Origin of the sequence: Polaribacter sp. Hel1_85, assembly GCF_000766795.1 — a bacterium.
Classification (GTDB): Bacteria; Bacteroidota; Bacteroidia; order Flavobacteriales; family Flavobacteriaceae; genus Polaribacter.
The window spans coordinates 639,386-870,071 of record NZ_JPDS01000001.1 but is presented as its reverse complement, the minus strand read 5'-3'; the positions used below and the strand labels follow the sequence as shown (position 1 = coordinate 870,071).

Genomic DNA, 230,686 nt, shown 5'->3' with positions numbered 1-230,686 from the left:
TAAAGCAATTACAGCATTACCGTTTTCCATTTTAGTGGCAACGTATGCTGGTTTTCTTTTTGCAATACCAGTTCCTCTTACTTGAGCAGCGTCTTCAATAGTTTTGCAAATAATATCTGCGTAAACTGTATGTGATTTGTTAGCAATTACAATTTCCATTGCATTGTGTTTTTTATTTTGTATAAGTTGTTGTTTGTTTTTTGAATGTAGAATCGGACTCACCTAAATTCCATAATATTTTAAACACCCAAAGGGCGAAATGGAAAACTGCGTCGTACATTGTTATTGTTTAAAATAACTAAAGGTTGTAAGTAAGTTTTGTAAGAAAGATTCACGATAAAAAAATAAATGGATAAATACTATAATAAGTTGACTTGTTGCTAAAGTAGAATATTAGCGACGGCGGTTGCGCAAGCGCAAGCTGGGACTTATTGTAGTACATAATTTATTTCTTCTTGAAGTAATCATACGGCTAAAGTATATATTTTTTTAAAGGTATTATCATAAGTGTAGCGCTTTTTTATAAGTTTTATGAAATTTAAACAAATTTGGAATTTGCGTTAAAAATAAATCAATAAATGGGTTAAATAATCGTTTTTTGATAATTTATAAATTGATAAATATGTTATTTTTTTACTATTTATAACCTCTATTTTTTATAAATATTAAAAACACGTCATAAAAAGCAACTAATTATTATTTAAATTCTGTTGCGTATCTGTATCATAATAAATTTTTTAAACAAAATTATTCAGTTTCAATTTTTAAATAATTGATAATATCTGAAGCAATTAATGAATTTTCTCCATTTTGTTTGGTGGCATTATCTCCTGCTTTTCCATGAAAATATACACCAATTAAAGCCGCCTTAATCGGAGTGTAACCTTGCGCTAATAATCCTGTAATTATTCCTGTAAGAACATCACCACTTCCACCAGTTGCCATTCCAGGATTTCCAGTAGTATTAAAAAAAAGTATTTCTTCTGGATTACAAATACATGTATTTGCACCTTTTAAAACAACAATACACTTATGTTCTTTTGCAAACTGTTTTTGTTTTTCAAAACATTCTATAGTGGTTTTCCATTTACCAACTAATCTTTCAAATTCTTTTGGATGTGGAGTTAAAATTGAGTTTTTTGGAAGTTTGTTTATTAATTCTCTATTCTCAGAAATAATATTTAAAGCATCAGCATCTATAACTAATGGAACTTTTGTTGATTCAAAAAGTTGTTTTAAAACTATTTTTGTTAAAGCTTTTTTTCCTATTCCTGGTCCAATTCCAATAGAATTATAAGAAGAAATATCAGGTAATTTAGAAATATAGGTTTTCTTTTTATCTGTTAAACACATTGCTTCTGGTGTAGAAATTTGCAAAATATCGTATCCACAATTTGGAATATATGTTGTTAAAAGCCCAGCACCAGATTTTAAACAAGCTCGAGAAGCCAAAACAGCAGCTCCAATTTTACCATAAGAGCCTGCAATAATTAAAGAATGACCAAATGTTCCTTTATGTGCATGTTTCTCTCTTATTTTTAAGCTTTCAGAAATTGTTCTATCTAAAATAAAATTATTGGTAGGTAGTTTTTGAATAAAATCTTCATCCAAACCTATGTTAATTACTTTCCAATCTTTTATATATTGATTACTTTCTAGATAGAAAAAAGATAGTTTTGGTCTTTGAAAACTAATTGTAATATCAGATTTTACAATAAAATCAGAATCAGGCAATTTATCACAATATAAACCAGAAGGTATATCAACAGATAAAACATGTTTTTTTGCTGCATTCATGTTTTTGATAACCTTAGCAGCTAAACCTTCAATTTTTCTAGTTAGGCCAGAACCAAATAGAGCATCAATTATAATGTCAAATTTTTTAAAATCTAACAAATCATCTTTGGTTTCAATAATTGTTACTTCTGCTAGTTTGTTAAAATTTGTTTTACAATTATTAGAAAGATTTTTAGCTGTTTTTATTAAAATTGCTTTTGCAAGATATCCTTTAGATTGCAATATTCTTGTAATTGCAAAACCATCTCCACCATTATTTCCAATTCCACAAACAACTGCAATTTTCTGATAATTGTAAATATTTTTTTCAATAGCATTCACAAAAGAAAGCGAAGCTCTCTCCATTAATTCTAAAGAAGAAATGCATTCTTTTTTAATAGTATGATTATCGGTTTTTCTTGTTTGATTTGCCGATATTATTTTTTTGAGATCGAACAAAATTTAAGATTTTAAAGAGAACTTAAAGTTACATTTTTTTTATCAAGATATTTGCTTTTTTGATTAATAATAGTATCATATTATACTCGAAACTACAATTCATCCTAAAAAAAATACAGTTCGGTATTCTTTAATTTAAAAAAGAAAACTTCAGTTGCATATTTGTACCATAATTAACCATTAAAACAAAATATTATGAAACTTATAGTAGGACTTTTAGCAATGACAATGCTATTTATTACAAATTCAATAAAAGCACAAAACCAAACAATTACAGCAACAGTGGTAAATGTATCTTCAGATTTTGGAAAAGTAGGATTTGCATTATACAATAAAGAAAATTTTAGAATGAAACCTATACAAGCCTCTGCATCTAAAATTATAGAAGGAAAAAGTGTAGTAGTTTTTGAAAACGTTGAAGCAGGTGAATATGCAATTATCTGCTATCATGATAAAAACAATAACGATAAAATGGATTTTCAATCAAATAGAATGCCTTTAGAAGATTATGGAGCTTCTAATAATAATATGTCTTTTGGACCACCTAGATTCGATGACGCAAAATTTAAGCTTGATGATAAAAATGTTACTTTAGAAATCAGATTTTAGTAAATTAGTCAAATAAATACATTTTACAAGTAGATAATAATGAAAGACCAAGAAGTATATACAATTAGAAGTATTAAAAAAGGAGTCATACTTTGTTTAAAACTAACCGTTATTTTTGGATTGATCTTTGGATTAATTTTCGGTCAGACAACTTTAGAAGGCTTTATGTGGACTTTCATTATTTCTGGAATGTATTCTTTTGGAATTGGATTTGGTAATGGTTTCATTAATAATTATTTATCTCAAAAATGGAATTGGATTACACAAACTAATGAGCGTGTTTGGGCAGGAATAATTGGTACCGTTTTATACACAGTTCCTATTGTGTTATTAATAGATTATGTTGTTTTTGTAGTAATTAATAACAATAGTGGAGATAACTTTTTTAAAGGAGATTTTTTATGGGTTCACTTATTTTATATTGTACTTTCTTTAGGGATTTCTACCTTTTTACATGCTAGAGGTTTTATGATCAATTGGAAATCTGCAATGACACAAGAAACTACCAAACAAGAAATAGTAGCAAAAACAGAAACAGCAAAGTTTGAATCTTTAAAAAATCAATTAGATCCGCATTTTTTGTTTAATAGTTTAAATGTTTTAACGAGTTTGATTGGCGAAAACCCTAACCAAGCAGAAAAATTTACTACTAAATTATCTAAAGTTTATAGATACGTTTTAGAACAAAGAAATAAAGATTTAGTGCCCGTTGCAGAAGAATTAAAGTTTGCAAAAACCTACATGCAATTGTTAGAAATGCGTTTTGAAGATGCTGTAAAATTTAATATTCCAGATGCAATTAGTAATGTAGAGTTAAAAATAGTGCCTTTGTCTTTGCAACTTTTATTAGAAAATGCTGTAAAACACAATGTGGTTTCTTCTTCTAAACCTTTAACAATTAGTATTTATGAAGAAGACACTTATTTAATTATAGAAAATAACATCAATCCTAAAGAAGCAATAGGAAAAAGCACCAAAGTAGGTTTGCAAAATATTGCTGATAGATATGGATTAATCACTCAAAAAGGAGTGAAAATAGAAAATAACAACAAAACTTTTAAGGTGAGTTTACCTCTCTTATATAAAATGAACAATATTATGTACTCAGAAGATTTAGAAAATAGCAATTACGTAAAAGCAGTAGAAAGAGTAGAAAAGTTAAAAGAATTTTATCAAAATTTAGCTTCTTACTGTTTAGTCATACCTTTTTTAATATTTATCAATTTAAGATTCTCTCCAGGATTTCATTGGTTTTGGTTTCCAATATTTGGATGGGGAATGGGATTAGTATTTCACTTTTTAGAAGTAAATAACTACAATATTTTCTTAGGTAAAAATTGGGAAAACAGAAAGATTAAAGAAATGATGGAAAAAGATCAACATAAAAGAACAAGGTAATGGAGAAAGAATTCACTAAAGAACAAAAATATGTTCTGGCTCGAAAAAGAGTAGAAAAGATTAGTAAATTTTACAAACATTTGGCAACTTATATTGTAGTAAATATCTTTTTAAGTGCCATTTTTATTGTAGGCGATATAAATGATGGGGATACTTTTAAAGAAGCTTTTACAGATTATCATAACTATAAAATTTGGTTATTTTGGGGAATAGGAATCTTTTTTCAGGCATTAAATACTTTTGGAATTCGTATATTTTTTAACAAAGACTGGGAAGAAAAAAAGATTAAAAAATATATGAATGAGCAAAGTAAATATAGATAATAATGAAAACAAATTTTACACAACAACAACGTTATTATAAAGCTCAAAAAAGAGTAAAGGATATAAAAGGGTTTTATATACATTTAACCATTTACTGTATAGTTATTCCAATAATTATTTTTGTAAACCTAACATACGAGCCTCATTTTCATTGGTTTTGGTTTTCTACATTAGGTTGGGGATCTGGTCTTTTTATTCACTGGTTAACAGTTTTTGGATTCAAGCTTTTAGGCTTAGGAAATAACTGGGAAGAAAAAAAGATTAAAGAATTTATGGAGGAAAAAAATCAATAAAATGGAACAAGATTTTATACAAGAACAAGCTTATATTAAGGCAAAAAAGAAGGTAAACGAAATTAAAGGCTTTTATGTTCACTTTGCAGTTTATGTTTTGTCTTTGCCAATTATCATCATAACAAACTTAATGTTTGTACCAGGTTTTCATTATTTTTGGTTTGCAGTTTTTGGTTGGTTATTAGCAATTTTCTTTCACTGGTTAGGCGTTTTCGGGTTTAGTAAATTAGGATTAGGAAAAGAATGGGAAGAAAATAAGATTAAAGAAATCATGGAAGAACAAATTAAAAAAGATAACAATCGTGGATAATAAATTTATACAAGAAGACAGTTTTTTAAGAGCTAAAAAGAGAGTAAAAGCCATAAAAGGGTTTTACGTTCATTTAATAGTGTACGTGTTAGTTAATATTTTTATTAGTGGAGTTGTTATTTGGGGATTGACAAAAAGTGGATATCAATTAGTAGATACTTTTTCTAATTTTGGAGTGTATTCTACATGGGTTTTCTGGGGAATAGGAATGTTTTTTCATTGGTTAGGAGTTTTTGGTTTTAAATCTTTAGGTCTTGGGAGTGATTGGGAAGAAAAGAAAATTAAAGAATTAATGGAAAAAGAAGATGAACGTAGTAAATACATTTAAAGAGATGGAATACTTAGATGAGAAAAAATTAATAAGAGCAAAATTAAGAGTTGATGAAATCAAAAACTTCTACAAACACATAGTTACTTACATATTGGTTAATTTGTTTTTAACTTTTGTTTGGAAATTTTCATTTAAAATATTTGGAGATTTTGTTGTAAGTAATCATTTTGATGATGATGGCTTTACTCATATTCCTATCTGGTTTATTTGGGGAGTTTTCTTAGCTGCTGATGTAATAAATACTTTTGGATTTACAAGTAAATATGGAAGAGATTGGGAAGAAAGAAAAATTAATGAATTTATGAAAGAATAACTTTTTTTAACTAAGAACTCAACATTAAAAACTAACAACTAATAAAAATGAACATATTAATAATTGAAGATGAAAAGCCAGCAGCAAGAAGGCTTAGTAGAATGTTAGCAACTCTAGAAATAGAAGTTCAGCAAATGTTACATTCTGTAGAAGAATCTTTAAATTGGTTACAAAATAATGAGCATCCAGATTTAATATTTTTAGATATTCAACTTTCAGACGGATTATCTTTCGAGATTTTTGAAGAAATTGAAGTAAAATCTGCCATTATTTTCACAACTGCTTATGATGAATATGCATTAAAAGCTTTTAAATTAAATAGTGTAGACTATTTGCTAAAACCTTTAGATGAAGATGAATTAAAAGTAGCAGTAGATAAGTTTAAAGAAAATCAACCAAAGCAAACAGATGTTCAAGTAAACTTGGATGACATCAGAAAATTATTAGTAAATCCGGTTGATAGAAAGTTTAAAAAAAGACTAACAATTAAAGTTGGCCAACATATAAAAATTATTCATATAGATGAAGTTGAGTGTTATTATAGCGAGAATAAATCTACCTATATTCATACAAAAGAAAACAGAAATTATTTATTAGATTATTCTTTAGAGCATTGGCAAGAACAATTAAATCCAGAGCATTTTTTTAGAGTAAATCGTACCTTCATTATTCATATTAATTCAATTAAGGATATAATAGCTTATTCTAATTCACGTTTAAAATTGATTTTACATTCTTATAACGAAACCGAAATTATTGTAAGTAGAGAGCGTGTAAAAGGCTTTAAAAATTGGATTGATTAATAATTAGTTTTTAAGTTTCAAAGTGAGAGTAGGTAGAGTTTGTCATTTCGAGTGTTTTCTGAAGAATGAAGAAAATGTATCGAGAAGTATTTTTAACTATTCACTTGCACAAAATAACAATTCACTATATTTCTTGTTTTATTAAAGGTGATAAATTTCATTTTTGAACAATGAAGAAAGTATTTAAAGCATTTTATATCTCTTTTTGCAATTTTTGATTTTATAACATATTGTAAATGTTTATTTGATGAAAAAAAGAGCTAACTACTTCATTGTTAGTTCTTTTTTTATGCGTAAAATTTACGTCTCAAAATAAATCTAAATTTATTCAATTTTTATTTAAACTTTTTACAATAAAAAGGGTCAAACCAATAAATAAAAAAAAGATAAACGAAATGAAAAAATATGTATTATTTATTGCCTTTTTAGGAATTCTAATTGGTTGTAGTAAAGATTCAGAAGACATTGAAGATTCTCAAAGTTCAGAAGACACGATACTTAATTTAGAATATCCTTATTCAATTGTAGATACAGAGGTAACAAACTTTTATTCTGATGTGAGTCCTGTTTCATTGGTAAGTGAAAATGAAGATTTTTATGGACAGGATGCAAACTATTCAGGAAACCAACCATCTTATCAAAATAATGAAGATGGAACTATTACAGACAATATAACAGGTTTAATGTGGGAAGAAGATATGGGAGCAAAAATTAGTTATGATGAAGCTTTTACCAAAGCAGAAAACTCTAATTTAGGAGGATATAATGATTGGAGAGTTCCAACAATAAAAGAACTTTATTCTTTAATTTTATTTACGGGTCAGGTTGAAGGTCAGAAAGCAGTTGATTTCTTTATAGATACTAATTTTTTTAAACAATCAATAGGAGATGTAAGTATAGGAGAAAGAGAAATTGATGCTCAAACTTGGTCTTCTACACAATATGTTGGTGTAACTATGAGTAGTGATGAAACGGTTTTTGGTGTTAATTTTGTAGACGGACGTATAAAAGGGTATCCTAAATACAAAGTTGGTACAGGAAACGTAAATACAATGTATTTTAGAATGGTTAGAGGAAATACCTCTTATGGTAAAAACGATTTTGTAGATAATGGAGATGGAACTGTAAGTGATAATGCTACTGGTTTAATGTGGCAAAAAGCTGATAATGGTACAGGATTGGATTGGAAATCTTCTTTAGCGTATTCAGAAAACTTAGAATTAGCTGATTATTCTGATTGGAGATTACCAAATGCTAAAGAATTACAAAGTATTGTAGATTACTCAAAATCGCCACAAACTACTAATTCACCAGCAATTGATTCCGTTTTTGATACAACAGAAATTAAAGATCCAGAAGGAAGTAGTGGACAATATCCATATTTTTGGACAGGAACAACTCATTTAGATGGGGTAAATCCTTATTCTGGTGCAGTATACATTGCTTTTGGTGAGGGACAAGGTCAAATGAATGGTGTTTTAATGGATGTTCATGGAGCTGGTTGTCAAAGAAGTGATCCTAAAAGTGGTAGTTCGTCTGCTTATCCAGATTATTTTGGTCCTCAAGGAGATGTAAGATATGTTTATAATTATGTAAGAAGTGTAAGAAATATCAAAAATTAAACGACTTTAAATATTTGTTACAAAGGTCTTGCTTATTTAGTAAGACCTTTATTTATTTGAATTAGTTTCAGTATTAATTATAAAAATCAAATTTTAGAAAACTATTTTTTTTTTGAAGAAACATTTAGAACGAAGTAGGGTTTTCAAATTAAAAACTATAAATTCTTCCTTTTTCACTTCAATAATAAAACTAACTTCGCATCTTTTTTTTAAAATACAATTGTAATACAAATAGCAATTGCACAAAATAAAATTCATGAATATTTACAAACAAATAGAAGCAGAAATTCTAGCTGCATCAAATATTGTTATTACAGCACATAAATCTGCAGATGGAGATTCAATTAGTTCTTCTTTAGGTTTACTTTATTTTATAGAAAAATTAGGTAAAAAAGTAGTTGTTTGTCATCCAGATAAAGCACCCGATTTTTTATATTGGTTAGATACTTCAGCAATTCTTTTAATGGAAGAAAATCCAGAAGAAGTAACTGCACAAATGCAAAAAGCAGATTTAATTTTCTGTTTAGATTATAACGCAACTAATAGAGTAGGACCAGAAATGCAAGCTTTGTTAGAAGAAGCAACTTGCAAGAAAATTATGATAGATCATCATTTAAATCCTGAAGAGTTTCCTACAATAACGGTTTCTGAAACAACAGCATCATCAACATCACAATTAATTGTAGATTTAATAGAACAATCTGGACATATAGATTTGTTAGATGAAAAAATAGGAACACCATTATATTTAGGTATTTTAACAGATACAGGTAGTTTTAGATTCAATTCTGTAAAACCAAGAACGCATGAAGTTTTAGCAAAAATTTTAGCTGCAGGTGTAGAACATCATTTAATTCATGAAAAATTAAGCGATAATAATACAGAAAGTCGTTTGCGTTTGCAAGGATATGCAATGAGCGAAAAGTTAGAGATTTTATATGAACACAATGTTGCAATTATTTCTTTATCTAAAGAAGAATTGGCAAAATACAATTACAAAAAAGGAGACACAGATAGTTTAGCAAATACCGTTTTATCTATTAAAGGAATGAAAGCTGCCATTGTATTTACAGAAAGAGATGGAATTATGAAAATTTCTTTTAGATCTAAAGGAGTAGAAAACCCAGTAAATATTTTAGCAAAAGAACATTTTAATGGTGGAGGACATGCAAATGCTTCTGGTGGAATGTGTGAGTTAACTGTAGCAGAAACATTAGAAAAATTAAAAGGATTAATTCCACAGTATTTCCCTAAACAAGAATAATTTTCTTTTTACAATATATTAAAATAGTATAAAGAGGTTTAACTAAATATTAAACCTCTTTTTTTTATAAATGGTTTTTATTAAAAACTATTTTCAACAAAATCTTCAAAAAATTTCCTAACAATTAAACTTTGATTATTTTTATCAAAATTTAAGTAGATGAGTCAGCAGGAAGAATTTTTTGAATACATTAATAACGGTTATAAAACCAAAGGAGATTTTATAGAACTTGGTGCAGCAATGTTAGGAGAAGAAACCATAACAAATGCAATTGTAAAAGTTCCTTTAAAAACTTTAAATAGACATGGTTTAATAGCTGGTGCAACAGGTACAGGTAAAACTAAAACGTTACAAGTTTTAGCAGAAAACCTTTCAGATAAAGGAATTCCTGTGTTGTTAATGGATATTAAAGGAGATTTATCTGGTTTGGCACAACCAAGTCCTGGACATGCAAAAATTGATGAGCGTCATGCAAAAATTGGTTTTCCTTTTACTGCTAAAAAATTTCCTATTGAAGTCTTAACAATTTCTGAACAAGATGGAACAAGGTTGCGTGCAACAATCTCAGAATTTGGTCCTGTTTTATTATCTAGGATTTTAGATTTAACAGAAACACAAAGCGGCATTGTTGCTATCATTTTTAAATATTGTGATGATAATAAATTACCACTTTTAGATATAAAAGATTTTAAAAAAGTTTTACAGTTTGTAACACAAGAAGGGAAGGAAGAAATCCAAAATGAATATGGACGAATTTCTTCTTCTTCTACAGGTGCAATTTTGCGTAAAATTGTAGAAATAGAACAACAAGGAGGAGATTTATTCTTCGGTGAAAAATCTTTTGATGTAGAAGATTTAACAAGAGTAGACGAAGATGGAAAAGGAATTATTTCTGTGTTGCGTTTAACAGACATTCAAGACAAACCAAAGTTGTTTTCAACATTTATGTTGCAATTATTGGCAGAAGTATATGAAACTTTTCCAGAACAAGGAGATTCTGGAAGACCAGAATTAATCATCTTTATAGATGAAGCACATTTGGTGTTTGAAGAAGCTTCAAAAGCTTTATTAAATCAAATAGAAAGCATCGTAAAACTAATTCGCTCTAAAGGAATTGGGTTGTATTTTGTAACCCAAAACCCTAAAGATGTGCCAGAAGATATTTTAGCACAATTAGGTTTAAAAATACAGCACGCTTTAAGAGCTTTTACTGCAAAAGATAGAAAAGCAATTAAGTTGGCTGCAGAAAATTATCCAGATTCAGAATATTATGATACCAAAGAAGTGTTAACACAATTAGGTATTGGAGAAGCATTTGTATCAGTTTTAAACGAAAAAGGAATTCCAACTCCATTGGCAAGAACTATGTTGCGTGCTCCAATGAGTAGAATGGATATTCTTACAGATAAAGAGCTTAAAAATGTAATTAATAATTCACGTCTTTTTTATAAATACAATGAAAATTTAGATAGAGATAGTGCTTATGAATTGCTAAACTCTAAAATTAATAAGATAAATATAGCAGAAGAAAAAGCAATTAAAGCAGCAATAGACAAAAAGGAAAAAGAAAAATTAGCTAAAGAAAAAGAGAAAGAAAGACAAAGGGAAGAAAGAGCCTCTAGAAGTGTTTCTAGAAGAAGAAGTACAAGGCAGAACCCAATTGTAAAAGTATTAACAAGTGCCACTTTTATTAGAGCAGCATTTGGAATATTAAAAAAAGTATTGAAGTAACAAAATCAAAAAAAGAACGTTTAAATAAGAACAAAACTAACAAAATGATTAAAAAGAACCTCTTACCAATAATAGTATTCGCTTTTTCACTACTTATAATTAGTTGTAGTAACAGTAGTAAATTTAAAATTGAAAAAGGAAGAGTTGGAGAAATTACTACAAAAACTACGATTCAAGAGTTGAATAAAATTTTTAAAAACGATTCTATTGTTAAAAATTTAAGTGAAGGAGCACAAGGAGATAATTATTTTCAAGAAGATGACGAGTATTTTATTTTCGAAAAAGGTGGGAAGCTTTTGTTAACAATTATGCCAAAAGAGCAATTAGATTCAACTTCTACGATTAAGAGTATCGAAATTCATGACGAGCGTTTTAAAACGGAATCTGGAATCACTGTAAATTCTAGTTTTTCAGAAATTAATGCTAACAATAGCATCAATAAAATAGAACGTACATTCTCTTCAGCAACCTTGTTTTTAGACAATTTAAATTGTACAATTGCTATAGATAACGAAGAATTAGGTTTAAAAGAATTTAACACTCAAAAAGTTACCAAAGAACAGATTCCAGATTTAGCAAAAATGAAATCGTTTATAGTTTGGTTTAATTAGGGCGTATTTTGTTCGTTTTATTTTAAAACAAAACCGCGCTTGGAATTTATCTTGAGCGAAGTCGAAAGGTTATATCTTTTTATGCTGAAATAATTCAGCAATCTAAAAAACACTCTTCTAATAAATAATATTTTACTATTTTTATTAAATGAGTGTTTTTTGCATAAAAAGGATGCCATTTCAATCGCTTACGCAAAACCAATCTTTATGAAAAAAAAATATACAATTCAAAAATCACCCTTTATAGTTCCAACAACAGACGGAAAGTTAATTGAAGAACATTTTGGTAATGCTACAGATAAAAATTCTCAAATAAGTATTGCACATATGATAGCACCTTCTGGTTGGAGCGAACCTTTTCAAACCCCAGAATTTGATGAATATACTTACATCATAAAAGGAAAAAAGCAATTTATTATAGAAGGAGAAACTGTTGTTTTAGAAACAGGACAATCTATCAAAATAGAGAAAAACACTAGAGTTCAATACTCAAACCCTTTTGAGAAACAATGTGAATATATTGCTATTTGTTTGCCTGCTTTTTCAATAGATCTGGTAAATAGGGAAGAAGAATAGAAAATAAATTTCATAAAAAAAAACGAGCTAATATAATTAGTTCGTTTTTTTATAAATTTTAAAAAGTAATTTTAGTTATTTCTTTGGCAAGCTAATAATGTGTTTTTCAATAACATTGCAATTGTCATTGGCCCAACTCCACCAGGTACCGGTGTTATAAATTCAGATTTTTTAGAAACTTCATCAAAAGAAACATCACCAACCAATCTAAATCCGTTCTTTTTACTAGAATCTGCTAAACGAGTAATTCCTACATCAATAACAGTAACATTATCTTTAACCATATCTGCTTTTAAAAAACTCAGGAATTCCAATAGCAGCAATAATAATATCTGCTTGTAAAGTAAATTCTTTTAAGTTTTTTGTTCTACTATGACACATGGTTACTGTAGCATTACCAACCTTCCTTTTTTGTGATAACAAAATACTCATTGGGCTACCTACAATATGACTTCTACCTAAAACAACAACGTGTTTTCCAGAAGTTTCAACATTGTATCTGTCTAATAATTCTAAAATTCCAAAAGGAGTTGCAGAAATAAAAGTAGGTAAGTTTAACGCCATTTTACCAACATTTGTTGGATGAAATCCGTCAACATCTTTATCAGGATCTATAGCCATTAATATTTTTTGCTCATCAATATGTTTTGGCAATGGAAGTTGAACAATAAAACCATCAATATCTTTGTCAATATTTAAGATAGCAATTTCATTTAATAATTCTTCTTCAGTAGTTTCTTCTGGCAATCTAATTAAAGTAGATTCAAAGCCAACACGTTCACAAGCTTTTACTTTTGCGTTTACGTAAGTAATACTTGCTCCATCATTTCCAACAATTACAGCAGCTAGATGAGGTGTTTCATGACCTCTGTCTTTTAAATCTCTTACTTCTAAAGCAATTTCTTCTTTAATTTCTGCAGCTGTTTTTTTTCCGTCTAATAAAATCATTTTGTATCTAATATATATATGGTAATAGTTGTGTTAAAATTATTGAATTCTTTTAATATAGTATAATTATTATTTAAAATATTGAGATCTTCTTCCGTTAAATTATATACAGTAGCATAAAAAACATATTTATTTTTTCCTGTAAATTTAGCAAAAGATCTTTTATCTCCACTAAAATCGATAAGATCTAAAGTAGTATAATTGGGGAAAAAACTTCCAACTTCTGAAACATCTATATGTTCATTATTTAAATAATCAATAGCTTTTATTCTTAATGAATGGTATGGTAAATGACCTAATGTAGCTCTCCAACCTTGAGAAAGTTCTTTTGGATATATCCATAGATTTCCTGTAATTAAACCAATTAAAAGAGTGAAATACAAAACCTTTTTTAGCTTTAAGTACTTGCTAATAATTATAAAAGAAAATAAGTTAAAACAGATATAAGAAACGATGAAGTATCTAATGCCAACAGAGTTTGTGACGCTTATGATTGTTATAATAATTAGTATTACAGAAGATATTGCTAAAAGTAGAATTTGTTTATTCTTTATTGATTTTATTATTTTTTTTCCATAGATAAAAAAACTGATGACGATTAATAGCATTATAAAAATTCTTCCAAAGTCTAAATATCGCCAAACTAATACAACTAAATTTCTTATGAAATATTTAAAATCTGCAAAATGCCACATTCCAGACCAAGGAGAATTTGGATGTGTTTGCAGCCATCCTTTAGTTAGAAGTCTCCAACCAACAAATATAAATGCAGGTAGACTTGATAAAAAATATAAAAGAATAAATTTAATTGTAATAATTTTTTTTATTACTTCTTTTTGAATAAACAATTTATTGAGAACATCGAATAAAAAAATACCAGCAAAGAGCATCATACTTCTATAAGAGACAATACTTAAAAAAAGTAAACCAATAAATTTAAATAAAATTTTGTTTTTTAGTATTGAATTTACAGCTAAAAAAAAGAAAAATAGCATAATAATTTCCATATTAACTAAAACAAAACAAGTTGAAAGAGAAGGATCTACTATTATTAATATAAATGCACAAAATTGTAAGCTTCTTTCCTTTACAAAATAAGATATAAATTTATGAAGTTGGTAAAAGAAACCAAAAGTAAATGGAAGCATTGCTAAATGACTTACCCATAAATGATGTCCAAATATATTCCAAAAAACTGTTAAAATAAATCCCAAAAAAGGAGGATGACCAGGATCAAAACTATCTGGCATATTCCAATTGAAGATAGAATTGTAATATAATTGATTCCCCATTTTTGACCCAAAGAGGATATCATCATCAAACATTCCGTAATTTATAGAAATTAGAAATATTAGAATGCTTAGAAAAATAAAAAAGTAAAATTCACTTTTTTTATAATTCAATAATGATTTTATCATTTTTTTTAAAATAAGTTCATAAAAAAGGCTGCTAAAAAGCAGCCTAAATATTTTTATTTCATTCCTTTCATCATTTGCATCATCTTTTTGCCACCACCACCTTGCATCATCTTCATCATTTTGCTCATTTGGTTAAATTGCTTCATTAGTTGATTTACTTCTTGAATACTTGTTCCAGAACCTTTTGCAATTCTCTTTTTTCTACTTGCATTTATAGTTGTTGGTGTACTTCTTTCTTCTTTTGTCATAGAATGAATAATAGCTTCAATTCCTTTAAAAGCATCATCATCAATATCAACATCTTTCATTGCTTTTCCAGCTCCAGGAATCATTCCCACTAAATCTTTCATGCTACCCATCTTTTTAATTTGTTGAATCTGACTTAAAAAGTCATCAAAACCAAATTGATTTTTAGCAATCTTTTTCTGTAATTTTCTAGCTTCTTCTTCATCGTATTGATCTTGTGCTCTTTCAACTAAAGAAACAACATCTCCCATTCCTAAAATACGATCTGCCATTCTATCTGGATGGAATACATCAATTGCATCCATTTTTTCTCCAGTACCAATAAATTTAATTGGTTTATCAACTACAGATTTAATAGACAAAGCAGCTCCACCACGTGTATCTCCATCTAATTTTGTTAGAACAACTCCATCAAAATTTAAGATATCGTTAAACGCTTTAGCTGTATTTACAGCATCTTGACCTGTCATAGAATCTACAACAAATAAAGTTTCTTGTGGGTTTACTGTTTTATGAATGTTAGAAATTTCAGTCATCATTTCTTCATCAACAGCTAAACGACCAGCAGTATCAATAATAACTACATTTTTACCATTTGCTTTTGCATGTTTTATAGCATTCTGAGAAATTTCAACAGGATTATTATTACCAACTTCAGCATAAACTTCAATACCAATTTGTTCTCCAACAACTTGCAATTGGTTAATTGCTGCAGGTCTATAAACGTCACAACCAACTAATAAAACTTGTTTTGATTTTTTATCTTTAAGATAGTTTGCTAATTTTCCTGAAAAAGTAGTTTTACCAGAACCTTGTAAACCAGACATTAAAATTACGGTTGGTGAACCACCAAGATTAACTCCAACAGTTTCTCCACCCATTAAGTCAGTTAGTTCATCTTTAACTAACTTCACCATTAATTGTCCAGGATTTAACGTTGTTAATACGTCTTGACCTAAAGCTTTGGTTTGAACTCTTTTTGTAAATTCTTTGGCAATTTTAAAGTTTACATCGGCATCCAATAATGCTCTTCTAACTTCTTTTAGCGTCTCTGCAACATTAACCTCAGTAATTCTACCATGACCTTTTAAGGTGTGTAGGGCTTTATCTAATTTATCGCTTAAATTATTAAACATAATTTGTCTTCTTTTTTAGGAAGCACAAATATATGAATTAGAGACGATTTGTATAGTGAATAGCATAGTTTTTTACTTATTAAGTCTTTAAAAATATGCTTATAAAAAAGTTTATTAAATGAATAAATACTGAGATAAGGGAAATATGAAGTGAAAATGCTATTATAATTCAAACCAAACTCTAAAAAATAGATGAGGTTTAGCAATCAATTTCCTCACCATAAGTCATTATTAAAGTTTCTGTATGATGTTCTGTATGATGAGCAGTCCACATAATAATTTCTCTAATAGTCATTTTACCCATTAATGGATGTGGAATTACTAGAGTATCTAAATTAACATCACTAATTTTTTTAATTTTATATTGTAGTTTTTTACTCTGTATTTGAAGCTTTGTAAGTAATCTTTTTCTATTTTTTTGCAAAGGTTTTTTTAAATTTTGATTAAAAACTCTTGCTCGATCACTATTTTCAAGTAACTTCTGTTGATATTTATTTACAATAGTTTTATAATCTCTAGATTCTCTATTACACAATCCGAATTTATATTTTAAAAAAAATCTAGGATAACTTAATGCATTATTTAAAGCTTGTAAACTATTAACTAAATGAAGAACTTGTTGGCCAACAGTCCATTTATTATCAGGTCCTTTTTCCCAATTATCTTCTGGTTGATTTTCTAACCAATTAAATAAATCTCGATGTTTTTCCTCTAATAAATCTGCAATTGCTAATTTTTCCATTAAAAAATATTTATCCGTGAGAAAGGTACAAAAAAAGAGTTGAAAATATCAACTCTTAATTTTATTGGAAATATAACTTTATTTTTTTTCTGGAATAAACTCTAGAGCTACACCATTTATACAATCACGTTTTCCGGTAGTTTCTTCAGGGCCATCATCAAAAGAATGACCTAAGTGACTACCACAAGTATTGCATTTTAATTCTGTTCTCTTATAACCAATCTTATAATCTACATCTAACTCTACATTTTCTTTAATAGCTCTATCAAAAGAAGGCCAACCAGAACCAGAATCGTATTTATGTTCAGATTTATAAAGAGGTGTTTTACAAGCTGCACAAACATAAGTTCCTTTGGCTTTATTTTTATTTAAATCACTTGAAAAAGCTCTTTCTGTTCCTGCTTCACGTAAAACATAATATTGTAAAGGTGTTAATTGTTTTCTCCAATCAGAATCGGTCTTTACAATTTTATATATTTTTTTTTCTTTGGATGAATTTTGTGCTTTGCATGAGTAAACCATCAAAAGAATAACAGTAGATAAAGTGAGAATCTTTTTCATAAATATAAAATTGAATTCGTTTTTATTTCTGACGAACATTTAATGTAATAATTACATAATAATACTCATTTAATAAATATATTTTTTTGATAAAGATAGAATATGTAGTTTTAGAGTCTTGTAAAAACTCAATTAAAAGTGACAATTTGTATATTATTGTGTCTTAATAATAGTGATTATAAAAATTAGAAATAGATGAAAAAAGTAGTTGTATTAGTTTTAACAGTTTTCCTTTTTGTAGAATGTAGTACAGTGCCTATTACAGGTAGAAAACGAGTTAATTTTGTAAGTGATTCTCAAGTTTTACCAGCAAGTTTTGCTCAATATAAAGGTTTTTTAGAAGAGAATAAATTGTCTAGTAATAGAGAAATGAGTAATCAGGTTAAAGAAGTAGGTAAAAATATTTCTGCGGCTGTTGATCGTTTTATGCGTGCAAATAATATGACATCAGAAGCAGATTCATATAAATGGGAATTTAATTTAATTGATGATGAAACAGTAAATGCTTGGTGTATGCCAGGAGGTAAAGTTGTTTTTTATACAGGTATCATGCCAATTTGTGATAATGAAAATGGAGTTGCAGCAGTTATGGGGCATGAAGTTGCTCATGCTTTTGCAAAACATGGACAAGAAAGAATGTCTCAAGGGCAATTACAACAATTAGGTGGTTTAGCTGTTGCTTTAGGTACTTCTAATAAAGATCCAAAAACACAACAATTGTGGAATACTGCATTTGGAATTGGTTCTGGTTTAGGAATGTTAAAATTTAGTAGAGTTCATGAACAAGAAGCAGACAGACTAGGTTTAGTTTTTATGTTAATGGCAGGTTATGAAGGTACAGAAGCTGCAGAAGTTTGGGTAAGAATGAGTAAAAGAGCAAATGGAAGTTCTCAACCAGAAATTTTAAGTACACATCCATCTAATGCATCAAGAATCCAAGACTTAAGAACATATTTACCAACTGCTAAAAAGTATGCTATACAATATAATGCTAAAGGAAACATTGCATTAAAAAAATAAGGAAACAAATAGTTTTCATATATTGTAACCGTTCAAAAATTATTTTTTGAACGGTTTTTTTATAAAATATATTCTATGTTAAAAATTGGAGATAAAAAATTAATTAATGCCTGGGCTTTTTATGATTGGGCAAATTCAGTTTATTCTTTAGTAATTAGTACTGCAGTATTTCCTATTTATTATGCTGGTTTAACAGCTTCTGAAGGTTTTGCAAACGCAAATGGAAAGATTACTTTTTTAGGAACATTATGGACTCCAACTACTTTATATAATTATGCTTTGGCATTATCCTTTTTGATAGTTGCATTTATATCTCCAATGTTATCTGGTATTGCAGATTATGCTGGAAATAAAAAGAAATTCCTAAAAGGTTTTTGCTTGTTAGGTTCTATTTCTGTAATGTGTTTGTTCTTTTTTACAGGAAAAGAAACACTTTGGGTTGGTATTTTATTTACAATGTTAGCAAGTATTGGTTTTTGGGGGAGTATTGTTTTTTACAATGCATATTTACCAGAAGTTGCTCATCCAGAACAACAAGACAATGTAAGTGCAAAAGGTTTTATATTAGGTTATTTAGGTTCTATTTTGTTATTACTATTGTGTTTAGTTATAATTGAAACAGAAGTATTTGGAATGTATGACAAACAATTTGGTTCTCAATTGTCATTTGTTTTAGTTGGTTTATGGTGGCTTGGATTTGCTCAAATTACATATGCTAGATTGCCAGATGAAGAAAAAAATGCATTACCTAAAGACAATTATTTTACAAAAGGAATAAGAGAAATTCGAAAAGTAGCAAAAGAGTTATTTGAATATAGAGAGCTTAAGATATTTTTAATTTCGTTCTTTTTATTGAGTATTGGTGTACAAACCATAATTTTAATGGCTGGTATTTTTGGAACTATTTTAGGTTTAGAAACTTTAAATTTGATAATGACTATATTATTAGTACAGTTTGTTGGAATTTTAGGAGCTTTTGTGTTCTCTAGATTATCCAATAAAATTGGAAATATTAAAACTTTAAAAATTACAATTGCAATATGGGGAGTAGTGTGTTTTATCGGTTTTAACCTCACAAAAGACACACCTAATATAGAAATGTATTTTTATATTTTAGGAGGTTTAATTGGTTTAGTAATGGGTGCAATACAATCTTTAGCAAGGTCTACTTATTCAAAACTTTTACCAGAAACAGAAGATCACGCATCTTATTTTAGTTTCTTTGATGTTACAGAAAAAATTGCGTTAGTAGTTGGTATGATTACTTTTGGAGTATTAAATTCTATAATCTCTATCCAATCTAGTGTGCTGGCCTTGGCTATTTTCTTTTTAGCCGCTTTTATATCTATTAGTAGAATTAAGAAAACAAAATATGTTCATTAACTTTTAGTAAAATAATTTTCTAATTCCAATAAAAACAAAAATCATTATCGAATAAAAAATAAAAAAAGGAATTATAAATTGTGGGTAATCTAGCATTAAAAATATACTTATAATTAATAATTGAAAACCTAAACCAAAAGTTGATACACAAGTCATAAACCAATTAGGGAAACTTTTTCCTTTAGAAGCATTTTTATCTAAAACATAAATAATTTTATCAAAAACCCCATAAAGAAGTTTATAAAGCATAAATAAAACATTTACTTTTTTTTGACTTTCTCCAGCTAATGCAATGGGAGTTTTATCTTCAAAAATCCGGCTTGTTGTATCTCCATTAAACTTATTTCTCAAAATTACATAGTAGTAATTATATAAAGTTCCCTGTAATTGAATACAAAAAAATGATAAAAGGGTACTATAAATATTTTGATTTGTAATTTGCCAAACGGCTAATAAAATAAATAGATTTAAAATAATATCTGAAATTGAATCAAAATATCTTCCTGTATATGAAGGTGTTCTTTTTATTCGTGCCAATTCTCCATCAGCAGCGTCTAAAATAGATTTAAAAATCAAGAAAAATACTGCGGTTTTAAAATAATGATTTAAAATACAAATAATTGCAATAAGCCCAGATATGATAAATAATAATGTTACATGAATAGGGGTAAAAGACGTCTTTTTAAGAGAGTTAGCAATAATTTTTGCTACTGGTCTTCCGTAATCCGATAAATCTAAAAATTTATTTTCTTCAGGTAACTTTGACATTAGTTGCTTTTTATATTGAGCATTTTTAACGATTTAGAATTCTACACTTTAAAATAGCACTAAAAAATTTGTACACTTTAAAGGTAAACTATTTGTAAATAAATCGTTGAAAATGCTCAATAATTTTGCTTTTTCTAGATATTAAATCTTACACCAATAACAATATTTCTTCCTTGATTAAGAGTTCCATCTGCTTTTAATCTAGATAAATGATGAATGTATTCTTTATCTAAAAGATTATTTATAGATAAACTTGCAGAAAAGTTTAATTTAGATAAAACAACATCTCCTCCCAAACCTAAATTTAATAAATTATAAGCATCAGATTTTGTTTCATAAGTACCCACATTGTTTTGAGAAAACGTACTTTCTAGAGTTAAAGAAGCATATCCTTTTTGAAACCATTTATTAATATTAAATTCCGTTCTAAATGTATTTCTCCAAGTGTTTGCAGGTATTAATGGTAAATAGTTACCATTATCTTGTTTACCAATTACCGTTTCAAATGTACTTTTTAAATGCAACCAATCTAAAGGATGAGGATGTAAATGAAATCCAAATTCACTACCATATAATTTTGCATTTTCTTGCGTATAAGAAAAAACAGCTTCTCCATCTTCAACTTCTCCAGTAGGGTTTATATAAATATAATCGTTTATATGGTTGTAAAATCCGTTAGCAAAAAACTCAAAATGTTCTGTTTTATATTCTAAAGAAAGATCTATTTGAGTATTTTTTTCATTTACTAAATCACTATTTCCTTTTTCAAACCTATTAGTTCCATGATGAACTCCATTTGAAGCTAATTCTGCAAAATTAGGTGCTCTAAAACCAGAAGAAAGATTAATTCTAGAAGTAAAGTTATCGGTAATTGAAGTTTTTAATCCTAATGAAGTTGTAAAACTATTGTAAGATTTATCTAAAGCTTCAAAAACATGTACTTCATCTTCATGCGCAATTTCGTGCCTTTCAGTTATAATTTTTCTATTATCATAACGAATTCCTGCTTGTAATGTATTTTTGTTCCAAGTATAATTTGCAGTTGTAAAAACTCCGAAATCATTTATTTTGGCATCAGGAATTAAAATTTCTTCCCCAAAATTGGTGTTTGTTTGATGCAAACCTTGTACTCCAGAAAGTATTTCTAGATTTCCAATTTTTGGAAAATGATATTTTGCATTATAAGTAAATGTTTTTAATTTCATTCTTAAGGCAGCACCTTCTTCTTCATGTTCATCTTCATCATGATCTTCCTCTTCGTCTTCACCATGTTCATCATGATGTTCTTCAAACTCTTGTCTATCATTAAAAGTATAACCTAAATCGATATCTAGTTTAGAATCTCCAAAGAAAAAATGATTGTGAGAACTTAAAATATGATTATCAATTTCTTGATAAGGTTCTAATATGCTTTTACTTTTAGATTGTTCTGCAACGCCTTCTTCTGGTAAACCTAATTTAGATTTGTTATAATTATATCTTATTTCTGATGAAAAATTATCTTTAGAGTATCCAATTCCTGTTTTAAAATCTTTCTCATTAAAACGTGTATTTGTTACTCTTTTATCCGTTGGAATTTTATAATCTGAATGAGAAGCATAGGTTCCTCTAATTAAAAATTTCCAATTATCAGAAGACGTTTTATATCCTAAAGAAGAATTTGTTCCTAAAGTATTCGTATAAAAACGTTGATTAAAATTGATGTTATTACTATTCTCTAATGCAAATTTTTCTGGATTGATGTATAATACTCCACCCAAAGCATCAGAACCATAGAGTAAAGAAGCAGGTCCTTTTATGACTTCTATACTACTTATTCCTGCGTCATTAATTCCTAAACCATGTTCGCCACCAAATTGTTGGTTTTCTAAACGGATACCTTGTGTATACACCAAAACTCTATTTCCGCTTAAACCTCTAATTACAGGTTTTCCAATAGATGCTCCTGTAGCAATTTGATTTACACCAGCAATGTTTGTAATTGCTTCAGAAAGTGTTGTTGCACCTAGTTTTTGAATGGATTTAGCAGATAATCTTTCTACTTTCATTACATTTTCTGACTGTAATTTATTAAAAGGAGCAGAAACAATAATTTCATCCATTTCAAAAGGTGATTCTTTTAATTGAATGTCTAAAATACTATCGTTATTTACATCTATGTATTTTACAATTGTTTTAAATCCTAAATAAGAAAAAGTTATTTTTATTTTTCCTGTAGGAATATTATTTAAGATGTAAGTTCCATCTTGGTTTGAGGTTGTTCCTTTATGTATTTCTGAAGCATATATTTGAACTTCTGACAAAGGGTTATTATTTATATCTGTTATTTTTCCTGAAATGCTATTTTGTGCATTCATAGAAAAACTTGCTACTAAAAGTAGTAATTTTATGAATATTTTCATTAATTATAATTTTACTGATTACTAAAAAATACTTGTCATTGTCAATAAGATGAAGCAACCTTAGTATCAATTATAAGATTACTTCGTCATAATTTCTTGTAATGACGCAAAGTTTAAACAGTAAAATTTGGTGGACCTCTAGAGTATTTTTTAGAATGATAAACTTCTTTAAGTATTTGAGGTTTATCAATAAAAAGAGTCGTGTAAAAATGTGTTGGAATTACATCAAAATTAGATGTAAAATCCATAGAAAATATAGTGAGATGTTTGTGAAATTCATCACAATCTAAATGTTGTTTGTGTATATGATGCTCAGTTATAGAAGTACAAACAGCATGTTCATGATTTTCTAAATCATGAAGAATTTCTATTGATACAGGTATCATCAATAGGAAAAGAAAAAAAACGCTAAGTAGTTTTTTATACAAGTAATTATTTTTTTCTAATTCTTAAATTCAGCATTTCAACTCCTAAAGAAAATGCGATGGCAAAATACAAATATCCTTTTGGAATTGCTCCCACAGTTTTGTTAAATATTTCTGTATGTGATAAATGTGCGCCTTCTGTAATTAGCATAAAACCGATTAATATTAAAAACGATAATGCTAACATTTGTATCGTAGGATTATTATTTACAAAACTACTAATCGGTTTAGAAAAAATCATCATAATGATAATAGAAATAACTACAGCAATTACCATAATAATTAAAGCGCCATTAATACCATTTGTCATACCAACAGCAGTAAGAATACTATCAAAAGAAAAAACAATATCAATTAATATAATTTGAAAAATTACGTTGGTAAATGAAATTATTTTTGGAGATTTTATAACTTCATCTTCGTTGGTATGTTCAACTTTTTCACGAATTTCTTTGGTACTTTTATATAGTAAAAAAAGTCCTCCTAGAAACAGAATTATACTTTGGCCTGTTAAAGCTGTTTTAAACCAACTATTACTAATCACTAAAAAAGGTTCTTTTAGAGAAATTAAATAAGAAACACTAAATAATAGCAAAATTCTAGTAATCATTGCTAAAGCTAAACCTAAAAGAGTGGCTTTTCTTACTTGATTTTCTGGAAGTTTATTTGCTGATATTGATATAAATATGATGTTATCAATTCCAAGAATAATTTCTAAGAAAGTAAGTGTTAATAAGGCAACCCAAGTATCTGCGTGTGCAAAAATTTCCATCTTATTTTACTTTATAAATAGTACCATCTGTTTTAAACTTACTAAATCCAATTTTAGCAGAAAAGCTATAAGAACTGTCTGTAACTTTAGTAATCTGTACATAAATTGGATCTTTATCTAAATCTTTTTTAGGTGATTTCATTTTTAAACTATAAAAGAAATTATTTTTCCATTTGATATATAATGTATCAATATGTTTTATTCTTTTTACACCAGAAATACTATCATTAGAAATACTTACAATTTTTTCATATTCTTCTATTTGAATACTATCTTTTCTTGTGATAGTGGTTTTACTATAACCTTCACCAGCAGGAATTTCAAAAACACCTACTTTAAAACGATCAGCATTGTCTTTAATTTCTGAATTACAAGAAGCTAAAGCGATAATAATTGTAAGTATACCTAATAATTTTTTCATTAAATTCCTGTATAATTTGCAGGCGTAATTGCCTTTAATTCTTCTTTAATTTCAGCGGAAACTTCTAAAGTATCAATAAAATTCGCAATTAAATTTTGATTGATTTTTTCATTCGTTCTAGTCAATCCCTTTAAAGCTTCATAAGGATTTGGATAGGCTTCACGTCTTAAAATTGTTTGTATTGCTTCTGCAACAACAGCCCAATTGTTTTCTAAATCTTGCTCAAACTTTTCTTTGTTTAACAATAATTTATTCAATCCTTTTAAGGTTGATGTAAAAGCAATAATTGTATGTCCAAAAGGAACACCTACATTACGTAAAACTGTACTATCAGTTAAATCACGTTGTAAACGAGAAACTGGTAATTTAGCAGAAAGGTGTTCAAAAATTGCATTTGCCAAACCTAAATTTCCTTCAGAATTTTCAAAATCAATAGGGTTTACTTTATGTGGCATTGCAGAAGAACCAACTTCACCAGCTTTAATTTTTTGTTTAAAATAATCCATAGAAACATAGGTCCAGAAATCTCTGTCTAAATCTAAGATAATTGTGTTGATACGCTTTAAAGTATCAAACAAAGCAGCCATATGATCGTAATGCTCTATTTGGGTTGTTGGAAAAGAATGTTGTAAACCTAATTTTTCTTGTACAAAAGAACTACCAAATTCTTTCCAATCAATGTTTGGATATGCAACTTTATGTGCATTATAATTACCTGTTGCTCCACCAAATTTAGCAGCACTTGGTATATCATTTAATAAATTAAATTGTTCTTTTAATCGAACAACAAAAACCTCAATTTCTTTACCTAATCTTGTTGGAGACGCTGGTTGCCCATGAGTTCTTGCCAACATAGAAACATCTTTCCATTCAATTACAAGTTCTTGTAATTTTTCTAAAACCTCAAAATAATGAGGCACATAAACTTCGTTCATTGCTTCTTTTATTGAAAGCGGAACGGCAGTATTATTGATGTCTTGAGAAGTCAATCCAAAATGGATAAATTCCTTATACTTAGTCAAGCTTAGCTTGTCAAATTTTTCTTTGATGAAGTATTCAACCGCTTTTACATCATGATTTGTAATACTTTCTATATCTTTTATTTTCTGAGCGTCATCTGCAGTAAAATCTGTATAAATTTTACGTAAATCATCAAATAAATCGTTGTTAAAATCTGCTAATTGAGGCAAAGGAATTTCGCACAAAGCAATAAAATATTCAATTTCTACACGAACTCTATACTTTATTAAAGCTTCTTCAGAAAAATAGTCTGCTAATTTTGTTATTTTACCTCTATAACGACCATCAATAGGAGAGATGGCATTTAATTTTGTTAAGTTCATTTTTTAGTTATGTTGTGAAATGCAAAAATAGTCTTTTTAACAGATTTATAAAGTCGATTTTCGATGTTTTTCTATCAATGCTAAAATGTGTTTTCCTCGAGCTTTACAACCTTTACTTTCAAAGATGATTTTAGTTTCTATTAAATGCTTTAATTCTGGGTGAATCCAATCTTTTTCTAATCCAAAAAAGTATAAAGCATTCATTGTATAAGCTCTAACGGCAATCTTTTGAGGTGTTATTAACCAATCAAAACCAGCTTCAACAATATTATCTATATGTTTAATAGTTAGTGCTTTTTGAACATCATTTTCTTTTTTAGAATAATATGCAGTTGCTAAATGTTCGCAGATTTTTGCACAAGGTCTAATTGCGCTATCAAATTTTACATTGTAAATTTCAGTTGTAAAAGTATCTAAATGAGGTAATATCCAATTTAAATGATGATGTGTGCAAATCCATTCTAAAATCCAAGAAGCTTTAATAGAAATTTTATCATCAACATAAAAAGTAATGGTAACTAAATCTTTAAATAAATGGGGATTATCTAATACAATATTAGCAACTCTTTGACGGTTATCTCTTTTAGCTGTTCCTAATTGATTGAGTTGTTCCGTTAAGTAAATTAGATTTGTTTCTGGCACTATTAATGTATATTTGTTTAAAAATTCTATATAAATGATAAATATAAAAAGACTGTTTTTTGTTTTGGCATTTTTAGCTTGTTTTTTTTCAAGTGAAATTGTTAATGCCCAGAAAATTAATCAGTTTGATAAAAATAATAAAAGAACTGGTTTATGGAAAAAATATCATTCTAATAAAAGAATAAGATATGTTGGTCAGTTTAAAAATGGAAAAGAAGTTGGAACTTTTAAGTTTTATGATATTACTACTTCTAAACATCCAATAATTATAAAAACTTTTTTTGAAAATTCAGACTCTTTGTTTGTTCAATTTTACACTTTAAGTGGAAAAATTGAAACAGAAGGAGTTTTAAACGGAAGAAAGAGAGTGGGAAACTGGAAATATTTTTACACTGATGGAACTTTAATGTCTGAAGAAAATTATAAAGATGGTAAATTAGATGGAGAACAGTTAATTTATTATCCAGATGGTTTGGTTACAGAATTTGCTATTTACAAAGATGGTTTAAAACATGGAGTTGTTAGCAAGTATTCTAGTAAAGGAATTCTTATTGAAGAAATAACTTATGCAAGTGGTAAACCAAATGGTGTAGCTAAGTATTTTGAATTGAATGGAAATTTAAAAGAAACGGGAGTTTATAAAGACGGAAAAAGAGTAGGAAAATGGGAGTTTTATTTAGATGGAGAAATAGCTACAGAAGATCAAAAAAAGAAAAATAAATCTCGTTTTAAAAAGGAAACTGGGAATTAGTTTTTTTAATAGAATCATCAATTCTTTCAATCAAAAAATCATAATCAAAGTTGTAACTTTGCATCTTCAAAATTAAAAAATGAAAAGAGTAGTTGTTGGTCTTTCTGGTGGAGTAGACTCTAGTGTTACAGCACATTTGTTAAAAGAACAAGGGTATGAAGTAATTGGGCTTTTTATGAAAAATTGGCACGATGATTCTGTAACCATTTCTAATGAATGTCCGTGGTTAGAAGATTCTAATGATGCAATGATTGTTGCAGAAAAATTAGGAATTCCTTTTCAAGTAGTAGATTTAAGTGAACAATATAAAGAACGTATTGTAGATTATATGTTCGATGAATATTCTAAAGGAAGAACTCCAAATCCAGATGTACTTTGTAACAGAGAAATTAAGTTTGATGTTTTTATGGACATTGCTTTACAATTAGGAGCAGATTACGTTGCAACAGGTCATTATTGTAGAAAAGGAGAAGAAATTATAGACGGTAAACCTGTTTATAAATTGTTAGGAGGTAAGGATAATAATAAAGATCAATCTTACTTTTTATGTCAATTATCTCAAGAACAATTAACAAAAGCATTGTTTCCTATTGGAGAATTAACAAAACCAGAAGTAAGAGAAATTGCAAAAGAAGCAGATTTAATTACTGCAGAAAAGAAAGATTCTCAAGGTTTATGTTTTATTGGTAAAGTTCGTTTACCAGAATTTTTACAACAAAAATTACAACCTAAAAAAGGAGATATTGTAACCATTCCTTCAGATTTTGAGCAGTACACAAAATCAACTTCAAAATTTGAAAACAAAGAAGCAGAATTAAAATATTTTTCAACGAAGTTTTCTTATAATAAAGAAGATGGAAAAGTTGTAGGTAAACATCAAGGAGCGCATTATTTTACAAAAGGACAGCGTAAAGGTTTAAATGTTGGAGGAACAAAAGAAGGCTTGTATGTAATAGAAACTGATGTTGAAGAAAATGTGATTTATACTGGAGAAGGAAAAAACCATGCAGGTTTATATAGAAATGTATTATTTGTTTCTAATGAAGAAATACACTGGATTCGTGAAGATTTAACTTTAAAAGTAGGAGAATCTATGAAAGTTGATGCAAGAATTAGATATAGACAACCCTTAGAAAATGCAACTTTATATAAAGTAGAAACTGGCTTATATGTTGAGTTTACAAACAAGCAATCTGCAATTCAAGAAGGACAATTTGTGGCTTGGTATCAAAATGAAGAATTATTAGGCTCTGGTGTAATTTCTTAATTAAAATATATAAAATCGTAAAAAAGTAGTAATTTCGAAATATGAAGAAATTACTACTTTTTTTATTTATAATAATTTTCTTTAAAGTTTCTGCTCAAGAAGATGCTTGGGTTTTCTTAAAAGATAAACCCAATGCAATTACTTTTTTAAATAATCCTCTAACAATGCTTTCTCAAAGAGCATTAGATAGAAGATCTAAATTAGTTATTTCTTTAGATTCTATAGATGTACCTGTTGATGAAACGTATTACAATCAATTAAAAAATGAAACTTCAATTACTGTTCTAGCAAAATCTAAATGGTTAAATGCAGTTCATATTCAGGGAGAGGTTGAAGATATAAATGATTTGTTATCCACTTATAATTTTATAAAAAGTATTGAGTTTGCTAACAAATCTTTAAATACTTCGGGTAAATCAAATTCCAAGTCAAAAAGAATAGTTTCAAACCATCATCATAAATTCTCTGAAATAGAAACTGATTTTAATTATGGTTCAGCAGATAATCAAATTAAAATGTTAAAAGGAGAATATTTACATGAGCAAGGTTTAACTGGAGATAATCAAATAATAGCAATTATTGATGCAGGTTTTCCAAATGTGAATACATTAGATGCTTTTCAAAGAATTAGAGATAATAATCAAATTTTAGGAGGATATAATTTTGCTGATAGAAATACAGACTTTTATACAAGAAGTAGCCATGGAACACATGTTTTATCTTCTATTGCAGGTTATATTGAAAATGAATTTGTTGGTACAGCTCCAGATGCAAAATTTTATTTATTTATTACTGAAATAGCAGAAACAGAAACAGTTTTAGAGGAATCACTTTGGGTGGAAGCAGCAGAAAGAGCAGATAGTTTAGGGGTCGATGTAATTAATACATCTTTAGGATATACAACTTATGACAACCCAGATCATAGTCACACATATGCAGATATGGATGGTAAAACAACTTTTATTTCTAGAGGAGCAGAAATTGGAGTTTCTCGTGGTTTACTTTTGGTAAACGCAGCAGGAAATAGCGGAAATAGTTCTTGGAAATATATTGGTGCACCAGCAGATGCTCCTTCTGTAATTACAGTTGGTGCTGTGAATGCTTCTGAAGAAATTGCTGCTTTTAGTTCTTTTGGACCAACTTCAGATGGAAGAATTAAACCAGAAATTTTAGGGCAAGGTCAAAATCCTGCATTAATAGACTATCAAACTGATGAAATAAAAACATCTTCTAGTGGGACTTCATTTTCTTCGCCAATTATGACAGGTTTAATTGCTTGTTTAAATGGAAATGAAGGATTTATATTAAAGTCTTCAGGAAAATCAAATTCATCAACAGATAATTTTAATACTTTTTTAAAACAAGCTGTTTACGAATCTGCAGATAAATATAACAACCCTTTAGATCAGTATGGGTATGGAATTCCAAATTTTGAAGTTGCTTTTAATAATTATAATTCTTTTTTTAATTTTGGTGGGAGTGAGTTAAAATCGTTAATAATTTATCCAAACCCTATAAAAGATGAATTTATAATTTCTGTTGAAGATGCTATTTTAAATGAATTTACAATTCAAATATTTAGTGTTTTAGGAAAAAAAGTGTTAGAAAAAATAAATTCAAATTCACAAACAGTTAATATTTCATTTTTAGAGAGTGGTATTTATATTCTGAAAATTTCAAAAGATAATCAACATAAATCTTTAAAGTTGATAAAAAACTAATGACAAATAAAATAACACAGCTTTTTAATATTGAATATCCAATAATACAAGGAGGAATGGTTTGGGTTTCTGGTTGGAAATTAGCTTCAGCAGTTTCTAATGCTGGAGGTTTAGGCTTAATTGGTGCAGGATCTATGTATCCTGATGTTTTAAGAGAACATCTTCAAAAGTGTAAAAAAGCAACAGATAAACCTTTTGGCGTAAATGTACCAATGTTATATCCAGACATTGAAAAACTCATGGATATAATTATTGAAGAGGGAGTGAAGATTGTTTTTACTTCTGCAGGAAATCCTAAAACCTGGACACACTTTTTAAAGGAAAAAGGAATTACTGTAGTACATGTTGTGAGTTCTGTTAAGTTTGCTTTAAAAGCTGAAGCTGCAGGTGTAGATGCTGTTGTTTGTGAAGGCTTTGAAGCTGGTGGACATAACGGGAGGGAAGAAACTACAACTTTTACATTAATTCCCATGGTTAAAAAACAGGTTAAAATTCCTGTTATTGCAGCAGGAGGAATTGGAACAGGAAGAGGAATGTTAGCAGCTATGGTTTTAGGCGCAGATGGAGTTCAAATAGGAAGTAGATTTGCTGCTACTGTAGAATCTTCTGCTCATCAGAATTTTAAAAATAGAATTATTGAAGTAAATGATGGTGATACTCATTTAACTTTAAAAGAATTAGCGCCTGTAAGATTGATAAAAAATAAATTTTTTAATGAAGTAGAAGAATTATATCAGAAAAATCCATCAAAAGAAGAGATTAAAAAATTATTAGGAAGAGCAAGAGCTAAAAAAGGGATGTTTGAAGGTGATTTAGAGAATGGAGAGTTAGAAATTGGTCAAATAGCAGGATTAATTCATGAAATAAAACCTGTAAAGGAGGTTTTTAATGAAATAATTGAAGAGTTTTATTTAGTTAAGTCCTTAGTTAATAGGTTGTAACAGGGTTAATTAAAAGAAAATCAATATTTTATGCTTTTCTAAAATTATTGGCATTATCTTTGCAATTCAATAAACGTTGTTAGTAATTAAATTAGCAACACATTAATTTTTTATTATGAATAAAGGTACCGTAAAATTTTTCAACGAGTCTAAAGGATTTGGATTTATCACTGAAGAAGGAAACAACAAAGAACATTTTGTACATGTGTCAGGATTAGTTGACGAAATTCGTGAAAACGATGAAGTTGAATTTGACTTACAAGATGGAAGAAAAGGATTAAACGCAGTAAACGTAAGAGTTATATAATTATATATATTACTAGTTAATTTTTTATCTAAAAGCCTATCAAATTTTGATAGGCTTTTTTTATTTTCGTATTTAAAATTTTTTATTTATGATTGACGGTAGACAAAGAAAAAATATTAAAATTGGTTTATTTGTGGAGATTGTACAAAAGCCACATCAAAGAACAGGGGAATTAACAGAAGGAAAGATTAAAAAAATTCTAACTAAATCTCCAAACCATCCTCATGGAATAAAAGTTCAGTTAGAATCTGGTATTGTAGGTAGAGTTAAAAATATTATAGAATAGAATTATTCTTATTTAACAGGAATTTTAATTTCGTATAATTTTCTACTTTTATTATTAAGTTTATTTTCTCTTAACCAAGCATTATGAATTTTTAATTCTTTATATGTAATTCCGAATTTTTTAGCAAAATTAGCAATGTTAGAAATTGCAGTATCAACTTTTACTGTTCTTGTTTCAGGAATTGTATATAAATCTTCTTGATCAAAAACAAAACCATATTTTTCAGGATTAGAAATAACTTCTTTTAAAGCAATAATTCTAAAAACATATCTTTCTGTTTCATCTGGCAGTAAAGCATCATAATAATTATTTACTTGCTGAATTTTTAGTCTCTTACTAATTCCATAATTCCCTGCATTGTAAGCTGCAGCAGCTAGTGTCCAAGAGTAAAAACGTTCTTTAGATTTTTTTAAATATTCTGCAGCAACTTTTGTAGCTTTTTCAATATTGTAACGTTCATCTACGTTACTATTTATTTCTAAACCATATTCTTTTCCTGTAGTTTTCATAAAATGCCACATTCCTGCTGCACCAGCAGAAGATGTTTCATCAATAAAAGCACTTTCTGCAAGCGCTAAAAATTTAAAATCGTCTGGCAAACCATATTTCTTTAATAAAGGTTCTAAAATTGGAAAATATTTATTGGCTCTTTTAATAAGTAATAAACCATTAGATTGCCAATAAGTATTTACTAAAAGCTCTCTATCCATTCTTTCTCTGATATCAAGTTTTTCTAAAGGAACTCTTTCTCCTGCAAGATTTAAATCTGTAGGGAGTTTTAACGATTTGATTTTGTATGTTTTGTGAGTGCTTGTTTTTGGATCTATTTCTGTTTTATTTATAGCGTTATAAAATAATAGCGTAACAATTAAAACACTAAGAAGCGAAAGAAAACGTATTGGTTTATTCATAATATAGCAATTTTTGTAATTTTAAAAATATGAAAACTGATTGGCATTATCAAGATAAAACTTCATCAATAATTTTTGAGATTTTTCTTGCCTTAGTTATAATCATAACGTGGTTACCATCTTCAATTTTTATACAATTTTTAATGTTTTTAAATGGAAACACATGGTCTTCTGTACCATGTATATGTGTAATATTTTGATTTTTATCTGTTTGTTGCCATTTAATAACATTTCTAATAGACCAGTTTAAATATAACTGATTTCTTACTGATAGATACTTTTTATAAATATCAGCTCTTTTTTTTAATGATTTTCCTAAAAAGAATTGAGCATAATTTTCAAAGTTTGAAACAACTTTTGTCGGAAAAACTTTGTAAGCTTTTGTAAATTTAACCATTTGAAACCTTTTAGGAAGTTCTTCATGATGCTTAACACTAGAAATAATAATAATTTTTTTTGTATCTACATATTTACTCATTTCTTGCACCATAATTCCACCAAAAGATACACCTACTAAAACTGGGTTTTTCTCTTTAATGTCTTCAACCATTCTCATTGCATAATTGGCAATAGATTCTTCTATAGCTAAAGGTGTTTTCCACTCTAAATAATGAGCTTCATATTTGTCTTCTGGTAAATTTAAATTTTCAAAAATTTCTGGGCCAGCAGCCAAACCAGGTACAAAGTATATAGGGGTTTTATTCATAAATTATTCGATTAGTTTTTTTTCATATAAAATATCTTCAAAAGCTTCGTAAGCTAAGGCTAGTTCTAAAGGAACATTTCTCCAAAGTTTTATTTCTATTTGTTTGTTGTTATGTGTGATAAAAGTACTTGGAAAATCCATTATAGACCTATCTACATAACTATCAAGATATGTACCAAAAGAAGTTTTTTCAAACATTCCTTTAATCTTTTTCATTTTAGCTTCAGAGATGTTAAACTCTTGTGTTCCTTTAACTAAAACATTTTCAATACCATTAAAAGCTACTTTTCCATCTTTAAATAAAATTACATCATAAACAGCACAATCACCAGAACAATGTGTTTTTCTAACTTTTACAAAAGTATTTTCTGAAATGTATTTTATTGACGCAACACTTTCTTTGGTATGAAACTCGACAGAAGAAAAAGTGTTTGATTCTTTTAATCGTTTTAACCAAAAGTCTTTTTTATCGATAGGAACTTTAATTATTGCTGCTTTTAAAGAGTTTTCATCAATTACTAATTCTTGCCATATTAAACTACTATTTTCTATTAAAGCCTTAGCATCAGTAACATTTTTAGAGTTTTTTAAAACAACAATTAAATCTTCTTTTGTTTTTACAATTGATTTTTCTGTTATCTCTTCTTTAATATTTTCTTTTTTCTCAGTAATAATCTTTTTAGTTTTAGTTGTTTCTGTATTTTTCTTTTCTTTTGATTGTTGATTGCAGCTTAAAGCAATTACAAAAAACGTTAATAGTAAATATTTCATAGTATTTATTTTAGTTGTTCTTTTACTTATATAAAATCAAACCTTACCAAACCATCTTCATCAATTTTTGTAAGTGTAATATTGTGTAAGGTGTTTATCAATTCTGGATTCCAAGGTGTTTTTACTTTTACATAATTTTCTGTAAATCCGTTTATAAAACCTTCTTTATTTTCATTTTCAAACAAAACAGTTAAAGAATTTCCTAATTGAGTTTCATAAAAAGCACGTCTTTTCTTAGCAGATAAACCACGTAACATTTTACTTCTTTTTGCTCTAACTTTTTTTGGAACAACACCTTCTAAATGTACGGCTTCTGTATTTGGTCTTTCAGAATATGTAAAAACATGTAAATACGAAATGTCCATCTCGTTTAAATAATTATATGTTTTTAAGAATAACTCATCAGTTTCACCAGGAAAACCAACAATAACATCTACACCAATACAGGCATTTGGCATTACTTCTTTAATTTTTGATACTCTATTTGTGTAGGTATTTGTTAAATATCTACGTTTCATTTTTTTTAAAAGCTCGTCACTTCCAGATTGTAAAGGAATATGAAAATGAGGAACAAATGAATCTGATTTCGAAACAAAATCAATTGTTTCATCTTTTAATAAATTAGGCTCTATAGATGAAATTCTTAAACGATGTATTCCATCAACTTTATCTAATTCTTTTACCAATTCTAGAAAAGTGTGTTCGTGTTTTTTATTACCAAATTCACCTTTTCCATAATCACCAATATTTACACCAGTTAACACAATTTCTTTTATTCCTTTTGATGAAATTTCTTTGGCATTATTAATTACGTTGTCTAAAGTATCACTTCTAGAAATTCCACGGGCTAAAGGGATTGTGCAATATGTACATTTATAATCACAACCATCTTGCACTTTTAAAAAAGCACGAGTTCTATCGCCAATAGAATAAGATCCAACATAAAAATCGGCATCAGAAATTTCACAAGAATGCACTTCACCAATATTGTTTTTAGTTAGATCGTTGATATAACTAGTAACATTAAATTTTTCTGTAGCTCCTAAAACCAAATCTACACCATCAATAGCAGCTAATTCTTCTGGTTTTAATTGCGCATAACATCCAACAGCAATTAAAAAAGCATCTTCGTTTTTCTTTAAAGCATTTTTTACAATGGTTTTAAAGCGCTTATCCGCATTATCTGTTACAGAGCACGTATTTATTACATACACATCTGCTTTTTCTTCATAATCAACACGTTCAAAACCTTCACTCACAAAATTACGAGCAATGGTAGATGTTTCCGAAAAGTTTAATTTGCATCCTAAAGTATAAAAAGCAACTTTTTTTTCTGCATTCATTCTTGTACATTTAAGGATTGCAAATTTACAATAATATTCATGATTTTTATAACAGAAAATTTATTAGTTAGAAGACTCGTTTTAGAGGATTTAAAAGGATTTCATGAGCTTGAAAGTAATCCGAAAGTTTTAAAATATGCAACTGGAAACCCAAAAGTATTCAGTGAAAATGAAAAAGAACTAAAAGAACTAATTTTTAAATATAGTTTAGCTAAAAACGATTTTTGGATTTATGCAGTTGAAAGAAAAATAGATTTAGAATTTATAGGAACTGTTGCTTTAGTAAAAGACAATTTAGATGATGAAATAGGATATCGTTTCTTAGAAAAATATTGGAAATTAGGTTATGGATCTGAAATTTGTAAAGGTTTGATTTCTTATTGCAAGAAAATAGGATTGAAAAAAATAGTAGCCCATGTTGTTGATGAAAATAAAGCATCAGCAAAAATATTGGAAAACAATAAATTTAAAATTGTCAAGAAATTTATTAGTGATGATATAAAATTACCAGAAACAAAATATGAATTAAAATTTTGATTATATAATCAAATGTTTAAGTAATTTTAATAGTTACTTTAAACTTACCAATTAATTCTTGCAAGAATAGGATAGTGGTCAGAATATTTTACTGAAAAAGTATTGAATTGATTTATAGTAGCATTTTCATCAGAAAAAATAAAATCTATTCTCATAGGAAATGGATATTTAAAAGTTTTACCAAAACCTTTTCCTGCTTCTATAAAAGCATCTTTTTTATTTTGTGAAATTTGATGGTAAACCCAAGAATAGGCAGTATTATTAAAATCTCCACAAACTATTTTTTTACCTTTCCATTTTTTTTCGTGAGCTAAAAACAATTCTGTTTGTTCTGCTTGTTGTTTGAATCTATTTTTTAGAGTTTTAATCAGTTTTTCAGAATTTTCTTGTCCAAAATTTTCTTTATCTGGAGAAATGCTAAGAGATTGCAGATGTAAATTATAAATTCTTATTGTATCTTTTTTTCTAATAATATCAGCAAAAATTATATTGTTTCCAGTATTTTTTAATTTAAAAGAACCTTGATTTATTATTGGTAATTTAGAATAAATCGCCATTCCAAACCTTCCATTTTTGTATCTTTTTTCAATAAATTTATAGGGGAAATCTAGCACATATTTATCTAAAGACATATTTTCTTGTACCGTTAAAATATCTGGATCATTATCTTTTACAAATGCAGAAATTTTCTTTTCAATATCTTCTTCCTCTATCCATTTCCAATGGTTAAACATTCTTACATTATAACTCATTACTTTCAAATCGGTATTTAAAGATGTGTTTTTCTTTGATAACTTGTAGAAAGGAGTTCCTGTAAACCAACCTATTAAAAGGACAAATGCAGATAATAAAAGTTGTTTTTTTAACTTTATTAACCAATAAATAAAAAAGGCAATATTAATAATTAGAAAGATGGGAACAAAAAGACTTAAAATTGCAAAAACAGGAATTGTTTTTGGTGATAATAAAGGTAATAAGTAAGATAATAGCAAGAGTGTTGCTATCAATGAGTTTATTAAGTATAATATTTTATCTATTAGTGATAATTTTTTCATACTATTTTCTTCCTTGTTTAAACAAAAACTCTTTTTCTGCTTTGGTTAAAGTATCATAACCAGATTTACTTATTTTATCTAAAATTCCATCTATTTGTTGTTGGGTTAAAGATGTATTCTGAGTTGTTTTTTTAGCTTTTTTAGATGATTTGTGCACCGTTTTTAAAGGTTTCTTTTTTGATGTAAAAAGTGAAGAAATTGTGTCCCAAATTTTTATTTCTTTATTAGCTGCTTGCCTTACATATAAAAAACCAAATAAAGCACCACCTAAGTGCGCAAAATGCCCACCTGCATTTCCTCCAGATAATGCTAAAACATCAAGGCCTACCCAAATTGCAGCAAGATGCCATAATTTTACAAAACCAATAAAACGTAACTTTAATTGATAATTAGGAATGTAAGTTGTGATACCAATAAAAATTGCTGAAATTCCTGCAGAAGCTCCAACTAAAATAGAGGTTTGTCCTTCAAATAAAGGAAAATAACTTTGACTTAGTATAAATAATATTCCTCCAAAAAGAGTCCCTAAAACATAAAAAGTTAGTAGTTGTTTTTGAGTAAAATATTCTATAAATAGATTACCTATAAAATACAAAGTGATTAAGTTAAGAAGAATATGTAAAAAATCTGCGTGCAAAAAACCATAGGTAATAATGGTCCAAGGTTTTGTGAGTAAAGAAGAAAAGTTATCGTCTAAAGAAAACCATTCTACAATAAAATTCATTTCACCTTTATATAAGTCTTGAAATACAGATATAAATAAGGTGAAAATAAATATTGCTAGATTTATGTAGATTAGTTTTTCTACAATATTACCGCTTTTATAACGTGATTTTATGTTGTCTATAAAACTCATTAATGTGTTTTAAATTGATTTTTTTTCCAATACCAAGCAATTAAGAAACCTATTAAAGCTCCACCAACATGTGCAAAATGTGCAATGTTTCCAATAGAGTATTTTGTCATACCGAAAAATAAATCTCCTAAAATAATTACTGGAATAAAATATTTTGCGGCTATTGGAACGGGAAAAAATATCAATGCTAATTTGGCATCTTTAAAATACATTCCAAATGCTACTAAAACTCCATAAACTGCTCCTGAAGCTCCAACTGCAGGTGTATGATATAAATTATAAAATTCAATCATTTTTTCATTCGACAAAGCAATTCTTGCATCATTATAACTACCTGCATCTAGAATATTTTGAATATCATTAGCTGATAAACCAAAGTTTATTAATTGCTCATAAATACCGTTAAACTGATAATAATTGGCCAAAGTATAAATTAAACCTGCTCCAATTCCTGCAGAAAAATAGAAGAATATAAACCTCTTTTTTCCCCACATTTGCTCTAAAGGTGTTCCAAAAGCCCATAAACCATACATATTAAACAAAATATGACCAAAACTACCATGCATAAACATGTGCGTTACATATTGCCAAATTCCAAAATGTTCATTTTTTGGATAATGCAAAGCCAGAATATTTGTAAAATCTAATTTTAAAAGTTGTGGCGCAACAAATAAAATTACATTTATAATAATTAAATGTTTTATAGCATCTGTAAGTTTATTCATCTTTAGCTGTTAAATAGATTATCTATTTCGTTTAAAGTTAATGTTTTAAAAGTTGGTTTTCCAAAAGGAGAAATACTAGGTTCTTTGCATGAGAATAAATCATTTACCAAGCCTTCTTGTTCTCTTTCAGAGAGTTGTGTTCCTGTTTTTATTGATAATGTTTTTGCAAACGATTTTGCCATTACATCAAAATGGCTAAAACTAGCATCTGGCACTTCTAAATCTATATCACTTAATAACTCTTCTAATATAATAGTTATTTTACTTTCTGTAACAGAAACCGGAATTCCTTTTATAGTAACACTGTCTTTTGTAAATTCATCAAAAGAAAAACCTGCATTTTCTAATTCAGTTTTAATCGTATAAATCATTTCTATTTCTGCGGATGAAAAAGAAATTTTTACAGGAAATAATAATTGCTGACTGTTTGCTTCTTTTACTGTAATACTTTCTAAAAAATCTTCATATAAAATACGCTGATGTGCTAAAGATTGATTGATTAAAACTACGCCAGATTTTATAGAACTCAATAAATATTTACGTTGAATTTGAAACGTTTTTTGAGTTTTTATTTCTTGTTGATTGTTAAATAATTCAGATTGTTTTTCTTCATCTGTTACTGCAACAGAAGTATATAAAGATTCCCAACTTTCAGTTTGTGGTTCTCTTCTATAAGAAGTTGGCGTGTGAATTTCTTTTTGTTCTAACTCTTTAAAAGGATTAAAATCTGGGTCAACAGAAATTTTTGGTGTTGATGTTGATTTCGTTTTTGTATTAAAATGATAAGGAGTATCTAAGTTTGCATCTCTATTAAAATCTAAAAGTGGTGCTACGTTATATTGCCCTAAACTATGCTTTACAGTTGCTCTTAGCATTGCATATAATGCTTTTTCATTATCAAACTTTATCTCAGTTTTTGTTGGATGAATGTTAATGTCAATTGTATTTGCAGGTACTGTTAAATATAAAAAATAGGAGGGATGTGAACCTTGTTCTAGCAAGCCATCAAACGCGTTTACAACTGCATGATTTAGATAAGAACTTTTTATAAAACGGTCATTTACAAAAAAGAATTGTTCGCCTCTTTTTCTTTTAGAAAACTCAGGTTTTGCAACAAAACCTTCTATTGAAACGATATCTGTTTGTTCGTTAATAGGAACCAACTTTTCGTTCATTTTAGAACCAAAAACACTTACAATTCGTTTTCTTAAATTACTGCTTTTTAAATGATACACTTCATTATTGTTGTGATGCATTAAAAAAGCAATTGTTGGATGTGCTAATGCAACTCTTTGAAATTCGTCTATAATATGACGCGTTTCTACAGTGTCAGATTTTAGAAAATTTCTTCTTGCTGGTATGTTATAAAACAAATTTTTAACAGCAATACTTGTTCCTTCACTAGTAGATATAAAGTCTTGCGAAATAATTTTACTTCCTTCAATTTTTATGGAAGTACCCAATTCTTCGTTTTCTTGTTTTGTTTTTAATTCAACATGAGCAATTGCAGCAATAGAAGCCAAAGCTTCACCTCTAAATCCTTTGGTACAAAGGTTAAATAAATCTTCTGCTTTTTGTATTTTAGAAGTTGCATGACGCTCAAAACACATTCTAGCATCTGTAGCGCTCATTCCTTTACCGTTATCAATTACTTGAATTAACGTTTTACCAGCGTCTTTTAATAATAATTTTATGTTGGTTGCTCCAGCATCAATTGCGTTTTCTAATAACTCTTTTACAACAGAAGCTGGACGTTGAACGACTTCTCCTGCAGCAATTTGGTTTGCAACATGATCTGGTAAAAGTTGAATAATATCAGACATTAATTTCTTTTAAAAATAGATAAATCGAAATCTATAATGTACAAAAAGATAAGTACTAAAATTGCGATGATGATTAAAAGTGTTTTGTTTACGCTTTTATCTGAGTTTTTTAAGTCTTCAATTGCATCACCAAATTTACCTTTTATCCCTTTGTTTTTACCGGCTGTTTTTCTAAACTGATCTAACTTGTGCTCAATTTTATAAGGGTTTCCATCCCCTTTATAATATCGAGGTTGGTAGTCAAATTTCTTGTTTTTACGTTTTAAAAATCCCATAGTTTTAGAAATATTGGTTTATAATAATATTGAAGAAATCAACTATTGTACCAATTAAATAAGCATTCCAAATTTACAGAATTTAAAGGAATTCTTCAAAAAATGATGTTAAAAGTATTCTTAATTTTCTAAGTTAGAAATAGTGTGTTAAAAACCAATACTTTCAGTAGTAGTATCAATATTTTTAAGAGCAGCCATTTTTACAGCAGCAACAGCACATTCTGTTCCTTTGTTACCTAATTTACCTCCAGATCTGTCTAAAGATTGTTGTTTTGTATTGTCTGTTAAAACACAAAATATTACAGGTACATCGTATTTTATATTTAAATCTACAATACCTTGTGTAACACCTTCACAAACAAAATCGAAATGTTTTGTTTCTCCTTGAATTACATTTCCAATAGCAATAATTGCATCAACTTGTTGAGATTCAATCATTTTTTTACAACCATAAACCAATTCAAAACTTCCTGGAACATCCCAAGAAATAATATTTTCTTTAAGTGCTCCACAATCTAGAAAAGTTTCAATTGCACCTTTTTGTAGGTTTTTTGTTATTTCAGGATTCCATTCTGAAACAACAATCCCAAATCGAAAAGACTTCGCATTTGGGATTGTTGTTTTATCGTAATGTGATAAATTAGTAGTTGCCATTTTGTTCAGTTTACAGTATTCAGTATCCAGTATTTAGTCAGCTATTTACTGCCAACTGCAACTGTTTTACTGCTTACTATTTTGCAGCAAATTTAGCAGCTGCTATATATTTTTCTATATCTCTACCTTGGTCAGATTTAGAATAGTTTTCTTTTATTTTTGTAAATAAAGTTTCAGCTTTACTATAGTTCTTTAACTCCATTGCAGTTTGTCCTGCTTTAAATAAAAATAAAGGCGTTGTAAACTCATTTGCTTTTTTATTTGCTGCTTTTTCATAATAATCTAAAGCATCTTCTGGCTGATTAATGTCTGCAAATGCATCTCCAATTGCTCCAATAGCAACAGGACCTAACATTTCATCATCAGAATTAAATTTACTTAAATAGTCTATAGCTTTTTGGTAGTCTTTCATTTTTAAATAAGAAACACCAGCATAATAGTTTGCTAAATTTCCAGCCGCTGTTCCACTAAAAGAATCTGCGATATCTAAAAAACCATATTTTCCATCTGCACCTTCTAAACCTAAAGTTAATAAAGAATCTATACCAACACTAGCAGTTGAAGCTTCATTAAAATATTTTCTAGGAAAAGCAAGCTCGTTAGAAGCTTCAGTTTCATTTGGCTCAACAATGTATTTTGTATATCCTAAATATCCTAAAAAGATAACAACAATAGCAATTAAAGCCATAAATAAAGCTTTGCTATTTTTTTCAATCCATTGTTCAGATTTTGAAGCAGTTTCGTCTAAAGTATTTAAAACTCCAGCTGTTTCAAATTCAGATTCGTCAATTTGATTTTCTTGCTTTTTACCTTCTGGTTTATATTTTTTCTTGTATGTTGCCATTATTTCCCTTAAAAATTAGTGGCGACAAAAATAGTTTTTTTAATTGGATTTTAAAAGCGGATAATTCGCTAAATTTTCAATAATTTGCAAAACGTTTTCAATATCAAATTCTATTCATGTATTTACAGAAAATTTCTTTACTTAATTTTAAGAACATTGAGTCGCAATCTTTTGATTTTCAACAGAAAATAAATTGCTTTGTTGGAGACAATGGTATTGGTAAAACCAATGTCTTAGATGCAATTTACTATTTATCTTTTACAAAAAGTTACTTTAATTCTGTGGCAGTTCAGAATATTAGACATGGAGAAGGTTATTTTATGATAGAAGGAGATTACCTTTTAAATGATAGAAATGAGAAAATAGTTTGCAGCCTTAAAAAAGGACAAAAGAAGGTTTTAAAAAGGAATGGAAAAAGTTATGAGAAGTTTTCTGAACATATTGGGCAGTTGCCTTTAGTGATTATTTCTCCTGCAGATAGAGATTTAGTAACAGAAGGAAGTGATACAAGAAGAAAGTTTATAGATGGTGTTATTTCTCAACAAGACAAAAATTATTTAAAAGATTTATTGTCATATAATAAGGTTTTGAGTCAAAGAAATGCTTTGTTAAAATATTTTGCAGCAAATAGAACTTTCGATGCTTTAAATTTAAGTGTTTATGATGAGCAACTTTCTGAATATGGAAGTCGAATTTATGAAGTTAGAAAAAGCTTTTTAGAGGAATTTATTCCTATCTTTAATGAAAAATATCAAATAATTTCTGGCGATAGAGAGCGTGTTAATTTATTGTATAAAAGTCAGCTACATGATTTTTCTATACAACATTTATTAAAGAATTCTTTACAAAAAGATAAGATTATACAATATACAACATCAGGCATCCATAAAGATGATTTAAGTTTTGAAATAGGATCATATTCTATAAAGAAATTTGGTTCTCAAGGACAACAAAAATCATACTTGATTGCTTTAAAATTGGCGCAATTTGAGTTTATTAAACAACAATCTAATTTAGTTCCAATTTTATTGTTAGATGATATTTTTGATAAGTTAGATGAAAATCGTGTTTCTCAAATTATAGATTTGGTAAATAATGATGATTTTGGGCAAATTTTTATCACAGACACACATTCTGAAAGAACAGAGAATATATTAAAACAAGGAAGTAAAGAGTATCAGATTTTTAAGTTGTAGAGCTTTGGAGTTGGTAGAGTTGCAAAGTAGCAAAGGTTCTGATAAGCAAAGACACAAAGTAACAAAGTGACAGACTGTATAGTAACAAAAATCTAAAATTCTAACAATCCAAAAATCCATCAATCTAAAAGTCTAAAAACCTCAAATAATGTCAAAAAGAGAGAACGATTCATTTTCGGTAAAAGATTTAATGCAGAGTTTTATCAAGGAAAATAACTTGAGTAAAGGAATGCAAAAAATAAAAGTTGAAGAAACTTGGGCTAAAATGATGGGGCCAGGTGTTGCTACTCATACTACTTCTGTTAAGTTGCAAAATAAAACGTTGGTTATTCAATTAACATCTTCTGTTTTACGTGAAGAATTAAGTTATGGTAAAGATAAAATTATTAAAATGATGAATGAAGAGATAGGAGAGGACGTAATTTCTAAATTGATGTTGGTTTAAATATTTTGAGTTTCGTTAACGGTTAGTATAAGAAACGTAGGGCAGTAAGTAAGCGCTTTAGTTTCGGTTTATTACTTAGTCAAATATAAATATTTTGCTTTTATTTTTTTTAGTTTAAATGCCAAATTTTATATTTTGCGGACTTCATTAATAAGCACAGACCTTTCAATTTAGCACAAATTCCCTATGTTTTTTATACATTGTTGGCAGTAGTTTTATTTATCTTTTAAGTAATTTTTTTCTTAGAAATTTTACCCAAAAATTCCAACTACTAGATTTTTTTTCTTTATAAAAATTATTCTCCACCTTATCAAATGCATCTTCAATAAGTGCATTATGAAGAGGACGTATTAATAAAAGCCATATCAATGTTGCTTTTCCTTTTGTATTCATATCAATTGTATGCTTAATTTCAGTTTTTGTGATACTTAATTCATTAATTTCAAATTTATGAACTCCATTAAAACCAATAGGTTTTAAGAACTTAAACTGAATTATTTTATTGGGATTATATTTTTCTACGGAATATCTTATTGCTCCGTGACCTCCTTTTTCTCCAATCTTAATCCCATTTTTGAACTTCATTTCTGGCCATTTTTCTTTTGGCCAAATTTGTTCGTTTTCGGTTGATAATGTGTAAAACATTTCGGATACTTTACTTTTAGTTTGATTTATTGTTCGCTTATGGATATTTATGACTTTCATACTTTTACAGTATTAACATTTACTATTTCATTCTTTATTATTTCGTTGAGTTCGTTTGACCATAAAATTGCATAATGTCCTAAATTATTTAACTCTATTAATTTACTTTCTCTGAAAGATTTAGCAACTTTTCTAGCTCCTTCTATTGGTAAAATTTTATCAGTCTTTGAATGAACTATAATTGCTTTTTCAACATTTTTTAATTCATCACAATAAATAGCCATATCAAGTTGGTTTATACTTTCTTGGGTATCTTTTTGAATACGATTAATTAATTTATTTTTGACTTTAGAATTTAATCCAAAATATTCAGACAAATCATTTATTTTTTCAATAAACTTATAAGGTGTTGTAACCATAAGCCACAAATTTATTTTTAAATTTGGATTTTTTCTAAGAACAGTTGCTGTATTTACACTGCCAAATGAATGACTAATTATTAGATCAGGTATAAACTTATTAAGTTCGGATTCTAAAAGTTCAGAAAATTCAAACATATTTGTATCTCCTTTAGAACTTTTACCGTGAGATGGAGCATCATAAGCAATAACTTTGTATCCATTATTGGTTAAGTTTTTAATTATTGATGCAAAATTACTTGCACGTCCTTCCCAACCGTGAACAAGTAGAGCGGTTTTATTATTTTCAATTCCCCATTGATATTTACATATTGTAAAACTATTATAAACCACTTTTTGTACAATCGATTCATCTAAAACTTCCTCTTCTGATTTTCTCAATTTTCTAACTCTTGGTTTGTTCATATATTTGTATGCAACCCTTGAGACTAAACTACAAGATAAAATTTGTAGCAACTTTATTATTAATTTCATAATGCCCTTTTATAATATTATTGAAGAAAAATTTAATAGTCTGCGAATTTCTCAATAATATGGGACAAATCTTTTGACCTAAATCAAATTCGTTTCTTTTTTGCTCTTACTCTACTTAAAGTTTCTTGAGTTATTCCAATATATGAAGCAATATCCCCTAATGAAATATGTAATTCTATTTGAGGGTATTGTTCTAAAAGAAAATCATAACGTTCTTTAGCAGTCGAAAATTGAAGATATAAAACTCGATATTGAAGTTCAAGCATTATTTTTGTTATAATTATTCTTGAAAATCGTTCAAAATCGTGATATTTAGAAGATAGTTCAGTTAATTTTTCTCTTTCAAACTCCAATAAAATACTATTTTCAGTTAGTTCAATATAGTGTTCACTTGGTTTTTTTAAGAAGTACCCTGTAATAGCACAAATAAATTCATTGTTGAAAGCAAACCAATCTGTAATTAATTTACCATTTTTTAAGTGATGTGCTTTTACACTACCTTCACAAATAAAATATAGTTTGTTTGTTAAATTTCCTTCTTTAACTAATTGAGTTCCTTTTTTAAGTTCTAAAACACGTATGTTTTTTTTCCATTCATTAATTGTTTCGTTTGACAGATTTGAATATTCTTTGGTTATTTTATTAATAACTTCATTTAACATTGAGTTCTGTTTTTAATTACTGCCAACTTAAGACGATTATGCTGTCCATTTTAATGACTTATAATCGCCGTTAGCGAATTTATAAGAAATAGAGTTTAGATTCAAACTAAATTAAACAAAAAAACTCGCAACAATTAAGTTACGAGTTTTTTTTAAATATTTTTAAAATAAGAATTTTAAAAACTCTTATTAAAATTGCTCTCTTCCAGAAAAGTGAAAGTTTCCTTCAATTTCTGCATTTTCATCAGAATCAGAACCATGTACAGCATTTTCTCCCATAGAAGTTGCATATAATTTTCTAATTGTTCCTTCTGCAGCATCAGCAGGATTTGTAGCACCAATTAAAGTTCTAAAATCTTCTACGGCATTTTCTTTTTCTAAAATTGCAGCTACAATTGGTCCTCTTGTCATGAACTCAACTAATTCTCCAAAAAACGGACGCTCATTATGCACTGCATAAAAAGTTTCAGCATCAGCTTTTGTCATTTGAGTTTTCTTTAAAGCTACAATTCTAAATCCTGCAGCATTCATTTTTTCTAAAATAGCCCCAGTATGTCCGTTTTCTACAGCATCTGGTTTAAGCATTGTAAATGTTCTATTTGTTGCCATGTTATTGACTTTTAAATTTCTAAATGGTTAATTAAATCTGTTACACAAATTCGGCGCGAAATTACATAATTTTTTTAATTAAATTGTATATTCGCGACTTATGATTTTAAAAGGATTCGAAGCTTTAAAAAGCTTTCTTGAAAAACCAAGAAATATTGTAGTAATAGGACATAGAAATCCTGATGGTGATGCTATGGGGTCTACATTGGCTTTAAAACATTATTTTGATAAAAAAGGGCACCATACAACTGTTGTTGTTCCTAACGAGTATCCAGAGTTTTTACATTGGTTACCAGGTTCTGATACAACTTATCGTTTCGATTGGCAAAATACACAGTCTCAAAGAGCAATAAATGGTTCTGATATTATTTTTCTTTTAGATTTTAATGCTTTGCATAGGGTAGGTCATGATATGCAAAAAACATTAGAAAAATATCCAAACGATTTTGCAATGATAGATCATCATCAACAACCAGATGATGTAAAATACATGTATTCTGATGTTACTATTTGTTCTACTTGCCAAATGGTGTATCAATTTATAGAAATGAATAACGATTTAGATTTAATTGATGCAGATATTGCTACTTGTTTGTATACAGGTATTATGACAGATACAGGTTCTTTTCGTTTTCGTTCTACAACAAGTACAACACATAGAATTATTGCAGATTTAATAGATAAAGGTGCAGAGAATGATAAAATTCATAATAATGTTTATGATGCAAATTCTTATAATAGGTTGTTACTTTTAGGTCAAGCATTAAGTAATTTACAAATTCTACCAACGTATAAAACAGCTTATATAACTTTAACTACTGAAGAGAAAAAACGTTTTGATTTTCAAAAAGGAGATACTGAAGGAATTGTAAATTACGCACTTTCTTTAAAAGGAATTATTTTTGCAGCTATTTTTATTGAAGATGCAGAACAGGGTATTGTAAAAATGTCTTTTAGATCAAAAGGAAGTTTCTCTGTAAATCAATTTTCTAGAAATCACTTTAACGGTGGAGGACATGATAATGCTGCTGGAGGGAAGTCTGATTTATCAATAGAAAAAACAGTGACAAAATTTGTTACATTATTACCTCAATATCAAAAAGAATTAGAAGCGTCTTATGAAGATTAGAATTTTAATTTTTATTTGTTTTTTATGTCTTGGTTGTTCTAAAGTTGAACCAAGAAAACCTATTAATCCTAAGAAATCTACAACAATTTTAAAAGAAACAATAAAAGAATCTATTCGATTAAATACTATTGAAGATGATAAGATTTTAAATATTATTAAGTTAGATTCTACAAAAATATACCAAGTATCTCCTAATGGTTTTTGGTACACATATATCAATAAAAAAGAAGAAAATACACCAACTCCAATAACCGGAGATGAAGTTTCAATTGAGTATAATATAACAGATTTACAAGGAGGAATTATTTATACTAAAGAAGAATTAGGATTAAAAAATTATAAAGTAGATAAAGAAGATTTTATTTCTGCACTTCAAACGGGAATAAAGTTGATGAAAGTTGGAGAAACCATTACATTTGTGATTCCATCATATAATGCATTTGGTATTTCTGGCGATGGAAATAAAATAGGAATTAATCAATCAATAAAAAGTACAGTAACATTAATAAATATTAAATAATAAAAAAATGAAAGTAATAAAAAGTATTTTAACAATTGCAGTTGTTGCATCTATGTTTTCTTGTGGAAACCAATTAAAGGAAGTGAAATCTTTAGAAACAGAAATAGATTCTGCAAGTTATGCTTTAGGTTTAGATATGGCTTTAAAAGTAAAAGCAAATTTTAAAGAAGCAGATAGAGACTTATTTATACAAGGTTATAAAAACGGAATCGATTCTACTAATTTATTGATTAATGCTAAAGATTTAAATGGGTTTTTAAGAGTTTTCTTTCAAAAGCAACAAACCGCTAAAATGAAAGAAAAACAAGAAAAAGCTGCTAAAGTTGCTGAAGCTAAATTTGGAGAAAATAAAAAAGCAGGTGAAGACTTTTTAGCTGAAAACAAATCTAAAAAAGGAGTTGTAACTACTGCAAGTGGTTTACAATATATAGTTATAAAAGAAGGTAAAGGAGCAAAACCTGCAGGCCCAACAACTAGAGTTAAAGTTCATTATCATGGAACTAATTTAGAAGGTAAAGTTTTTGATAGTTCTGTAGACAAAGGAACTCCTGCAGAATTTGGTTTAAATCAAGTAATTAAAGGTTGGACAGAAGGTGTGCAATTAATGAATGTTGGTTCTAAATACAAGTTCTTTATTCCTCAAGAAATTGCTTATGGTGCACAACAAAAAGGAGCAAATATCAAGCCATTTTCTACATTAGTTTTTGAAATAGAATTATTAGATATTATAAAATAATACAATAGATGAAGAGTCTAAAATACTTACTAGTTTTTGCTGTTATTCTTGCAGCTTGTACTCCAGAAAAGTACAGTGAATTAAATGAAGGTATATACGCTGAAATTTCAACAAAAAAAGGAGATATCCTTTTAGAGTTATATGCTGATGATGCACCTATGACAGTTGCAAATTTTGTTTCTCTTGTAGAAGGAACTAATAGTAAGTTGTTAGATTCTTTTAAAGGTAAAAACTTCTATGAAGGTATTATTTTTCATAGAGTGGTAAATAATTTTGTAATTCAAGGTGGTGGTTTTACAGCTAAAGGAAGAAAAAATCCTGGTTATGTTTTTGGTGATGAATTTCCAAAGAGTGAAGATGGAAACTTATTATATAGACATGATGATAAAGGTATTCTTTCAATGGCAAATGGTGGCCCAACAACTAATAATAGTCAGTTTTTTATTACACATAGACCAATACCACATTTAGATGGTAAACATTCTGTTTTTGGTAAAACGATAATTAACTCACTTCAATTAAAAGACTTAAAAAGTAAATTTAAAGATTCTTTGCAGTTAGAAAAAGCTGTGGATTCTTTAAGAATGGGAGTTGTAAATAGTATTGTTCAAAAAGATACTATTTTATCTATTAAAATTATAAAATTAGGATCTAAAGCAAATAGTTTTAATGCAGCAGAAGTTTTTGATACACAATTAGAAAAATTGGCAAATTCAGAAAAAGATCTTAAAAAAGCTGAAGCTGAAGTTGAGAAGGCAAGATATGCTACTTATTTAGCTGATAAAGAAACTTTTTTAGCTAAGATGGATGAAGGAAAAGCAGAAAAAACATCTTCTGGACTTAGAATCTTAAAGTTAAAGAAAACTTCTGGTAAAAAAGTAGTTGATAATAAACCATTATCTATTAATTATACATTGTATACAGCAGATGGTAAAAAGATTCAATCTACTTCAGACTCTAATGGAAAGCCTTTTGTTTGTCAATTAAATGATGAACAAAGACCAATGATTGCTGGTTTTAAAGAAGGAGTTTCAAAAATGAGAGAAGGTGAGAAGGTAAGATTATTTATACCTTACTATTTAGGATATGGTGAAGCAAAATATGGACCATTTCCTGCAAAATCAGACTTAGTTTTTGAAATTGAAGTTTTAAAAATAGGAAAATAATTTGTTAGAAGATATCATACAAATTGATAAAAACCTTTTAATTTTCCTAAATAATTTAGGAAGTGAACAATGGGATCCGTTATGGTTGGTAATTACAAACCAATTATATTGGAGTCCATTGTTTATTTTTATTTTCTATTTAACAATTAAAGCATTTGGATGGAAACGCGGTGGAGTTATGATTATTTCAATGATTTTACTGGTTGCATTTTCTGATCAGTTTACAAACTTTATAAAGGATTCTGTTCAACGTTTACGTCCTAATAATGATCCAGAAATAAAGCATTTATTAAGAACTTTAATTAACCCTCAGAGTTATAGTTTTATGTCTGGTCATGCAACAACATCAACATTTTTCTCCGTTTTTGTTGTGTTACTTTTAAAAGATAAATACAAGTACATTTACTTTATACTATTTTGGCCATTAATATTTGCTTATAGTAGATTGTATTTAGGTGTACATTTTCCTATTGATATTTCTGTAGGAATTATAATCGGAATTACTTTAGCAAATATCTACTACTTCTTTTTCAAGAAAATTGACAAGAAATTATTTACTTAATTTTTTTATTATTTAAGTATAAATACTTTGTTGAATGATAATAGGCATTCAATAAACTATCCATTTTTTTAGTTTCAAAGGGATTCTTATTTTTAATATCTTTTAAATCTTTCGTTTTTAAATTATATAATGCACTTTTTTTACTAACAATCGTTTTTGAATAGTACAAACTATCTTGAATAACTCCTACAGCTGGTTCTCCATTAATTTTAAGATATACAAAAGAAGCTGAATTAATAGCATTAGAATCAAGTAAATCACTTCCAAGTGTATAATTTGTGTGATTAAGTTTAGCTAAACTAGCAACAGTAGGAAACAAATCTATCAATTTTCCGTTTTTAGAAATTGTTTTAGATTTAACATATTCAGGACCATGAATAAAGAAAGGAACATGTTGTAATTGAATATTTAAATCATATTCTTTAGTATAGTTTTCAGTTCTTTTCATGGCTGTATTATGATCACCAAAAAATGCAAAAATGGTATTTTCATAATAACCTGACTTTTTAGCTCTTTCTAAAAATTTTCCGATATTAAAATCTAAATACCTTAAAGCATTTAATTGTGCTACAGATTTAAAACCAGATTTTTCTAATAAAGAAGCATCAACTTCATTTTCATTTAAAGGTTTAAAACTTTCTTTTTCACTAGGTACTGTAAATGGCATATGATTAGATGCAGTTTGAATATAAGCTACAAAAGGTTTGTTTTCTTTGGATAATTTCTCTAATTCCTTATTAGATTCTTTGAATAACTCATAATCATCAATACCCCAAACATCAGCTCTGTTTTCTGTTTTATAGCTTCCTTCTTCAAAGATTTTTAAACCATTTATGTTCGATTGAAAAACGCTTCTAATGTTAGCCCAATTTGCACTTCCTCCTAAAAAGTATAATTTTTCATATCCTTCAAATTGATCAAAAATAATTCGTTGATCTTGAATTAAGGGGTTTCTAGAGGCTGTTCTTACAGTTTCAATATCTGGTAAGCCAGAAACACTAGCAAAAACACTTGCTGCAGTCCCAGATTTATGAACATAAAAGTTAGAAAAACTTAAACTATTTTTGATAATAGAATCCATTTTGGGAGTACTATTAATTGGATTTCCATAATAACTCATTGGCTTTACACCAACAGATTCCATCATAACAATAACCACATTTGGTTTTTTTGTAAAAGTTGAGTCGAAAGTTACTTTTCTCTCAAATGAAACAATATCTTTAGGTAAATTTAAATGGTTTGCAATAACAGGATAATATTTATTGAATTCATCCATATTTACGCCTTCACTTCTATATGCAAAACTATCAAAAAAGTATAAAACAGGATTTAAAGCAAACTGATTTACTGAATTTTTTTTTGAAAAAAAAGCTTGACTCCAACGTAAAGGGTAATGTGTAATGCTGTTGTAAATTCCATAAGACAAAAGTAAAACTGTACCAATAAAATAAACAGCTTTTATTTTTTTTGAAATGATTTTCTTCTGACCTATAAAAGAATTATAAATGTATTTTGATAATTTATAAACAAGAAAACATAATATTAATAAACCAAAAAGTCCTTTATAAATTGGGTAGCTTTCAACTAAAACTTGACTAGATATTTGTAAGTTACTTAAAAAACGTAGAGAAGAAGCATCTAAACGAATATTTAAATAATCATAATAACCAAAATCAAAAAGATAGAATAAAGTTAGCGTTAAATAAGCCAAAACTAAATATAGGTTTGCAAATTTTTTATAGAATTTATTTCTTAAAAAACGATAATTAACAATCAAAACTAATATAGCTAATGGAAAGAAAGTAATTATAGCTAATTTAATATCAAAACGAATCCCTAACCAAAAAGCAGTTTTAATTTCTGATGAAGAAACTTCATCAAGTTGTGCAAAAAACTGATAAAAAAGAACTCTTAAAAGGAAAATATAAACAAATAGAAAAAAAATATTTGTAAAAATGTATTTGATATAATTAGGAATTCTCTTTAACATTATAAATATTTAAGTATGCAAAGATATTTATTTTAGTAGAATTAAAAATAAACTTCTGTTTTTTAAAATGAAAAACTATAATAAAAAGTAGATTTTAAGTAAATTTGCAGCTTACAAACCCGAAAATTAGAATATGAAAATATCATACAATTGGTTACAGCAGTTTTTACAGGTAGATTGGGAACCTGTTAAAACAGGAGAATTGTTAACCGATTTAGGATTAGAGGTAGAAGGAATTGAAACCAAAGAATCTATAAAAGGAAGTTTAAAAGGAATTGTTGTTGGTAAAGTTTTAACTTGTATACAACATCCTAATGCAGATAGATTAAAAGTTACTACAGTAGATTTAGGTGCTGGAGAACCTGTACAAATTGTTTGTGGGGCTCCAAATGTAGATGCAGGACAAAAAGTACCCGTTGCAACTATTGGAACTACTTTATATGATGATAAAGGTGAAGGTTTTAAAATTAAAAAAGGAAAAATTAGAGGTGAAGAAAGCCATGGAATGATTTGTGCCGAAGACGAATTAGGTTTAGGTAAAGGTCATGATGGAATTCTTGTTTTAGATGAAGATTTAGAAGTTGGAACTCCAGGAGCAGAGGTTTTTAACATAGAAACAGATTACGTTTTCGAAATTGGTTTAACGCCAAATAGATCTGATGCAATGAGCCATTTTGGTGTTGCAAGAGATTTACGTGCAGGTTTAATTCAACAAGACTCAAAATTAGAATTAATATCTCCTTCTGTAAGTAATTTTCATGTAGATGAAAGAACGCTTCGTTTAGATGTAGAAGTTGATAATAAAGAATTAGTACCTCGTTATTGTGGAATTACTATTACAGATATAGAAGTAAAAGATTCGCCAGAATGGATACAAAATAGATTAAAAGCAATTGGTTTAACACCTAAAAATAATATTGTAGATATTACAAATTATGTGTTACATGAATTAGGGCAACCTTTGCATGCTTTTGATGCTCAAAAAATAAAAGGAAATAAAATTCTTGTAAAAACATTAAAAGAAGGTACTAAGTTTACTACTTTAGATGAAGTTGAAAGAGAATTATCATCAGAAGATATTATGATTTGTGATGCAGATTCTAATCCGCTTTGTATTGGTGGAGTTTTTGGCGGTTTAGATTCTGGAGTAACTAATAATACAACTTCAATCTTTTTAGAAAGTGCTTATTTTAATCCTGTTAGCATTCGTAAAACAGCTAAAAGACATGCTTTAAATACAGATGCATCTTTTCGTTTTGAACGTGGAATAGATATTAACATGACAGAATATGCTTTAAAAAGAGCAGCTTTATTAATAGAGGAATATGCAGGAGGTAAACTAGCTTCTGATATTTCTGATTTTTATCCTGAGAAAATTGAAGATTTTCAAGTGTTTTTATCTTATGATAATGCTTATAGGTTAATAGGGCAGGAGATTCCTAAAGAAACTATTAAAAATATTTTAGCTTCATTAGAAATTAAAATAAACAGTGAAACGAATGGTGGTTTAGGTTTAACAATACCTTCTTATAGATCTGATGTACAGCGTGAAGCTGATATTATCGAAGAAATTTTAAGAGTTTACGGTTATAATAATATTGAATTTTCTCACAAATTAAATACATCAATTTCTTTTGATTCTAGCAAAGAAACAAAGGTTGAAAATATTATTGCAGACCAATTAAGTGCTTTAGGTTTTAACGAAACTATGGCAAATTCATTAACAAAACCTGAATATACATCATTATCAGAAAATATAAATGAAGAGGCTAATGTAGAAATGTTAAACCCTTTAAGTAATGATTTAAAGGTTTTACGTCAGTCTTTATTATTTAGTTGTTTAGAATCTGTTGCATACAATATCAACAGAAAAAATAATGCATTACAGTTTTATGAGTTTGGAAAAACATATCATAAATACAATGAGAAATACGAAGAGAATAAGCATTTAACTTTATTTGTTACTGGAAACAGAACTAAAGACAGTTGGAGTGTTGCCAATAAAACATCTGATTTCTTTTATTTAAAAGGAATCATTACTGCTCTATTAAGTAGATTAGGTATTGATAAAGTAAAAGCATCACCAACAAAACAAGATGTTTTTTCTGAAGGAATTTCTCTTGGATTAGGAAAAATAAAATTAGTAGATTTTGGGGTTGTTAAACGTTCAGTTTTAAAAGAATTCGGAATTAAACAAGAAGTTTTATTCGCAGATTTTAATTGGGATACTATTTTAAAATTAGTTGGTAATAAAAATATTAAAGTAAGTGAATTACCTAAATTTCCTGCTGTTAAACGTGATTTAGCATTGTTATTAGATTCTAAAGTAGCGTTTAATGAAGTTTATAATTTAGCTTTTCAATCTGAAAGAAAATTATTGAAAGAGGTAGATTTATTTGATGTTTATGAAGGTGATAAATTACCTCAAGGCAAAAAATCTTATGCAGTTAGTTTCTTATTACAAGATGAAACAAAAACTTTAGCTGATAAACAGATTGATAAAATAATGCAGAAGCTTCAGCAGACTTTCGAAAAGAATTTAGAAGCTGTATTAAGATAATAAATAAAAAAACCATCTCTATTGAGATGGTTTTTTAAATCAACTAATTTAAATTTACACATGAAAACAATTAACTACTTTGTTTTCATTTATATTTTTACAAGTTCTATGCCAAAGTGAATTTTGGAAATTAAATTTTAAGTTAAACCAGATTTTTAAATTTAGTGTATAAAAAAACGATTCTCTATTGAGAATCGTTAATAATTATTGATTTTTAATATCAATAAATAACCCTTTTAGCTATTTTTTTATCAATTAAAAATATTTTATACAGCGTGTTTATGTGCCTTGTAAGAAGAACGAACTAAAGCACCACTTTCTACGTACATAAAGCCCATTTCTAAGCCTAAAGTTTCATATTTTTTAAATTGCTCAGGTGTAATAAATTCTTTTACAGGTAAATGTTTTTTTGTGGGTTGTAAATATTGTCCAATTGTAATAATATCACAATTTGCTTCACGTAAGTCTTTCATGGTTTGAATAACTTCTTCTTCTTTTTCTCCCAAACCAAGCATTAAGCCAGTTTTAGTACGCATGCCTTTTTCTTTTAAGTACTTTAAAACACCTAAACTTCTATCGTATTTAGCCTGAATTCTAACTTCTCTAGATAATCTTCTAACAGTTTCCATATTATGAGAAACTACTTCAGGATGTACTTCAATTACTCTATCTAATTGTTTTGTATTTCCTTGAAAATCAGGAATTAAAGTCTCTAAAGTTGTGTTAGGATTTGCTCTACGAATTGCATCTACAGTTTCTGCCCAAATAATAGAACCACCATCTTTTAAATCGTCTCTATCTACCGATGTAATAACAGCATGTTTAATTTTCATTAACTTAATAGAACGTGCTACTTTTTCTGGTTCATCCCATTCTACAGTTTCTGGTCTTCCAGTTTTTACACCACAAAAACCACAAGATCGTGTACAGATATTTCCTAATATCATAAAGGTTGCAGTTCCTTCTCCCCAACATTCTCCCATGTTAGGACAGCTTCCACTTGTACAAATTGTGTTTAATTTATATTTATCTACTAAACTCCTTAATTCAGTGTATTTTTTACCAACAGGTAATTTTACACGCAACCATTTTGGTTTTTTTTGTTTTTCAGGAAGTATTACAGAATCTATTGCCATTTTATTTCTAAATTGAAATGCGAATTTACAAAGAAAAGTTTGAAATACTAGTTAAAAACCAAATGCTAAAGCCAATTAAAAAAATAATTCCTACAATACTTAAGATTCTTAAATAAATTCCTGGTTGATGTTTTTTTGGAGTGTACCTTCCTGTTATTAATTTAAAATTTAAAATAGCATAAAAAGGAGCTGTTAAAAAGGATAGAATTGTTGCTATTTTAACTAACAATCCCATATTATCCATAAAATATTTTAAGATTAAAAAAGTACCTGTAAATAAGAAGATAATCCAGAACCAGTATCCAAATTTTAAATCTTTATTAATTAATAATTTGGTAGTTCTGTTCATTGCTCTAGGAGAAGCATCCATTGTTGTAATTGTTGTACTAAACATTGTTGTAAAAGAAGCAATAGCAATAAATATATGTGAAAAATTACCTAAATTTTCTGTATATAAATTTATTAATTGTGATGCAAAAACATCTCCTTTATTAGAGAATGATTCTCCTGATTTATACATAACAAAAGCGCCAAGTAATAAAAAGCAAATCCCTAAACAAAGTGTTCCAATATAACCTACATTAAAATCGAAAATTGCATCTTTTCTTTTTGTTTTAATAACGGTAGTTTTGTCTTTTTCAACAGACCAAATAGAATGCCAAATAGAAACATCTAAAGGAGCAGGCATCCATCCTAAAAAAGCAATTAGAAAAGTAAGTTCTACTGCACCAGAAGGAATAATCTGTGTAACATCAAAAGTATCTTTAGTACTAAATAAAGCAACACATACAGCTATTATGGTACTAATTGTTAAGATAATAATGATGTATTTCATTAAATTATCTAACAATTTATATTTACCTACAACTAAAAATATAACACTAATAAACATTAGAATTGTAGACCATAAAACCAAATCGTTTGTAAAACCAAAAAGTTGCGATGCTAAACCTGCTGTTACAATAGTTACTGCAGCTTGTATGGTAAACATTGTTCCAAAATTAAGTATGTAATATGCTATTAAAACTCCTTTCCCTAATTTTCGATATCCATCTAATAAAGTTTCTCCTGTTGCTGCTGCATAACGAGGACCAAATTGAAAAAAAGGATATTTAAATAAATGGACTAATAACAATGCCCAAATTAAACCAAAACCAAATTCTGCACCCGCTCTAGTAGATTGTACCAAATGCGAAACACCAATTGCTGCTCCTGCAAATAATAAACCAGGACCTAAAGATTGTAAAAAAGATTTTTTCATCTTTTAAGATTTCTTAATAATCTCTGCTAACAATTTTTTTGCACGTAATAATTTTACTTTTACGTTGTTCATTGGTTCGTTAATTTGTTCAGAAATTTCTTTATAACTTAATTCTTGAAAATAACGTAACTGAATGACTTCTTGGTATTTAGGTTTTAGTTGTTTGATGTCTCTTAACAATTTTGCTAAATTTTGTTCAGTTATAATTTTGTCTTCTGGAGTAGGGTTTTCATCAGCTACTAAATAGGCTTGTTCTTCTTGCTCTTTAGATGTGTCTGTTGCAATAGAAATATTTTTTTTACGAAGTAAATCTATATGAACATTTTTAGAAATAGTAATTAACCAAGTCTTAAAAACGTATTTTTCATCATAAGTATCAATCTTATCAAAAGCTTTAGAAAATGTTTGGATAGCAATGTCTTCTGCTTCATTTTCGCTTTGAGTACGTTTTAATTGAAAATTATAAACATCTGCCCAAAAAGTATCTAATAAGAATCTAAAAGCAGATTGATTTCCGTTTTTAGCTTTTAAGATATTTAATTCAAGTTTTGTTTTACTTATTTCCAATGATTTGGTTTTGATGCCAAATTAGTAATAAATATCGAAAAGTGAAATATAAGAAGACCTATTTCTAAAAAAGGCAACAAATAGGTGATTGTAGGTTCTTCTAATTTTTTTGATGATAAACCTATTACAATAAACTGTATTAGATAATAAGTCAAAAATATTGGTAAGACAATTTTCCATGGATAAAAGAAAAATAGAGTTATTGCTAAAATATATAAAAACACTTTAGATATAAAGAACAACCCTAAAAAGAACTTGTGTTTAAACTTGTAATGATTTGCAGTAGAAATATGTCTTCTTTTTTGACGAAACCATTGAGCAAAACTTTTAGGAGGCAAAGATTCTGTAAAACTATCTTTTGATGTAGCTATTGTTGTGTTTTCTTTATTTGCTGCATCTTGTATAAATAAATCATCATCACCAGATTTTATATGCATATGATTTATAAAACCTTTTACATTAAAAAACGCTTGTCTGTTGTATGCTAAATTACGTCCAACAGCCATATATGGGGATCCCATTTTTGCATAACTAAAATATTGAATTGCGGTTAACAAGGTTTCAAAACGGACAAATAAATTTACTAATGATTTTTCTTTTTTATACTTTCCATAACCTAAAACAATGGTTTTATCTTTATTGAAATTTTGAGTCATTTCATAAATCCAATGTTTAGAAACTGGTTTACAATCTGCATCAGTAAATAATAAGTGATCGTTTTTGGCTGCTTTGATTCCTAAAGTTAAAGCGTATTTTTTATTTCCCCAAAAAGCTTCAATATTTTCAACATTAATAATTTTAATGTTGTTGTATTTTTTTTCAAATGATTTCATCACTTCTAAAGTTTCATCTGAGGAAGCGTCATTAATTAAAACAACTTCAAAATCATTATATTTTTGATTTAAAATTGATGGCAAAAATTCTTGAAGATTTTTAGCCTCATTTTTAGCACAAATTATAACAGAAATAGGAGTTTCTAAAGACTTTTTTTTATCCTTATTAGTATCAAACAAAAAAGAAGTAAAAACGAAATAATATATAATCTGTATTGCAGTAAAAACTACAAAAGAGTAGAAGAGTACAGATAAAATCATTTAAAAATAAAGAAGATTATTTATGTTCAGGTTCTGAGCAAGAATCAAATTGATCTGCAGGCTTACCACAGAAACCACAAGGTTCACCAGTTTCATTTAACATTGGGTTTTGACTTGCACAAGTACCAGCAAATTTACCATCTTTTTTTGCCCAAATTTTAATAGCGATTCCAGCAACACCAAGTCCTAATAATACTAAAGTAATCAGTAATAATTTCATAAAAAATAATTGTATTACAAAGATACATATTCTTATTTTCTCTTTAAAAAAACTAACAGAAATATTTGCTCCGTGACTTTTATTATCTTTAGGTGTCATATTTATGTTATTAACTTATATTAATTATCTAAACATTTTATATTATGAAAAAATATTTTGCAGAATTATTTGGAACTTTCTGGTTAGTTTTTGGAGGTTGTGGTAGTGCTATTTTTGCTGCTGGTTTTCCTGAATTAGGAATTGGATTTGTGGGAGTTTCTCTTGCTTTTGGTTTAACAGTTTTAACAATGGCTTATGCTGTAGGACATATTTCTGGAGGACATTTTAATCCAGCCGTTTCTTTTGGTTTGTGGGCTGGAGGTAAATTTTCTGCAAAAGAGTTAATACCTTATATTATTTCTCAATTAGTTGGTGCAATTTTAGCAGCATCAGCCTTATATATAATTGTATCTGGTAAAGCTGGTTTTGAATCAATTGATGGTTTTGCAGCAAATGGTTATGCAGAATTGTCTCCAGATAACTATTCTATGTCATCTGCATTTATAGCAGAATTTTTACTAACAATGTTCTTTTTATTAATTATTTTAGGAAGTACAAATGATAGAGCGCCTAAAGGTTTTGCACCAATAGCAATAGGTTTAGGATTGACCTTAATACATTTAATTAGTATTCCTATTACAAATACATCAGTAAATCCTGCACGTTCTATGAGTCAAGCAATTTTTGCTGGAGGAGAATATTTAACGCAATCTTGGTTGTTTTGGGTTGCACCAATTGCTGGTGCAGTAGTTGCAGGTTTAATACATAAAGCATTATTTGATAAAGAATAATATTATTTCTGAGTTAAAGTGAAACCAGATAAATGTAATGTTTATCTGGTTTTTTTGTAAGTTTACTTTTTTTAATACACTTTGAGCGAAGAGAATTTTATTGTACAATTACAAGCTGGAAAACAGTCTGCCTTTAGTCAACTTTTAGATGATTATCAGCAGAAAGTTTTTGGCACTTGTATTTCTTTTATACCCAATAAAGAAGATGCAGAAGACGTTGCACAAGAGGTTTTTTTAGAAGTATTTAAGTCGATAGATAAATTTAAAGGTAATTCTAAATTATCTACTTGGATTTATAAAATAGCAACTAATAAATGCTTAGAGTTTATTAGAAAAAAGAACACGAAAAAGCGATTTGCCTTTATGCAAACAATCATGGGAAATGAAACTCCTTTAGATAAGACAAGTTATTTTACTGAAGTTAATCACCCAGGAGTTTTATTAGAAAATAAAGAAAAATCAGCAATTATTTTTAAGGCGATAAATACGTTGCCAGAAAGTCAAAGAGTAATTTTTACTTTAGCTAAGATTGATGATAAAAGCTATCAGGAAATTGTAGATATTACTGGTAAAAGTTTATCATCTGTAGAATCTTTAATGTTTAGAGCTAAGAAAAGTTTGCAACAAATATTAGAAAATTATTATAAAACAGAAAATTAGCGCAAGTTTTTATAATTTATGGCATCTAAATAGATAGTAATTGTTTTTAGAACAAATAGAAAATGAAAAATAAAGAACATATTAATCAGCAAATAAAAGATACTTTTAATGTATTAGATTCTATTGAAAGGGTAGAAGTGAATCATTTTTTTAAGCACAAAGTTTTACAAAAACTAAATGCTGAAAAAGAAGAGAAGAAATCTATTTTTTCTTGGTTTACACCTCAATTACAATTGGCAACATTGAGTGTTTTATTGTTGTTTAATTTTGGAACAATATTTTATGTCTTTAATAATTCGATAGAGAGCGCTAGTGCAACTTCAGGTATTGAAGCATTTGCACAAGAGTATTCTTTACAATCTGAAAGTGATTCTATATTAAATTAAAACTTATGAAATCAAAATTACTTCCTATTTTATTATTTTTATTGATACTTTTAAATGGGGTATTAATATTTATGTTGGTAAAAAAAACACATGAGAAAAGAGTTCCTAGACCTGAAAGAAATTTTTTAATAGAACAATTACAATTTTCAGAATCTCAAACAAAACAATTTAAAGAATTAGATAAGATTCATAGAGGTTTTATGTTAAAAATTGATAATGAGGTTAGAGATCTAAAAGATGTTTTATTTAATTCATTACAAAAAGAGAATTTTAATGTAGATTCTTTAACAAGTAAAATTGGGCTTTTAGAGGCAAAAAAGGATTCAGAAGTTTTTAATTTTTTTAAAAAAGTAAGATCATTATGTAATTCAGAACAACTTCAAAATTTTGATAAAATTATTGAAAAAGCATTAAGAGGTGGAGATAGAAGACTTCCAATTGATGGCAGGAACCCTCCTCCAGGAAATGATGGCATGCCACCACCACCAAGATAGTTTTTGTTTTGTTAACTTTCTTAAATTATGATCAAAAAAAACCTCACAATTTTGTGAGGTTTTTTTAAAGATAAATAAAATTTATTTCTTAGGTTCTGGCATTTTAATTCCTAAATTTTTAAGAACTAATTCTGTAATATCAAATTTGTTATCTATATAAGCAAATTCGTTTCCAGTTATTGTTAAAACCTGTGCATATCCTTCTTGTTTTGCAACAACAGCAATAGCATCACTTAATTTTTTATATAAAGGACGCATTAACTCGTTGCTTTTTAATTGCATTAACTTGGTTCCATTTTGCTGATATTTTTTAATATCTGCTTCCATTTCTGTAAGTTCTTTATAATCTGCCTGTTTTGCTAAAGCTCCAAGAGTTTTTTCATTTTTCTTGAAAGCTTCAACTTTTGTTTGATATTCTTTTACTTTTATAGAAAAAGAAGAATCTAACCTTGCACCGTAAGATTGAGAATTTTTTGTAACAATTAATGTTTCTGGCATTAAATTTATAATAAATTCACTGTCAACAGTACCTACTTTAGATTGAGCAATAGAAATTGAGCTTAATAAAGCAATACAAATGAATATAATTTTTGATTTCATGTTTTTGTTTTTTTGTGCGACAAAGATATAAAAGTGAATGAATTACGAAAATATGTTACTGATTTAAAACGTTAATTTTATCAGAAACTTTAGCAATAATAGTATTAATGTCTTCTAAATAATTGAACCATAAAATACTTTCATCTTTTCTAAACCAAGTTCCTTGTCTTTTTGCAAATCTTCTGGTATTCTTTTTTATCTCTGAAATAGCAAATTCTTTGGTGAATTCACCATTAAAATAAGAGAAAAGCTCTCTATATCCAACAGTTTTTAGAGCATTTAAATCTTTATATTGGTGTAGTTTTTTTGCTTCTTCTAATAAACCATTTTCTATCATAATATCTACACGTTTATTAATTCTTGTGTAAATAATTTCTCTATCAGTATTTAGTCCTATCTTAATTGAAGTAAAATTTCTAGGTGCTTTTGGTTTATTTTTAAAAGTTGAGTAAGGTATTCCAGAACTAATACAAACTTCTAAAGCTCTCATTAAACGATGAGGATTTTCTAAAGTAATAGAATTATATGTTTCTATATCTAATTCTTTTAATTGCCTTTGAAGTACTTCAATTCCCTCTCTTTCTAATTTTTCTGTTAATTCTTGTCTAATGCTTGGTGCTACTTCAGGGAAATAATCTAAACCTTTTAAAACAGCATCAACATACAAACCAGAGCCACCAACCATAATCTGAATAGGGTTTTCTTTGAATAGTTCGTCTAATTTTTTGAGTGTGTCTCTTTCAAATGAACCAACACTATAATCATCAAAAATACTTCTGTTTTGTATAAAATGATGCTTTGCAGCAGCTAACTCATCAGCATCAGGAACAGCAGTTCCAATAGTCATTTCTTTATAAAACTGACGCGAATCGCAAGAAATAATATCACTTTTAAAATGATTTGCAAGTTTAATACTTAGAGCAGTTTTACCAATTGCAGTAGGACCAACAATTGTAATTAAAAAATTATTAGGAGCCATTTAATTTAGTTTACTACCACAATTATAACAAAATTGAGCTCCATCTTTATGATTTTCTGCAGCACAATTTTTACACGCTTGTGTATTGGTATGTATCTTGTTATCAGTGTTTTTTGTTATTTCAGAACTTACTATTCCTGTAGGAATCGCTATTATAGCATAACCTAAAATCATAATGATACTTGCTATAAATTGACCTAAAGGTGTGTGTGGTGCAATATCTCCATAACCAACAGTAGTAAGTGTAACTATTGCCCAATATACACTTCTAGGTATACTTGTAAAGCCATTTTCTGCACCTTCTACCATATACATTACAGTACCTAGAATTACGCATAAAATCATAACAAAAAATAAGAAAACTGAAATTTTGGCTTTACTTGCTCTTAAAGCTAGTAGTAATCTATTAGAAGCCCCAATATATCTTGCAAGTTTTAATATTCTAAAAATTCTTAATAAACGTAAAGCTCTTAAAGCTGCTAGATGGTGAGAACCAATAAAAAATAATGATAAATATTTAGGTATTGTCGATAACAAATCAATAATTCCGTAAAAGCTAAATATATATTTTAAAGGTTTTTTTATCGAAATAATTCTTAGAATATATTCAATAGAAAAAAGAATAGTAATTATCCATTCAGAAATATTTAAAAAGTTATGATATTTAGCGTCAAAACTTTCAACACTTTCTAGCATAACTAATAATATACTAGCAAGAATTGCAATTAATAAAACTACATCAAATAATTTACCTGCTCTAGTATCTGCTTCATAAATAATTTCATGAAGTCTGTGTTTCCAAGAAGTGTTTTTTTGTGTATTATTCAATGTAAGCTTCTTTTTTATTACTAATACTACAAATATATATTATTTTTTTTCTAAAATTATATATTCATTTTCTGAAGAAATGATTTGCTTGTAAAATTCTTGTAAAGCATAATATTCTTCTACAGAATATAAGCTTTTAGAAATATTAAACCTTAAGTATATAGTAATAAAGTTTCCTTTTTTTATTAAATTATAAGTGAATTTCCCTCCTTTATTAGGTAAAGACAAAGCCCTATTTTTTGGTAAATTTATAATTGTATAGTTTTCTGGAATTTGTAAACTCAATGAGTAATTATTACTTCTTGGATAAGCATAATCTACAGGATAATTTCGTTCTTTTAATTTAAAAGGATTACTTTTTATTCTGTCAAAAAGAAAAGGATTAATTCTAATTTTATTACCTAAACTTTCATCCATTTCAATGTTAACTTTAAAAAATTCTTCAATTGGTAGTTCTAAATCGTTTAAGTTTTTTACATCATATTCTTCAACTTCTAAATCTGTATATTTATTTTCGAAATCTTCTAGATAATTTTCTTCACTTTTTAAAGAAATTATTTTTCTATTTTTAGATGCATAATAACCACTTCTTCTTATTCTTAATTTTCCTGTAAAAACTCCTTCTTCATCTAAACTTAATTGAGCAGATAAATTTTTAGAGCTTCTATATTTTGGTTTTAAAGTTACCCAAGAACTTTTTTCTTTAAAATCTATTAACCTAGCTTCACCATTTAAAGTTCTAACAGGTACTTGTCCAAAAGGTAAATATTTATTAGTAGCATCTAAGAAATAAGTTTCTCCATCTATTTCTATTTTTACAATTACATAATTGTAATCGTAAATTACAGGAAAAATTTTTGTAGGTATCCCATTATTTCTAGTAGACAGAACTGCTAGCTTAGTTTCAATTTCTGCTGCTTTTAAGCTGTTATAAAGAGATAAATTTATTTCTCCAACATCTCCAGTTTTATCATGAAAAGCTTGTTTTACTTTTGCATCTTTATTTGACCAATATTTTTCGTTCCAAGTAAAATGATTTTGAATAAAACTATATACTTTTTTAGCTCTTTCTAAATCGTTTGTAAGAGATAAAATAGATTCAGGTATGTTTTTTTTAAAAAAACTTGTTTTGGAAGTTTGATTGTTAAAGAAACGTTTTTTTAAGCTTTTGTCTGCTTGTTTCCAGGTTGTTGTTAAATTTTCTACAACACCTCTGTAACTTGTAATTGATTTTATATCAAAAGAAATTTTTGAGATATAATTTTTTTTACTTAACATGAAATCTTCTTCTTCAAACGCTGGTATATTATACATTCCATAAGAATAAGTAGCACAGGCACCTTCACCAATACCATCTACATAAACACACTTTTTATCTACTGAAGGTTCGTTTTTATCTAATTTTAAATGGCCAGTTTTTTTTATATTGTATTGGTAGTTTCCTAGAATAGAAGCATCGAATTCACTTTTTATTTTTGGTATATCTGATTGAAAATTCCAATCGTCAATACTCAGATAAGGAGATAAAATACTGTATTTATATTCTATAACTGTACCCACTTTTAAATTAGGAAGTGTAAACTTTTTTACAGTCCAATCTTCACCTTCTTTTATTGTAAAGATATCTTTATCCAATAGGTTGGTTTTGTTTGATGTGCCAATATCTGTAAGATTATAACTGATAGCACTTATATCTTCAATTCTTTGTTTTTTATATAAGTTGATAGAAATATCAGCTAAATCAAAAGCAGATTTATCTAAAATTTTAATTCTATAATAGTAATCGGTTCTAGGTATTTCATCATTTGATCTATCTGGATAACGATTTGCGTGTTCATACAAAACAACTGCTGTTGCAGTAGAATCTTTATCATAAACAATCATTTTAAGTTCATCTAAAGTGGTTAACCCCATTTTAGTTGATTTTTTTTTCTGTGCAATTATAAAACTAGTTGAAAGTAGGAGGAGGAGCGCAATTTTTTTCATTTACAATCTTATAAGTTTATGTACTTTATTTTTATTTAAGTAATTTTTGATAATATTTTTAATTTGTATTTTATTTTCTACAGAAGTTAATACAGATTTAAGAATGTCTAACCTTTTTTCTTGAAAATTTAAGTTTGTGTAACCATAACCAAAAACCTCATTATTTTCTATTAAAATAATAGCATGCTCTTCAACTTCTCTTCCTTTTTCTATAATAATAAAGTCTTCATTATTAAAGTTTTGAGTAGTAGTTTTTTGTTTTTTTCTAAAATTGTATTTTGGTGATAAAACCTCTAACTCTGTAGCATATTTTATTCTGGTAAAAAGCTCATTTCCTGTTTCATCAAAAGAAATAGTTTGTGCTCTTTCTTGAATTTTAACCGCCCTTTTAGTAACTTTTAAAAAGAGTTTATTCACTTCTGCTTTAATGTTTTTTCCTCTTCCTAAATAGATCACTTTTCCATTGGTATCATGAACGTAAAAAACTCCTTGAATACTCGGTATTTCATCAATTAAAGTTCTTAGTTTTTGTTTTTCTAATCTTCTATCAAAATATTTAATTGAACCTTGTATAATTTCTTTATTGATATCTTTTTCTAATAATAATTTAAATAATTGTACAGTAGCTAGTGCATCTCCAGAAGCTCTATGTCTATCTGTCATTGGAATCCCCAAAGATTTTGTAAGTTTTCCTAAACTATATGAAGGTTGATCTAATATTAATTTTTGACTTAATTCTACAGTACATAATGTATTTCTGTTAAAATCATAACCCAATCTATCAAATTCTGTACTTAGAATTCTATAATCAAAAGTGGTATTGTGAGCTACCAAAATACAATCTGATGTAATTTCAATAATGCGTTTGGCAACCTCATAAAATTTAGGTGCATTTTTAAGCATTTTGTTACTAATTCCAGTAAGTTTTACAACAAATTCTTGAATTGGTTTTTCAGGGTTTACAAGGCTAATAAATTGATCAATATTAGTATGGCCATCAAATTTATAAATAGCAATTTCTGTAATTCCTTCTTCATTAAATTTACCTCCCGTAGTTTCGATATCTAAAATTGCGTACAAATTCTTTTTCTTTAAGCTAAATTTACTAATTATAATTTCTATGACCAAATATAGAACTTCCAACTCTAATCATTGTACTTCCTTTAGAAATTGCTAAAGAATAATCTCCACTCATTCCCATTGATAAAATCTTGAGAGATGAATTTTGAGTTTTTAGAGTATCAAATAATTTTTTTAATGATGAAAATTCTTCTTGTAATTGTTTTTGATTGTCTGTAAATGTTGCCATTCCCATAAAACCAACAATTTTTATGTTTTCTAATGCAGTTATTTCTTCTGATGATAAAATTGATTCAATTTCTTCAAAAGAAAAACCGAATTTCGTTTCTTCTTTTGCAATTTTAACTTGTAACAGACAATTGATTACTCTATTGTGTTTTTTTGCTTGTTTATTTATTCCTTTTAGAGTTTTTAATTTATCTACTCCATGAATTAAATCAACAAAATGAGCCATGTATTTTACCTTATTGCTTTGTAAATGACCAATCATATGCCATTTAATATCTTTAGGTAAAGCTTCATATTTATCAACCATTTCCTGAATTTTATTCTCTCCAAAAATACGCTGACCAGCATTATATGCCTCTTGTATATCTGCAATAGGTTTGGTTTTAGAAACGGCAACTAAGGTTACATTTTCAGGAATTGATTGTTTAATTTTTTGAAGGTTTTCTTTTATCATTTTAAGTTATAGACTTTCAATTATTAAATGTTTTAATTCTTCAATAAATTTATAATTTGTTTTGCTAATTCTAACCCAATTCTATCTTGCGCTTCTTTTGTAGCTGCACCAATATGTGGTGTTAAAGAAAGTTCTGGATTCATTAATAATTGAACAGCAGGTGTAGGTTCTGTTTCAAAAACATCTAAACCAGCAAATTGTACTTTACCACTTTCTATAGCATTTACTAAGTCAACTTCATGTAAAATACCACCTCTAGATGTATTTATAATTCCAACACCATCTTTCATTTTTTCAAATTCTGATGCTGAAATGATATAATCTTCTTGATCTGGTGTATGTAAAGTAATAAAATCTGCTTCTTTTAATAATTCTTCTTGATCTATTGTATCAATAGTAAAAGTATTCTTTTGTCCATTGAAAAACTCTAAAGTAATTGGTGCAGTTGTAATTTTTTCATCAGTAGCTAAAACATGCATTCCAATACCAATTGCAATTTTAGCAACTTCTTGACCAATTCTTCCAAAACCAATAATTCCAATAGTTTTTCCTCTTAATTCAATTCCTTGAGAATAGGCTTTTTTCAAATCTTTAAAACGAGTATCTCCTTCTAAAGGCATTTCTCTATTAGATGAATGTAGAAACCTTGCCATTCCAAAAAGATGTGAAAAAACCAATTCTGCAACAGAACTAGAAGAAGCTTCTGGTGTATTAATTACGTGTAAACCATTGTCTTCTGCATAATCAACATCAATATTATCTAAACCAACACCACCACGTCCAATTAATTTTAAACTAGGACAAGCTTCAATCAATTCTTGCCTTACTTGTGTTGCACTTCTCACTAAAATTGCATCAACATTATTTTCATTGATGTAATTTTCTAACTGATTTTGAGCAACTTTTACTGTTAATACTTCAAAACCTCCTTTTTCTAAAGCATCTTTTCCGCTTTGAGAAATTCCATCATTTGCTAATATCTTCATTCTATATTTTATTCGAATATTTAATTATTAAGCTTGAGTTTTTTCTAACTCTTGCATTACATCTACTAAAGCCTGTACACTATATAATGGTAAAGCATTATACATACTTGCTCTATAACCACCAACACTTCTGTGGCCATTTATTCCGCTAATACCAGCTTTTGCCCACATTTTGTTAAATGTTTCTGTTAAACTTTCATCAGTTAAAACAAAAGTAGCATTCATAGTACTTCTATCTTCTTTTTCTACAATTCCTTTAAATAATGGGTTTCTGTCAATCTCATTATATAAAAGAGCCGCTTTTTTATTATTTACTTCTTCAATAAATTTAATTCCTCCTAAATCTTTTAGCCATTGTAAAGTTAACATAGAAACATACACAGCAAAAACAGAAGGTGTGTTAAACATACTATTTTTATCTATGTGAATTTTGTAATTTAACATAGAAGGAATATGTCTTTCTACTTTACCTAATATTTCTTCTTTTATGATGACTAAAGTTGCACCTGCAGGACCCATGTTTTTTTGAGCACCAGCATAAATTAAATCAAATTTTTCAAAGTCTAATTGACGAGAAAAGATATCTGAACTCATATCACAAACCATAGAAACATTTGTTTCTGGAAAACTTTTCATTTGTGTTCCTGCAACTGTATTGTTGCTTGTACAGTGAAAATAATCTGCATCTTTAGGAATAGAATATCCTTTTGGAATGTAATTATAACCTTTGTCTTTAGACGAGCCAACTTCTACCAACTCTCCAAAAGCTTTTGCTTCTTTAATTGCTTTATCAGACCAAGTTCCTGTGTTTAAATACGCTGCTTTTTTATTCAATAAATTATAAGCAACCATTAAAAACTCCATACTTGCGCCACCTTGTAAGAATAAAGCTTTATATCCTTTATTTTCTAAACCCAATAACTCTAAAGCTAGAGATCGTGCTTTTTCCATAACGGCCACAAAAGATTTACTTCTGTGTGAGATTTCTATTAAAGATAAATCATCATTATTAAAATTGATAATAGCTTCTGATGCTTTTTGTAAAACTTCTTGTGGTAAAATACAAGGACCTGCACTAAAATTATGTTTTTTCATTTTTTTAAGTTTCAAAGTTTAATGTTTGTTAAACATGTCATTTCGACTTTATGGAGAAATCTTATTTTAAAAAATAGATTTTTCGACTCCTTTTCATTTCGTTCAAAATGACACCTTAAACGAAATTATATTTTTGATAAAAATTCTAAAGTATTTACTCCATCTGCAAAATCTGTTAACTTCGGATGTTGAGTTTGACCAAAAGCCACTTCATTTTCTATAAAGTCTTTGGCTACAATACATTGAATCTTTTCTTTATCTTGATGTAATTTTATTTTTAAATCTATTTCGTTGTCATAATACTCGTAAAAAACGGTTGCAATAGGAGAGGAGTAACTTTCATCTTCTTTAATCATCAAAAAACCATTTTCTAACAAATCGAACTCACTCATTAAATAAACTGCCTTATTGTAATCGTAATTATTAGCATATTTTGCATTATTTATATGCTCTTTTTTTACATACATTCCTGTAAAAAATGCATCAAAATTATAACCTTTTGGCACATATAATTTTGAAACACTTCTACATCCTAATCCAAAATACTGAAAAACATCATCAGAAAGTTTTATAAAATCTTCTTCAGTTTCTTTTCCAGTGATAACTGCCACAGAGTTTCTGCTTTTTCGGATAATATTTGGTTTATTTTTAAAATAATATTCAAAATAACGCGCAGTATTATCACTTCCAGTAGCGATTACAGCGTCAAAATCTGACAACTTTTCTTCTGTAAAAGTGATTTTTCCTTTAAAACCTTCTTCAACAAACTCTAAATACTTTGCTAAAAAGGGTAAAAGATGTTTATCACTAGAAGATTGCTTTACCAATACTGAATGCCCAGATATTAGTACAGATAAAAAATCATGAAATCCAACTAAAGGAATGTTTCCTGCCATAATAATGGCTACTTTTTTGGATGATTCTTTACTCGAGTTAAAATTTTTAGTGAATTTATCTAAATTGCTTTTATTTAGCGATTTACTTAAACTATTTAATGAAAATAAAATGTTTTCTTTCGTAAACCAAGAATTATTTTCTTGAGCAATTTTCATTTGATGTAAAAAACCATCATAAAAGATTTCATTATGTTCAATACTATCGATTTTTTTTATATTATCGACAGAAAACTGACTTAAAAAGTCCCCTAATTTTGCGAATGCAGTAATTCTGTTTTGAATACTATTCATTTATTTTGGTTGTAAATAATTTTGGCTTTATTTTTGCAACTGCAAAGGTACAAAAACAGAACAGAAAATTATGGCAATTATAATAACAGATGAATGTATAAATTGTGGGGCATGTGAACCAGAATGTCCTAACACAGCAATTTATGAAGGAGCAGATGATTGGAAATATGCAGATGGTACAGATTTAAAAGGTGATGTAGTATTACCTAGTGGAAAATCTGTAAATGCAGACGAAGATCAAGAACCAGTTTCTGATGAGCTTTATTACATTGTACCAGATAAATGTACAGAATGTAAAGGTTTCCATGATGAACCACAATGTGCTGCAGTATGTCCTGTAGATTGTTGTGTGCCAGATGATGATGTGGTAGAAACAGAAGAAGAATTACTAGCTAAACAAAGCTTTATGCATAATGAGTAATAAAAATATTAAAATTTATAGAAATCCTGCTTTTAGCAGGATTTTTGTTTTTATAACAGATTGATTATAGAAGTAAATCTGTTATATTTGCACTCGCAAAATTTATTTACATGAAAGCCGGAATTGTAGGATTACCAAACGTAGGAAAATCAACTTTATTTAACTGTTTATCAAATGCAAAAGCGCAAAGTGCCAACTTTCCTTTTTGTACGATAGAGCCAAATTTAGGAGTTGTAAATGTACCAGATACACGTTTAGAAAAATTAGAAGAATTGGTAAACCCAGAAAGAGTTTTGCCAGCAACAGTAGAAATTGTTGATATTGCTGGTCTTGTAAAAGGAGCAAGTAAAGGAGAAGGTTTAGGAAATCAATTTTTAGCAAATATTAGAGAAACTGATGCACTTTTACATGTTGTACGTTGTTTTGATAATGATAATATTATTCATGTAGATAGTTCTATAGATCCTGTTAGAGATAAAGAAACGATTGATATTGAGTTGCAATTAAAAGATTTAGAAACCGTTCAAAAACGTTTAGAGCGTGTAAAAAGAACTGCAAAAACAGGTAATAAAGAAGCGCAAGCAGAATTAGTGGTTTTATTAAAAATTGAAGAAACTTTACTAAAAGGGGTTTCTGTAAGAACAATCGACTTTTCTGAAAAAGAAATGGAGTTTGTTCAACCGCTACAATTTATTACATTAAAACCAGTATTATATGTTTGTAATGTTGATGAAAATTCTGCAGTTTCTGGAAACGATTATGTAGAAAAAGTAAGAGAAGCTGTAAAAGACGAAAATGCTGAGGTAATTGTTTTAGCAGTTGGTACTGAGGCAGATATTACAGAGTTAGACGATTATGAAGAAAGACAGATGTTTTTAGCAGATATTGGCTTAGAAGAAGCAGGTGTTTCTAGATTGGTTCGTTCTGCATATAAATTATTAAACTTACAAACTTATTTTACAGCAGGTGTAAAAGAAGTAAGAGCTTGGACAATTCCTATTGGTTCTACTGCGCCTCAAGCTGCAGGAGTAATTCATACAGATTTTGAAAAAGGTTTTATTAGAGCAGAAACTATTGCTTACGATGATTATGTAACTTATGGTTCTGAAGCTAAAGTAAAAGAAGCTGGTAAAATGAAAGTAGAAGGTAAGGAGTACATTGTTAAAGATGGTGATGTAATGCACTTTAGATTTAACGTGTAACTAAAGGATAATTTCTGAACTTGTTTCAGAATTTTATCTTTAAAATATAAAATCCCAATAAGAAATTATTGGGATTTTTCAATAATATCTCTTATCCATTTATTAGGAATCATATCAATTGTTAGATTGATACGCTCTTCATTTCCATTATTAATAACTTCATGAGGATCTGTTAATCGTAAATACCAACATTCACCAGGTTTCATATTTACAGGAGTTTTGTTGAGGTTAAAAACCATTTTATCATTATTTAAAATAGGAATTGTTAATCGTATCACCGATTTTTCTACTTCCAATCCTAAAGTTGGGTCTGTATGTTCTTTTACAATAGAATTTGGCGCTAGTCTTAATAATCTTACTAAAGTTACGGTTGTATTTTTTTGAAAAGTGTCAATAATACTTTTTATATAAGGCGATTTAAGAAGTGCTGCAGTTTCTAACCAGTTTGTCCAAGATCCATCTGCATAATCATCTGCTGGAGGAGGAAAAGGCAATGTAGTATCTACCAAATGAGCTGGTGCTCTTAGTTGAATTACCTTATAATACTCAAATTCCTCTAATGCTAACGCCTTTGTTTCAGCGAGCATTTTAGGTATATCAAAACTGAAAGGTAATTGAATTCTGTCTTTTATAGCAGTAGCTGTTTCTTTACTTTCGAACATGATTTTTTTATTTAAGATGTTTAAAAAAAATATTTATTCGAATTTAATAAATTAAGAGTATTAATAAAATAAGTAGAAATACCTGATTTTTAAATGGATAAAAACTAGATTTAATATTGTTTTTGTTTTTCTTTTTTTCTAGAAAAATTCCAAGCTCCAATAGCAAGTAAAATATACAATACTATTATTGCTAACATTTGTTGCCAATTGTTTGTCAGTTCGTAATACAAAATTAAAATACCACCAATACTTAATCCTATTATAGATAGTATTGTAATTAAAGTAGATGAGTTGGTTTTTTTTCTAATTTTAAAATTAGCAATTGCCATTAATAGTGAAACGAGTAGAAAAGTAATGCTACTAAATTCAAGTATTAATTCTAAACCACCAATTATTATCAAAATAATTGACAAACTGGCTAAAGTAAATATAGAATTTTGTGGACTATTTTTTTTTCTGATTGAAAGCCATTGGGGAAAATAATGATCTTTAGCAATTACAGACATTAATCTAGATGCACCGAAAATTGTACCACTTATAGCACTACTTGTTGCTAAAACTGCACCAATAATTACAAGATTAGTTCCAGTGTTTCCCAATATATTGCCTGCACCAGCTGCCAATGCATACTCTTTATTTTTAATAATATCTTCTGATGGAATTGCAAATAAAGCTCCTAATGAAATAATTACATAAATTAATACAGCTAAAAAAATGGCTGAATAAATAGCCCTAGGTATATTTTTTTCTGGATTTTTCATTTCATCCATTGCATGAATAACTAATTGAAACCCTTCATAACCTACAAATGTTAAGGATGCTACAATTAGAATTGAAAACATACTTGAGTTTTCTAAATCTAATGTCATGTTTTTAATAAAAGTACCAAAGTCTGTTGTTCCATTATTTATTAATACTATAGAAATAATAGTTAAAACAATAAGTTTGGTATACACCATTAAGTCTTCAATTTTTCCCATTCCATTAACGCTCCAAATATTTATCAGAGTAAAAAGGCCAATAACACTTATAGCAATGCCTTTTCGAATCCAAATATTATTAGCAAAATCTGTGCTACTAATTGCGTAAGAAGAAAATGTATATGCATACAAAGCCAAAGTACTTACGTAACCAAAAATGATAAACCAACCAATTGTAGCTGCTGAAAAGTTAGATTTAGGGTAAGTAAATTTAAAGAAAGAATAAGTAGCTCCTTCATCTTTATAGTATAGTCCTAATTTTACATAAGAATATGCAGCTAAAGAAGCTATTAATCCTCCAACTATAATGGCAAAAGGAGTAAGGTTACCAATTAAAGAAACTGAAATTCCTAGAATTGTAAAAATTCCTCCACCAATCATTCCACCAAGTGCAATCGCTATTAATTCAGGTAATCCTAAACTCTTATTTCTTTTTCTATGCTGTGACATCAAGAACCTTTCTTAAAGAGGTAACATCTCTTTTGCAATTACATGAAAGCCTAAAGAAATAACGGCATCTTCAATAACTTTATCTGGAACTAGTTTTGAAGTACGAATTTTAAATTCTTTTGGAAAAACGTCTGTATTAATACTAACTCTTTTAACGCCATCGATAGACGCTATTTTAGTCTTAATTAAATTTAAATCGTAATTGAAAGTTGCATTTGTTTCGAATACTTTTCCGTGATTTCCAGGAATCACATTGTCTGATAAGAAGCTCATATCTAGTGATTTTAATCTGTTTATAAATGTTAGTTATTACAAATAATATGTAATACTAAATTAGTATGTAAGTTACAAAATTTTCAATAATAAATCAATTAAATTTACTGTATATTTTATGCTATAATTTAATTTTATTGCTAAAAAAAAGTTCAAGTAAACCACTTGAACTTTTTTTTTATAACTGATTAAATTAGTTAATCTTCAATCCAACCAACTATTGCGTTTGCAACAAAACGTGGTTGAGGAGGCAAAGAATAGATATCACTTTCATAATTTTTATTATAAGGAGATATGTTCATAATATTTCCATCTACAACTAAAGTACTACTTCCTCCAGGATCAAATCCCATTGCTTTGTCCATTCCATATTTTAAAAGAATATCTACCATATCAAAATGAGTAGCACCTACAGATTCTCTAATTCTACCATTTACCATCAATACCATTAATTTTCCATCTTTGGTAATACCAACAGCAATTTTAGGTCCTCTCATATCCGTAAAATCTAACCTTGCAGCTTGAGTTTTTATAGAATTTTTAGTTTTCCAACCTTCATCTTCCATGTTTAAGATCTGTTTTCCTTCATCAATTAGCATTGGTCCAGCTTCTATAGCATAAGAAATTTCATCCCAATTAAAACTATTTGTTTCTGGTTCTAGTAGTTTGATGTCTAAAGTTGATTCTTCTTTAAAAATACTTTCAATAAATAATTCTGCAGGTATTGATAATGTAATTCCTACCGGAATTGAAGGAACTTCTTCATTTTCAGTTGTCTTTATTACTTGTTTTACCGTATTTCCTGCAATTCTAACAATATAGTTACCATTACCAATAATCGTTTCTTGAGAATGTGATAAATCAAAAAAACAAGGAGTAGTTGTGCTATGTTTGTTATAATTATCTGAAGTAAATTTTATAGATGCCTTTTTATCTTTGATGATAAAGCCTGCTTTACTATTTACTTTTCTAATGTCTACTTTACCGTCTTTATAAATTATGAATGCTGGTTTATTAAATAATGGCGGACAAAAAACTTTTCCATCCATAATTAATAAACCTAAAGGAGAACCAATATATGTTTCTGGTAAACCTAATTTACCAACCAATTCTGGATTTAAAATATAACCACCATTCCAAGCTAATTCAATTTTTTTCTTGTTTTTGCTTTTCTTTTGATATTCTTTAACTAAAGCTGGTACATTTTTAGGTTCTTTATTTGCAATATGTGCTGCAAATTTCCAGTGATGTTGTTTCGTGTCAATTTCTGCTAATACACCACTCCAAGGCAATCCATCTTCATAAACACCTCCAGCAAAAGAAGCTTTCACTTTTTCTGTCTTTGTGGTAGTTTCTAAATTCTGTTTTATTTGATTTAATAACTTAACTATTGGTGTTCCATTATCTATTGCGTCTTTAGAAATGATTGCTAATAATTCTTTTTCTCCAATACGTTCTTTTAGATCTTTAAAAAGTTCTCCATTTAAAGCTGTATTAAAATCTTTAGCAGTTTGAATAGGAGTAGGATACGCTAATGTTGTTCTAACTCCAGCAGGAACAAATTGAATAAAACCACTATCCTTAGGAATCCCCATTATTTTTGCTGTCATTTCATACAACGCTTTTCCAATATGAAAATGATCAATTTCTACAATATCAGTCATCATTGCAGAATACTCACCATTTGTGATTATAAATCCATTTGCTTCTTTAATTTTTCGAAGTATTTTAAGTGCATTAACGCCCATTTGTGGAAAATGTACACCTTCAGACCATTGCTTAGTTTCTACTATTTGTACAACACCTGCTTTATATAACAAACCAAGTTCGGGCTCTTTACCACTTTCTAAATATTCTTTAATATTAGCGCTCGAAAACCATTTTGTAATTCTAGGTTCGTGTATAAAAATATAGACTTTTTCTAAAGTATCAATTTTAGGATTTAATACTTCTTCTGTTAACTCTTCTTCTATGGTAAGATGTAATTGTGCACGAATTGGTTGTAAAACAAAATATTCTAATTCATGCTTAATATAACGTCCAGGAAAATATCCTTTAGGTACATTGTTTTTTAAGTTTTTTGTTAAAATTTTACGATCATCAATACTTAAAAACTTACTATTAGTTAATTGAAATAAAGCCAATTCCCAATCAGCAAAAAATTGTGGCGCTAAAGTTAAATCTGCTAAATGTTTAGGTTTAAATATGTCATTATAAATCATATTTACCAAACCTGTTACTTCTTGATACGTAAAATCTTGATATGCATATGCTTTTTTGTTACGATGTCTGTAAGAAAGTGCATGATCATGTCTAATTGATTTTTCTCCTTCTACATATTTAAAAATATCATCTATGGCATTATAATATTTATGAATTTGTTTTAAATTGGTATTTACTAAATCATGAATGTCATTTTCCATCATTCTTGCATACTTCATTACTTTACCTTTTACCAATTGTTCTTCAACTCTAAAAAAACTTGGGTCAATTAATGATTTCAGGTACAACATAAAAGATAAGCGTCCATAACCAGGTAAATAATGTCTTGTTTTTTTATTAAGAATGGCGTGCAAATCATCATTTTCGAAATTTACTGAGGCTTTATATTCTTTTAATAAGTTGATAACCTGATCATTTTCATTAATACCAACAGCATCTAGTTGTAAAAACATACGTTCTAAAATATAACGCATATTTTTTTCTAGAGAAGCAATGCTATAACGTTTGTTAATTACACTTCTATTATGTGTAACATCTACCATTCTGTTTTGAGGATAAAACACATGGTCGCATATTTTCTCTGCTAAAATTTTAGGAATTTTAGAACCTTTAAATTCTAATACATTTAGTCTTAAAGATTCATCTAAATGACGACCAATAACTTGGTCATAAACTTCTCTTGGTTCATATTGTCTACAAAAAATAGGTGTTCCACATGCAGCAGCTTCTATAATAGGTAAACCACGACCTTCTGTTTGACTAGGTAATAATATTAGTGAAGCAACATCATATAATTGCTCAATATCTAAAGGTTTTTTATATTTTTTCTTAAAATCATTTTTATCAAATTCACTAAATAAAAAACCTAATAAAACACGTTTTCTAAATTCTTTAGGAAGTTCTTTTAAGAAGTTTTTGAAATCCTTTTTTAATTCTTGATAATAATTCTGTTGTCCATGAGGAATAGGACCAGATACAATAAGAGATAATTTTAATTGTGGATTTGTAATAAATTTTTCTGAGAATGTTTCATAATCAAATAAGCGTTTTATTAGTTTAAAATTAAGTTCGATAGATTTACGACTAATAACTCTTGTGGGTTGTAAAAAAACAATATTATTATTTACAAAATCGAAATTTTTAATTGTTTTATATCCTAATAAAATAGGTTTTAAAGAACGTTTACTATCTGTATGATGTGCAGCTGTATGTACTGTAATGGTTTCTTTATCATTTGCAAAAATAGTAGCAACTTGCATAAACGCTTTTATAATATCACGCTTACTCATTTGATGCATTTTTGTATCAACAGCTGTACCTAATAAAGCAACATTTGCAGGATTATGTCCATTAATATTGATTAAATGTTCTTGTTGAATTTTATTGATGTTTACATTCATCCAAGAACGACTTTCCCATGGATACACCATTTCTATTATTGAAAAGAATTCGCCTATATGTGCATTATGGAAAAAGAAATCTCTTGGCCCTTTTTTAATTCCTTTCTTTTTTAAGTCTTCTTTTTTATGTCCACCTTCCCAATAAAAATCGTGATTATTATTAATTACGGGGATATCTAAATATTCAGAAATTAAAACTGTTGCTAATGCTAAAGAAACATTACCTGGATTAGAACAAACATTAATTAAATACAGTAAAGAAATATCGTTTTTTGCAATATATGTACCTAGTTTTTCTACGAGAACTAAAACTTCATTCCAAAATTTCCCAATTAAATCATTATATGTTTTACTACCACGATCCATCTTTGTTTGAAAGAAATCTTTATACAAAGGCCATGCATCAAACGCTTCCATTTCTGGTATTACTTTTTGAAATGCATCTTTAGGTATTAATTCATTGGCTTCATCTTTTATATCTCCAGCAACAAAATGAATTGGTAGGTCTGGGTAAATGTTTTTAAATATTTTGGCATATTTTTCTGTTTCTACAGTAATACCATCAATTGTGTAATAAAAGGTAAGAAATGCAACTCCTCCTTTGGTGATTTTTGTATTAAAATCTTCACTTGTTCCGTTAAAGGGTAATTGAGATTTTTGTTCTTTAAATTTATCTAAAAATAAACCTAAATCAAACCAAGTGTGTATATTTTCTTTTTGTAATTTTTGTACTGTATTATTAATTTTTGTTATTTGTTGTTGACTCATTCTAAATTTTTATAATTGAAATAAACTGCTTAATTTTTCTTCTAATACTTCATAAGAAAAAAACTTCTTACCAATGGTAAAATTATATTCACCAATTTCTAAGCAGCGTTTAGGGTTGTAAATAATGTCCGACATTTGTTGAATACTTTCATTTGTTAGTATTCCGTCTTCAATCATTACAGTTTCAAAACCTTTGTTACCAATATCTTGCATGTAAACGGGCTTGTAATTATTTACAAAAATTGGTTTTTTAGCTAAAATGGTTTCTACAAAAGCATTTCCAAAACCTTCATAAGTACTAAAATAAGTAGCAGCTCTACCATGTGCATAAACATCAGATAAATCTTTATGATCTAATACTTTATCTGCAGCCCAAACAATTTGATTAGAAAGGTTTAAATCGTGTATTTGGTCAATCAATTCATTATAATACTCTTTATTTTCGTCATCATTATTATTACCAGTAATTACTAATTTTAGTTTTTTATCATCTAATTTATCTATTAAAGAAATGGCAGTTTCTATTCCTTTACGTCTTACAATTCTTGTTACTTGTAATAAAGCAATTTCATCATCTGTAATACCTAAATCTTTTAAGAAGAATTTGTTTTCTGGAGTTGGAACACCGTAAATGCGATTAAAATCCATAACATTTGGTACTAAAGTAGCATCAATGTTAAATCTGTTTTTAAACGTTTCTACTCCAAATGTGTTTATTACTGCATGTTTTACATTTGGTAATAATAAAGGGAAATTATTGTCTACATATTCATTAATTTCTGGGTGTACAGAAACATAACGTTCTCCACGTTCCCAATGAAAATCATGATCATGTGTTACAATAGGTAATCCTGTTTTTAAGATTAGTTTTTTTATGGCAACACCCATAGAAAGTTGACAAGGTAATGCTGATGCATTTTCAGAGAGCAACATATCAATTTTTTTGTCACCTACCCATTTCAACATTTCTTTGGCAATCATATCAGACCATTTCTCTACATGATCTAATAATGGAGCAGGATCTTCATCTGGTTCAAAAAATGCTTTGCGTTGTTCCCATTCTGCTTCAGCAGAAAAAAACGATAATGCAGGAAATAAGTAATCATGTTCGTAATCCATTTGCCAAGATTCAAATTCTCCAGACATAATAAATACTTCATGACCTATTTTTTTAAAAATATCTATCCATTTTTCTGTTTCGAGGGCAACACCATCAACTCCTCCAATTCTTCCAATAATAATACCTATTCGCATATTTTATATTTAAATTTTGTTCTTAAATATAGGTTTTTGTTATTAGCGGTAAAAGGTTTTGAAAGGCAAAATTTTATGAATTATCACTTACAAAATTAAAGGTTACTTTAATTATTGCTTTTTAATTTTAGATAGGTTATTTTATTAAAATGATAATTTTGATTTTGTGTGAAATTTTTAAAAAAGCTAAATTTTATATATTATTTATTGTTAAAATGTATTTTTGTTGGTATTTTTTAACCAAATTAAGTTTTTTGATACAAATAATATAATGATGATTTTTAAGAAAAAATTATAATTATGAAACTTAATTGGAATTTAATTTCTCGAAATTATAAAGATTTTGATCTAATAAATGTGAAGGAGAAACATTCTGTAAAGCATTCATCATAATAGAATTTCTATTCGGGAAATCTGTTTCCCAATCAGTAATCATTTCTTTTACTTTTTTACGTTGTAAATTTTCTTGAGAACCACATAAATTACAAGGAATTATAGGGAAATTCATATAACCTGAATATTCTTCAATATCACTTTCTTTGCAAAAAGCCAAAGGTCTTAAAACAATTAAATCTCCAGCATCATTTTTAAATTTTGGAGGCATTGTTTCCATTTTTCCTGCAAAAAAGAAGTTTAAGAAAAACGTTTCTAAAATATCATTTCTATGATGACCTAAAGCAATTTTATTACAACCTAAGTCTTTGGCAGCTTCGTATAATGTGCCTCTTCGTAATCGAGAACATAAGCTACATGTTGTTTTACCTTCTGGCGTTTTATCCATTACAATTTTATAGGTGTTTTTTTCTATAATTTTATAATCAACACCTAAATTTGTTAAATAATTTGGTAACACTTCCTCAGGAAAATCAGGTTGTTTTTGATCTAAATTAACAACAACAATATCAAATAAAATAGGCGCTACTTTTTTAAAATACAACAACATATGCAGCATTGCATAACTATCTTTTCCTCCAGAAAGACACACCATAATTTTATCTCCTTCTGCAATCATTGTAAATTGCTGAATAGCTTCTGCAACTGCTTTCTGTAATTTTTTAGTTACTTGTTTTAGTTCACTCATAGAAGGCAAAAATAGTATTTCACTTTAGAAGAAAGAAAACTATTGATAAATAAAAAGCACAAAATTTTAAGGCCAATATTTTATAAAATGATATTAAACAAATACCCAGAAATAATAATGCAGAGAGTTACAACACCAAAAAATACACCAATCAGTTTTAGCGTCATTACTTTTTTTAATAGCATTGCTTCTGGTAAAGAAAGACCAACAACACCCATCATAAAAGCAATGGCAGTTCCTAAAGGAATTCCTTTAGAAACTAATACTTGCACTACAGGAAGTATTCCAGAAGCGTTAGAATACATGGGCACTGCTAAAATTGTAGCAATTGGCACTGCAAAAAGGTTATCTTTATCCATATATTTTTCGAAAAAACCTTCAGGAATATAACCATGCATTAAACCACCAATTGCAATTCCTACAATTACGTAAGGAATAATACCTTTTAAAATTCTTAGTACTTCATCCCAAATAATAGGAAGTCTTTTAAGAAAAGGTTGTTTTTCAGTTTTAAAAACATCTTGTTCTTTTTGAGCTTTTGCTAAAATATCTTTTACCCAAGGAGTTAAATGTTTTTCTAATTTTAGTTTTTGAAGAATCATACCAGATATTGTCCCTAAAAGTACACCACTAATTACATAAATTGCTGTAATTTTAACTCCGAATAAACCAATAAACAATCCAATGGCAACTTCGTTAACTAAAGGCGAAGTAATTAAAAAAGCAAACGTAACTCCTAAAGGAATTCCACCTCTTACAAAACCTATAAACAACGGAACCGAAGAACAAGAGCAAAATGGTGTTACCACACCAAAAAGACTTGCCATAAGGTATTCGAATCCGTATAATTTATTTCTAGATAAATAGTTTTTTACCTTATCTATTGGGAAATAACTATTTACAATTCCCATAAAAAAGATCACTACAAAAAGTAGGATTAAAATTTTAATGCTATCGTAAATAAAAAAATTAAGCGCTTCTGCTAAATGTTGCCCTTTGTCTAAGTTTAGAACATCATAAACAAACCAATCTGCACTATTTTGTACCCAATCGAACATTAATAATTAACTTAAAAGTGTTAAAACTTCTTCTTTAGAAGGTATTCTTCCTTTAATGGTAACCACATTATCTATAACTAGGGCAGGAGTACTCATTACATTAAATTCCATTATTTTCATAATGTCTTCTACTTTTTCTACGTTAGCATTTATGTTGTTTTCTAAAACCACTTCTTTTACAACATTGGTCATCGATTGACATTTTGCACAACCTGTGCCTAGTATTTTAATTGTTTTAATCATGATTATGATATTTATTTTTGAATTTAAATTGTTCTGTTTTTAAAAAATTATGCAAAGAATTGCTGAAATATTGTTTTTGCAATCTTCCAGTTTTCTTGATGAATGCAATACTTTATTTTGGGTGGTTTAAATTCTCCTTGTATTAAGCCCGCCTTTTTTAATTCTTTTAAATGTTGCGATATGGTAGATTGTGCTAACGGAAAAACATCAACCAAATCTCCTGTAAAACAACAAGTTTGATGCTCTAAATGTTTTAAGATAGCAATGCGTGTAGGATGTGCTAATGCTTTGGCAAATTTGGCCAAAGCTTCCGTTTCTTTATTATTGATGATATGTTCTAACTGTCTCTCCATATTTCTAATCGTAAAATTACGATAGGCATGTAAGATGCAACCTGACTTTTATCATGTTTACTTTAATTTAACAAAAAAGATGTATTAAAAAGTGCGTGTTATTTTTAAAATGATGGCATTACCAATTCATTTAGTAAGTATAAAACGAATAGTAAATCAGTAAAAATTTTAGTAAGTAAGTTAATATTAGTAATCAATTATTAACGGTGTTGGCAAATCGTTATTTATTAATCTAGTTTTATACCATATAATGCATAAACAATCATTCCAAAAATAACTAGGCATAAAATAAGTAAACCCCAATTATCTATTCCTTTTATGAATTGCTTTTTCTTTTTTTCGTTTAAATCTTTCATTATTTGTTTTAATTTAAAATTGGTTATTTGTTCTTTTTCACAAAAGTTCTATCTAACAATTTTTTAGTTCCATTTTGCGAACCAAATAATTTTACTGTATATCTTAAATTTTTAGTTAATTCTTTAAAAGTAAAAGTACTTGCAGAAGTAGTTGTTTCTCCTTCTTGCTTCCAAGAATTATTTCTTAATGGATTTGCTGGCGCTAATGTTAAATTTAATTTATCATATGCAGTTAGTTCATTTTGTTGAAAATTCCAATTTGCTTTAATTCTATAATTTCCCAAGCTATTTACTTCTACAATTTGTGCACTTAAACCTCTAATTACTTGACCATTAATTTGAGATTTAATAGTTGTAGATTTTTCTTTGAGTACAGCAGCTCTTTTTCTTAATGCTTCAGCTCTTTTAGTATTTCCATTAGCTTCTCTTTTATCCGCTCTTTTGAGTTTTTTGTTTGCTCTTTTTGTTTTTCTTGCAGCTCTTCTTTCTGCTCTACTTCTTCGTCCCATAATTTTACCTTTAATATTAGCTTACTCTAAATCACTTTTCAGCATCCGTGTAATAATTTAAAAGTGTTTAAAATCTTGATGAGTATAAAGTTGTAATTGTTTAACTATTATGTTCAATTGATTTATGACCTTTTTTAATTGATATACAAAGATGTATTGAATTTACTTATAGTAATAGAGTGTTGAAACCCAAATTTATTGGGTGTTATAACCCTAATTGATGATTTGTGAAGAATGTTCGTCTAATGTTTGTCAACGAGTTTTCGTAAAAAAAAGTAACGTGTTTTAAATACTAAATTTAGCAAATAAATCACAGATAGAAAGTCCGTGAGTACTTTCGTAAATAGGCTATTACTAGGCAATTAATTATACACGGTGTTGCCACCAGTGCTTTTCAGATTAGTTTTCTCCTTTTATGATTTTTTCCACTCTTTTAAATATCTCAATTTCATAATCATCAAATGATTGTTTAATGTTTTCAGAATTTTCGGAATTTTCATAATAATTAACAATTGCTGTTGGTACTCCAAAATCACTTGCAATACGACCAGATTCTGTAAATGCATTGTATTCTAATTTGGTTAATAACCTATCAAGACCACTTACTTCATCTATCGGCTGTTGTGTTACTTGAAAACGATAAAATTTATACATTATATTAAATACACCTAAATACTTTACAACTTGATATTTTAAAGTGTTATAAACAAATTCGGAAGTGTCTGAGATAGCTTTGTCGACAGTACTGCCTTTTCCAAGTTTAAAATTAATTGAACCTCTAAAACCGCCAGTCAAGTAAAAGTGAACCAAATGTGTCAAAGTGGAATATTGACCACTTTCTCCTTTATATTCAATTAGAAATTTTAGTTTTTGATTTTTTACAATTGGTTCTATAATATTCAAAACTACTTGAAACCCATCATAGTCAATATCCATTTTAAAATTTATGAATCTAATTAACTTTTTAATTGCATTTATTTCTAAATCTGTCAATAACTTAATTCTATCATAAATTACGATTTTGTCTAAACGACTTACTACTTTATATAATTGAAAGACTTCGTCAGGAATATTCCTTTCTATTTGTTTGCTACTAATATCTTCAACTTTTAATCTGTCTTCATCGGTAAGATATTCATCGTCTGTATAATATAAATCTACTTCATCTTTTGGGGAATTTAAATCGTAGTTTTTGTGTTTTATTCCTTCAGCTTCAGCATTGATAGCCTTCATAAAATCATTTTTCAGTACAATTACTCTACCACTATAATGATACAGAAATCGACCAGCTCTACCAGCGATATTTTTTGCGTCAAATTTTTTGAGTGGTTTAGTTCCCTTCATACTGTGTAATACAATTAAATTTTTTGCCGATGTATTGACACCTTCTGTAATAGTTGTAGTAGAAATGAGGACTCTAATTAAATCATTATTGAATAATGAAACTATTTCTTTTTGAATATATTTTGGTACTAAGCCGTGATGAATACCAATTCCATTTTTAAGTGCTTCGATTAATGTCCATTCTTTATTAAAGTTGTTTGAGATGTGAGTTAAAAAATCTACATAATCACCACTATTATGGTTTTCAAAAATTTTAGATGTAATAAGAGTTTTTGCGTAAGATTCAACCGAATTTCTTGAATAGCAATATATAATTGTGTTCTCATTAATGTTGCTAATAGCTTGTACTATTTCAATGAGTCTATCATTTTTTGAAGTTTTTTCAAAACTAAGTTCTAAATCATCATCTATAAAGTAGTTCTTTTTTGATTTAATATCATTGTAGGTTTTATTTACAATCTCATAATTATTGTAATCTATTAATTTAATATTATTTACCTCTAAAAATCTATCAAATGAACGATTGTAGTTATTATCGTTTGGTCTTGAAAAATCTATATAAGGTCCTGCAAGTAATGTGTCAACATCTTTTTTCAACGAGTAGAAAACTGCTAATCGATAAGCTACATCTCGTTCATTTTCTCTTACTTCTTCGTCTATTATATAATCATTGTCAATTTTATAAACTTCATCAACAAAAGCAAAATCAAAATCTATTTCTTCTTCTCGTTTTTCTATAAAAGATAAATAACGTTCTGGTGTATAAATGAATAAATTTTTGTCATCTAAATCTTCTATATCACTCAAAGTATGAATGGAATATTTATCTAAAAAATATTTGTAATTATCTTCTGAAGTAAGGCGTTGCAAATTTTCAGAAAGTAATGCTATTGTAGGAAATATTAAAACTACATTATCATAATTCATTTTTTGAATTATCTCGAAAACAATGTGAGTTTTACCGAAAGATGTACTTGCTGATAAAAAAAATCTATTTAATTGATTTGGTTTAAACAGTTCTAAAATCTCTTTTTGATACTTATGAACCTTATTGGTTGAAGTTAAGTTTAAAGTACTCTCATAAATAATAGATGAGAGAGTGTTTAAGTCAAAATTATTTATCTCTGTTTCATTGTTAAATTTTTCAAGTAAGTCATAAAAATGCGGTATACCAACTGTGTTCGAAATATATTTTAAAAACCTTAAATCAGCTTCGGATATCTCCTCATCTTTGATGTCATCAAAATATTTGCACACGATTTTAATCAAATCGTAATCTTCAATTTGATTTTCACGGTATTTATTTATGCCTATTATGACATTAGAGGCTTCTTTGATTCTATCCATTTTATAACTTCTGATTTAACCAATTTGACATCTTCTACTGGCAGAAAAACGAAAAACACAGAATATGGTATTGATAAGTCGTACTTCTCTAACTTATGTTTTTCTTCGATATATTTTGGTATTGCTTTAATACTTTCGTCATAACCTTTTTTATTCTGTTGGAATAGAATGATTACTGGGTATACTAATTCTATTGAATGTTGTTTTATTTCTTCAATTATTTTAATATTTGGATTTTCTGTCCAATCAATTAGAATTTTCTCAATTTTAGAGCCTTTTAAATTTAAATTGTCCTTGTTTTTTCTTAATGCAAGTAGATTTTTACTAAGATATTTATCTGATAACGAATTTTTAATTTTAGATAATACATCATTTACAGCTTGTGTATAACTCTGATGAAATTTTGTTTCGCCAAACCATAAATGAACTTTCGAATCATGCTCAATTAAATGATATGCATCATATCCTTTGGATTCTGAATTTTCTAAAGGATTGTAAAAATAACCTTTAGAAATAAATGTTTGAGTACCAAAAAAGACCTTTAAAATTGAATGTAAAATTACTTCTCCAAAAAAACCGTATTTCTGTTTTGTTGCATCTGAATCATCTTCATCATACCTTATTCTTTCCTGAAATGCGATAGTATGTAAATCTTCTAATTCTCTTTCGGTAAAGTCTAATTCATTGAAAGAATAATCAATGATAGAATTATAAATTATTTTTATTAGAGAATCATTGTCCGAAACAGCATAACATTTATCATCTAACGTAGAGAAAATTGTTCGAGGAACTGAACCTACTACATATGGCAAATCATATTTGTAGACAATCGACTTTTTAATTAAATCCTCTAATGCTTTTCTCATTTAGTATAGATTGCTATTGGTTTTCGCATTGTTGCCAACTAGTTATAAAATAATTACACTTCATTTTATCCCTAGAAAATAACATGATATTGTTATTCTTTCAAGTATTGTTATTAAATAAAGATTTAGAAAAGTTTAGCAATTTTATTTTTTCATCAATCTGTTCAAATTTATATAAATGATATTGGTAAAAACCTGACATTTATCATCAGCAAACAACAATTGTGCACTTTATACCATTTATAACGTGGTTATTATAACACTAAAAATGAACTTAGTGTTTGTTTTTGGTAGCTTTTGTAAAGCTATCTTTTAAAACTTAGTAAACAACAGGTATAAATACCTATTTTTTTTAAATGAAAACTAAAAAATTAAACATATACTATGAATCTGATAAAAATTTCACATTATTCATTTTTTTATGCCAATCATTTGGTTTCTTAATAATATAATTTAGATATTTGCCTAGAAATAAACAAGAACATGAACTTTATTCAAAATCATCATCGTCATTTTTACAATTGCAGTCAAGCGATTTAAAAATGTATTGAATAAAATCAAAATATTTATAAACCCGTTTGAGCAAATCAAACGGGTTTTCTATTTCTAATAAAATAGTAAAAAACGTATTTGCTCAGGCATCAAACAAAACAAAAATGAGTAACTTAAGAATTGCAGTACAAAAATCTGGTAGATTAAATGAAGATTCTATGAGAATCTTAAAAGACATTGGTATTTCTATAGACAATGGTAAAGATCAATTAAAAGCAGCAGCAAGAAATTTTCCGGTAGAAGTTTTTTACTTAAGAAATGGCGATATTCCTCAGTATTTAAAAGACGGAGTTGTAGATGCAGCCATAATTGGCGAAAATGTTTTAATAGAAAAAGGAGCAGATATTCAGTTTATAGAACGTTTAGGTTTTTCTAAATGTAAAGTTTCTATTGCTGTGCCCAAAGAATCGGAAGCAAATTCGTTAAAAGATTTAGACGGAAAAAGAATTGCCACTTCGTATCCACAAACCGTAAATAAATTTCTAAAAGAAAAAAATATCAATGCAGAATTACACATTATTAATGGTTCTGTAGAAATTGCACCAAATATTGGTTTAGCAGATGGTATTTGTGATATTGTTTCTAGTGGTTCTACACTTTTTAAAAATGGATTAAAAGAGATTGAGGTTTTATTAAAGTCGGAAGCAGTTTTGGCAGTTTCACCTAATATTTCTGATGATAGAATGGATATTTTACAAAAAATTCAGTTTAGAATTCAGTCTGTTTTAAAAGGAAGAAACTCGAAATACATTTTATTAAATGCGCCTAATGATAAATTAGAAAATATTCTAAAATTATTACCAGGTATGAGAAGCCCAACAGTGTTGCCTTTGGCAGAAGAAGGTTGGAGCTCTGTACACACTGTAATTAGTAAAAATGAATTTTGGGAAATTATTGATGAGTTAAAAGCCAATGGAGCAGAAGGTATTTTAGTGTGTCCGATTGAAAAAATGGTTTTATAGTTTTTCAAAAAAAATATAACATACTGAACTAGTTTCAGTATCTGATAAAAAGTTATTAAGTATGTCATTCCGACTGAAATGGAGGAATCTTTGAGATTTCTCGATAAACTCGAACTGACAATTAGAAATAAAAAATGAAATTTATAAACAATCCTCAAAGAAAAGACTGGAAAAAAATCTTACAAAGACCCACAAAAACGGTTGATGATATAGAAAATACTGTAAACCAAATTTTTGATGATGTACAAAGAAATGGAGATACAGCTGTAAATAAATATACTGAGTTGTTTGATGGGGTTTCTTTAGAAAGTAATATTGTTTCTGTTGCTGAAATTAATGAAGCTGTTGCTGCTGTTTCAGATGAATTAAAAGAAGCGATTAATCTTGCAAAAGAGAATATTACCAAGTTTCATACAGCACAAAAAACAGAAAAAGTTTTTGTAGAAACAGCAAATGGTGTGGAGTGTTGGCAAGAAAAAAGACCCATTCAAAAAGTGGGTTTGTACATTCCTGGAGGAACAGCACCATTATTTTCAACAGTTTTAATGTTGGCAATTCCTGCTCAAATTGCAGGTTGTAAAGAAATTGTATTGTGTTCTCCACCTAATAAAGAAGGAAAAGTTCATCCAGCAATTTTATATGCAGCAAATTTATGTGGCGTTACTAAAATTATAAAAGTTGGAGGAATTCAAGCCATTGCAGGTTATACATTTGGTACAGAAACGATTCCGCAAGTTTATAAAATATTTGGTCCAGGAAATCAGTTTGTAACGGTTGCAAAACAATTGGCAACAAAACACGGAGTTGCTATAGATATGCCTGCTGGTCCAAGTGAATTATTGGTGGTTGCAGATGATTCTGCAAATGCTAGTTTTGTGGCTTCAGATTTATTAAGTCAGGCAGAACATGGTGCCGATAGTCAAGTTATTTTGGTTTCTACATCTAAAAAGTTAATTGATGAAGTTTCGATTGAGATACAAAAACAACTTTTAGCATTGCCAAGAGTTGCTATTGCTACAAAAGCAATTGATAATTCTAAATCTATTTTGGTAGAAAATGATAAATTTGCCTTAGAATTAATCAACGAATATGGCCCAGAACACTTTATTGTTTGCACAAATAATAATGATTTTTATGTAGATCATATAGAAAATGCAGGTTCTGTTTTTATTGGTAATTATACACCAGAAAGTGCAGGAGATTATGCTTCAGGAACCAATCATACATTACCCACAAATGGTTTTTCTAAATCATATTCTGGGGTTAATTTAGATAGTTTTACAAAGAGTATAACGTTTCAAAAAATATCAAAAGAAGGAATACAAACAATAGGAAAATCTATTGAGTTGATGGCAGCAGCAGAAGGTTTAGAGGCACATAAAAATGCAGTAACAATCCGTTTAAAAAATTTAGAATAGGTTATAAAATGTCAATGCGAATGAGGAACGAAGAGGAATCTTAATATTAGATTTCTCAATCACTAAAAAAGCTCATTTTGAAATGACATTAGAAATATCAATTATGAAAACAAACTTTAACATCAACAACCTAATTAGAGAAAACATTAAATCTCTAAAACCATATTCATCTGCAAGAGATGAATATAAAGATGCAACCACTAAAGAAATGATTTTCTTAGACGCCAATGAAAATCCTTTTGAAAATGGTGTAAATCGTTATCCCGATCCACATCAAAATAATGTTAAAGATTTACTTTCAGGAATTAAAGATATTTCTAAAGAAAACATCCTTTTAGGAAATGGAAGTGATGAGGTTTTAGATTTAATTTTTAGAGCTTTTTGCGAACCAAATCAAGATAATATTATCACATTACCACCAACTTATGGGATGTATGGGGTTTTGGCAGATGTAAATGCAATCGAAAACAGAAAAGTATTATTAAAAGAAGATTTTCAGCCAGATGTAAATCAAATTTTAAATGCTGCTGATGCAAATAGTAAAATTTTGTTTTTGTGTTCTCCTAACAATCCAACAGGAAATAGTTTTACGGTTGATGCTGTAAAAAAGTTGCTTACTAAATTTAAGGGTTTAGTGGTGTTAGATGAAGCGTATATCGATTTTTCTGAAGAGAAAAGCTGGTTAGAGAAATTAGAACAATTTCCTAATTTAATTATAATTCAAACCTTGTCTAAAGCTTATGGTTTAGCAGGAATTCGTTTAGGATCTTGTTATGCATCTAAAGAAATTATTCAGATTTTAAGCAACATAAAACCACCCTATAACGTAAATGAGTTAACACAACAAAGAGCAATTGTTAGACTTCAAAAAATGGGTGAAATCAAAAATGAAGTTGCACAATTAGTTAGCGAAAGAAAACGTCTAAAAAAAGAGCTAGAATGTTGTGTAAGTTATATTGAAAAGGTGTATCCTTCTGATGGTAATTTTCTTTTAATAAAGGTAGATGACGCTACAAAACGTTACAATCAATTAATAGAATATGGCGTTGTAATTAGAAATAGAACCAACCAACCTTTGTGTGAAAATTGTTTACGAATAAGTGTTGGTATTTGTGAAGAAAATCAACGTTTAATTAGAGCGTTAAAAAGTATATCCTGACCTTGATTCAGGACCTTTTAATTAAAAATCAAATGACTAAAGAAAAATATTACTGTTATATTTTATCAAATAAAAATAGAACAGTTTTATATATTGGCTTTACAAATAATTTAATTTTAAGAATAAATCAACATAAAAAAGGAGTAGGAGCATTATTTACAAAAAAATATAATGTACATGAATTGGTTTATTTCGAAGAGTTTTTTGAAATGAAAAAAGCAAGAAAAAGAGAGATACAATTAAAAAATTGGAAGAAAGATTGGAAGTGGGATTTGATTAAGAAAAGTAATCCAAGTTTAAAAACATTAGAAAAATTATTAAAAAGATCCTGAATCAAGTTCAGGATTCTATAACAGAGTTATATGAAAAAAGTATTATTTATAGATAGGGATGGAACTTTAGTTTTAGAGCCACCTGTAGATTATCAATTAGATAGTTTAGAAAAGTTAGAGTTTTACCCAAAAGTTTTTCAATACATGGCAAAAATTGCTTCAGAATTGGATTATGAATTGGTAATGGTAACAAATCAAGACGGTTTAGGTACAGATTCTTTTCCAGAAGATACTTTTTGGCCAGCTCAAAATAAAGTACTATCTGCTTTCGAAAAAGAAGGTGTTGTTTTTACAGAAGTTCATATAGATAAAACGTTTCCGCATGAAAATGCTGAAACTCGTAAACCAAGAACAGGTTTATTAACCAAATATTTTTCTGAAGAATATGATTTAGAAAACTCGTTTGTTTTAGGTGATAGAATTACAGATATGGAATTGGCTAAGAACTTAGGTTCTAAAGGAATATTTTTATCTGAAGATCCAGAATTAGGTGCTGATGAAATAGAAACATCTAAACAAGAAATTTTAAACTGTATTGCTTTAACAAGTACAGATTGGTCAGAAATTTATGAATTCTTAAAATTAGAAGATAGAGTTTCTGAAATTACTAGAAATACAAACGAAACTAAGATTTATATCAAACTAAATTTAGACGGTTCTGGTAAAAATGATATTTCTACCGGAGTTAAGTTTTTCGATCATATGTTAGATCAAATTGGTCGTCATGGAGCAATGGATTTAACGGTAAAAGTTGATGGAGATTTAGAGGTTGATGAACATCATACTATAGAAGATACCATGATTGCTTTGGGAGAGTTATTCCATAAAGCATTAGGAAATAAATTAGGAATAGAGCGTTATGGTTTCTGTTTGCCAATGGATGATTGTTTGGCACAAGCTGCAGTAGATTTTGGAGGAAGACCTTGGTTAGTTTGGGATGCAGATTTTAAACGAGAAATGATTGGAGATATGCCAACAGAAATGTTTTTACACTTGTTTAAATCTTTTACAGATGGCGCAAAATGTAATTTAAACATTAAAGCAGAAGGAGATAATGAACATCATAAAATAGAAGGAATATTTAAAGCATTTGCGAAAGCTATGAAAATGGCTGTAAAAAGAGATGCTAATAAAATGTTTTTACCGTCAACTAAAGGAGTACTTTAAAAAAAGCCCATCTTAATCTTCCCGAAGGGAAGAAACACTCTTGCGAAAGTTAAGTGTTACTAATTGGTTTTTTTGAACGAGAATTAAATAAAAAATTGTCATTCCTGTGTAAACAGGAATCAATAAATATTATGATTAAAAATATAGAAAAAAATAAAGACAACAGTGAAAGTTCTTCTCCTTTGGGGAAGTTAGAAGGGGCTTCAGTTGTCATTATAGATTACGGAGCAGGAAACATTAAAAGTATTCAGTTTGCTTTTAAACGTTTAGGTGTAGATGCCGTTTTGTCAAATAACATTGATGAGATTAGAGCAGCAGATAAAATTATTTTTCCTGGAGTTGGAGAAGCAAGTTCTGCAATGAAAATGTTACAAGAAAGCGGATTAGACAAAGTAATTCCTACTTTAAAGCAACCCGTTTTAGGTATTTGTTTAGGAATGCAGTTAATGTGTAATTCTTCTGAAGAAGGAAACACAAAAGGGTTAGGAATATTTGATGTTGCTGTAAAAAAGTTTTCTAAAGCTGTAAAAGTTCCACAAATGGGATGGAATGTTATTTATAATTTAGAATCTCAATTATTCTCAGGAATTAAAGAAAGAGAATTTATGTATTTAGTGCATAGTTTTTATGCAGAAGAATGTAAAGAATCGATAGCTACAACAGATTATGAGATTGAATATGCATCTGCATTACAAAAAGATAATTTTTATGGGACTCAATTTCATCCAGAAAAGAGTGGAGTAGCAGGAGAACAAATTTTAAAGAATTTTTTAAATTTATAAAATTAGAATGGCAAGAAAATTAATAAGTTCAGGTTCATCTTTTGAAAAAGAAATGGGTTACTCTAGAGCAGTTGTAGATGGAGATTGGGTTTTTGTTTCAGGAACAACAGGTTTTAATTATGATACAATGACTATTGAAGAAGGTGTTGTTGCACAAACTGAGCAGTGTTTTAAAAACATTAAAAACATTTTAGAAGAAGCTAATTCAAGTTTAGACAAAATTGTTAGAGTAACTTATATTTTACCAAAAACATCTGACTTTGAGTTATGTTGGCCAGTACTTAAAAAATATTTAGGAGATGTTAGACCAGCAGCAACCATGTTTTCTGCAGGTTTATTTGATGAGAGAATGAAAATAGAAATTCAAGTTACAGCATTAAATTAGTAGTTTTTTAGAAAGATAAAATAAAGACCCTGAAATAAATTCAGGGTTGATTAATAAATTAATCAATGAGAATAATTCCAGCCATAGATATTATTGACGGAAAATGTGTTCGTTTAACAAAAGGAGATTACGATACAAAAAAGATTTATAACGAAAATCCGTTAGAAGTTGCTAAAGAATTTGAAGCTGCAGGAATTGAATATTTACACGTTGTAGATTTAGATGGAGCAAAATCTAGCGAGATTATTAATTATAAAGTATTAGAGCAAATTGCATCTAAAACGAATTTAAAAATTGATTTTGGAGGTGGTTTAAAATCTGATAAAGATTTAGAAATTGCATTTAATTCTGGAGCGAATCAAATTACTGGAGGAAGTATTGCTGTAAAAAACAGTGTCATTTTCGAAAGTTGGATTGAAAAATATGGTGCTGATAAAATAATTTTGGGAGCCGATTTTTATCCTGATAATTCAGGAGGAAAGATTGCTACAAATGGTTGGCAAGAAGAAAGTAGTTTAGAATTGATTCCTTTTATTAATGAGTATCAAAAGAAAGGAATTCAGTATGTAATTTGTACAGATATTTCTAAAGACGGAATGTTGCAAGGTCCAAGTTTTGATGTTTACAATCAAATTTTAAATGAATCTGTAATTTCGAGCGCAGTCGAGAAATCTCTAAAATTAATTGCTTCTGGGGGAATTTCTGCTTTTGAAGAAATCCCAAAATTAGCAGAAAATGGTTGTGAAGGCGTAATTATAGGAAAAGCGATTTATGAGAATAAAATCAGCTTGAAACAATTGGAACAATTTATAATCCAAAGTTAAAATCAATAAACGAATGTCACTTCGAGTGATTTTTGAAGAATGAAAAAATTGTATCGAGAAGTAGTTAAAAGTTCTCGATATAATTTCGACAAAAAATCGAAATCACTCGAACTGACAGTATAAATAATTTATGTTAACAAAAAGAATAATACCTTGTTTAGATATTAAAAACGGAAGAACTGTAAAAGGTGTAAATTTCGTGAATTTAATTGATGCAGGAGATCCTGTAGTTTTAGCAAAACAATACGCAGATTTAGGTGCAGATGAATTGGTTTTTTTAGATATTTCTGCAACATTAGAAGGTAGGAAAACCATGATAGAAATGGTGCATCAGGTTGCTGAACAAGTAAATATACCGTTTACAGTTGGTGGAGGAATTTCTTCCGTAGAAAATGTAAATGAATTATTAAAGTGGGGAGCAGATAAGGTTTCTATCAATTCATCAGCAGTAAAAAGACCAGGATTAGTAAATGAATTAGCAGAAAAATTCGGAAGTCAATGTGTGGTTGTTGCTATTGATGCTAAACAAGTTGACGGAGAATGGTTTGTACATTTAGCGGGTGGAACAATTCCTACCGATATCAAACTTTTTGAATGGGCAAAAGAAGTAGAAGAACGTGGAGCAGGGGAAATTTTGTTTACTTCTATGAATCATGATGGAACAAAAGGTGGTTTTGCAAATGAAGCATTGGCACATTTATCAGAATTATTAAATATACCAATTATTGCTTCTGGTGGTGCAGGAACCATACAACACTTTGCAGATACTTTTGTAGAAGGAAAAGCAGATGCAGCATTGGCAGCAAGTGTTTTTCATTTTGGAGAAATCCCTATTTTAGAATTAAAGAAAGAGTTAAAAGAACAAAATATTCCAGTGAGACTTTAGTCGAAATACTGAACTTGTTTCAGTATCTCATAAATAAAAAGTTCTCGATACAATTTCGATAAAAAATCGAAATCACTCGAACTGACAGAAATTAATATAAATAAAGATGTCATTCCGAACGAAGAATGAGGAGGAATCTCAAAGTTAGATTTCTCAATCGCTTAAAAAAGCTCATTTCGAAATGACAAATAAAATATAAATTATGAACATCGATTTCAATAAAAATAACGACGGATTAGTGCCAGCAATCATTCAAGATGCAACAACAAAAAATGTTTTAATGTTGGGTTATATGAATGAAGAAGCGTTTAAAAAAACACAAGAAACAAAGTTAGTTACTTTCTTTTCTAGAACTAAAAATCGTTTGTGGACAAAAGGTGAAGAAAGTGGAAATGTGCTGAATTTAGTAGACATTAAATTAGATTGTGATAATGACACATTATTAATTCAAGTGAATCCAAATGGACCGACGTGTCATAAAGGTTCTGATACGTGTTGGAATGAAGAAAATAAGCCCAATTATGGTTTCTTTTCTACTTTAGAAGAAGTTATTACAGAAAGAGTTGCTAATAAAGACACAAAAAAATCTTATGTAGCAAGTTTATTCTCAAAAGGAATTAACAAAGTTGCGCAGAAAGTAGGAGAGGAAGCAGTAGAAACTGTTATTGAAGCAATGGATAATAACGATGAGTTATTTTTATATGAATCTGCAGATTTATTGTTCCATTATTTAATGTTATTACAAGCAAAAGGTTTCACTTTAAAAGATATTGAAGCAGAGTTAAAAGGAAGACATAAATAATTTGTTATACTTTTTTAAAGTTTAACGAATAATTCCAATGAATATGAATAAAGTCAAAACAATATTTCGTGTTTTTTTATTTTTTAAACCCAAATGGCTCAACATGTCATAAAAGGTTTAAATACTTATTAGGATGAAGAATTAAACAAAATTATAGTTTTATTACTACTTTAGAAGATGTTATTGATTCTCTTTAAAAGAGATTGAAGCTTAATTTAAAAGGAAGACAGAAATTATATTGCATGAAAAAGCAGGAGATTTTCTCCTGCTTTTATAATTGTATTTAGAATATTGTTTATTTGTATTTAAATTTTAATGAGAAACTGTTAAGTTTTTCATTCCAACAAGTCCATAAGAACCGTTAAAACTACCTTCCTGTACAGATTGTAAATAGTTACCAGCTTTAAAATAACTACCATTACCTGCAGTATTCAAAGTTCTTCCAAACACTTCGCTTCCATTTATTTTAACAGAAACTCTATCGTTACTGAAAATTAGTTGTACATCATACGAAGTATCTAAAGAATACCCAGAATAACTTTCACTACCACCACCTTGTGTTTCGGTAATGTATCCACTAATTTTTAATTTTACAGAACCACTTGTTTGACCAGCAGATCCATCAAATTGTAGACGTATTAAATCATCTACTTCAACACCATCACTATTTGTTCCACTAGGACCATGAATTTGTCCAAAACATACAGTTCCAGTAGTTCTGTCTTCATTATCATCAGAATCATAACCAATAGGTAATTGATCGACTCTTACTGTAAATGACATTGTATGAGTTCCATTATCTCCATTCCAACTAGCATTACTTCCATTAGTACGTTCACGTAATTCAACTCTAGGGTTTCCAGAATTTGCAGAACCACCTAAACCACGGTAACATTTAAAATATGCCCACCCATTACTTTCGTAAAAATAATTACTGTTACTCCAAGTAGAAATATTACCATTTACTTGATTCATTACATCATCATAATAAGTTGCTGAAGAACTAGGTGTTGCAGTAAATCCATTTAATTTCCATTCACTATTATCAATACCTAATACTCCTCCTGGTGTACTACTATTGCCACCTCCTGATGTACTTTCTGTACCCCAAACTTCAATTTCTTCTATGTCACTAAAGCCATTTGAAGTATTACCAGTACACATAACACGTAAATATCTATTAGTGCTATTTGTTAAGTCATAATCTACTAAAGCATTGGAGTTACCAGGGCTGGTTTTGCTACCAACTTGTGTCCAAGATCCAGAAGTAGAATTTCTAACATGAAAATACATTTTATATTGTCTATTAGATCCTGCATGATGCGCAACTTTTACATAGTCTATCAATTTGCTTGATCCTAAGTCTAAGTATAAGTATACTGTTCCATTTGCTGTCCACCTTGTATTTAAGCTACCATCTATTGCTTTAGAAGCAGCATATGTAGAGCTATGACTTGCACTAGCTGAGACTGAACTAATTGAAAGTTCTACAGAACTCGAAGATTTTGCTAATAAATTTGAATTTAATGATTCTTTCTGATCTATTAAAAAAGTTTCTTCTTCTAAAATAGATGAATCATCTCTAGAGCAACTTGTAAAAAGTAAAAAAGTAAAAGATAGTAATAAATATACTGTTTTTTTAAAATTTAATAATTTCATAATTTCATTTTTTAGGGTTTAATGTTAATTATTCTAAATACAATTATTATTTATTTTTGGTTATCCAGTTTGGTTATCCAATCTGGTTTTCCAAATATAGTAATAAATTAATAAACATTTAACATTTAATTTAGTAATTTGTAATTAAAATTGGTTTTTAATTATGAATTTATGATTAAAGAGTTCTCTAGAATAGAAAAACGTGATGTTTTTATGATTAAAAGACAATTAAACATTACAAGAAAAATAGAAGTGATTACTTTTTTATTAAGGACTTATTTTTATAATAAAAGAGTTAATAGTAAGACAGAAATAGGATGTTTTATATTTCTATTTAGTTTTTTTGAAGTTTAAACACAAACTTATTTAGTAATTAAGTCGTTTTTTCTTTAAAATTCTGAATATTTACACAAACATTTTTATAACTGGATAGTACCAAAATGATAGTGTGTATTTAATTTTGAAACAAACAATTTCTAATGTAATCTATTACAGCTTTAAAATTATCAGAAAATATTTTAACTAAGTGTTTAGCTTTAATGAAACAATATTTTTTTTAGAAAATATTATTATTGTTGCTGCTGTTGCTGCTGTTGATGTTGTTGCTGTTTTGTGTTTTTAGCAGGTCTAATATCTACAGATACTTTCATTTTACTGTTTCCAGATCCATAAAGTACACCTTTTAAAGGTGGAACATCGTAGTAATCTCGTCCATAAGAAACTGTAATGTGTTGGTTTTTTGGAATTTGATTGTTTGTAGGGTCAAAATCAACCCAACCAAATTTTGGTATATAAACAGAAAACCAAGCATGAGAAGCATCAGTACCCACTAATTTTTCTTTTCCTGGAGGTGGTAAAGTTTCAATATATCCACTAACATATCTTGCAGGTAAGCCAACAGATCGTAAACAGGCAATTCCTATTTGAGCAAAATCTTGGCAAACTCCTTTTTTAGCTTTCATAACTTCCTCTAGCGGAGTTGCAATTGTACTAAAATGAGAATCGAAAGTAAAATCTTTAAAAATACGTTCCATTAATTCATTTGTAGCTTCAAAAATTGATCTTTCTGGTTGTAAAGAAATTTCTGCATATTCTTTAATTTCTGAAGAAATAGATTTTATAAATTGTGAGTCTAAAGTAAATTCATAAACCGATAATGTTTCCTCAGTTCCTTTTTTAAATTCATTTAAAGCATCTTTTATTGTAGTCTTTTTACAAATTTCTGAAGTAAAAATATTAGGCTGTAAATCAAAATTACGTTCAACGAGACTAGTTGCAGTTACAACAAGTTTGTTATGTGATTGCTCTATAGAAAACCTAGAAATTGTATTGTTAAAGAAATCGATATCTTCTTCAAGGTAAGTAGGAAAAGGTTGTATTTCTAAAGAATAGTCAATAAGTTGTTGACCCAAAAAATCTCTGGGTTTTAAGATTGCTATATTATGGCAATAGGTAATTGCCTCATCATAATCATAACTAGTAGTGTGAATAATCGAATACAACATTATTAAACGTTTTTTTGATGAACCAATTGTCTTTGTTGGTCTGAATGATTAAAATATGTATTTGTAACTGATAACGATGTTTTATGAATTAACGTGCTAAGTTTAGCTAATAATTCATCTAGCGCTATTCTAGTAAATTTATTGTTATCTATTTTTGAAATGTTCTTAGAATTAACATTTTCTATCAAATCACAAGCTTCTTTTATTGCTAGGTAAGAAGTTGTAAGTTCTATATTTTGATTTTTATCTGGTAATTTAGAGATGTCTTTTCTAATTCTATTTAATTGATACTTTAATGATCGAGAATATGATTTATCTAAAAGAATAAGATTGATTACATTTTCTATGTTTAAATACGATTTAAAACTATATCTATAAATATTTAAACTCTCATTGCTATCTAGAAGAGATTCTAGGATTTCATATTCTGTTTGTTCTTCATTTTTTACTACTAAAAGTGCTCTAGATTTATCAATATTCATCGTTGCTTGTTCCATTTGCAAACCAATAAAGTAGAGTAGAAGTCCTTGTTCTACCAAAATGCTTTCTTCAATTAATCCCATAAATGCAATTAATTTGGTAATAATGCTATCTAGTAACTGTATAATACTTTTTATATTCTGATGTTTTTCAGGTTTAAAACTGATCCATTGTTTAGTTATAGAATCAAAAACACGCCACATATCTTTAGACCACAAATTTCGTAAAGAAAAATAAGAATTTGAGAAAGATTGAATTCCATTTGCAAGACTACCAAACTCATTTTTATCAAATAAAGCTTTTGCAATTTCTTTTAATGGATCTTTAAAAGCAGCTTCTTTATTTTTGCCTGTAAATCCAGGGAATATGGAAGTTAAATGCGTTATTGATTGAAATAAAATATGTAAACTTTCTGGGTTAGAGTCTTGTTTACTAAAATCAGAATCGGCCATTTGATTTAATACCATTCTAATATATCTAGCAGTAACTAGTGTTCTTGCTAAATATCTTCCAGACCAAAATAAATTTTCAGCAGTATTACTTGGCAAATTTTCTATTCCTGCAAGTGTATTTGCAGAAGAATTATGCCAGTGATAACGTTGGTTATGTGGTTGTTCTTTAGTTGTAGAATTTGTAATCCAAAAATCTTTACTTGTACCACCTCGTTGGTTAGATACTCTTAACTCTTCTCTTTCTGCAGCAACTCTTACTAAACCACCAGGCATAATACTATAAGTTTCATTTTTTGCAACTGCAAAAGTTCTGCAAACAACTTTTCTAGGTTCTAAACCTTTAGATGTAAAATTAGGTGCTGTTGAAAATGATATGTTTTCTTGAGCCACAAAATGATAAGGTTTTTCTAAAATTTGTTTTTTTAATGATTCTAATTCATCCTCATTAAGTAATTCGCAAAAATAAATATGTTCTCTATTTGTTCTATCTATTGGTTTTACAACAAATTTTGTAAGGTTTTCTAATACAAAATTTCTTTCTTTTTCTTGACCACACCACCAAGAAGCTATTTGTGGAAGAATTAGATCTTCTTTTAAAAAATATTTACAAATTGAATTCATAAAAGGAATTAGACCAGGGTTTTCTAAAACACCACTTCCAATTGGGTTAAGGATACTAACATTTTTCTTTCTAACAGCATTTAATAATCCAGCAACACCTAAATAAGAGTCTCCTTTTAATTCTAAAGGATCTGTATATGCTCCATCTACGCGTCTTAGAATTACATCAACTTGTATTAATCCTTTTAAAGTTTTAATATATACTTTATTACTTCTAATAACTAAATCATTTCCTTTTACTAATGGATACCCTAAGTAAGAAGATAAATAAGCATGCTCAAAATAGGTTTCATTATGCGGGCCAGGAGTAAGAATAACTATAGTTGGATTCTCTTTGTTGTTAGGTGCAGCATCTATTAATAACTGGTGAAAATCTTTAAAAAAGCTAAAAGGTTGTTCTATATGAATATCCTTAAATAATTCTGGAGCAGAACGTCTTGCAGAAAATCTATTTTCTAAAGAATATCCTAGTCCTGATGGGGCTTCTGTACGATCATTAACAACCCACATTCTACCATCTGGACCACGAGCTAAATCTGCTGAATGAATTAATAGGTTTTTAGTAGTATTGTATTTTATTTGATCACAATTTCTTAAAAAACCACGATGAGAATAAATGATTTCTGGTGGAATGATTTTATTTTTGATAAGTTCTCTTTTACCATAAATATCATTCAAAATTAAATTTAATAATTCTGCACGTTGTTTCAATCCTTTTTCTATTGATTTCCATTCTTGTTGCTCAATAATAAAAGGAATAATATTTAAACTCCAAGGTCTATTTAATCCTTTAGGATCATTATAAACATTGTAGGTAACTCCGTTTTCTGCAAGTAACCAATCTATTTGTTTTTGTTTTTCAGAAAGTTCTTCTATTCCAATTGTAGAGAAATTATTTAATAACTTCTCCCAACTAGGATTTATGGTCATATCAGATTTTAAAACTTCATCATAGTCTTCAAAATCATTGAAATATTTTTCAAACAAATTTTTAACGGGCATAAATATTTAGGAAATTATTTTTTCAATCTCAAATCTAAAGTATTCGGAAATTCTGGGTTTTTAGGTATTTCTTGATATCTAAAATGTTTTGAACTTCCTTGTTCTTTTACATTTGTTTCTCGTTCAACTATTTTTTTATTGTCTTCATTCTTTTCTTCATCAACAATATCTATTTTTCCTTGAGAATGGTTAAAATCCCAAAAACGATTAATTCTTCTAGATTCTGCCTCAAAACTATTAATAGGGTATGTGTCATAAGAACGACCTCCAGGATGTGTAACATAATAGGTACAACCTCCAATAGAACGTCTGTTCCAAGTATCTACAATATCAAATACCAATGGCGTATCTTCATTAATTGTTGGGTGTAAAGCAGAATAAGGATTCCAAGCTTTATATCGAACTCCAGCAACAAATTCTCCTTTTACACCAGTGTTTTTTAATTGTACTTTTACACCGTTGCAAGTTAAGACAAATCTTTCTTCTGAGAAATTATTTACTTTAACTTGTAGCTTTTCTACAGACGAATCTACATATCTAGCGGTTCCACCACCTGTCATTTCTTCTCCTAAAACATTCCAAGGTTCTATACCTGCTCTTAATTCTACATCTATATTGTTAATTTTTACCATTCCATGTAATGGAAAACGGAATTCAAAAAATGGATTAAACCATTCTTCTTTAAAAGCATAACCTGCTTTGTTTAATTGAGTAACAATATCTTTAATATCTTCTCTTACATAGTGTTCTAGCAAAAATTTATCGTGTAAAGAAGTTCCCCAACGAACTAATTTGTGTTCGTAAGGTTTTTTCCAAAACCAAGAAACTAAAGTTCTAACCAATAAGTTCTGTAGTAAACTCATTTGTGCGTGAGGAGGCATATCAAAACCTCTTAATTCTAATATTCCTAATCTTCCTGTAGATGAATCAGGAGAATATAATTTATCAATACAAAATTCTGCACGATGTGTATTTCCGGTTAAATCTGTAAGTAAATGTCTAAATAAACGATCTGTCAACCAAAAAGGAACTTCTCCCTCTTTTGGAATTTGACTAAAAGCAATCTCTAATTCATATAAATTATCTTGTCTTGCTTCATCAACTCTTGGAGCTTGACTTGTAGGTCCAATAAAAGCACCAGAAAATAAATAAGAAAGTCCTGGGTGATGTTGCCAAAAAGTAAGTAAACTTCTAAGTAAATCTGGTCTTCTAAGTAACGGACTGTCTTTTGGGGTAACTCCACCTAAAGTAACATGATTTCCACCACCTGTACCAGTGTGTTTTCCATCAATCATAAATTTTTCTGTACCTAATCTAGCTTTTTTTGCTTCATTATAGATGGTAAAAGTTGTATCCATTAATTGTTGCCAATTATGAGATGGATGAATATTTACTTCAATAACACCTGGATCTGGAGTTATTTTCATGGACTCAAGCCTATTATCATGCGGAGGACCGTAACCTTCTAAAATTATAGGAATGTTTAATTCTTCTGCAGTTGCTTCAATAGAAGCTAATAAATCTAAATAAGAGTCTGCATCTTCTAAAGGAGGTAGAAATAAGTGTAATTTTTCTTCTCTAACTTCAGCACAAAGTGCAGTTCTTACAAAATAGTTTGGTAAATTTTTATTAATACCTTCTTGTAAAACGGTTTCATGTCTTTTGGCAACCATTCTCCTAAAACTTGGTAAACGTTTCTTTTTCTCAAAAAGGTCTGGTTCATATATAGGAAAAATTTCGTGCTCTGGTTTTGATGCTAATGAATCTAAAGGAAGTCTTAATCCTAAGGGAGAATTCCCTGGGGTTAGATAAATATAATTCCTTCTAAATTTCCACTCACTAGAAAACCAATTATCGGCTGTTTTATTTAGAGGTAATACATAACCTACAGGGTTAGATGTTCCGTCTTCTAAAATCTCTTTCAACTTTTTTTCTGCTAAAGAACTGTCTTTGTCTTCACCAGGGTTTATATCTATAGGAAGTTTACCTTGTTCCCATAAAAAATAAAATGCGTCTTCATAAGTAGGTGTAATATGATTTTTGGTAATTGCTAAATAAGTAGTTAAAGTTTCTAAAAAGAGTTTGTCTGTTCCTTTCTCTATTTTTTTAGAACCTCCAATGGCAGCTAATAAATTAGGATTAAACCATATTTTTCTTTCATCTTTTCTCCAACATAATTCAGTAGACCATCTTGGTAACGGTTCACCTGGATACCATTTTCCTTGTGCATGGTGTAAAAAACCACCTTCACCAATAGTATTTAATAATCTTTTTGATAAATCTGCAGCTCGTTCTCTTTTTTCAGGGCCATCTGCATCTGTATTCCATTGTGCAGATTCCATGTCATCAATAGAAACAAAAGTTGGTTCACCTCCCATAGTAAGTCGAACATCATTTTTTTGCAACTGTTTTTCTACTTTATAACCTAATTTTTCAATTGCATTCCATTGCTCTTCTGTATATGGTTTTGTAACTCTTGGAGATTCAAAAATTCTTTCTACAGAATTTTCAAATTCAAAAGTGGTTTCACATTTATCAGACATTCCAGAAACAGGAGCTGCACTTTCAAAAGTAGGTGTACAAGCTAACGGAATATGTCCTTCACCAGCTAATAATCCTGATGTTGCATCAAAACCAATCCAACCAGCACCAGGCAAATATACCTCTGCCCAAGCATGTAAATCTGTAAAATCTTGTTCTGGTCCAGAAGGACCATCTAAAGATTTTTCATCAGACTTTAATTGCACTAAATAACCAGAAACAAAACGAGCACCAAAACCTAAATGGCGTAAGGTTTGTACAAATAACCAAGCAAAATCTCTACAAGAACCTGTTTTTTTGTATAAAGTTTCTTCACAACTTTGTACTCCAGGTTCCATACGAATATTATAATTTAAAAAATCGTATATTTTTTGATTAATATCTATTAAAAAATAAATAGTTTTTCTTGGAGTATAATCGATTGTTTTTATAAATTCATCAATTAGTTTCCCTTTTTCTGTAATTTCTAAATACGGAACTAGCTCTTTCTTTAGTGTATCTGAATAAGTAAAAGGAAATTCTTCTGCAGATTCTTCAATAAAAAAATCAAAAGGATTTATTGTTTTTAAATCGGCTATAATTTCTACATCTATAGACAATTTTTTTGTTTTTTCTGGAAAAACAACACGGGCTAAATAGTTACCAAAAGGGTCTTGTTGCCAGTTAAAAAAATGATTTTTTGGTTCAATATTTAAAGAATAAGACTCTATTGGGGTTCTACTGTGTGGAGCAGGTCTTAATCTAAAAATATGTGGAGAAAGATTTACCGAACGATCATATATGTATTTTGTTTTATGTGATATTACAACTTTTAGTGCCATAGATTAGTATTGTGTAAGGTTAAATCGAAATGTGAAATTAAATAAATTGTATGGAAATAAACTAAAAAATAATATAGATTTAATTAAAATCCAGCAAAATTTCAATCTTGATTTAACAGTTAATTTTTCTTTTTGATTCATTATTATTGAATCATAATTTTAAACTCATATTATTAATTATTCCGCATTTTTTAATAAGTTTTTTTTAGTATTTCATCAATAATTAGTGTTTTTATAATTATTGATAATTCAATATTATTGTAAATATATGCTATATAATTTAATGTATATGGGTTTGTGTTGAAAATAACTCAATACAATTTATTGTTTGTTGAATTATTTTGTTAATTTTACATTAAAAGGATATAATTTGAAAGCATACACAAAATTGCCCATTTTTTCTACCTATGAATTTGATTCAAGGTTTTATGATGAGATATTTACGAGTAATAAAGAAGTAAGAGAGGTTTATCAAACTTTGTTTAAATTATTTAGTGAATATTCAGTCAATGATTTTGTATCACTAAACGATAAGGCGAAAGACGCTTTTTTTAATCAAGGTATTACATTTCAGGTTTATAGTGATAAAGAGACAAAAGAAAAGATATTTCCATTTGATTTATTTCCTAGAATTATTGGTAATGATGAATGGGTAAAATTAGAAGCTGGAGCCTTACAAAGAAGTAAAGCTCTCAACTTATTTTTATGGGATTTATATCATGATCAAAAAATAATAAAGCAAGGTATTGTTCCTATGGATCTTATTAGTTCTTCTGTGAACTACTTAAAACAAATGAAAGGATTTAATCCTCCAGGAGGTATTTATAACCATGTTTCAGGTACAGATTTAATTAAACACTCTGATGGAGAATATTATGTGTTAGAAGATAATATAAGATGCCCTTCTGGTGTTAGTTATGTAGTTGGTAATAGAGAAGCATTAAAGCGAACTTTGTTTGGTGTTTTTAATCATTACAAATCTCATAATGTTTCTGATTATGGTCAAAATCTATTAGAAATTATAGAGTCTGTAAAGCCTAAAGGTGTAGATGTTCCTAAATGTGTTGTTTTAACACCAGGGGTTTATAATTCTGCTTATTATGAACATTCATTTCTGGCAAAACAAATGGGAGTTGAGTTAGTAGAAGGACGAGATTTATTTATTGAAAATGATTTTGTCTATATGAAAACGATTAAAGGTTTAGAGAGGGTTGATGTCATTTATAGAAGAATAGATGATGATTATATAGATCCTCTAGTATTTAAACCTGATTCAGTCTTAGGTGTTCCGGGTATATTTAATTCTTATATTAAGGGTAAGGTCTGTTTAGTTAATGCTCCAGGTACAGGTGTAGCAGATGACAAAGCTGTTTACACCTATATGCCACAAATTATAAAATATTACTTAGATGAAGAGCCAATACTTAATAATGTACATACATATCATTGCAGTAGGCCAGATGAATTAAAATATGTGCTTGAAAACATTGATAAATTAGTAGTAAAACCAGTTGATGAATCTGGTGGTTATGGTATATCTATAGGAAATAAATTGACTAAAGAAGAAATTGAAAAAGTAAAAATCACAATTAAAGAAAGTCCTAGAAAGTACATTGCACAGCCCATCATGTCTCTTTCTACACATGCCACTTATATAGAGGATGAAAATTCTTTTGAGCCAAGACATGTAGATTTAAGAACTTTTACTTTACTGGGTAAAGACAAAGATTTTGTGTTAAAAGGAGGTTTAACAAGGGTAGCACTCAAAAGAGGTAATTTAATTGTAAATTCTTCTCAAGGAGGTGGTTCTAAAGATACTTGGGTGTTAAAAAAATAAATAAAATTCTATGTTAGCAAGAGTAGCCAATAACCTTTTTTGGATGGGACGTTATTTAGAACGTTCTGAACATATTGCAAGGTATTTAAATGTAAATTATTTTTCTTCTTTAGATGCTCCTAATGAATTGGCACAATCTAGAGAGTTTGTGTTGCGTTCTATGTTGTTTGTCGCAGATGAAGAGGAATTAAAACTTGAAAAACCAATAAATGAAAGGGATGTTTTGTTTGATATTGGATTGAATCCAGAAAAACATTATTCAATTTTAAGTTCTATTAGCAATGCACAGCAAAATGCAAATGGTGCAAGAGATTTAATATCAACAGAATTATACGAATCGATAAATATTCTAAATAGAACGGTTAAAAATTATTCTGCGGAGCGTTTTGTTAAAAGTGGATTGTTTGAATTTACAAATTTAATTACATCAAATATAGCATCTTTACGTACTAAAATAAGAGCAACACTATTACATGATGAAGTTTATGCAATTATTATGCTAGGTATTTATATAGAAAGAGCAAACCAAGTGATTAGAATAATAAATTCTAAATACAATGATGCTCTTATTGAAAAAGTAAATTTTGACACACCTGTAAAAACTAGTTTTGAATGGACAATACTTTTAAAATGTATAGAAACATATGATATGATGAGAAGGTACTATAGAAAACCACCTTCTAGTCATAATGTTTTAGAATTTTTAATATTAAATACAGATTGTCCTAGATCTATAATGAATTCTTTAAATAATATAAAATATTACATGAGTTTTTTAACTAAAGAAGAATATCCTCATAAAGATTCAGCAGCTTTTTTAATTGGTAAATTATCTTGTGAATATCGTTATAAAACAATTGAAGATTTTCAAGAAGATTTAAAAGAATTTATAGAAAATTTAGTAGACGATTTGTCACTTGTAGGTGAAAAAATGGATAAGGATTACTTTAGTTTATATTAATTATTTTTATTAAAAAATAATCATTTATAAACTCTTATTATTTTTAGATAATAATTAGTTTTAACTGGTTGTTTTATTTAAATAATGCTTAAGATTGCACAAGTAAACATAAGTATTCATGAAGAATTCTAAACTGTTAATAATCTTATCTTTTATCTCAATTTATGTCATTTGGGGTTCTACTTATTTATTTAATAAAATTGCAGTTTCAGAATTACCTCCATTTTTTATAGCAGGAATTCGTTTTTCAACTGCAGGAGTTTTAATGTTACTTTTAGCAATACTTTTAAAACACAACTTATCAATTTCTAAAAAGCAACTTTTAAATTCAAGTATCGCTGCTTTCTTTTTTCTAATTTATGGAAATGGTGTTTTTGTTTGGGCTTTAAAATATGTTGATAGTGGTTTTGGAGCTTTATTAGCATCAACACAACCTTTATTTGTATTGTTTTTGTTAAGACTAATTGATAGAAAACCTTTTCAGAGAAAATCAATGATAGGCGTTGTTTTAGGTCTTTTTGGCATGTATTTATTAGTAAGTCAGCAAGAATTAACGACTTCTGAAGGTAGTTTACTTGGTGTTTTTATGATACTAACTTGTGTATTAAGTTGGAGTTATGGTAGTGTTTTTGTATCAAAAGTAAATTTACCTAAAAGTTTTATGGTAAGTACAGGGTATCAAATGTTAGTTGCTGGTTCTATTTTGTTATTAGTAAGTTTAAGTTTTAATGAAGTATGGGTTTCTCCTTTAAATTGGAGTACTAATGTTCAGATATCGATGATAATACTGATTATTTTTGGAGGTATTATTGCTTTTACAGCATTTAATTATTTGTTAAAATCTGTATCTCCAGAAAAAGTTGCTACTTCTGCTTATGTAAACCCTGTTATCGCATTGTTTATGGGTTGGTATTTTTTAGGTGAAAACCTTACTACACAATCTATTTTGGCTTCAATAATTTTATTAACCGGAGTTTATTTTATTACTTCTAGAAAAAGAAAATAATACAAACCAATGAATCCTAATAAACTCTCTTTTGTAAATCCTAAAAAATGGCCTTTTTTCTATGGATATGTAGTTTTAATCTTTGGAAGTATTGGTGTTTTATTCAGTATTCCAGGGCAAACAGTAGGAGTTTCTGTTTTTACAGACCCTGTAAAAGATGCTTTAGGTTTAACAAGAAATCAGTTTAGTAATGCATATTTAATTGGGACTTTGTTAAGTGCTTTTTTTGTTACCAAAGCTGGTAGATTGTTCGATAGATTTGGAGCAAGGTTTGTTGCTTTTTTTGCGGCTTTTTTTTTAGGAATAGCATTAATTATTTTTTCTTACTCAGAAGGAATTAGTGATAGTATTAAGTCAGGTTTCAATACTAAATCTTGGTTTATTCCTTTTGTATTACTTTGTTTATTGTTCTTTTTGGTTCGTTTTTGCGGACAAGGAGTACTTACAATGTCTTCTAGAAATATGGTGATGATGTGGTTTGATAAGAACCGAGGAAAAGTAAATTCTATAAGTAGTATTGCTGTTTCATTAGGTTTTTCAAGCTCACCAATTCTATTTAATTATTTAATAGATGAAAATGGTTGGGAGGTAAGTTGGCAAATTTTAGCAGTTTGTTTATTTATTTTTAGTTTTTTAATACTTCAGTTTTATAGAAATAAACCAGAAGATTTTGGCTTAATCCCTGATGGTTTTCTATCAAAAAAGAAAAAGAAGAAAAAAAGAGTAGAAATTATTGAAGTAAATTTTACATTAGAAGAAGCAAAAAAAACAAGAGCTTTTTGGATGTTTGGTTTAGCTTTAGCTTTTAATAGTTTTTTTAGTACAGGTTTTACATTTCATGTAGTTTCAATATTTAAGACCCAAGGTTATGAGAAAACTGAAGCAATTGCTGTTTTTTTGCCTATTTCTATCATTGCAATTTCAGTTTCTACATTGGCTAATATTTTAAGCGATTATATTCAGCATAAAATATATCTTTTTATCATGATTTTTAGTGGAATTATAGCTTCTGTTGGTTTATTAATTTTAGATGATACAATTGGAATTTATTTGTTAATTATTGGTTTAGGAATATTTAGTGGTCTTTTTGCGGTTGTAAATGCTGTAACATGGCCACGTTATTTTGGGAGAGATTTTTTAGGAGCAATTACAGGGAAAGTAATGAGTTTTTTAGTTATAGCAAGTGCATTAGCGCCAAGTTTGTTTAGTTATTGTTTTACAAGTTTTGGAAGCTATAGCTACATTAGCTATATTTTATTACCTTTTTTAGGCTTCATGTTAATTGGTTCTTTATCCTTAAAGAAACCAGAAAAAATATAGTTTATCATATTATTTAATTCAAATACAATAAAAATATAGTATTCATTTTTAAATAGTTATTTATATCTTTCACAATAAATAAAAATCATTGCAAACAACCACGGTTATATATATAGTTCTTGCTTTATTATTGAGTCTTTCAATAGCATTCTTTCAATATTTTTATAAAGTAAAAAAGAAGCATAAAATCAATATTTTACTATTTGTATTAAAGACTTTGAGTCTATTTTTATTGATTTTGTTGTTGATAAACCCAACAATTAAGAAAACTGAAAACCAAAATACAAAACCTGTCTTAGCGGTTTTGGTTGATAACTCTAAATCCATTCCTTTTTTTAAAGAAACTAGTAATATTGAAGCTTTTTTGCAAGGAATTAAAGATGACAAAGCTTTAAATGATAAATTTGATATTAACGAGTTTACTTTCGGAAGTAAATTAAACCATTTAGACACACTTTCTTATACGGATAATGAAACCAACGTTTCTGAAGCTATTTCTGCTGTAAATCAATTATATGTAGATAAAATTGCACCAATAATTGTATTAACAGACGGAAACCAAACTATTGGTAACGATTATGAGTTTTTAAATGCTGATCAAAAAGTGTATCCAATTGTTTTTGGGGATACAATTCAGTATAAAGATTTAAAAATAAGTCAGTTAAATGTAAATAAGTACAGTTATATTAAGAATAAATTTCCTGTGGAAGTTTTATTGAATTATGAGGGTGAAGAAACTATCACTTCCCGATTTTCAATAATCAAAAAGGGTAAAACTATTTTTACAAAAAAAATACAATTTTCTCCTAGCGATAATTCTAAAACGATTACTACAAATTTAACTTCTACAAAAGAAGGATTGCAATATTATTCTGCCTCAATTCGTGAAGTAGAAGGAGAGAAAAATACTAAAAATAACTATAAGAATTTCTCTGTAGAAGTTATAGATGAACAAACAAAAGTATTGATTTTATATTCTGTATTACATCCAGATATTGGCGTGTTAAAAAAAGCGATAGAAAGTAATAAACAACGTTCTGTAGATCATTATCATATTAATAATAAAAAATTTAATATAAATGATTACCAGTTAGTTATATTGTATAATCCAAACAATTACTTTAACAAAATACTGAGTAAGATAAAATCAGAAAATAGTAACTATTTTTTAGTTTCTGGGGTACAAACAGATTGGAATTTCATTAACAAACAGCAATTAGGGTTTTCAAAAAAGGCAATCAAACAAACAGAAAATTATGGTGCAATTTTTAACTCTTCATTTTTAACTTTTTTACAAAAGGATATTGGTTTTAATCAGTTTTCTCCTCTTAAAAATACTTATGGAGAAGTTGTTATTTCCAAAGAACATCAAACCTTGTTATTTCAAAGTATTAATGGTTTAGAAACAAAGGAACCTTTATTGGCAACATTTGAAGAAAATAATCAAAAATCTGGAGTGTTATTTGGAGAAGGATTATGGAAATGGAGAGCTGCTAGTTTTTTGAACTCAAATTCATTTCAAGATTTTGATGAATTTATTGGAAATTTAGTTCAATATTTAGCTTCTAACAAAAAGAGAAATCGTTTAGAAGTGAATTCAGAAAGTTTATATCCTGCTAATTCAACGATTAACCTATCAGCTTTTTATACGGATAAAAATTATCAGTTTGATGCAAGAGCTTCTTTAGAAATCACGATTACTAATAAAGAAACTAAAAAAGTAACCATAATCCCTTTTTCATTATTTAATAATTCTTATCAAGCTGAAATTGAAGGTCTTGTTTCTGGAGATTATAGTTATAAAGTTGCTGTAAAAGGACAGAACATTAATAAATATGGAAAATTTAAAATAACAGATTACCAAATTGAAGAACAATTTACGAATGCAGATTCTGATAAGCTCTTAAAACTAGCACATAAAACAGGAGGGAAGCTTTATTTTAAAGATCAAGTAGCTCAATTAAAGAAAGACCTTTTAACTAATAAAACGTTTTATACCACACAAAAATCAATTGTTAAAGAGCAAAATTTAATAGATTGGAAATGGATTTTATTTATTGTAATCTCTTTATTTACAATTGAATGGTTTGTGAGAAAATATTACGGTAAGATTTAATACTTATAAATTTATGAAATATCACACAAGAAAATGGGTAAAACCTCAAGATTTAAATCCAAATGGAACATTGTTTGGAGGTAGATTATTAGAGTGGATTGATGAAGAAATGGGTATTTATGCCATAATTCAATTAGAAATTCCTAGAACAGTTACCAAATTTATGTCTGAAATTGATTTTGTAAGTTCTGCAAGATTAGGAGATATTGTAGAAATTGGAATGGGGTTTTAACTTTTGGTAATTCTTCAATTACTTTAAAATGTAGTGTAAGAAACAAACTAACACATAAAACTATTATAGATATAGATAAAATTGTGATGGTTTCTTTAGATGAAAATGGCAATCCTAAAAGTCATGGAAAAACAGAAGTTGAGTACGTAAAAGATAGACTAAAATAATAAATTTTAAAAACTAACATTTTTACTGCGTAATAAAATTATCAATCTATGATTGAAATTTCTTATAGTAATCTCACATTTACAGATATTTAGGCATTCATAGATTGATTTTTATTTTATGCAGTAATTTTATTTAATTTATAGTCTTAAATAAGTCAATTATTTGCATCTTTATATAAAATAATTGGTCTATTTAATAAATACAAATGGAACACCATCACAGTCATTCACATCAGCATAATTCATCCTCAGGAAATATAAAAACTGCTTTTTTTCTGAATTTATTTTTTACCATTATAGAATTTATTGGTGGAGTGTATACAAATAGTTTGGCAATTACTTCTGATGCTATTCATGATTTAGGAGATAGTATTAGTTTAGGGATGGCGTGGTATTTTCAAAATTTATCCGACAGAAAACCAACAAAAACTTACTCTTATGGTTTTAAAAGATTTTCCCTTTTAGGTGCAATTATTAATTCTATTATTTTGTTAGTAGGATCTATTTTTATAATCATAGAAGCAATTCCAAGAATTATTAATCCAGAACATGCAGATGCAAAAGGAATGATGTGGTTTGCAGTTTTAGGGATTTTAGTTAATGGAGCTGCTGTTTTAAAGTTAAGAAAAGGAACATCAATTAATGAAAGAGTAGTTTCTTTACATATGTTAGAAGATGTTTTAGGTTGGGTAGCAGTTTTGATTGCAAGTATTATTATGCAATTTTGGGATGTACCAATTTTAGATCCTATTCTATCTTTATTAATTGCTTCTTTCATTCTTTTTAATGTTTTTAAAAACGGAAAAGAAAGTATTAGAATTATTTTACAAGGAACACCAATTCAAATTTCTTCGGATGAAGTTAGAACTCAGGTTTTAAGTTTTAAGGAAGTAAAAGGTATTCACGATTGTCATTTATGGACAATGGATGGAGAATACAATGTTTTAACAATGCATTTAATAGTTGATGAGAGTTTGACTTGGCAAGAAAGTAAATTGCTTAAAAACAATATAAGAACCCTTTTACATGATGATTTTAGTTTAGAACACGTAACATTAGAATTAGAATTATCAAAAGAAGATTGTGGTTATATAGATTGTGTTTGACAAAGTTATATTGTAAATTTGGAAGAATTTAAAAACAAACAAAAATGGCAAGTAATCAACAATTAGATATCAAGTTTCCAAAAGGAGGAGTTTTCTTAATTCTAATAGCAGTAATAGCAATCATCTTATTCTCAAAATCTACAGTAACTATTGGTCCTGGTGAAGGGGGAGTTATTTTTGAAACTTTAGGAGATGGTATAAATACAGACAAAACATACGGAGAAGGATTTCATATTGTTGCGCCTTGGAACAAGATGATTGTAAGAAAAGTACGTCAGCAATCTATTTCAGATGAAATGAATGTGCTTTCTGTAAATGGATTAGAGGTTAAGGTTAATGGAACAATTTGGTACGAACCAGAATTTATAAACTTAGGTAGTTTAATTAAAACAAAAGGTGAAGATTACGAACGCGAATTACTAGATCCTGCAATTAATGCAGCAGCAAGAAGTGTGGTTGGACGTTATACTCCTGAGCAATTATATTCTAGTAAAAGAGATGTAATTGAACAAGAAATTTTAGATGAAGTAACAAAGTTATTAGAAGGTCAATTTTTAACTGTAAAAAGAGTTTTAGTTGAAGATGTGAAGCTTCCTCCTACAATTAAACAAGCTATTGAAAGAAAATTAAAACAAGAGCAAGAATCTTTAGAATATGAATTTAGATTAGTAACAGCACAAAAAGAAGCAGAAAAGGTTATAATTGATGCAAAAGGAAAGGCTGAATCTAACCGAATTTTAAGTGCGTCTTTAACGGATAAAATTTTACAAGATAAAGGTATTGAAGCAACTGTTAAGTTGTCAGAATCACCTAATAGTAAAGTAATTGTTATTGGTTCTGGTAAAACAGGAATGCCTATCATTTTAGGAAATCAGTAAGAAATAATTTTACTTGATAATTTAAAATCCAGCTTCTGCTGGATTTTTTTTTGTGTTTAAATGTAAGATTCTTAAAGTTCTGTTAAAGTCATTTTATGGTGTAACTAAAGCAATAGCTAAACGTCATATAGATGTAAATAAATCAATAACCATGAAAAATAATAACATAAATAACGAAGAGAAAAAGAATATTTCAACAGGAATAATTCAATCAAAAAGAATTACTTGGAATACAAGAAGAAAGTATAACTATAAATATATTACAACCGTATTTTAGTTAGCAATTAGTTAGTTTTTAATAGTTGATTAGGGTCAAAAGCATTGCTTTTGGCCTTTTTCAATTTTAAAAAAATAACCTTGAAGCAATGCCCCAAGGTTATTCATAAATTATTATTCTCAATGAATGGATAATTTTAAAGCTATTAATTTTTTACAGGAATCTTATCACGTTCAATTTTTCCTTTCTTTAAAGCTTTATAGTTTTCATAACAGTCTAGAACTGCTTCAATCATTTGTAAATCAGAAGCTTTTTTAATAAAGTATTCAGAATAATTACAATCAGTTAAAAGTTCAGAAAGTTCTTGTCTATCCATTTGTAAGTATTCCATCATTACTTCCCTGTCAAACTTACCCGCTAACATTTTACGTAAATTATCTTCCTTTTTAAGTTTTTGTAACTTTTTTAGTTGCTTAGGTTTTTTTCCAAATAGATTATATAAAAAGTCTACCGGTTGAAATAATGCAGCAATAGGAGATGAGAAGTCTTTTCCTTTAGGTTTCCCAACTTCATAAGTTTGTGGAAGCCCGTTAATTTTAATTCTGGTAAATCTATCTTTTGGTACTTGTTTTATATCAATTTCTAAAACACCAATTAATTTTGTTGATTTTATAACAATTTCTTTAATTTCTTCAGGTTTTTCATACAAAGCAATTAATAATTCATTTCCTTTTAGCAGATCATTTGTGATTTTTAATTTGATTGAAGCATATCCTAAGTATGAAACTAATATAGTATCATTTGCCTTTGTAGGTATTTCAAAAAAACCTTTATCGTTTGTAATTGTACCCTGCACAGTATTCAAATTTAAGATATGAGCTGCGCTTAAAACTTTTTTAGTTTCAGCGTGAATAATCTGTCCTTTTAAATTATTCACACGAATCGTGTCGTTCTGGGAAAAAGTGCTTAAATACGTGAATAAGCACAAAATAAATAATAGTCTTTGCATATTGCAAAATTACTAATAAAAGCCTTTAGAAAGGTTAATTATTTGTGAAACCATTCAGTTTTTTTTAACATATGATGAATTATAGGAAGAAGAAGAAAAAAAGTGCGCACGAGAAGAGTCGAACTTCCACGAACTTGCGTTCACAGCCCCCTCAAGGCTGCGCGTCTACCAATTTCGCCACGTGCGCATTTGTATAAAAGCAAAACTGCTTTGCATTCGCCGGCAAATATAGTAATTAGAATTACTAATTTTATATTAATAGATTATATTTTACTTAGCTATTTATACCCAACAATAATATATAAACGATTTTATTAATGAGTAGAAAAAAAAATATTTTTAAGTGTTTAAGACCCAAATAAATAAGGCAAATGACCCAAATCATTTTGTATTACTTGTCTACTCGTTAACTTTGATAATTATAAACTTTTAAAATTTATTATTATGAAAAAATTAGTTATTTTTTTATTGGTTTGTGGTTTAGCTACACAAGTATTTGGTCAAATAATTGTATTAGATACTATTGATATTCAGTCTGTAAGGTATAAATATCTTTATGAAGTTGTAGATGGTGATATGGATCAAAATGTAAAAAATTTACAGATAGAACTTGCTAAGATAGATATTACAAAAGAAGATTTTTATAGTGATGAATATAATTCTTACGAAGTAATGTTACGTATTCCTAAAGGCTATGCAATTGCTGCATACAATGAAAAAGGTGAATTAATTAGAACAATAGAGCGTTATAAAAAGGTTAGATTACCTTTAGTTGTTAGTCAAGCCTTAGCTAAAAGATTTCCTAATTGGGTTGTTGATAAAGATATATACAAAGTGAGTTATTCTGAACCAAAATGGGAATCTAAAAAAACCTACAAGTTAAAACTAACCAATGGTAAAAAAACCATTAGAGTTAAAACAGATGAAGAGGGTAATTTTTTATAAACTTCAACTAAAACTTTATAGTAATTATTTTTAATGTTTGAATTATTTAATTAAATAATTGACTAAAAAATAAAAAAACCTTGCTAATATAATTAGCAAGGTTTTTATTTTTCTTATTTGTGACCGGGCTGGGGCTCGAACCCAGGACCCTCTCCTTAAAAGGGAGATGCTCTACCAACTGAGCTACCAGGTCTATTTTTGTAAACCGAGTGCAAATATACTATCAATCATTGGAATTATTAGCATTAAAATGAAAATTTTTTATAGATATTTGCATAAAATATTAAATCAATGAAAATAGTATTATTAGGTTATATGGCTTCAGGAAAATCAAGCATTGGTAAACGACTTTCTAAAAAGTTGTCTATGAAGTTTTTAGACTTAGATGATTATATTATTGAAAAAGAAGAAATGTCCATATCAAAAATATTTGAAACTAAAGGTGAAGTTTATTTTAGATTGATTGAACATAAGTATTTAAAAGAAATACTTGCTAAAGATGAAAACTTCATCCTTGCTTTAGGAGGAGGAACACCTTGTTATGCTAATAATATGGAAGAAGTGAATAAAGGAAATACTAGCTCTATTTATTTGCAAGGAAGTACTGCAACTATGATAGAACGTTTAATAAAGAAAAAAGCTAAAAGACCTTTAATAGCTTCTTTGGGTGATGATAAAATTCCAGAATTTGTTGCAAAACATCTTTTTGAAAGACGTCCTTTTTATGAGCAAGCAAAAACTACTATAAAAATAGATGATAAAACTAAAAAGGAAGTTGCAGAAGAATTAAAAAAGCTATTAAACTAAATAAGCAATAGTTTCTTTTTCTGAAAATTCTACTTGAATATGTTCTTTTATAGAAGTTGATAAAGAAATTCCTTTAAAATCTGCTTTTACAGGATATTTTTTATGATTTCTATTTACTAAAACAGCTGTTTTAAATTTTTTTAAAGGAACATCTAAGAAATGTTTTATTCCGTATATTAAAGTAGTTCCAGAACTTAATACATCATCTACCAAAACTAAAGATTTGTTTTTGTAATCTTCTACATTTAAAGAAGTTGTAATTGGATTTAATGGTTTTTTCTTATCAATAATAACTTTGCAAATAGTTATTTTTAAGTTTGAAATTTCTTGTAAATCCTCCATTAATTTTTCAGCAAACACAAAACCATTTCCTACAATTCCTGCAAGTATAACTTCTTTTTCTGAACTATTTGTTTCATAAATCTGATAAGCAATTCTTCTAATTTTTTTGAGAAATTTGCAGTTGATTTAATATAATGTTACCTGATGTTGTCATATTTCTTCTGTTGTATCGTCTTGATAATTATCAATATCTCTTCTATCTTTTTTAGTAGGTCTACCGGTTCCTTTTTTTCTATAATAATCTTTAGCAAATTTTAATAAATCCGTTTTTTCAAATTCCTCTTTTGGTGTAACATCTTTTCTATACAGGTCTACTAATTTTGCACCAAGTCTACTTTCTGGTAAATCTAAAACTTTTATTTGATAATTGATTTGATTTTTTCTAACTATAACTAACTCATCACCAAAAACTTCTTTAGAAGGTTTTAAACTTTTACCGTCTATCTTAACTTGTCCTTTTTTACAAGCTATAGTAGCAATACTTCTTGTTTTAAAAATACGAATACACCACAAATATTTATCAATTCTCATAAAAATAGTTAAAATATAACGTTTGTCTTTTTACAAAGGTATAAAATTGGTAAATTGCGTGCTCAAATTTTAAGATTAAATGAATAAAATAAAAAATATTTTTGGACTTATTGTTTTAAGTATTGCTTTGTATTCTTGTGGAGATGATGGAAATACTTTAACTAATCCTTATGAAGATGTAGACTATTTAGCTTTAGCTACTTCTGAAAGTGACTCGATAGTGCATTTTTTTTAAAACTCATTATTATGATTCTAGTAAAGGTTCTTTAAAACTAATTGATGCTGGACAACCATCTATGTATTCAGAAACGGATAAGATGAAAATTATAGATGTTACCGAAAATGAAATAGTTAATAAGTTATATGTTTATATTACAGAAATAGGAATTCCTGATTTTAAAGATAAAAATAATCCAATCGAAAGGAAAAGTAATCCTACAGAAATGGATTCAATTTTTGTAAACAGAAAAGGTGTTCAATTGTTAGGTAATACAATTGATTATGATAATAATTTATTTGACAGTGCCGATCAAACATGGTGGAGTTTAGCACCAACCTATGGTTTATCAGGCCAAGCTCCTTCTCCAATAAAAGGTTGGATTAAAGGTTTTCCTTTTTTTAAAAGTGGAGAAAATATAACAAATAATGGACCTATAACTTATAATAATACAGGAAAAGGATACCTTTTTATTCCAAGTGGTTTAGGGTATTCATCCATAAATTATCAACTTGGTCAAACTTTAAATGCTTTGTTTGATAAAACTCTAGTTTTTGAAGTTGAATTATTAGATTTAGTTGAAAATACAGATCATGATAATGATGGTAAACCATCTATAAAAGAAGATACAGATAAAGATGGAGATCCTACAAATGATTTCAGTGATACTGATAACCCTAATCTTCCAGATTATTTAAATCCTGATATTAATTAAAATATATGCGTTTTAAACGTACAAAATTTATTTATAAAGGCAGTAATTTTAAATTACTGCCTTTTTTTATGTTCTTTTTTTTACAGCTTACTAATTTTTTCATATTCATTTTTAAAAATTAGACAGTAACTTTCTGTATTTGTTCTTATTACTTTTAATTCTCTATTCATTTAATAATAACTGATTAGTCTTAATAAAAACACTCTTTAAACTTAATTTCATTTTTTTTGTTAAAGTAAAGTTAACGTGCGCAAGTTTTTAAATAGAGAAGCATCTAAATTTCTATAACTTAATTAAAAGATTTAAAAATGAAAAAATCAGCAAATAAAATTTTAGTGGTTTTAGGATTATCATTAATAACATCAGTTTCTGCTTTAGCTCAACAAGGGAGTAGAGAAGATAGGCCAAAAGGACCACCATCAGTAAAACAAATTATAAAAGATTTAGATACAGATGAAGATGGTAAAATTTCTTTAAAAGAAGCAAAAGGACCTTTAAAAAATGATTTTAAAAAGATAGATATAAATGAAGATGGTTTTTTATCAAAAAAAGAATTAAAGAACGCTCCAAAACCAGAGAGAAGAGAAAGACCTAGAAATTAAAAATATTAAAATCAATTTAAACAAAAAAATCATGAAATACTTTAAAGACTTAATTCCATATATATTTATATTATTAATCATTTTTTCTTGTTCAAGTAAAGCTGCTACAGAAATTGAAGAAGAAGAAGAGGAAGAAGAAATTGTTGTAGTTGTTGATGATACAGATTTTGATCCTATAGATTGGACTGATGCTACACATAGTAAAAGTGCAGATCCAAATTTTGATGAAGTTTTTGAAGACAATACAGTAAAAAGATTAGATTTTGTTATTTCTGAAGAAAACTGGCAAAACATGTTAGATGATATGACAAGTCTTTATGGAACATTTGGAGTTGGAAGTGGACCAGGAGGAGGATCAACTTTTTCTGATGAAGATCCAATTTTTGTTCCAGGACAAGTTTTTTATGAAGGTATAGAATGGTATAAAGTAGGGTTACGTTTTAAAGGTAATTCTAGTTTACAATCTAGTTGGCAATCAGGTATTTTAAAACTATCATTTAAATTAGATTTTGATGAATTTGAAGATGATTATCCTCAAATAAACAATCAACGTTTTTACGGGTTTAAAAAATTAAGTCTTAAAAATAATTATGATGATAGTTCTATGTTAAGAGAAAAAGTAGCAACAGATGTGTTTAGAAATGCAGGTTTAGCTGCTTCACATACTGCTTTTTACACACTTTATGTAGATCATGGAGATGGACCACAATATTTTGGATTGTATACTTTAGTTGAAGAAGTAGATGATACAGTTACTGAAACACAATTTTCTTCGGATGAAGGTAATTTATATAAACCAGATGGAGATGCTGCCTCTTTTGCAAGTGGAACTTTTGATGAAGATGAATATGTAAAAAAGAACAATGAAGATGACGCAGATTTTACAGATGTTCAAAGCTTATTATCTATAATAAATGATGGTTCTAGAACTACAGATCCTGCAACTTGGAGAGCAAATTTAGATGCTATTTTTGATACAGAAGTATTTTTAAAGTATTTAGCAGTAAATGGTATTGTTCAAAACTGGGATACTTATGGAAGAATGACACATAATTATTTTTTATATAATAATCCAGATACTAATAAATTAACATGGATTCCTTGGGATAATAATGAAGCTTTACAAACAGGTAAAATGGGAGGGGCATTATCTTTAAATTTCTCTGGATTGAGTTCTTCTCAATGGCCTCTAATAGGTTATATGTATCAAGATGATGTTTATAAAGAAAAATACGATGCTTATTTAGAAGAAGTTATTAATGACGCATTTAATGAAACTACAATTCAAGAATTGTATACTAGTTATGCTGCTTTAATTGAAGAGTTTGCAACATCAGAAGTTTCTGGATATACTTTTTTAAATTCTAGTTCAAGTTTTCAATCTGCAGTTAGCACTCTAAAAAGCCATGCAACATCAAGAAAAAATGCAGTTGATGCTTATTTGAATTAAAAATATTAAAATTTGGTTTGGTTAATTATTAGCTTCGTGAGAAATCGCGGAGCTTTTTTTATTTTAAATAAATGAAACACAAGTTTTTTTTATAGTTGGCATCTAATATTATATAAACACCATTAAACCAATTAAATGAAAAACCAATTTATTAAAACCACAGCACTTTTAGCAATCCTTTTTTCTGTTATAATTTCTTGTAATTCAGAAGCAGAAATAGAAGATGAAATTGTAACAGAATTACATACAGCATATGCAGAATTTAATACAGACGAAACAGATATTTATTTATCTAATAATGGTACAACTGTAACTATAGAAACGACAGGTTTACCAAACCATGACACAGTTTATTGGGGTGAAGGTAATAGTGGTTATATTCAAGAATCTGATGTTAATACTACACCATCAATTATGTCTAGTAATAATAATGCAGTTACAATTACAGTAGATGCAACTCCAAATTTAGATGGAAATACTGTAAGTACAGAATTAAATACTATAGGTATTGCTGTAAGTGGTGCATCAATATTTAATGACCAAGAAGGAAATGGAGCTTTAGACCAAGCTGCAGGAAGTTTAGATTGGACAGGTGCTCACATTGGTCCAGGAGTGTATCATTATCACTTAGAACCAAAAGCATTTACAGATGATGATGAAAATTTAGTAGGTATATTATTAGATGGTGTGTTTTTATATGGAAGAAAATGTAATTCTACAGGATCTTACCCAACTGATTTAGATACTTCAGGAGGACACACTTCAACCACTCAACATACAGCAGGTATTAGTGAATATCATTATCACATCATAAACGAATTGTATTCTACAACTGGGTCTTATATTGCTTTTGAAGGCCCTTATCAAGGTTATTAATATGAAGTTAACAAAACTATTTTTAATATTATTTTTTATTATTGGTTGTAATACTACAACCAATAATAAAATTATAATTGCTAAGAAAACTATAACTATTGATAATAGTAATATTATACATAAAGATAGCTTAGTTTTAAATGGAAATGAAGGCAAGTGGTATTATAAAAATAAACTTTATAATGGTTTTTCTGTTAAATATCATTCAAACGATTCTATAAAAGAGAGAACAGGTTTTTTAAATGGAAAAAAACATGGGGTTTTTAAAGTTTGGTTTAAAAACGGAAATTTAAAGATGACTTCTCATTATAAACAAAATGTTTTAGTAGGAAGTTATAAAGCTTGGTGGATAAACGGTGTTTTGGCATCTGAAGTTAATTATACTAGAGGAAAAAAAGAGGGTGTAGAACAACAATGGTATCGAAATGGAATCTTGTCTAAAGAAAGAAATTTATTGAATGGTAGAGAAAATGGTTTACAAAGAGCTTGGTTAGAAAACGGAAAGATATATGTGAATTATGAAGCGAAAAATGGTAGAATTTTTGGTATGAGACGTGCAAAATTGTGTTACCAACTAAAAGATGAAAAAATTGAAGAAAATAAAAAAATATAGTTTTTTGGTATTGGTTATTTTGCAATTTCTTAGTTGTAAGAAAATAAATAACAAAGAAATTCAAAGTAAAATAGATGTTTTACCATATTATAATGAAGCATCTTTTACACCAAAGTGGTTGGCTTCTAAAAGCGGTAAATTAAAGTCTTTTCATAAAATTCCAGATTTTAGTTTAACAAATCAAAATGGAAAAATTATTACTCAGAAAACATTTAAAGGTAAGATTTATGTTGCAGATTTTTTCTTTACAACTTGTCCTGGAATTTGCTTAAAAATGACTAATAATATGTCTTTAGTTCAAGAAGCTTATAAAGATGATGATGAAATATTAATTATTTCGCATTCTGTAACACCAAAAAAAGATGCTGTTTCACAGTTAAAAAAATATGCTTTAGAGCACAATATCAATAAGAATTGGCATCTAGTAACTGGAGACAAAAAAGAAATTTATGATTTAGGTAGAATGTCTTATTTTGTTGAAGAAGATTTAGGAGAACCAAAAGGAATTGATGATTTTTTACATACAGAAAATTTTATCTTAATTGATAAAAACAAGTATATAAGAGGAATTTACAATGGTTTAAATAAGAATTCTGTAAAGCAATTAATTGCAGATATTAAAACATTAAAAATAGAGATGTAATATTTGGGGGAATATTATTTTTCATAGCCTCATCATTAATATGATGAGGTTTTTTTATTGTGATTTCTTTAACAAAACAAGCACAAGTTATTTTAGATAACAACATCTAAACTTAAAGAAATAGAATAAGAATAATTTAAGTTTTAAAGAAATAGTATATGCCAGAAAATATTGAAAATATAATTGAGGAATACGCTCCAATTTCTTTAAATGAAATGAACAGTGTTTCTTTAATGAAAAGAACAGATACAAAGTTTGTTATTAATAAATCTCAGTTGGGTTTTATTTTAGAAAACATAAAAGAAAATTATAAAGTTTTACAAATAAATGATGATAGAATTATGAGTTATTCATCATTATATTTTGATACAGAAGAGAACAAATTTTATAATGATCATCATAATGGAAAAAATAATAGAACTAAAATTAGACAAAGAAAATACATTGAGTCTGATTTATGTTTTCTAGAAATAAAACAAAAAAATGGTAAAGGAGAAACAAATAAATCTAGAATTCAAGTAAAAGATTTTGAAACTGATTTAACAACTTCTTCTAAAGATTTTATTTCAAACATTACAAATGCAGATTACAATTTAACTCCAAGTTTATGGAATGGTTTTAATAGAATAACACTAGTTAATTTAAAATGTAAAGAACGTGTAACTATAGATTTAAACCTTTCATACAATATAGATGATAAAGAAAAAGGATTTGAAAACCTGGTTATCATAGAAGTAAAACAAGAACGCTTTAATAGAAAATCGAAAATAGTAAAATCATTAAAATCAATTCAAAATAATCCTTACAGTATCAGTAAGTATTGTATTGGTATGATTAGTCTTTACAACGATTTAAAATATAATAGATTCAAAAAGAAATTAATAAAAATAAATAACACAATAGCTTAACTATGGAATTTTTAGATATCCCTTTATTCGATAATGATTTTTTTAAAATGATGTTTAGATTTGTTTTAAACTTTACATTTTTAACAGTAATTATTCGATTTATTTACTACCCAGATTCAAAAAGAAAAGATTATGTTTTTACCTATTATTTAATTAGTCTTATCGTATTCTTTTTATGTTTTACTCTTAAAAAATATGAAATGGACATTGGAATGGCACTAGGTCTATTTGCCATTTTTGGAATTATAAGATACAGAACTAATCCTGTAGATATTAAAGAAATGACCTATTTATTTGTTGTAATTGGTGTTTCAATTATTAACGCATTGGCAAACAAAAAAATGAGTTATGCAGAAATTCTTGCTGCAAATATTATCATTGTTTTTGTACTTGTATTGATAGAAAAATATTGGTCTTTAAAGCAAGTTGTTGCTAAATCTATTGTCTATGAAAACATAGATAATATAAAACCAGAAAATTATCATTTATTAAAAGAAGATTTAGAAAATAGAACAGGTTTAACTATAAATGATGTTACTGTAGGTAATATAGATTTCTTAAAAGATATAGCAACCGTAACTATTTTCTATTATAAACAGAAGTAATTTTTTTACTAACAAATTCAAATAAAAAGATGAAAATTAAAAAAAAGATAAAACAATCAATAGTAAAGTTAATGCTATTAATTACAATTTTGTTTGCTGGTAAAAATTATGCGCAAACAGATGCTGACTGGGCTTCTTGGAATACAGTAGGTGTAGAGTATGAACTAAATAAAAAATGGAGTTTTGGTTTAGAAGAACAATTTAGATTAAAAGAAAATATTTCTGTAATAGATAATTATTTTACACAATTAACTGCAGATTATAAGTTGTTTAAAGGTTTTAAACTAGGTGCTGGAGTTAGATATATTAGGGATAATGATAACCAAGGAAACATACAGGGTTATGAAAACCACTTTAGATTTCAGATTGATGCAATGTACAAACATGAAATTAATGATTTTAAAATTGGTTATAGATTACGTTATCAAAATAAAAACGAGTTAGGTGTTTCTTATGATGAAGGAGATTATGCAAATCAAAACATTCGTTTTAAAACTTCTTTAGAATACAATATTAAAAACTGGAAACTAGATCCAAAATTCTCTGCAGAAATATTTAATAAATTTCAAGAAGGAGAAGAAAATGGGTTTAATAAATTTAGATTAACATTAGGTACAGATTATAAAACTAAGAATTTTGGTAAAATAGGTGTGTTTTATAGATATCAAAAAGAGCTAAATGTAGATTTTCCTGAAGCAACCAATGTAGTTGGTTTGAAATATATTTATACGATAAAAAATAAGTAATTTTTTGAATTGTTACTTACTATTAAAGGCTTGTTATTTGTTTAACAAGTCTTTTTTTATGTAATAATATTCACTTCAATTTCTAGAGAAATACCAAATTTTATAAAGATAGTTTCTTTAATTTTCTTAGCAAGTTCATAGATTTCAATCCCAGAAGCATTTCCGTAATTTACGAGAACTAAAGCTTGTTTTTCATGCACACCGAAATCACCAAAACGTTTTCCTTTAAAACCGGCTTGTTCTATTAACCAACCAGCAGGAACTTTAATTTCTGTGTTAGAAACTACATAACTTGGTATTTTTGGATATTTATTTTGAAGTTTTAAAAACTGTGATTTTTCTATAACAGGATTTTTAAAAAAACTACCGCTATTTCCAATTTTTTTAGGATCTGGAAGTTTAGATTCTCTAATAGCTATAACAGCATCAGAAATATTTTTTAAACTTGGGTTTGTAATACTTTTTGAAGCTAATTCAGCCTCAATTGCACCATAAGAAGAGTTTAAATTATGAGTAATTTTTGTTAAAAGAAAACTTACAGAAGTAATAATATACTTTCCTTTTTTTTCATTTTTAAAGATAGAATTTCTGTATCCAAAATTACATTCAGTATTAGAAAACTGAACCAATTTTCCAGTTTCAATTTCTAAAGCTTCAACCTTGGTAATTGTATCTTTTACTTCAACACCATAAGCACCAATATTTTGTATTGGACAAGTACCAACATTACCAGGAATTAAAGATAAATTTTCAATTCCTCCATAATTTTCAGAAACACACCATAAAACAAAATCGTGCCAATTTTCTCCAGCGTTTACAGTTAAGTAAATATCATTATGGTTTTCTCTATCAATAGAAATTCCTTTAATATCAATATGTACAACTAGGTTTTCAATATCTTTAGTAAGCAACATATTAGAACCTCCAGAAATTAAAAAAATATCTTTTTCAATTTTTAAAAGTTGTTGTAATTCATATACTGAATCAACAGAAATAAAACGTTTGGCATTTACAGAAATACCAAAGGTGTTGTATTGTTTTAATGATATGTTTTCTAGAATTTTCAATTAACTATTATATTGATTTAAGGCTTCTTTTAAAATGAGAGCAGATTTAATTAAATCTTCTTTATTTAAAACATATGCCATTCTAATTTGGTTTTTTCCTTCTCCTTCAGTAGAATAAAATCCACTTGCTGGTGCTACCATTACTGTTTCATTATTAAAATTGAATTCTTCTAAAATCCATTGCGCAAAATGATCAGAATCTTTAATAGGTAATTCTGCAACACAGTAAAAAGCTCCTTTTGGATTGGCAACTTTTATACCTTCTATTTTTTGTAATTCTGTAATTAAAGTATTTCTTCTTTCTACATATTCTTCTTTTACATCATCAAAATATTGTTGAGGAGTATCTAAAGCTGCTTCACTAGCAATTAATGCATAAGTTGGCGGGCTTAAACGTGCTTGTGCAAATTTAATGGCAGTTTTAATAAAGGCTTCGTTTTTAGAAACAATACAACCAATTCTTGCGCCACACATACTATAACGTTTAGAAACAGAATCTATAATAATAGCATTTTGTTCTAAACCTTCAACAGACATTACAGAGGTATGTTGTAAACCATCATAAGTAAATTCTCTATAAACTTCATCTGCAATTAAAAATAAATCGTGTTTTAAAACAATCTCTTTTAACTTTAAGATTTCTTCGGGTGAATATAAATATCCTGTTGGGTTTCCAGGATTACAAATTAAGATTGCTTTTGTTTTATTTGTAATTAGTTTCTCAAAATCTTCAATTTTGGGCAATGCAAAATTGTCTTCAATTTTAGAAATTACAGGAACTACTGTAACTCCAGAAGCAGTAGAAAAACCATTGTAATTAGCGTAAAATGGCTCGGGGATAATAATTTCATCACCTGGATCTGTAATACTACCAATTGTAAAAAGTAACGCTTCAGAACCACCAGTTGTAACTACAATATTATCTGAAGTTACATTTATAGAATGTTTTTTATAATAACCTACAAGTTTATTTCTATATGCTTCAGAACCTTCAGAACGAGCATAAGCCAATGTTTTAATATCATTGTTTTTTACAGCATCTAAAGCAACTTGAGGTGTTTTAATATCAGGCTGACCAATATTTAAATGATAAACTTTTGTCCCTCTTTTTTTTGCATCTTCTGCAAAAGGAACTAGTTTTCTAATTGGAGATTCTGGCATTTTTAACCCTTTACTAGATATTGAAGGCATAATAATTTTTTAAGAATTAATTGATGCGAATTTCCGAAATATATTTTATTTATACCATTTTATTAAAGAAACTTTAAAGGTTAAATTTTTATTAAAATGTATTTTATAAAAATCTTAAGTTGTATATTGTTTACATTCAAATATTTTCAACTTGATAAGAAGGATTTCCATTATTTTATTGTTTTTATTGATCTCTTTAAATTCAAATTCTCAAACTGGATTTTTTTTTAATGGGGCAAATAAAAATAGACAACAAGTTAATTTTAAGTTAATTAATAACCTGATTGTGATTCCTTTAGAGATAAACGGCAAGAGACTTTCATTTATTTTAGATACTGGGGTTAACAAAACAATTCTATTTAATTTATCAGAGAATGATAGTATTGGTTTATTAAATACTTCAAAAATTGAACTACGAGGTTTAGGTACAGGTGAACCTGTAAGTGCTATAATTTCAAAAAAAAATACTTTTAAACTAAAATACTTAATTAGTAGAAATGAAACTATTTATGTCATTTTAAAAGATTATTTTGATTTATCTAGTAAAATGGGAACTACAATTCATGGTATAATTGGTTATAATTTACTAAAAGATTTTATTGTAGAAGTAAACTATAAATCAAAAAAAATTAATTTTTACAATCCTAAAACATATAAATATAAGAAGTGCAAGAAGTGTGAAACAACTCCCTTTATGTTTTACCGAAAAAAACCTTTTATAAAAGCTAAAGTAAGTTTAGATACTATTGGAAATAAATTTATAGATGCTTTATTATTAGTTGATTTTGGTGGTAGTGATGCAATGTGGCTTTTCGAAAACTCTAAAGAAGAAATTAAAACACCTAAACGTTTTTTTAATGATATTTTAGGTGAAGGGTTAAGTGGACCAATCTATGGAAATAGGAGTAGAGTTTCTAAGTTTAAATTAGGGAGATTTGAAATAGAAAAACCTACAGTTTCTTTTTTAGATTCTGCATCTACTCATAATGCAAGAGATCTTAAACAAAGAAATGGTAGTATTGGTGGTGGGATTTTAAAAAGATTTAAAGTCTGGATTGATTACCCAAACAATAAATTTACTTTTAAAAAGAATGGTTCCTTTAAAAATGATTTTAATTATAATATGAGTGGATTAGATGTTATATATAATGGTAAAGAACTTGTTAAAGAAAAAAATATTACTAATATTTCTGATGCTTATGGTCAAAGACCAAATGAAAAGAACTCTATATCATTTGTAACAACCTATTCATTTAATTTTAAACATTCTTATAAAATAAAACATGTTGTAGAAAATTCACCAGCATTTTATGCAGGTTTGTTAAAAGATGATGTTATTATCAAAATAAATGGCAAATTAGCACATGATATTACTATTGGAGACATCAATCAGATGTTTCAAGAAAAAGATAAAAAGAAAATTAAAATTACTGTTAAACGAAATGGAGTACTAATGAAATTTGAATTTAGACTACACAAAAGTGTTTAGCTTAGCTACCAGAAAACTGACTTTTTTCTTTAACTAAAGAAATACCTTTATTTACCAATCCTTTAATTTTGATAATTTTTCTTTCATTTTTAGCGTTAGAAAAAATAGTTATAGATTTTGAGAAACCACCAACTCTTTTGGTATCATAAGAAACTTTAATTTCTCCTTTTTCTCCTGGCATAACAGGTTTTTCTGGTTTTTTAGGCACAGTACAGCCACAAGAAGATTGTATTCTAGATATAATTAAAGGTTGATCGCCAACATTTGTAAAAACAAAAACTCGTTCTCCATTAGAGCCTTTATCAATTTTACCGTAATTGATTGTTTCTTCTTCAAATTTAAATTCTTGTGCAGTGGCAGAAAAATTTAATAAACCTATAAATAATAATGTGTAAAATACTTTCATTTTGTTTTATTTACTGATGTAACCTTTAATTTTAATTTTTTTGATGGATTTTTTAGCATTCGAAAAAATAATAATTTCTTTAGAAAATCCACCTGTGCTCGAAGTATCATATTCTACAGTAATCGTAGCTTTTTCTCCTGGCATAATTGGTCTTTCTGGTTTTTTAGGAACAGCACAATCACAAGAAGTTTTAATTTCTTTAATAATTAAAGGAGCGTTACCAACGTTGGTAAATTCAAAAAGACGTTTGCCATCTTCTCCTTTTTTAATTTTTCCATAATTGATAATTTCCTTTTCGAATTTAAATTCTTGAGCAGAAATTCCAATTGTAAAAAACAATCCTAAAATAAAAATAAATCCCTTTTTCATAATACAAATTTACACTTTTTAAAAATGATAAAATAATCAACTACTAATTTTCTCTACAAAATAGATAATTGTATTTTTGCCAACTATATATCAAAAAGGATACCAAAGTATGACAATTCCATCTAAATACGATGCAAAACAAGTAGAAGATAAATGGTACGATTACTGGATGAAAAATAATTATTTTCATTCAACACCAGATGAAAGAGAGCCATATACAATTGTAATTCCACCACCAAACGTAACAGGAGTCTTACATATGGGGCATATGTTAAACAACACAATTCAAGATGTGTTAATTAGACGTGCACGTTTATTAGGTAAAAATGCATGTTGGGTTCCTGGTACAGATCATGCATCTATTGCTACAGAAGCTAAAGTTGTTGCCAAATTAAAAGAACAAGGAATTAGTAAAAGTGATTTAACTCGCGAAGAGTTTTTACAACATGCTTTTGATTGGAAAGATGAATATGGAGGGATAATTCTTGAACAATTAAAGAAGTTAGGTGCTTCTTGTGATTGGGAAAGAACTGCATTTACCATGGATCCAGAAATGTCTGAATCTGTAATTAAAGTTTTTGTTGATTTATACAATAAAGGTTTAATTTATAGAGGTTACAGAATGGTAAACTGGGATCCTGAAGCGAAAACTACACTTTCTGATGAAGAAGTAATTCATGAAGAAAGACAAGGGAATTTATATTATTTAGAATATAAAATTGAAGGTTCTACTGATACTTTAACAATTGCAACTACGAGACCAGAAACTATTTTTGGAGATACTGCAATTTGTATCAATCCTAATGATGAGCGCTTTACTCATTTAAAAGGAAAGAAAGCAATTGTACCTTTATGTAATAGAGTTATTCCTATTATTGAAGATGAATATGTAGATTTAGAATTTGGTACAGGTTGTTTAAAAGTTACGCCTGCACATGATGAAAATGATAAAAATTTAGGTGATAAACACAATTTAGAAGTTATCGATATTTTTAATGAGGATGCTTCTTTAAATTCTTTTGGTTTACATTATCAAGGAAAAGATAGATTTGTAGTTCGTAAAGAAATTGCTAAAGAATTAGAAGAAAAAGGAATTTTAGTAAAAACTGAAGTTCATACAAATAAAGTTGGTACATCAGAAAGAACTAAAGCAGTTATAGAACCAAGATTATCTGATCAATGGTTTTTAAAGATGAAAGATTTAGCAAAACCTGCTATAGATGCTGTTTTAGGAGAAGATGCTGAAATCAACTTATACCCAAAAAAGTTTGAAAACACCTATCGTCATTGGATGGAAAATGTGCGTGATTGGAACATTTCTCGTCAACTTTGGTGGGGACAACAAATTCCTGCTTTTTTCTACGGAGATGGAAAAGAAGACTTTGTGGTTGCTGAAACTCGTGAAAAAGCATTTCAATTAGCAAAAGAGAAATTAGCTGTCATTTCGACTGAAATGGAGAAATCTTTTAAGATTGAAGATTTACGTCAAGATGAAGATGCATTAGATACTTGGTTTTCTTCTTGGTTGTGGCCAATGTCTGTTTTTGATGGAATTAGAAATCCAGAAAACGAAGAAATTAAATACTATTATCCAACAAACGATTTAGTTACAGGTCCAGATATTTTATTTTTCTGGGTGGCAAGAATGATTGTTGCAGGTTATGAATTTAAAGATCAAAAACCTTTTAATAATGTTTATTTAACAGGTTTGGTTAGAGATAAACAAAGACGTAAAATGTCTAAATCTTTAGGGAATTCTCCTGATGCTTTAAAATTGATAGAAGAATTTGGTGCAGATGGAGTAAGAGTTGGTTTATTATTAAGTGCTCCAGCTGGAAACGATATTTTATTTGATGAAGATTTATGCCAGCAAGGAAAAGGATTTGCAAATAAAATTTGGAATGCTTTTCGTTTGATAAAAGGTTGGGAAGTTGATATAACTTTACCACAACCAGAAACTTCTAAAATTGGTTTAGAATGGTATGAGGCTAAGTTTCAAAAAACGTTAGCAGAAATAGAAGATCATTTTTCTAAATACAGATTATCTGATGCTTTGATGGCAATTTATAAACTAATTAATGATGATTTTTCTTCATGGTTATTAGAAATTGTAAAACCTGCATATCAACAACCTATAGATAAAAAGACTTTTGATGCAATTATTGAAGTTTTAGAAAATAACTTAAAGGTTTTACATCCTTTTATGCCTTTCTTAACCGAAGAAATTTGGCAATACATTGCAGATAGAACTACAGAAGAAGCTTTAGTTATTGCAAAATACCCAGAAATTAAAGAATTCGATGCTCAGATTATTACTGATTTTGAATTTGCAACTGGAGTTGTTTCAGGAATTAGAACGATTAGAAAAGATAAAAATATTTCGTTTAAAGACGCTGTAGAATTATTTGTTGTTGATTCTGAAAAAAGCACAAAAGAATTTGATGCTGTAATTCAGAAATTAACAAATGCTTCTGTAATTAATTATGTTTCAGAAAAAGTAGAAGGAGCTTCATTTAGAGTAAAGTCAAATGAGTATTTTGTGCCAATTTCGATTGAAAATATTGATGTGGAGGCAGAAATTAAGAAGTTAGAAACAGAATTAAAAAGAGCAGAAGGTTTCTTGTTTGGTATTAATAAAAAACTGTCAAATGAACGTTTTGTGTCTAATGCACCAGATCAAGTAATTGCTTTAGAACGTAAAAAAGAAGCCGATACTATTGCAAAAATTGAAACTATTAAAAGTAGTTTAGCAAGTCTACAAAAATAGATTTACTTATATTAAAACTCTTCAAATTTTAAAATTTGAAGGGTTTTTTAGTTTTTAAGAAATAAATCTTAAGTTTGATTTCTACTTTAGTTCTATTCAAATCGATTTTTGTGTATTTATAATAAATGATAATCTGATTTATTTAACTCATTTTTTTTTGAGTCAAAAAATCATCAGTAAAAATAACCTTGTTTTAAAGCATAAAAAACCGAAACAAATAAGTTTCGGTTTTTTTAATTATAGGAAAGCGTTGCTTTCTATTTTTTGCCTTTTTTCTGTTGTGCTTGTTGTTCCTGCGCTTGTTTCATAGCAGTATCAATTTTCTGACGGAATTTACTCTTCGCTTTCTCTGGTTTCTTTTTGTTTTCTTCTATTTGAGCATGAATTTTATCCTCATCAATTACATAGTTCTTAATAACTAACATAATTGCAATGGTTAATAAGTTAGAAACAAAGTAGTACAAACTTAAACTACTTGCATAATTATTAAAGAAGAACAACATCATAATAGGAGAGAAGTAAATCATATACTTCATCATTTTCCCCATGTCTGGCATACCTTCTTGCGTAGGCGCTTGCATGTTTGCTTGTTGACTTTGGTTCATTTTCATGTAAAAGAAAATCGCTACAGAAGCTAATATTGGAAATAAACTTACATGATCTCCATAAAATGGAATTTTAAATGGCAATTTGTAAATCATATCGTAAGAAGATAAATCATTTGCCCATAAAAAGTTTTCTTGTCTTAAAGATAAGTTTGTTGGAAAAAACTTAAATAATGCAAAGAAAACAGGCATTTGTAATAATGCTGGTATACAACCAGACAACATGCTTACTCCAGCTTTTCGCTGAATAGCCATAGTTTCTTGCTGACGTTTCATTGCGTTTTCTTTTCCTGGGTATTTCTCATTTAAAGCAGTTAATTCTGGTCTAATAACCTTCATTTTTGCACTCGATAAATAAGATTTATAAACTAAAGGAGACATGATGATTCTAACAACAATGGTCATCAGGATAATAATTAATCCATAGTTAGATAAAAATCCTTTTAAGAAATTAAATACAGGATAAAATACAGTTCTGTTTAAGAATCCAAAAATACCCCAACCTAAATCTGCAGTTTGATCTAAATCTGTTCCTTTAAAAGTCTTTAGTAAATTATAATCACTTGGTCCATAAAACCATTTCATGTTATAATTTAGCTCACCATTAGATAATTCTAAAGGAGTTTTTAACTCAAATCTTTTTGTATAAACAGTATCAATTTCTTCATTCTTAATTAAATCGGTAGAAGTTACTGTTGCGTTATTAAAAGGAGTATCTGTTAATAAGTTAGATGTGAAAAAATGTTGTTTATAAGCAACCCAATCCACATCATTTACAACATCAGATTTACCGGCATTTAAATAATCTACTTCATCTTCCGTTTTAAAATAGTAGTAAGAATACATAGTATTCTCAGTTTTTAAACTTTTTTCATGTCTGTAACCATCTAAAGACCAATCTAAATTAATTGGGTTAGATGAGTTAATTACATTGCTTAAACCTTGTGAACGAACTGCGAAATTAACCATATATTCATTCGGTTTCATTTCGTATCTATATTCAAGAAATTGAGTGTCAGAAACTTTCAACTTCATAGAAACGATTGTACTTTCTCCATTTTTAGAAATAGTAGGAGCAAAGAACAAATCTTTAGTGTTTAAAATTCTATTATCTGTTGTACCAAAGTTGATGTTAAAAGATGAGTTCTTATCTTTTATCATATATAAAGGTAAAGAATCATACGTTTTATAATTCTTGATTAGAGCTTCTACTATTTGTCCACCTTTATTATTGATAGTTAATTTTACCAATTCATTTTCTAAAACAGAAGTTCCTTCTGTACCATTAATCGCACTTTGTGCAAAAGCGCCTAATTTATTAGCGAAAGCTACTTGTTTTAAAGAATCGTTTTCAAAAACGGGTTTATTGTCTGTAATAGTAGTTGTAGTATTGTTTGCATTGTTTACAACTTGTTCTGTATTCGTTGAAGGATCAATTGTTTCATCTGGTTTGCTAGTGTTTATCCAGTATAATAAAATACCTCCTAATAAAACCATTCCTATAAAAGAATTGATATCGAATTTTTTTTGTTCCATGTGTTATTTTAAAATGTCAATTTGTCATTAAATCAAAAATATCTTCTGATAAAAGCGCGACAAATGTAGTGAAAAAGCAGATTTATATTGTTTATACTACTTTATAATTTATACATTATTATAGTTCAAATAGTATTCCGTAATTATTTTTGAGACTGTTTTAAAGCAGCTTTAATAAAATCTACAAATAATGGATGTGGTTTTAAAACGGTACTTTTATATTCTGGATGATATTGTACACCAACAAACCAAGGATGTTTAGGTATTTCTACAACTTCTACCAATCCGGTTTTAGGATTGAAACCTGTAGCTTTCATTCCTTTCAATTCAATTTGAGCTAAGTAATCATTATTAAACTCAAAACGATGTCTATGACGTTCACTAATGTTTTCAGATTGATATGCATTGTATGCATTAGAATCTTTTTTAAGTTTACAATCCCAAGCTCCTAAACGCATTGTTCCACCTTTTTCTGTAACATCTTTTTGGCTTTCCATTAAGTTGATAACAGGGTTTTTACAATCTTTTTTCATTTCTGTTGAAAAAGCATCTTCTAAACCTAAAACGTTTTTAGCAAATTCTATAACAGCCATTTGCATTCCCAAACAAATTCCGAAAAAAGGAATATTATTTTCTCTTGCATATTGCACTGCTTTTATTTTTCCATCAATCCCTCTATCACCAAAACCAGGAGCCACTAAAATTCCATTTACTCCTTTTAATTTCTTTTCAAAATTCTTTGGAGTTAAACTTTCTGAATGTACCCAACGTACTTTTACTTTTGTTTCGTTTGAAGAACCTGCATGAATAAAAGCTTCTGTAATCGATTTATAAGAATCTTGTAACTCAATGTATTTACCAATTAAAGCAATTTCTACTTCAGATTTTGGGTTTTTATGTTTTTGTAAGAAGTTGTTCCAAACTTTTAATTCTGGTTCTCCTTTAGAAGATAATTTTAATTTATTTAATACAACAGTGTCTAAACCTTGTTCTAACATTAAGTTAGGTACATCGTAAATAGTTTCTGCATCTATAGATTGTATAACATCTTCTTTCTTAACATTACAGAATAAAGCAAGTTTGCGTTTAATGTCATCAGAAATTTCATGTTCTGTTCTACACACTAATATATCTGGGCTCACACCACTCTGTATTAACATTTTTACAGAATGTTGTGTTGGTTTTGTTTTTAATTCACCAGCAGCAGCTAAATAAGGCACTAAAGTTAAATGAATAACAATTGCATTTTCTTCACCTTTTTCCCAAAGCATTTGTCTTACAGACTCTACATAAGGTAAAGATTCAATATCACCAACAGTTCCACCAATCTCTGTAATTACAATATCATAATCACCCGTTTCACCTAATATCTGAATTCTACGTTTAATTTCGTCAGTAATATGAGGAATAACTTGTACCGTTTTTCCTAAAAATTCTCCTTTACGCTCTTTATTAATTACAGATTGATAAATTTTACCTGTAGTTACATTGTTAGCCTGACTTGTTGGAATGTTTAAAAAACGTTCATAATGACCAAGGTCTAAATCAGTTTCTGCTCCATCATCTGTAACATAACACTCTCCATGTTCGTACGGATTTAAGGTTCCTGGATCTATATTAATATAAGGGTCTAGTTTTTGGATCGTTACAGAAAAGCCTCTTTGCTGTAATAATTTGGCTAAAGAAGCTGCAATTATTCCTTTTCCAAGTGATGAAGTTACGCCTCCTGTTACAAAAACGTATTTAGTATTACTCATGGTGTTCTTAGGTTTGCGCAAAAGTACTAACTCTAAAATTTATCACAAATAAAAAAGGCAAAAACATTTGTAAAATTTGTAATTTTGCATCTGTAAAAAATATTTCATTTTTTTTTAAAATAGTATTTGTCATAAATAAAAACAGTTGTATATTTGCCCACGCTTTTAACGATGTAAATTAGTTAAGCAACAAAAAAAATAATAGAAGACATTTAAAAATACAAATAATGCCAAAAAGAACTTACCAACCGTCAAAGAGAAAGAGAAGAAACAAACATGGTTTCATGGAAAGAATGGCTTCTGCTAACGGTAGAAAGGTATTAGCTCGTAGAAGAGCAAAAGGAAGAAAGAAAATTTCTGTTTCTACTGAAACTAGACATAAAAAATAAATGATTAACAATTGTTAATATATTAGGTGTTACTTTTTTAAGTAACACCTTTTTTTATATCCAAGCACTAACTATTTTTGTGCAACAACAACATTACAACAACAACAACAATATTACAACAACAACACAATGCCAAAAAGAAAAGACCTCAAATCAGTTTTAATTATCGGATCTGGACCTATTGTTATTGGACAAGCTTGTGAATTTGATTATTCTGGTTCACAATCATTACGTTCTTTAAGGGAAGATGGAATCGAAACTATTTTAATTAACTCGAATCCTGCAACTATTATGACAGACCCTTCTATGGCTGATCATATTTACTTGCTGCCTTTAACAACAAAATCAATTATTCAAATTTTAAAAGAGCACCCACAAATTGATGCTGTTTTACCAACAATGGGTGGACAAACTGCTTTAAATTTATGTATTGAAGCAGATGATAAAGGAATTTGGGAAGATTTTAATGTAAAATTAATTGGTGTAGACATCAATGCTATTAATATTACTGAAGATAGAGAACAATTTAGAGAATTAATGATAAAGATTGATGTGCCAATGGCGCCTCAAGCTACAGCAACATCTTTCTTAAAAGGGAAAGAAATTGCGCAAGAATTTGGTTTTCCATTAGTAATTCGTTCTTCATATACATTAGGTGGAGCAGGAGCTTCAATTGTTTATGATCCAAAAGATTTTGACGAATTATTAAGTCGAGGTTTAGAAGCATCACCAATTCATGAGGTGATGATTGATAAAGCAATGATGGGATGGAAAGAATACGAATTAGAATTATTGAGAGATAAGAACGACAATGTTGTAATTATCTGTTCTATCGAAAATATGGATCCTATGGGAATTCATACTGGAGATTCTATTACAGTTGCCCCAGCAATGACACTTTCTGACACTACTTTTCAGAAAATGCGTGACATGGCAATTCACATGATGCGTTCTATTGGAGATTTTGAAGGAGGTTGTAACGTACAGTTTGCAGTTTCGCCAGACGAAAATGAAGATATTATTGCTATCGAAATTAATCCACGTGTTTCTCGTTCATCAGCTTTAGCTTCTAAAGCAACAGGATATCCTATTGCAAAAGTAGCTACAAAATTAGCTATTGGGTATTCTTTAGACGAATTAGAAAACGGAATTACAAAATCAACTTCAGCTTTATTTGAGCCAACGTTAGATTATGTAATCGTAAAAATACCACGTTGGAATTTTGATAAATTTGAAGGTTCAGACAGAACTTTAGGTTTACAAATGAAATCTGTTGGAGAAGTAATGGGAATTGGACGTTCTTTTCAAGAAGCATTACATAAAGCAACACAATCTTTAGAGATAAAAAGAAATGGTTTAGGTGCAGATGGAAAAGGCTACACAAATTACAACCAAATTATAGATAAATTAACCAATGCAAGTTGGGACCGTGTTTTTGCTATTTACGATGCTATTGCTATCGGAATTCCATTAAGCCAGATTCATGATATCACAAAAATTGACATGTGGTATTTAAAGCAATATGAAGAGTTGTTTCAATTGCAGAAAGAAATTTCTACATATACTATAGATACTATTCAAAGAGATTTGTTGTTAGAGGCAAAGCAAAAAGGATATGGAGATAGACAAATAGCACACATGCTAGATTGTTTAGAAAGTCAAGTATATACAAAAAGAGAAGAATTAAAAGTACAACGTGTTTTTAAATTAGTTGATACTTGTGCTGCAGAATTTAAGGCAAAAACTCCTTATTATTATTCAACATTCGAAAACGAAATTGAAACTTCAGATGGACAAATTACCATTGCAAACGAAAGTATTGTAACTGATAAAAAGAAAATTATTGTTTTAGGTTCTGGACCAAACAGAATTGGTCAAGGAATTGAGTTTGATTACTGTTGTGTACATGGAGTTTTAGCAGCGGCAGAATGTGGTTACGAAACAATTATGATAAACTGTAACCCAGAAACGGTTTCCACAGATTTTGATACCGCAGATAAATTATATTTCGAGCCTGTTTTTTGGGAACATATTTATGACATTATTCGTCATGAAAAACCAGAAGGAGTTATTGTACAATTAGGAGGACAAACAGCTTTAAAGTTAGCAGAGAAGTTAACAAAATACGGAATTAAAATAATCGGTACTTCTTTTGAAGCGTTAGATATAGCAGAAGATAGAGGAAGATTTTCAGCGATGTTAAAAGAGAATAAAATTCCTTTTCCAGAATATGGTATTGCAGAAACAGCTGATGAAGCGTTAGATTTAGCAGATCAATTAGATTTCCCAATTTTGGTAAGACCTTCTTACGTTTTAGGCGGACAAGGAATGAAAATTGTCATCAATAAAGAAGAATTGGTAAAACATGTAGTTGATTTATTAGGTAGAATGCCTGGTAATAAATTATTGTTAGATCATTACTTAGATGGTGCAATTGAAGCAGAAGCTGATGCAATTTGTGATGCTGATGGTAACGTGTACATTATAGGTATTATGGAACATATTGAGCCTTGTGGAATCCACTCTGGAGATTCTAACGCAACTTTACCAGCCTTTAATTTAGGTGAATTTGTAATGCAACAGATTAAAGATCACACAAGTACAATTGCAACAGAATTAAAAACTGTTGGATTGATAAATATTCAGTTTGCAATTAAAGATGATATTGTTTATATTATTGAAGCAAACCCAAGAGCTTCTAGAACTGTACCTTTTATTGCAAAAGCATACAAAGAGCCATATGTAAATTATGCAACTAAAGTAATGTTAGGTCATAATAAAGTAACAGACTTTAATTTTAACCCTCAGTTAGAAGGTTTTGCAATTAAACAACCTGTTTTTTCTTTTAACAAGTTTCCTAATGTTGATAAAAAATTAGGACCAGAAATGAAATCTACTGGAGAAAGTATCTTATTTATAGATAGTTTAAAAGATGATGATTTTTACGATTTATACTCTAGACGTAAAATGTATTTGAATAAATAAAAAGTATCATTTTTGATATATTAAAAAAAGCATTCAATTTTGGATGCTTTTTTTTGTGAAATATACTAATGTCTCGTTTATGGCTTGTTGTGAAGTTTTTTGTAGGTAACTGTAATTTTAGAAATCAGAGAATATTTTTTAAATCTTGTTTTCCAATTATCGCCATAATTTCTACAATATTGTTATTTACTTTAAAGTAGATACTATCAGAACCAGAAACACAGCGTCTATATCCATGTTTTATGTAATCTACCGATTCAAAATAAAATGGGTTTTCAGCGATAATATCAAAGTTCTTAAAAAAAGAATCGAAGTATTTATCAGCTTGAATCATTCCGAAATTTTCAATTCCGTATTTATGAATTCTTATTAAGTTTTCTTTTGCTAAATTACTTAGTTTATAAGTAGCCATTAAATTAACGACTTAGATTCTGCTAATATTTGTTCTTTACTTAAATTCGTAAATCCGCTATTTTCTGCTTTTTCTAATTTAGCACTAATCCAGTCAATTTGTCTTTGCTGTTTTCTTGCTTGTCTAATTAAATCATTTACAAGCTCACTTTTAGTAGTATATTCTTTTCTGTCAACTTGATCTTTCAACCATTCATCATTTGGTTGCGTAAATGAAATACTCTGTCTTGCCATAATGTATTATTTTGGTGCTAATCTACACCAAAAAAGTAAATTTTACAAATTTTGATCTCAATTTGAGCTTTACAGTTTTATAATGCTACCGTAATTTATAAGATTTATTCGATTGAAGAAAGTATCTTATTTATAGATAGTTTAAAAGACGATGATTTTTACGATTTATATTCTAGACGTAAAATGTATTTGAATAAATAAAATACATATTTTTGATATCAAAAAAGCCTCCTTTATACTGTATTTATTTCAGTAACTGGAGTTTTTTTTGTGATTAGCTAACGTTTTGAATAAACCATTGTTTCAATATGGTTTATTTGGTGTTAGCCAAAGTATTTTTTAAGATTTTGCCATTTGTTGCTCAAATGTTAATACAATAAATTCTGCTGGGTGAACAACTGCGACTTTCACGGTTACTTTCATAAATCCTTCTAAAATATCTTCTGGAGTCATAGTTGAACCTAACCCACATTGAATAGAGAAAGCATCTGCTGCACTTGCCCCTTGTAATCCACCTTCCTTCCAAATACCTGTCAAAAAACTAGATATCATAGCAATAACTCCTTTCCAAGTATTAGCGTCGTTAGGTTCAAAAACGTAAGCATGAGTCGCTAGTTTACACGATTGCTCTAAGAATGTCACGGTACGTCTTACAGGAAGATATCTCCAGTCTAAACTATTACCATCTAAGGTCCTAGCTCCCCAAATTAATATTCCTAATCCGTTAAAAAAACGAATGGCATTAATTGATTTACCGGAAACAGCATCTACGTTTAGGTTTTCTTGTTGACTATCCGATAACCTAATTGGTAAACTTGCTGCACCTAAAATAGAAGTATTCGCAGGTGCTTGCCAAGGACCTACTTCATTATCTTTTACAGTGATTACTCCTGCTATTCCTGCACTTGGTGGTAACATATTGGCATCGGAAAGAATATGCTTAATCATTAAGGCATAAACTTTACTTGAATTGATTAGAGCGGCTTGATTTTGACTAACTGTTAACGCATCTAAATTCTCTAATATTTTAGAAACATTAGGATTTGGTGCATCTGCAGGGCTTAACAGGGCTTCTAACTGCTTAGTATCTCCACCAAATAAGTTAGTGTAATCAATATCTGTATTCTGCATAATGGTAGTACCAATAAATGGATAGTAAGCTGTTCCAAAATTCAGTCCATTAGTACCTGTGTTATTTCTGAAAGTTTCAATATCGTTTGTATACATAATTGGATCGGGATTACGTCCTCCAATAATGTCGAAAATACTTATTGCTGTTCCCATTTCAGCATTTTGTAATAACATTTCTCCCATTAAAGTGCCGTTTGCCGCTACTGGAAGTAAAGTAGCTTCAGGGCAGATGTACATGGTTGGTTCCTCTTCATTTTTTAATAAAGCCAATCCTTTTTTTAAATCACCTAATTGCACATTTGGATTAATGATTTGGCTTCCAGGCTTCATTGGTTTTCCCGACGGTGCTCCGTACGAGCCTACAGAAACGATATATGCATCTCCACCACCGTTTTCATAGAACAGTTTAATACTATTATATAAATAATAAATGGTGTTGGGGTCTGGAACTATTGAATAATAGTCTGCTCTAACTTGCATATAATCTCCTTGTTCTGGTAAGCTTTTTTGTTTTATCAAATAATATTCTGGGTTGTATTGTTTATCCTTATCTGGATAACAATAAATTGCTTGAAATTGGTCTAAAGAGGTAATCTTCTGAGGAACATTTACATAAGACTTTCCTTCATAAGATGCTTGAGGCGTATAGCCTATAAAAGCAGGAACAGCTGTCGCAACTGGCACTATAGCATTACCAAAAGCACTTACCTCATTGATGTAAATACCAGGTGTTTTAATCTTTTCTGAATTCATCCATATTTAGTTTATCTATTTATATTTTGGCTAACTTAAGACGATTATGATGTCGTTTTAATACTGAATCAAGTTCAGTACAAGTGACTTATAATCGGCGTTAGCTAAGTTAGGATTTTTGTAAGAAAAAGTCAACAGTAAAAACACCTGTTTTTTATAAATAATAATTGTCTTAATTTTTTCTTAAAAGTAGTTCTTTTTTTAAATTATGAACGCAAGTTCATTATCTTTGTACAAGATTTTAGTTATAAAAAATAGAATTATTATTACCGCTTAATTATTCTTAACGTTAATAATAATTCTATTTTTTATAGATATTATAGAACTATTCATAAAATAGACAAATGCCACGCCCTAAAAAGAAAAGAAAAATAAATAATCCACCAAAAATGCTTGGTTTTGAGCCTTTTGGTATTAAGATAGATAAAAAAGAGCATATTAATTTGCAGTATGAAGAGTATGAGTCTATTAAGTTGGTTATTTATGATAGTCTGTCTCAAATTGAAGCAGCTGAAAAGATGGAAGTTTCAAGACCAACATTGACCAGAATTTACAACAGTGCCTTAAAAAAAATTGGACAATCTTTTGTAGAAGGAAAAGCAATATTGATTAAAGGAGGAGACTTCGAATTTGATAAAGATTGGTACAAATGCAACACATGTTTCAAGTTAATTGATGGTAAACAAGATCCTAAAGTTTGTGGAGAATGTCCTGCTTATAACATGGATGAATTAGAAATATTAAAATAAAAAAATAAGAAACCTATATTGGTTAGAAATCAGTTAAAAAATTCTCATTTGAGACCCTCGTTCTGATGAACGTTTTAATTTAAAGTACTTATGACAAATAACATATCCCTAGAAAACCAATACAAAAGAACACCTTTATTTGAAAAAGAAAATGTGAATTACTTGGTTCATGTTTTAAAAAGATTTAACACAGTACCTAAAATAAATAATATCAATATAATTACATCTAATAGTCAGCCAGATGTATTTAAAATTGTACCAAATAAATCGATTATAATTGGTTCTTTATATTTAAAAAATCCTGTTTTAGCTTTAGTTTATTTAAGATATGGTATAGAGTGGCAACTTTGGTATAAAGCTTTAAATAATAAAGAAAATACTGTTTTATGCGATTTAGCTGCATTAAAAGTTACTCGAATTTTTTATAAATTATTACCGAAAGAAGATAAAGAAAAATTACAAAATGTTCATTATTATTTAATTGATAAAATTAAAAAAGAAGAAGAAGTAAATACTGCAGATTTAGATAAATATAAAGAATTAGAAAATTTTCATGGTTTAAAAAAAGAGAACAAAAATTTTAAAGAATCTTGGAAACCTATTTTAGAAAATCTTGCAAAGCCTACTGAATATCTATTAATGGATGGAGGTGATCTTAGATTAAATATTGATGAAATTGATTTGTTAAATAAATATGGTTGTAGACCTTTTCCTAGGCCAGAGGCGTTTACATTTGCTTCTTCTACAGCAACAAGTGTTTCTAATTTTGCTTTTGATAAAGCAGATAAAGTAAGAAGTATATTAATTAAGAATAGCTTAAAAAATGGATTTATTGATACTACAATAGATTTTGCTGAATCATTAAAGAATAATCTTAAAACATTATTTAAGTTAAAAAATGAATGTGAAATCATTTTTTCACCTTCAGGTACAGATTCTTCTCTTCAAATTGCAGCAATTACTCAAATTGTTACAAAAAAAGAAATTACTCATGTTTTAGTAGCTTCAGATGAAACGGGTAGTGGAGTACCTGCAGCTTTAAAAGGATGTCATTTTGAAAACACAACAGCTCTTAATTTTCCAATTAGTAAAGGCGAAAGAATTAAAGGTTTTAGAGATGTAGAATTGATTAAAATTCCTTTTAGAGATGAAAAAGGTCAATTAAAATCAACTTCACAATTAGATGAAGAAGTTTTTAGGGCTATTTCAGAAACTAACAAATTAGGAAGACAAGTTGTATTACATGTAATGGATCACTCCAAATTAGGATATCAATCTCCTAGTGAAGAAATGATGCAGAAATTAGAAGTACTCGAAAATTTATCAATGCAAGTAATTATAGATGCAGCTCAACTAAGGTTAGATCCAGCTGATATTAGAAAATATCTTGAAAAAGGATACATTATGAGTATTACTGGAAGTAAGTATTTTACAGGGCCTCCATATTCTGGTGCTTTGATTTTTCCTGAAAGTGTAAGTAAATTAATAGATTCTTCTAAGAATAAGTTGCCAGAAGGATTAACAGAATATTTTAATCATTCAGATTGGCCAACTTCTTGGTTTTGCTCAAAAGAACTATCAGAAGGTTTTAATTATGGTTCTTATATGCGTTGGAAAGCTGCCATTGTTGAGATGGATAGGTATTTTAAAACCCCAGTTCTTTATAGAAATATGGGAATAGAAATGTTTTGCAATTTTGTGGAAGACTCTATAAAAGATGCTACTTTTTTAGAACCAATTTATGGGAATGAAATAAATGCTAGTACTTATAATAACGAAGAATTTAGAATTAAAAATATTCGTACAATTTTTCCTTTTTTCATTCTTAAAAATAGTGAAGCATTACCTGTAGATAAAGTAAAAAAACTATATGTATTGTTGAATTCTGATTTATCAGAGCAATTTAAAGGTTCTTCTTTAGAAACAATTAGACTTGCAGCTCAAAAATGTCATATAGGTCAAGCAGTTAATGTAAAATATGGAGATGATAATCAAAGTGCAGTTTTAAGAATTAGTTTAGGAGCAAGAGTTATTTCTGAAAGTTGGGTAAATAGAGATATTAGTATGTACTTTAGAAATATAGAATTACAAATGAATCAAATTACTGTAATTATAAAGAAAATAGAGTTAATACTTAATACTCCATCATTGTTGAATTCATAAGATTTTAGAATTTTAAACAAAAAAATCCAGTGAATTCATATTCACTGGATTTTTTAATTATAAGATTGTATTCTTATAATCTATAAGATAAACCAACAATAATTTGATTTACTCTAGTATCAAAATTTACATCTCCTGCAGTTCCAATAAAAGTAGATTCAACTCCAGAAAAAGCTCTTTCCCAACGTACATCAATTCCTAACTTTCCTAATTCAATACCTCCACCAAATTGTAAACCAGCAGTAAATCCACTAGTTTCTACATCTTTAATATCATCAAATCCAAAATCAGAATCTAAAATATATTGAAAGGAAGGACCTACATATATATTACCAATTCCAAAAATCTTTTTTCCTAATAAAACAGGTATATCAATTTTTTGAAAATTATATGTTGTAGTTTTTGCAGCAGCAACACTATTATCATAGGTAACTTCATTTTCTAAATTAGTATAAACTAATTCTGGTCTTAGATATAAACCTATAACCGGAATTTTAAAACGCAACCAAATACCAGCATGATAACCAGTCTTACTTTTAGCTCCATCAAAAACATCAGTTTTTACTTCTTTAATAGAATTTGAGTTGTAGTTTAAACCACCTTTTAACCCAAAAGCTACCTGAGCGTTTGAAATTTGACTAAATCCGAAAGCTAAACACAAAATTAAAATTACTTTTTTCATCATTTTTTATTTATAGTTAATATAAAGACGCTTTTAAAACTTAAAACGTTATTATTTTCTCGAAATTACTTTTTTAACAGCAGCAACAACTGAATCTGCATCCAAACCATATTTTACCATTAATTGTGCTGGAGTTCCAGATTCTCCAAAAGTATCATTTGTTGCTACAAACTCTTGTGGAGTTGGATTGTTTAAAGCTAAAGTTCTTGCAACACTTTCACCTAAACCACCCAATTTATTATGCTCTTCAGCAGTAACAATACAACCTGTTTTTGCTACAGACTTTAAGATAATATCTTCATCTAAAGGCTTAATTGTATGAATATTAATTACCTCTGCAGAAATACCTTGTTCTTCTAATTTTTCTGATGCTTGTAAAGCTTCCCAAACTAAATGCCCTGTTGCAACAATAGTTACATCAGTTCCTTCTGTTAATTGAATTCCTTTACCAATTTCAAATTTTTCTTCTTTGTAATCTGGCATAAAAATAGGAACTACTGGACGACCAAATCTTAAATAAACTGGTCCTTCATGCTCTGCAATTGCAATTGTAGCTGCTTTTGTTTGATTGTAATCACAAGTGTTAATTACTGTCATTCCAGGCAACATTTTCATCAAACCAATATCTTCTAATATTTGGTGTGTAGCTCCATCTTCTCCTAATGTTAAACCAGCATGTGAAGCACAAATTTTTACATTCTTATCTGAATATGCAATAGATTGACGAATTTGATCATACACTCTACCTGTAGAAAAGTTTGCAAATGTACCTGTAAAAGGAATTTTACCGCCAATTGTTAATCCTGCTGCAATTCCCATCATGTTTGCTTCTGCAATACCAATTTGAAAAAATCTTTCAGGGTTTTCTTTAATAAATTGATTCATTTTTAAAGAACCAATTAAATCTGCACATAAAGCAACTACGTTTGGATTTGTTCTTCCTAATTCTGTTAAACCATCACCAAAGCCAGAACGTGTATCTTTTTTTTCTGTGTACGTGTATTTTTTCATTATAAATTGTTGTGTTGTAAAATTTGCGTAAAAATAAACTTTTATTTGAAGTTTAGGTTTAATCTTGAACGAAAAAACTATAGGAATACTAAATAAAATCTATTTCAACTTAAAATAAGGAATGTAAAAGCATAAATAGAGAAGTATTACTTCAAATTTTTCTGAAAAAAGGATTTTTGGAATAAAAAAAGAGCTCATTTTTAAATGAACTCTTTTTTTATAATTTAAAGATTTTTTATTTATCTATAACGTCTTTTTAAATTCCAAACTATAGAATTTGTGCGACTGAAATTTTTTGCTGGTGTTCCAACTTTACTTTCTCCGTTTGTTTTTTGATTGCTTGTAATCATAATTATTTTTTTATTTTGCGAGTGCAAAAGTAGTAGATTTATGAGTTACTGAAAACAACAGATTTAATGACTTTATATGCTATATTACCTATTTTGTTAGTTTTTAAGTAACTATCTGATAATTAACGCATATATATTGTTCATTTAAGTTGTTTATTTATAATTTCATCAATTCTGCATAGAGTTTATGAATAGGCAAACCAACTACATTAAAATAACTGCCTTCTAAGTTGTCAATAGCTATATAGCCAATCCATTCTTGAATTCCATAAGCACCAGCTTTGTCAAAAGGTTTGTAATTTTTAATGTAATAATTGATTTCTTCATCAGATAATTCTTTAAAAGAAACTGTAGTTACATCATTTATAATTTTTTGATTTTTTTTACTCTTTATACTTATAGATGTAATTACTTCGTGTTTTTTACCAGATAATGCTCTTAACATTTTAAAAGCATCTTTTGCATCTTTTGGTTTTCCTAAAGCAACATTATCTAACCAAACAATAGTATCAGAAGTGATTAACAAATCTTTTTCTGATAAACTTTTAAATGCTTTCGATTTTAAATCTGCTAAAAAATCGGTGATTTCAATACCTTTTAATTCTAGAGGATAAATCTCTTCTACTTCTTTCAATTGAATTGTAAAATCGATATCTAAATCTTTAAAGAATTGTTGTCTTCTTGGAGATTTTGAAGCTAATATTACATTATAACCTTTTAATTTTTCTCTTAACATTTTTATTGTGTAATTGTTGAACCGTGTATTTGTGTCATTATATTCAAAGTTATTTTCTAAAATTTCAGTAATCTATTAGTCTAAGCATCTAAATAGTAACATAGATAAAATTCCAAATAACATAATCACTTTCATTAAATTACTCAATTCAGAAAAAGCTTTTTTACTTTTAGAAAACCATAATTTACACATAAAATAGAGTAGTGGTAATAGAATAAAAACAATACCATATATTAATAATAATCTATCTTTTTTAATGTATTGTAATATTATTAAAAGAAATAATAATAACACTGCACTAAAGAAAAAAGCGACTTTAGAAGCTCTTTTTCTACCTATAATAATTGGTAATGTTTTTGCTTTTATTTTTAAATCTCCATTAATGTCTTCTATGTCTTTTATGATTTCTCTAATTAAGGTTGTTAAAAATGAAAATGCAGCATAAAGAATTACAGTAATCCAAACATGTAAAAATAAAACTGAATTTTCTGCTTCTTTATGAGTTAATTTCCAAAATTCAATATATTTAAAGTCATATAAATAAACGAGATAAATAACGAAAGCAATAAAAACAGAAATAATAAAATTACCAAGTAAAGGAAGTTTTTTTAAGTATTTAGAATATAGAAATAAACCAAACGAAGTAAAAATAAAGACGAAACTAAAATAACTAAGATCTTTATAAAATGATAGAAATACACTTAGAAACAATCCAATAAAAGTCAATAGAAAATAACTTCTCCAAGCATTTTTTTTTGAAATAATTACATCAATAAAAACCTTGTTTGGTTTATTTAGTCTATCGGCTTCTACATCATAAATATCATTTATAATATAACCTCCAGCAGTTATTAATAGCACGCTTAAAGTTAAAATAGAAAATTCGAAATGAGTTAAAAAACTGTTGGTTATAAAAGAATAAAGTAAGGCATATTTAGTTAAAATCATCGTTAATAAAACCATGAATAGGTTTTTGTAACGAATGAGTTTTAAAAAAGCCATTATGCGTTAAAATTCTTTTTAATTCTGGCTAAATCACGCTTGTTGTCTCTATCTTTTAGAGTTTCGCGTTTATCATGTGTTTGCTTACCTTTTGCCAAAGCAATTTCTAGTTTAGCCAAACCTCTATCATTTAAAAACAAACGTAAGGGAACAATAGTATTTCCTTTGGCCTCAACATCTTTTCTTAAGCTACGTAATTCGCGTTTATTTAACAATAATCTACGTTCGCTTTTTGGCTTATGATTAAAATGATGTCCAAACATATATTCTTGAATGTACATATTTACAATAAACAATTCTCCACGATCATTAAACTCACAAAAACTCTCTGTAATTCTTGCTTGACTTAAGCGTATAGACTTAATTTCTGTTCCTGTTAATTGAATTCCGGCTACAAATTTGTCTAGAATTTCAAATTCGAAACGTGCTTTTTTATTTTGTATGTTTATCTTTTTCTGAACAGCCATAGACTGATTTATGTTTAAATAATTTTTAACAAAGATACATTTTTACTTTGGTCAAAGAAATGTAATTTTGAATTCTGTTACCAATCAAATGAAACAAAACCAAATGAAATTTTTATCGATACTTTTTTTAGCTTTTTTAATTTCTTGTAAACCCTCAGAACCAAAATTAACTGCTCAAGAAGTTATTGATAAAACAATTCTGTATTCTGGTGCAGATAAGGTGGCAAATTCCGAAATTAAATTCAAGTTTAGAGATAAAGAATATTTTGCCTACAGACAAAATGGTGATTTTAAACTGATTAGAGAATTTGATTCAATTATTGATGGTCTAACAAACGATGGTTTTAAAAGATTTATCAACTTAAAAGAACAAAAATTATCTAAAGAAGAAGCTTCAAAATATGCAAATTCAGTAAATTCTGTACATTATTTTTCTGTGTTACCTTTTGGTTTAAATGATAAAGCTGTTATTAAAAAGCTATTACCTTCATCAACTATAAATGGAAAAAAATATTATAAAGTTAAAATTACTTTTTCAGAAAATGGAGGAGGAGAAGATTTTGAAGACGTCTTTATTTATTGGATTGGTAAAGAAGACTTTTTAGTAGATTACTTGGCTTATTCATACCACACAAATGATGGAGGAAAGCGTTTTAGAGTTTTAAAAGAACAATGTGTAAAAAACGGAATTCGTTTTGCAGATTATCATAATTACAAGCCTTTAAACAAAGATATTTCATTAATTGATATCGATAAATCTTTTGAAAATAATGAGCTTAAAAAAGTATCTGAAATTGTTTTAAAAGATATTGAAGTTACTTTTTTAGACAAATAGAAGTATATTTTTTTTGAAGCAATTTCCAGCTTTCACTACTCGCTTTTTTCTTATGCTTAATTTATTTCAGGATCTCTCTATTTTAAAAACTATTTTTATTATTGCAACAAAAACTGAATCTAGTTCAGCATAAAAAAAAGAGCTCAAACAGACCGTTCAATCTGGGCTAAACTTGTTTGTAAGCTTTGTGTTTTTTTAATTTACTTTCTCTATTTTACTTGTTGTCTTTTCTCCAGAAATAGTAACAATATATAAGCTAGCATTGTCATGATCATCCATATCTGGGTAGTCTTTTTTATTCAAAATTTTATTTACAAATGCTGGTGTTGTATTGCTATGACCAACAACTAAAACAGTTTTTCCTTTTGTATTATTTTTAAAAATTGAATCATACATATTTCTAGGGTCATAACTATTAATTTCTAGTTTTTTACTTTCTGCAGTTGGTTTTGCAGTTTGTTGCGTTCTATTATAATTTGTAGAATACACAGCATCTAAATCAATATTTTTAAAATATGCTGCCCATTTTCTTGCTCTTTCCAAGCCTTTTTCATTCAAATTAGGATTCCTATTAGTTTTATCAGTTCTGTCTTTTTCAGCATGACGAATTAAATAATAGGTTGTTGTTTCATCAGAAGTACAAGCACTTAGTACGCAAAAAGCGAAAACAAAAAGGAATAAATATTTCTTCATAAGATTTTATTTAAAGAACGAATATAACAAAAAAGAAAAAGCGATGTTTTTTCAAACACCGCTTTTTCTAATTTAACAAACTTAAAATTATTCATTTTCAACCAAATCAGATTGATTTCTAAACACTAGTTTATCATCAAAAGCATCTAACAAAACAATGCTATCTGTAGTAACTTTTCCTGATAAGATTTCTTTAGAAAGTTGATTTAATACTTCTTTCTGAATCACTCTTTTTACAGGTCTTGCTCCAAATTCTGGCTGATACCCTTTTATTGCTAAATAGTTAATAGCTTCATCTGTGGCATCTAAAGTTATGTTTTGCTCTGCAGCCATTTTTTTAACACTATTTAATTGTATTCTTACAATTTCTTGAATGTTTTCTTTAGACAATGGTGCAAACATGATGATATCATCAATTCTATTTAAAAACTCTGGTCTAACAGACTGTTTTAACAACCCTAAAACTTCTACTTTAGCTAATTCCATAGTTGTTTCAACATCACCTTTTAGGTTATCAAATTTCTCTTGAATTATATGACTTCCCATGTTTGATGTCATGATGATAATGGTGTTTTTAAAATCTGCAACACGTCCTTTATTATCTGTTAACCTACCTTCATCTAACACTTGTAATAAAACATTAAAAGTATCTGGATGTGCTTTTTCAATTTCATCTAAAAGTACTACAGAATAAGGTCTTCTTCTTACAGCTTCTGTTAATTGTCCTCCTTCATCATAACCAACATATCCTGGAGGCGCTCCAACCAATCTACTTACAGAATGTTTTTCTTGATATTCACTCATATCAATACGTGTCATTGCGTTTTCATCATCAAACATATATTCTGCCAACGCTTTTGCTAACTCTGTTTTACCAACACCTGTTGTTCCTAAAAATAAGAAACTACCTATTGGTTTATTTGGGTTTTGCAAACCAGCTCTAGAACGTCTAACGGCATCAGAAACTGCAACAATTGCTTCTTCTTGTCCAACAACTCTTTTATGCAATTGGCTTTCTAGTCTTAATAATTTTTCACGTTCAGACTGAATCATTTTTGTAACCGGAACTCCAGTCCATTTTGCAACAACTTCTGCAATATCATCATAAGTTACTTCTTCTTTTATTAAAGAAGTTTCAGATTGGTTTTCTTTCAAAGCGTTTTGCAATTCTTCTAAATCTTCTTCCGCTTTTTTAATTTTTCCATATCTAATTTCAGCAACTTTACCATAATCTCCTTCGCGTTCTGCTTTTTCAGCTTCCATTTTAAAATCTTCAATGGCTGCTTTTGCATTCTGAATATTATCTACAACCTCTTTTTCTGATTTCCATTTTGCGTTCATTTCATTACGCTCTTCTTTTAAATTAGCTAAATCAGATCGTAATGCTTTTAATTTTACTTCGTCTTTTTCACGTTTAATAGCTTCAATTTCAATCTCTAACTGCATTACTTTTCTGTCTAAAACATCTAGTTCTTCTGGTTTAGAGTTGATTTCCATACGCAGTTTTGCCATCGCTTCATCCATTAAATCAATGGCTTTATCTGGTAAAAAACGATTGGTAATATAACGTTGCGATAATTCTACAGCACCAATAATAGCTTCATCTTTAATTCTAACTTTATGGTGTGTTTCATACTTATCTTTAATTCCTCTTAAAATAGAAATTGCACTTTCTGTATCAGGCTCATTTACTTGTACTTTTTGAAAACGTCTTTCTAAAGCTTTGTCTTTTTCAAAATATTTTTGATATTCATCCAACGTAGTTGCACCAATTGCACGTAATTCTCCACGAGCTAAAGCTGGTTTTAAAATATTAGCAGCATCCATAGCTCCTTGTCCACCTCCAGCACCAACTAAAGTGTGAATTTCATCAATAAAAAGTACAATATCTCCATCAGAAGATGTTACTTCTTTAATTACTGCTTTTAAACGCTCTTCAAATTCTCCTTTATATTTTGCACCTGCAATTAAAGCACCCATATCTAAAGAAAAAATTAATTTATCTTTTAGATTTTCTGGTACATCACCATCTACAATTCTGTGCGCTAAACCTTCTGCAATAGCTGTTTTACCAGTTCCTGGTTCACCAACTAAAAGTGGATTGTTTTTTGTTCTACGAGATAAAATTTGTAATAATCTACGAATTTCTTCATCTCTACCAATTACAGGATCTAGTTTGCCATCTTCTGCTAGCTGATTTAAATTCTTTGCATATTTATTTAAAGAATTATAAGTTTCTTCTTGATTTTGAGAAGTTACTTTTTCTCCTTTTCGTAATTCTTCAATAGCAGCTTGTAAATGTTTTTCTGTAACTCCTTGGTCTTTTAAAACTTGGGCAATATTACTTTTCGATTTAAAAATTGCTAAAATTAGATGTTCTATAGAAACATAATCATCTTTCATTTTTTTAGCAATAACAGCTGCTTCTGTTAAAGTTTTACTTGCTTCTCTAGAAAGCATTAATTCTGCACCAGAAACTTTAGGTAAACTTTCTAATTGTTTATCTAAAATTTGTTCTACAATATTTAAATTGATATTCAATTTTTTCAATAGAAAAGGTAAAACATTTTCATCAACTTGTGTTAAAGCTTTAAAAATGTGCTCATTTTCTATTTGATTATGACCAAAACCTTGCGCAATCTGTTGCGCCATTTGTATGGTCTCTTGCGATTTTGTTGTATAATTATTAAAGTTCATTTTCTAAGTTTTTTTGTTTTTTAATTATTCTAAAGCAATTTTAGTACCATCTATGATTCGTTATTAAAACAAGTCAGATTGTCTTGTAAAGTCTTGTTTTTCCTGACTTTTTGACTGATGAAAGTTTCTTATATTTGTATCGACAAAGAACAAAAACTTAGAATGGGTATATTTAACAGCATGTTTGGTAGAAAAGGAGAAAAGGATTTAGAACCTGAAAAAAAATCATATGTAAATTGGATTCCTTTAACTTCTATGGAACAGTTAGAAGAAATTAAAGATATTTCTAAAACAGAAACTGTTTTAATCTTCAAACATTCTACTCGATGTGGAATTAGTAGTATGGTTATTAAACGTTTTGAAGGGCTTTTTACTGAAGAACATCAAAATTTAAAAGTCTATTATTTAGACTTGTTAAACTACAGAAATATTTCTGATGAAGTAGGATATACTTTTCAAGTAATGCATCAATCTCCACAGTTATTAGTTGTTAATAATGGTGTTTCTGTGCATAATGCATCACATTATGATATAACAATTACAAATTTATCAAGATTTATATAGGTTAAATTTATGAAAAACCTTTTTTAAGTCTTATTTTTGTATCTCAAAATTTTTAATCGTTTGGCAGAAATAAATACTTCAGAAACAAAAGTAGGTAAAGAATTATACGGATATCAAAAAGATGCACTTCAAGAAATTTTTAGAAGATTTGAAGATGCGCCTAAAGATTATCATTTATTATATCAATTGCCAACAGGAGGTGGTAAAACTGTAATTTTCTCTGAAATTGTAAGACGTTATTTAGAAACTTTTAAAAAGAAAGTTTTAGTTTTAACACATAGAATTGAGCTTAGTAAGCAGACTTCTAGAATGTTAAATGAATTTGGTGTAACAAATAAAATCATTAATTCTACTGCAAAATTAGATGATCAAGATGATTATAGTTGTTTTGTAGCCATGGTTGAGACCTTAAAAAATAGGTTGAATGATGATAAACTAGATATTTCTGATATTGGTTTGGTAATTGTTGATGAGGCGCATTATAATTCATTTACAAAAATCTTTAAATTTTTCGACCAATCTTTTATATTGGGTGTAACAGCAACTCCTTTGAGTTCTAACATTAAGTTACCAATGTATGAGAATTATCAAGAGTTATTTGTTGGTGAATCGATTCAGCATTTAATTGATAATGAATATTTAGCAAGTGCTAATTTGTTTTCTTATAATGTTGGTTTAACATCATTAGAAGTAGGTGCTAATGGAGATTATACTGTAAAATCTTCTGAAGATTTATATACCAATTCAGACATGCTTTCTAAATTGGTTTCTGCATATGAAGAAACAGCAAAAGGAAAGAAAACTTTGATTTTTAATAACGGAATTAACACTTCTATACAAGTGTTTCATGCGTTTAAAAAAGCAGGTTATCCAATTGCACATTTAGACAATACAAATACAAAAAGTGAGCGAGAGCTTATTTTAAAGTGGTTTCATAAAACACCAGGTGCAATTATTACTTCTGTAAGTATTTTAACTACAGGTTTTGATGAGCCAACAATAGAAGCTATTATATTAAATAGAGCAACAAAATCGTTGACTTTATATTACCAAATGATTGGTCGTGGTTCTAGGGTTTTAAATGATAAAAGTACTTTTGATGTAATTGATTTAGGAAACAACTTTCATAGATTTGGTCCTTGGGGAGCAGATTTAGATTGGGAGAAAATGTTTAGAGCACCAGATTATTATTTAAATGCAATTCTATCTGATGAAGATATTGAAAGTACATTTAAGTATGAATTAACTGCTGATGTTAAAAAAGAATTTGCCAATTCTACAGATACTTATTTCGATATGAAAAAAGTATATATAGATACTATTAGACAAGGAGAATCTTCTAAAAGAGTATTAGAGAAATCTATTGTTCATCATGCAAAAATGTGTATTGAAAATAGTGAAGATGTTTTTGATGCTTTAATTCTTGCAAAAATGTTAGGCGAAGAAATTGATGATAGAATTAATAGATATGCAAAATGTATTTCTAAAAGTACACACAATTTTGTTACTTGGTTAAAAGACGATTATAGAAAAAAACTAAATGCTTATTTAAGAGCTAATTTTGATGAAGACTTTGAAGAAATTCATGGTCATCCACCAATTGAAGAATAAATTATTATTAAAAAAGCACTGAATTTTCAGTGCTTTTTTTTTGTTTATTACTATATATAGTTTTACTGAAAAATTCATTATTTTAGAAAGAATAGGTTATTTATTTCTATTCGATTTTTAAAATTATTTTATAAAACTTCATTATAAAGCTCTCTAAGGCTTGTGTTTAAAGGGAAAGTTAAAGGTGAAAATATTTTTTATTTTTTTTTGACTTTTGTTTTTTATATTGAAAAATAATATACATTTGTTTAACTTATTTAAGTAAAATGTTTAGTTTTTCTTATTTCGGAAATAACTTTCAATCGGAGAATGATAGTTATATCGCATTTTGGAAATGCAACGAAAAAATTAAGGTATCTCCATTTTCAATTCTTCAAGAATTGCAGCTTTTCTCAAAGTTGCACGTAGTTTACTTGCAAATATTACAGTGATATAAATCCTTTTTCTAGGGTTATAATTTCTATTCTAAAACATTGATTTTGTTTTAGTTCAGACAAATTTATCATACAATTAATTTAAAAACAAAAGTGAACACAAAATACATAGATTTAATCGAGCAAACGTTCGATTTTCCTCAGGAAGAATTTAAAACAGAAAATAATAAATTGTTTTGGCACGGAATTAATTTAATGGAATTAACCGCTAAATATGGCGCTCCATTAAAATTCACGTATCTACCAAAAATTTCAGAAAACATCAACAAAGCAAAAGGTTGGTTTCAAAACAGTATGGAAAAACATAACTATAAAGGAAAATATTTTTATAGTTATTGTACAAAAAGCTCTCATTTTAAACACATTTTAAATGAAGCTTTAAAAAATGAAATCCATATAGAAACGTCATCTGCTTTTGATATTGATATTGTAAATAACCTTAAAAAAGAAGGTAAAATAAAAGACACTACATATGTTATTTGCAACGGATTTAAACGAGATCAATACATAAAAAATATTGGTGGTTTAATCAATTCTGGTCATCAAAATTGCATTCCGATTATTGATAATTACGAAGAGTTAAATCTTTTATTAGATGAAACAGATAAAAAACTAAATGTTGGTATCAGAATCGCTTCTGAAGAAGAACCAAAGTTTGAGTTTTATACTTCTAGATTAGGAATTGGTTACAAAAATATTGTCTCTTTTTATGAGCGTGAAATTGAAGATAATAAGCAAGTTGATTTAAAAATGTTACATTTTTTTATCAACACAGGTATTAAAGACAACGCGTATTATTGGAACGAGTTGATGAAATGTTTAAAGGTTTACATCAACTTAAAAAAAGTTTGTCCAACTTTAGATAGTTTAAATATTGGTGGAGGGTTTCCTATTAAAAACTCTTTGGCTTTTGATTATGATTATGAGTATATGATAGACGAAATCATCAATCAAATAAAACAAGCTTGTGATGAAGCAGGTGTAGAAACACCTAATATTTTTACAGAATTTGGAAGTTTTACTGTAGGTGAATCTGGTGCAGCTATTTACGAGATTTTGTATCAGAAAAAACAAAATGATAGAGAACGTTGGAACATGATAAACTCTTCATTTATAACAACTTTACCAGATGCTTGGGCTATAAATAAACGTTTTATTATGCTGCCAATTAATAAATGGAACAAACAATATGAACGTGTTTTATTAGGTGGTTTAACCTGTGATAGTGATGATTATTACAACTCAGAACAACACATAAACGGAATTTATTTACCTGTATTTGAAAAAGAAAATCCATTATACATTGGCTTTTTTAATACTGGTGCTTATCAAGAATCTATTGGTGGTTTTGGAGGTTTACAACATTGCTTAATACCACATCCAAAACATTTAATTATTGATCGAGATGAAGATGGAAACATCATCACAAAAATATTTAAAGAACAACAAAAAAGTAGCGAATTGCTTTCTATTTTGGGTTATGGAGAAAATACCGAAAAAGAAAATGAATCAGAAAAATTAATTAAACAAGAAGTGTAATAACACCTCAAAAAAAATAATGAATACAAAAAAAACTTATGCAGGAATTCCACAAGAGTTTGGAAACCTATCAACATCAAAAATAGTAGTTATTCCTGTTCCTTATGATGGAACTAGTACTTGGCAAAAAGGAGCTGATAAAGGTCCACAAGCTTTTTTAGACGCCTCAGAAAACATGGAATTATATGACATAGAAACAGGTTCTGAAGTTTACAAAGAAGGAGTTTATTTAGCTGATGCAATTACAGAAAATTCATCGCCAGAAGCAATGGTAGATGCTGTGCATGACATTACTAAAAAGTACATTAATAGAAATAAATTTGTAACTGTTTTTGGTGGAGAACATTCTGTTTCTATAGGTACCATTAGAGCTTTTAATGAGTGTTTTAACAATATTACTGTTTTACATATTGATGCGCATGCAGATTTAAGAAAAGAATATGAAGGTTCTAAATGCAACCACGCTTGTGCGGTTTATGAAGTAAATCAGAATACAAATTTGGTACAAGTTGGTATTAGAAGTATGGATATTTCTGAAAAAAGAGAAATGAATTTAGATAAAGTTTTCTTTGCTCATGATATGGCTGTAAATGAAGATTGGATGGAAGATGTTATCGATCAATTATCGGAGAACGTTTTTATTACTTTTGATTTAGATGCTTTAGATCCTTCAATTATGCCATCTACAGGAACTCCAGAACCTGGTGGTTTGTTTTATTATGAAACATTAGAATTCTTAAAAGAAGTTTTTGAGCAAAAAAATGTGGTTGGTTTTGATATGGTGGAGTTATGCCCAAATGAAAATGAAAAATCTTCAGATTTTTTAGCAGCAAAACTATTCTACAAAATGTTGAGTTACAAGTTTGCTTCAAATGATGATTCTTATGATATTGGAGATGATAATTCTGACGAAAATCCGTTTAGTAAATTATCTAAATTTAAAGATGAAGATGATTTTTAGTTTTTAAAGATGATACAAAATATAGAAAATATAGAGCTGCATTATTTAACTTTAACAGATTATAAACAGTTAAAAGAAGCAATGATTCAGGCATATTCTAGCATGCCAGGTTCTTATTGGAAAGAAAATCAAATAAAATCTTTAATAAGTAAGTTTCCAGAAGGACAGGTTGTTATAAAAATAAATGGCGAGTTAGCAGGTTGTGCACTTTCTATAAAATTAGATTACGACAGTTTTGATGATCAACATACTTATGAAGACATTACTGGTAATTATACATTTGATACACATGATGTAGATGGCGATGTTTTATATGGTATTGATGTTTTTATAAAGTCGGAATACAGAGGTTTAAGATTGGGCAGAAGATTGTATGATTATAGAAAAGAGTTGGCAGAAAAACTGAATTTAAGAGGAATTGCCTTTGGAGGTAGAATTCCGAATTATCATAAATATGCTGCAACTTTATCGCCAAAAGAATATATCGCCAAAGTTAAACGTAAAGAAATTCATGATCCTGTTTTAAACTTTCAAATTTCGAATGATTTTCATCCTTCAAAAATTTTAAAAGGATATTTAGAAGGTGATGATAATTCTGGAGAGTTTGCAGTTTTATTAGAATGGGATAATATCTATTATGAGAAAAAGTCTAAAAAAGCAGCTACAAAGAAAAAAGTAGTTCGTTTAGGATTGATACAATGGCAAATGCGTTTGTATAAAAACTTAGAAGAATTAATGCAACAAGCAGAATATTTTGTGGATGCAGTTTCTGCATACCGTTCAGATTTTGCTTTGTTTCCTGAGTTTTTTAACGCACCATTAATGGCAGATAATAACCATTTACCAGAATCGGAAGCAATTAGAGAGTTGGCTAAATATACACCAGAAATTGTGCAGAGATTTTCTGAATTAGCCATCACATATAACATTAATATTATTACTGGTAGTATGCCCGAAATTAAAGAAGGGTTGTTGTACAATGTTGGTTATATCTGTAAAAGAGATGGTTCTACAGAACGTTATGAGAAATTACACGTTACACCAGATGAAGCAAAAGTTTGGGGAATGCAAGGCGGAAATGAGTTAAGAACTTTCGATACGGATTGTGGTAAAATTGGGGTTTTAATTTGTTATGATTCTGAATTTCCAGAATTAAGTAGAATTTTAGCAGAAGAAGGAATGGATATTTTGTTTGTTCCGTTTTTAACGGATACTCAAAATGGCTATTCTAGAGTACGTCATTGTGCACAAGCTAGAGCTATAGAAAACGAGTGTTATGTGGCAATTGCTGGTAGTGTTGGTAATTTACCAAAAGTGAATAATATGGATATTCAATATGCACAATCTATGGTTTTTACACCGTGTGATTTTTCTTTTCCAGCAAATGGAATAAAAGCAGAAGCAACCACAAATACAGAAATGATTTTAATTGCCGATGTAGATTTAGATTTATTAAAAGATTTGAATAAGTTTGGTAGTGTACGTAATTTAAAAGATAGAAGAACAGACATATTCGAAGTTAAAAAACTTCAAAAATAACAATATTTAAAAATGAAAAAACCGATTACAAATTTTATAGAAAAATATTTTTTACACTTTAATGCTGCTGCTTTAGTAGATGCTGCAAAAGGGTATGAAGCTCAATTAAATAAAGGTTCTAAAATGTTAGTTTCTTTAGCAGGAGCAATGAGTACAGCAGAATTAGGAAAGATTTTTGCAGAAATGATTCGTAAAGATAAAGTGCAAATTATTTCTTGTACAGGAGCAAATTTAGAAGAAGATATTATGAATTTAGTTGCGCATTCTCATTATAAACGTGTACCAAATTATAGAGATTTAACGCCTCAAGATGAGTGGGATTTACTAGAAAAAGGTTTAAACAGAGTTACAGATACTTGTATACCAGAAGAAGAAGCTTTTAGAAGAATTCAAAAACATATTGTAAAAATTTGGAAAGATGCTGAAGCAAATGGTGAGCGTTTTTTACCTCATGAGTATATGTACAAACTATTGTTGTCTGGTGTTTTAGAAGAATATTATGAAATTGACATTAAAGATTCTTGGATGTATGCTGCTGCAGAAAAAAACCTACCAATTATTTGTCCGGGTTGGGAAGATTCTACAGTAGGAAACATTTTTGCTTCTTATGTTTTAAAAGGAGAATTAAAAGCTTCTACAATGAAATCTGGTATCGAATACATGACTTTTTTAGCAGATTGGTATACAAATAATTCTGAAAATGGAATTGGTTTTTTCCAAATAGGAGGAGGGATTGCAGGAGATTTCCCAATTTGTGTGGTGCCAATGTTATATCAAGATATGGAAAGACCAGAAACTCCGTTTTGGAGCTATTTCTGTCAGATTTCTGACTCTACAACAAGTTATGGCTCTTATTCTGGAGCTGTACCCAATGAGAAAATTACTTGGGGAAAATTAGATATAGATACCCCAAAATTTATTATAGAAAGTGATGCAACTATTGTTGCTCCATTAATATTTGCTTATTTATTAGAAATGTAGCATCGAAGATGCTTTTTTTAGAAAAATTGAATTGCTGATTTTTAACCTAACTAAAACATGTAATTAAAATTAGTTTTAAAAACAAAAACAATGAGAAGAGTAATCGTAGAATACGCAAAATTAACTACTGACATATTAGATTTGTTGGTAGAAAAATATCCTGAAGGATATGAGTATGAAGATATAATTTCCTTTAAAAATGCAAAAGGAGAAACTATTAAAGCGGTTGAAGTAAAAACAGAAGACACCAATTATTTAGTGAAAATTAGTGATCGTTTAGAACAAACGATGGAAGATTATGCAGATGATGAAGATTCTTTTGATGAAAAGGAAGATTTTGATGTAGATGAATTGGAAGAAGGTATATAGCTTCTAAATAAAGAAAAACTTGGATTTAAATTCAAGTTTTTTTTATTTACTAATTTCTTTTGCTATTGAAATTGTACAACAAAAAAAGCAAACTGTATTCCGTCATAAAGAGCGTGAGCTATTATTAAAGGTAACAATCTTCGATATTTATAAAAATAGAAACTAATTATTACACTTTTAAGACCAATAGAAATTATGCCTGCAGTTCCTTGATATAAATGTGCCATTCCTATAAGTGCTGATGTTAAAAATATTACAGAAATTTCCCAATTTTTGTTGTCATTAACATTCCACAAACACTTTAATAAAAAGACTCTAGATAGTTCTTCAAAAAGTGCAATACCAATCCATAAAACGGGTCCAAACCAAACAATCAGTAGCAAACGATTATTTGCCAATTCTACCATTGTATCAATCAGTTCAGTATTTGGTGGGTTATGATTAGGTATCCATTGATAAATAGTTGCTCTCTCTAAAAAGAACATCGTAAAGTATAGTACTGTTAAACCTAAACCTATTAAGACATCCCAATACCAAGTTCCTTTACCAGAATTAAAAGTTTCTTTAAATGTGTCTTTTATTAAATATTTGTTGAGTACCAAAATCAGAATACTGATTCCACCACCAAAAATCAATGGATAAACAGTCATATCTGTTGTCGAAAAATTTTCAGTTTGTGTTAGCCTATAGCAAATCATAATAATATTGATGGGTAAAATTGCAATACTGATTGCTAAAATATTTCGAAACGTTTTATTCATAATTCATTGAAATATTATGTAACTTAATGTTGAAAAGACTTTCGTTTTAATAATAAATCAAGTTCATTATCAATTATTTATATTTGAGACTAGTGAAGATTATTATCAAAATTGATTTATTGCTTTTTTCTTTTTTTCTTCATTTTTGATAACCCAAGCTTTATTTGATAAATTAATATTTGTGTAGGTTAATTGATAATAATATCTGCCTTTAGATCCAATTAAATTGCAACTAATTCCTTTTTCTTTATGCAACCAAGTTAAATTAAAACTGTCATTGTAGCTAGAACCCATAGTAGGTTTTCCATAGGTGAGTTTAGTTAAATCTGAAATTTCCTGTTTTTTATCTAAAATAATAGATACATTATATATTATTTCATTCAAAGTTTTTACATAGATTCTTATTATACTAGTATTTCCAATTTGTTTATAATCATTAGTTGCGTATAAATAGTTATAATCTTCAAATCCTCTGAAATATTTACTGTTTTTAGCAGTGTTTTTTATGAAATCATAATATCCTTTTTCATTCACATAATCTTTTACGTTTGTATTCAGTTTTATTTTTCTAAATCCGTTGTTTTCAACAAGTTTGTTTAAGTTTTGTGAATAGATAATTGTAGTTAAGAATAGAAGTAATACGAATAAGGTTAGTTTTGTTCGTTTCATAATTTGTGTTTTTATTCTTATTTATAGTAATGATATTTTCCTTTTAAAAACAAATTTTATCAGAAATAGCACAAAATATATGTTCGTTGTATATAGATTTAGAATCTAAAATTATAAATTAGTTCATACATTTTAAAAAATTAAACAATTACTAAAATTACTTTTCTATTTGTAATTATTCAATGATAAAAATCATAAAAACACATTCTTTATTAGAAATATTTTTTTGATAAAACTTAAATTATTAAGATGAAGGTGTATAACTTTTAAAATAAAAAAAAGTCTGGAATATAATTCCAAACTTTTTTTTATTTTTCGCTAACGTTGTTGTATAAGATTAGTTGCGTGTTTCAAGCACTAAAGTTAGTAAATAAAACACAAATTAAAAGTCTGCGAAAACTTTCGAAAATAAGCTAAAACCAGCAATTAATTTTATACGGTGTTGTACACAGGCTTTTTCTTTCCGCAAACTTGCTAGCGTTGGCAAAGACATACTCTTTTGCAATTTTAGGCTTGTGTGTCGGCTGTAGCGAATTGCAAATGTGTATGTCTTTTAGCGTTGGCTTATTTTCCTCTGTTCAATCTTCTATTTGATAGTTTTTTCCAGATACTATCAGCTAATTCAATATCAGAGTCAGAAAGTCCGTAATTTTCTTTCAGTATTTTTTGATTCGTTATTTTTAAAATTTCCGAAATATCTTTTTTATCTCTTATCATTTTGTCAATAAGAGGAAGTAAATCAGCGTTGTTTTCATTGTAAGGTAAAAGAACTCTTTCTACTTCATTTGGCATTAATTCTAAAACGCCTCCTCCGTGACTTCTTCCACAAATTTCTGTAAATGCTAATGATAAAGAATTATAATAACTTGCAGTCAAGGCTTTTAATTCAAATTCAGGTTTTACTGTAACACGATGCATTGTGTCTGTTGTAAATGCTTTAGCTTCGTTTATAATTAATTTTGGGTACTTATTGTTTCTACGTATAAATAGAGCTTCAGAGATTCTTTGAGATGGTACAATTTGCCATTCGTCTCTTATTCTGCATTTATATCCTTCATTAATTTTTTCTTCTTCTCCCCAAGCTATATAATCTCTTGCTCCAACAGAACCATTCAAATCTGCCATTTTAGGAAAAGTCAGAAAATGGGTTCTAGCTTCTTTATCTCTATTTCTATTCCAATCTTTTGTTGTGAATATTGCACTAGGAACTTGTACACTTCTTCCAACTAGTGGTTTTGCGTATTTTTCTAGATTATAAAATTGTACAGTTGAAAGTGGAACTGTGAAAAATGGATTTGAGCCAGTTGTAATTCCTACTTCTACTTTTGCAAACTTTCCTAATTGATTGAATTTTTTGTCAGACTGAAGTCTTTCTAGAAAATCAATTTCTTCTTGCTCAAGAAAGTAAAAAGTCCATTTATTTGACTTAAAGTCAATCTTCTTTTTAGGACTTTTTAATATTGAAACATCTAGTTTTTTTAGTTCTTCTGCGTCTCTTAATTCTAGATGTTCAATTAAATGAGAATTAGAGTTGTTTTTCTCACAAAGTAATAAAACTACTTCTTGTTGAATATTTGGAAATACAAGTTTCTCAAAAGAAACAATGTTTATTTTGTTATAAAAATGAGCTAAAAACTCTCTCAATGGTTGAGCATAAGAAACTTGAAGAATTTCCGCTGGCAAAACGAAACCAATTTTACCTTCTTCTTTTAAAAGTAGAGACGAACCAACAACGAATGAAACCCAAGCGTTTGTTAATTTTGAATATTTTAAACTTGCTTTATTAAAAATATCTGCTGCATATTGTTGTTGTTCTTTGTCGAAATATTGATATCTAATGTATGGTGGATTTCCAACAATCAAATCAAATTTTCTTTCTGTATTAATACAATATTTATGAAAATCTTCATTAATTACAGACGATTTATTTAAACCAATAGCTTCTGACTTTTTAGCTTCAACTTCATCAAACTCAATTGCAGTAACGGAATTGTATTCGTAGTTTTCTTTTTGAATTTCTTTTAAAAAAACGCCATCTCCACAGCTAGGTTCTAAAATATCTAATTGTGTGTTGCCATTAAAAGCCCATTTTAAAATAAATGCAGCAATTGGTTCAGGTGTGTAAAAACCCCCTCTTAATTTTTCCTCTGTTGCTTCTTTAATTAATTGCATTATTTTTTGGCTTTATTTTTATTATAATAGTTGATTTTTTCTTCAGCAACCTTTAAAACTTCAGTTGCTAATTCTTCTTCTAAAATTGAATATGCAACTGTATCGCTTAAATGAGCAACAGTTAGCAAATTCTCATCAATGCTAAATAAAATAGAAATATCTTTAATGAATTGTTTTGATGGATTCCGACTATTCTTTTCAATTTTACCAAGCATTGAAGTGTCAATTTTCAAATGCTCTGCAACTTCACGCAGAGTTAACTGGTTTTCAGTGCGTAAACTTCTTATTGTTTCTCCGAATGATTTTTCTAATTGCATAATAATTTGGACAACTTCAGTCCAAAAGTAGTTTAATTTTTTGAACTATAAAAATATTTTATTCTATAATTAAGGTAAAGGTGTCTGCAACGGTTATATCATTGTAAAGAGTCGCAGTTTTTCCAATTAATTCATCTTGAGCTATTAGTTTTTTAGTTTCTCCCCAACTTAATTGCGTCATTGAATTATTTTGTATGTAAGATTTAGTATTAGTTTTAGTGTTGTGGGAAATTGTAATTGGAAAAACACCATAGTCGATACCTTTAATTACAAATCTAATATTTGCTTTTGCTCTTTCTATGTGAGATTTACTTGGTGTTAAATCAAAGTTCCAAGTAAGACTAGAAAATACTGTGTCTCTAAAATGATGCCTTTGGTCAATGTTTTGTAATTTCCCTTTTTTAAATAGCATCGAACCGGTAGGATTGGTATTTCCTCCTTTAGGAATGTTTAAATCTCTTTCTGTCAAAGCACCACTTTCCCAAACAACTTGATTGTTATTTTTATTTTGAAATTCAAAACTATTTTCAATTTCTAGTTCTGAAATTAATTTTGAGACCGTTTTATTTGTTTTATATCTACCCTTAAAGTTTGTTGGTATTTTTACTGTAGGTCTTTTTGGAATTACTAGGTTGTTGTTATCCTCAGGATTTTTATTGGATGTGTTTTTTTTATGTTTTTTACTCCATACTTTTCTTGTAGGTACAATTCCTTCATTTACAAATTGTGTTATAATTTGATGTGATATTTTAAATAAATTCGGATCGCTAAAATCAAATAAAGTTTTGTAATAATCTTTGACTTCTTTTAATAATTTAATTCCATCAGGATTAATGTTTTTGAATTCAACCATTAAAGAGCTTTCTACATTTCCGAAAAAACCTCTTGCCGTTAAATTAGATGAACCAACAATTAATGTTGTATCGTTATCTCCTTCAAATAAGTATATTTTAGGATGAAAAATTGGTGATTCTTTTTGATAGAATATAAAGCTGTTTATTCCAAGTGAATTAATCTCTTTTAATGCTTTCTTTGAAGTTCCTTCTTGGTCAATTCCAACAATTAAGTTCAGATTTTTAAAAAATTTCGCACCACTTGTTATACATTCAGAAAGGCCAACAACACCAGCTTCACTAGCGAATGCAGAAATTCCAGTGAAGGAACTAAATTTACTTTCTTTGAATAATTTGATTATTGTGTTACCAACAGAGTTTTTGGATTCAGACTCGAAACCTTGTCCTAAAAATGTAATTTTCATTAATGTATTTTATTAAGTTTTTCAAATATTAACTTCATAGATACATCAAGACCTTTTGACAATTTTTCAATATTTTCGAGAGTAATATTTTTTTCCCCTCTTTCAATCATTCCAATATATGTTCGATGAAGATTAGATTGAAAACCTAATTCTTCTTGAGAAAGTTTCTTTTCTTTTCGAAGTTCTCTAATAATTTTACCGAAATTCTGTGATAATTCTGCGTTCATTGAGTATACTATAGTTAGCACAAAGTAAGTTTATACTTTTGTTCTTACTACATACTACAGTTAGCATTTCAGCGTTGGGGAATTTTAGCTCTTTTGGTTTTTAGAGCGTTGGAATTATGTGGTGGGAAAAACCGAAAGTGCTAAAATATGCGGCTGCTTTCAGCTTGTGTACAACTTAAGACGATTATGATGTCCGTTTTAATGACTTATAATCGGCGTTAGCGAAGTTAGGTTTTTTAATGCAAAAAATCAATAAGTGAAAACCCTTGTTTTTACATGTTTTATAAAGTTGTTTTAATTCCCTTTAATTCTTAACCAGAGTTCAGCTAGGAGTTTTTTTGCGTCTCTTTTTTCTTTAGGTACTTCTGTAAAAAAAGGTATTCCGTTTTCATCAACTTCAATTTTATATTTAAAAACGAAGTTTTCTGCATTGGGTTGTATGCTTAACGCACCAAAACGTAAGTCGTTAAAATAAAGTATATTATCTATTTTATTGATAGTGTAAAAGCCTTTTGAAATTTTAATCATTCGTTTTACTTTTGGATGTTTTGCTAAATCATCTAATAAGTGATGATTTTTAGGATAACTAGAAAATTGAATCGGATTTTCATCAAAAAAAGAAGAATGTCCAATTAGAAAAGTGTCTTTCGTTTCAATATTAGCTGTCCATAAAATGGTGTTTAAAGGCGTTGGTTTTGTTTTTATTTCTGAATATTGAATATTTTGTTTGGCCAATTCTTTTGTAAAAGTTTGGTAAGAAAATCCTTTTAAAATTAGAGTAAGTACTAAGTAAGAACTGCTAATTATTAATCCCCAATTATTATAAAATCGTCTTTTTTTGGATTCCTTTTTTTGAATCATTGTCAATATCAAAAAAACTAAAAACGGAATTGTATATAATGGATCGATTACAAACACATTTTTAAAAGCCAATCGAATGTCTAAAGGCCAAAAAAGTTGAGTTCCCCAAGTTGTTTGTGCATCTAAAATAGGATGCGTAATAAAAGCCCAAAAGAAAAGCCAAGACCAATCTTTGAGGTTTTTATATTTTTCATATTTAGTAACAAAAAAAGCTAGAATAGGAGAGAAGACAACAGAAAAAAAGATAGAGTGTGTAATACCTCTATGAATTTCTAAAGCAGTTACTGTATCAGTAAAAAAAGAGGATAGAAAATCTAAATCAGGAATTGTACCAGCAATAGCTCCATAAAACATAGACTTATTACCAATTTTTCTTCCTAAAACAGCTTCTCCAACTGCAGCTCCTAAAACTATTTGCGTTAATGAATCCATTTTTAAAAATTATCTAACAATCCAAAAATCTATAAATCTAACAATTTATAAGATTAATAACTCTTTCTAAACTTTTTTTCAACCGAAAAGTTAATCAAATTCATAAAGTTTTCATGTACACCTAAAGTAATATCTAATTTTAACTGTTCTATGAATTTTAAAATTAAATCAGATTGAAATTGTAAATCAGGAATAGAAATATAGTTTTCGAAAATATCTCCAATGGTTTTGTAATATAGTTTCTCAAAAGTGTTTAAGTTTTCTGGTTTATCTGATACGTATTCGTAAGAATTTACATTAAAAGATGCTAAAACATCACCCACATAATTTATGTGAAGTATCTGTTTAGGATTTACAATATTCAATTCTTTAATTGTGGGGTTTAAAAAAGCATATAAAATTGCTTTAGCAACGAAATCTACAGGCACAATGTTTAAACCACTTTCTTTGTTTATCCAAATTCTAAAGTTTTCTTTAGCTTTAGTTGCATATTTAGCTAAAAAAATAGCCCAAGAATAGAAAACATCAAATTTTGGAGTTTCATAAAAAGGAGCATCTATTAATCGTCCACAAATAATACTTGGTCTTAAAATCTGAGAATCTATATTTTTTAATTTACACGTTTCTTTTACATATAATTCACTTTCATATTTAGATTGCTCGTAAGGGTTTCTAAAATTTGTAACATTATAATTTTCAATCGTATCATTTACTTTTTCATTCTGAATTCCAAACGAATATGCAGTACTTATGTATATAAAACGTGTTACAGCTTTTGGTAATTGTTCTAAAAGTTGTTTTGTAACTAAGTAATTTTGAGAATGTACTTTTTCTTTAGAATCGCTAGTACTAGCTAAATTTGTAGAACCTGCACAATGTATCACAGTATCAAAATTGTACTTGTTTAAAACATTTTGAGTTATGGTAGATAAATCATGAGAAATTACAGTAATTTTTTCTAAACAAGCTTCTAAAGTAAACTTATTTAAAAACTCCGGACGAGAGGTATCTTGTAAAATAGCTAACAAACGTTGTTCAGCAACTTTATCATTATCTCTCATTACAACAAAAAGATGATTTACTGTTTTCTCTACAATAGCTTTGTGTAGCCATTCAAAGATAATATGACTTCCAACAATGCCTGTTCCACCAGTTAATAAACAATTCATAATCTTGTTTTAATAAAAATTAGATAGGCGAAATTACTTTATTATAGCAGAAAACCTCGCAATTTTGCGAGGTTTTAACAATATTATATAAAGTTGTAAAATTATCCTTTGTAAAAAGGTAACTTAACAATTGTTGCAGGAATCGCTTTTTTACGAACCTGAATATGTATTTGAGTTCCAGATTTAGAAAGAATTCTTGGTACATAACCCATTCCAATTCCTTTTTTTAAACAAGGACTCATTGTTCCAGAAGTTACATTACCAATCACTTTTCCATTTCCATCAACAATATCATAACCTTGTCTTGGTATTCCTCTTTCATCTAATTCAAAAGCGACTAATCTTCTTTCTGGTTTATGTTCTTTTTCTTTTGCCAAAGCTTCATGATTTACAAAGTCTTTAGAGAATTTTGTAATCCAACTTAAACCAGCTTCAATTGGCGATGTTGTATCATCAATATCATTACCATACAAACAATACCCCATTTCTAAACGCAAAGTATCTCTTGCAGCCAAACCAATTGGTTTGATTCCATAATCTGCTCCAGCTTCAAAAACTTTGTTCCAGATTTGTACAACTTCCTCATTCTTACAGTAAATTTCAAATCCACCAGAACCCGTATAACCTGTTGCAGAAATTATTACATTTTCAATGCCTGCAAAATCCCCAATTTTAAATTTGTAAAAAGGGATATCAGCTAAATCTAAAGAAGACAAAGTTTGCATGGCTTCAACAGCTTTTGGACCTTGAATAGCTAACAAAGAATATCCTTCAGATAAATCTTTTAAATCAGCATTAAAATCTTCGTTATATGTAGAAATCCAGTTCCAATCTTTTTCAATATTAGATGCGTTAACTACTAATAAATAGGTGTTTTCTTTAATTTTGTAACAAATTAAATCATCTACAATTCCATTCTCTTCATTTGGAAAACAACTATATTGTGCATCACCAATTTCTAGTTTAGAAGCATCATTAGAAGTCACTTTTTGTATCAACGCCAAAGCATTTTCACCTTCAACCAAAAACTCACCCATATGACTCACATCAAAAACCCCAACAGCTTCTCTAACTGTTAAATGTTCTGCTGTTACACCTTCATATTGTATAGGCATATTATAACCTGCAAAAGGAACCATTTTTGCTCCTAAAGCAACGTGAATATCGTTTAATGCAATATTTTTCATTTGTAGATTTCTTTAATTTTAAGCTAAATTATTGAAAAATTCGCAATAAACAATTGCGAATAATTGTTAATATTTTCGAATTAAAAAAAATAATAGCATTACTTTTGATTTTATTATTAATTTCTACTGAAAAATGAGCAAAGAACAACCCAATAATCCATTGCATGGCATAAAATTAGCAACAATGTTAGAAGAATTATTCTTAGAATATGGTTGGGAAGAATTAGGATATTCTTTAAATATCAATGCTTTTAAAAATAATCCTACCTATAAATCTAGCTTAAAATTTTTAAGAACTACACCTTGGGCAAGAGAAAAAGTAGAGCAGTTTTATCTAAAAAATATGGTTGATTAATTTTTTTTGAAGCTATTTCCTGCTTTCACTACTCGCTTTTTTTATGCTGAATTTATTTCAGCATCTGTAAATATTTATAAGTAATTTTATTGTTTAGATAAGATACTGAAACGAGTTAAGCATAAAAAAGAGCTCAAACAAACCGTTCAATCAGGGCTAAACTAGTTTGCTAACTTTTTTTCTTCATTTAAAAGTTTTCTTTGCTGTTTAATAGTTAAAGAACTTCCATCATGGCTCCAGCCAGGAGCTGCAAATGCATACATAAATTTATGATACCAATTTTTAGACCTTTTCATGTCGTTCCAAATATCTTTATATTCATGCGTTAAAATTACCAATGGATTGTATGAGTTTGGTGGAGTAGTAACACCATATTCTATTTCTAAATTTTCATCAAGTTCTTTCCACGTTCCAAAAATTTTATCAAAAATATTTAGAAAACCTCCATGATTTTTATCCATATATTCAAAATTCTTAGCATGGTGTACTTGATGCATTGTATGTGTATTAAAAACTTTTTCTAAAAGACCTAATTTAGGAATGTATACAGAATGTAACTGAAATTGCCACAAAGCTTCAATACCTAAACAAACTACTAACATTTCTGGAGGAAACCCAATAGCAGGAATCCACATATAAAAAAAAGGTTTGTAAAAAATAGTAAACCAGCCATTTCTTACTGCAGTTCCTAAATTAAAATTATCAGAAGAATGATGCACAATATGAGCAGCCCAAAGAAAACGAATATTATGATTTTGTCTGTGAAACCAATAATAACTAAAATCGTCTAACAATTGGCATAAAAGCCAAATATACCAAGCGTAACCAAAAGATTCATAACCCATAATATTTGTACGAACTCCATCTAAAACGGGGTTAAAAAGTTCATAAATAAAGTTAAACAATACAATAGCAGCAATGGTTTTTGTTAAAGGAGCTAAAATGGTAGATCCAATTCCCATTGTAAGGCTTGCAGCCAAATCTTTCCATTTATAAAGTTTATGATTTTCTTCTTTTTTATGATGTTTGCTATAGGTAAGTTCTAATAAAATTAGTCCTAAAAAGCAAGGAACACCATACACTAGTGGGTTCGTAAAATCCATTAAATAATTGACTTAGGTTTTTTGCTAAAATAGGGTTAAATATTTAAGGACTAAGTTATGTTTTGTTTATTTTATTGAAAAATACCTAAAGTTAGGTAGATTTTATTATTTAACTACTAATAATCTTTAGTACCAATTCTTTAGTCAATGGTTTTCCATTGGCTATTTTTTTGATGTTATCAAACGTAAAAACAAAATCGCAACCATTTTTATAATTAGAACAACCATAAGCAGTTTTTCCTTTTAAAATAGTTCCTTTTTTACATTTTGGGCAAGAGATTTTGTCGTTTTGTACAGAACTTGTTTTACTATTGTCATTTCGACCTTGTGGAGAAATCTTATCAATGGAAGAGATTTCTCGATTTCGCTTTGCTTCACTCGAAATGATCTGTGTTAAAAAACTATTATTTTTAGTTATTTTTTTTTTAATTTATGCAATATAAACTTTGATGGTTTTCATTGTAATATTTTTTGTTTTTTGCGATAGCAAAAATCTGTTTTATTAACTTATTTGCTATTGCGATTTTAATAACTCTCTCGGGTTTTCCTTTTTCTTTTAGTCTCTTATACATTTCCATACACGTTTTATTCACTCTTTTTGCAGACCAAGAACACAAGTATAATAACTTTCTAATTTGTGGTTTTCCCATTTTACAAATATGTCCCTTTCCCTTTACACTTGTTCCTGATTGATATAATCTTGGGCTAAAACCTACAAAAGCTGTGAGTTGTTTATAATTTTCAAATTTTGTAAAATTGTCTGTAATAACACTCATCATAATAGCCGTTTTCAGCCCGATCCCTGGAATTGTTTTTATTCTTTCGACCGTGTCTTTATAGGCTAATTTCCCTATTTGCTCTATCTTTTTCTCAAACTTATCTATGCGTCTTATTAATAATATTAGTACTTGTTTTAATTCTTTTCTAAGATCAGGACTCAACAAACCTGTTACTTCAAAGGATTCTAGTTGTCTTTTGTTTGATGTTTTGTTTTTTTAGTAATTCTAAAGCTGTGTAAAGTTGTTTAATCTCTATACTAGGTTTACTCTCTGGGCACCATCTTTTTAACTCATATTGAGCACCATATTCGGCAATTGTCTTGCGTCTTTTTTATCCGTTTTTGCTCTATATAATCTTGTTTGACTATATCTTCTAATTATCAATGGATTTAATACACATACATTAAAATTAGATGCATGTAAAAAAGTTGCTAACTGAACATAATAAGGACCACTAGCCTCCATTACAATCCAGTCTGATGTACCAATCAATTTAGTAAATTGCTCAAATCCTCTATTTTGATTTTTAAAAATTTTGTGTATCCATTTATCTTTTTCTAAATAAGAAACATCAAAGGTTTGCTTACTAATATCAATTCCTATAATTTTACTCATATCAAATGTTTTTATAGAAAAATTACTACATTTACTTATCAATCCTAAATACAGACTTAGACGTCTAATGATCTGTTCAAGTTTATGTAGTAAGAGGTAAAGTGATTAGCATTGCGAACGGTCTTTAATGACAAATGACGGACTATAATCTTTTCCTTTACCCTTACTTTTCTTGTTAAATATTAAATCTAATTTAAACTTTTTTAAAACAGATTATTATATTTTACAAACATAGGATGACAGTAGATTTTGGTTCTAATTTTAAGCTGAAGTTTTCATCAAAACGAATTAACCCTTCAACTTTTCCTGTATCAGTTGTAAAACCTTTTAAATTGGTTGTACAACCTTTGTCAATCAATCTAATAATTTGATTTTCAGAAACTTTTTTTCCGTAAATCTCAAACGGAATTTTTAAATCACAATTGTTTTTATATTCAGAACAACCATATGCAGAAGAACCTTTTAATATTTGTCCTTTTTTACATTTCGGACAGGTTTTATCTACAACTTGTTTTTTTGCCTTCTTGTCATTTCGACCTTGTGGAGAAATCTTTTGAGACTTCTCGACTGCGCTCAAAGTGACAGATGAAATTCGTTTTTTAGAAGTATTAGAACGAACTTCATAAACCAATTCATCAACCATTTTTTTCATGTTATTGATAAATGTTCCTGCGTTAAAATCTCCTCTTTCAATTTCCTTTAAACGTTTTTCCCAACGCCCAGTTAATTCAGCAGATTTTAATAATTCGTTATCAATAATATTAATTAAATCGATACCAGTTTGTGTTGGTAAGACTAATTTTTTCTTACGTTCTATATATTTTCTTCGGAACAAAGTTTCAATAATACTTGCTCGAGTAGAAGGTCTTCCAATGCCGTTTTCTTTCATTAATTCGCGCATTTCATCATCATCTACTTGCTTTCCAGCAGTTTCCATGGCGCGTAATAAACTTGCTTCTGTAAAGTTTCTAGGTGGTTTGGTTTCCTTTTCTAAAAACGAAGGTTCGTGTGTTCCTTTTTCACCTTTTACAAAAGAAGGCAATACATTTTTGCTTTCAGATTTATCGACTGCGCTCGAAATGGTATTCACATTACTTTTGTCATTTCGACCTTGTGGAGAAATCTTATCTTCTTGTATTTTTTTATCAAAAACAACTCTCCATCCTTTGGTTAAAATTTCTTTTCCAGTTGTTTTAAAAGGTACATCAGCAGCTTTACCAATTACTGAAGTGTTAGAAACATCAGAATCTGGATAAAAAACACCAATAAATCTACGTGTAATAATATCATAAACTTGTTGTTGATTGTATTGCAAATTTCCTTGAATTCCGGTAGGAATAATTGCATGGTGATCTGTTACTTTTTTATCATCAAAAACACGTTTTGTTTTCTTGATTTTCTGGCCTAAAAGAGGTTGTGTTAATTCGCTATAATTGGTTAATTTCGATAAAATTCCTGCAATTTTAGGATATACATCATTGGGTAAAAAAGTAGTATCAACTCTTGGGTAGGTAACAACTTTCATTTCATATAACTTCTGAACCATTTTCAATGTTTCATCCGCAGAAAACCCAAACTTATTATTACAATAGACTTGTAATCCTGTTAAATCGAACAGTTTTGGCGCGTATTCTTTTCCTTTCTTTTTGGTTACAGAAACAATTTCAAAATCAGATTGAGCAACTTTATCAGCTAAAATTTGTCCATCTTCTTGTTTTAAAAAACGTCCATCTTCGTAATTAAAAAGTGTATTTCTGTATGTAGTTTGTAATTCCCAATAAGGTTGTGGTTTAAAGTTTTCTATTTCTTTAAAACGATTTACCAACATGGCTAGGGTAGGAGTTTGTACTCTACCAACAGACAAAACTTGTTTGAATCCACCAAATTTTACAGTATATAATCGAGTTGCATTTAAGCCTAAAAGCCAATCTCCAATAGCTCTAGAATAACCTGCATAATATAAATTATCATAATTTTCTGCAGGTTTTAGGTTATTAAATCCGTCTTTTATGGCTTCTTCTGTTAAAGATGAAATCCATAAACGTTGTACTTTTCCTTTGTAATTACATTGATTAATTACCCAACGTTGAATGAGTTCTCCTTCTGTTCCTGCATCCCCACAATTAATGATTACATCTGCTTTTTCAAATAAACCTTTAACAATATTAAATTGCTTTTTAATTCCTGCATCTCCAGTAACTTTTGTATCAAAACGTTCTGGCAACATGGGTAAGTTATTCAAATCCCAACTTTTCCAATGTGGTTTGTAATCTTTAGGTTCTAAAAGTGTGCATAAATGCCCAAAAGTATAGGTTACTGCATAGCCATTTCCTTCGTAGAAACCATCACGTTTTGTGTTGGCTCCTAGAATATTAGCAATTTCTCTTGCTACACTTGGTTTCTCGGCAATACAGACTTTCAAAATTACAGCTTATTTAGTGATAAAAAATTCGACTTTTACAAAAGAAATATTTTCTATAATACCTAAATCTAAAGATGCTTCTTTACTTAAAGAAATAATACAATTTGAGTTTGCCTCTAATTCTCTACAAGCTCCAAAATTCACTTCAGTAGAAACTAAGCCATCAATATTTATTGTTATATATGGAATTCCTTTAACAGCTTTATTACTCAAATTATTTAATTGAATTTTGTATTCAAGTTTATTAGTGTTATTGCCAGTGTCTGGCGTAAAATTAAATTCAATAACATCATATGAAAAATCTGTTAACTTTTGAAGTTCTTCAATTGATTTTGGAGCATCTGGTTCAGGAAAACTACAATCTACGACTTGAGTAATTTCTGGTATTGTGGTAGTACCTGTTGAACTTGAAATTATAAATTCATGTTGTACAATAATTGTTTTTATACAATCTTCTTCTAGTTCAGATTTACATGATAAGACAAGTATAAAAATAGGTAAAAAAAAGAAAGCTGAATATTTTTTCATGATGATTTTTTAAGGATTCGAAATTAAGAAAATATTTAAAATTTTTACTATAAAGTTAATAAGTTGAATAACTATTTTACCAAAGCCAATTGAATACGTTTTCTAACAACATCAACTTCTAACACTTTTACAATAATTTGTTGTTGCAATGAAACGATTGTATTTACATCTTTTACAAAAGTATCTGATAAATTAGAAACATGAATTAAACCACTTTCTTTGATTCCTACATCTACAAAACAACCAAAATTGGTAATGTTATTTACAATTCCGGGTAATAATTGTCCAATTCTTAAATCTGATATTGTTTTAATGTTTTTGTCAAATGAGAATACTTTTGCTTTTGCTCTTGGATCTAATCCTGGTTTTTCTAATTCTTTTACAATATCTTCTAACGTAGGTAAACCAATAGTTTTTGTAATATAATTTTTTAGTTGAATTTGCTTTATTAATGTTGAGTTCCCAATAAATTCAGCTATTTTTTTCTTGTTGTCTTTCGAAATTTTATCTACCAAAGCATAACTTTCTGGGTGAACAGCAGAATCATCTAAAGGATTTTTACCGTTTTTAATCCTTAAAAATCCAGCAGCTTGTTCATAAGCTTTTCCTCCTAAACGTGGTACTTTTTTAATAGTAGTTCTAGAGGTAAACGAACCATTTTCGTTTCTATAATTTACAATATTTTCTGCTAATTTTGGTCCAATTCCAGAAACATAACTCAATAAAGATCCGCTTGCAGTATTGATGTTTACACCAATCGTATTTACACAACTCTCTACAGTATTATCTAATGATTTTTTTAATTTTGTTTGATCTACATCGTGTTGATATTGACCAACTCCAATAGATTTTGCATCAATTTTAACCAATTCTGCTAACGGATTTTGCAAACGTCTACCAATAGAAACAGCTCCTCTAACAGTAACATCGTAATTAGGAAACTCATCTCTTGCAATTTTTGATGCAGAATAAATGGAAGCGCCAGCTTCACTAACAACAAAAACATCAACATTATTTTTAAATTGAATTTTTTTAACCAATTGTTCAGTTTCTCTAGAAGCAGTTCCATTACCAATTGCAATGGCTTCAATTTTATGAGCTTCTGCTAAAGAACTGAGTTTTTTAATGGCATCAAAAGATTGATTTTGTGGCGCATGTGGAAAAACGGTTTCATTATGTTCTAAATCTCCTTGTTCATTTAAACAAACAATTTTACACCCAGATCTAAATCCAGGATCAATTGCTAAAACTCTTTTTTCTCCTAAAGGAGCTCCTAAAAGTAACTGTTTTAGGTTTTTAGAAAATACAATAATAGCATCTTCATCTGCTTTTTCTTTAGCAAGAGATAATCTTTCATTTGATAAAGAAGGATATAATAAACGTTTAAAAGCGTCTTTTATAGCCAATTCAATTTGTTCTGAACATTCGTTTTGTGAGCGAATTATTCTTTCTTCCATTTTTTGAAGCGCTCTTTCTGTATCAATTTCAACTTTTACACGAATAAAACCTTCACTTTCTGCTCTTAAAATTGCTAAAAATCGATGAGAAGGAATTCTGCTTAAAGATTCATTCCAATCAAAATAATCTTTAAATTTTTGTGCTTTTTCATCATCTTTCTTCGTTTTTATAATTTTTGATGAAATAGTTGCATGTCTTTCTAATTCTCTTCTAATATTATTTCTAATATCTGTACGTTCATTAATCCATTCTGCAATAATAAAACGAGCGCCTTCTAAAGCATTTTCAATGGTTTCAACTTCGTTGGATGTATATTTTGATACTGTATGTTCTAAATCATTTACACGCTGACTCATTATCATTTTTGCCAACGGTTCTAAACCTTGTAAACGAGCAGTTTCTGCTTTGGTTTTTCTTTTTTTCTTAAAAGGTAAATACACATCTTCTAAAGCAATTAAATCTCTAGAGTTATTTACTTTTTGAGTTAATTCTTCAGATAAAACATGTTGTTCTTCTAAGGCTTTTAGAATCGCTTTTTTACGCTTTTCTAAAGCTTCAAAAGTTTCTTTATATTTTACAATTTCTCCAATTTGAACTTCATCTAAATTACCTGTCATTTCTTTTCTATATCTAGATATAAAAGGAATTGTAGCGTCTTCGTTTAAAAGAGAAATAGTATTTTCTACAGATTTAGAAGTTAGTTGCGTTTGCTGAATTATATATGGAAGTAATTGCATTTTTTATTTGAGTTTTATCCTAAAAAAGAAACCTTATAAAAATAAATTTATGAGGTTGTAAATATAGTTTATTCACTTAAAGTTTTAGTGAAAAAATGTATGTCTTCTTGAGCGCAGTCGAAAGGTTTATAAAGTTCTCGACTGCGCTCGAACGGACAATTACTTTATTTTTTAAGAAATTACTTTCTCAAAAGCCAATCTTTTTGCGTTGTAACTTGTGTAAATAATTCCACAATATTTGTAACCCATTTTTTTTATTAAAGATTGCATTCCAAGATTGTCTTCATGCGTATCAATCTTTAAACTTTGTATGTTTTTTTTTTTAATTGTTGATGAAATTCATCAAAAAGTAAAGTAGCTAAACCTAATTTTCTATGTTCTTTTTTGATAGCCATTCTATGAATTACACCATAAATATCATCTTCAGAAATAACCCAATTTCCATCGATAACTTCCTTGTAAGTTGGTTCTTTTCTTAAAGTAAACATAGAAGTTGCCATAATTTGATTTTCATCATTTACAACCACATAGCTTTCACCATTATTAATGTCATTTTCAACTTGTTCTGCATTTGGATATCCATTTTGCCATTGATCAATTTTTAGAGAGGCTAAATAGGTTTTAGCATCATTTATAATGATCATAATTTCTGGAATATCTTCAATTTTAGAAAGTCTTATTTTCATCAAAAAAGTTTTTATAGCTTAATATTTGTCAGGTTGAACGCAGTAGAAAACTTAAAAAAAAATCTTAACTGCGTTAGAACTGACAATTATATCATTTTAAAATCTAATAACAACTCCCCGTTTACAGAACATTGTAATTGATCTCCTTTAAAAATTTCTCCTTTACCCAAAGCAGGAGTTCCTGTAAAAATTAAATCTCCAGGTTGTAAGGTCATATATTCAGAAATAAAAACAATAATGTCAGCAAAATCGTTAGTCATGTAAGCTGTATTACTTTTTTGTTTTTCTTCTCCGTTAATTTTTAAGTCGAAATCAATATCACCTAAATTATAATCAGAAACAGGTTTAAAACTAGAAATAGGTGCAGCACCATCAAAACCTTTTGCAAACTCCCAAGGATGCTTAGTTTCTCTTGCTTTACCAAGAATATCTTTTGCTGTATAATCTATACCAACAGCAATTTCAGAAATGTAAGAATTAGCCTCTTCTTTAGAGATGTTTTTTCCTTCTTTCCCTATTTTAACTACTAATTCAACTTCGTAAATTAATTCGTTAGTAATGCTACTTGGATATTCAACATCACAATTAACAGCTAAACTAGATTCTGGTTTCGAAAAAATGAATTTTTTACCTTTCTTTTTTTCTTCAATATCTTTTAAATCAGTTACGTAATTACTTCCTATACCTAATATTTTCATTTTTATAAATTGTTTTTGTTCCGTAAGTAAAAGTAAAAAAAAATCCATCAAAAAAATAAGCTTTTTTTGATGGATTTACTAGTTTGTATTTTGCTTATTTTAAGCTTTTACTTTTTCTTTTGAAGCTGGTTTGCTTTCAGAAAAATCAATAGTTTCTTGATTGTTTAAAATATCTTCTATGGTTTGTCTTTTTCTAATAACATAATCTTTTCCTTTATGTACCATAACTTCTGCTGGTAAATAACGAGAGTTATAGTTAGAAGCCATTGAAAAACAATAAGCACCTGCATTATGGAAACGTAAAATATCTTCTTCAGAGATTTCTGCAATTCTTCTGTTTGATGCAAATGTATCTGTTTCACAAATATAACCTACTACAGAATAATATCTATCTCTTCCATTAGGATTAGAAGCATTTGTAATGTGGTGATAAGAATCATACATCATTGGTCTTACTAAATGATTAAAACCAGAATCTACGTGTGCAAAAACAGTAGAAGTGGTTTGTTTTACAACATTAACTTTTGCTAAAAAAGAACCCGCTTCAGAAACTAAGAATTTACCTGGTTCAAACATTAAAGTAATGTCTTTTCCATATTCTACACAAAATTCATTGAATCTTGCTGATAATTGTACACCTAATTGCTCAATATCTGTAGAAATATCACCTTCTTTATAAGGTACTTTAAATCCACTTCCAAAATCGATAAAATCGATGTTTTCAAATTGTCTAGCAACATCAAACAAAATATCAGAAGCACGTAAAAAAGTATCGATATCTAAAATATCAGAACCTGTGTGCATGTGAATTCCGTTAATATTCATTCCTGTGTTTTCTACAACACGTTTAATATGAGGTACTTGGTGAATTGAAATTCCGAATTTAGAATCTATATGACCAACAGAAATTTTAGAATTCCCACCTGCCATAATGTGTGGGTTTATACGCACACAAACAGGAATATTTGGATGTTTTTGTCCAAATTGTTCTAAAATAGAAAGGTTATCAATATTAATTTGAACACCTAATTTAGCAACTTCTTCAATTTCTGATAAAGAAACACCATTTGGTGTATAAATAATGTTTTGAGGCTCTATACCTGTAGTTAAACATAATTGAACTTCTTGAAAAGAAACAGTATCTAAACCAGAACCTAAGTTTTTAAAGAATTTTAAAATATTTACGTTAGAAAGTGCTTTTACAGCATAATTCAACTTTAAATTTTTAACACTACTAAAAGCGTTTGTTAATCTGTTGTATTGAGATTCTATTTTATCTGTATCATATACATATAAAGGACTTCCGTATTTATTTGCTAATTCTACTAATTGTGTATTTTCCACTTTGTCTTGTTTTATTTCAGACTTCAAATGTAATAAAATTGTTGACTTAAAAACTACTTGTTAAAAAATATAACATATTGTTTTATTTTGTGATTTTTATACTTGAAATCACTATTTTTTATGGTTGAAATCATGTTAATAACTAATTATGTAGACTATTTTATTTTAACTGTTTAAGCGCTATTTTAGCAAGGCTTCAAACCTAACAATAGTAACAGATTTCATGAGTAAAGAAACAAAATATACAGAAGATAATATTCGTTCATTAGATTGGAAAGAGCATATTAGAATGCGTCCAGGAATGTATATTGGAAAACTAGGAGATGGGTCTTCTGCAGATGATGGAATTTACATTCTTGTAAAAGAAGTTTTAGATAATTCTATTGATGAATATGTGATGGGAGCAGGAAAAACCATCGAAATTTCTATACAAGGAAGCAAAGTTATTGTTAGAGATTATGGACGTGGAATTCCTTTAGGGAAAGTGGTTGACGTGGTTTCTAAGATGAATACTGGTGGTAAATACGACTCTAAAGCATTTAAGAAATCTGTAGGTTTAAATGGAGTAGGTACAAAAGCAGTTAATGCACTTTCGTCTTTTTTTAGAGTTGAATCTTCACGTGATGGAAAATCTGCTTCAGCAGAATTTAGTCAAGGAAATTTAGAAAATCAAGAGTTTTTAGAAGAATCATCTAGAAGAAAAGGAACTAAAGTTTCATTTGTTCCTGATGAAAGTATTTTTAAGAAATACAAATTCAGAAATGAGTATGTAGCAAAAATGCTGAAGAATTATGTGTATCTAAATCCTGGATTAACCATAATTTTTAATGGTGAAAAATTCTTTTCTGAAAACGGTTTAAAAGATTTATTGGAAGATAACAACAGTAAAGAAGATATGTTGTATCCAATAATTCATTTAAAAGGAGATGATATAGAGGTCGCAATTACACATAGTAAAACACAATATTCAGAAGAATATCATTCATTTGTAAACGGACAACATACAACACAAGGAGGAACGCATCAAGCTGCATTTAGAGAAGCTATTGTAAAAACGATTCGTGAGTTTTATGGGAAAAGTTTTGAGGCATCTGATATTAGAAAATCGATAATTTCTGCCATTGCTATAAAAGTTATGGAACCTGTTTTTGAAAGTCAAACAAAAACAAAATTAGGTTCTACAGATATGGGAGGTGAGTTACCAACTGTAAGAACTTACATAAACGATTTTGTAAAAACAAAACTTGATAATTTTTTACACAGAAATACTGATGTTGCAGATAGACTTCAAAAGAAAATTGCACAAGCAGAAAAAGAACGTAAAGAACTTTCTGGAATTCGAAAACTTGCAAAAGACAGAGCAAAAAAAGCAAGTTTACACAACAAAAAATTACGAGATTGTAGAATTCATTTAGGAGACATTAAAAAAGAAAATTACTTAGAAACAACCTTGTTTATTACTGAGGGAGATTCTGCTTCTGGTTCTATTACAAAATCTAGAAATGTAAATACACAAGCCGTTTTTAGTTTAAAAGGAAAACCTTTAAATTCTTATGGTTTGAGTAAGAAGATAGTGTATGAAAATGAAGAATTTAATTTATTGCAAGCAGCTTTAAATATTGAAGATGGTTTGGAAGATTTAAGATATAATAATATTGTAATTGCAACTGATGCAGATGTTGATGGGATGCACATTCGTTTGTTATTAATTACTTTTTTCTTACAGTTTTTCCCAGAATTGATAAAAGAAGGGCACTTATATATTTTAGAAACTCCTTTGTTTAGAGTTAGAAATAAGAAGCAAACTTTTTATTGTTATTCTGATGAAGAAAAAAGAATAGCTATAAGTAAACTAAGAGGAAAACCAGAAATAACTCGATTTAAAGGTTTGGGTGAAATTTCTCCGAATGAATTTGTCCATTTTATTGGAGATGATATTCGCTTAGATCCTGTAATGTTAGACAAAGAAATGTCTATAGAACAGATGTTGCAATTTTATATGGGGAAAAACACACCAGATAGACAGAAATTTATCATTGAAAATTTAAAAGTTGAGTTAGATTATGTCGAAGATGAAGTTTAATGCAAAATTAGTTAAGAATATTTTTACTGTTTTATTTGCAATGCTTTTATTGTTTTGGCTGTTTCAAATAGATTGGAGCAATTTATCTAGTAAGAAAAATTCAGGTGCATTTTTTGGAGTTTTAGCAGGAGCACTGTTTATTATTTCATTACAAATTAAAAATAAAGAGCCTAAAGAATAAGTTTTAAAATTTGAGATCATAATTTGTGATCTTTAATTTTGATAAACAGGGTTTGCGTTAGGGATTGAAGTGGAAATCCTTTTTATTGTCAGTTCGAGTGAATTTGTGAAGAATGAACAAATTTGTATCGAGAACAAAATAAAAAGATTGCAACGTAAAACCCGACCTTTTTAGGGAACGCCCAAATAAAGAAATACACAGTTAAACGATTACACAATTAAACGTTTAAAAAGAATGAGTGAAGAAATAAACGAACACGAAGAAGAGCTTTCAAATTTAGATAATCAATCAGATTCTCTAGATAATCAGACAGATTCTGTAGAAACCATTACTAAAGTTACAGGAATGTATAAAGAGTGGTTTTTAGATTATGCTTCGTATGTAATTTTAGAAAGAGCGGTACCTTCTTTAGAAGATGGATTAAAACCTGTACAACGTAGAATTATGCATTCTATGAAAGATTTAGATGATGGACGTTACAATAAAGTAGCGAATATTGTTGGTCATACAATGCAATATCATCCACATGGAGATGCTTCTATTGCAGATGCCATGGTGCAAATTGGTCAGAAAGAATTGTTGATTGATATGCAAGGAAACTGGGGTAATATCTTAACAGGAGATAGAGCTGCAGCATCTAGATATATTGAAGCAAGATTATCAAAATTTGCTTTAGATGTTGTTTTTAATCCAAAAACTACAGAATGGAAACTTTCTTATGATGGGAGAAGAAAAGAGCCTATTGATTTGCCTGTAAAATTTCCATTATTATTGGCTCAAGGAGCAGAAGGAATTGCAGTTGGTTTATCAACAAAAATATTACCACACAATTTTATTGAATTGATTGATGCTTCCATCAAATATTTAAAAGGTAGAAGTTTTAAAATTGTTCCAGATTTTTTAACTGGCGGAATTGCTGACTTTTCAAATTATAATGATGGTAAAAGAGGAGGAAAGGTTAGGGTAAGAGCCAAAATTTCTCAATTAGATAAAAAAACGTTGGTAATTAATGAAATTCCATTTTCTACTACAACTTCCTCTTTAATTGATAGTATTTTAAAAGCAAATGATAAAGGTAAAATTAAAATCAAAAAGATTGAAGATAATACAGCTGCAGAAGTAGAGATATTAGTGCATTTACCACCAAATGTTTCTCCTGATAAATCAATAGATGCTTTGTATGCTTTTACAAATTGTGAAACATCTATTTCTCCTTTAGCTTGCACAATTGAAGACAATAAACCTGTTTTTGTAGGGGTTTCTGAAATGTTAAAACACTCAACAGATTTAACTGTAGAATTGTTAAAAAAAGAGTTAGAAATTCAATTAAATGAATTAGAAGAGCAGTGGCATTTTTCTTCTTTAGAACGTATTTTTATAGAAAATAGAATTTATCGGGATATTGAAGAAGAAGAAACTTGGGAAGGTGTTATTGAAGCCATTGATAAAGGTTTAAAACCACATATAAAACATTTAAAACGAGCAATAACTGTTGAAGATATTACGCGTTTAACAGAAATTAGAATTAAGAAAATATCAAAATTTGATATTGACAAAGCAAAGCAATTTATAGAAGGTTTAGAAGAGAAAATTGCTGTTGTAAAAGATCATTTAGCAAATTTAATAGAATATGCAATTGCTTATTTTAAACGATTAAAAGATACTTACGGTAAAGGAAAAGAACGTAAAACCGAAATTAGAATTTTTGATGACATTGTTGCATCAAAAGTAGCAATGAACAATGCAAAACTCTATGTAAATAGAGAAGAAGGATTTATTGGGACATCTTTAAAAAGAGACGAATTTGTAACAGATTGTTCTGATATTGACGATATTATTGTCTTTAGAAAAGATGGTAAAATGATGGTTACAAAAATAGATGCTAAAACTTTTGTTGGTAAAGATATTATTCATGTTGACATCTTTAAGAAAAAAGATAAAAGAACAGTTTATAATTTTATGTATAAAGACGGAGCAAGAGGTCCATCTTATATGAAACGTTTTAATGTAACCTCTGTAACTAGAGATAAAGAATACGATTTAACAAACGGAAGTAAAAGTTCTAAAGTATTGTATTTTACTCCAAATCCAAATGGAGAAGCAGAAGTTGTAACCGTTCATTTACGATCTGTTGGTAGCATTAAAAAGCTAAAATGGGATATTGATTTTGCCGATTTAGCTATAAAAGGAAGAGCGGTAAGAGGAAACTTGATTTCAAAACATTCTATTAAATCTATCGAATTTAAATCTGCAGGAGTATCTACTTTAAAACCACGTAAAATTTGGTTTGATGATGCTGTTCAGCGTTTAAATGTTGATGAAAGAGGCGATTTATTAGGAGAGTTTAGAGCAGAAGATAAATTATTGATTATTACACAAAGTGGAAAAGCTAAAGCAGTAAAACCAGATTTAGCAATGCATTTTGATGATGATATGATTGTCTTAGAAAAGTGGAAACCTAATAAACCAATTTCAGCAATCTATTTTGATGGTGAAAAAGAACGTTACTACATTAAACGTTTTTTAATTGAAACGCCAGAAAAAGAAGAAGTTTTTATTTCTGAACATCCTAAATCTAAATTAGAAATTATAGCTACAGATTATAGACCTATTGCAGAAATTCAATATTCTAAAAGAAGTTTAGAAAATGAAAAAGTAAACTTAGAAGAATTTATTGCAGTTAAAGGAATTAAAGCACAAGGAAATCAACTTACTACAGAAAAAATAAAGAATGTTAATTTATTAGAATCTTTACCTTATGATGAACCAGAAGAAGAAAAAGTTGAAGAAGTAGAAGTTGTTGACGAAGAAGTTATAGAGGATAAATTACCAATAGATTTACCAAAAGTTGAAACTAAAAAACCTGTTTTAGAAGAACTTTCTGCTGAAGAAAAAGCAAAAATAGCTTTACAAAAATCAATTGCAAAAAAGAAAGCAGAACAGAAGAAGATAGATGATGAAAATCAAACTAAATTGTTTTAATTTTTAAAATGTATGCTATGAAAAAAATTGGTTTAATAGGAGGAATTACTCCAGAATCTACCATTTTATATTACAGAATTTTAAACCAATTAAATGCTAGTAATTTAGGAAAACCTCATTCTGCAGAAGTTGTAATTAATTCTTTTGATTTTGGCCAAATAGCTAAACTTCAAAAAGAAAGTAGATGGGATTTGTTAGACGAAATAATGGCAGAAGCTGGTAAAAACTTAGAAAATGCTGGCGCAAAGTGTATTGTTATTTGTGCTAACACAATGCATTTATGTATTGATGCTGTTAGAAATGTGGTAAATATTCCTGTAATTCATATTGCAGAGGCAACTGCTAAAAATATTTTAGAAAAGAAGCTTACAAAAGTTGCTTTATTAGGAACTAAATACACAATGGAAAAAGATTTCTTTAAAGATATTTTAACCTCTTTTGGTATAGAAACAATGATTCCTGAATTAGAAGAAAGAGAAATAATCCATAACGTTATTTATGATGAACTTTCTACAGGTTTTATAAATTCTGATTCTAAGGAAAAATATATAAAAATTATAAATAGGTTGATTAAAAATGGGGCAGAAGGTATTATTTTAGGGTGTACAGAAATTCCATTATTAATACAACAAAAAGATGTTACTGTTCCTGTTTTTGATACAACAGAAATTCATGCTACTGTAGCATTTAAATTTGCTAAAACAAATTAAAATTTACTTCATTTTTTCAAAAAAAGTGAATTCATAATTTGGTAACAAATCAGGGTTTGTGATTTTTATGATATCTTTTAAAACTAAATCGGGTCTTGTTGGTGCTAATTCATAATAAATTACGCCACCAGTTTTTCCTTTTTTGGTGGATGGTGTATAAATACCATCATTTTGAAAAGCTTTAAATTTTGAAAATAATTCATTACTTTTTAACATTTGTTTTTTTGTAGAAAAATACCCAGGAGCAATCCAAAAATCTGCCTTTTCTCCTTTATCAAAAACACTTTCAAAACTTAACGACAAACTGCCTTTTCCCTTAGTATCTTTCCATAGATAATTAACATTTGCATCTTTTAAAAATTGAGCAACAAAACTTTCTCCAGCAGGTAAATTCCAAATGTCTTTACTCATTATAGCACCAGAAAGAATTGAAGGTTTTTTATTAGAGTTTAAGGCAATTTTTTTTGCTGACAAATAATTAGTTTCTATCACTTTAAAAATACTGTCTGCTTGTTTTTCTTTATCAAATAAAACACCAAAAAACTTAATCCATTCTGCTCTTCCTAAAGGAGTTTCTTCTAACCAATCTCCATTATAAATTACATTAATTCCAGCTTTTTTAATTGTTGTTAAGCTTTTATCTGCAGACGTTACACTATAACCAACAACCAATTCTGGCTGTAAGTCTAAAAGAATCTCTGTATTTAAAGAGCTTTCTTTTCCAATTTCTTTAATTCTTCCTTCATCAATTAATTGTCTTGTTTTTTCTGAAGAAACATACTTAGCATATGGAAAACCAACAATAGAAGTTTCTTCATTTAACAACTCAACCATAGGTATATGAGTAGTTGAAGTTACTACTATCTTTTCTATTGGAGTTGAAATTATTGATGATTCAATTTTTTTGATATTTGAACCAACTTTTTTCTTAATGATGTATTCAAAAGAATCCTCAGAATTTTGATATGCAGTTTTTATAATTAACTTTTTAGTTCCGTTTTCTTCAATAATATCAAAACCTTTAGCGTATTTAATACTACTTTTTGAAGTTGTAATATGATTATTTTTTACAATTTCTTTTTTACATGAAACCGAAATTAAAAGAAAAAATAAAAAAGGAATTAAGTATGCGTTTTTCATTAATTATAAACTTGATTTTCTTGTTCTTGAACTCTAATAAATGTAGTTCTTTTGGTTAATTCTTTTAATCTACTTGCTCCAACATATGTACATGTAGATCTAATTCCACCTAAAATATCAATAACAGTTTCTTCTACATTTCCTTTAAAAGGAACTTCAACTGTTTTTCCTTCAGAAGCTCTATAATTGGCAACGCCACCAGAATGTTTATTCATAGCAGTTTCTGAACTCATACCATAAAAAGCTTTGAATTTTTCTCCTTTTCTTTCTATCAATTCGCCACCACTTTCTTCATGACCAGCAAGCATTCCGCCTAACATTACAAAATCTGCACTTCCTCCAAATGCTTTAGAAAGATCACCTGGAATTTTACAGCCTCCATCAGAAATAATTTGACCTGCCATTCCATGAGCAGCATCTGCACATTCTATAATTGCAGATAATTGTGGATAACCAACTCCTGTTTTTACACGAGTTGTGCAAACTGAACCTGGTCCGATACCAACTTTAATAATATCTGCACCAGCTAACAATAATTCTTCTACCATTTCACCAGTAACAACATTACCAGCAATAATGACTTTATTAGGATGATTTTTACGCATTTTCTGTACAAAATTCACAAAGTGCTCAGAATATCCGTTAGCAACATCAATACAAATGAAATTAATTTGAGGAAATTTATCTAAAATTAGTTTTACTTTTTCAGAATCTTCTTTTCCTGTTCCTGTACTAACTGCAATATTATTAAGTGTTTTTTTATTAGCTTTAGATGCAAATTTTATCCATTCTTCTAAAGAATAATGTTTGTGAATTGCAGTAAATAGACCGTGTTTACTTAATGCTTTTGCCATTTCAAAAGTACCAACTGTATCCATATTTGCAGCCATAATTGGTATTCCCTTCCAAACTACATCACTATGTAAAAAAGTAAATTCTCTTTCTAAACTTACTTGCGAACGCGATTTTAAAGTTGATCTTTTTGGACGAATCATTACGTCTTTAAAACCTAATTTCAATTCATTTTCTATTCTCATAAATATCAAAAATAATTAGGGATTAAAGATATTAAATTTGATAAAGATTTTATTAGATTGTTAATAAGAATGCATATATATTTGCATAGATTTTGGTTTTGATGTAGAAATCATTTTACATCAAATTAAAAGGGAATCTGGTTAAATTCCAGAACTGTTCCCGCAACTGTAAGCTACTTAGCTTGTAACTAATTCTTTAACCACTGTTTGTATAAATGGGAAGGTTTGTTACAAGACGCAAGTCAGGAAACCTGCCATAAATCACGAGTTAAAAACTTTCGGGATAAAAGTTTATGTACTAATCTATTTATGTACACAAAATTTACCTGATTTATTGTAAATCAAATTTATTAAAAATGAAAAAACAATTCCTAATTGTTGGTGTTTTGGCATGTAGTTTTGTCAGCACAAATCTTTTTGCGCAAAAAAAAGAAAAGCAAAAAGAAAAAGTAGAAACCCTTAAAGAAGTTGTAATAACAGCAACAAAATTCAAGTTAAAAAAGGAAAATACGGGTAAAGTAATTCATAAAATTACTCAAAAAGAATTGCAGCAAAACGCTGGTAAAAATGTAATTGAAATTTTAAATACTGTTGCTGGTATTGATGTTAGAGGTGTAAATGCAAATGTATCTGAACCTAGAAGTATTAATATTAGAGGTGGTAGAAGTAGGCAGGTTTTGGTGTTAATAGATGGTGTGCCAGTTACAGATCAGTCTGCTATTAACCAAGAATTTGATTTACGACTTTTATCGTTAAGCCAAATTGAATCTATAGAGATTTTAAAAGGAGCTTCATCTACTTTATATGGTTCAGGCGCTGCAAATGCTGTTATTAATATTGTTTTAAAGAAAGCATCAGAAGATAAAATTTCTGGTTCTTTTGAAACAAGTTTTGGAACAAATAATACAGCTAGTGTTACTGGAAGTGGTTTGTCTGATAAAAATCAGAATGTAGCTTTAAACGGAACCTTGGGGAACTTTAATTTTTTAAGTTCTTTCAGTATTACTGGAATTGACGGAATGTCATCAGCAAAAAGTAAAACGAATACTGCTTTTGAAGAAGATAGTTTTTATAGTAAAAATGCATTAGTAAAATTGGGTTATAAGGTAAATAGTCAAGTTTCTGTAGAAACCTTCTTAAATTATGATGAATTTGATTATGATTTTGATACAGGTGCATTTTCTGACAGTGATGTTAATACAGGAGATCAAAACCAATTTAGATTTGGAATTAAACCAAGTTTTAATTATGAAAAAGGTAAATTATATGTTTTAGCTTCTGTAAATGAAGTAAAAAGAAATATAAATCAGTTTAATTCTTATGGAGGAACCTTAGATAATTATCAATTTAAAGGAAGAAGCGTTAATGTAGATTTGGTAAATAAGTATGAGTTTTCATCAAAAATTCAAGTAATTACAGGTCTTAATTATCAAGAACATAGCAATCAAACTGAAACTCCATTTGCAACTATAGATAAAGATGTTGCTAATTTTAATACAATTGATCCTTATGCAAGTGTTGTTTATATTTCTGACTATGGTTTAAGTGCAAATGTTGGAGGACGTTTAAATATTCATAATGTTTATGGTAATCATATGGTTTATGATGGAAACTTAGCGTATTCAGTTTTAAAAGATGAAAATGCTTCTGTTAAATTGTTAACTTCATATAGTACAGCATTTATTGCTCCTAGTTTGTATCAATTATATGATGGGTTTGCAGGTAATATTGATTTAAAACCAGAATCAAATAAAACTTTTGAAGCAGGTTTTGATGTAAATTATCAAGATTGGATTCAGTTGGATGCTGTTTACTTTAGCAGAAAAGAAGAAGATGCAATTATTTATGATAATACTACTTATAAATATGGAAACGGTTCTTCTGATGCTAATGGATTTGAGGTAAATACTAAAATTACACCAGTTAGTTTTTTAACTTTAAATGCTTCTTATACTTATGTTGATAAAGATCAAACAGAAGACTTTAACGATTACATTCCTGCTAATAAAATAGTTGCTGGAGTAGATATTACTGCGTTAGACAATGCATTCTTTAATCTAACTTATAGAAATGTAGGTGACAGAACTATTTTTGATAGATGGGGTTCTTTTGGAACTGCAGGAGTTGATGTTATTTTACCAAGTTACCAAGTTTTAGACTTTACTGCTAATTATAAATTATTAGATGAAACTGTAACATTTTTTGGTGCTGTAACTAATATTTTAGATGAAGATTATGATGATGTTTTAGGTTTTTCTACAAGAGGTAGAAATTTTAAAGTAGGAGTAAGCCTTCAGTTTTAAATATTAATATTATTTTTTTAAAAAAAAGTAAAAGGCTCCTAATTAGGAGCCTTTTTTTATAGTAATTTTTTTACTTCATTTTTTATAAATGAAATTGCAGTTTCTGTTGGTGGTAATGTTGTAGAGTAATGCATTATAACATTTTCTCTTAAACTATTTGCAGAGTCTGATGTTTCTGCAACTTGTTTTAACTTGTTGATAATTGTATTTTTAGTTGCCAAAATAGCTGTCCAAGAATCATTAGAAATGTAAATTTGTTGCACCAAATTATGCTCAAATTCTTGCTCTATATTTGCAATTAATAATTGTAAATAATCTTGTGTGTTTTCTGAAAGAGGTTTAATTCTTACCAACATTTTCACAGGATTTATACGCTCACAAAATAATAACATTCTTTCATAAGCTTGTAATTTAATTGGTAAAGAATCTTTCTTTTTCTGAGCTATAAACTCTAGTTTTTTTTCAGAATTTTGCTGTTTTATAAATCCATTAAACATATAATAGGCAACGAAACCTGTAACTGCTGCAGGTAAAATGTATGCTATACTTTCTATTAATTTTTCTTCCATAAATTAGAGTAAATTTAATACATACAAATATAGAACTCCTAAAAATATAGCAAGCCCAAAACTTAATAAAGTACCAATTAAAATGTATTCTGTGAGTTTTCTGTCTTTAGATGAAGTTAAATCTCCAAATCTAAACACAGATTTTGCTGCCAATAAAAAACCAATGGCTTCCCAGTGATTGGTAATTACAAAAGTAAATACAAACAAACGTTCTAAGATTCCTATATATCGTCCTGCTTTTGCCAAAGAATCATCATTCTCTTTTTTGCTTTCAGGATTCCATTGTGTTATAATTATTTTAATAATAATTGCAGAAACAAAGCTTACTAAAAGTACAAAAATTATCAGTAATAAAATTTTATCCGTGAAGATATTTTCTAATGAAAATGAAGAGTTACCATATAAATAGCTTACAATTAATAATATTAAAATATGTAATAATTGATCTACAAAAAACCAAATTCGTTTCGTTTTCTTCTTTTGAAGATAGAGTTTTAGCACATCAATAATATAATGAGAAGTTATAATTAATAAAAAACCTAACCAATATTCTTTTAAATTAAATTGAAGCACAAATAGTAAGATTACTGTATGAAGGCCAATATGTAAATATAGCTTTACAGATTTTACTTTTTTTTCCTCTTTGTTTTTTACCCATTTTTCTGGTTGAAAAACAAAATCACCAAGAATGTGAGACAACAAAAGTTTTAAGAATAATAACATATTTATATCTGTGTTTTTTGTTGTATTAATTTTCTAAAACGTTTTTCTAGTTTCATAATTGGATCAAAACCAGCTCTTTTTTGACGTTCGCTAACTCTTCCTTGGGTTATTCCTAAAATAGTAGCAATCTCCTTTTGAGTAATATTTTCTGATTCTAAAGAAAGCTTAAAAACTTCTGCAGAATTTTTACTCCAAGAATCCATTGTTAATAATGCTAAATCAAATGCAATATTTAATTCATCATCAATTTCTTGCCAAGGTGTTTTAATAGCGATAGTTTGTTTCTTTAAGTAGGTATCAAAAGCATAACCAGAATTTATAAATGCTTCTCCATTAGATTCTGTAATCTTATCAACATTAAATTCTTTTTCACCAATTCCAATGCCTATTCTAACATCAATATTTTCTTTAGATTTTAAATGAGATTTTATTTTTAAAGCTGCATAAAATGCATTTTCACAATTTTCTACTTCTAATTGAAAACTATCACCTCTGTAGATTTGCCAATATTTTGGAGATTTACCAAAAGTACTTAACGTTTCTTTTAAGGTTTTTAACCAAAAATTATCGTCTTTCTTTCTTGAATTGATAATATCACCTGTTAAAATGCTAGTCATTATTCCTATAAATTTTAAGCTAATATATAATTTATTACATTAAAATACAAAATTATCTGCCTGTAAGCAGATATTTTAATTTATCTGTCTATGGACAGATATTTGTACTTATCTGCCTTTAAGCAGATATAATTGGTTTTTAATAATGAATAACTTGTGAATAAAAATTAATCATCTTATTTTAAAGAAACGAATAGTTTGGCTAAATTCACGTTTTCAAACTCTTTCAAAACAAACTATTGAATACATATTTAGATACATTAAACGCAGCACAAAAACAGGCTGTCTTACAAAAAGACGGACCAATGATTATAATCGCTGGTGCAGGCTCTGGTAAAACACGTGTATTAACTTACAGGATTGCGCATTTAATGCAGCAAGGTGTAGATTCTTTTAATATTCTTTCATTAACATTTACTAACAAAGCAGCAAAAGAAATGAAAGCAAGAATTGCTGGAGTTGTTGGTAATAGTGAAGCAAAGAACCTTTGGATGGGAACTTTTCACTCTGTTTTTGCAAGAATTTTAAGATCAGAAGCAGATAAACTTGGTTTTCCATCTAACTTTACAATTTACGATACACAAGATTCAGTTCGTTTAATAACTGCTATTATTAAGGAAATGAGTTTGGATAAAGAACGTTACAAAGCAAAACAGATATTAGGAAGAATATCATCTTTTAAAAACAGTTTGGTAACGGTAAGAGCCTATTTTAATAATCCTGAATATTTACAGCAAGATACAGAAGCTAGTAGACCAAAGGTAGGTGATATTTATAAGGAATATGTTGATAGATGTTTTAAAGCAGGTGCAATGGATTTTGATGATTTGTTGTTGAGAACCAATGAATTATTGGCAAAATTTCCTGATGTTTTAGCAAAATACCAAGACCGATTTAGATATATAATGGTTGATGAGTATCAAGATACAAATCACTCACAATATATAATTGTTAGAGCTTTAGCAGATAAATTTGGAAACATTTGTGTTGTTGGAGATGATTCTCAAAGTATCTATAGTTTTAGGGGCGCAAATATTCAGAATATATTAAACTTTCAGAAAGATTATCCTGATGTAAAAACATTTAAATTAGAACAAAATTATCGTTCCACAAAAAATATTGTAAATGCAGCAAATTCTGTAATTGCAAGAAATAAAACAAAATTAGATAAAGAAGTTTGGACTTCTAATGACTCTGGTGATGCTATAAATGTAATGCGTACAATTTCTGATGGAGAAGAAGGACGTTTTGTAGCACAATCTATTTGGGAAAACCAAATGAATCATCAATTAAGTCCGGATGATTTTTGTGTTTTATATAGAACAAATTCACAATCTAGAGCAATAGAAGATGCGTTGCGTAAAAAAGGAATTGATTATAAAATTTATGGAGGAATGTCTTTTTATCAAAGAAAAGAAATTAAAGACCTTTTATCATACTTAAGAATTTTAATCAATCCAAATGATGAAGAAGCGTTAAAAAGAATTATCAATTATCCTGCAAGAGGAATTGGAGCAACAACTATAGATAAGTTAACAATAGCAGCAAATCATTATAAAAAATCAATTTTTGAAATTATAAAGTATATTGATAAAATCGATTTAAAAATAAATTCTGGAACTAAAAATAAACTTCAGAATTTTATGAATATGATGTTGCGTTTACAAATTGAATCACAAACAAAAAACGCATTTGAAATAGCAGAAATTGTTGTAAAACAAACCCTTCTAATTAAAGATTTAGAAAAAGACGGAACTCCAGAAGCAGTTAGTAAAGTAGAAAATGTTCAAGAATTATTAAACGGAATTAAAGATTTTATTACTGATAAAATTGAAGAAGGAGAAGATACGTCTTTAACTACATTTTTAGAAGATGTTGCTTTGGCTACAGATTTCGATTCTAAAAAAGATGATGACAAACCAAGTGTTTCTTTAATGACCATTCATCAATCTAAAGGATTAGAGTATATGTATATTTATATTGTTGGTTTAGAGGAAAATTTATTTCCATCAGCAATGAGTATGAATACCAGAAGTGAGTTAGAGGAAGAACGTAGGTTATTTTATGTGGCTTTAACAAGAGCAGAAAAAGTAGCTTATTTATCTTATGCACAAACACGTTATAGATGGGGTAAGTTAGTAGATGCAGAACCAAGTAGATTTTTAGAAGAAATTGATGATCAATATTTAAATTATATCACTCCAAAATCTCCAACTCCATCTGTAAACAATTTTCTTGATAAAAGTATTTTTGATGATGCACCAAAAGGAATTCGTTTTCAAAAACCAATTCAACGTAAAAAAATGGAGCGTAATTTAATTAAAAAGAAAGAAATCATAATTCCTAAAAACCTTAAAAAAGTATCTCAAGCAACCTCTAAATCTAATTTATTTGATGGCAAAATTATTGTAGGTAATATTGTAGAACACAATAGATTTGGTAGAGGAGAAGTACTTGCTTTAGAAGGAAATGGTCCTAATAAAAAAGCAGAAATTAAATTTGGTACAGTAGGAAAAAAGAAATTGTTATTGCAATTTGCAAAATTAAAAGTGATTGGATAAAAATCTTCAATAAAACTAAAAATAAATTACTATTTTGCAACGTTAAATAACTACAAATAATAATTTGTCAGTTCGAGTGTTTTCTTTTGATTAAAATGAATAAAGAAAATGTATCGAGAACACTTCTCAAAAATAAAAAAATGACATTCGATTTAGAGTACAATTCAGAAAGACCGTTAATGATAATTCCAGAATACGGCAGACATATTCAAAAATTAGTAGACCATTGTGTCGCTTTAGAAACTAAAGAAGAACGCGATAAAATGGCGAAAGCTATTGTAGACGTTATGGGTAATTTACAACCGCATTTGCGTGATGTTCCAGATTTTAAACACAAACTTTGGGATCAGTTATACATAATGGCAGATTTTAAATTAGATGTGGAGTCTCCTTATCCTCAGCCTTCAAAAGAAGAATTACAAGAAAAGCCAGAAGGTTTAGCTTATCCAAAATCAGCATCAAGATATCGTTATTACGGTAACAATATTCAAACAATGATAGATATTGCTTTGAGTTGGGAAGAAGGAGATAAGAAAGAAGCATTGGTTTTTACCATTGCCAATCATATGAAAAAATGTTATTTAAATTGGAATAAAGATACAGTAGATGATGCTGTTATTTTTAACCATTTATATGATTTATCTGATGGAAAATTAGATTTAAGAAGCTCAGAAGAAAAATTATCAGAAAGCAAGAATTTACTTAGAAAACCACGTACACAAGGTCAAGGTAGTTCTAAAACCACTCACAAGAAACAACATCATAACAATAAAAATAGAAAAAGATACTAGTATATGGCATCATTTAAAATTGAAGGAGGACATAAATTAAGCGGAACAATTACTCCTCAAGGAGCTAAAAACGAAGTTTTACAAATACTTTGTGCTGTTTTATTAACTCCAGAAAGAGTTGTGGTTAATAATGTTCCTGATATTATTGATGTAAATAAATTAATTTTTATTCTTGGAGAATTAGGTGTAAAAGTTGAAAAGTTAAGTAGAAATTCTTATGCTTTTCAAGCAGATGAAATTGATTTAGATTATTTAGAATCTGCAGAATTTAAAAAAGATGGAAGTTCTTTAAGAGGTTCTATTATGATTGTAGGTCCACTTTTAGCTCGTTTTGGTAGAGGATATATTCCAAGACCTGGAGGAGATAAAATTGGTCGTAGACGTTTAGATACACACTTTGAAGGTTTTATTAGATTAGGAGCAAAGTTTAGATATAATAAAGAAGAGCATTTTTATGGTGTAGAAGCAGATGAACTTCATGGAGTAGAAATGTTGTTAGATGAAGCCTCTGTTACAGGAACTGCAAATATTTTAATGGCAGCTGTTTTAGCTACAGGAACCACAAAAATTTACAATGCAGCTTGTGAACCTTATATTCAACAATTATCAAAAATGTTGAATTCTATGGGAGCAAAAATTTCAGGAGTTGGTTCTAACTTATTAATTGTCGAAGGAGTAGATTCTTTAGGTGGTTGTGAGCATACAGTTTTACCAGATATGATTGAAATTGGTTCTTGGATTGGTGTTGCAGTTATGACACGTTCAGAATTAACAATCAAAAACGTTAGTTGGGAAAACCTTGGGCAAATTCCAAATGTATTTAGAAAACTAGGAATTCAACTAGAAAAAAGAGGTGATGACATTTACATTCCAGAACAAGATTCTTACGAAATACAAAACTATATAGATGGTTCAGTTTTAACAGTAGCAGATGCTCCTTGGCCAGGTTTTACACCAGATTTATTGAGTATTGTTTTAGTGATTGCAACACAAGCAAAAGGAACTGTTTTAATACATCAAAAAATGTTTGAAAGCCGTTTGTTTTTCGTTGATAAATTAATCGATATGGGAGCAAAAGTTATTTTATGTGATCCACACAGAGCAACGGTAATTGGTCACGATCATCAATCTCAATTAAAAGCTACAAAAATGACTTCTCCAGATATTAGAGCTGGTATTTCATTATTAATAGCAGCATTATCTGCAAGCGGAACAAGTATCATTAATAATATTGAGCAAATAGATAGAGGTTACGAGAATATTGAAGCTCGATTAAAATCAATTGGCGCAAAAATTGAAAGAATAGAAGATTAAAAGCAGATTTATAAGAAGCTATTTCCCGCTTTTCACTATATCTTTTTTTTATGCTGAATTTAGTTCAGTATCTTACTATTTTAAAAGCTAAATTTTATTATAACAGAAACTGAATCGGGTTCAACACAAAAAAAAAGGATGCCGTTTCAATCGGGGCTAAGCTTGTTTGCCAGCTAAATAATAATATTAAAAATAGTGTCAACTTGACACTATTTTTTTATTGGCAACATTTTTGTCAATAAATTGTAGACAATTTAACGATTACAAAGAAATGAGTAAGAAAGATAAAATACAAGAAGAAGAAATTAAAAACGAACAAGAAACTGTTCAAGTAGAAGAAAATCAAGAAGTTGAATCAGAAGTTGTAAAAGAAGAACCAACAGCAGAAGAGTTAATTCAAGCTGAAAAAGACAAGTTTTTACGTCTTTTTGCAGAGTTTGAAAACTATAAAAAAAGAACATCTAGAGAAAGAATAGAATTATTTAAAACAGCCGGACAAGAAGTAATGACATCTTTACTGCCAGTAATAGATGATTTTGAACGCGCTTTGTCACATATTGAAGAAGATAAAGAAGCAGAGGAATTGAGAAAAGGTGTTTTATTAATTTACAATAAATTTTACAATACTTTAGAGCAAAAAGGATTATCAAAAATGGAAACTAGACAAGGGGACGTTTTTGATGCTGAATATCATGAAGCTATTACACAAATTCCAGCACCTTCAGATGATTTAAAAGGAAAAGTTATCGATTGTGTAGAAAAAGGTTACAAATTAGGAGATAAAATAATTCGTTACCCAAAAGTGGTTATCGGACAATAAATTACAATTAACAATGTACAATTACCACTGATCATTGATTACTGTTAATTGATAATTGAAATAAAGAATGGCAAAACAAGACTTTTACGAAGTATTAGGAATTTCTAAATCTGCATCTCAAGCAGAAATTAAGAAAGGATATAGAAAAATGGCTATAAAATATCATCCAGATAAAAATCCAGATGATAAAACTGCTGAAGAAAACTTTAAAAAAGCTGCAGAAGCTTATGAGGTATTAAGTGACGAAAACAAAAAAGCTCGTTATGATCAATATGGTCACGCTGCTTTTGATGGTCCTCAAGGTGGCGGTGGCTTTGGTGGCGGTGGTATGAATATGGATGACATATTCAGTCAATTTGGTGATATCTTTGGAGGCGGTGGTTTTGGCGGCGGCTTTGGAGGTTTTGGCGGTGGTGGAGGCCAACGTCAAGCTAGAGTTAAAGGTAGTAATATGCGAATTCGTGTAAAACTAACTTTAGAAGAAATAGCTAAGGGTGTAGAAAAGAAAGTAAAAGTTCGTAGAAAAGTACAAGCGGATGGAGTAACCTATAAAACATGTACAACTTGTAACGGTTCTGGTCAGCAAATGCGAGTTACTAATACCATTTTAGGTAGAATGCAAACTGCAACTACATGTGGTACTTGTTCTGGAGCAGGAGAAATTATAAATAGCAAACCAAATGGTGCAGATGCTCAAGGTTTAATTACAAAAGAAGAAACTGTTTCTATAAATATTCCTGCAGGAGTTACAGAAGGAGTTCAATTAAAAGTAGGAGGAAAAGGTAATGAAGCTCCTGGAAAGAATTCTATAGCTGGTGATTTATTAGTTTTAATTGAAGAAATTCAGCATGAAACTTTAAAAAGAGAAGGAACTAATATTCATTTTGATTTATACGTAAACTTTTCTGAAGCTGTATTAGGAATTAGTAAAGAAGTTGAAACAGTTACAGGAAAAGTAAAAATCAAAATTGATGCAGGAACTCAATCTGGTAAAATATTAAGATTAAAAGGAAAAGGTTTACCAAGTATCGAGCGTTATGGAACTGGAGATTTCTTAATCCATATAAATGTTTGGACACCTCAAGAGTTAAATAAAGAACAAAAACAATTTTTTGAAAAAATGTCTGAAAATGAGAACTTTAAACCAAGTCCTAATAAGTCAGACAAATCATTTTTTGAAAAAGTAAAAGATATGTTTTCTTAAATAGATGTTAAGATTATTAAAATTGTAGTTTTTTTATAATAAAATATTTTTTTGTAACACATTTTAATATATATTTGTAGTGTTGTTGAGAAATCAGCAACACTTTTTCTTTTTCATAGCAATTTTTCCCACTCATTTATGAGTGGGTTTTTTTTATGATTAAAGAAAATAGTATATTATAGAAATTGCAGACTTATCTTATCGACTTATTAATAAGTAGGAAAGTCCGGACACCAAAGAGAAATCATAGCGGATAACATCCGTCCAACGAGAGTTGAGGACCAGTGCAACAGAAAGAATGTACAGTTAGGCTGTAGTGAAACCAGGTAAACTCTATGAGGTGCAATGCCATGTAAATTAGAGCTTGAGAGCTTCTCGCTCGATTCTAAAGGGTAGGCAGATAGATTCTAAGAGTAATTTTAGAACTAGATAAATGATAAGAGCCTTTTTAAGGAACAGAATTCGGCTTATTAGTCTGCATTTTTTATAAATTTATACAATCTTCATAATTAATCAATAAAATGAACATTTTATTGATTTAAATTCACTTAAATACAGAATAACTTTTTTTTATTCATTAATTAGAGCAATCTATTATTTATCTTTTAATATTGATATAAAAAATGTAAGTTTGCGACACTAAAAACAATAAAAACTTACTAGTAATTTCTTTAAGATTAATACAATCAAAAAGGTTTACAGTAATTAAAGATTTCTTTCATGAGTATTTATAAAGATTACCTTAAGCAAATAGAAGATCGAAAAGGTCAGGGACTTCATCCGCAACCAATTGATGGTGCTGAATTAACAAGTGCGTTAATTGAGCAAATTAAAGATTTAAATAATAAATATAGAGAACAATCTCTTAATTTCTTTATTTATAATATTTTACCAGGTACTACTAGTGCTGCTGGTGTTAAGGCTACCTTTTTAAAAGAAATTATTCTAGGAGAATCTCAAGTAAAAGAAATTACTCCAGCTTTTGCTTTTGAACAATTATCACACATGAAAGGTGGACCTTCAGTTGAGGTATTGTTAGATTTAGCTCTAGGAAATGATGCTGCAAATGCAGCTGAAGCAGCTAAAGTGTTAAAAACTCAGGTTTTTTTATATGAAGCAGATACTGAGCAATTAGAAAAAGCTTATAAAGCAGGTAACGCTATTGCAAAAGAATTAATTGAAAGTTATTCTAAAGCAGAGTTCTTTACAAAGTTACCAGAGGTTGATGAAGAAATAGAAATTGTAACTTTTGTTGCAGGTATTGGTGATATTTCTACAGATTTATTATCTCCAGGAGCAGATGCACATTCAAGATCAGATCGTGAATTACATGGTCAATGTATGTTTGAGCACAATAAAGAGATGCAAAATGAATTATTGGCTTTAAAAGCAGAACACCCAGATAAGCGTGTAATGTTAATAGCTGATAAAGGTACAATGGGAGTTGGATCTTCAAGAATGTCAGGTGTAAATAACGTTGCATTATGGACAGGTGTACCTTTTAGTAAATATGTACCATTTATCAATTTTGCTCCAGTAATTGCTGGTACTAATGGTATTGCACCAATTTTCTTAACAACTGTTGGGGTAACTGGTGGTATTGGTATTGATTTAAAAAACTGGGTAAAGCAAAAAGATGCTGACGGAAACACTATTGTTGATGAAGATGGAGAAGCAATCTTAAAGGAAGAGTATTCTGTTGCTACAGGTACAGTACTTACTATAAATACAAAAACAAAAAAATTATATAACGGAGACAAAGAGTTAAAAGACATCTCTACAGCTTTAACGCCACCAAAAATGGAGTTTATTAAAGCAGGAGGTTCTTATGCTGTTGTTTTTGGTAAGAAATTACAAACATTTGCTTGTAAAGTTTTAGGAATAGATGTTCCTCAAGTGTATGCCGCTTCAAAAGAAGTTTCTATAGAGGGACAAGGTTTAACTGCTGTTGAGAAAATTTTCAACAGAAACGCAGTAGGAACTACTCCAGGAAAAACATTACACGCTGGTTCTAACGTAAGAGTTGAAGTAAACATTGTAGGTTCTCAAGATACTACAGGTTTAATGACTTCTCAAGAATTAGAGATGATGGCTGCTACAGTTATTTCTCCAATTGTTGATTGTGGTTACCAATCAGGGTGTCATACAGCTTCTGTTTGGGATGATAAGTCTAAGGCTAACATTCCAAGATTAATGAAGTTTATGAATGACTTCGGATTAGTTACTGCACGTCATCCAGAAGGAAAATATCCTGCAATGACAGATGTAATTCATAAAGTGTTAAATGATTTAGCAGTTGATGATTGGGATGTAATTATTGGTGGAGATTCACATACACGTATGGCAAAAGGAGTTGCTTTTGGAGCCGATTCAGGAACAGTTGCTTTAGCACTAGCTACAGGTGAGGCTACTATGCCAATTCCAGAGTCTGTAAAGGTTACTTTTAAAGGTGAAATGAAATCTTATATGGATTTCCGTGATGTGGTTCATGCTACTCAAGAACAAATGTTAACTCAATTTGATGGAGAGAATGTTTTCCAAGGTAAAATTATTGAAGTACACATTGGTACTTTAACTTCAGATCAAGCATTTACATTTACAGATTGGACAGCAGAGATGAAAGCAAAAGCATCTATCTGTATTTCAGAAGATGATACTTTAATAGAATCATTAGAAATCTCTAGAGATCGTATTCAAATTATGATTGATAAAGGGATGGATAATCCTAAGCAAGACCTTAAAGGATTAGTTGATAAGGCTAATGATAGAATTATTGAAATAAAAACAGGAACTAAATCGGCATTAAAGCCAGATTCAGATGCGAAGTATTATGCTGACGTTGTTATTGATCTAGATAAAATTATTGAACCAATGATTGCTGATCCAGATGTAAATAATGAAGATGTATCTAAACGTTATACGCATGATAATATTCGTCCATTATCTTATTATGGTGGAACTAAGAAAGTAGATTTAGGATTTATTGGATCTTGTATGATTCATAAAGGAGATATGCAAATCTTAGCTCAAATGTTAAAAAATATTGAAGAGCAACAAGGTAAAGTAGAATTTAATGCTCCTTTAGTAGTTGCGCCTCCAACATATAACATTGTTGATGAGTTAAAATCAGAAGGAGATTGGAAAATTTTACAAAAGTATTCTGGTTTTGAATTTGATGATAGTGCACCAAAAGGGTTAGCACGTACAAAGTATGAAAACATGTTATACTTAGAGCGTCCAGGTTGTAACTTATGTATGGGTAATCAAGAAAAAGCAGAAGCAGGAGATACTGTAATGGCAACTTCTACTCGTTTATTTCAGGGTCGTGTTGTAAGAGATACAGATGAGAAAAAAGGAGAGTCTTTATTATCTTCTACACCAGTGGTAGTATTATCAACTATTTTAGGAAGAACTCCAACGATAGAAGAATACCAAGCTGCTGTTAAAGGTATTGTTTTAACTAAGTTTAAGCCTTCTACAAAGGTATTAGTAAGTTAATAACAAAATTACATTATAATTTAAAAAGCTCTAATCTTACGGTTAGAGCTTTTTTTATATAAAAAATATTCTATAAGTTATTCTTATAATATCATCATAAAAAACCATTTTCAAACTCGTTATATATTTTGTATATTTAGTTAATTAATAAATCTTTAAAATTATAATAATATGGCTTTTGATATTGATATGATCAAGAAAGTATATTCAAACGTTGTAAAACGTGTTGATGCTGCTCGTGAACTTACAGGAAAACCTTTAACTTTAGCAGAAAAAATCTTGTATTCTCATTTATGGGGAGAAACATCTAATAAAGCATTTGTAAGAGGTAAAGATTATGTAAATTTTGCCCCAGATAGAATTGCATTACAAGATGCAACTGCTCAAATGGCATTATTACAATTTATGCAAGCAGGTAAAACTAAAGTTGCTGTTCCAACAACAACACATTGTGATCATTTAATTCAAGCTAAAAACGGGGCGAGTTCAGATTTACAAACTGCTTTAAATACAAGTAACGAAGTTTTTACCTTTTTAGAATCTGTTTCTAATAAATACGGATTAGGTTTTTGGAAACCAGGAGCAGGAATTATTCACCAAGTAGTTTTAGAAAATTATGCATTTCCAGGAGGAATGATGATTGGTACAGATTCTCACACAGTAAATGCTGGTGGTTTAGGAATGGTTGCAATTGGAGTTGGTGGTGCAGATGCAGTAGATGTTATGGCAGGAATGCCTTGGGAATTAAAATTTCCTAAATTAATAGGTGTTAAGTTAACAGGGAAACTTTCTGGTTGGACTGCACCAAAAGATGTTATTTTAAAAGTAGCTGGAATTGTTTCTACAAAAGGAGGAACAGGTGCAATTGTAGAATATTTTGGACCAGGAGCAATTTCAATGTCTTGTACAGGTAAAGGTACAATCTGTAACATGGGAGCAGAAATTGGAGCAACAACTTCTACTTTTGGATATGATGCTTCAATGGAGCGTTATTTACGTGCTACAGAAAGAGGTGATGTTGCAGATGCTGCAAATGAAGTAAAAGATTATTTAACAGGTGATGCTGAAGTGTATGAAAACCCAGAACAATATTTTGATCAAGTAATTGAAATTAACTTATCAGAACTAAGTCCTTTATTAAATGGGCCTTTTACTCCAGATTTATCTACAAAAGCTGGAAAAGATATGACAAAAGCAGCAAATGATAATGATTGGCCTTTAAAAGTTGAATGGGGATTAATAGGTTCTTGTACAAACTCTTCTTATGAAGATTTATCTCGAGCAGCTTCAATTGCACAACAAGCTTTGGATAAAAATTTAGGTATAAAAGCAGAATTTGGAATTAATCCTGGTTCTGAAAAAGTAAGATATACAGCAGATAGAGATGGAATTTTAGGAGTTTTTGAAAAATTAGACGCTAAAATATTTACAAATGCTTGTGGACCATGTATTGGTCAATGGGCAAGATATAGTGATCCTGCCAATGCCCCTAAAAACTCAATTATACATTCATTTAATAGAAATTTTGCTAAACGTGCAGATGGTAACCCAAATACGCATGCATTTGTAGCTTCACCAGAAATGGTTGCAGTAGTTACTATTGCTGGTCGTTTAGATTTTAATCCGATTACAGATAAACTAATCAACAAAAACGGTGAAGAAGTAATGTTAGATGAGCCAACAGGTTGGGAGTTACCTCCAAAAGGTTTTGAAGTAAAAGATGATGGGTATTTAGCCCCAGAAAAAGATGGAAGTAGAGTTGAAATTAAAGTAAACCCAGACTCAGAAAGATTACAATTATTAGAACCATTTACTCCTTTAGGAAATGATTTAACAGGCGTAAAATTATTAATAAAAGCACATGGGAAATGTACTACAGATCATATTTCTATGGCAGGACCTTGGTTACGTTATAGAGGTCATTTAGATAATATTTCTAACAATTGTTTAATAGGTGCTGTTAATGATTTCGGTATGAAAACAAATTTTGTTAAAAACCAATTAACAGGAGAATATGGAGGTGTACCTGATACAGCTAGAGCATATAAAGCTGCAGGTGTTAAAACGATGGTTGTTGGAGATCATAATTATGGAGAAGGTTCTTCTAGAGAACATGCTGCAATGGAACCAAGACATTTAGGTGTTGCTGCTGTTTTAGTAAAATCTTTTGCAAGAATTCATGAAACCAACTTAAAAAAACAAGGAATGTTAGGTTTAACATTTGCGAATGAAACAGATTACGATTTAATTCAAGAAGATGATACTTTTAACTTCTTAGACTTAAATGAATTTGCACCTGGAAAACCTTTAACGATAGAAGTTGTTCATGCTGATGGAAGTAAAGATGTAATTATTACGAATCATACATATAACCAAGGACAAATAGAATGGTATAATGAAGGTTCTGCTTTAAACTTAATCAAAAAAGAAAACGCTTAATATTTTAATTATTAATTTCAAACTCCTGAAGAAATTTAGGAGTTTTTTTATTTGACTCATTATGTCTGTAGAAGAGTTCAATCAATTTTTAAATAAGATATCAGAAGAACCAATAAATATTATTGATTCAAATATAACTATAGAAAAATATATACCAATTGTTATATCTAAAGAAAATAAAGATTTGACAAAATTTAATATTTCTTCCTCTAAAGAATGGGAAGAATATATTCTTTCTTATTTAAAAATAAATAAAGCTGAAGTTGCTTTTGGCGGGTATTTAGAAATAAGGAATATTTATGACAGAAGTGATTATTTTAAAAATTTAGTAGAAAAAGAAAAAAGAAACATTCACTTAGGAATTGATTTGTGGTGTAAAGACAAAACTAAAGTTCTTGCAGTCTTAGATGGTGAAATTCACAGTTTTAAAAACAATGATAATTTTGGAGATTATGGCCCAACTATTATTTTAAAACATCAAATTAAAAATGAAATATTTTATACTTTATATGGTCATTTATCTTTAAATTCTATAGAAAACTTACAAGTAGGAGACCTTGTTTTAAAAGGAAATGTAATTGGTCTTTTAGGGAATTCTTCAGTAAATGGAGATTATGCTCCACATTTACATTTTCAAATTATTAAAAATTTAGAAGGTAATTTTGGAGATTATCCTGGAGTTTCATCCGAAGAAAAAATTGATTTTTATAAGACAAATTGCCCAAATCCTAACTTATTACTCAAATTACCAATTTAATTTATTTGTTTTTGTAAGCTATTAAAGAGTTTTTAGACTTTTATAATAACGAATGTAAAAGCAAACTATTATGAATAATTTTTGGTTTTTTGATAATGTAAATTTATTCAATCTTCTTTGTCCTCATAAATTTAAAGAATATAAAGAATGTCACACTTTTGATTCTTATAAAAAAAGCGATTATGTTTATTTTGAGGAAGATGCTGCTAATAAAATTTATTTGATAGAAAAAGGTAAAGTAAAGTTAGGATATTACACAGAAGAAGGAAATGAGGTTGTAAAAGCAATTTTAACCAAAGGAGAACTGTTTGGAGAAAAAGCAATTTTAGGAGTAGAAAAGAGAAATGAATTTGCTCAGTCTATAGATGCTTCTACCTCAATTTGTCCAATAGGAGTAGAGACTATGCACGATTTAATGAGAGATAATAAAACGTTTAGTCTAAAAATTTATAAGTTTTTAGGCCTTCGTTTTAAAAAGTTAGAAAGAAGATTACAATTAATTTTATTTAAAGATACTAGAACTCGTTTTTTAGAATTTATGAAAGAATTATGTGAAGAATATGGTCATGATTGTGAAAAAACTGGGGATAAAATAATTGAACATCCATACACTCAAAAGGATATTGCATCTTTAATTGGAACTTCTAGATCTAACTTAAATGTCTTAATGAATGAATTAAAAGAAGAAAATATCATTAATTTTAATAGAAAAGAACTAAGATTACTTCAAAATATTGCTTAAGTGTTCGCTAGCTAACATTTCATGATTTGTTAAGCTTATAACTTTGTCATCAACATTAACATAAATAATAAAAAGATGAAAAAAGTTTTAAATTTAGCAATCGCATTTACAATGGTAACGTTCTTTGTTGCATGTAATAGTGAAGAAAACACACCAACAACAGGAAATTTAACAGTAGACTTTACGGGTTTAGAAGAATTAGGATCAGATTTTGTTTACGAAGGATGGTTAATTGTAGATGGAAGTCCTGTAAGTACAGGTACTTTTACAAGTGTCTCTTTTCCACAAACGTATACTGTAGGTATTGATGATTTAGAATCTGCAAGTACTTTTGTACTATCAATAGAGCCAGCAGTAGATTCTGATCCTGCACCAGCAGCAACTAAAATTTTAGCAGGAGATTTTTCTGGTAATTCTGCTTCTGTAACTTCAACAGGTATCGTTGGAGATTTTAGTGATTCTTGGGGAAAATATATTCTTGCAACGCCAACAGATGCTGATGATTCTAATGAAGCAAGTGGAGTTTGGTTTTTAGATAACTCTGATGCACCTACTGTAGTTGCAGGTTTAAGTTTACCAATTTTAACAGATGGATGGAAATATGAAGGATGGGTTGTTTTAAATGGAACTCCAGTAAGTACAGGTACATTTTCTGCAGTAGATTTAGCAGATGATAATGCAGCAACTTCACCTTACAAAGGATCAATAGGAAATGGACCCGGTTTTCCTGGAGAAGACTATTTAACAGGTTCAGCAGCAGGAGTAAATTTTCCAACAGATTTAAAAGGAGCAACCATTGTAATTTCTGTAGAACCAATCCCTGATAATAGTACAGCACCTTTTACACTAAAACCCCTAGCACATGTTGTTCCTGCAAATGCAGAAAACCATACAGTTATAGATATGGGAGCAGGACCTCAAATTAATTTATCTGGAAGTGTAACTAGATAACAGAAAAAATATAATCTACTATTATGTTAATGGTTGATTTATTTAAAGGGCAATTATGTAAATAATTGCTCTTTTCTGTGTATAAAAAATGCTCAACATAGTTAAAAACTATTATTGAGCACCAACTAACCAACCAGTTGTTTTTTTATTTCGTATTAATTTTTACTGGAATGATGTAAATTTCACCTTTTTTAATGTTTTTTAAATTGATTTTTTTGTAATTCAATTTTTGTTTTACAAACGATTTAAATTCTGATGCTTTTGTATCTACAGAGATCACAACAACTTCATTATTGTTATTTATAATAAATGAGATTTCTGCTTTACAAGATTCTTTTAAAGTAATAGGAATATTGTCGCCTAATAAAGAAACAATTTCAGTTCTTAATGTTTTAGTACTTTTTGTAGGTTTATTTTCTGTTGCTGTAACAGAAAAAATAGTTGATAAACTAATTGCAATAACAGTAATGATGGTTTTTAAGGTTTTCATAATAAGTGTTTTAGGTTGAATGTATATTGTAAAGACGATACATTTTAAAATGAGTTACAGTAAAAAATCATTTTAATATAACCTTAACGCTATTTAACTGAAATTAAGAATTTATTGAATAACTTTAAGAGATTCAATTAAATAAAGAAGGAAAAAAAAGTTTCTAGAATTTTAAAAAAAATAATTATTTATTGACTTCTTCAATAGAACCTAAAAGAATTTTACAACCTTTTATAATTTCTTCATCAGAAATTGTAAGTGGAGGAGTAATTCTCATTGCGCTTCCTTCAAATAATAAGAAGAATAGAATTAATCCGTTTTCTAAACATTTATGAACCACTTTTGCAGCTAATTCTGGAGATTCTAAAATTACAGCTAACATTAAACCTTTTCCTCTAATTTCTTTAATTGAAGGATGGTTTAAATGTTTTTTAATTAGTTTTTCTTTTCTTAAAGATTCTTTTATAAAATTATTTTTAATAATTTCTTTCACTGTTGCAACACCAGCAGCAGCAATTACAGGATGACCTGCAAACGTAGAAATATGTCCTAATTTAGGATTGTTTTTTAACAAACTCATATTTTCAAATGAAGAAATAAACGCGCCAATTGGCATTCCGCCACCTAAACCTTTACCGGTAATTATAATATCTGGAATTACGTTGTAGTTTTCGAATCCCCAAAAAGTTCCTGTTCTACCAATTCCTGTTTGAATTTCATCTAAAATTAATAAAGCTCCAACTTCTTTACAACGTTCTTTTACTTTTGATAAAAAATCGTTTTGTGGTTCTATAAAACCTGCGCCACCTTGAATTGTTTCTAAGATTACAGCAGCAGTTTTAGTTGTAATTATATTGATTTCAGTTTCATTATTAAAGGCAATAAATTTTGTACCCGGAATTAAAGGTCTAAAAGCCGAATTCTGTTTTTCTACACCAGAAACACTCATAGCACCCATTGTGTTTCCATGATAAGAGTTTTTTGCCGCTATTATTTCTGATCTATTTGTAACTCTTTTTGCTAATTTTAAAGCGCCTTCTGTAGCTTCTGTTCCAGAGTTTGTAATGTAAACAGAATTGAGATTCTCTGGCGAATTTTCTACTAATAATTTACACAATTCTACTTGTGGTTGTTGAATAAACTCACCATAGACCATTACGTGAGAATATGAATCTAATTGCTTTTTAATTGCTTCTGTAACTTTAGGATGATTGTGCCCTAAACTATTTGCAGATACACCAGCAACAAAGTCTAAATATTCTTTACCTGAAGTATCATAAATATAACTCCCTTTTGCTTTAGCGATTTCTATAGCAAGTGGGTGAGGTGAGGTTTGAGCTTGATATTTAAAAAAATCGTTTTTCAAGTTTATTGATTTTTAAAAGAAATGTCTTTCTTTGGTAATTTGCGATCTCCTTTTGTCTTAACTTTCTTTTTTTGATCAATTATTACAGCTGGTTTATTTGCTTTTTCACCTTTTTTAGTAGGAATATCCTTTTTATTATCTTTAATAAAAATATCTTCCATCTTTTTGGGTTGTTCATCTTCACGCCAAATAAATCCTTTCAGTTCTCTTACATCATCTGGTAATTGAGACGGAGGATATGTATTACCATCAGATTTTTTTAAATACTTAATGGTTTCTATTTCTCCTTTATCTAGAGTAAATTCAATATTACTAGAAATTTCTTTTGTAATCGTTTCTAAAACTTGAGTTTCTTCATTTCTATTAAAATAAACAGATTCAGCATTTCCTTTTACCAAAAGTAATCTAAGTTTGTTGTCCTCAAATTTACCAAACATATTTCTACCTTTAATCTGGTTGAAATCCTTTTTAGAAACAGTATCTTTTGTAATAATAAATGAATTATTTAAAACTTTTAAAGAATCTAATTTTTCTGTTTCCACATTAGATAGTAAATGAATTGTATCTCCTGTTATTTGATTTTGATCAGACCAAATTACTGGGTTTTTAAACATTTTTGTTAAACCTGTTTCTTGGTTTGTATGTATAGAATCACATTTTCCTTGTAAATCAGATTTAAAAATCTTTACATTATGAAAAGTTCTAATGATTCTTTTTTTAGGTTTACCCGTAATCAAAATAGTATCTCCATGAATAAACATAGAATCTTTATCTACAATTGAAATTGCAACTGCTCTTTTAACGATAAAAAGGGAATCTTTTAATTCAAAAATTTCTGCGTAGTTCCCTTTTGTAATAAAATTCTGAACAGTATCTATAACTTTAATATTATTTGTTGCAGAAGCAAACCCTTTTTTCTTATCATAATATAAACTATCTCCTACAACTGTTCTTTCTTTTAAATAGAGCTTTGCATTTTTTACAAAATGAGAAACATCGGTTTTTGTATTGTAAAATCCTCTTTCACAATAAATTCTATTTTCGTTTTCGGTGTTAGTTATTGTAGATGGACCGTATAAATAAGTAAGACCAGAATTGGTGTAATAATCTAAATGATTAGATTCTAAATGATGTTCTGGGTTTACAACAGTAACTCTAGTTGTTGCTGTAAATTTTTTGTTTTCTAAATAAAAGTTTCCGTTTTTACTTTTTAAAGTATTGGTTTGATCTTTTATAGTAGCATAACTTGTATAATACAATTTTTGATTTAATCTATCAAAATGAAGTGTATCAGTAGTTAAAGTCATTGTTGGGTCTTTTAAAACCACATTTCCCCAAGACAATGCTTGTTTAGAGTTTGCGTCGTAATCTGTATAATCACTTTTTTGCGTAATTGTATCTCCTTGCTTAATAAAAACTTTACCTATGGCTTTAAAGAAGTTTTTTTCTTTATAAAATAATGCTTGTTGGCTTGTTAAAATAATTCCATCATGAGTCATTTTTACATTACCAATTAAAATAGTAGCACCAGGATATTTCTCTTCATTGGCTTCTTGAATTTCAGCCTCATAATTTATTTTTTTTGTTTGTGAAAAAACAAATGAAGTGATACATAGAAAAAATAGAATCAGTATTCTTTTCAAATTGATAAATTTGTCGCAAAAATAATGAAAAGAATATAGCTAGCTATTAAAGAAAAGTGAAATTTAATTTTATTATACTTTTTAAACCTTATAAAATGACCTTTCTAATTTTTTTGCTTTGGGGAATAAAATATTATTCTCTATATGTATATGCTTATACAATTCTTCTTCAAACTGTTGTAGTTTAAGATATAGTATTTTATAAGAAATACAAGCATCTCGAGGTAGAAAGTAATTATTAGTTAGTTTAGAAATTTGTTTAAAAGCATATCCAACTTTTTCATGATCATCTTCTAGAGAGTCTATAGGTTCATTTAGAGGTGAATTTTTTGTATCAGGGATATGATTTTTATTTTTTGCTACTATTAGCTTTTTAATATAAGGAAAAATTGTGTTTTCTTCATTTCTCATATGTTCAAGAATATACTCTGTAATTTCTTGAATTAAAACATTAACTTTTTTAAGCTCTTTATATTCTTTGCCATAAATTTTAGTTACTTTTTCGCCATATTCTCTTAAAAATAGAATGTTTTCTTCTTTATAATCATGATGAATATTTACTAAGAAATCTATTAGAAAATCTAATTCCCAAGAATTATAATCTTTTAAGTAGTAAATGTTATCATTTACAGCATTTAATTCTTTAACAATTTGTTTTAAATTAACATTTTGTTCTTCGCATGCTTTTGATAATAGCATGTCTCCATGACAACTAAAGTCAATTTTGTGTTTTCTAAATATAGGGGCAGTATTTATGTTTTTTGTAACAATTGTAGCAACATTTTGTTTAAGTAAATCCTTCATATCATAAGACTTAGAATTTAATACAAATTTGACCTACTTTTTGCGGATAAAAAATGACTTTTGTCACTATTTTATAAAATCATAAATGAATTCATGATTATTATATGATTATCGAAAAATGAAGGCTTAAAATAAAAATAAATACTATAAACCCAATTTATTTTAATAAAATAACAAATTTTTTAAAAAAAGATGAAATATCTACTTAAATTATAATTATTTAATAAAAACATGACTTTTATTATCATTTTTACATTTAAGTTGATGTAATTTGCGCTAAAATTAAATATTAATGAAATCACCTTTTGAACTTTCTAAAGAAGAAATGCAATCTTATGGCTATAAAATTGTAGATATTATTGTAGATCATTATACAGATGAAGAAAATAAAAAGCCTGTAATAAAAGCCTCTAGAGAAGAAATGGATTCTATTTTTTTAAGTGAAGCTCCAGAAAATGCAAGTCCTGCTAACGAAGTTTTAGATTTTGTAACAGAAAATGTGCTACCAAATAGTAATATTTCATCGCACCCAAAATCTTTTTCATTTGTACCAGGACCAAGTAATTTTATTAGTACTATGGCAGATTCTTTAGCAACAGGATTTAATATTTTTTCTGGTGGATGGTTGCTTTCTCCTGCTGCTGCAGAATTAGAAATTGTAACGATGAACTGGTTGTTAAAAATGTTTAATTTTCCGGTTACAAAAGGAGGAGGAATATTTACAAGTGGTGGTTCTATGGCAAATTTAACAGCAATAGCAACTGCAAGAAGAATAAAATGTGGAAGTGAGTTTTCTAATGCCATTATTTATTTATCCGATCAAGCACATTCATCAAATATTAAAGCAATTAGAGTTCTTGGGTTTAAAAAAGAACAAATAAAAATAATTCCAACAGATTTAGAGTTTAAGTTTAGTATTAATAAACTTAAAAATGAAATTGCTAAAGATAAGTTAGAAGGTAAAAAACCTTTCTGTATTATTGCAACTGCCGGTACAACAAATACAGGTACTGTGGATGCTCTTAACGAAATTGCAGATATTTGTGAGAAAGAAAATCTTTGGATGCATATTGATGGTGCATATGGAGGTGCAGCAATTCTTTCTAAAAAAGGAAGCAAAGCATTGCAAGGAATTGAGCGTGCAGATTCTTTAACAGTAGATCCTCATAAATGGTTTTTTCAACCTTATGAAATAGGTTGTTTATTAGTTAAAGATGAATCTTGGTTAAGTAGTACTTTTAGTGAAAAACCAGAGTATTTAAGAGATATTGAAGGAAATGAATCTGAAATTAATTTTTACGATTATGGAATTCAGTTAACAAGGAGATTTAGAGCATTAAAATTTTATATGTCTATTAAAACTTATGGATTAAATGCATTTAAAAAAGCAATTTCTTATAATATTGACTTAGCAGACCAAACAGAAGATTTATTAAGAAAAAGTAAATCTTGGGAAATTGTTTCTCCTGCTACTTTAGCTATTATCAACTTTAGATATAATCCTTTAAATAAAGATCTTTCAGAAGAAGAATTAGATAGGTTAAATCAAGAGATTTCAGCAAGAGTAGTTGCCTCTAAAGAAGCTCTTTTAGTAACTACAGTTTTACAAAATCAAGTAGTTATTAGAATGTGTTTAATTAATCCTAAAACTACTTTACAGCATATCAAAGACACTCTAAATCAATGTGATGATTTTGCTAAAGAGATTCTTTTGGAGTGGAAAAAGTAGATTTTAAATTAGAAAAAAATACTCCTATAATACCAATAGGCATTAATGCAGAGACAATTATTAAAAGAATGTAATAGTTTTCTATAATAGATAACTGTTGCCAGTTAGAAAATCCTTTGTAGAAGATTAATATTTCAGAAAGTATAAAACCTATAAGATACATAATTAACCATTTTTTTGGGATGGATATTAGTTTATTTTGATGAAGAAAATACAATAAAGTTAGACTTATAATACCTAAAAAAACAAGGTGTAAATATCCAATTACAAAATCTTTAATTTGAAATGATAATGTTGCAAAATAAGGAATTGTAGTGATAGACTGCATTGCTATTTTTATAGAAAAAAGGATAAAAACAAGGTTTAATAATTTATAAAAAAAGAAGGAAGTACTATTTTTTATAATTGCCTTATATTTTTTAATGAGTTGATATAACTTTAAAAATGCAAACAGCTGATAAAATACGCCTATTATGGCTAAAAAATAAACAATAAAAGGAGGATCTGTCCATAAAAAAGATAAGAACAAAGTAAGAACACAACTATAAACCATCAGCCTGTAAAAATCAGTAATTACTTTTTTAGGAATAGAAACAGTATTTTTTTCTAATAAGTAAAAAAGTAAACCAAGTAAGCAAAAAGTAAACCATCCATTGTATTGAAAATGCAAATAGAAATAAATTGCATTTTTATACCAATGTGATGTACTTCCAAGAGTATTCATAATAATACCTAAAGCCCAAGGACCAATACTAGAAGTTATCATAAATATTAGTGATGTATATATAAATTTTGATGCATAACTATCTTTATTAAAACTATTATTTTTTCTATAAAAGCCATAAAACCAATAGGAACAGATTAAAAATAAGGTGGAAAATATTATAGAGAACAAGGCATAACCAGTTATTGGAAAGCTAATAAGCATTCCTATAAGTGTAATTTGTGTAGCAAAAAATAGTTTTAAATACTTTTTTTGGGCTTCACTTTTTATAAATAAATGAAATATTAAGGTTGTTAAACCTACATAAACCCATCCTAAAAGAGCTATGTGAGAGTGGGTGTGTACAATAAATTTATAATTTGCATTTATATTTATTGTTGGAAAAAGACGAAGAATAATACCTAATGATGAAGCAATTAAAAAGTAAGCTAACGCTATAAAACTTTGTGTTTTTGCTTTAATCATTTATTAATTATAAAATTCTGATGAAATATCCTTATTAGTATATACTTTAGCCATTTCTAAAATTGTTTTATCCTTTAATTTTTTTATCAACTCTTTCTTAAAAGGCATATACAAATGATGTACAACACATGGTTTTTCGTCACTACAATCAGGCTGACCTAAATAACATTGATTAAATTTTTCAATATCATCTAAACAATCTATTATATTAAATAATGTCTTTTTTTCATTTTCTTTAGAAAGATAAAACCCTCCATGTGGGCCTTTTATAGAAGATATTATTCCCTTTCTTGTTAACTCTTGTAATGTTTTTGCCAAAAAAGGAGCAGGTATGTTTAATTGATTTGCTAATTTTTTTGAACCTAATTTCTTTTCTTTTGAAGTTTTATTTGCTAAATGCAATACTGCTGTAATTGCATATTTACTTGCCTTTGATAACATACTCTCTTTTTTTATACAAAATAATAAGACAAATGTATCTTTTTATATGATAATTATCATGATTAATACTTTTAAAGTAATATAAATTTGCGTCAATAAAAGACTTTTTTATCTTTTATTTTCCTCCAAAAATAGACCTTAAAATATAATATATATTTTAGGTTTATTTAAATAGAATTTTAAAGAAAAATAAAATAATGAATATTACAGAGAATAACACAGTAGCAGAAGTTGTAACAAATAACATAAAAACCGCAGATGTTTTTAAAAAACACGGAATTGATTTTTGCTGCGGAGGAGGAATAACGATCAAAAAAGCTTGTGAAAAGTATAACGTTTCATTTGAAGAAATGGAAAAAGAACTATCAACTATTAATAATCCAACTTCAAATGCTTATAATTATGATAACTGGAAATTAGATTTCTTGGTAGATCATATAGAAAATATACATCATAGTTATGTAGAAGAAAATACATCGTTAGTGTTACAATACGCAGCAAAAGTTGCTAAAGTTCATGGACATCATTATAAAGAAGTGGTTGAAATTAATAAACTTTTTATTGGAGTAGCACAAGAATTAGCAGCTCACATGAAAAAAGAAGAGTTAATTTTATTTCCTTTTATTAAACAATTGGTAAAAGCAGATAAAGAAGGAATAAAAGCAAATCAGCCTCATTTTGGAACAGTAAATAACCCAATTGCAATGATGGAAGATGAACATGAAAATGCTGGAGATATTATGAAAGAAATTAAAAAGTTATCAAACAATTTTACTCCACCAGAAGGAGCTTGTAATACTTTTAAAGCATTGTACGCTAAGTTAGAAGAGTTTGAGCAAGATTTGCATCAACATATACATTTAGAAAACAATATTTTATTTCCTAAAGCAATACTTTTAGAGCAAAAAAATAAATAATATTTCCATTATAATATAAGAAATGAGTGTTTAAAGAATTTAGCACTCATTTTTTTATATAAGATTTTCACCTTATCATATAAAATATTTTTCACTTTTTAAGCTCTTATCTTAAGTGATAATAATCATGTTTTTCAGCTTTAAAAAGAAATACATTGCAAGCTTATTTAAAATTAGTTAAATATTTAAATTAAAAAATGAAAAACGCACATTCATTTCATATTCCTGTTATGGGAATCGGATTCACAATAGATTCACCTTTAAAAGTTGCGCAATATGGTATAGATTCTGTTATTTCTTTAGTAGATGACATTTTAGTAGAAAAAATGCGAAAAGTTTACAGTGAAAAATTTGAAATTCCTTACAAAGAGATTTCAGATAAAGTTGATGATTTTAGAGCAAAAAGAATAACTTCTTATTTAAATTTATTACACGATCAAACTGAAGAAAAATTTAATCAGCTAAAGAATATAACATCAGAAAAAAGCAAGGCTTTAAAAGATTATATTCATATGTTACCAGAATATTCTTCTCTTAAAAAAGAGTTTACTAAACTTACAGAAGAAGGCGTAGATTTTTCTAAAATTAAAGATTGGGCACATAAAAATTTATCAATGGGTAGTATTGATGTAAATATTATGACCAAGATTGATAAAGGAAATTACCTTAATAAAGAATTACTACCTATAGAATATAATGATGCTCATGCAGCTTTAAGAGGTTTTTCTGAAAGTAAATTATCTTCTTCTTTAGTGCTTTCTGCAGGTATGAATCCAAGATTATATTCTTATATGAGTAATTTTAATGATTTTTTTCCTGATGAAAAAGGAAACATTAAAAAGAAAATTATTTTAAAAGTAAGTGATTACAGATCAGCTTTTATCCAAGGTAAATTTTTGGCAAAAAAGGGTTTATGGGTTTCCGAATATAGAATAGAGTCTGGATTAAATTGTGGAGGACATGCTTTTGCTACTGAAGGTTTTTTGATGGGCCCTGTTTTAAAAGAGTTTAAAGAAAACAAAGAAGTTCTAAAAAGCCAAACCCAATCATTGTTGATAGATGCTTTAAAAGAAGCTGAAAGGATTTTACCAATAAATGATTTAGAGTTGAAAATTACAACTCAAGGTGGAGTAGGGACAGATGAAGAACATTCGTTTTTAATGGAAGAATATGAGTTAGATTCTGTAGGTTGGGGAAGTCCATTTTTATTAGTTCCAGAAGCAACAAGTGTTGATAAAAAAACAATGGAGCAATTAGTACAGGCTAAAGAAAAAGATTTGTATTTAAGCAATAGTTCTCCTTTAGGTGTTCCTTTTAATACATTAAAAGGAAATACAAAAGATGATCAAAGACAAATGCTTATAGATAAAGGAAGGCCAGGTACATCTTGTCCTAATAAATTTATCGCTTTAAATTATGATTTTAAAGAAACAGGTTTATGTACAGCTTCTAGAGAATATCAGTATTTAAAATTGAAAGAAATTGATGCTTTAGAGCTCTCTTCTGACGAAAAAGAAAAGCAAGTAAATAAAGTTACAGAAAAATCTTGTATTTGTGTTGGCTTGGGTACATCAACCTTAATTTTAAATAAAGTAAGTACAAAGAAAACTGGAGATGGAGTTTCTGTTTGTCCAGGCCCAAATATGGCTTATTATGATAAAATAATGAGTTTACGTGGTATTACAGATCACATTTATGGTAGAAGTAATATGTTAACGAGGTTAGATAGACCTAATATATTTATTAAAGAATTATCTCTTTATATAACTCATTTACAAGATAAAGTAGAAGAGGTAAAGTCTAATTTTGATAAAAAACAATTAAGATCTTTAACTAAATTTAAAAAGAATTTAGAAGCAGGAATTAATTATTATAATGAAATATTTACTGCACAAAAACAAGCTTTTGTAGAACATAAAGAAGCACTTTTATATGCGCTTCAAATGGAACAAAGCAAACTAATGTTAATTGGTGTAGAAATAGAAAGTCTGAAATAAATAATTATTTAATATAAAAAAAGCATCTTTCAAATTAATGAAAGATGCTTTTTTATGTATTAAAATTACTAAGAATTATCTCGTAATTGTTTGTTTTCTATCTGGACCAACAGATACAATAGATACAGGAACTCCAGTTTCTTTTTCAATAAAAGCTACATAGTCTAGTAAGTTTTGAGGTAATTGATCTGCAGTAGTCATTTTTGTTAAATCATCTTGCCATCCTTTAAATTCTGTATAATTTACAGAAACATTTTCTGGCTCAATATTATATGGTAAATGGCTAATTTCTTCTCCTTTGTAATTGTAAGTAGTACAAACTTTTAATGTATCAAATCCAGATAAAACATCACCTTTCATCATCATTAGTTGTGTAACTCCATTTACATCTACAGCATATTTTAATGCAACTAAATCTAACCATCCACATCTTCTTGGTCTTCCTGTTGTTGCACCAAATTCATGACCAATTCTTGCCATATCTTCACCATCTTTATCAAATAATTCAGTAGGAAAAGGACCAGAACCAACACGAGTTGTGTATGCTTTAAAAATTCCAAAAACTTCTCCAATTCTATTTGGAGCAACTCCTAAACCTGTACAAGCACCTGCAGCTGTTGTATTAGAAGATGTTACAAAAGGATAAGTACCAAAGTCGATATCTAATAAAGAACCTTGAGCTCCTTCTGCTAAAATTGTTTTCTTATCTTTTATTGCTTGGTTTAAAAACTCTTCACTATCAATAAAAGCTAATGTTTTTAGTTTGTCAATTCCTTTACAGAATTCTGCTTCTAATTCTTTTAAATCATATTCTACTTGAACATCAAAAAATTCTAACATTTTAATATGTTTTGCTGTTAAAGCATCATATTTTTCTTTCCAGTTTTCTAATTCTAAATCTCCAACTCTCATTCCGTTTCTACCAGTTTTGTCCATATAAGTTGGGCCAATTCCTTTTAATGTAGAACCAATTTTAGCTTTACCTTTAGAGGTTTCTGAAGCAGCATCTAACAATCTATGTGTTGGTAAAATTAAATGTGCTTTTCTAGAAATTAATAATTTAGAAGTATAATCTATATCGTGTTTATCAAGATTTTCTAATTCTTTTTGAAAAATAACAGGGTCTATTACAACTCCATTTCCAACTACATTTAAAGCTGTTTTATGGAAAATTCCAGATGGAATTGTATGTAAAACGTGTTTACGTCCATCAAAAATTAATGTATGTCCTGCATTTGGGCCACCTTGAAAACGTGCAATGATGTCGTAATTTTTGGTAAGTACGTCTACTATTTTTCCTTTACCTTCATCTCCCCATTGTAATCCTAGTAATAAATCTACAGCCATTAGTTGTGTTAATTTGTTGTTTGTGTTGTTGTATTGTTAATTAAGATTTGTTCTTTTTTGTTCCGTAAAAATATAGTGAGTGATTGTGTATGTTAATATCAAACACTTCTTCTATGGTTTTTTTTATGATTTGAATACGAGGATCACAAAACTCTTTTACGTCTCCAGAATCTGTAAAAATAACGTGGTCATGATTTTTATCGAAATAACTTTTTTCATAACGCGCCATAGATTGCCCATCAAACTGATGTTTTCTAACTAAACCGCAATCTAAAAGTAAATCTATGGTATTATAAAGTGTAGCTCTACTAACTCTATAATTCTTGTTTTTCATTTTGATATATAGAGATTCTATATCAAAATGTTCATCAGCTGCATATATTTCTTGAAGAATAGCATAGCGTTCTGGAGTTTTTCTATGCTTATTTTCCCCTAAATATGTAGTGAAAACTTTTTTTACTATTTCTTGATTTTCAAGAGAATTACTCATTTATGAATGATTTTTTACAAAAAAACAAAAATACAGTTATTTCTGAATTAAATAAGACTTTTAATGAAATGATATTTACAAAGTATTAACACGCTCTACTTTTTTGATTCCATCTATTTTGAGTAGGTTTTTCATTAACTTATTTAATTGCGAAATATTTTTAACACTAAGAGAAAGTTTACCATCAAAAACACCTTCATCTCCTTTAATATTTATACTGTGAATAAAAACCCCATATTGCTAGATATAATGCGAGTTACATCATTTGCCATACCTTGATTATCAACCCCAGAAATATTTAAAATTACTTTAAAATCTTGTTTTGTAGAATCAATCCATTTTGCCTGCATAATTCTATAGGCATAGTTAGATTGTAAAGAAATTGCATTTGGACAATTCATTTTGTGAACTTTTATTCCATCATTTATTGTTAAAAAGCCAAAAACTTTATCTCCAGGAATCGGGTTACAACATTTAGAAAGTTTATAATCTAATTTTTGCTCTTCTTTACCAAAAACTAAAGCATCAAATTTTTCTGTAACTTCTTGTGTTTCTGTATATTCTTTTTCTGCGGTATTTCTTCTTAATTTTGTTTTAAAGAAATTTAAAATTTTACTGTTTCGTTGAGAAACATAGGCTTTTAATTGTGTATTATCTATAGCACCATTACCAATTCTAAAGAATAAATCGAAACTTGTTCTTAATTTAAAATAATTAACTAATTCATTAATAGTTTTATCATTAAAAGCAATTTTTAAATGACGTAGTTTACGCATTAAAACAGCTTTTCCTTCTTCTGCAATTAGTTTTTCTTCTTCATTTAATGCGGCTTTAATTCTTGCTTTAGCTCTTGCAGTAATAACAAAGTCTAACCATCTAGCGTTTGGTTTATTGGCAGAACTTGTTATAACTTCTATTTGGTCTCCACTTTTTAGCTTATGACTTAAAGGCATTAATTTACCATTTACTTTTGCGCCTCTACATTTTAAACCAACATCTGTGTGTATTGAAAATGCAAAATCTAATGCAGTCGCATTTTTTGGAAGAGATTTTAAATCTCCTTTTGGTGTAAAAACATAAATTTCTTTTGAATATAAATTTAGTTTAAAATTTTCAACAAAATCTATCGCATTTAAATTCTGAGTTTCTAATGTTTCTTTTAATTTATTTAACCAATTTTCTAAACCATTATCTCTACCTACACCTTGTTTATACTTAAAATGAGCAGCATAACCTTTTTCTGCAATTTCATTCATTCTACTAGAACGAATTTGAACTTCTACCCATTGAGAATCTGGTCCAACAACTGTTATGTGTAAAGCTTCATAACCCGTAGATTTTGGTTGAGAAATCCAATCTCTTAAACGAGTAGGATTTGGTTTAAAGTAATCCGTTACAATTGTATAGATTTTCCAAGCATCAAACTTATCATCATTAGAATTAGGATTATAGATAATTCTAATTGCATATTTATCATAAACTTCATCAAAAGTTACATTTTGATTAATCATTTTTTTACGAATGGAATAAATGGACTTAAAACGACCTTTTATTTCGTAATCAAAATTCTCTTTATCTAAACCAGATTTTAAAGTGTCTTCAAATCGTTTTAAATAAACTTGTTGATCTTCTTTACTTTCTTTTATTTTACTTAAAATACTATTGTAAGCTTCTGGTTCTGTATATTTTAATCCTAAATCTTCTAACTCAGTTTTTATGTTATATAAGCCCAATCTATGTGCCAAAGGAGCATAAATGTACAAAGTTTCTGAAGCAATTTTTACCTGTTTATGAGGTGGCATTGCATCCATAGTTTGCATATTATGGAGTCTGTCTGCAATTTTTATCAAAATAACTCTAACATCATCATTTAATGTTAAGAGCATTTTTCTAAAATTTTCTGCTTGTATAGAAGCGTCTTGTTCTTTATTTAATCGAGAAATTTTGGTAAGTCCATTTACAATTTTTGCAATGGTTTTACCAAAAAGGCGTTCCATATCATCTGTAGTATATTCTGTATCTTCAACAACATCATGCAATAGGGCAGAAGCAATAGAAACAGCATCTAAACCTATTTCATAAGCTACAATTTTTGCGACAGCAATAGGATGGTAAATATAAGGTTCACCAGATTTTCTACGTTGTTTAGAATGTGCATCTACAGCAATATCAAAGGCTTTTCTTATAAGTTCTTTATCTTCTTTAGACAAAACTTCATAAGTACCTTTTAGCAAATCTTTGTAACGATTTGCAATTTCTTTATTTTCTTCTTCTATAGTTGCAGTATATTTCAAAAAAAGACTTTTCAAATTAGTTTTAAACTTAAAGTGAAATTAGGAATAAGAATTTTAAGAAACAAGAAATTAAGATTCTAAATTATTAATTCTTTGTAATAAAGTTGGATGAGAATAATTCACAAAAACAAAAGCAGGATGTGGCGTTAAATTACTCAAACTATTTTTAGATAATTTTTTAAGTGATGTTATTAAAGATTTTCCTTCAAAAGTATCTTTTGCATAATTATCTGCCTGATATTCAAATCTTCTAGACATATAATTCATAAACAGTCCTGTAACTTCAGAAATTGGTGAATATAAAACTCCAAATGCAATTAAACCAATATGAAAACTAGGTATAGAAACACCTAAAGCTTCTGATAAAAGAGGTGAATTAACAAATAATGATAAAATAAAAAGCGTTAAACTAGTTAGTAAGATTGACAAAACTAGGTTAAAAATGATATGTCGTCTTTTATAATGACCAACTTCATGTGCCAAAACAGCTACAATTTCATCCGTTTCTAAATCATTAATTAATGTATCATATAAAGTGATCCTTTTCTGAGAACCAAAACCTGAGAAATAAGCATTTGCTTTTGTTGATCGTTTAGAACCATCAATGACAAAAATATTATTGATTGTAAAACCAACCTTTTTAGCATATTTTTCTATTGCTGACTTTAATTCTCCTTCTTCTAAAGGACTTTGTTTATTAAATAATGGAACAATTAATTTTGCGTAAAACATATTCATAAATAATGAAAATATAGCTATTAATACCCAAGCATAAATCCAGAAATCTTTACCTGTTAATTGATAAAACCAAATTATGAGTGATAAAATTCCACCACCAAGAATTACAGACATAAAAACACCTTTTATTTTATCTAACAAAAATGTTTTTTTTGTTGATTTGTTAAAACCAAATTTTTCTTCAATTACAAAAGTGCTATAATAAGATAGAGGAGTGGTTAAAACCCCTGAACCAAGCATAATAACTCCAAAGAAGATTAAAGCAATTAAAATTGGGTTTTCTGTATAAGTTCTTGCAAAATTATCTACATATTTAAAACCATCTAAAAAAAAGAAAATTAATGTAAAAATAGTTGAAAATAAAGAAGTTATATTCGAAAACTTAGCTTTCGTTTTTTTATAAGCTTGCGATTTTTTGTATTCCTGTTCATCATAAACATCTTTTAATTTTTCTGGAACTTCATCATCAAAATGTTTTTCGTTAAATGTGTCTAAAATTTTATCAACAATAAAACTGATAATTAAAATAGCGATGATTATGTAGAACAGAGTTGTTGGTTGCATTTATTTTTTACTTTTTTTACTTGCATAAATTGCAGCTCCAATAATACCTGCATTATTTCCAAATTTAGCAGCTTCAACAGGAACATCAACCGTTAAATATTCTTTAAATTTATCGAACTTTTTACTGATTCCACCACCTATTATAAACAATTTAGGAGTGTGCAGTGTTTTAACATGATTTAAGAATATATCTACTCTTTTTGCCCAGTCTTTAAGTGATAAATCTTCTCTTTTTCTGGCTGAATCTGCAGCAAATTTTTCAATAATTTCTCCATTTGTATGATAAATTCTACCTAATTCTACATTCGGAATTAATTTTCCATCATAAAAAAGACCAGAACCTATTCCTGTACCTAAAGTAATTACAAAAACTTTCCCTTTAACATTTTTTCCTGCCCCTAAATTAATTTCTGCAACACCTGCTAAGTCAGCATCATTACTTACATAAAATTTAACTCCATCACATTCTTTTTTAAAGAGTTTATCAACTTTAACACCAACCCAATCTTTACTTAAATTACCATGATGCATACATTGATCATCAACAATAATTGTAGGAAAACAACAGCCAACAGGTCCTTTCCAATCAAAATGTTTAACCATTTCTTTAATCACTTTTGCAACAGCTTTTGGTTCTGCTGGTTGTGGTGTGTTAATTCTATGCCTTTCAGAAAGTAATTCTCCGTTTTTTGTGTTTACAATTGCAGCTTTAATTCCTGATCCTCCAATATCGATACCTAATACTTTCATTTTTTACTTTTTAAATTTTCTCTGTCTTTTTGCTTCAAATAAAATAATTGCTGCAGAAACAGAAACATTCATAGAATCTATTTGTCCTTGCATCGGTATATTTATATTTTGTGTTGCTGCTTCTCTCCAAATTTCTGTTAAACCTGTTGCTTCTGTACCTACGACTATTGCTGTTGATTTTATGTAGTTTTCTTTGTGATATTCATTTGAATTTTGCAGGGTTGCAGCATAAATATCTATGTTCTTTTCTTGTAAAAAAGAAATTATTTCTTCGGAAGTACCTGTTGCAATTTGATTTGTAAAAACACAGCCAACACTAGATCTAATAATATTTGAATTGTATAAATCACTTTTAGGATTTGCTATAAAAACAGCATCTATATTTGCAGCATCTGCAGTTCTTAATAAAGCACCAATGTTTCCAGGTTTTTCAACACCTTCAGCTACTAAAATTAGTGGTTTTTTAGATTTAAATTGAATATTTTTTAAAGAGAAGTCTTTTACTTTAGTAACTGCTATAATACCTTCTGTAGAACCTCTATAAGCTAATTTATGATACACTTCTTTAGAGATTTCTATTCTATTTACGTTTGCATTAAAAAGATGTAAAACTTCATCTTCTGAAATTAAATCAGGATAAAAAAGAATGGTATCAAACTCATATTCAGAAGAAATAGCAAGTGAAATTTCACGTTTTCCTTCAATAATAAATAACCCTTGTTTTTTTCGTTCTCTCGCTTTTTCTTGCAGTTTTAATAAGTTTTTTACATACGAGTTATGAATACTAGTAATTTCTTTCATTAGAACAAATATACCTAATTATAGGTATTGGCTAATAAGCAAATATGAACAATATTTGTATATCAATAAACGATACTATTTGTTTAGACTATTAAATGTATTTGAATTTGGATTTTTATGAAAAGGAAAAAGAAAATTTAGTTTATTGTGAACTGTTTTTGATTGAAAAAGGCTCGCAATTGCGAGCCTTTTTTTCTTAATCTACAACTATTTTTTTGGAAACTAATTTTCTTTTTTTATTGTAAATTGATAATAAATACATTCCACTTGTAATTTCTGGAACTTTTATTTTTGATGATTTTAAAGTATTAATTACTTCATTTTTCTGATATTCCTTAACTAATTTCCCTTGTAAATTGGTAATTCTAAAAGTTGGATTTTCAATTTGAGTTTTAAAATTAATTGTTAAATAATTTCCTTTTTTTGAAGGGTTTGGATAGGTTGTAAATAAAGATGATTCTACATCTGAAACACTTGCAGTTTGTAAACTTGGATCTGCTTGTGCATATAAACCCGTTCCTGTTCCTACCAATAATTCATCATAAAAAAGACAATTTATTTCCGTGCCAACAGGGTAAGAATAACCTAAAACCCAAGAAGCTGCGCCACCTGTTAAATAATAAATTTCATTATCTACAGCACAATACAAAGTGTTTATACCATCGTTTACAATTGCTTTTCCTTGTTTATTATTTGTAGCAGTAGAAGTTGGAAATCCAGAAGTTGTATTCACAGACCAAAGATTGGTTCCTCCTAAAGGTTTGTAATATGACACAGGATGATTTGTGCCTGCATCTGTACCAGTAGCGTAGACAGTATTTGTGTTAAAATCATAATCTAAATCGTTAATAGAAACTACAATTGTTGTTCCTGTACTCGTTGTTCCTGCGTTCATATCTTGTGAAACAGACCAACTAGAACTTGTTTGTTCTAACTTATAAATACTTCTTCCAGTTGGGGCGCTTAAATCGTAATCTACACCTACATATGCTATGGTTGTGCCTGTTTCACTTGTAAAGGAAATATCTCTTACATCTACATCATTACTGCCAGAACTTGCGTGTAACAATACTTGTGACCATGTATTTCCTGCATCTTCAGAAACAAATAAACCACCTTTGTCTGTTCCTTGAATTTCTACTCCTGCAAAAACAATATTTTCGTCAAAAGGGCAAATAGTTAGTGCAGAAATCATTGTTCCAACACCAGGATAGTTGTATGGTGAAATTTCTGGTGTAAAAACTTTAGTCCAACTTACGCCACTATCTGTAGTTTTATAAACTCTTACATTTCCTGCGTAAGCAGTTGCATCATTAGAAGGTTTCATTGCTATAGAAAAATATCCAGAACCATCTCCATTCGGCCAAATAGAATTTGTCCAAACAGGAGTAGTATCATAATCTGTAACTTTTCTAACTCCAGATTTGGAGGCAATCCAACCTGTTTTTTTATCAGAAGTCATTTCCAGATCATTTACTTGCACAGCTTCAATTCCTTCATCTGCACTAGAAATATTAAGACCTTGATTATAAGAGATTCCTAACCCTTGATCTGAAGTTGAATAAAATATATTACTATTATTTGAATCTACAAAAACAGCTCCATCATTTGGATGCGTATAGTGAGATATTGTTCCAAATTTACTCCAAGTTCCAGTTATACCTTTATTATTACTAAACATAGATGCAGTTAAAACATAATAAGAAGATGAAGTTCCTGAAAAATCAAAATTGGTTCCAGAAGTCCCAGAAATTGTAGTATCAAATTCTGTGTATGTTGTACCACTATCATCAGAATATCCAATAAATTTATTTGTATTATTATTTCCCCCAATAAAAAATCTTCCATCTGGTGCAATTCC

212 protein-coding genes, 2 tRNA genes, 1 other RNA gene, 4 pseudogenes and 1 riboswitch (2 of these 220 cut by a window edge) are annotated in these 230,686 nt (G+C 28.4%); of the genes and pseudogenes, 101 read left to right on the top strand and 118 right to left on the bottom strand.

Going from position 1 to position 230,686, the window contains the following annotated elements; all coding sequences use genetic code 11:
• Positions 1 to 159 carry the 5' end (the start) of a GNAT family N-acetyltransferase gene (locus tag PHEL85_RS03880; protein ID WP_036823085.1) on the bottom strand. The gene continues 459 nt to the left of window position 1, outside the view, so the window shows 159 of its 618 coding nt (coding positions 1-159); it begins with the start codon at positions 157 to 159; its stop codon lies beyond the left edge, outside the window.
• A 588-nt stretch (positions 160 to 747) separates the two neighbouring features.
• Complete coding sequence (locus PHEL85_RS03875) at positions 748 to 2,235, bottom strand: bifunctional ADP-dependent NAD(P)H-hydrate dehydratase/NAD(P)H-hydrate epimerase (protein ID WP_036821264.1); 1,488 nt, start codon at positions 2,233 to 2,235, stop codon at positions 748 to 750.
• Between the two features lie 195 nt (positions 2,236 to 2,430).
• Between PHEL85_RS03875 and PHEL85_RS03870 the strand changes: the two genes are divergently transcribed.
• The 13 genes from PHEL85_RS03870 to PHEL85_RS03810 all read left to right on the top strand — a co-directional run bounded on the left by PHEL85_RS03870 (position 2,431) and on the right by PHEL85_RS03810 (position 12,419).
• Entirely contained in the window at positions 2,431 to 2,844 is a 414-nt protein-coding gene (locus tag PHEL85_RS03870; protein WP_036821261.1) for a DUF2141 domain-containing protein, read from the top strand.
• Between the two features lie 39 nt (positions 2,845 to 2,883).
• On the top strand, positions 2,884 to 4,242 hold the full coding sequence (locus tag PHEL85_RS03865) for a 2TM domain-containing protein (protein ID WP_036821259.1): 1,359 nt from the start codon (positions 2,884 to 2,886) through the stop codon (positions 4,240 to 4,242).
• Positions 4,242 to 4,565, top strand: coding sequence for a 2TM domain-containing protein (locus PHEL85_RS03860; RefSeq protein WP_036821257.1), 324 nt, complete (start codon positions 4,242 to 4,244; stop codon positions 4,563 to 4,565). The genes PHEL85_RS03865 and PHEL85_RS03860 overlap by 1 nt, the downstream gene beginning before the upstream one ends.
• 2 nt (positions 4,566 to 4,567) lie before the next feature.
• On the top strand, positions 4,568 to 4,858 hold the full coding sequence (locus PHEL85_RS03855) for a 2TM domain-containing protein (RefSeq protein WP_036821254.1): 291 nt from the start codon (positions 4,568 to 4,570) through the stop codon (positions 4,856 to 4,858).
• Between the two features lies 1 nt (position 4,859).
• Entirely contained in the window at positions 4,860 to 5,168 is a 309-nt protein-coding gene (locus tag PHEL85_RS03850; RefSeq protein ID WP_036821251.1) for a 2TM domain-containing protein, read from the top strand.
• Positions 5,161 to 5,496, top strand: a complete 336-nt coding sequence (locus PHEL85_RS03845) for a 2TM domain-containing protein (protein ID WP_036821248.1) — start codon at positions 5,161 to 5,163, stop codon at positions 5,494 to 5,496. Before PHEL85_RS03850 ends, PHEL85_RS03845 begins: the two co-directional genes overlap by 8 nt.
• Positions 5,474 to 5,812: a 2TM domain-containing protein gene (locus PHEL85_RS03840; RefSeq protein ID WP_036821245.1), complete on the top strand. Its 339-nt coding sequence runs from the start codon at positions 5,474 to 5,476 to the stop codon at positions 5,810 to 5,812. The genes PHEL85_RS03845 and PHEL85_RS03840 overlap by 23 nt, the downstream gene beginning before the upstream one ends.
• A 47-nt stretch (positions 5,813 to 5,859) precedes the next feature.
• Positions 5,860 to 6,615 carry a LytR/AlgR family response regulator transcription factor gene (locus PHEL85_RS03835; protein WP_036821241.1) on the top strand — a complete coding sequence of 252 codons (756 nt, stop codon included), beginning with the start codon at positions 5,860 to 5,862 and terminating at the stop codon, positions 6,613 to 6,615.
• A gap of 395 nt (positions 6,616 to 7,010) precedes the next feature.
• Positions 7,011 to 8,237, top strand: a complete 1,227-nt coding sequence (locus tag PHEL85_RS03830) for a DUF1566 domain-containing protein (RefSeq protein ID WP_081965086.1) — start codon at positions 7,011 to 7,013, stop codon at positions 8,235 to 8,237.
• 256 nt (positions 8,238 to 8,493) lie between these two features.
• Positions 8,494 to 9,501 carry a DHH family phosphoesterase gene (locus PHEL85_RS03825; RefSeq protein ID WP_036821238.1) on the top strand — a complete coding sequence of 336 codons (1,008 nt, stop codon included), beginning with the start codon at positions 8,494 to 8,496 and terminating at the stop codon, positions 9,499 to 9,501.
• 159 nt (positions 9,502 to 9,660) lie between these two features.
• Entirely contained in the window at positions 9,661 to 11,232 is a 1,572-nt protein-coding gene (locus tag PHEL85_RS03820) for a helicase HerA-like domain-containing protein (RefSeq protein WP_036821235.1), read from the top strand.
• A 44-nt stretch (positions 11,233 to 11,276) separates the two neighbouring features.
• On the top strand, positions 11,277 to 11,843 hold the full coding sequence (locus PHEL85_RS03815; protein ID WP_036821232.1) for a hypothetical protein: 567 nt from the start codon (positions 11,277 to 11,279) through the stop codon (positions 11,841 to 11,843).
• Between the two features lie 207 nt (positions 11,844 to 12,050).
• Positions 12,051 to 12,419: a cupin domain-containing protein gene (locus PHEL85_RS03810; RefSeq protein ID WP_036823079.1), complete on the top strand. Its 369-nt coding sequence runs from the start codon at positions 12,051 to 12,053 to the stop codon at positions 12,417 to 12,419.
• A gap of 71 nt (positions 12,420 to 12,490) precedes the next feature.
• Here the strand turns inward: PHEL85_RS03810 and folD are convergent.
• The 5 genes and pseudogenes from folD to msrB form a co-directional block, all read right to left on the bottom strand.
• Positions 12,491 to 13,367 (bottom strand): annotated as a pseudogene (folD, locus tag PHEL85_RS03805) (bifunctional methylenetetrahydrofolate dehydrogenase/methenyltetrahydrofolate cyclohydrolase FolD).
• Positions 13,364 to 14,785 carry a hypothetical protein gene (locus PHEL85_RS03800; protein ID WP_156109097.1) on the bottom strand — a complete coding sequence of 474 codons (1,422 nt, stop codon included), beginning with the start codon at positions 14,783 to 14,785 and terminating at the stop codon, positions 13,364 to 13,366. The pseudogene folD and the gene PHEL85_RS03800 overlap by 4 nt, the downstream one beginning before the upstream one ends.
• A 53-nt stretch (positions 14,786 to 14,838) precedes the next feature.
• Positions 14,839 to 16,167, bottom strand: coding sequence for a signal recognition particle protein (gene ffh, locus PHEL85_RS03795; RefSeq protein WP_036821226.1), 1,329 nt, complete (start codon positions 16,165 to 16,167; stop codon positions 14,839 to 14,841).
• Positions 16,168 to 16,366: 199 nt separating this feature from the next.
• Positions 16,367 to 16,909, bottom strand: a complete 543-nt coding sequence (locus PHEL85_RS03790; protein ID WP_036821223.1) for a DinB family protein — start codon at positions 16,907 to 16,909, stop codon at positions 16,367 to 16,369.
• Positions 16,910 to 16,987: 78 nt separating this feature from the next.
• Positions 16,988 to 17,470, bottom strand: a complete 483-nt coding sequence (gene msrB, locus PHEL85_RS03785; RefSeq protein WP_036821218.1) for a peptide-methionine (R)-S-oxide reductase MsrB — start codon at positions 17,468 to 17,470, stop codon at positions 16,988 to 16,990.
• Between the two features lie 195 nt (positions 17,471 to 17,665).
• Between msrB and PHEL85_RS03780 the strand changes: the two genes are divergently transcribed.
• Both PHEL85_RS03780 and PHEL85_RS03775 read left to right on the top strand, forming a co-directional pair.
• Entirely contained in the window at positions 17,666 to 18,490 is an 825-nt protein-coding gene (locus PHEL85_RS03780) for a M48 family metallopeptidase (protein ID WP_036821215.1), read from the top strand.
• A 75-nt stretch (positions 18,491 to 18,565) separates the two neighbouring features.
• On the top strand, positions 18,566 to 19,873 hold the full coding sequence (locus PHEL85_RS03775) for an MFS transporter (RefSeq protein WP_036821212.1): 1,308 nt from the start codon (positions 18,566 to 18,568) through the stop codon (positions 19,871 to 19,873).
• Between the two features lie 3 nt (positions 19,874 to 19,876).
• On the opposite strand, the gene PHEL85_RS03770 is transcribed toward PHEL85_RS03775, so the two are convergent.
• The 7 genes from PHEL85_RS03770 to PHEL85_RS03740 all read right to left on the bottom strand — a co-directional run bounded on the left by PHEL85_RS03770 (position 19,877) and on the right by PHEL85_RS03740 (position 26,646).
• A complete protein-coding gene (locus PHEL85_RS03770) occupies positions 19,877 to 20,641 on the bottom strand; it encodes a CDP-alcohol phosphatidyltransferase family protein (protein WP_036821209.1) in 765 nt (254 codons plus the stop codon).
• A gap of 134 nt (positions 20,642 to 20,775) precedes the next feature.
• Entirely contained in the window at positions 20,776 to 23,043 is a 2,268-nt protein-coding gene (locus PHEL85_RS03765; RefSeq protein WP_036821206.1) for a TonB-dependent receptor, read from the bottom strand.
• A gap of 113 nt (positions 23,044 to 23,156) precedes the next feature.
• Complete coding sequence (locus PHEL85_RS03760) at positions 23,157 to 23,429, bottom strand: hypothetical protein (RefSeq protein ID WP_036821203.1); 273 nt, start codon at positions 23,427 to 23,429, stop codon at positions 23,157 to 23,159.
• A gap of 46 nt (positions 23,430 to 23,475) precedes the next feature.
• The gene (locus PHEL85_RS03755; protein ID WP_036821200.1) at positions 23,476 to 24,240 is read right to left on the bottom strand and encodes a TerC family protein; all 765 of its coding nucleotides are present in this window, start codon (positions 24,238 to 24,240) and stop codon (positions 23,476 to 23,478) included.
• 1 nt (position 24,241) lies between these two features.
• Positions 24,242 to 24,661, bottom strand: a complete 420-nt coding sequence (locus PHEL85_RS03750; RefSeq protein WP_036821198.1) for a hypothetical protein — start codon at positions 24,659 to 24,661, stop codon at positions 24,242 to 24,244.
• Complete coding sequence (gene purB / locus PHEL85_RS03745; protein ID WP_036821194.1) at positions 24,661 to 26,004, bottom strand: adenylosuccinate lyase; 1,344 nt, start codon at positions 26,002 to 26,004, stop codon at positions 24,661 to 24,663. Before purB ends, PHEL85_RS03750 begins: the two co-directional genes overlap by 1 nt.
• Before the next feature lie 45 nt (positions 26,005 to 26,049).
• The gene (locus tag PHEL85_RS03740) at positions 26,050 to 26,646 is read right to left on the bottom strand and encodes a hypothetical protein (protein WP_052108441.1); all 597 of its coding nucleotides are present in this window, start codon (positions 26,644 to 26,646) and stop codon (positions 26,050 to 26,052) included.
• A 34-nt stretch (positions 26,647 to 26,680) separates the two neighbouring features.
• Between PHEL85_RS03740 and PHEL85_RS03735 the strand changes: the two genes are divergently transcribed.
• The 6 genes from PHEL85_RS03735 to PHEL85_RS03710 all read left to right on the top strand — a co-directional run bounded on the left by PHEL85_RS03735 (position 26,681) and on the right by PHEL85_RS03710 (position 31,919).
• Positions 26,681 to 27,397 carry a toxin-antitoxin system YwqK family antitoxin gene (locus PHEL85_RS03735; protein ID WP_036821191.1) on the top strand — a complete coding sequence of 239 codons (717 nt, stop codon included), beginning with the start codon at positions 26,681 to 26,683 and terminating at the stop codon, positions 27,395 to 27,397.
• A gap of 79 nt (positions 27,398 to 27,476) precedes the next feature.
• The gene (gene mnmA, locus PHEL85_RS03730) at positions 27,477 to 28,664 is read left to right on the top strand and encodes a tRNA 2-thiouridine(34) synthase MnmA (protein ID WP_036821189.1); all 1,188 of its coding nucleotides are present in this window, start codon (positions 27,477 to 27,479) and stop codon (positions 28,662 to 28,664) included.
• 41 nt (positions 28,665 to 28,705) lie between these two features.
• The gene (locus tag PHEL85_RS03725; protein WP_036821187.1) at positions 28,706 to 30,385 is read left to right on the top strand and encodes a S8 family serine peptidase; all 1,680 of its coding nucleotides are present in this window, start codon (positions 28,706 to 28,708) and stop codon (positions 30,383 to 30,385) included.
• Positions 30,385 to 31,326 (top strand): NAD(P)H-dependent flavin oxidoreductase, encoded by a 942-nt coding sequence (locus PHEL85_RS03720; RefSeq protein WP_036821184.1) that lies wholly within the window; start codon positions 30,385 to 30,387, stop codon positions 31,324 to 31,326. Before PHEL85_RS03725 ends, PHEL85_RS03720 begins: the two co-directional genes overlap by 1 nt.
• Before the next feature lie 115 nt (positions 31,327 to 31,441).
• Positions 31,442 to 31,633 (top strand): cold-shock protein, encoded by a 192-nt coding sequence (locus PHEL85_RS03715; RefSeq protein WP_036821181.1) that lies wholly within the window; start codon positions 31,442 to 31,444, stop codon positions 31,631 to 31,633.
• An 88-nt stretch (positions 31,634 to 31,721) separates the two neighbouring features.
• Complete coding sequence (locus PHEL85_RS03710) at positions 31,722 to 31,919, top strand: YwbE family protein (RefSeq protein ID WP_036821178.1); 198 nt, start codon at positions 31,722 to 31,724, stop codon at positions 31,917 to 31,919.
• An 8-nt stretch (positions 31,920 to 31,927) separates the two neighbouring features.
• Here PHEL85_RS03710 and PHEL85_RS03705 read toward each other — a convergent pair whose 3' ends face one another.
• Genes PHEL85_RS03705 through mtaB form a run of 4 tightly spaced genes read right to left on the bottom strand, consistent with a single transcriptional unit; the run spans position 31,928 to position 35,650 of the window.
• Complete coding sequence (locus PHEL85_RS03705; protein ID WP_036821175.1) at positions 31,928 to 32,830, bottom strand: lytic transglycosylase domain-containing protein; 903 nt, start codon at positions 32,828 to 32,830, stop codon at positions 31,928 to 31,930.
• A gap of 49 nt (positions 32,831 to 32,879) precedes the next feature.
• Positions 32,880 to 33,536: a YqiA/YcfP family alpha/beta fold hydrolase gene (locus tag PHEL85_RS03700; RefSeq protein ID WP_036821172.1), complete on the bottom strand. Its 657-nt coding sequence runs from the start codon at positions 33,534 to 33,536 to the stop codon at positions 32,880 to 32,882.
• A gap of 3 nt (positions 33,537 to 33,539) precedes the next feature.
• Complete coding sequence (locus PHEL85_RS03695) at positions 33,540 to 34,307, bottom strand: DUF6438 domain-containing protein (RefSeq protein WP_036821171.1); 768 nt, start codon at positions 34,305 to 34,307, stop codon at positions 33,540 to 33,542.
• A 26-nt stretch (positions 34,308 to 34,333) separates the two neighbouring features.
• Positions 34,334 to 35,650: a tRNA (N(6)-L-threonylcarbamoyladenosine(37)-C(2))-methylthiotransferase MtaB gene (mtaB, locus tag PHEL85_RS03690; protein ID WP_036821170.1), complete on the bottom strand. Its 1,317-nt coding sequence runs from the start codon at positions 35,648 to 35,650 to the stop codon at positions 34,334 to 34,336.
• 39 nt (positions 35,651 to 35,689) lie between these two features.
• Here mtaB and PHEL85_RS03685 point away from each other — a divergent pair, with 39 nt between their 5' ends.
• Positions 35,690 to 36,187 (top strand): GNAT family N-acetyltransferase, encoded by a 498-nt coding sequence (locus PHEL85_RS03685; protein WP_036821167.1) that lies wholly within the window; start codon positions 35,690 to 35,692, stop codon positions 36,185 to 36,187.
• A gap of 44 nt (positions 36,188 to 36,231) precedes the next feature.
• Here the strand turns inward: PHEL85_RS03685 and PHEL85_RS03680 are convergent, their stop codons facing one another.
• The 7 genes from PHEL85_RS03680 to PHEL85_RS03650 form a co-directional block, all read right to left on the bottom strand.
• The gene (locus PHEL85_RS03680; RefSeq protein ID WP_036821164.1) at positions 36,232 to 37,242 is read right to left on the bottom strand and encodes an endonuclease/exonuclease/phosphatase family protein; all 1,011 of its coding nucleotides are present in this window, start codon (positions 37,240 to 37,242) and stop codon (positions 36,232 to 36,234) included.
• Position 37,243: 1 nt separating this feature from the next.
• Positions 37,244 to 38,098 carry a rhomboid family intramembrane serine protease gene (locus PHEL85_RS03675; protein ID WP_036821161.1) on the bottom strand — a complete coding sequence of 285 codons (855 nt, stop codon included), beginning with the start codon at positions 38,096 to 38,098 and terminating at the stop codon, positions 37,244 to 37,246.
• Positions 38,098 to 38,823 carry a rhomboid family intramembrane serine protease gene (locus tag PHEL85_RS03670; protein WP_036821157.1) on the bottom strand — a complete coding sequence of 242 codons (726 nt, stop codon included), beginning with the start codon at positions 38,821 to 38,823 and terminating at the stop codon, positions 38,098 to 38,100. Before PHEL85_RS03670 ends, PHEL85_RS03675 begins: the two co-directional genes overlap by 1 nt.
• Before the next feature lie 2 nt (positions 38,824 to 38,825).
• On the bottom strand, positions 38,826 to 40,646 hold the full coding sequence (gene mutL / locus PHEL85_RS03665) for a DNA mismatch repair endonuclease MutL (protein WP_036821155.1): 1,821 nt from the start codon (positions 40,644 to 40,646) through the stop codon (positions 38,826 to 38,828).
• On the bottom strand, positions 40,646 to 40,921 hold the full coding sequence (locus tag PHEL85_RS03660) for a hypothetical protein (RefSeq protein WP_036821152.1): 276 nt from the start codon (positions 40,919 to 40,921) through the stop codon (positions 40,646 to 40,648). Before PHEL85_RS03660 ends, mutL begins: the two co-directional genes overlap by 1 nt.
• 147 nt (positions 40,922 to 41,068) lie before the next feature.
• Complete coding sequence (ribH, locus tag PHEL85_RS03655; RefSeq protein ID WP_036821149.1) at positions 41,069 to 41,575, bottom strand: 6,7-dimethyl-8-ribityllumazine synthase; 507 nt, start codon at positions 41,573 to 41,575, stop codon at positions 41,069 to 41,071.
• A 76-nt stretch (positions 41,576 to 41,651) separates the two neighbouring features.
• Entirely contained in the window at positions 41,652 to 42,419 is a 768-nt protein-coding gene (locus PHEL85_RS03650) for a tetratricopeptide repeat protein (protein WP_036821147.1), read from the bottom strand.
• A gap of 116 nt (positions 42,420 to 42,535) precedes the next feature.
• Between PHEL85_RS03650 and recF the strand changes: the two genes are divergently transcribed.
• Positions 42,536 to 43,615 carry a DNA replication/repair protein RecF gene (recF, locus tag PHEL85_RS03645; RefSeq protein WP_036821145.1) on the top strand — a complete coding sequence of 360 codons (1,080 nt, stop codon included), beginning with the start codon at positions 42,536 to 42,538 and terminating at the stop codon, positions 43,613 to 43,615.
• A gap of 148 nt (positions 43,616 to 43,763) precedes the next feature.
• Complete coding sequence (locus PHEL85_RS03640; protein ID WP_036821141.1) at positions 43,764 to 44,060, top strand: DUF721 domain-containing protein; 297 nt, start codon at positions 43,764 to 43,766, stop codon at positions 44,058 to 44,060.
• 219 nt (positions 44,061 to 44,279) lie between these two features.
• On the opposite strand, the gene PHEL85_RS03635 is transcribed toward PHEL85_RS03640, so the two are convergent.
• The 4 genes from PHEL85_RS03635 to PHEL85_RS03620 form a co-directional block, all read right to left on the bottom strand.
• Positions 44,280 to 44,765, bottom strand: a complete 486-nt coding sequence (locus tag PHEL85_RS03635; RefSeq protein ID WP_036821138.1) for a hypothetical protein — start codon at positions 44,763 to 44,765, stop codon at positions 44,280 to 44,282.
• Positions 44,762 to 45,598: an alpha/beta fold hydrolase gene (locus tag PHEL85_RS03630; protein WP_081965071.1), complete on the bottom strand. Its 837-nt coding sequence runs from the start codon at positions 45,596 to 45,598 to the stop codon at positions 44,762 to 44,764. Before PHEL85_RS03630 ends, PHEL85_RS03635 begins: the two co-directional genes overlap by 4 nt.
• Before the next feature lie 83 nt (positions 45,599 to 45,681).
• Positions 45,682 to 46,260 carry a Crp/Fnr family transcriptional regulator gene (locus tag PHEL85_RS03625; protein ID WP_036821133.1) on the bottom strand — a complete coding sequence of 193 codons (579 nt, stop codon included), beginning with the start codon at positions 46,258 to 46,260 and terminating at the stop codon, positions 45,682 to 45,684.
• Positions 46,261 to 46,449: 189 nt separating this feature from the next.
• Positions 46,450 to 46,869: a nucleoside-diphosphate kinase gene (locus tag PHEL85_RS03620; protein ID WP_026778067.1), complete on the bottom strand. Its 420-nt coding sequence runs from the start codon at positions 46,867 to 46,869 to the stop codon at positions 46,450 to 46,452.
• Positions 46,870 to 46,969: 100 nt separating this feature from the next.
• Between PHEL85_RS03620 and PHEL85_RS03615 the strand changes: the two genes are divergently transcribed.
• From PHEL85_RS03615 to PHEL85_RS03595, 5 genes are read left to right on the top strand one after another with little or no spacing between them, the layout of a single operon-like run.
• Positions 46,970 to 47,998, top strand: a complete 1,029-nt coding sequence (locus tag PHEL85_RS03615) for a DHH family phosphoesterase (protein ID WP_036821130.1) — start codon at positions 46,970 to 46,972, stop codon at positions 47,996 to 47,998.
• Positions 47,988 to 48,518 carry a gliding motility-associated peptidyl-prolyl isomerase GldI gene (gldI, locus tag PHEL85_RS03610; RefSeq protein WP_036821127.1) on the top strand — a complete coding sequence of 177 codons (531 nt, stop codon included), beginning with the start codon at positions 47,988 to 47,990 and terminating at the stop codon, positions 48,516 to 48,518. The genes PHEL85_RS03615 and gldI overlap by 11 nt, the downstream gene beginning before the upstream one ends.
• A 7-nt stretch (positions 48,519 to 48,525) precedes the next feature.
• A complete protein-coding gene (locus PHEL85_RS03605; RefSeq protein WP_036821124.1) occupies positions 48,526 to 49,254 on the top strand; it encodes an FKBP-type peptidyl-prolyl cis-trans isomerase in 729 nt (242 codons plus the stop codon).
• A gap of 8 nt (positions 49,255 to 49,262) precedes the next feature.
• Complete coding sequence (locus PHEL85_RS03600) at positions 49,263 to 50,420, top strand: peptidylprolyl isomerase (RefSeq protein ID WP_036821121.1); 1,158 nt, start codon at positions 49,263 to 49,265, stop codon at positions 50,418 to 50,420.
• 1 nt (position 50,421) lies between these two features.
• A complete protein-coding gene (locus tag PHEL85_RS03595; protein WP_036821118.1) occupies positions 50,422 to 50,982 on the top strand; it encodes a phosphatase PAP2 family protein in 561 nt (186 codons plus the stop codon).
• Here PHEL85_RS03595 and PHEL85_RS03590 read toward each other — a convergent pair.
• The gene (locus tag PHEL85_RS03590; protein WP_036821115.1) at positions 50,975 to 52,972 is read right to left on the bottom strand and encodes an LTA synthase family protein; all 1,998 of its coding nucleotides are present in this window, start codon (positions 52,970 to 52,972) and stop codon (positions 50,975 to 50,977) included. The genes PHEL85_RS03595 and PHEL85_RS03590 overlap by 8 nt on opposite strands.
• Before the next feature lie 133 nt (positions 52,973 to 53,105).
• Between PHEL85_RS03590 and pheT the strand changes: the two genes are divergently transcribed.
• On the top strand, positions 53,106 to 55,532 hold the full coding sequence (gene pheT, locus PHEL85_RS03585; RefSeq protein ID WP_036821112.1) for a phenylalanine--tRNA ligase subunit beta: 2,427 nt from the start codon (positions 53,106 to 53,108) through the stop codon (positions 55,530 to 55,532).
• A gap of 266 nt (positions 55,533 to 55,798) precedes the next feature.
• On the opposite strand, the gene lipA is transcribed toward pheT, so the two are convergent.
• The 5 genes from lipA to PHEL85_RS03560 are packed head-to-tail and all read right to left on the bottom strand — an operon-like array spanning position 55,799 to position 59,810.
• On the bottom strand, positions 55,799 to 56,668 hold the full coding sequence (lipA, locus tag PHEL85_RS03580) for a lipoyl synthase (RefSeq protein ID WP_036821110.1): 870 nt from the start codon (positions 56,666 to 56,668) through the stop codon (positions 55,799 to 55,801).
• 25 nt (positions 56,669 to 56,693) lie between these two features.
• Positions 56,694 to 57,929 (bottom strand): Nramp family divalent metal transporter, encoded by a 1,236-nt coding sequence (locus PHEL85_RS03575; RefSeq protein ID WP_036821108.1) that lies wholly within the window; start codon positions 57,927 to 57,929, stop codon positions 56,694 to 56,696.
• A gap of 3 nt (positions 57,930 to 57,932) precedes the next feature.
• Positions 57,933 to 58,496 carry an RNA polymerase sigma factor gene (locus tag PHEL85_RS03570; protein ID WP_200882310.1) on the bottom strand — a complete coding sequence of 188 codons (564 nt, stop codon included), beginning with the start codon at positions 58,494 to 58,496 and terminating at the stop codon, positions 57,933 to 57,935.
• Complete coding sequence (locus PHEL85_RS03565; protein ID WP_200882309.1) at positions 58,487 to 59,590, bottom strand: glycosyltransferase; 1,104 nt, start codon at positions 59,588 to 59,590, stop codon at positions 58,487 to 58,489. The genes PHEL85_RS03570 and PHEL85_RS03565 overlap by 10 nt, the downstream gene beginning before the upstream one ends.
• 16 nt (positions 59,591 to 59,606) lie before the next feature.
• Entirely contained in the window at positions 59,607 to 59,810 is a 204-nt protein-coding gene (locus tag PHEL85_RS03560; protein ID WP_036823071.1) for a hypothetical protein, read from the bottom strand.
• Between the two features lie 143 nt (positions 59,811 to 59,953).
• Here PHEL85_RS03560 and aqpZ point away from each other — a divergent pair, with 143 nt between their 5' ends.
• The 4 genes from aqpZ (at position 59,954) to PHEL85_RS03540 (ending at position 62,180) form a co-directional block, all read left to right on the top strand.
• On the top strand, positions 59,954 to 60,640 hold the full coding sequence (gene aqpZ, locus PHEL85_RS03555; protein ID WP_036821103.1) for an aquaporin Z: 687 nt from the start codon (positions 59,954 to 59,956) through the stop codon (positions 60,638 to 60,640).
• Positions 60,641 to 60,721: 81 nt separating this feature from the next.
• On the top strand, positions 60,722 to 61,300 hold the full coding sequence (locus tag PHEL85_RS03550) for an RNA polymerase sigma factor (protein WP_036821100.1): 579 nt from the start codon (positions 60,722 to 60,724) through the stop codon (positions 61,298 to 61,300).
• A gap of 62 nt (positions 61,301 to 61,362) precedes the next feature.
• Entirely contained in the window at positions 61,363 to 61,686 is a 324-nt protein-coding gene (locus PHEL85_RS03545; RefSeq protein ID WP_036821097.1) for a hypothetical protein, read from the top strand.
• 5 nt (positions 61,687 to 61,691) lie between these two features.
• Entirely contained in the window at positions 61,692 to 62,180 is a 489-nt protein-coding gene (locus tag PHEL85_RS03540; protein ID WP_036821094.1) for a hypothetical protein, read from the top strand.
• Between the two features lie 81 nt (positions 62,181 to 62,261).
• Here the strand turns inward: PHEL85_RS03540 and PHEL85_RS03535 are convergent, their stop codons facing one another.
• From PHEL85_RS03535 to PHEL85_RS03495, 9 genes are all read right to left on the bottom strand, one after another.
• Positions 62,262 to 62,780 (bottom strand): OmpH family outer membrane protein, encoded by a 519-nt coding sequence (locus PHEL85_RS03535; RefSeq protein ID WP_036821091.1) that lies wholly within the window; start codon positions 62,778 to 62,780, stop codon positions 62,262 to 62,264.
• A 55-nt stretch (positions 62,781 to 62,835) separates the two neighbouring features.
• Entirely contained in the window at positions 62,836 to 63,759 is a 924-nt protein-coding gene (miaA, locus tag PHEL85_RS03530) for a tRNA (adenosine(37)-N6)-dimethylallyltransferase MiaA (protein WP_036821088.1), read from the bottom strand.
• The gene (locus tag PHEL85_RS03525; RefSeq protein WP_036821085.1) at positions 63,760 to 64,587 is read right to left on the bottom strand and encodes an ion transporter; all 828 of its coding nucleotides are present in this window, start codon (positions 64,585 to 64,587) and stop codon (positions 63,760 to 63,762) included.
• Between the two features lie 39 nt (positions 64,588 to 64,626).
• A complete protein-coding gene (locus PHEL85_RS03520) occupies positions 64,627 to 66,501 on the bottom strand; it encodes a DUF3857 domain-containing protein (RefSeq protein ID WP_235318226.1) in 1,875 nt (624 codons plus the stop codon).
• A gap of 72 nt (positions 66,502 to 66,573) precedes the next feature.
• On the bottom strand, positions 66,574 to 67,653 hold the full coding sequence (locus PHEL85_RS03515) for an exonuclease domain-containing protein (protein ID WP_036823069.1): 1,080 nt from the start codon (positions 67,651 to 67,653) through the stop codon (positions 66,574 to 66,576).
• A 25-nt stretch (positions 67,654 to 67,678) separates the two neighbouring features.
• Complete coding sequence (locus PHEL85_RS03510; protein ID WP_036821079.1) at positions 67,679 to 68,335, bottom strand: YggS family pyridoxal phosphate-dependent enzyme; 657 nt, start codon at positions 68,333 to 68,335, stop codon at positions 67,679 to 67,681.
• Between the two features lie 32 nt (positions 68,336 to 68,367).
• Positions 68,368 to 69,321 carry a D-2-hydroxyacid dehydrogenase gene (locus PHEL85_RS03505; RefSeq protein WP_036821076.1) on the bottom strand — a complete coding sequence of 318 codons (954 nt, stop codon included), beginning with the start codon at positions 69,319 to 69,321 and terminating at the stop codon, positions 68,368 to 68,370.
• A gap of 27 nt (positions 69,322 to 69,348) precedes the next feature.
• The gene (serC, locus tag PHEL85_RS03500; RefSeq protein ID WP_036821074.1) at positions 69,349 to 70,416 is read right to left on the bottom strand and encodes a 3-phosphoserine/phosphohydroxythreonine transaminase; all 1,068 of its coding nucleotides are present in this window, start codon (positions 70,414 to 70,416) and stop codon (positions 69,349 to 69,351) included.
• A gap of 125 nt (positions 70,417 to 70,541) precedes the next feature.
• Complete coding sequence (locus PHEL85_RS03495; protein WP_036821071.1) at positions 70,542 to 71,603, bottom strand: acyl-CoA reductase; 1,062 nt, start codon at positions 71,601 to 71,603, stop codon at positions 70,542 to 70,544.
• Between the two features lie 70 nt (positions 71,604 to 71,673).
• Between PHEL85_RS03495 and PHEL85_RS03490 the strand changes: the two genes are divergently transcribed.
• Together PHEL85_RS03490 and ychF are read left to right on the top strand one after the other, a co-directional pair.
• Entirely contained in the window at positions 71,674 to 72,024 is a 351-nt protein-coding gene (locus PHEL85_RS03490; protein WP_036821067.1) for a 4Fe-4S dicluster domain-containing protein, read from the top strand.
• Between the two features lie 110 nt (positions 72,025 to 72,134).
• Positions 72,135 to 73,226: a redox-regulated ATPase YchF gene (gene ychF, locus PHEL85_RS03485; RefSeq protein ID WP_036821064.1), complete on the top strand. Its 1,092-nt coding sequence runs from the start codon at positions 72,135 to 72,137 to the stop codon at positions 73,224 to 73,226.
• A gap of 65 nt (positions 73,227 to 73,291) precedes the next feature.
• Here the strand turns inward: ychF and PHEL85_RS03480 are convergent, their stop codons facing one another.
• The 13 genes from PHEL85_RS03480 to PHEL85_RS03425 all read right to left on the bottom strand — a co-directional run bounded on the left by PHEL85_RS03480 (position 73,292) and on the right by PHEL85_RS03425 (position 88,393).
• Entirely contained in the window at positions 73,292 to 73,888 is a 597-nt protein-coding gene (locus tag PHEL85_RS03480) for an aspartyl/asparaginyl beta-hydroxylase domain-containing protein (protein WP_036821062.1), read from the bottom strand.
• A 110-nt stretch (positions 73,889 to 73,998) separates the two neighbouring features.
• Entirely contained in the window at positions 73,999 to 75,318 is a 1,320-nt protein-coding gene (locus tag PHEL85_RS03475) for an APC family permease (protein ID WP_036821060.1), read from the bottom strand.
• 12 nt (positions 75,319 to 75,330) lie between these two features.
• Positions 75,331 to 75,591 (bottom strand): hypothetical protein, encoded by a 261-nt coding sequence (locus PHEL85_RS03470; RefSeq protein ID WP_036821058.1) that lies wholly within the window; start codon positions 75,589 to 75,591, stop codon positions 75,331 to 75,333.
• 197 nt (positions 75,592 to 75,788) lie between these two features.
• A complete protein-coding gene (locus PHEL85_RS03465; protein WP_036821056.1) occupies positions 75,789 to 79,982 on the bottom strand; it encodes a phosphodiester glycosidase family protein in 4,194 nt (1,397 codons plus the stop codon).
• Between the two features lie 9 nt (positions 79,983 to 79,991).
• Positions 79,992 to 81,236, bottom strand: coding sequence for a glycosyltransferase (locus PHEL85_RS03460; protein WP_036821053.1), 1,245 nt, complete (start codon positions 81,234 to 81,236; stop codon positions 79,992 to 79,994).
• Between the two features lie 307 nt (positions 81,237 to 81,543).
• Entirely contained in the window at positions 81,544 to 82,317 is a 774-nt protein-coding gene (gene ttcA, locus PHEL85_RS03455) for a tRNA 2-thiocytidine(32) synthetase TtcA (protein WP_081965070.1), read from the bottom strand.
• 80 nt (positions 82,318 to 82,397) lie between these two features.
• Positions 82,398 to 83,375 carry a permease gene (locus PHEL85_RS03450; protein ID WP_036821050.1) on the bottom strand — a complete coding sequence of 326 codons (978 nt, stop codon included), beginning with the start codon at positions 83,373 to 83,375 and terminating at the stop codon, positions 82,398 to 82,400.
• Positions 83,376 to 83,381: 6 nt separating this feature from the next.
• Positions 83,382 to 83,618 carry a thioredoxin family protein gene (locus tag PHEL85_RS03445; RefSeq protein WP_036821048.1) on the bottom strand — a complete coding sequence of 79 codons (237 nt, stop codon included), beginning with the start codon at positions 83,616 to 83,618 and terminating at the stop codon, positions 83,382 to 83,384.
• 47 nt (positions 83,619 to 83,665) lie between these two features.
• The gene (locus tag PHEL85_RS03440) at positions 83,666 to 83,971 is read right to left on the bottom strand and encodes an ArsR/SmtB family transcription factor (protein WP_036821046.1); all 306 of its coding nucleotides are present in this window, start codon (positions 83,969 to 83,971) and stop codon (positions 83,666 to 83,668) included.
• 227 nt (positions 83,972 to 84,198) lie between these two features.
• A complete protein-coding gene (locus tag PHEL85_RS18195; protein WP_262501546.1) occupies positions 84,199 to 84,327 on the bottom strand; it encodes a hypothetical protein in 129 nt (42 codons plus the stop codon).
• 23 nt (positions 84,328 to 84,350) lie between these two features.
• Positions 84,351 to 84,836 carry a hypothetical protein gene (locus tag PHEL85_RS03435; RefSeq protein WP_036821043.1) on the bottom strand — a complete coding sequence of 162 codons (486 nt, stop codon included), beginning with the start codon at positions 84,834 to 84,836 and terminating at the stop codon, positions 84,351 to 84,353.
• A gap of 399 nt (positions 84,837 to 85,235) precedes the next feature.
• Positions 85,236 to 87,527 (bottom strand): helicase-related protein, encoded by a 2,292-nt coding sequence (locus tag PHEL85_RS03430; RefSeq protein ID WP_036821040.1) that lies wholly within the window; start codon positions 87,525 to 87,527, stop codon positions 85,236 to 85,238.
• Entirely contained in the window at positions 87,494 to 88,393 is a 900-nt protein-coding gene (locus tag PHEL85_RS03425) for a Hachiman antiphage defense system protein HamA (protein ID WP_036821037.1), read from the bottom strand. Before PHEL85_RS03425 ends, PHEL85_RS03430 begins: the two co-directional genes overlap by 34 nt.
• Positions 88,394 to 89,049: 656 nt before the next feature.
• Here PHEL85_RS03425 and hisG point away from each other — a divergent pair.
• The 10 genes from hisG (at position 89,050) to hisIE (ending at position 97,662) form a co-directional block, all read left to right on the top strand.
• On the top strand, positions 89,050 to 89,907 hold the full coding sequence (gene hisG, locus PHEL85_RS03420; protein ID WP_036821034.1) for an ATP phosphoribosyltransferase: 858 nt from the start codon (positions 89,050 to 89,052) through the stop codon (positions 89,905 to 89,907).
• Between the two features lie 134 nt (positions 89,908 to 90,041).
• Positions 90,042 to 91,325: a histidinol dehydrogenase gene (gene hisD, locus PHEL85_RS03415; RefSeq protein WP_036821031.1), complete on the top strand. Its 1,284-nt coding sequence runs from the start codon at positions 90,042 to 90,044 to the stop codon at positions 91,323 to 91,325.
• A 103-nt stretch (positions 91,326 to 91,428) separates the two neighbouring features.
• Positions 91,429 to 92,484, top strand: coding sequence for a histidinol-phosphate transaminase (gene hisC, locus PHEL85_RS03410; protein ID WP_036821028.1), 1,056 nt, complete (start codon positions 91,429 to 91,431; stop codon positions 92,482 to 92,484).
• A gap of 32 nt (positions 92,485 to 92,516) precedes the next feature.
• Entirely contained in the window at positions 92,517 to 92,816 is a 300-nt protein-coding gene (locus PHEL85_RS03405; protein WP_036821025.1) for a GIY-YIG nuclease family protein, read from the top strand.
• 30 nt (positions 92,817 to 92,846) lie between these two features.
• Complete coding sequence (gene hisB, locus PHEL85_RS03400) at positions 92,847 to 93,983, top strand: bifunctional histidinol-phosphatase/imidazoleglycerol-phosphate dehydratase HisB (RefSeq protein WP_036821022.1); 1,137 nt, start codon at positions 92,847 to 92,849, stop codon at positions 93,981 to 93,983.
• Between the two features lie 131 nt (positions 93,984 to 94,114).
• Positions 94,115 to 94,765, top strand: coding sequence for an imidazole glycerol phosphate synthase subunit HisH (gene hisH / locus PHEL85_RS03395; RefSeq protein WP_081965069.1), 651 nt, complete (start codon positions 94,115 to 94,117; stop codon positions 94,763 to 94,765).
• A 7-nt stretch (positions 94,766 to 94,772) separates the two neighbouring features.
• The gene (locus tag PHEL85_RS03390; protein WP_036821020.1) at positions 94,773 to 95,150 is read left to right on the top strand and encodes a RidA family protein; all 378 of its coding nucleotides are present in this window, start codon (positions 94,773 to 94,775) and stop codon (positions 95,148 to 95,150) included.
• Between the two features lie 65 nt (positions 95,151 to 95,215).
• Complete coding sequence (gene hisA, locus PHEL85_RS03385; RefSeq protein WP_036821016.1) at positions 95,216 to 95,974, top strand: 1-(5-phosphoribosyl)-5-[(5-phosphoribosylamino)methylideneamino]imidazole-4-carboxamide isomerase; 759 nt, start codon at positions 95,216 to 95,218, stop codon at positions 95,972 to 95,974.
• A 130-nt stretch (positions 95,975 to 96,104) separates the two neighbouring features.
• Positions 96,105 to 96,860, top strand: a complete 756-nt coding sequence (gene hisF, locus PHEL85_RS03380) for an imidazole glycerol phosphate synthase subunit HisF (protein WP_036821013.1) — start codon at positions 96,105 to 96,107, stop codon at positions 96,858 to 96,860.
• 202 nt (positions 96,861 to 97,062) lie between these two features.
• Positions 97,063 to 97,662 carry a bifunctional phosphoribosyl-AMP cyclohydrolase/phosphoribosyl-ATP diphosphatase HisIE gene (gene hisIE, locus PHEL85_RS03375; RefSeq protein ID WP_036821010.1) on the top strand — a complete coding sequence of 200 codons (600 nt, stop codon included), beginning with the start codon at positions 97,063 to 97,065 and terminating at the stop codon, positions 97,660 to 97,662.
• Between the two features lie 312 nt (positions 97,663 to 97,974).
• Here the strand turns inward: hisIE and PHEL85_RS03370 are convergent, their stop codons facing one another.
• The 4 genes from PHEL85_RS03370 to PHEL85_RS03350 form a co-directional block, all read right to left on the bottom strand.
• Complete coding sequence (locus PHEL85_RS03370) at positions 97,975 to 99,321, bottom strand: polysaccharide lyase family 7 protein (protein WP_036821007.1); 1,347 nt, start codon at positions 99,319 to 99,321, stop codon at positions 97,975 to 97,977.
• A 569-nt stretch (positions 99,322 to 99,890) separates the two neighbouring features.
• On the bottom strand, positions 99,891 to 100,826 hold the full coding sequence (locus PHEL85_RS03360) for a transglutaminase N-terminal domain-containing protein (RefSeq protein WP_036821002.1): 936 nt from the start codon (positions 100,824 to 100,826) through the stop codon (positions 99,891 to 99,893).
• A 2-nt stretch (positions 100,827 to 100,828) separates the two neighbouring features.
• Complete coding sequence (locus PHEL85_RS03355) at positions 100,829 to 103,366, bottom strand: circularly permuted type 2 ATP-grasp protein (protein ID WP_235318225.1); 2,538 nt, start codon at positions 103,364 to 103,366, stop codon at positions 100,829 to 100,831.
• 29 nt (positions 103,367 to 103,395) lie between these two features.
• On the bottom strand, positions 103,396 to 106,743 hold the full coding sequence (locus tag PHEL85_RS03350; protein ID WP_036820998.1) for a DUF2126 domain-containing protein: 3,348 nt from the start codon (positions 106,741 to 106,743) through the stop codon (positions 103,396 to 103,398).
• 370 nt (positions 106,744 to 107,113) lie between these two features.
• On the opposite strand from PHEL85_RS03350, the gene PHEL85_RS03345 reads away from it, so the two are divergent.
• The 9 genes and pseudogenes from PHEL85_RS03345 to PHEL85_RS18190 all read left to right on the top strand — a co-directional run bounded on the left by PHEL85_RS03345 (position 107,114) and on the right by PHEL85_RS18190 (position 116,643).
• Positions 107,114 to 108,580: a circularly permuted type 2 ATP-grasp protein gene (locus PHEL85_RS03345; RefSeq protein ID WP_036823061.1), complete on the top strand. Its 1,467-nt coding sequence runs from the start codon at positions 107,114 to 107,116 to the stop codon at positions 108,578 to 108,580.
• A 10-nt stretch (positions 108,581 to 108,590) separates the two neighbouring features.
• Positions 108,591 to 109,541 (top strand): alpha-E domain-containing protein, encoded by a 951-nt coding sequence (locus tag PHEL85_RS03340; protein WP_036820995.1) that lies wholly within the window; start codon positions 108,591 to 108,593, stop codon positions 109,539 to 109,541.
• Positions 109,542 to 109,659: 118 nt separating this feature from the next.
• A complete protein-coding gene (locus PHEL85_RS03335; RefSeq protein ID WP_036820992.1) occupies positions 109,660 to 110,547 on the top strand; it encodes an EamA family transporter in 888 nt (295 codons plus the stop codon).
• A gap of 9 nt (positions 110,548 to 110,556) precedes the next feature.
• The gene (locus tag PHEL85_RS03330) at positions 110,557 to 111,867 is read left to right on the top strand and encodes an MFS transporter (protein WP_036820989.1); all 1,311 of its coding nucleotides are present in this window, start codon (positions 110,557 to 110,559) and stop codon (positions 111,865 to 111,867) included.
• Positions 111,868 to 112,084: 217 nt separating this feature from the next.
• Positions 112,085 to 113,983, top strand: a complete 1,899-nt coding sequence (locus PHEL85_RS03325; protein ID WP_036820987.1) for a hypothetical protein — start codon at positions 112,085 to 112,087, stop codon at positions 113,981 to 113,983.
• A 13-nt stretch (positions 113,984 to 113,996) separates the two neighbouring features.
• Positions 113,997 to 114,382: pseudogene (locus PHEL85_RS03320) on the top strand (acyl-CoA thioesterase).
• Between the two features lie 206 nt (positions 114,383 to 114,588).
• A complete protein-coding gene (locus PHEL85_RS03315; protein WP_036820983.1) occupies positions 114,589 to 115,488 on the top strand; it encodes a cation diffusion facilitator family transporter in 900 nt (299 codons plus the stop codon).
• Positions 115,489 to 115,532: 44 nt separating this feature from the next.
• Complete coding sequence (locus tag PHEL85_RS03310; protein WP_036820980.1) at positions 115,533 to 116,366, top strand: prohibitin family protein; 834 nt, start codon at positions 115,533 to 115,535, stop codon at positions 116,364 to 116,366.
• A 151-nt stretch (positions 116,367 to 116,517) separates the two neighbouring features.
• On the top strand, positions 116,518 to 116,643 hold the full coding sequence (locus tag PHEL85_RS18190; protein ID WP_262501545.1) for a hypothetical protein: 126 nt from the start codon (positions 116,518 to 116,520) through the stop codon (positions 116,641 to 116,643).
• Between the two features lie 145 nt (positions 116,644 to 116,788).
• Here PHEL85_RS18190 and PHEL85_RS03300 read toward each other — a convergent pair whose 3' ends face one another.
• Together PHEL85_RS03300 and PHEL85_RS03295 are read right to left on the bottom strand one after the other, a co-directional pair.
• Positions 116,789 to 117,520 carry a carboxypeptidase-like regulatory domain-containing protein gene (locus PHEL85_RS03300; RefSeq protein ID WP_235318224.1) on the bottom strand — a complete coding sequence of 244 codons (732 nt, stop codon included), beginning with the start codon at positions 117,518 to 117,520 and terminating at the stop codon, positions 116,789 to 116,791.
• Between the two features lie 175 nt (positions 117,521 to 117,695).
• Positions 117,696 to 117,779, bottom strand: a tRNA-Leu gene (locus PHEL85_RS03295).
• 257 nt (positions 117,780 to 118,036) lie between these two features.
• Between PHEL85_RS03295 and PHEL85_RS03290 the strand changes: the two genes are divergently transcribed.
• Positions 118,037 to 118,537 carry a hypothetical protein gene (locus PHEL85_RS03290; RefSeq protein ID WP_036820975.1) on the top strand — a complete coding sequence of 167 codons (501 nt, stop codon included), beginning with the start codon at positions 118,037 to 118,039 and terminating at the stop codon, positions 118,535 to 118,537.
• A gap of 120 nt (positions 118,538 to 118,657) precedes the next feature.
• On the opposite strand, the gene PHEL85_RS03285 is transcribed toward PHEL85_RS03290, so the two are convergent.
• A tRNA-Lys gene (locus PHEL85_RS03285) sits at positions 118,658 to 118,730 on the bottom strand.
• A gap of 98 nt (positions 118,731 to 118,828) precedes the next feature.
• On the opposite strand from PHEL85_RS03285, the gene PHEL85_RS03280 reads away from it, so the two are divergent.
• The gene (locus PHEL85_RS03280; RefSeq protein ID WP_036820972.1) at positions 118,829 to 119,344 is read left to right on the top strand and encodes a shikimate kinase; all 516 of its coding nucleotides are present in this window, start codon (positions 118,829 to 118,831) and stop codon (positions 119,342 to 119,344) included.
• On the opposite strand, the pseudogene PHEL85_RS03275 reads toward PHEL85_RS03280, so the two are convergent.
• Positions 119,336 to 119,840, bottom strand: a pseudogene (locus PHEL85_RS03275) (phosphoribosyltransferase domain-containing protein). The gene PHEL85_RS03280 and the pseudogene PHEL85_RS03275 overlap by 9 nt on opposite strands.
• On the bottom strand, positions 119,837 to 120,217 hold the full coding sequence (locus PHEL85_RS03270; protein ID WP_036820970.1) for an RNA-binding S4 domain-containing protein: 381 nt from the start codon (positions 120,215 to 120,217) through the stop codon (positions 119,837 to 119,839). Before PHEL85_RS03270 ends, PHEL85_RS03275 begins: the two are co-directional and overlap by 4 nt.
• 79 nt (positions 120,218 to 120,296) lie before the next feature.
• Here PHEL85_RS03270 and PHEL85_RS17735 point away from each other — a divergent pair, with 79 nt between their 5' ends.
• The 10 genes from PHEL85_RS17735 to PHEL85_RS03225 all read left to right on the top strand — a co-directional run bounded on the left by PHEL85_RS17735 (position 120,297) and on the right by PHEL85_RS03225 (position 127,592).
• Positions 120,297 to 120,452 (top strand): hypothetical protein, encoded by a 156-nt coding sequence (locus tag PHEL85_RS17735; RefSeq protein WP_156109093.1) that lies wholly within the window; start codon positions 120,297 to 120,299, stop codon positions 120,450 to 120,452.
• Positions 120,453 to 120,534: 82 nt separating this feature from the next.
• On the top strand, positions 120,535 to 121,149 hold the full coding sequence (locus tag PHEL85_RS03265) for a peptidylprolyl isomerase (RefSeq protein ID WP_156109091.1): 615 nt from the start codon (positions 120,535 to 120,537) through the stop codon (positions 121,147 to 121,149).
• A gap of 308 nt (positions 121,150 to 121,457) precedes the next feature.
• On the top strand, positions 121,458 to 121,751 hold the full coding sequence (locus tag PHEL85_RS03260; protein WP_052108439.1) for a hypothetical protein: 294 nt from the start codon (positions 121,458 to 121,460) through the stop codon (positions 121,749 to 121,751).
• Between the two features lie 31 nt (positions 121,752 to 121,782).
• A complete protein-coding gene (locus tag PHEL85_RS03255; protein ID WP_052108438.1) occupies positions 121,783 to 123,201 on the top strand; it encodes a CotH kinase family protein in 1,419 nt (472 codons plus the stop codon).
• Positions 123,202 to 123,336: 135 nt separating this feature from the next.
• Positions 123,337 to 124,077 carry a YHYH protein gene (locus PHEL85_RS03250; RefSeq protein WP_036820962.1) on the top strand — a complete coding sequence of 247 codons (741 nt, stop codon included), beginning with the start codon at positions 123,337 to 123,339 and terminating at the stop codon, positions 124,075 to 124,077.
• Between the two features lies 1 nt (position 124,078).
• Positions 124,079 to 124,690: a toxin-antitoxin system YwqK family antitoxin gene (locus tag PHEL85_RS03245; RefSeq protein WP_036820960.1), complete on the top strand. Its 612-nt coding sequence runs from the start codon at positions 124,079 to 124,081 to the stop codon at positions 124,688 to 124,690.
• The gene (locus PHEL85_RS03240) at positions 124,659 to 125,333 is read left to right on the top strand and encodes an SCO family protein (RefSeq protein WP_036820957.1); all 675 of its coding nucleotides are present in this window, start codon (positions 124,659 to 124,661) and stop codon (positions 125,331 to 125,333) included. The genes PHEL85_RS03245 and PHEL85_RS03240 overlap by 32 nt, the downstream gene beginning before the upstream one ends.
• A gap of 158 nt (positions 125,334 to 125,491) precedes the next feature.
• A complete protein-coding gene (locus PHEL85_RS03235) occupies positions 125,492 to 126,241 on the top strand; it encodes a polyphosphate polymerase domain-containing protein (protein ID WP_036820954.1) in 750 nt (249 codons plus the stop codon).
• 2 nt (positions 126,242 to 126,243) lie between these two features.
• The gene (locus PHEL85_RS03230) at positions 126,244 to 126,846 is read left to right on the top strand and encodes a DUF4956 domain-containing protein (protein ID WP_036820951.1); all 603 of its coding nucleotides are present in this window, start codon (positions 126,244 to 126,246) and stop codon (positions 126,844 to 126,846) included.
• A gap of 29 nt (positions 126,847 to 126,875) precedes the next feature.
• A complete protein-coding gene (locus PHEL85_RS03225) occupies positions 126,876 to 127,592 on the top strand; it encodes a DUF2490 domain-containing protein (protein ID WP_036820950.1) in 717 nt (238 codons plus the stop codon).
• Positions 127,593 to 127,648: 56 nt separating this feature from the next.
• Here the strand turns inward: PHEL85_RS03225 and murB are convergent, their stop codons facing one another.
• Together murB and PHEL85_RS03215 are read right to left on the bottom strand one after the other, a co-directional pair.
• Entirely contained in the window at positions 127,649 to 128,659 is a 1,011-nt protein-coding gene (gene murB, locus PHEL85_RS03220; protein WP_036820949.1) for a UDP-N-acetylmuramate dehydrogenase, read from the bottom strand.
• The gene (locus tag PHEL85_RS03215) at positions 128,660 to 129,850 is read right to left on the bottom strand and encodes a pyridoxal phosphate-dependent aminotransferase (protein WP_036820947.1); all 1,191 of its coding nucleotides are present in this window, start codon (positions 129,848 to 129,850) and stop codon (positions 128,660 to 128,662) included.
• Between the two features lie 286 nt (positions 129,851 to 130,136).
• Here PHEL85_RS03215 and PHEL85_RS03210 point away from each other — a divergent pair, with 286 nt between their 5' ends.
• Positions 130,137 to 131,339 carry an aspartyl protease family protein gene (locus PHEL85_RS03210; protein WP_235318223.1) on the top strand — a complete coding sequence of 401 codons (1,203 nt, stop codon included), beginning with the start codon at positions 130,137 to 130,139 and terminating at the stop codon, positions 131,337 to 131,339.
• A gap of 1 nt (position 131,340) precedes the next feature.
• Here PHEL85_RS03210 and PHEL85_RS03205 read toward each other — a convergent pair whose 3' ends face one another.
• Positions 131,341 to 131,745: a DUF1573 domain-containing protein gene (locus tag PHEL85_RS03205; protein ID WP_036820942.1), complete on the bottom strand. Its 405-nt coding sequence runs from the start codon at positions 131,743 to 131,745 to the stop codon at positions 131,341 to 131,343.
• Positions 131,746 to 131,751: 6 nt separating this feature from the next.
• Positions 131,752 to 132,114 (bottom strand): DUF1573 domain-containing protein, encoded by a 363-nt coding sequence (locus PHEL85_RS03200; protein ID WP_036820939.1) that lies wholly within the window; start codon positions 132,112 to 132,114, stop codon positions 131,752 to 131,754.
• A gap of 109 nt (positions 132,115 to 132,223) precedes the next feature.
• Here PHEL85_RS03200 and PHEL85_RS03195 point away from each other — a divergent pair, with 109 nt between their 5' ends.
• Positions 132,224 to 134,881, top strand: coding sequence for a valine--tRNA ligase (locus PHEL85_RS03195; RefSeq protein ID WP_036820936.1), 2,658 nt, complete (start codon positions 132,224 to 132,226; stop codon positions 134,879 to 134,881).
• Between the two features lie 257 nt (positions 134,882 to 135,138).
• Here the strand turns inward: PHEL85_RS03195 and yidC are convergent, their stop codons facing one another.
• Complete coding sequence (yidC, locus tag PHEL85_RS03190) at positions 135,139 to 137,022, bottom strand: membrane protein insertase YidC (RefSeq protein WP_036820933.1); 1,884 nt, start codon at positions 137,020 to 137,022, stop codon at positions 135,139 to 135,141.
• A gap of 143 nt (positions 137,023 to 137,165) precedes the next feature.
• Positions 137,166 to 138,779: a CTP synthase gene (locus tag PHEL85_RS03185; protein ID WP_036820929.1), complete on the bottom strand. Its 1,614-nt coding sequence runs from the start codon at positions 138,777 to 138,779 to the stop codon at positions 137,166 to 137,168.
• Between the two features lie 227 nt (positions 138,780 to 139,006).
• Here PHEL85_RS03185 and rpmH point away from each other — a divergent pair, with 227 nt between their 5' ends.
• Both rpmH and carB read left to right on the top strand, forming a co-directional pair.
• A complete protein-coding gene (gene rpmH / locus PHEL85_RS03180) occupies positions 139,007 to 139,168 on the top strand; it encodes a 50S ribosomal protein L34 (protein WP_036820926.1) in 162 nt (53 codons plus the stop codon).
• A 129-nt stretch (positions 139,169 to 139,297) separates the two neighbouring features.
• The gene (carB, locus tag PHEL85_RS03175; RefSeq protein ID WP_036820924.1) at positions 139,298 to 142,153 is read left to right on the top strand and encodes a carbamoyl-phosphate synthase large subunit; all 2,856 of its coding nucleotides are present in this window, start codon (positions 139,298 to 139,300) and stop codon (positions 142,151 to 142,153) included.
• A 124-nt stretch (positions 142,154 to 142,277) separates the two neighbouring features.
• Here carB and PHEL85_RS03170 read toward each other — a convergent pair whose 3' ends face one another.
• From PHEL85_RS03170 to PHEL85_RS03160, 3 genes are all read right to left on the bottom strand, one after another.
• Entirely contained in the window at positions 142,278 to 142,565 is a 288-nt protein-coding gene (locus PHEL85_RS03170; RefSeq protein WP_036820922.1) for a type II toxin-antitoxin system RelE/ParE family toxin, read from the bottom strand.
• Positions 142,565 to 142,798 carry a type II toxin-antitoxin system ParD family antitoxin gene (locus tag PHEL85_RS03165; RefSeq protein ID WP_036820919.1) on the bottom strand — a complete coding sequence of 78 codons (234 nt, stop codon included), beginning with the start codon at positions 142,796 to 142,798 and terminating at the stop codon, positions 142,565 to 142,567. The genes PHEL85_RS03170 and PHEL85_RS03165 overlap by 1 nt, the downstream gene beginning before the upstream one ends.
• Before the next feature lie 339 nt (positions 142,799 to 143,137).
• A complete protein-coding gene (locus tag PHEL85_RS03160) occupies positions 143,138 to 144,682 on the bottom strand; it encodes a phage tail sheath family protein (protein ID WP_036820915.1) in 1,545 nt (514 codons plus the stop codon).
• A gap of 344 nt (positions 144,683 to 145,026) precedes the next feature.
• On the opposite strand from PHEL85_RS03160, the gene PHEL85_RS03155 reads away from it, so the two are divergent.
• Positions 145,027 to 145,431 (top strand): DUF134 domain-containing protein, encoded by a 405-nt coding sequence (locus tag PHEL85_RS03155; protein ID WP_036820911.1) that lies wholly within the window; start codon positions 145,027 to 145,029, stop codon positions 145,429 to 145,431.
• 90 nt (positions 145,432 to 145,521) lie between these two features.
• Positions 145,522 to 147,594, top strand: coding sequence for a hypothetical protein (locus PHEL85_RS03150; protein ID WP_036820908.1), 2,073 nt, complete (start codon positions 145,522 to 145,524; stop codon positions 147,592 to 147,594).
• A gap of 73 nt (positions 147,595 to 147,667) precedes the next feature.
• Here PHEL85_RS03150 and PHEL85_RS03145 read toward each other — a convergent pair whose 3' ends face one another.
• The 5 genes from PHEL85_RS03145 to smpB all read right to left on the bottom strand — a co-directional run bounded on the left by PHEL85_RS03145 (position 147,668) and on the right by smpB (position 151,842).
• A complete protein-coding gene (locus PHEL85_RS03145) occupies positions 147,668 to 148,279 on the bottom strand; it encodes a porin family protein (protein WP_235318222.1) in 612 nt (203 codons plus the stop codon).
• Between the two features lie 48 nt (positions 148,280 to 148,327).
• Positions 148,328 to 149,287 carry a transketolase family protein gene (locus tag PHEL85_RS03140; protein ID WP_036820903.1) on the bottom strand — a complete coding sequence of 320 codons (960 nt, stop codon included), beginning with the start codon at positions 149,285 to 149,287 and terminating at the stop codon, positions 148,328 to 148,330.
• A 507-nt stretch (positions 149,288 to 149,794) separates the two neighbouring features.
• On the bottom strand, positions 149,795 to 150,373 hold the full coding sequence (locus PHEL85_RS03135) for a Maf family nucleotide pyrophosphatase (protein ID WP_036820901.1): 579 nt from the start codon (positions 150,371 to 150,373) through the stop codon (positions 149,795 to 149,797).
• 75 nt (positions 150,374 to 150,448) lie between these two features.
• Positions 150,449 to 151,336, bottom strand: coding sequence for a geranylgeranylglycerol-phosphate geranylgeranyltransferase (locus PHEL85_RS03130; RefSeq protein WP_036820899.1), 888 nt, complete (start codon positions 151,334 to 151,336; stop codon positions 150,449 to 150,451).
• Positions 151,337 to 151,374: 38 nt separating this feature from the next.
• Positions 151,375 to 151,842: an SsrA-binding protein SmpB gene (gene smpB, locus PHEL85_RS03125; RefSeq protein ID WP_036820896.1), complete on the bottom strand. Its 468-nt coding sequence runs from the start codon at positions 151,840 to 151,842 to the stop codon at positions 151,375 to 151,377.
• A gap of 103 nt (positions 151,843 to 151,945) precedes the next feature.
• On the opposite strand from smpB, the gene PHEL85_RS03120 reads away from it, so the two are divergent.
• Positions 151,946 to 152,677, top strand: coding sequence for a DUF6503 family protein (locus PHEL85_RS03120; RefSeq protein WP_036823058.1), 732 nt, complete (start codon positions 151,946 to 151,948; stop codon positions 152,675 to 152,677).
• 195 nt (positions 152,678 to 152,872) lie between these two features.
• On the opposite strand, the gene PHEL85_RS03115 is transcribed toward PHEL85_RS03120, so the two are convergent.
• Together PHEL85_RS03115 and clpB are read right to left on the bottom strand one after the other, a co-directional pair.
• Positions 152,873 to 153,370, bottom strand: a complete 498-nt coding sequence (locus PHEL85_RS03115; RefSeq protein ID WP_036820893.1) for a SixA phosphatase family protein — start codon at positions 153,368 to 153,370, stop codon at positions 152,873 to 152,875.
• Between the two features lie 87 nt (positions 153,371 to 153,457).
• On the bottom strand, positions 153,458 to 156,067 hold the full coding sequence (gene clpB, locus PHEL85_RS03110; protein WP_036820890.1) for an ATP-dependent chaperone ClpB: 2,610 nt from the start codon (positions 156,065 to 156,067) through the stop codon (positions 153,458 to 153,460).
• Between the two features lie 162 nt (positions 156,068 to 156,229).
• Between clpB and ytxJ the strand changes: the two genes are divergently transcribed.
• The 7 genes from ytxJ (at position 156,230) to PHEL85_RS03075 (ending at position 164,065) form a co-directional block, all read left to right on the top strand.
• Positions 156,230 to 156,631 (top strand): bacillithiol system redox-active protein YtxJ, encoded by a 402-nt coding sequence (gene ytxJ / locus PHEL85_RS03105; RefSeq protein ID WP_036823055.1) that lies wholly within the window; start codon positions 156,230 to 156,232, stop codon positions 156,629 to 156,631.
• A 60-nt stretch (positions 156,632 to 156,691) separates the two neighbouring features.
• Positions 156,692 to 158,242, top strand: a complete 1,551-nt coding sequence (locus PHEL85_RS03100; RefSeq protein ID WP_036820886.1) for a DEAD/DEAH box helicase — start codon at positions 156,692 to 156,694, stop codon at positions 158,240 to 158,242.
• A gap of 527 nt (positions 158,243 to 158,769) precedes the next feature.
• The gene (locus PHEL85_RS03095) at positions 158,770 to 160,215 is read left to right on the top strand and encodes an arginine decarboxylase (RefSeq protein WP_036820877.1); all 1,446 of its coding nucleotides are present in this window, start codon (positions 158,770 to 158,772) and stop codon (positions 160,213 to 160,215) included.
• Between the two features lie 19 nt (positions 160,216 to 160,234).
• A complete protein-coding gene (gene speB, locus PHEL85_RS03090) occupies positions 160,235 to 161,176 on the top strand; it encodes an agmatinase (RefSeq protein ID WP_036820874.1) in 942 nt (313 codons plus the stop codon).
• Positions 161,177 to 161,185: 9 nt separating this feature from the next.
• Positions 161,186 to 162,715 carry a bifunctional GNAT family N-acetyltransferase/carbon-nitrogen hydrolase family protein gene (locus tag PHEL85_RS03085; RefSeq protein ID WP_036820871.1) on the top strand — a complete coding sequence of 510 codons (1,530 nt, stop codon included), beginning with the start codon at positions 161,186 to 161,188 and terminating at the stop codon, positions 162,713 to 162,715.
• Positions 162,716 to 162,727: 12 nt separating this feature from the next.
• Complete coding sequence (locus PHEL85_RS03080; protein ID WP_036820869.1) at positions 162,728 to 163,696, top strand: deoxyhypusine synthase family protein; 969 nt, start codon at positions 162,728 to 162,730, stop codon at positions 163,694 to 163,696.
• Between the two features lie 90 nt (positions 163,697 to 163,786).
• Positions 163,787 to 164,065, top strand: coding sequence for a hypothetical protein (locus PHEL85_RS03075; RefSeq protein WP_036820867.1), 279 nt, complete (start codon positions 163,787 to 163,789; stop codon positions 164,063 to 164,065).
• A gap of 62 nt (positions 164,066 to 164,127) precedes the next feature.
• On the opposite strand, the gene PHEL85_RS03070 is transcribed toward PHEL85_RS03075, so the two are convergent.
• The 9 genes from PHEL85_RS03070 to gcvT form a co-directional block, all read right to left on the bottom strand.
• On the bottom strand, positions 164,128 to 164,826 hold the full coding sequence (locus tag PHEL85_RS03070; protein WP_036820864.1) for a CPBP family intramembrane glutamic endopeptidase: 699 nt from the start codon (positions 164,824 to 164,826) through the stop codon (positions 164,128 to 164,130).
• A gap of 105 nt (positions 164,827 to 164,931) precedes the next feature.
• Positions 164,932 to 165,495, bottom strand: a complete 564-nt coding sequence (locus PHEL85_RS03065) for a hypothetical protein (protein WP_036820861.1) — start codon at positions 165,493 to 165,495, stop codon at positions 164,932 to 164,934.
• A gap of 564 nt (positions 165,496 to 166,059) precedes the next feature.
• Positions 166,060 to 167,667, bottom strand: coding sequence for a class I SAM-dependent methyltransferase (locus PHEL85_RS03060; RefSeq protein WP_036820858.1), 1,608 nt, complete (start codon positions 167,665 to 167,667; stop codon positions 166,060 to 166,062).
• Positions 167,667 to 167,984 (bottom strand): helix-turn-helix domain-containing protein, encoded by a 318-nt coding sequence (locus tag PHEL85_RS03055; RefSeq protein WP_036820856.1) that lies wholly within the window; start codon positions 167,982 to 167,984, stop codon positions 167,667 to 167,669. Before PHEL85_RS03055 ends, PHEL85_RS03060 begins: the two co-directional genes overlap by 1 nt.
• A 58-nt stretch (positions 167,985 to 168,042) precedes the next feature.
• Positions 168,043 to 169,242 carry a phospholipase D-like domain-containing protein gene (locus PHEL85_RS17595; RefSeq protein ID WP_081965067.1) on the bottom strand — a complete coding sequence of 400 codons (1,200 nt, stop codon included), beginning with the start codon at positions 169,240 to 169,242 and terminating at the stop codon, positions 168,043 to 168,045.
• Positions 169,242 to 169,469 (bottom strand): helix-turn-helix domain-containing protein, encoded by a 228-nt coding sequence (locus PHEL85_RS03040; protein WP_036820853.1) that lies wholly within the window; start codon positions 169,467 to 169,469, stop codon positions 169,242 to 169,244. Before PHEL85_RS03040 ends, PHEL85_RS17595 begins: the two co-directional genes overlap by 1 nt.
• 294 nt (positions 169,470 to 169,763) lie before the next feature.
• Positions 169,764 to 170,762: a metal-dependent hydrolase gene (locus PHEL85_RS03035; RefSeq protein WP_036820850.1), complete on the bottom strand. Its 999-nt coding sequence runs from the start codon at positions 170,760 to 170,762 to the stop codon at positions 169,764 to 169,766.
• Between the two features lie 53 nt (positions 170,763 to 170,815).
• A complete protein-coding gene (locus tag PHEL85_RS03030; protein ID WP_036820848.1) occupies positions 170,816 to 171,931 on the bottom strand; it encodes an SDR family oxidoreductase in 1,116 nt (371 codons plus the stop codon).
• Positions 171,932 to 172,032: 101 nt separating this feature from the next.
• The gene (gcvT, locus tag PHEL85_RS03025) at positions 172,033 to 173,118 is read right to left on the bottom strand and encodes a glycine cleavage system aminomethyltransferase GcvT (protein WP_036820847.1); all 1,086 of its coding nucleotides are present in this window, start codon (positions 173,116 to 173,118) and stop codon (positions 172,033 to 172,035) included.
• A 133-nt stretch (positions 173,119 to 173,251) separates the two neighbouring features.
• Between gcvT and PHEL85_RS03020 the strand changes: the two genes are divergently transcribed.
• Entirely contained in the window at positions 173,252 to 173,473 is a 222-nt protein-coding gene (locus tag PHEL85_RS03020; protein WP_036820845.1) for a VF530 family DNA-binding protein, read from the top strand.
• A 161-nt stretch (positions 173,474 to 173,634) separates the two neighbouring features.
• Here PHEL85_RS03020 and PHEL85_RS03015 read toward each other — a convergent pair whose 3' ends face one another.
• The 9 genes from PHEL85_RS03015 to lysA all read right to left on the bottom strand — a co-directional run bounded on the left by PHEL85_RS03015 (position 173,635) and on the right by lysA (position 183,843).
• Positions 173,635 to 174,576, bottom strand: a complete 942-nt coding sequence (locus PHEL85_RS03015; RefSeq protein WP_036820844.1) for a sterol desaturase family protein — start codon at positions 174,574 to 174,576, stop codon at positions 173,635 to 173,637.
• A 425-nt stretch (positions 174,577 to 175,001) separates the two neighbouring features.
• Complete coding sequence (locus PHEL85_RS17230) at positions 175,002 to 175,517, bottom strand: IS110 family transposase (protein ID WP_052108437.1); 516 nt, start codon at positions 175,515 to 175,517, stop codon at positions 175,002 to 175,004.
• 123 nt (positions 175,518 to 175,640) lie between these two features.
• Positions 175,641 to 175,970 carry an IS110 family transposase gene (locus tag PHEL85_RS17225; RefSeq protein WP_052108436.1) on the bottom strand — a complete coding sequence of 110 codons (330 nt, stop codon included), beginning with the start codon at positions 175,968 to 175,970 and terminating at the stop codon, positions 175,641 to 175,643.
• Between the two features lie 223 nt (positions 175,971 to 176,193).
• Positions 176,194 to 178,392 carry a type IA DNA topoisomerase gene (locus tag PHEL85_RS03005; protein ID WP_081965066.1) on the bottom strand — a complete coding sequence of 733 codons (2,199 nt, stop codon included), beginning with the start codon at positions 178,390 to 178,392 and terminating at the stop codon, positions 176,194 to 176,196.
• A 9-nt stretch (positions 178,393 to 178,401) separates the two neighbouring features.
• Positions 178,402 to 178,920 (bottom strand): hypothetical protein, encoded by a 519-nt coding sequence (locus PHEL85_RS03000; RefSeq protein ID WP_052108435.1) that lies wholly within the window; start codon positions 178,918 to 178,920, stop codon positions 178,402 to 178,404.
• Between the two features lie 71 nt (positions 178,921 to 178,991).
• The gene (locus tag PHEL85_RS02995) at positions 178,992 to 181,115 is read right to left on the bottom strand and encodes a Tex family protein (RefSeq protein WP_081965065.1); all 2,124 of its coding nucleotides are present in this window, start codon (positions 181,113 to 181,115) and stop codon (positions 178,992 to 178,994) included.
• Between the two features lie 299 nt (positions 181,116 to 181,414).
• Entirely contained in the window at positions 181,415 to 181,801 is a 387-nt protein-coding gene (locus PHEL85_RS02990; protein ID WP_235318221.1) for a GNAT family N-acetyltransferase, read from the bottom strand.
• 86 nt (positions 181,802 to 181,887) lie between these two features.
• Positions 181,888 to 182,499, bottom strand: coding sequence for a fumarylacetoacetate hydrolase family protein (locus PHEL85_RS02985; protein WP_036823039.1), 612 nt, complete (start codon positions 182,497 to 182,499; stop codon positions 181,888 to 181,890).
• A 99-nt stretch (positions 182,500 to 182,598) separates the two neighbouring features.
• Positions 182,599 to 183,843, bottom strand: a complete 1,245-nt coding sequence (lysA, locus tag PHEL85_RS02980) for a diaminopimelate decarboxylase (RefSeq protein ID WP_036823036.1) — start codon at positions 183,841 to 183,843, stop codon at positions 182,599 to 182,601.
• Between the two features lie 223 nt (positions 183,844 to 184,066).
• On the opposite strand from lysA, the gene PHEL85_RS02975 reads away from it, so the two are divergent.
• From PHEL85_RS02975 to PHEL85_RS02960, 4 genes are all read left to right on the top strand, one after another.
• Positions 184,067 to 185,926 carry a DNA topoisomerase IV subunit B gene (locus PHEL85_RS02975; RefSeq protein ID WP_036820841.1) on the top strand — a complete coding sequence of 620 codons (1,860 nt, stop codon included), beginning with the start codon at positions 184,067 to 184,069 and terminating at the stop codon, positions 185,924 to 185,926.
• The gene (locus PHEL85_RS02970; protein ID WP_156109084.1) at positions 185,907 to 186,107 is read left to right on the top strand and encodes a hypothetical protein; all 201 of its coding nucleotides are present in this window, start codon (positions 185,907 to 185,909) and stop codon (positions 186,105 to 186,107) included. The genes PHEL85_RS02975 and PHEL85_RS02970 overlap by 20 nt, the downstream gene beginning before the upstream one ends.
• 234 nt (positions 186,108 to 186,341) lie before the next feature.
• Positions 186,342 to 189,089, top strand: a complete 2,748-nt coding sequence (locus PHEL85_RS02965; RefSeq protein ID WP_036820835.1) for a DNA gyrase/topoisomerase IV subunit A — start codon at positions 186,342 to 186,344, stop codon at positions 189,087 to 189,089.
• 17 nt (positions 189,090 to 189,106) lie between these two features.
• Positions 189,107 to 189,799, top strand: a complete 693-nt coding sequence (locus tag PHEL85_RS02960; RefSeq protein ID WP_036823033.1) for an aspartate/glutamate racemase family protein — start codon at positions 189,107 to 189,109, stop codon at positions 189,797 to 189,799.
• A gap of 3 nt (positions 189,800 to 189,802) precedes the next feature.
• Here PHEL85_RS02960 and PHEL85_RS02955 read toward each other — a convergent pair whose 3' ends face one another.
• Positions 189,803 to 190,939: an ABC transporter substrate-binding protein gene (locus PHEL85_RS02955; RefSeq protein ID WP_036820833.1), complete on the bottom strand. Its 1,137-nt coding sequence runs from the start codon at positions 190,937 to 190,939 to the stop codon at positions 189,803 to 189,805.
• The gene (locus PHEL85_RS02950; protein ID WP_036820831.1) at positions 190,939 to 191,976 is read right to left on the bottom strand and encodes a GMP reductase; all 1,038 of its coding nucleotides are present in this window, start codon (positions 191,974 to 191,976) and stop codon (positions 190,939 to 190,941) included. Before PHEL85_RS02950 ends, PHEL85_RS02955 begins: the two co-directional genes overlap by 1 nt.
• A 76-nt stretch (positions 191,977 to 192,052) precedes the next feature.
• Positions 192,053 to 192,250, top strand: a riboswitch (cobalamin riboswitch).
• 82 nt (positions 192,251 to 192,332) lie between these two features.
• Between PHEL85_RS02950 and PHEL85_RS02945 the strand changes: the two genes are divergently transcribed.
• Positions 192,333 to 194,279, top strand: a complete 1,947-nt coding sequence (locus tag PHEL85_RS02945) for a TonB-dependent receptor plug domain-containing protein (protein ID WP_036820828.1) — start codon at positions 192,333 to 192,335, stop codon at positions 194,277 to 194,279.
• A gap of 56 nt (positions 194,280 to 194,335) precedes the next feature.
• Here PHEL85_RS02945 and PHEL85_RS02940 read toward each other — a convergent pair whose 3' ends face one another.
• The 3 genes from PHEL85_RS02940 to PHEL85_RS02930 are packed head-to-tail and all read right to left on the bottom strand — an operon-like array spanning position 194,336 to position 196,188.
• Entirely contained in the window at positions 194,336 to 194,848 is a 513-nt protein-coding gene (locus PHEL85_RS02940; RefSeq protein WP_036820825.1) for a hypothetical protein, read from the bottom strand.
• 3 nt (positions 194,849 to 194,851) lie between these two features.
• Entirely contained in the window at positions 194,852 to 195,571 is a 720-nt protein-coding gene (locus tag PHEL85_RS02935; protein ID WP_036820822.1) for a DUF3307 domain-containing protein, read from the bottom strand.
• 2 nt (positions 195,572 to 195,573) lie between these two features.
• A complete protein-coding gene (locus PHEL85_RS02930; RefSeq protein ID WP_036820820.1) occupies positions 195,574 to 196,188 on the bottom strand; it encodes a SatD family protein in 615 nt (204 codons plus the stop codon).
• Between the two features lie 239 nt (positions 196,189 to 196,427).
• Here PHEL85_RS02930 and PHEL85_RS02925 point away from each other — a divergent pair, with 239 nt between their 5' ends.
• From PHEL85_RS02925 to PHEL85_RS02880, 11 genes are all read left to right on the top strand, one after another.
• Positions 196,428 to 198,749, top strand: coding sequence for an ATP-dependent helicase (locus PHEL85_RS02925; RefSeq protein WP_036820818.1), 2,322 nt, complete (start codon positions 196,428 to 196,430; stop codon positions 198,747 to 198,749).
• Between the two features lie 140 nt (positions 198,750 to 198,889).
• A complete protein-coding gene (locus PHEL85_RS02920; RefSeq protein WP_036823030.1) occupies positions 198,890 to 199,540 on the top strand; it encodes a DUF4290 domain-containing protein in 651 nt (216 codons plus the stop codon).
• Positions 199,541 to 199,543: 3 nt separating this feature from the next.
• Entirely contained in the window at positions 199,544 to 200,854 is a 1,311-nt protein-coding gene (gene murA, locus PHEL85_RS02915; RefSeq protein ID WP_036820816.1) for a UDP-N-acetylglucosamine 1-carboxyvinyltransferase, read from the top strand.
• Positions 200,855 to 201,125: 271 nt separating this feature from the next.
• Complete coding sequence (locus PHEL85_RS02910) at positions 201,126 to 201,674, top strand: nucleotide exchange factor GrpE (protein WP_036820814.1); 549 nt, start codon at positions 201,126 to 201,128, stop codon at positions 201,672 to 201,674.
• Between the two features lie 67 nt (positions 201,675 to 201,741).
• Positions 201,742 to 202,878 carry a molecular chaperone DnaJ gene (dnaJ, locus tag PHEL85_RS02905; RefSeq protein WP_036820811.1) on the top strand — a complete coding sequence of 379 codons (1,137 nt, stop codon included), beginning with the start codon at positions 201,742 to 201,744 and terminating at the stop codon, positions 202,876 to 202,878.
• A 184-nt stretch (positions 202,879 to 203,062) separates the two neighbouring features.
• Positions 203,063 to 203,364, top strand: an RNA gene (rnpB, locus tag PHEL85_RS17300) — RNase P RNA component class A.
• Between the two features lie 234 nt (positions 203,365 to 203,598).
• A complete protein-coding gene (locus PHEL85_RS02900; protein WP_036820808.1) occupies positions 203,599 to 206,376 on the top strand; it encodes a bifunctional aconitate hydratase 2/2-methylisocitrate dehydratase in 2,778 nt (925 codons plus the stop codon).
• A 171-nt stretch (positions 206,377 to 206,547) separates the two neighbouring features.
• Positions 206,548 to 208,815: an aconitate hydratase gene (locus PHEL85_RS02895; protein ID WP_036820805.1), complete on the top strand. Its 2,268-nt coding sequence runs from the start codon at positions 206,548 to 206,550 to the stop codon at positions 208,813 to 208,815.
• A 61-nt stretch (positions 208,816 to 208,876) separates the two neighbouring features.
• Positions 208,877 to 209,572: a peptidoglycan DD-metalloendopeptidase family protein gene (locus tag PHEL85_RS02890; RefSeq protein ID WP_036820803.1), complete on the top strand. Its 696-nt coding sequence runs from the start codon at positions 208,877 to 208,879 to the stop codon at positions 209,570 to 209,572.
• A gap of 70 nt (positions 209,573 to 209,642) precedes the next feature.
• Complete coding sequence (locus PHEL85_RS02885) at positions 209,643 to 210,314, top strand: Crp/Fnr family transcriptional regulator (RefSeq protein WP_036820800.1); 672 nt, start codon at positions 209,643 to 209,645, stop codon at positions 210,312 to 210,314.
• A gap of 75 nt (positions 210,315 to 210,389) precedes the next feature.
• Positions 210,390 to 211,265: an anti-sigma factor gene (locus PHEL85_RS02880; protein ID WP_036820797.1), complete on the top strand. Its 876-nt coding sequence runs from the start codon at positions 210,390 to 210,392 to the stop codon at positions 211,263 to 211,265.
• Positions 211,266 to 211,410: 145 nt separating this feature from the next.
• Here PHEL85_RS02880 and PHEL85_RS02875 read toward each other — a convergent pair whose 3' ends face one another.
• The 4 genes from PHEL85_RS02875 to PHEL85_RS02860 all read right to left on the bottom strand — a co-directional run bounded on the left by PHEL85_RS02875 (position 211,411) and on the right by PHEL85_RS02860 (position 215,568).
• On the bottom strand, positions 211,411 to 211,755 hold the full coding sequence (locus tag PHEL85_RS02875) for a hypothetical protein (protein WP_036820794.1): 345 nt from the start codon (positions 211,753 to 211,755) through the stop codon (positions 211,411 to 211,413).
• A 184-nt stretch (positions 211,756 to 211,939) separates the two neighbouring features.
• Positions 211,940 to 213,121: an aspartate aminotransferase family protein gene (locus PHEL85_RS02870; RefSeq protein ID WP_036820792.1), complete on the bottom strand. Its 1,182-nt coding sequence runs from the start codon at positions 213,119 to 213,121 to the stop codon at positions 211,940 to 211,942.
• A 2-nt stretch (positions 213,122 to 213,123) separates the two neighbouring features.
• Complete coding sequence (locus PHEL85_RS02865) at positions 213,124 to 214,764, bottom strand: OstA-like protein (protein WP_200882308.1); 1,641 nt, start codon at positions 214,762 to 214,764, stop codon at positions 213,124 to 213,126.
• Positions 214,765 to 214,845: 81 nt separating this feature from the next.
• Positions 214,846 to 215,568, bottom strand: a complete 723-nt coding sequence (locus PHEL85_RS02860) for a DUF542 domain-containing protein (RefSeq protein ID WP_036820790.1) — start codon at positions 215,566 to 215,568, stop codon at positions 214,846 to 214,848.
• A gap of 292 nt (positions 215,569 to 215,860) precedes the next feature.
• On the opposite strand from PHEL85_RS02860, the gene PHEL85_RS02855 reads away from it, so the two are divergent.
• Positions 215,861 to 217,297: a pyridoxal phosphate-dependent decarboxylase family protein gene (locus PHEL85_RS02855; protein WP_036820787.1), complete on the top strand. Its 1,437-nt coding sequence runs from the start codon at positions 215,861 to 215,863 to the stop codon at positions 217,295 to 217,297.
• Here PHEL85_RS02855 and PHEL85_RS02850 read toward each other — a convergent pair.
• Complete coding sequence (locus tag PHEL85_RS02850; RefSeq protein WP_036820784.1) at positions 217,266 to 218,486, bottom strand: hypothetical protein; 1,221 nt, start codon at positions 218,484 to 218,486, stop codon at positions 217,266 to 217,268. The two genes, PHEL85_RS02855 and PHEL85_RS02850, sit on opposite strands and share 32 nt — an antisense overlap.
• A 3-nt stretch (positions 218,487 to 218,489) precedes the next feature.
• Entirely contained in the window at positions 218,490 to 218,927 is a 438-nt protein-coding gene (locus tag PHEL85_RS02845) for an RrF2 family transcriptional regulator (RefSeq protein WP_036820781.1), read from the bottom strand.
• A 197-nt stretch (positions 218,928 to 219,124) separates the two neighbouring features.
• Here PHEL85_RS02845 and ric point away from each other — a divergent pair, with 197 nt between their 5' ends.
• Both ric and PHEL85_RS02835 read left to right on the top strand, forming a co-directional pair.
• Entirely contained in the window at positions 219,125 to 219,844 is a 720-nt protein-coding gene (gene ric, locus PHEL85_RS02840) for an iron-sulfur cluster repair di-iron protein (RefSeq protein ID WP_036820779.1), read from the top strand.
• A gap of 197 nt (positions 219,845 to 220,041) precedes the next feature.
• Positions 220,042 to 221,841, top strand: a complete 1,800-nt coding sequence (locus PHEL85_RS02835; protein ID WP_036820776.1) for a hypothetical protein — start codon at positions 220,042 to 220,044, stop codon at positions 221,839 to 221,841.
• Between the two features lie 75 nt (positions 221,842 to 221,916).
• On the opposite strand, the gene PHEL85_RS02830 is transcribed toward PHEL85_RS02835, so the two are convergent.
• From PHEL85_RS02830 to PHEL85_RS02800, 7 genes and pseudogenes are all read right to left on the bottom strand, one after another.
• On the bottom strand, positions 221,917 to 223,188 hold the full coding sequence (locus PHEL85_RS02830) for an adenylosuccinate synthase (RefSeq protein ID WP_036820773.1): 1,272 nt from the start codon (positions 223,186 to 223,188) through the stop codon (positions 221,917 to 221,919).
• Positions 223,189 to 223,228: 40 nt separating this feature from the next.
• Positions 223,229 to 223,678 (bottom strand): Fur family transcriptional regulator, encoded by a 450-nt coding sequence (locus PHEL85_RS02825; protein ID WP_036820770.1) that lies wholly within the window; start codon positions 223,676 to 223,678, stop codon positions 223,229 to 223,231.
• Between the two features lie 75 nt (positions 223,679 to 223,753).
• Positions 223,754 to 225,972: pseudogene (locus tag PHEL85_RS02820) on the bottom strand (RelA/SpoT family protein).
• A 69-nt stretch (positions 225,973 to 226,041) separates the two neighbouring features.
• Positions 226,042 to 227,274 carry a M48 family metallopeptidase gene (locus PHEL85_RS02815; RefSeq protein ID WP_036820767.1) on the bottom strand — a complete coding sequence of 411 codons (1,233 nt, stop codon included), beginning with the start codon at positions 227,272 to 227,274 and terminating at the stop codon, positions 226,042 to 226,044.
• The gene (ppgK, locus tag PHEL85_RS02810; protein ID WP_036820759.1) at positions 227,275 to 228,024 is read right to left on the bottom strand and encodes a polyphosphate--glucose phosphotransferase; all 750 of its coding nucleotides are present in this window, start codon (positions 228,022 to 228,024) and stop codon (positions 227,275 to 227,277) included.
• A 3-nt stretch (positions 228,025 to 228,027) separates the two neighbouring features.
• Positions 228,028 to 228,825: a TrmH family RNA methyltransferase gene (locus tag PHEL85_RS02805; protein WP_036820758.1), complete on the bottom strand. Its 798-nt coding sequence runs from the start codon at positions 228,823 to 228,825 to the stop codon at positions 228,028 to 228,030.
• A gap of 196 nt (positions 228,826 to 229,021) precedes the next feature.
• Positions 229,022 to 230,686, bottom strand: the 3' portion of a protein-coding gene (locus tag PHEL85_RS02800) for a T9SS type A sorting domain-containing protein (protein ID WP_036820756.1). Its footprint extends 717 nt past the window's final position; the window shows 1,665 of its 2,382 coding nt (coding positions 718-2,382); its start codon lies off the right edge, out of view; the stop codon is at positions 229,022 to 229,024.

Coding starts and splice junctions, on each gene's coding strand:
- PHEL85_RS03280 (WP_036820972.1), top strand. CDS start 118,829: ATGAAAATAGTATTATTAGGTTATATGGCTTCAGGAAAATCAAGCATT.
- PHEL85_RS03160 (WP_036820915.1), bottom strand. CDS start 144,682: ATGAATTCAGAAAAGATTAAAACACCTGGTATTTACATCAATGAGGTA.
- PHEL85_RS03495 (WP_036821071.1), bottom strand. CDS start 71,603: ATGAATAGTATTCAAAACAGAATTACTGCATTCGCAAAATTAGGGGAC.
- ychF (WP_036821064.1), top strand. CDS start 72,135: ATGAAAGCCGGAATTGTAGGATTACCAAACGTAGGAAAATCAACTTTA.
- PHEL85_RS03825 (WP_036821238.1), top strand. CDS start 8,494: ATGAATATTTACAAACAAATAGAAGCAGAAATTCTAGCTGCATCAAAT.
- PHEL85_RS03440 (WP_036821046.1), bottom strand. CDS start 83,971: ATGGAGAGACAGTTAGAACATATCATCAATAATAAAGAAACGGAAGCT.
- serC (WP_036821074.1), bottom strand. CDS start 70,416: ATGAAAAAACATAATTTTAGTGCAGGTCCTTGTATTTTACCACAAGAA.
- msrB (WP_036821218.1), bottom strand. CDS start 17,470: ATGAAAAAGATTCTCACTTTATCTACTGTTATTCTTTTGATGGTTTAC.
- PHEL85_RS03000 (WP_052108435.1), bottom strand. CDS start 178,920: ATGAAAAAATATTCAGCTTTCTTTTTTTTACCTATTTTTATACTTGTC.
- PHEL85_RS03060 (WP_036820858.1), bottom strand. CDS start 167,667: ATGCAATTAATTAAAGAAGCAACAGAGGAAAAATTAAGAGGGGGTTTT.
- PHEL85_RS17735 (WP_156109093.1), top strand. CDS start 120,297: ATGAATAAAATAAAAAATATTTTTGGACTTATTGTTTTAAGTATTGCT.
- PHEL85_RS02875 (WP_036820794.1), bottom strand. CDS start 211,755: ATGAAAACCTTAAAAACCATCATTACTGTTATTGCAATTAGTTTATCA.
- PHEL85_RS03720 (WP_036821184.1), top strand. CDS start 30,385: ATGACAAATAAAATAACACAGCTTTTTAATATTGAATATCCAATAATA.
- PHEL85_RS03835 (WP_036821241.1), top strand. CDS start 5,860: ATGAACATATTAATAATTGAAGATGAAAAGCCAGCAGCAAGAAGGCTT.
- PHEL85_RS03575 (WP_036821108.1), bottom strand. CDS start 57,929: ATGAAAAAATCTTTTTTACAATCTTTAGGTCCTGGTTTATTATTTGCA.
- hisD (WP_036821031.1), top strand. CDS start 90,042: ATGAAATTTATAAACAATCCTCAAAGAAAAGACTGGAAAAAAATCTTA.
- PHEL85_RS03360 (WP_036821002.1), bottom strand. CDS start 100,826: ATGTTGTATTCGATTATTCACACTACTAGTTATGATTATGATGAGGCA.
- PHEL85_RS02885 (WP_036820800.1), top strand. CDS start 209,643: ATGAATAATTTTTGGTTTTTTGATAATGTAAATTTATTCAATCTTCTT.
- PHEL85_RS03240 (WP_036820957.1), top strand. CDS start 124,659: ATGAAAAAATTGAAGAAAATAAAAAAATATAGTTTTTTGGTATTGGTT.
- dnaJ (WP_036820811.1), top strand. CDS start 201,742: ATGGCAAAACAAGACTTTTACGAAGTATTAGGAATTTCTAAATCTGCA.
- PHEL85_RS02955 (WP_036820833.1), bottom strand. CDS start 190,939: ATGAAAAACGCATACTTAATTCCTTTTTTATTTTTTCTTTTAATTTCG.
- PHEL85_RS03815 (WP_036821232.1), top strand. CDS start 11,277: ATGATTAAAAAGAACCTCTTACCAATAATAGTATTCGCTTTTTCACTA.
- recF (WP_036821145.1), top strand. CDS start 42,536: ATGTATTTACAGAAAATTTCTTTACTTAATTTTAAGAACATTGAGTCG.
- speB (WP_036820874.1), top strand. CDS start 160,235: ATGAATACAAAAAAAACTTATGCAGGAATTCCACAAGAGTTTGGAAAC.
- PHEL85_RS03680 (WP_036821164.1), bottom strand. CDS start 37,242: ATGAAAAAATTATCACTAATAGATAAAATATTATACTTAATAAACTCA.
- PHEL85_RS03520 (WP_235318226.1), bottom strand. CDS start 66,501: ATGGGGTTAACCACTTTAGATGAACTTAAAATGATTGTTTATGATAAA.
- PHEL85_RS03130 (WP_036820899.1), bottom strand. CDS start 151,336: ATGGTTTTATTAACGATGATTTTAACTAAATATGCCTTACTTTATTCT.
- PHEL85_RS03340 (WP_036820995.1), top strand. CDS start 108,591: ATGTTAGCAAGAGTAGCCAATAACCTTTTTTGGATGGGACGTTATTTA.
- PHEL85_RS03750 (WP_036821198.1), bottom strand. CDS start 24,661: ATGAAAAAATTATTAGGTATACTTACAATTATTATCGCTTTAGCTTCT.
- PHEL85_RS03640 (WP_036821141.1), top strand. CDS start 43,764: ATGTCAAAAAGAGAGAACGATTCATTTTCGGTAAAAGATTTAATGCAG.
- PHEL85_RS02855 (WP_036820787.1), top strand. CDS start 215,861: ATGAAATCACCTTTTGAACTTTCTAAAGAAGAAATGCAATCTTATGGC.
- PHEL85_RS03705 (WP_036821175.1), bottom strand. CDS start 32,830: ATGAATAAACCAATACGTTTTCTTTCGCTTCTTAGTGTTTTAATTGTT.
- mtaB (WP_036821170.1), bottom strand. CDS start 35,650: ATGAATGCAGAAAAAAAAGTTGCTTTTTATACTTTAGGATGCAAATTA.
- PHEL85_RS03405 (WP_036821025.1), top strand. CDS start 92,517: ATGACTAAAGAAAAATATTACTGTTATATTTTATCAAATAAAAATAGA.
- PHEL85_RS03830 (WP_081965086.1), top strand. CDS start 7,011: ATGAAAAAATATGTATTATTTATTGCCTTTTTAGGAATTCTAATTGGT.
- ttcA (WP_081965070.1), bottom strand. CDS start 82,317: ATGAGTGAACTAAAACAAGTAACTAAAAAATTACAGAAAGCAGTTGCA.
- hisA (WP_036821016.1), top strand. CDS start 95,216: ATGAGAATAATTCCAGCCATAGATATTATTGACGGAAAATGTGTTCGT.
- PHEL85_RS03055 (WP_036820856.1), bottom strand. CDS start 167,984: ATGCAATTAGAAAAATCATTCGGAGAAACAATAAGAAGTTTACGCACT.
- clpB (WP_036820890.1), bottom strand. CDS start 156,067: ATGAACTTTAATAATTATACAACAAAATCGCAAGAGACCATACAAATG.
- hisIE (WP_036821010.1), top strand. CDS start 97,063: ATGAACATCGATTTCAATAAAAATAACGACGGATTAGTGCCAGCAATC.
- PHEL85_RS02910 (WP_036820814.1), top strand. CDS start 201,126: ATGAGTAAGAAAGATAAAATACAAGAAGAAGAAATTAAAAACGAACAA.
- pheT (WP_036821112.1), top strand. CDS start 53,106: ATGAAAATATCATACAATTGGTTACAGCAGTTTTTACAGGTAGATTGG.
- murA (WP_036820816.1), top strand. CDS start 199,544: ATGGCATCATTTAAAATTGAAGGAGGACATAAATTAAGCGGAACAATT.
- ppgK (WP_036820759.1), bottom strand. CDS start 228,024: ATGAAAGTATTAGGTATCGATATTGGAGGATCAGGAATTAAAGCTGCA.
- PHEL85_RS02805 (WP_036820758.1), bottom strand. CDS start 228,825: ATGAAAGAAATTACTAGTATTCATAACTCGTATGTAAAAAACTTATTA.
- PHEL85_RS03650 (WP_036821147.1), bottom strand. CDS start 42,419: ATGGCAACATACAAGAAAAAATATAAACCAGAAGGTAAAAAGCAAGAA.
- hisG (WP_036821034.1), top strand. CDS start 89,050: ATGAGTAACTTAAGAATTGCAGTACAAAAATCTGGTAGATTAAATGAA.
- PHEL85_RS03620 (WP_026778067.1), bottom strand. CDS start 46,869: ATGGCAACAAATAGAACATTTACAATGCTTAAACCAGATGCTGTAGAA.
- PHEL85_RS02815 (WP_036820767.1), bottom strand. CDS start 227,274: ATGCAACCAACAACTCTGTTCTACATAATCATCGCTATTTTAATTATC.
- PHEL85_RS02845 (WP_036820781.1), bottom strand. CDS start 218,927: ATGTTATCAAAGGCAAGTAAATATGCAATTACAGCAGTATTGCATTTA.
- PHEL85_RS02985 (WP_036823039.1), bottom strand. CDS start 182,499: ATGAAAATATTAGGTATAGGAAGTAATTACGTAACTGATTTAAAAGAT.
- PHEL85_RS03465 (WP_036821056.1), bottom strand. CDS start 79,982: ATGAGTCAACAACAAATAACAAAAATTAATAATACAGTACAAAAATTA.
- PHEL85_RS03710 (WP_036821178.1), top strand. CDS start 31,722: ATGATTGACGGTAGACAAAGAAAAAATATTAAAATTGGTTTATTTGTG.
- ytxJ (WP_036823055.1), top strand. CDS start 156,230: ATGGGTATATTTAACAGCATGTTTGGTAGAAAAGGAGAAAAGGATTTA.
- PHEL85_RS03035 (WP_036820850.1), bottom strand. CDS start 170,762: ATGGATTCATTAACGCAAATAGTTTTAGGAGCTGCAGTTGGAGAAGCT.
- PHEL85_RS03145 (WP_235318222.1), bottom strand. CDS start 148,279: ATGATGAAAAAAGTAATTTTAATTTTGTGTTTAGCTTTCGGATTTAGT.
- PHEL85_RS03605 (WP_036821124.1), top strand. CDS start 48,526: ATGAAAGTAATAAAAAGTATTTTAACAATTGCAGTTGTTGCATCTATG.
- PHEL85_RS18195 (WP_262501546.1), bottom strand. CDS start 84,327: ATGAAAGATTTAAACGAAAAAAAGAAAAAGCAATTCATAAAAGGAATA.
- PHEL85_RS03215 (WP_036820947.1), bottom strand. CDS start 129,850: ATGCCTTCAATATCTAGTAAAGGGTTAAAAATGCCAGAATCTCCAATT.
- PHEL85_RS03430 (WP_036821040.1), bottom strand. CDS start 87,527: ATGGATAGAATCAAAGAAGCCTCTAATGTCATAATAGGCATAAATAAA.
- PHEL85_RS03425 (WP_036821037.1), bottom strand. CDS start 88,393: ATGAGAAAAGCATTAGAGGATTTAATTAAAAAGTCGATTGTCTACAAA.
- ffh (WP_036821226.1), bottom strand. CDS start 16,167: ATGTTTAATAATTTAAGCGATAAATTAGATAAAGCCCTACACACCTTA.
- ric (WP_036820779.1), top strand. CDS start 219,125: ATGAATATTACAGAGAATAACACAGTAGCAGAAGTTGTAACAAATAAC.
- PHEL85_RS03560 (WP_036823071.1), bottom strand. CDS start 59,810: ATGAAATTATTACTGATTACTTTAGTATTATTAGGACTTGGTGTTGCT.
- PHEL85_RS03260 (WP_052108439.1), top strand. CDS start 121,458: ATGAAAAAATCAGCAAATAAAATTTTAGTGGTTTTAGGATTATCATTA.
- PHEL85_RS03475 (WP_036821060.1), bottom strand. CDS start 75,318: ATGTCACAGCATAGAAAAAGAAATAAGAGTTTAGGATTACCTGAATTA.
- PHEL85_RS02970 (WP_156109084.1), top strand. CDS start 185,907: ATGTCGAAGATGAAGTTTAATGCAAAATTAGTTAAGAATATTTTTACT.
- PHEL85_RS03450 (WP_036821050.1), bottom strand. CDS start 83,375: ATGTTCGATTGGGTACAAAATAGTGCAGATTGGTTTGTTTATGATGTT.
- mutL (WP_036821155.1), bottom strand. CDS start 40,646: ATGTCTGATATTATTCAACTTTTACCAGATCATGTTGCAAACCAAATT.
- hisB (WP_036821022.1), top strand. CDS start 92,847: ATGAAAAAAGTATTATTTATAGATAGGGATGGAACTTTAGTTTTAGAG.
- PHEL85_RS02965 (WP_036820835.1), top strand. CDS start 186,342: ATGAGTGAAGAAATAAACGAACACGAAGAAGAGCTTTCAAATTTAGAT.
- PHEL85_RS02945 (WP_036820828.1), top strand. CDS start 192,333: ATGAAAAAACAATTCCTAATTGTTGGTGTTTTGGCATGTAGTTTTGTC.
- miaA (WP_036821088.1), bottom strand. CDS start 63,759: ATGGCTCCTAATAATTTTTTAATTACAATTGTTGGTCCTACTGCAATT.
- PHEL85_RS03760 (WP_036821203.1), bottom strand. CDS start 23,429: ATGATACCTGTATCAATAGAAATTCTTCATGATTTAGAAAATCATGAA.
- PHEL85_RS02935 (WP_036820822.1), bottom strand. CDS start 195,571: ATGTTATTATTCTTAAAACTTTTGTTGTCTCACATTCTTGGTGATTTT.
- smpB (WP_036820896.1), bottom strand. CDS start 151,842: ATGGCTGTTCAGAAAAAGATAAACATACAAAATAAAAAAGCACGTTTC.
- PHEL85_RS03635 (WP_036821138.1), bottom strand. CDS start 44,765: ATGAAAGTCATAAATATCCATAAGCGAACAATAAATCAAACTAAAAGT.
- PHEL85_RS03765 (WP_036821206.1), bottom strand. CDS start 23,043: ATGAAAATATTCATAAAATTACTACTTTTAGTAGCAAGTTTTTCTATG.
- PHEL85_RS03670 (WP_036821157.1), bottom strand. CDS start 38,823: ATGAATAAACTTACAGATGCTATAAAACATTTAATTATTATAAATGTA.
- PHEL85_RS03780 (WP_036821215.1), top strand. CDS start 17,666: ATGAAAAAAGTAGTTGTATTAGTTTTAACAGTTTTCCTTTTTGTAGAA.
- PHEL85_RS02990 (WP_235318221.1), bottom strand. CDS start 181,801: ATGAAAATAAGACTTTCTAAAATTGAAGATATTCCAGAAATTATGATC.
- PHEL85_RS02960 (WP_036823033.1), top strand. CDS start 189,107: ATGAAAAAAATTGGTTTAATAGGAGGAATTACTCCAGAATCTACCATT.
- PHEL85_RS03270 (WP_036820970.1), bottom strand. CDS start 120,217: ATGAGAATTGATAAATATTTGTGGTGTATTCGTATTTTTAAAACAAGA.
- PHEL85_RS02825 (WP_036820770.1), bottom strand. CDS start 223,678: ATGAGTAATTCTCTTGAAAATCAAGAAATAGTAAAAAAAGTTTTCACT.
- PHEL85_RS03755 (WP_036821200.1), bottom strand. CDS start 24,240: ATGGAAATTTTTGCACACGCAGATACTTGGGTTGCCTTATTAACACTT.
- PHEL85_RS03855 (WP_036821254.1), top strand. CDS start 4,568: ATGAAAACAAATTTTACACAACAACAACGTTATTATAAAGCTCAAAAA.
- gcvT (WP_036820847.1), bottom strand. CDS start 173,118: ATGAAAAATATTGCATTAAACGATATTCACGTTGCTTTAGGAGCAAAA.
- PHEL85_RS03700 (WP_036821172.1), bottom strand. CDS start 33,536: ATGAATAAAACCCCTATATACTTTGTACCTGGTTTGGCTGCTGGCCCA.
- PHEL85_RS03850 (WP_036821251.1), top strand. CDS start 4,860: ATGGAACAAGATTTTATACAAGAACAAGCTTATATTAAGGCAAAAAAG.
- PHEL85_RS03390 (WP_036821020.1), top strand. CDS start 94,773: ATGGCAAGAAAATTAATAAGTTCAGGTTCATCTTTTGAAAAAGAAATG.
- PHEL85_RS03085 (WP_036820871.1), top strand. CDS start 161,186: ATGATACAAAATATAGAAAATATAGAGCTGCATTATTTAACTTTAACA.
- hisH (WP_081965069.1), top strand. CDS start 94,115: ATGATTAAAAATATAGAAAAAAATAAAGACAACAGTGAAAGTTCTTCT.
- carB (WP_036820924.1), top strand. CDS start 139,298: ATGCCAAAAAGAAAAGACCTCAAATCAGTTTTAATTATCGGATCTGGA.
- PHEL85_RS02930 (WP_036820820.1), bottom strand. CDS start 196,188: ATGACTAGCATTTTAACAGGTGATATTATCAATTCAAGAAAGAAAGAC.
- PHEL85_RS02995 (WP_081965065.1), bottom strand. CDS start 181,115: ATGCAATTACTTCCATATATAATTCAGCAAACGCAACTAACTTCTAAA.
- PHEL85_RS03870 (WP_036821261.1), top strand. CDS start 2,431: ATGAAACTTATAGTAGGACTTTTAGCAATGACAATGCTATTTATTACA.
- PHEL85_RS03335 (WP_036820992.1), top strand. CDS start 109,660: ATGAAGAATTCTAAACTGTTAATAATCTTATCTTTTATCTCAATTTAT.
- PHEL85_RS03330 (WP_036820989.1), top strand. CDS start 110,557: ATGAATCCTAATAAACTCTCTTTTGTAAATCCTAAAAAATGGCCTTTT.
- lipA (WP_036821110.1), bottom strand. CDS start 56,668: ATGGCAATAGATTCTGTAATACTTCCTGAAAAACAAAAAAAACCAAAA.
- PHEL85_RS03195 (WP_036820936.1), top strand. CDS start 132,224: ATGACAATTCCATCTAAATACGATGCAAAACAAGTAGAAGATAAATGG.
- PHEL85_RS03150 (WP_036820908.1), top strand. CDS start 145,522: ATGACAAATAACATATCCCTAGAAAACCAATACAAAAGAACACCTTTA.
- PHEL85_RS03170 (WP_036820922.1), bottom strand. CDS start 142,565: ATGGCTACTTATAAACTAAGTAATTTAGCAAAAGAAAACTTAATAAGA.
- PHEL85_RS03015 (WP_036820844.1), bottom strand. CDS start 174,576: ATGGATTTTACGAACCCACTAGTGTATGGTGTTCCTTGCTTTTTAGGA.
- PHEL85_RS03120 (WP_036823058.1), top strand. CDS start 151,946: ATGAAATTTTTATCGATACTTTTTTTAGCTTTTTTAATTTCTTGTAAA.
- gldI (WP_036821127.1), top strand. CDS start 47,988: ATGAAGATTAGAATTTTAATTTTTATTTGTTTTTTATGTCTTGGTTGT.
- rpmH (WP_036820926.1), top strand. CDS start 139,007: ATGCCAAAAAGAACTTACCAACCGTCAAAGAGAAAGAGAAGAAACAAA.
- yidC (WP_036820933.1), bottom strand. CDS start 137,022: ATGGAACAAAAAAAATTCGATATCAATTCTTTTATAGGAATGGTTTTA.
- PHEL85_RS03140 (WP_036820903.1), bottom strand. CDS start 149,287: ATGAAAAAATACACGTACACAGAAAAAAAAGATACACGTTCTGGCTTT.
- PHEL85_RS03230 (WP_036820951.1), top strand. CDS start 126,244: ATGGAATTTTTAGATATCCCTTTATTCGATAATGATTTTTTTAAAATG.
- PHEL85_RS03435 (WP_036821043.1), bottom strand. CDS start 84,836: ATGGGACGAAGAAGTAGAGCAGAAAGAAGAGCTGCAAGAAAAACAAAA.
- PHEL85_RS02895 (WP_036820805.1), top strand. CDS start 206,548: ATGGCTTTTGATATTGATATGATCAAGAAAGTATATTCAAACGTTGTA.
- PHEL85_RS02835 (WP_036820776.1), top strand. CDS start 220,042: ATGAAAAACGCACATTCATTTCATATTCCTGTTATGGGAATCGGATTC.
- aqpZ (WP_036821103.1), top strand. CDS start 59,954: ATGAAAAAATATTTTGCAGAATTATTTGGAACTTTCTGGTTAGTTTTT.
- PHEL85_RS02940 (WP_036820825.1), bottom strand. CDS start 194,848: ATGGAAGAAAAATTAATAGAAAGTATAGCATACATTTTACCTGCAGCA.
- PHEL85_RS03565 (WP_200882309.1), bottom strand. CDS start 59,590: ATGATTTTATCTGTACTCTTCTACTCTTTTGTAGTTTTTACTGCAATA.
- PHEL85_RS03265 (WP_156109091.1), top strand. CDS start 120,535: ATGAAAATTATAGATGTTACCGAAAATGAAATAGTTAATAAGTTATAT.
- PHEL85_RS03115 (WP_036820893.1), bottom strand. CDS start 153,370: ATGAAGAAATATTTATTCCTTTTTGTTTTCGCTTTTTGCGTACTAAGT.
- PHEL85_RS03535 (WP_036821091.1), bottom strand. CDS start 62,780: ATGAAATCAAAAATTATATTCATTTGTATTGCTTTATTAAGCTCAATT.
- PHEL85_RS03135 (WP_036820901.1), bottom strand. CDS start 150,373: ATGTTAAGAGAAAAATTAAAAGGTTATAATGTAATATTAGCTTCAAAA.
- PHEL85_RS02830 (WP_036820773.1), bottom strand. CDS start 223,188: ATGGCTGTAGATTTATTACTAGGATTACAATGGGGAGATGAAGGTAAA.
- PHEL85_RS03310 (WP_036820980.1), top strand. CDS start 115,533: ATGGCAAGTAATCAACAATTAGATATCAAGTTTCCAAAAGGAGGAGTT.
- PHEL85_RS03490 (WP_036821067.1), top strand. CDS start 71,674: ATGGCAATTATAATAACAGATGAATGTATAAATTGTGGGGCATGTGAA.
- PHEL85_RS18190 (WP_262501545.1), top strand. CDS start 116,518: ATGAAAAATAATAACATAAATAACGAAGAGAAAAAGAATATTTCAACA.
- PHEL85_RS03820 (WP_036821235.1), top strand. CDS start 9,661: ATGAGTCAGCAGGAAGAATTTTTTGAATACATTAATAACGGTTATAAA.
- PHEL85_RS03185 (WP_036820929.1), bottom strand. CDS start 138,779: ATGAGTAATACTAAATACGTTTTTGTAACAGGAGGCGTAACTTCATCA.
- PHEL85_RS03810 (WP_036823079.1), top strand. CDS start 12,051: ATGAAAAAAAAATATACAATTCAAAAATCACCCTTTATAGTTCCAACA.
- PHEL85_RS03800 (WP_156109097.1), bottom strand. CDS start 14,785: ATGATAAAATCATTATTGAATTATAAAAAAAGTGAATTTTACTTTTTT.
- PHEL85_RS03065 (WP_036820861.1), bottom strand. CDS start 165,495: ATGAAACGAACAAAACTAACCTTATTCGTATTACTTCTATTCTTAACT.
- PHEL85_RS03020 (WP_036820845.1), top strand. CDS start 173,252: ATGAGCAAAGAACAACCCAATAATCCATTGCATGGCATAAAATTAGCA.
- PHEL85_RS03775 (WP_036821212.1), top strand. CDS start 18,566: ATGTTAAAAATTGGAGATAAAAAATTAATTAATGCCTGGGCTTTTTAT.
- PHEL85_RS17225 (WP_052108436.1), bottom strand. CDS start 175,970: ATGAGTAAAATTATAGGAATTGATATTAGTAAGCAAACCTTTGATGTT.
- ribH (WP_036821149.1), bottom strand. CDS start 41,575: ATGGCAACTACTAATTTATCACATTACGATAAAACAACAATCCCAAAT.
- PHEL85_RS02975 (WP_036820841.1), top strand. CDS start 184,067: ATGAGTAAAGAAACAAAATATACAGAAGATAATATTCGTTCATTAGAT.
- PHEL85_RS03860 (WP_036821257.1), top strand. CDS start 4,242: ATGGAGAAAGAATTCACTAAAGAACAAAAATATGTTCTGGCTCGAAAA.
- PHEL85_RS03660 (WP_036821152.1), bottom strand. CDS start 40,921: ATGGGATTTTTAAAACGTAAAAACAAGAAATTTGACTACCAACCTCGA.
- PHEL85_RS03080 (WP_036820869.1), top strand. CDS start 162,728: ATGAAAAAACCGATTACAAATTTTATAGAAAAATATTTTTTACACTTT.
- PHEL85_RS02950 (WP_036820831.1), bottom strand. CDS start 191,976: ATGAGAATAGAAAATGAATTGAAATTAGGTTTTAAAGACGTAATGATT.
- PHEL85_RS03470 (WP_036821058.1), bottom strand. CDS start 75,591: ATGAGCTTCTTATCAGACAATGTGATTCCTGGAAATCACGGAAAAGTA.
- PHEL85_RS03505 (WP_036821076.1), bottom strand. CDS start 69,321: ATGAAGATATTAGCAAATGATGGAATTTCTCAAAGCGGAAAAGATGCT.
- PHEL85_RS03245 (WP_036820960.1), top strand. CDS start 124,079: ATGAAGTTAACAAAACTATTTTTAATATTATTTTTTATTATTGGTTGT.
- hisF (WP_036821013.1), top strand. CDS start 96,105: ATGTTAACAAAAAGAATAATACCTTGTTTAGATATTAAAAACGGAAGA.
- PHEL85_RS02900 (WP_036820808.1), top strand. CDS start 203,599: ATGAGTATTTATAAAGATTACCTTAAGCAAATAGAAGATCGAAAAGGT.
- PHEL85_RS03445 (WP_036821048.1), bottom strand. CDS start 83,618: ATGATTAAAACAATTAAAATACTAGGCACAGGTTGTGCAAAATGTCAA.
- PHEL85_RS03165 (WP_036820919.1), bottom strand. CDS start 142,798: ATGGCAAGACAGAGTATTTCATTTACGCAACCAAATGATGAATGGTTG.
- PHEL85_RS03255 (WP_052108438.1), top strand. CDS start 121,783: ATGAAATACTTTAAAGACTTAATTCCATATATATTTATATTATTAATC.
- hisC (WP_036821028.1), top strand. CDS start 91,429: ATGAAAACAAACTTTAACATCAACAACCTAATTAGAGAAAACATTAAA.
- purB (WP_036821194.1), bottom strand. CDS start 26,004: ATGAACTTAACAAAATTAAATGCCATCTCTCCTATTGATGGTCGTTAT.
- PHEL85_RS03040 (WP_036820853.1), bottom strand. CDS start 169,469: ATGAACGCAGAATTATCACAGAATTTCGGTAAAATTATTAGAGAACTT.
- PHEL85_RS03075 (WP_036820867.1), top strand. CDS start 163,787: ATGAGAAGAGTAATCGTAGAATACGCAAAATTAACTACTGACATATTA.
- PHEL85_RS03715 (WP_036821181.1), top strand. CDS start 31,442: ATGAATAAAGGTACCGTAAAATTTTTCAACGAGTCTAAAGGATTTGGA.
- PHEL85_RS03030 (WP_036820848.1), bottom strand. CDS start 171,931: ATGAATTGTTTATTAACTGGTGGAACAGGCATTGTTGGAAGTCATATT.
- PHEL85_RS02850 (WP_036820784.1), bottom strand. CDS start 218,486: ATGATTAAAGCAAAAACACAAAGTTTTATAGCGTTAGCTTACTTTTTA.
- PHEL85_RS03225 (WP_036820950.1), top strand. CDS start 126,876: ATGAAAATTAAAAAAAAGATAAAACAATCAATAGTAAAGTTAATGCTA.
- PHEL85_RS17595 (WP_081965067.1), bottom strand. CDS start 169,242: ATGAAAATTACATTTTTAGGACAAGGTTTCGAGTCTGAATCCAAAAAC.
- PHEL85_RS02880 (WP_036820797.1), top strand. CDS start 210,390: ATGAAAAAAGTTTTAAATTTAGCAATCGCATTTACAATGGTAACGTTC.
- PHEL85_RS03590 (WP_036821115.1), bottom strand. CDS start 52,972: ATGTTAAAGAGAATTCCTAATTATATCAAATACATTTTTACAAATATT.
- PHEL85_RS03675 (WP_036821161.1), bottom strand. CDS start 38,098: ATGAGTTTTATAGACAACATAAAATCACGTTATAAAAGCGGTAATATT.
- PHEL85_RS03630 (WP_081965071.1), bottom strand. CDS start 45,598: ATGAAATTAATAATAAAGTTGCTACAAATTTTATCTTGTAGTTTAGTC.
- PHEL85_RS03250 (WP_036820962.1), top strand. CDS start 123,337: ATGAAAAACCAATTTATTAAAACCACAGCACTTTTAGCAATCCTTTTT.
- PHEL85_RS03790 (WP_036821223.1), bottom strand. CDS start 16,909: ATGGAAAAATTAGCAATTGCAGATTTATTAGAGGAAAAACATCGAGAT.
- PHEL85_RS03480 (WP_036821062.1), bottom strand. CDS start 73,888: ATGTTCGAAAGTAAAGAAACAGCTACTGCTATAAAAGACAGAATTCAA.
- PHEL85_RS03315 (WP_036820983.1), top strand. CDS start 114,589: ATGGAACACCATCACAGTCATTCACATCAGCATAATTCATCCTCAGGA.
- PHEL85_RS03545 (WP_036821097.1), top strand. CDS start 61,363: ATGAAAAATAAAGAACATATTAATCAGCAAATAAAAGATACTTTTAAT.
- PHEL85_RS03205 (WP_036820942.1), bottom strand. CDS start 131,745: ATGAAAGTATTTTACACATTATTATTTATAGGTTTATTAAATTTTTCT.
- PHEL85_RS03840 (WP_036821245.1), top strand. CDS start 5,474: ATGAACGTAGTAAATACATTTAAAGAGATGGAATACTTAGATGAGAAA.
- PHEL85_RS03725 (WP_036821187.1), top strand. CDS start 28,706: ATGAAGAAATTACTACTTTTTTTATTTATAATAATTTTCTTTAAAGTT.
- PHEL85_RS02860 (WP_036820790.1), bottom strand. CDS start 215,568: ATGAAGGATTTACTTAAACAAAATGTTGCTACAATTGTTACAAAAAAC.
- PHEL85_RS03200 (WP_036820939.1), bottom strand. CDS start 132,114: ATGAAAAAGGGATTTATTTTTATTTTAGGATTGTTTTTTACAATTGGA.
- PHEL85_RS03735 (WP_036821191.1), top strand. CDS start 26,681: ATGATAAATATAAAAAGACTGTTTTTTGTTTTGGCATTTTTAGCTTGT.
- PHEL85_RS03070 (WP_036820864.1), bottom strand. CDS start 164,826: ATGAATAAAACGTTTCGAAATATTTTAGCAATCAGTATTGCAATTTTA.
- PHEL85_RS03290 (WP_036820975.1), top strand. CDS start 118,037: ATGAAAAAATTAGTTATTTTTTTATTGGTTTGTGGTTTAGCTACACAA.
- PHEL85_RS03155 (WP_036820911.1), top strand. CDS start 145,027: ATGCCACGCCCTAAAAAGAAAAGAAAAATAAATAATCCACCAAAAATG.
- PHEL85_RS03600 (WP_036821121.1), top strand. CDS start 49,263: ATGAAGAGTCTAAAATACTTACTAGTTTTTGCTGTTATTCTTGCAGCT.
- PHEL85_RS03510 (WP_036821079.1), bottom strand. CDS start 68,335: ATGATAAAAGAAAACCTTCAAAAAATTAAACAATCAATTCCTGAAAAT.
- PHEL85_RS03235 (WP_036820954.1), top strand. CDS start 125,492: ATGCCAGAAAATATTGAAAATATAATTGAGGAATACGCTCCAATTTCT.
- PHEL85_RS03540 (WP_036821094.1), top strand. CDS start 61,692: ATGAAATCAAAATTACTTCCTATTTTATTATTTTTATTGATACTTTTA.
- PHEL85_RS03350 (WP_036820998.1), bottom strand. CDS start 106,743: ATGGCACTAAAAGTTGTAATATCACATAAAACAAAATACATATATGAT.
- PHEL85_RS03370 (WP_036821007.1), bottom strand. CDS start 99,321: ATGAAATTATTAAATTTTAAAAAAACAGTATATTTATTACTATCTTTT.
- PHEL85_RS03695 (WP_036821171.1), bottom strand. CDS start 34,307: ATGAAATATTTACTATTAACGTTTTTTGTAATTGCTTTAAGCTGCAAT.
- mnmA (WP_036821189.1), top strand. CDS start 27,477: ATGAAAAGAGTAGTTGTTGGTCTTTCTGGTGGAGTAGACTCTAGTGTT.
- PHEL85_RS03615 (WP_036821130.1), top strand. CDS start 46,970: ATGATTTTAAAAGGATTCGAAGCTTTAAAAAGCTTTCTTGAAAAACCA.
- PHEL85_RS02890 (WP_036820803.1), top strand. CDS start 208,877: ATGTCTGTAGAAGAGTTCAATCAATTTTTAAATAAGATATCAGAAGAA.
- PHEL85_RS02920 (WP_036823030.1), top strand. CDS start 198,890: ATGACATTCGATTTAGAGTACAATTCAGAAAGACCGTTAATGATAATT.
- PHEL85_RS03770 (WP_036821209.1), bottom strand. CDS start 20,641: ATGTCAAAGTTACCTGAAGAAAATAAATTTTTAGATTTATCGGATTAC.
- PHEL85_RS03865 (WP_036821259.1), top strand. CDS start 2,884: ATGAAAGACCAAGAAGTATATACAATTAGAAGTATTAAAAAAGGAGTC.
- PHEL85_RS03685 (WP_036821167.1), top strand. CDS start 35,690: ATGATTTTTATAACAGAAAATTTATTAGTTAGAAGACTCGTTTTAGAG.
- PHEL85_RS03460 (WP_036821053.1), bottom strand. CDS start 81,236: ATGCGAATAGGTATTATTATTGGAAGAATTGGAGGAGTTGATGGTGTT.
- PHEL85_RS03625 (WP_036821133.1), bottom strand. CDS start 46,260: ATGTTAAATGAAGTTATTAATAAAATAACCAAAGAATATTCAAATCTG.